At 62.1% G+C, this 193,518-nt stretch carries 184 protein-coding genes, 1 tRNA gene and 6 pseudogenes (1 of these 191 cut by a window edge); 108 read left to right on the top strand and 83 right to left on the bottom strand.

Annotated features, from left to right (window positions below; all coding sequences use genetic code 11):
- Positions 1-110: 110 nt before the first annotated feature.
- From NKJ89_RS01770 to NKJ89_RS01755, 4 genes are all read right to left on the bottom strand, one after another.
- On the bottom strand, positions 111-1,052 hold the full coding sequence (locus NKJ89_RS01770) for an ABC transporter substrate-binding protein (protein ID WP_352599320.1): 942 nt from the start codon (positions 1,050-1,052) through the stop codon (positions 111-113).
- Positions 1,053-1,193: 141 nt separating this feature from the next.
- Entirely contained in the window at positions 1,194-1,808 is a 615-nt protein-coding gene (locus NKJ89_RS01765) for a cupin domain-containing protein (RefSeq protein WP_352599318.1), read from the bottom strand.
- Between the two features lie 162 nt (positions 1,809-1,970).
- The gene (locus NKJ89_RS01760; protein ID WP_023760469.1) at positions 1,971-2,903 is read right to left on the bottom strand and encodes a dimethylarginine dimethylaminohydrolase family protein; all 933 of its coding nucleotides are present in this window, start codon (positions 2,901-2,903) and stop codon (positions 1,971-1,973) included.
- Positions 2,890-4,521, bottom strand: coding sequence for a zinc-binding metallopeptidase family protein (locus tag NKJ89_RS01755; protein ID WP_352599316.1), 1,632 nt, complete (start codon positions 4,519-4,521; stop codon positions 2,890-2,892). The genes NKJ89_RS01760 and NKJ89_RS01755 overlap by 14 nt, the downstream gene beginning before the upstream one ends.
- Before the next feature lie 84 nt (positions 4,522-4,605).
- On the opposite strand from NKJ89_RS01755, the gene NKJ89_RS01750 reads away from it, so the two are divergent.
- From NKJ89_RS01750 to NKJ89_RS01730, 5 genes are all read left to right on the top strand, one after another.
- Complete coding sequence (locus NKJ89_RS01750; RefSeq protein WP_352599314.1) at positions 4,606-5,592, top strand: LysR substrate-binding domain-containing protein; 987 nt, start codon at positions 4,606-4,608, stop codon at positions 5,590-5,592.
- Positions 5,593-5,682: 90 nt separating this feature from the next.
- Entirely contained in the window at positions 5,683-6,777 is a 1,095-nt protein-coding gene (locus NKJ89_RS01745; protein ID WP_023760466.1) for an ABC transporter ATP-binding protein, read from the top strand.
- Positions 6,778-6,845: 68 nt separating this feature from the next.
- Entirely contained in the window at positions 6,846-7,961 is a 1,116-nt protein-coding gene (locus NKJ89_RS01740) for an ABC transporter substrate-binding protein (protein ID WP_352599312.1), read from the top strand.
- Between the two features lie 25 nt (positions 7,962-7,986).
- A complete protein-coding gene (locus NKJ89_RS01735) occupies positions 7,987-8,820 on the top strand; it encodes an ABC transporter permease (protein ID WP_352599310.1) in 834 nt (277 codons plus the stop codon).
- Positions 8,820-9,626: an ABC transporter permease gene (locus tag NKJ89_RS01730; RefSeq protein WP_352599308.1), complete on the top strand. Its 807-nt coding sequence runs from the start codon at positions 8,820-8,822 to the stop codon at positions 9,624-9,626. The genes NKJ89_RS01735 and NKJ89_RS01730 overlap by 1 nt, the downstream gene beginning before the upstream one ends.
- 85 nt (positions 9,627-9,711) lie before the next feature.
- Here NKJ89_RS01730 and NKJ89_RS01725 read toward each other — a convergent pair whose 3' ends face one another.
- A complete protein-coding gene (locus tag NKJ89_RS01725) occupies positions 9,712-10,779 on the bottom strand; it encodes a glycosyltransferase family 2 protein (RefSeq protein ID WP_352599306.1) in 1,068 nt (355 codons plus the stop codon).
- A 613-nt stretch (positions 10,780-11,392) separates the two neighbouring features.
- On the opposite strand from NKJ89_RS01725, the gene NKJ89_RS01720 reads away from it, so the two are divergent.
- From NKJ89_RS01720 to NKJ89_RS01655, 14 genes are all read left to right on the top strand, one after another.
- Positions 11,393-11,800 carry a DUF3168 domain-containing protein gene (locus NKJ89_RS01720; protein WP_352599304.1) on the top strand — a complete coding sequence of 136 codons (408 nt, stop codon included), beginning with the start codon at positions 11,393-11,395 and terminating at the stop codon, positions 11,798-11,800.
- 174 nt (positions 11,801-11,974) lie between these two features.
- Positions 11,975-12,274 carry a hypothetical protein gene (locus NKJ89_RS01715; RefSeq protein WP_023760460.1) on the top strand — a complete coding sequence of 100 codons (300 nt, stop codon included), beginning with the start codon at positions 11,975-11,977 and terminating at the stop codon, positions 12,272-12,274.
- Between the two features lie 72 nt (positions 12,275-12,346).
- Complete coding sequence (locus tag NKJ89_RS01710) at positions 12,347-13,012, top strand: response regulator transcription factor (protein WP_352599302.1); 666 nt, start codon at positions 12,347-12,349, stop codon at positions 13,010-13,012.
- On the top strand, positions 12,996-14,429 hold the full coding sequence (locus NKJ89_RS01705) for an ATP-binding protein (protein WP_352599300.1): 1,434 nt from the start codon (positions 12,996-12,998) through the stop codon (positions 14,427-14,429). The genes NKJ89_RS01710 and NKJ89_RS01705 overlap by 17 nt, the downstream gene beginning before the upstream one ends.
- Before the next feature lie 188 nt (positions 14,430-14,617).
- Positions 14,618-15,055, top strand: a complete 438-nt coding sequence (locus NKJ89_RS01700; RefSeq protein WP_352599297.1) for an RT0821/Lpp0805 family surface protein — start codon at positions 14,618-14,620, stop codon at positions 15,053-15,055.
- 180 nt (positions 15,056-15,235) lie between these two features.
- Complete coding sequence (gene ccmI / locus NKJ89_RS01695) at positions 15,236-16,375, top strand: c-type cytochrome biogenesis protein CcmI (protein ID WP_352599355.1); 1,140 nt, start codon at positions 15,236-15,238, stop codon at positions 16,373-16,375.
- An 8-nt stretch (positions 16,376-16,383) separates the two neighbouring features.
- Positions 16,384-16,827, top strand: a complete 444-nt coding sequence (ccmE, locus tag NKJ89_RS01690) for a cytochrome c maturation protein CcmE (RefSeq protein ID WP_352599295.1) — start codon at positions 16,384-16,386, stop codon at positions 16,825-16,827.
- A gap of 32 nt (positions 16,828-16,859) precedes the next feature.
- Positions 16,860-18,851: a heme lyase CcmF/NrfE family subunit gene (locus tag NKJ89_RS01685; protein WP_352599293.1), complete on the top strand. Its 1,992-nt coding sequence runs from the start codon at positions 16,860-16,862 to the stop codon at positions 18,849-18,851.
- Positions 18,848-19,315, top strand: a complete 468-nt coding sequence (locus NKJ89_RS01680) for a cytochrome c-type biogenesis protein (RefSeq protein ID WP_352599291.1) — start codon at positions 18,848-18,850, stop codon at positions 19,313-19,315. Before NKJ89_RS01685 ends, NKJ89_RS01680 begins: the two co-directional genes overlap by 4 nt.
- 131 nt (positions 19,316-19,446) lie before the next feature.
- Positions 19,447-20,997 (top strand): Do family serine endopeptidase, encoded by a 1,551-nt coding sequence (locus NKJ89_RS01675; RefSeq protein ID WP_352599289.1) that lies wholly within the window; start codon positions 19,447-19,449, stop codon positions 20,995-20,997.
- A 315-nt stretch (positions 20,998-21,312) separates the two neighbouring features.
- Complete coding sequence (locus tag NKJ89_RS01670; RefSeq protein WP_352599287.1) at positions 21,313-21,987, top strand: response regulator transcription factor; 675 nt, start codon at positions 21,313-21,315, stop codon at positions 21,985-21,987.
- A gap of 7 nt (positions 21,988-21,994) precedes the next feature.
- The gene (locus tag NKJ89_RS01665) at positions 21,995-23,470 is read left to right on the top strand and encodes a sensor histidine kinase (RefSeq protein WP_352599285.1); all 1,476 of its coding nucleotides are present in this window, start codon (positions 21,995-21,997) and stop codon (positions 23,468-23,470) included.
- Positions 23,470-26,442, top strand: coding sequence for a bifunctional [glutamine synthetase] adenylyltransferase/[glutamine synthetase]-adenylyl-L-tyrosine phosphorylase (locus NKJ89_RS01660; protein WP_352599283.1), 2,973 nt, complete (start codon positions 23,470-23,472; stop codon positions 26,440-26,442). Before NKJ89_RS01665 ends, NKJ89_RS01660 begins: the two co-directional genes overlap by 1 nt.
- A gap of 58 nt (positions 26,443-26,500) precedes the next feature.
- Positions 26,501-26,980, top strand: coding sequence for an EF-hand domain-containing protein (locus NKJ89_RS01655; protein WP_352599281.1), 480 nt, complete (start codon positions 26,501-26,503; stop codon positions 26,978-26,980).
- A gap of 45 nt (positions 26,981-27,025) precedes the next feature.
- Here the strand turns inward: NKJ89_RS01655 and NKJ89_RS01650 are convergent, their stop codons facing one another.
- Positions 27,026-29,347 (bottom strand): PAS domain-containing sensor histidine kinase, encoded by a 2,322-nt coding sequence (locus tag NKJ89_RS01650; protein ID WP_352599279.1) that lies wholly within the window; start codon positions 29,345-29,347, stop codon positions 27,026-27,028.
- Between the two features lie 175 nt (positions 29,348-29,522).
- Positions 29,523-32,168 (bottom strand): aminopeptidase N, encoded by a 2,646-nt coding sequence (pepN, locus tag NKJ89_RS01645; RefSeq protein WP_352599277.1) that lies wholly within the window; start codon positions 32,166-32,168, stop codon positions 29,523-29,525.
- 154 nt (positions 32,169-32,322) lie between these two features.
- On the opposite strand from pepN, the gene NKJ89_RS01640 reads away from it, so the two are divergent.
- Both NKJ89_RS01640 and NKJ89_RS01635 read left to right on the top strand, forming a co-directional pair.
- The gene (locus tag NKJ89_RS01640; protein ID WP_352599275.1) at positions 32,323-34,629 is read left to right on the top strand and encodes a xanthine dehydrogenase family protein molybdopterin-binding subunit; all 2,307 of its coding nucleotides are present in this window, start codon (positions 32,323-32,325) and stop codon (positions 34,627-34,629) included.
- Between the two features lie 65 nt (positions 34,630-34,694).
- Entirely contained in the window at positions 34,695-35,597 is a 903-nt protein-coding gene (locus NKJ89_RS01635; protein ID WP_352599353.1) for a DMT family transporter, read from the top strand.
- On the opposite strand, the gene NKJ89_RS01630 is transcribed toward NKJ89_RS01635, so the two are convergent.
- The 3 genes from NKJ89_RS01630 to NKJ89_RS01620 all read right to left on the bottom strand — a co-directional run bounded on the left by NKJ89_RS01630 (position 35,598) and on the right by NKJ89_RS01620 (position 38,072).
- Entirely contained in the window at positions 35,598-36,410 is an 813-nt protein-coding gene (locus NKJ89_RS01630; RefSeq protein WP_352599273.1) for a helix-turn-helix domain-containing protein, read from the bottom strand.
- Positions 36,411-36,501: 91 nt separating this feature from the next.
- The gene (locus tag NKJ89_RS01625; protein WP_352599271.1) at positions 36,502-37,377 is read right to left on the bottom strand and encodes a uracil-DNA glycosylase; all 876 of its coding nucleotides are present in this window, start codon (positions 37,375-37,377) and stop codon (positions 36,502-36,504) included.
- A gap of 50 nt (positions 37,378-37,427) precedes the next feature.
- Positions 37,428-38,072, bottom strand: coding sequence for a hypothetical protein (locus NKJ89_RS01620; RefSeq protein ID WP_352599270.1), 645 nt, complete (start codon positions 38,070-38,072; stop codon positions 37,428-37,430).
- A 219-nt stretch (positions 38,073-38,291) separates the two neighbouring features.
- Between NKJ89_RS01620 and NKJ89_RS01615 the strand changes: the two genes are divergently transcribed.
- Positions 38,292-39,971: an electron transfer flavoprotein-ubiquinone oxidoreductase gene (locus NKJ89_RS01615; RefSeq protein WP_352599268.1), complete on the top strand. Its 1,680-nt coding sequence runs from the start codon at positions 38,292-38,294 to the stop codon at positions 39,969-39,971.
- A 140-nt stretch (positions 39,972-40,111) separates the two neighbouring features.
- Positions 40,112-40,711, top strand: coding sequence for a DUF922 domain-containing Zn-dependent protease (locus NKJ89_RS01610; RefSeq protein ID WP_352599266.1), 600 nt, complete (start codon positions 40,112-40,114; stop codon positions 40,709-40,711).
- A 4-nt stretch (positions 40,712-40,715) separates the two neighbouring features.
- On the opposite strand, the gene NKJ89_RS01605 is transcribed toward NKJ89_RS01610, so the two are convergent.
- The 5 genes from NKJ89_RS01605 to NKJ89_RS01585 all read right to left on the bottom strand — a co-directional run bounded on the left by NKJ89_RS01605 (position 40,716) and on the right by NKJ89_RS01585 (position 44,451).
- On the bottom strand, positions 40,716-41,750 hold the full coding sequence (locus NKJ89_RS01605) for an endonuclease/exonuclease/phosphatase family protein (RefSeq protein ID WP_352599264.1): 1,035 nt from the start codon (positions 41,748-41,750) through the stop codon (positions 40,716-40,718).
- 102 nt (positions 41,751-41,852) lie between these two features.
- Positions 41,853-43,316: an AMP nucleosidase gene (locus NKJ89_RS01600; protein WP_352599262.1), complete on the bottom strand. Its 1,464-nt coding sequence runs from the start codon at positions 43,314-43,316 to the stop codon at positions 41,853-41,855.
- A 175-nt stretch (positions 43,317-43,491) separates the two neighbouring features.
- The gene (locus tag NKJ89_RS01595) at positions 43,492-43,686 is read right to left on the bottom strand and encodes a hypothetical protein (protein ID WP_352599260.1); all 195 of its coding nucleotides are present in this window, start codon (positions 43,684-43,686) and stop codon (positions 43,492-43,494) included.
- A 39-nt stretch (positions 43,687-43,725) separates the two neighbouring features.
- The gene (locus tag NKJ89_RS01590) at positions 43,726-43,884 is read right to left on the bottom strand and encodes a hypothetical protein (protein ID WP_168992200.1); all 159 of its coding nucleotides are present in this window, start codon (positions 43,882-43,884) and stop codon (positions 43,726-43,728) included.
- Positions 43,885-44,109: 225 nt separating this feature from the next.
- Positions 44,110-44,451, bottom strand: coding sequence for a DUF2147 domain-containing protein (locus NKJ89_RS01585; protein WP_352599258.1), 342 nt, complete (start codon positions 44,449-44,451; stop codon positions 44,110-44,112).
- A gap of 452 nt (positions 44,452-44,903) precedes the next feature.
- On the opposite strand from NKJ89_RS01585, the gene NKJ89_RS01580 reads away from it, so the two are divergent.
- Positions 44,904-45,170, top strand: coding sequence for an SEL1-like repeat protein (locus NKJ89_RS01580; protein ID WP_023760434.1), 267 nt, complete (start codon positions 44,904-44,906; stop codon positions 45,168-45,170).
- A gap of 541 nt (positions 45,171-45,711) precedes the next feature.
- Positions 45,712-46,833, top strand: coding sequence for an ABC transporter substrate-binding protein (locus tag NKJ89_RS01575; RefSeq protein ID WP_352599257.1), 1,122 nt, complete (start codon positions 45,712-45,714; stop codon positions 46,831-46,833).
- A 104-nt stretch (positions 46,834-46,937) separates the two neighbouring features.
- Here NKJ89_RS01575 and NKJ89_RS01570 read toward each other — a convergent pair whose 3' ends face one another.
- From NKJ89_RS01570 to NKJ89_RS01545, 6 genes are all read right to left on the bottom strand, one after another.
- Positions 46,938-48,920, bottom strand: a complete 1,983-nt coding sequence (locus tag NKJ89_RS01570; protein WP_352599255.1) for an acetyl/propionyl/methylcrotonyl-CoA carboxylase subunit alpha — start codon at positions 48,918-48,920, stop codon at positions 46,938-46,940.
- Positions 48,921-49,266: 346 nt separating this feature from the next.
- The gene (locus NKJ89_RS01565) at positions 49,267-49,797 is read right to left on the bottom strand and encodes an O-acetyl-ADP-ribose deacetylase (protein WP_352599253.1); all 531 of its coding nucleotides are present in this window, start codon (positions 49,795-49,797) and stop codon (positions 49,267-49,269) included.
- Between the two features lies 1 nt (position 49,798).
- Complete coding sequence (locus tag NKJ89_RS01560) at positions 49,799-51,406, bottom strand: carboxyl transferase domain-containing protein (protein ID WP_352599251.1); 1,608 nt, start codon at positions 51,404-51,406, stop codon at positions 49,799-49,801.
- Position 51,407: 1 nt separating this feature from the next.
- Positions 51,408-52,571, bottom strand: coding sequence for an isovaleryl-CoA dehydrogenase (locus NKJ89_RS01555; protein WP_352599249.1), 1,164 nt, complete (start codon positions 52,569-52,571; stop codon positions 51,408-51,410).
- Positions 52,572-52,637: 66 nt separating this feature from the next.
- Positions 52,638-53,288: a TetR/AcrR family transcriptional regulator gene (locus tag NKJ89_RS01550; protein ID WP_352599247.1), complete on the bottom strand. Its 651-nt coding sequence runs from the start codon at positions 53,286-53,288 to the stop codon at positions 52,638-52,640.
- Positions 53,289-53,361: 73 nt separating this feature from the next.
- On the bottom strand, positions 53,362-53,646 hold the full coding sequence (locus tag NKJ89_RS01545) for an acylphosphatase (RefSeq protein WP_352599351.1): 285 nt from the start codon (positions 53,644-53,646) through the stop codon (positions 53,362-53,364).
- 159 nt (positions 53,647-53,805) lie between these two features.
- On the opposite strand from NKJ89_RS01545, the gene NKJ89_RS01540 reads away from it, so the two are divergent.
- Positions 53,806-54,795: a bifunctional helix-turn-helix transcriptional regulator/GNAT family N-acetyltransferase gene (locus tag NKJ89_RS01540; RefSeq protein WP_352599244.1), complete on the top strand. Its 990-nt coding sequence runs from the start codon at positions 53,806-53,808 to the stop codon at positions 54,793-54,795.
- Between the two features lie 37 nt (positions 54,796-54,832).
- Here NKJ89_RS01540 and NKJ89_RS01535 read toward each other — a convergent pair whose 3' ends face one another.
- Positions 54,833-55,945 (bottom strand): pyridoxal phosphate-dependent aminotransferase, encoded by a 1,113-nt coding sequence (locus NKJ89_RS01535; protein WP_352599242.1) that lies wholly within the window; start codon positions 55,943-55,945, stop codon positions 54,833-54,835.
- A 143-nt stretch (positions 55,946-56,088) separates the two neighbouring features.
- Positions 56,089-57,270 carry a porin gene (locus NKJ89_RS01530; RefSeq protein ID WP_352599240.1) on the bottom strand — a complete coding sequence of 394 codons (1,182 nt, stop codon included), beginning with the start codon at positions 57,268-57,270 and terminating at the stop codon, positions 56,089-56,091.
- A 309-nt stretch (positions 57,271-57,579) separates the two neighbouring features.
- On the opposite strand from NKJ89_RS01530, the gene NKJ89_RS01525 reads away from it, so the two are divergent.
- The 4 genes from NKJ89_RS01525 to NKJ89_RS01510 all read left to right on the top strand — a co-directional run bounded on the left by NKJ89_RS01525 (position 57,580) and on the right by NKJ89_RS01510 (position 60,636).
- Positions 57,580-57,780 carry a hypothetical protein gene (locus NKJ89_RS01525; RefSeq protein WP_352599238.1) on the top strand — a complete coding sequence of 67 codons (201 nt, stop codon included), beginning with the start codon at positions 57,580-57,582 and terminating at the stop codon, positions 57,778-57,780.
- A tRNA-Ser gene (locus tag NKJ89_RS01520) sits at positions 57,742-57,832 on the top strand. Before NKJ89_RS01525 ends, NKJ89_RS01520 begins: the two co-directional genes overlap by 39 nt.
- 338 nt (positions 57,833-58,170) lie before the next feature.
- Complete coding sequence (locus NKJ89_RS01515) at positions 58,171-59,307, top strand: porin (protein WP_352599237.1); 1,137 nt, start codon at positions 58,171-58,173, stop codon at positions 59,305-59,307.
- A gap of 240 nt (positions 59,308-59,547) precedes the next feature.
- Positions 59,548-60,636, top strand: a complete 1,089-nt coding sequence (locus tag NKJ89_RS01510; protein WP_352599235.1) for a tyrosine-type recombinase/integrase — start codon at positions 59,548-59,550, stop codon at positions 60,634-60,636.
- Between the two features lie 61 nt (positions 60,637-60,697).
- On the opposite strand, the gene NKJ89_RS01505 is transcribed toward NKJ89_RS01510, so the two are convergent.
- Both NKJ89_RS01505 and NKJ89_RS01500 read right to left on the bottom strand, forming a co-directional pair.
- On the bottom strand, positions 60,698-61,597 hold the full coding sequence (locus NKJ89_RS01505) for an alpha/beta fold hydrolase (protein ID WP_352599233.1): 900 nt from the start codon (positions 61,595-61,597) through the stop codon (positions 60,698-60,700).
- Positions 61,598-61,933: 336 nt separating this feature from the next.
- Complete coding sequence (locus NKJ89_RS01500) at positions 61,934-63,985, bottom strand: lytic transglycosylase domain-containing protein (protein WP_352599231.1); 2,052 nt, start codon at positions 63,983-63,985, stop codon at positions 61,934-61,936.
- 292 nt (positions 63,986-64,277) lie between these two features.
- On the opposite strand from NKJ89_RS01500, the gene dapA reads away from it, so the two are divergent.
- From dapA to NKJ89_RS01485, 3 genes are read left to right on the top strand one after another with little or no spacing between them, the layout of a single operon-like run.
- Positions 64,278-65,159 (top strand): 4-hydroxy-tetrahydrodipicolinate synthase, encoded by an 882-nt coding sequence (gene dapA, locus NKJ89_RS01495; protein ID WP_031261019.1) that lies wholly within the window; start codon positions 64,278-64,280, stop codon positions 65,157-65,159.
- A gap of 25 nt (positions 65,160-65,184) precedes the next feature.
- On the top strand, positions 65,185-65,664 hold the full coding sequence (gene smpB, locus NKJ89_RS01490) for an SsrA-binding protein SmpB (RefSeq protein ID WP_256745670.1): 480 nt from the start codon (positions 65,185-65,187) through the stop codon (positions 65,662-65,664).
- Positions 65,665-65,697: 33 nt separating this feature from the next.
- Positions 65,698-66,408 carry a glycoside hydrolase family 25 protein gene (locus NKJ89_RS01485; RefSeq protein WP_352599229.1) on the top strand — a complete coding sequence of 237 codons (711 nt, stop codon included), beginning with the start codon at positions 65,698-65,700 and terminating at the stop codon, positions 66,406-66,408.
- A 40-nt stretch (positions 66,409-66,448) separates the two neighbouring features.
- Here the strand turns inward: NKJ89_RS01485 and NKJ89_RS01480 are convergent, their stop codons facing one another.
- Both NKJ89_RS01480 and NKJ89_RS01475 read right to left on the bottom strand, forming a co-directional pair.
- Complete coding sequence (locus NKJ89_RS01480; RefSeq protein WP_352599227.1) at positions 66,449-67,105, bottom strand: uracil-DNA glycosylase; 657 nt, start codon at positions 67,103-67,105, stop codon at positions 66,449-66,451.
- An 11-nt stretch (positions 67,106-67,116) separates the two neighbouring features.
- Entirely contained in the window at positions 67,117-67,698 is a 582-nt protein-coding gene (locus NKJ89_RS01475) for a LabA-like NYN domain-containing protein (protein WP_023762095.1), read from the bottom strand.
- Positions 67,699-68,026: 328 nt separating this feature from the next.
- On the opposite strand from NKJ89_RS01475, the gene rpoZ reads away from it, so the two are divergent.
- The 14 genes from rpoZ to NKJ89_RS01405 all read left to right on the top strand — a co-directional run bounded on the left by rpoZ (position 68,027) and on the right by NKJ89_RS01405 (position 82,356).
- Entirely contained in the window at positions 68,027-68,428 is a 402-nt protein-coding gene (rpoZ, locus tag NKJ89_RS01470) for a DNA-directed RNA polymerase subunit omega (protein WP_023762094.1), read from the top strand.
- Positions 68,429-68,556: 128 nt separating this feature from the next.
- Positions 68,557-70,785, top strand: coding sequence for a RelA/SpoT family protein (locus tag NKJ89_RS01465; RefSeq protein ID WP_023762093.1), 2,229 nt, complete (start codon positions 68,557-68,559; stop codon positions 70,783-70,785).
- Between the two features lie 75 nt (positions 70,786-70,860).
- The gene (gene pyrE / locus NKJ89_RS01460; RefSeq protein WP_352599225.1) at positions 70,861-71,439 is read left to right on the top strand and encodes an orotate phosphoribosyltransferase; all 579 of its coding nucleotides are present in this window, start codon (positions 70,861-70,863) and stop codon (positions 71,437-71,439) included.
- 65 nt (positions 71,440-71,504) lie between these two features.
- Entirely contained in the window at positions 71,505-71,885 is a 381-nt protein-coding gene (locus tag NKJ89_RS01455; RefSeq protein WP_352599349.1) for a VOC family protein, read from the top strand.
- Positions 71,886-72,133: 248 nt separating this feature from the next.
- Positions 72,134-72,733 (top strand): DUF2062 domain-containing protein, encoded by a 600-nt coding sequence (locus NKJ89_RS01450; protein ID WP_352599223.1) that lies wholly within the window; start codon positions 72,134-72,136, stop codon positions 72,731-72,733.
- Complete coding sequence (acpS, locus tag NKJ89_RS01445; protein WP_023762088.1) at positions 72,730-73,143, top strand: holo-ACP synthase; 414 nt, start codon at positions 72,730-72,732, stop codon at positions 73,141-73,143. Before NKJ89_RS01450 ends, acpS begins: the two co-directional genes overlap by 4 nt.
- Positions 73,144-73,221: 78 nt before the next feature.
- Positions 73,222-73,971: a signal peptidase I gene (gene lepB, locus NKJ89_RS01440; protein WP_352599221.1), complete on the top strand. Its 750-nt coding sequence runs from the start codon at positions 73,222-73,224 to the stop codon at positions 73,969-73,971.
- On the top strand, positions 73,971-74,726 hold the full coding sequence (gene rnc, locus NKJ89_RS01435; RefSeq protein WP_352599219.1) for a ribonuclease III: 756 nt from the start codon (positions 73,971-73,973) through the stop codon (positions 74,724-74,726). The genes lepB and rnc overlap by 1 nt, the downstream gene beginning before the upstream one ends.
- A complete protein-coding gene (gene era, locus NKJ89_RS01430) occupies positions 74,723-75,649 on the top strand; it encodes a GTPase Era (RefSeq protein WP_352599217.1) in 927 nt (308 codons plus the stop codon). Before rnc ends, era begins: the two co-directional genes overlap by 4 nt.
- Before the next feature lie 81 nt (positions 75,650-75,730).
- Positions 75,731-76,624, top strand: a complete 894-nt coding sequence (locus NKJ89_RS01425; RefSeq protein WP_352599215.1) for an aminoglycoside phosphotransferase family protein — start codon at positions 75,731-75,733, stop codon at positions 76,622-76,624.
- 387 nt (positions 76,625-77,011) lie between these two features.
- On the top strand, positions 77,012-78,106 hold the full coding sequence (locus tag NKJ89_RS01420; protein ID WP_352599213.1) for a porin: 1,095 nt from the start codon (positions 77,012-77,014) through the stop codon (positions 78,104-78,106).
- Positions 78,107-78,243: 137 nt separating this feature from the next.
- Positions 78,244-79,020, top strand: a complete 777-nt coding sequence (gene recO / locus NKJ89_RS01415) for a DNA repair protein RecO (protein ID WP_352599210.1) — start codon at positions 78,244-78,246, stop codon at positions 79,018-79,020.
- A complete protein-coding gene (locus NKJ89_RS01410; RefSeq protein WP_352599208.1) occupies positions 79,017-79,535 on the top strand; it encodes a PaaI family thioesterase in 519 nt (172 codons plus the stop codon). Before recO ends, NKJ89_RS01410 begins: the two co-directional genes overlap by 4 nt.
- 79 nt (positions 79,536-79,614) lie before the next feature.
- Complete coding sequence (locus NKJ89_RS01405; RefSeq protein WP_352599206.1) at positions 79,615-82,356, top strand: DUF2339 domain-containing protein; 2,742 nt, start codon at positions 79,615-79,617, stop codon at positions 82,354-82,356.
- Between the two features lie 3 nt (positions 82,357-82,359).
- Here the strand turns inward: NKJ89_RS01405 and NKJ89_RS01400 are convergent, their stop codons facing one another.
- Both NKJ89_RS01400 and NKJ89_RS01395 read right to left on the bottom strand, forming a co-directional pair.
- Positions 82,360-82,788: a type II toxin-antitoxin system VapC family toxin gene (locus NKJ89_RS01400; RefSeq protein WP_023762079.1), complete on the bottom strand. Its 429-nt coding sequence runs from the start codon at positions 82,786-82,788 to the stop codon at positions 82,360-82,362.
- Positions 82,778-83,032, bottom strand: coding sequence for a type II toxin-antitoxin system VapB family antitoxin (locus NKJ89_RS01395; protein WP_023762078.1), 255 nt, complete (start codon positions 83,030-83,032; stop codon positions 82,778-82,780). Before NKJ89_RS01395 ends, NKJ89_RS01400 begins: the two co-directional genes overlap by 11 nt.
- Positions 83,033-83,321: 289 nt before the next feature.
- Between NKJ89_RS01395 and NKJ89_RS01390 the strand changes: the two genes are divergently transcribed.
- From NKJ89_RS01390 to NKJ89_RS01375, 4 genes are all read left to right on the top strand, one after another.
- Positions 83,322-83,840 (top strand): sigma-70 family RNA polymerase sigma factor, encoded by a 519-nt coding sequence (locus tag NKJ89_RS01390; protein ID WP_352599204.1) that lies wholly within the window; start codon positions 83,322-83,324, stop codon positions 83,838-83,840.
- A complete protein-coding gene (locus NKJ89_RS01385) occupies positions 83,837-84,628 on the top strand; it encodes an anti-sigma factor family protein (RefSeq protein WP_352599202.1) in 792 nt (263 codons plus the stop codon). The genes NKJ89_RS01390 and NKJ89_RS01385 overlap by 4 nt, the downstream gene beginning before the upstream one ends.
- 204 nt (positions 84,629-84,832) lie before the next feature.
- Positions 84,833-85,930 (top strand): peptidase C39 family protein, encoded by a 1,098-nt coding sequence (locus NKJ89_RS01380; RefSeq protein ID WP_023762075.1) that lies wholly within the window; start codon positions 84,833-84,835, stop codon positions 85,928-85,930.
- Positions 85,931-85,935: 5 nt separating this feature from the next.
- On the top strand, positions 85,936-87,399 hold the full coding sequence (locus tag NKJ89_RS01375; RefSeq protein WP_352599200.1) for a RimK family ATP-grasp domain-containing protein: 1,464 nt from the start codon (positions 85,936-85,938) through the stop codon (positions 87,397-87,399).
- Positions 87,400-87,665: 266 nt separating this feature from the next.
- On the opposite strand, the gene NKJ89_RS01370 is transcribed toward NKJ89_RS01375, so the two are convergent.
- The 3 genes from NKJ89_RS01370 to ygfZ form a co-directional block, all read right to left on the bottom strand.
- Positions 87,666-89,804 (bottom strand): putative bifunctional diguanylate cyclase/phosphodiesterase, encoded by a 2,139-nt coding sequence (locus NKJ89_RS01370; protein WP_352599198.1) that lies wholly within the window; start codon positions 89,802-89,804, stop codon positions 87,666-87,668.
- 61 nt (positions 89,805-89,865) lie between these two features.
- Positions 89,866-90,501 carry an HD domain-containing protein gene (locus tag NKJ89_RS01365; RefSeq protein WP_352599196.1) on the bottom strand — a complete coding sequence of 212 codons (636 nt, stop codon included), beginning with the start codon at positions 90,499-90,501 and terminating at the stop codon, positions 89,866-89,868.
- The gene (ygfZ, locus tag NKJ89_RS01360; protein WP_023762071.1) at positions 90,501-91,361 is read right to left on the bottom strand and encodes a CAF17-like 4Fe-4S cluster assembly/insertion protein YgfZ; all 861 of its coding nucleotides are present in this window, start codon (positions 91,359-91,361) and stop codon (positions 90,501-90,503) included. The genes NKJ89_RS01365 and ygfZ overlap by 1 nt, the downstream gene beginning before the upstream one ends.
- A gap of 75 nt (positions 91,362-91,436) precedes the next feature.
- On the opposite strand from ygfZ, the gene NKJ89_RS01355 reads away from it, so the two are divergent.
- Positions 91,437-92,768 carry a dihydroorotase gene (locus NKJ89_RS01355; RefSeq protein WP_352599194.1) on the top strand — a complete coding sequence of 444 codons (1,332 nt, stop codon included), beginning with the start codon at positions 91,437-91,439 and terminating at the stop codon, positions 92,766-92,768.
- 50 nt (positions 92,769-92,818) lie between these two features.
- Positions 92,819-93,046 carry a hypothetical protein gene (locus NKJ89_RS01350; RefSeq protein WP_352599192.1) on the top strand — a complete coding sequence of 76 codons (228 nt, stop codon included), beginning with the start codon at positions 92,819-92,821 and terminating at the stop codon, positions 93,044-93,046.
- Positions 93,047-93,104: 58 nt separating this feature from the next.
- Here the strand turns inward: NKJ89_RS01350 and NKJ89_RS01345 are convergent, their stop codons facing one another.
- The 4 genes and pseudogenes from NKJ89_RS01345 to NKJ89_RS01330 all read right to left on the bottom strand — a co-directional run.
- Positions 93,105-93,893, bottom strand: a complete 789-nt coding sequence (locus NKJ89_RS01345; protein WP_352599190.1) for a hypothetical protein — start codon at positions 93,891-93,893, stop codon at positions 93,105-93,107.
- Between the two features lie 70 nt (positions 93,894-93,963).
- Positions 93,964-94,221: a hypothetical protein gene (locus NKJ89_RS01340; RefSeq protein ID WP_008874920.1), complete on the bottom strand. Its 258-nt coding sequence runs from the start codon at positions 94,219-94,221 to the stop codon at positions 93,964-93,966.
- Positions 94,222-94,679: 458 nt separating this feature from the next.
- Entirely contained in the window at positions 94,680-95,057 is a 378-nt protein-coding gene (locus NKJ89_RS01335) for a TIGR02301 family protein (RefSeq protein WP_031261008.1), read from the bottom strand.
- Between the two features lie 113 nt (positions 95,058-95,170).
- Positions 95,171-95,584, bottom strand: a pseudogene (locus NKJ89_RS01330) (NUDIX hydrolase); the annotation flags it as partial.
- A 125-nt stretch (positions 95,585-95,709) separates the two neighbouring features.
- Here NKJ89_RS01330 and NKJ89_RS01325 point away from each other — a divergent pair.
- A complete protein-coding gene (locus NKJ89_RS01325; RefSeq protein ID WP_352599188.1) occupies positions 95,710-96,471 on the top strand; it encodes an SOS response-associated peptidase in 762 nt (253 codons plus the stop codon).
- Between the two features lie 70 nt (positions 96,472-96,541).
- Here NKJ89_RS01325 and NKJ89_RS01320 read toward each other — a convergent pair whose 3' ends face one another.
- Positions 96,542-96,697, bottom strand: a complete 156-nt coding sequence (locus tag NKJ89_RS01320) for a hypothetical protein (RefSeq protein WP_023762063.1) — start codon at positions 96,695-96,697, stop codon at positions 96,542-96,544.
- Between the two features lie 387 nt (positions 96,698-97,084).
- Between NKJ89_RS01320 and cysS the strand changes: the two genes are divergently transcribed.
- The 9 genes and pseudogenes from cysS (at position 97,085) to NKJ89_RS01275 (ending at position 105,054) form a co-directional block, all read left to right on the top strand.
- Entirely contained in the window at positions 97,085-98,518 is a 1,434-nt protein-coding gene (gene cysS / locus NKJ89_RS01315) for a cysteine--tRNA ligase (RefSeq protein WP_352599186.1), read from the top strand.
- A gap of 298 nt (positions 98,519-98,816) precedes the next feature.
- Positions 98,817-99,224 (top strand): endonuclease domain-containing protein, encoded by a 408-nt coding sequence (locus tag NKJ89_RS01310; RefSeq protein WP_352599184.1) that lies wholly within the window; start codon positions 98,817-98,819, stop codon positions 99,222-99,224.
- The gene (locus NKJ89_RS01305; RefSeq protein WP_352599182.1) at positions 99,221-99,607 is read left to right on the top strand and encodes a VOC family protein; all 387 of its coding nucleotides are present in this window, start codon (positions 99,221-99,223) and stop codon (positions 99,605-99,607) included. The genes NKJ89_RS01310 and NKJ89_RS01305 overlap by 4 nt, the downstream gene beginning before the upstream one ends.
- A 6-nt stretch (positions 99,608-99,613) precedes the next feature.
- On the top strand, positions 99,614-100,105 hold the full coding sequence (locus NKJ89_RS01300; protein WP_023762059.1) for a GFA family protein: 492 nt from the start codon (positions 99,614-99,616) through the stop codon (positions 100,103-100,105).
- A pseudogene (locus tag NKJ89_RS01295) lies at positions 100,102-100,577 on the top strand (GFA family protein). The gene NKJ89_RS01300 and the pseudogene NKJ89_RS01295 overlap by 4 nt, the downstream one beginning before the upstream one ends.
- Positions 100,574-101,533, top strand: a complete 960-nt coding sequence (gene pip, locus NKJ89_RS01290) for a prolyl aminopeptidase (protein ID WP_352599180.1) — start codon at positions 100,574-100,576, stop codon at positions 101,531-101,533. Before NKJ89_RS01295 ends, pip begins: the two are co-directional and overlap by 4 nt.
- Positions 101,534-101,730: 197 nt before the next feature.
- Positions 101,731-103,347, top strand: a complete 1,617-nt coding sequence (cimA, locus tag NKJ89_RS01285; protein ID WP_352599179.1) for a citramalate synthase — start codon at positions 101,731-101,733, stop codon at positions 103,345-103,347.
- 83 nt (positions 103,348-103,430) lie between these two features.
- Positions 103,431-104,357, top strand: coding sequence for an EamA family transporter RarD (gene rarD / locus NKJ89_RS01280; protein ID WP_352599177.1), 927 nt, complete (start codon positions 103,431-103,433; stop codon positions 104,355-104,357).
- A gap of 10 nt (positions 104,358-104,367) precedes the next feature.
- Positions 104,368-105,054, top strand: coding sequence for a glutathione S-transferase family protein (locus tag NKJ89_RS01275; protein WP_352599175.1), 687 nt, complete (start codon positions 104,368-104,370; stop codon positions 105,052-105,054).
- A gap of 11 nt (positions 105,055-105,065) precedes the next feature.
- Here NKJ89_RS01275 and NKJ89_RS01270 read toward each other — a convergent pair whose 3' ends face one another.
- Complete coding sequence (locus NKJ89_RS01270) at positions 105,066-106,064, bottom strand: transporter (RefSeq protein ID WP_023762053.1); 999 nt, start codon at positions 106,062-106,064, stop codon at positions 105,066-105,068.
- 176 nt (positions 106,065-106,240) lie between these two features.
- Positions 106,241-106,531, bottom strand: a complete 291-nt coding sequence (locus NKJ89_RS01265) for a muconolactone Delta-isomerase family protein (RefSeq protein WP_352599173.1) — start codon at positions 106,529-106,531, stop codon at positions 106,241-106,243.
- A 110-nt stretch (positions 106,532-106,641) separates the two neighbouring features.
- Between NKJ89_RS01265 and NKJ89_RS01260 the strand changes: the two genes are divergently transcribed.
- Positions 106,642-107,532, top strand: a complete 891-nt coding sequence (locus tag NKJ89_RS01260) for a LysR substrate-binding domain-containing protein (protein WP_352599171.1) — start codon at positions 106,642-106,644, stop codon at positions 107,530-107,532.
- 296 nt (positions 107,533-107,828) lie between these two features.
- On the opposite strand, the gene NKJ89_RS01255 is transcribed toward NKJ89_RS01260, so the two are convergent.
- A complete protein-coding gene (locus NKJ89_RS01255) occupies positions 107,829-108,440 on the bottom strand; it encodes an LOG family protein (RefSeq protein WP_352599169.1) in 612 nt (203 codons plus the stop codon).
- A gap of 143 nt (positions 108,441-108,583) precedes the next feature.
- Between NKJ89_RS01255 and NKJ89_RS01250 the strand changes: the two genes are divergently transcribed.
- On the top strand, positions 108,584-110,062 hold the full coding sequence (locus tag NKJ89_RS01250; protein WP_352599167.1) for a LysM peptidoglycan-binding domain-containing protein: 1,479 nt from the start codon (positions 108,584-108,586) through the stop codon (positions 110,060-110,062).
- A gap of 29 nt (positions 110,063-110,091) precedes the next feature.
- Here the strand turns inward: NKJ89_RS01250 and NKJ89_RS01245 are convergent.
- Positions 110,092-110,319, bottom strand: a pseudogene (locus NKJ89_RS01245) (NAD(P)H-dependent oxidoreductase); the annotation flags it as partial.
- On the opposite strand from NKJ89_RS01245, the pseudogene NKJ89_RS01240 reads away from it, so the two are divergent.
- From NKJ89_RS01240 to NKJ89_RS01225, 4 genes and pseudogenes are all read left to right on the top strand, one after another.
- A pseudogene (locus NKJ89_RS01240) lies at positions 110,320-110,451 on the top strand (LysR family transcriptional regulator); the annotation flags it as partial.
- A gap of 67 nt (positions 110,452-110,518) precedes the next feature.
- Positions 110,519-110,860 (top strand): ArsR/SmtB family transcription factor, encoded by a 342-nt coding sequence (locus NKJ89_RS01235; protein WP_023761633.1) that lies wholly within the window; start codon positions 110,519-110,521, stop codon positions 110,858-110,860.
- Between the two features lie 77 nt (positions 110,861-110,937).
- A complete protein-coding gene (locus NKJ89_RS01230; protein WP_352599165.1) occupies positions 110,938-112,818 on the top strand; it encodes an ABCB family ABC transporter ATP-binding protein/permease in 1,881 nt (626 codons plus the stop codon).
- A 129-nt stretch (positions 112,819-112,947) separates the two neighbouring features.
- The gene (locus NKJ89_RS01225; RefSeq protein WP_352599163.1) at positions 112,948-113,295 is read left to right on the top strand and encodes an antibiotic biosynthesis monooxygenase; all 348 of its coding nucleotides are present in this window, start codon (positions 112,948-112,950) and stop codon (positions 113,293-113,295) included.
- Between the two features lie 9 nt (positions 113,296-113,304).
- On the opposite strand, the pseudogene NKJ89_RS01220 reads toward NKJ89_RS01225, so the two are convergent.
- Positions 113,305-114,167 (bottom strand): annotated as a pseudogene (locus tag NKJ89_RS01220) (SMP-30/gluconolactonase/LRE family protein).
- Positions 114,168-114,441: 274 nt separating this feature from the next.
- Between NKJ89_RS01220 and NKJ89_RS01215 the strand changes: the two are divergent.
- The 3 genes from NKJ89_RS01215 (at position 114,442) to NKJ89_RS01205 (ending at position 117,689) form a co-directional block, all read left to right on the top strand.
- On the top strand, positions 114,442-115,746 hold the full coding sequence (locus NKJ89_RS01215; protein ID WP_352599161.1) for a DMP19 family protein: 1,305 nt from the start codon (positions 114,442-114,444) through the stop codon (positions 115,744-115,746).
- A gap of 423 nt (positions 115,747-116,169) precedes the next feature.
- Entirely contained in the window at positions 116,170-116,868 is a 699-nt protein-coding gene (locus NKJ89_RS01210) for a phosphatidylserine decarboxylase (RefSeq protein ID WP_352599159.1), read from the top strand.
- A gap of 2 nt (positions 116,869-116,870) precedes the next feature.
- The gene (locus tag NKJ89_RS01205) at positions 116,871-117,689 is read left to right on the top strand and encodes a CDP-alcohol phosphatidyltransferase family protein (protein WP_502904069.1); all 819 of its coding nucleotides are present in this window, start codon (positions 116,871-116,873) and stop codon (positions 117,687-117,689) included.
- Between the two features lie 147 nt (positions 117,690-117,836).
- Here NKJ89_RS01205 and NKJ89_RS01200 read toward each other — a convergent pair whose 3' ends face one another.
- Both NKJ89_RS01200 and NKJ89_RS01195 read right to left on the bottom strand, forming a co-directional pair.
- On the bottom strand, positions 117,837-120,059 hold the full coding sequence (locus NKJ89_RS01200; RefSeq protein WP_352599158.1) for an AMP-binding protein: 2,223 nt from the start codon (positions 120,057-120,059) through the stop codon (positions 117,837-117,839).
- 135 nt (positions 120,060-120,194) lie between these two features.
- Complete coding sequence (locus tag NKJ89_RS01195) at positions 120,195-120,602, bottom strand: tautomerase family protein (RefSeq protein ID WP_023761624.1); 408 nt, start codon at positions 120,600-120,602, stop codon at positions 120,195-120,197.
- A 114-nt stretch (positions 120,603-120,716) separates the two neighbouring features.
- Here NKJ89_RS01195 and NKJ89_RS01190 point away from each other — a divergent pair, with 114 nt between their 5' ends.
- Positions 120,717-121,574: a LysR substrate-binding domain-containing protein gene (locus tag NKJ89_RS01190; protein WP_023761623.1), complete on the top strand. Its 858-nt coding sequence runs from the start codon at positions 120,717-120,719 to the stop codon at positions 121,572-121,574.
- A gap of 138 nt (positions 121,575-121,712) precedes the next feature.
- On the opposite strand, the pseudogene NKJ89_RS01185 reads toward NKJ89_RS01190, so the two are convergent.
- Positions 121,713-121,911, bottom strand: a pseudogene (locus NKJ89_RS01185) (DMT family transporter); the annotation flags it as partial.
- A gap of 99 nt (positions 121,912-122,010) precedes the next feature.
- Positions 122,011-123,528 carry a S10 family peptidase gene (locus NKJ89_RS01180; protein WP_352599156.1) on the bottom strand — a complete coding sequence of 506 codons (1,518 nt, stop codon included), beginning with the start codon at positions 123,526-123,528 and terminating at the stop codon, positions 122,011-122,013.
- A gap of 245 nt (positions 123,529-123,773) precedes the next feature.
- On the opposite strand from NKJ89_RS01180, the gene NKJ89_RS01175 reads away from it, so the two are divergent.
- Positions 123,774-123,902, top strand: coding sequence for a hypothetical protein (locus NKJ89_RS01175; RefSeq protein ID WP_023761621.1), 129 nt, complete (start codon positions 123,774-123,776; stop codon positions 123,900-123,902).
- A 48-nt stretch (positions 123,903-123,950) separates the two neighbouring features.
- On the top strand, positions 123,951-124,457 hold the full coding sequence (locus tag NKJ89_RS01170; protein WP_023761620.1) for an OsmC family protein: 507 nt from the start codon (positions 123,951-123,953) through the stop codon (positions 124,455-124,457).
- Positions 124,458-124,460: 3 nt separating this feature from the next.
- Here the strand turns inward: NKJ89_RS01170 and NKJ89_RS01165 are convergent, their stop codons facing one another.
- From NKJ89_RS01165 to rpsF, 12 genes are all read right to left on the bottom strand, one after another.
- Positions 124,461-124,679, bottom strand: a complete 219-nt coding sequence (locus NKJ89_RS01165; RefSeq protein ID WP_023761619.1) for a hypothetical protein — start codon at positions 124,677-124,679, stop codon at positions 124,461-124,463.
- 157 nt (positions 124,680-124,836) lie between these two features.
- Entirely contained in the window at positions 124,837-125,583 is a 747-nt protein-coding gene (locus NKJ89_RS01160) for an SDR family NAD(P)-dependent oxidoreductase (protein WP_352599154.1), read from the bottom strand.
- Between the two features lie 350 nt (positions 125,584-125,933).
- Positions 125,934-127,403 carry an amidophosphoribosyltransferase gene (gene purF / locus NKJ89_RS01155; protein WP_352599152.1) on the bottom strand — a complete coding sequence of 490 codons (1,470 nt, stop codon included), beginning with the start codon at positions 127,401-127,403 and terminating at the stop codon, positions 125,934-125,936.
- A 105-nt stretch (positions 127,404-127,508) separates the two neighbouring features.
- Complete coding sequence (locus tag NKJ89_RS01150; RefSeq protein ID WP_352599150.1) at positions 127,509-128,180, bottom strand: CvpA family protein; 672 nt, start codon at positions 128,178-128,180, stop codon at positions 127,509-127,511.
- Between the two features lie 84 nt (positions 128,181-128,264).
- Entirely contained in the window at positions 128,265-129,668 is a 1,404-nt protein-coding gene (gene radA, locus NKJ89_RS01145) for a DNA repair protein RadA (RefSeq protein WP_352599148.1), read from the bottom strand.
- Between the two features lie 198 nt (positions 129,669-129,866).
- On the bottom strand, positions 129,867-131,357 hold the full coding sequence (locus NKJ89_RS01140) for a replicative DNA helicase (protein WP_023761614.1): 1,491 nt from the start codon (positions 131,355-131,357) through the stop codon (positions 129,867-129,869).
- Positions 131,358-131,576: 219 nt separating this feature from the next.
- Positions 131,577-132,554: a small ribosomal subunit Rsm22 family protein gene (locus NKJ89_RS01135; RefSeq protein WP_352599146.1), complete on the bottom strand. Its 978-nt coding sequence runs from the start codon at positions 132,552-132,554 to the stop codon at positions 131,577-131,579.
- A 1-nt stretch (position 132,555) separates the two neighbouring features.
- Positions 132,556-132,879 carry a YnfA family protein gene (locus NKJ89_RS01130; protein ID WP_352599144.1) on the bottom strand — a complete coding sequence of 108 codons (324 nt, stop codon included), beginning with the start codon at positions 132,877-132,879 and terminating at the stop codon, positions 132,556-132,558.
- Positions 132,880-132,947: 68 nt separating this feature from the next.
- Complete coding sequence (locus NKJ89_RS01125; RefSeq protein ID WP_352599143.1) at positions 132,948-134,252, bottom strand: cyclopropane fatty acid synthase; 1,305 nt, start codon at positions 134,250-134,252, stop codon at positions 132,948-132,950.
- 297 nt (positions 134,253-134,549) lie between these two features.
- The gene (gene rplI, locus NKJ89_RS01120) at positions 134,550-135,134 is read right to left on the bottom strand and encodes a 50S ribosomal protein L9 (protein WP_031260841.1); all 585 of its coding nucleotides are present in this window, start codon (positions 135,132-135,134) and stop codon (positions 134,550-134,552) included.
- A 291-nt stretch (positions 135,135-135,425) separates the two neighbouring features.
- Positions 135,426-135,674: a 30S ribosomal protein S18 gene (gene rpsR / locus NKJ89_RS01115; protein ID WP_006203718.1), complete on the bottom strand. Its 249-nt coding sequence runs from the start codon at positions 135,672-135,674 to the stop codon at positions 135,426-135,428.
- On the bottom strand, positions 135,674-136,174 hold the full coding sequence (gene rpsF / locus NKJ89_RS01110) for a 30S ribosomal protein S6 (RefSeq protein WP_023761609.1): 501 nt from the start codon (positions 136,172-136,174) through the stop codon (positions 135,674-135,676). Before rpsF ends, rpsR begins: the two co-directional genes overlap by 1 nt.
- A gap of 443 nt (positions 136,175-136,617) precedes the next feature.
- Between rpsF and NKJ89_RS01105 the strand changes: the two genes are divergently transcribed.
- Positions 136,618-138,264 carry a pilus assembly protein TadG-related protein gene (locus NKJ89_RS01105; protein ID WP_352599141.1) on the top strand — a complete coding sequence of 549 codons (1,647 nt, stop codon included), beginning with the start codon at positions 136,618-136,620 and terminating at the stop codon, positions 138,262-138,264.
- Between the two features lie 36 nt (positions 138,265-138,300).
- On the opposite strand, the gene NKJ89_RS01100 is transcribed toward NKJ89_RS01105, so the two are convergent.
- Positions 138,301-140,229: an LTA synthase family protein gene (locus NKJ89_RS01100; protein WP_352599139.1), complete on the bottom strand. Its 1,929-nt coding sequence runs from the start codon at positions 140,227-140,229 to the stop codon at positions 138,301-138,303.
- A 276-nt stretch (positions 140,230-140,505) separates the two neighbouring features.
- Between NKJ89_RS01100 and fabD the strand changes: the two genes are divergently transcribed.
- Together fabD and fabG are read left to right on the top strand one after the other, a co-directional pair.
- On the top strand, positions 140,506-141,459 hold the full coding sequence (gene fabD / locus NKJ89_RS01095) for an ACP S-malonyltransferase (protein ID WP_352599137.1): 954 nt from the start codon (positions 140,506-140,508) through the stop codon (positions 141,457-141,459).
- Between the two features lie 56 nt (positions 141,460-141,515).
- A complete protein-coding gene (gene fabG, locus NKJ89_RS01090) occupies positions 141,516-142,253 on the top strand; it encodes a 3-oxoacyl-[acyl-carrier-protein] reductase (protein ID WP_352599135.1) in 738 nt (245 codons plus the stop codon).
- A gap of 57 nt (positions 142,254-142,310) precedes the next feature.
- On the opposite strand, the gene NKJ89_RS01085 is transcribed toward fabG, so the two are convergent.
- Both NKJ89_RS01085 and NKJ89_RS01080 read right to left on the bottom strand, forming a co-directional pair.
- Positions 142,311-144,191, bottom strand: coding sequence for a putative bifunctional diguanylate cyclase/phosphodiesterase (locus tag NKJ89_RS01085; RefSeq protein ID WP_352599345.1), 1,881 nt, complete (start codon positions 144,189-144,191; stop codon positions 142,311-142,313).
- A 109-nt stretch (positions 144,192-144,300) separates the two neighbouring features.
- A complete protein-coding gene (locus NKJ89_RS01080; RefSeq protein ID WP_352599132.1) occupies positions 144,301-144,831 on the bottom strand; it encodes a putative pterin-binding protein in 531 nt (176 codons plus the stop codon).
- Between the two features lie 401 nt (positions 144,832-145,232).
- Here NKJ89_RS01080 and NKJ89_RS01075 point away from each other — a divergent pair, with 401 nt between their 5' ends.
- Positions 145,233-145,469 carry an acyl carrier protein gene (locus NKJ89_RS01075; protein ID WP_006203723.1) on the top strand — a complete coding sequence of 79 codons (237 nt, stop codon included), beginning with the start codon at positions 145,233-145,235 and terminating at the stop codon, positions 145,467-145,469.
- 34 nt (positions 145,470-145,503) lie between these two features.
- A complete protein-coding gene (fabF, locus tag NKJ89_RS01070; protein WP_352599130.1) occupies positions 145,504-146,766 on the top strand; it encodes a beta-ketoacyl-ACP synthase II in 1,263 nt (420 codons plus the stop codon).
- Here fabF and NKJ89_RS01065 read toward each other — a convergent pair.
- Positions 146,754-147,026 (bottom strand): hypothetical protein, encoded by a 273-nt coding sequence (locus NKJ89_RS01065; RefSeq protein WP_352599359.1) that lies wholly within the window; start codon positions 147,024-147,026, stop codon positions 146,754-146,756. The genes fabF and NKJ89_RS01065 overlap by 13 nt on opposite strands.
- Between NKJ89_RS01065 and mltG the strand changes: the two genes are divergently transcribed.
- The 3 genes from mltG (at position 147,025) to gmk (ending at position 149,836) form a co-directional block, all read left to right on the top strand.
- A complete protein-coding gene (mltG, locus tag NKJ89_RS01060) occupies positions 147,025-148,128 on the top strand; it encodes an endolytic transglycosylase MltG (RefSeq protein WP_502904068.1) in 1,104 nt (367 codons plus the stop codon). The two genes, NKJ89_RS01065 and mltG, sit on opposite strands and share 2 nt — an antisense overlap.
- A 157-nt stretch (positions 148,129-148,285) precedes the next feature.
- Positions 148,286-149,176 carry a YicC/YloC family endoribonuclease gene (locus NKJ89_RS01055; RefSeq protein WP_352599128.1) on the top strand — a complete coding sequence of 297 codons (891 nt, stop codon included), beginning with the start codon at positions 148,286-148,288 and terminating at the stop codon, positions 149,174-149,176.
- A 3-nt stretch (positions 149,177-149,179) separates the two neighbouring features.
- The gene (gene gmk, locus NKJ89_RS01050; protein ID WP_013532512.1) at positions 149,180-149,836 is read left to right on the top strand and encodes a guanylate kinase; all 657 of its coding nucleotides are present in this window, start codon (positions 149,180-149,182) and stop codon (positions 149,834-149,836) included.
- Positions 149,837-149,842: 6 nt separating this feature from the next.
- On the opposite strand, the gene NKJ89_RS01045 is transcribed toward gmk, so the two are convergent.
- The 8 genes from NKJ89_RS01045 to NKJ89_RS01010 form a co-directional block, all read right to left on the bottom strand.
- Positions 149,843-150,136 carry a DUF1330 domain-containing protein gene (locus NKJ89_RS01045; protein ID WP_023761594.1) on the bottom strand — a complete coding sequence of 98 codons (294 nt, stop codon included), beginning with the start codon at positions 150,134-150,136 and terminating at the stop codon, positions 149,843-149,845.
- A 67-nt stretch (positions 150,137-150,203) separates the two neighbouring features.
- Entirely contained in the window at positions 150,204-151,043 is an 840-nt protein-coding gene (gene rsmA / locus NKJ89_RS01040) for a 16S rRNA (adenine(1518)-N(6)/adenine(1519)-N(6))-dimethyltransferase RsmA (protein ID WP_352599126.1), read from the bottom strand.
- Positions 151,044-151,053: 10 nt separating this feature from the next.
- Positions 151,054-152,070 (bottom strand): 4-hydroxythreonine-4-phosphate dehydrogenase PdxA, encoded by a 1,017-nt coding sequence (gene pdxA, locus NKJ89_RS01035; RefSeq protein ID WP_352599124.1) that lies wholly within the window; start codon positions 152,068-152,070, stop codon positions 151,054-151,056.
- Positions 152,071-152,083: 13 nt separating this feature from the next.
- On the bottom strand, positions 152,084-153,010 hold the full coding sequence (locus NKJ89_RS01030; protein ID WP_352599122.1) for a peptidylprolyl isomerase: 927 nt from the start codon (positions 153,008-153,010) through the stop codon (positions 152,084-152,086).
- A 100-nt stretch (positions 153,011-153,110) separates the two neighbouring features.
- On the bottom strand, positions 153,111-155,531 hold the full coding sequence (locus tag NKJ89_RS01025) for an LPS-assembly protein LptD (protein WP_352599120.1): 2,421 nt from the start codon (positions 155,529-155,531) through the stop codon (positions 153,111-153,113).
- Positions 155,531-156,616, bottom strand: coding sequence for an LPS export ABC transporter permease LptG (gene lptG, locus NKJ89_RS01020; RefSeq protein ID WP_352599342.1), 1,086 nt, complete (start codon positions 156,614-156,616; stop codon positions 155,531-155,533). The genes NKJ89_RS01025 and lptG overlap by 1 nt, the downstream gene beginning before the upstream one ends.
- Positions 156,613-157,815 (bottom strand): LPS export ABC transporter permease LptF, encoded by a 1,203-nt coding sequence (gene lptF, locus NKJ89_RS01015; protein ID WP_352599118.1) that lies wholly within the window; start codon positions 157,813-157,815, stop codon positions 156,613-156,615. The genes lptG and lptF overlap by 4 nt, the downstream gene beginning before the upstream one ends.
- Before the next feature lie 113 nt (positions 157,816-157,928).
- A complete protein-coding gene (locus NKJ89_RS01010) occupies positions 157,929-158,117 on the bottom strand; it encodes a hypothetical protein (RefSeq protein WP_156938602.1) in 189 nt (62 codons plus the stop codon).
- Positions 158,118-158,167: 50 nt separating this feature from the next.
- On the opposite strand from NKJ89_RS01010, the gene NKJ89_RS01005 reads away from it, so the two are divergent.
- Together NKJ89_RS01005 and NKJ89_RS01000 are read left to right on the top strand one after the other, a co-directional pair.
- Positions 158,168-159,679 (top strand): leucyl aminopeptidase, encoded by a 1,512-nt coding sequence (locus NKJ89_RS01005; protein WP_352599116.1) that lies wholly within the window; start codon positions 158,168-158,170, stop codon positions 159,677-159,679.
- Between the two features lie 28 nt (positions 159,680-159,707).
- Positions 159,708-160,157: a DNA polymerase III subunit chi gene (locus tag NKJ89_RS01000; RefSeq protein ID WP_352599114.1), complete on the top strand. Its 450-nt coding sequence runs from the start codon at positions 159,708-159,710 to the stop codon at positions 160,155-160,157.
- A gap of 126 nt (positions 160,158-160,283) precedes the next feature.
- On the opposite strand, the gene NKJ89_RS00995 is transcribed toward NKJ89_RS01000, so the two are convergent.
- The gene (locus NKJ89_RS00995) at positions 160,284-160,802 is read right to left on the bottom strand and encodes a DUF995 domain-containing protein (RefSeq protein WP_031260835.1); all 519 of its coding nucleotides are present in this window, start codon (positions 160,800-160,802) and stop codon (positions 160,284-160,286) included.
- Positions 160,803-160,890: 88 nt separating this feature from the next.
- Positions 160,891-161,814 (bottom strand): glycoside hydrolase family 26 protein, encoded by a 924-nt coding sequence (locus tag NKJ89_RS00990; RefSeq protein ID WP_023761583.1) that lies wholly within the window; start codon positions 161,812-161,814, stop codon positions 160,891-160,893.
- Between the two features lie 616 nt (positions 161,815-162,430).
- Between NKJ89_RS00990 and NKJ89_RS00985 the strand changes: the two genes are divergently transcribed.
- On the top strand, positions 162,431-164,314 hold the full coding sequence (locus tag NKJ89_RS00985) for a glycosyltransferase family 2 protein (protein WP_352599112.1): 1,884 nt from the start codon (positions 162,431-162,433) through the stop codon (positions 164,312-164,314).
- A 284-nt stretch (positions 164,315-164,598) separates the two neighbouring features.
- Entirely contained in the window at positions 164,599-165,006 is a 408-nt protein-coding gene (locus NKJ89_RS00980; RefSeq protein ID WP_352599110.1) for a hypothetical protein, read from the top strand.
- Between the two features lie 139 nt (positions 165,007-165,145).
- Here the strand turns inward: NKJ89_RS00980 and NKJ89_RS00975 are convergent, their stop codons facing one another.
- The 4 genes from NKJ89_RS00975 to NKJ89_RS00960 form a co-directional block, all read right to left on the bottom strand.
- Entirely contained in the window at positions 165,146-165,328 is a 183-nt protein-coding gene (locus tag NKJ89_RS00975; protein ID WP_023761580.1) for a hypothetical protein, read from the bottom strand.
- A gap of 26 nt (positions 165,329-165,354) precedes the next feature.
- Positions 165,355-166,356 carry a glycosyltransferase family 2 protein gene (locus NKJ89_RS00970; RefSeq protein ID WP_352599340.1) on the bottom strand — a complete coding sequence of 334 codons (1,002 nt, stop codon included), beginning with the start codon at positions 166,354-166,356 and terminating at the stop codon, positions 165,355-165,357.
- Between the two features lie 44 nt (positions 166,357-166,400).
- Positions 166,401-167,327, bottom strand: a complete 927-nt coding sequence (locus NKJ89_RS00965; RefSeq protein WP_352599108.1) for a lysylphosphatidylglycerol synthase transmembrane domain-containing protein — start codon at positions 167,325-167,327, stop codon at positions 166,401-166,403.
- 184 nt (positions 167,328-167,511) lie between these two features.
- Positions 167,512-169,140, bottom strand: a complete 1,629-nt coding sequence (locus NKJ89_RS00960; protein ID WP_352599106.1) for an ArnT family glycosyltransferase — start codon at positions 169,138-169,140, stop codon at positions 167,512-167,514.
- 324 nt (positions 169,141-169,464) lie between these two features.
- On the opposite strand from NKJ89_RS00960, the gene NKJ89_RS00955 reads away from it, so the two are divergent.
- Positions 169,465-169,962, top strand: coding sequence for a DUF995 domain-containing protein (locus tag NKJ89_RS00955; RefSeq protein WP_352599338.1), 498 nt, complete (start codon positions 169,465-169,467; stop codon positions 169,960-169,962).
- A gap of 848 nt (positions 169,963-170,810) precedes the next feature.
- On the opposite strand, the gene galE is transcribed toward NKJ89_RS00955, so the two are convergent.
- Together galE and NKJ89_RS00945 are read right to left on the bottom strand one after the other, a co-directional pair.
- On the bottom strand, positions 170,811-171,878 hold the full coding sequence (galE, locus tag NKJ89_RS00950) for a UDP-glucose 4-epimerase GalE (protein WP_352599104.1): 1,068 nt from the start codon (positions 171,876-171,878) through the stop codon (positions 170,811-170,813).
- Positions 171,875-172,912, bottom strand: coding sequence for a UDP-glucuronic acid decarboxylase family protein (locus NKJ89_RS00945; protein ID WP_023761574.1), 1,038 nt, complete (start codon positions 172,910-172,912; stop codon positions 171,875-171,877). Before NKJ89_RS00945 ends, galE begins: the two co-directional genes overlap by 4 nt.
- A 773-nt stretch (positions 172,913-173,685) precedes the next feature.
- Between NKJ89_RS00945 and NKJ89_RS00940 the strand changes: the two genes are divergently transcribed.
- The 3 genes from NKJ89_RS00940 (at position 173,686) to NKJ89_RS00930 (ending at position 175,888) form a co-directional block, all read left to right on the top strand.
- Positions 173,686-174,288, top strand: coding sequence for a hypothetical protein (locus tag NKJ89_RS00940; RefSeq protein WP_352599102.1), 603 nt, complete (start codon positions 173,686-173,688; stop codon positions 174,286-174,288).
- Between the two features lie 62 nt (positions 174,289-174,350).
- Positions 174,351-175,205, top strand: coding sequence for a 23S rRNA (adenine(2030)-N(6))-methyltransferase RlmJ (locus NKJ89_RS00935; RefSeq protein ID WP_352599101.1), 855 nt, complete (start codon positions 174,351-174,353; stop codon positions 175,203-175,205).
- A gap of 230 nt (positions 175,206-175,435) precedes the next feature.
- Positions 175,436-175,888: a hypothetical protein gene (locus NKJ89_RS00930; protein ID WP_352599099.1), complete on the top strand. Its 453-nt coding sequence runs from the start codon at positions 175,436-175,438 to the stop codon at positions 175,886-175,888.
- A gap of 225 nt (positions 175,889-176,113) precedes the next feature.
- On the opposite strand, the gene NKJ89_RS00925 is transcribed toward NKJ89_RS00930, so the two are convergent.
- Positions 176,114-176,425: a transcriptional regulator gene (locus NKJ89_RS00925; protein ID WP_352599097.1), complete on the bottom strand. Its 312-nt coding sequence runs from the start codon at positions 176,423-176,425 to the stop codon at positions 176,114-176,116.
- 249 nt (positions 176,426-176,674) lie between these two features.
- On the opposite strand from NKJ89_RS00925, the gene NKJ89_RS00920 reads away from it, so the two are divergent.
- The 3 genes from NKJ89_RS00920 (at position 176,675) to NKJ89_RS00910 (ending at position 178,352) form a co-directional block, all read left to right on the top strand.
- On the top strand, positions 176,675-176,869 hold the full coding sequence (locus NKJ89_RS00920; RefSeq protein ID WP_352599095.1) for a hypothetical protein: 195 nt from the start codon (positions 176,675-176,677) through the stop codon (positions 176,867-176,869).
- Positions 176,870-176,985: 116 nt separating this feature from the next.
- The gene (locus NKJ89_RS00915) at positions 176,986-177,450 is read left to right on the top strand and encodes a hypothetical protein (protein WP_352599093.1); all 465 of its coding nucleotides are present in this window, start codon (positions 176,986-176,988) and stop codon (positions 177,448-177,450) included.
- 305 nt (positions 177,451-177,755) lie between these two features.
- The gene (locus NKJ89_RS00910; RefSeq protein ID WP_023761567.1) at positions 177,756-178,352 is read left to right on the top strand and encodes a glutathione S-transferase family protein; all 597 of its coding nucleotides are present in this window, start codon (positions 177,756-177,758) and stop codon (positions 178,350-178,352) included.
- Positions 178,353-178,501: 149 nt separating this feature from the next.
- Here NKJ89_RS00910 and NKJ89_RS00905 read toward each other — a convergent pair whose 3' ends face one another.
- Positions 178,502-179,161 (bottom strand): outer membrane protein, encoded by a 660-nt coding sequence (locus tag NKJ89_RS00905; RefSeq protein ID WP_023761565.1) that lies wholly within the window; start codon positions 179,159-179,161, stop codon positions 178,502-178,504.
- A gap of 411 nt (positions 179,162-179,572) precedes the next feature.
- Between NKJ89_RS00905 and NKJ89_RS00900 the strand changes: the two genes are divergently transcribed.
- The 7 genes from NKJ89_RS00900 to NKJ89_RS00870 all read left to right on the top strand — a co-directional run bounded on the left by NKJ89_RS00900 (position 179,573) and on the right by NKJ89_RS00870 (position 185,092).
- Positions 179,573-180,337: an SDR family oxidoreductase gene (locus tag NKJ89_RS00900; RefSeq protein WP_352599091.1), complete on the top strand. Its 765-nt coding sequence runs from the start codon at positions 179,573-179,575 to the stop codon at positions 180,335-180,337.
- Positions 180,334-182,397 (top strand): excinuclease ABC subunit UvrC, encoded by a 2,064-nt coding sequence (uvrC, locus tag NKJ89_RS00895; protein ID WP_352599089.1) that lies wholly within the window; start codon positions 180,334-180,336, stop codon positions 182,395-182,397. The genes NKJ89_RS00900 and uvrC overlap by 4 nt, the downstream gene beginning before the upstream one ends.
- Before the next feature lie 101 nt (positions 182,398-182,498).
- Positions 182,499-183,095: a CDP-diacylglycerol--glycerol-3-phosphate 3-phosphatidyltransferase gene (gene pgsA, locus NKJ89_RS00890; RefSeq protein WP_352599087.1), complete on the top strand. Its 597-nt coding sequence runs from the start codon at positions 182,499-182,501 to the stop codon at positions 183,093-183,095.
- Between the two features lies 1 nt (position 183,096).
- Entirely contained in the window at positions 183,097-183,354 is a 258-nt protein-coding gene (gene moaD, locus NKJ89_RS00885; protein WP_352599085.1) for a molybdopterin converting factor subunit 1, read from the top strand.
- Between the two features lies 1 nt (position 183,355).
- Positions 183,356-183,832: a molybdenum cofactor biosynthesis protein MoaE gene (locus NKJ89_RS00880; RefSeq protein WP_352599083.1), complete on the top strand. Its 477-nt coding sequence runs from the start codon at positions 183,356-183,358 to the stop codon at positions 183,830-183,832.
- A 63-nt stretch (positions 183,833-183,895) separates the two neighbouring features.
- Complete coding sequence (locus NKJ89_RS00875; protein WP_352599081.1) at positions 183,896-184,660, top strand: YbaY family lipoprotein; 765 nt, start codon at positions 183,896-183,898, stop codon at positions 184,658-184,660.
- A 162-nt stretch (positions 184,661-184,822) separates the two neighbouring features.
- Positions 184,823-185,092, top strand: a complete 270-nt coding sequence (locus NKJ89_RS00870; RefSeq protein ID WP_352599079.1) for a hypothetical protein — start codon at positions 184,823-184,825, stop codon at positions 185,090-185,092.
- A 280-nt stretch (positions 185,093-185,372) separates the two neighbouring features.
- Here NKJ89_RS00870 and ndk read toward each other — a convergent pair whose 3' ends face one another.
- The gene (gene ndk, locus NKJ89_RS00865; RefSeq protein ID WP_023761556.1) at positions 185,373-185,795 is read right to left on the bottom strand and encodes a nucleoside-diphosphate kinase; all 423 of its coding nucleotides are present in this window, start codon (positions 185,793-185,795) and stop codon (positions 185,373-185,375) included.
- Positions 185,796-186,089: 294 nt separating this feature from the next.
- Here ndk and NKJ89_RS00860 point away from each other — a divergent pair, with 294 nt between their 5' ends.
- Positions 186,090-186,344, top strand: a complete 255-nt coding sequence (locus NKJ89_RS00860; RefSeq protein ID WP_352599077.1) for a DUF2934 domain-containing protein — start codon at positions 186,090-186,092, stop codon at positions 186,342-186,344.
- 73 nt (positions 186,345-186,417) lie between these two features.
- Here the strand turns inward: NKJ89_RS00860 and NKJ89_RS00855 are convergent, their stop codons facing one another.
- Positions 186,418-187,110 (bottom strand): glutathione S-transferase family protein, encoded by a 693-nt coding sequence (locus NKJ89_RS00855; RefSeq protein ID WP_352599075.1) that lies wholly within the window; start codon positions 187,108-187,110, stop codon positions 186,418-186,420.
- Positions 187,111-187,171: 61 nt separating this feature from the next.
- Here NKJ89_RS00855 and NKJ89_RS00850 point away from each other — a divergent pair, with 61 nt between their 5' ends.
- A complete protein-coding gene (locus NKJ89_RS00850) occupies positions 187,172-187,684 on the top strand; it encodes a DinB family protein (protein ID WP_023761552.1) in 513 nt (170 codons plus the stop codon).
- Between the two features lie 159 nt (positions 187,685-187,843).
- Here NKJ89_RS00850 and NKJ89_RS00845 read toward each other — a convergent pair whose 3' ends face one another.
- The gene (locus tag NKJ89_RS00845) at positions 187,844-188,803 is read right to left on the bottom strand and encodes a LysR substrate-binding domain-containing protein (RefSeq protein WP_023761551.1); all 960 of its coding nucleotides are present in this window, start codon (positions 188,801-188,803) and stop codon (positions 187,844-187,846) included.
- 110 nt (positions 188,804-188,913) lie between these two features.
- Here NKJ89_RS00845 and NKJ89_RS00840 point away from each other — a divergent pair, with 110 nt between their 5' ends.
- The 5 genes from NKJ89_RS00840 to NKJ89_RS00820 all read left to right on the top strand — a co-directional run.
- Positions 188,914-189,747: a hypothetical protein gene (locus NKJ89_RS00840; RefSeq protein ID WP_023761550.1), complete on the top strand. Its 834-nt coding sequence runs from the start codon at positions 188,914-188,916 to the stop codon at positions 189,745-189,747.
- A 45-nt stretch (positions 189,748-189,792) separates the two neighbouring features.
- Complete coding sequence (locus NKJ89_RS00835) at positions 189,793-190,713, top strand: DMT family transporter (RefSeq protein ID WP_352599336.1); 921 nt, start codon at positions 189,793-189,795, stop codon at positions 190,711-190,713.
- Positions 190,706-190,909: a hypothetical protein gene (locus NKJ89_RS00830; protein ID WP_352599073.1), complete on the top strand. Its 204-nt coding sequence runs from the start codon at positions 190,706-190,708 to the stop codon at positions 190,907-190,909. Before NKJ89_RS00835 ends, NKJ89_RS00830 begins: the two co-directional genes overlap by 8 nt.
- A 152-nt stretch (positions 190,910-191,061) precedes the next feature.
- Positions 191,062-191,520 (top strand): Ros/MucR family transcriptional regulator, encoded by a 459-nt coding sequence (locus NKJ89_RS00825; RefSeq protein ID WP_023761547.1) that lies wholly within the window; start codon positions 191,062-191,064, stop codon positions 191,518-191,520.
- A gap of 135 nt (positions 191,521-191,655) precedes the next feature.
- Positions 191,656-193,518, top strand: the 5' portion of a protein-coding gene (locus tag NKJ89_RS00820; RefSeq protein WP_352599071.1) for an ABC-F family ATP-binding cassette domain-containing protein. The gene runs 15 nt beyond the window's last position; 1,863 of the gene's 1,878 nt are visible here — the first part of the coding sequence; its start codon is at positions 191,656-191,658; its stop codon lies off the right edge, out of view.

Below are 193,518 nucleotides of genomic sequence, written 5' to 3'. Positions count from 1 at the left end.
CTCCGTGGGCGCGGCGGTTCAGCTACCTCCCCCCCCCCCCCCCCCCCCCCGCCCCCCCCCCCCCCCCCCCCCGCCCCCGCCCCCCCCCCCCCGCCCCCCGGGGGAGGATACTACTTGAACATGTCCTTGAACTGGCCGACATTTTCCTTGGTCACGATGGTGATCGGAACATTGATGATCGGATCGATCTTCTCACCCTTCTTGAGCTTGCCGAAGGCTTCAACCGCTGCCTTGCCTTCACCAGCCGGATCCTGCTGGACGACGGCGACTACCCAGCCCTCTTCGAGACCTTGCACCGCCGACTTGGTCAGGTCCCAGCCGAACACCTTGACATCGCCGGTGCGGCCCTGGCTGGTGACGGCGGAAACCGCGCCGAGCAGAGCCGGCTCGCCGGTTGCGTAAAGCGTCGTCATGTCAGGATTGGCGGTCATAAGGTTCTCGGCGGCGGATAGGGCTACGTCCTGCACGTTCTGGCCGTCGACCGTGTCGAGGAAGGTTACCTTCTGGCCGCTGTCGGTGACGGCCTTCTTGAAGCCGTCGAGCCGCTGGTTCTGGATGAACGAATTGAGCGCGCCGACAACGCCGATCTTGGCGGTTCCGTTCAGCTTGGTCTTGACGTATTCGGCGTAGAACTTGCCTATATCCTCGCCGGCCTTGGTGTTGTCGACGCCGACAAAGGCGACGTTGTCGCCATTCGGGATCTGCGCGTCGATGGCAATGACCGGAATTCCGGCAGCCTTGGCCGCGGTGATGGCCGGCTTCACACCGTTGACATCGATGGCGACGAGAATGATGCCGTCGACCTTCTGGGTGATGTAATTCTCGATCGCGTCGTTCTGCGCGCTTGGTACATTGTTGGCGTTGAAGATGACGAGGTCGACGCCGGCGGCCTTGGCAGCAGCCGTTGCACCGTCATTGATCTGGTTGAAGAACAGGGCCTGCTGGTTGATGGTCACCAGCGCATAGGTCTCGGCCATGGCGGAAGCAGAGCCGAGGGCGAGGGTCATGGCGATGGCTGCGGCGCAGCTTGAAAGGATCTTGGTAAGACGCATTCCGGTTCCCCTTGGTTTTACGAAAAGGCCCTTGATCGGGCTCACCTGGCGACTGAGCGCAAGGGCATAATTCAAGATGCTTGATTTCTTGTCAAGTGACTTGAATTAGCGTCAACGAAAGGAATCAGGAGATGCGCCGGATCAGAATGTCGCTGGCGTGTTCACCCAGAAAATGCTGGCGCGTTCATCTCCGACGTTGCGGTACCAGTGCGGCAGTTCGGAGTCGAAGACGAAGGAATCGCCGGCGGACAGGCGAAACGTTTTTTCGCCGACCATCAATTCGATCGCACCTTCCAGGAGATAGCCGACTTCCTCGCCGGCATGCTGGATCGGTCCAGCGCTCTCACCGCCCGCTTCGATATGATGGATGTTGCACTGCAGGAGATGGCCGGGCGAATACGGAATGACACGCTCGAGCGAAATACCTTCGCCGCGCCGAAGCGGATCGAGCGCGATCAACGGCCGCGATCCAGCCCGAAAGACGATGCCTTCCTCGCCATCGGATTCCTCGAACATCCAGCCAATATTCGTGCCGAGCACCTCGACGAGCCGGTGAAGCATGGGAAGCGAGGGCGAGACCTTGCCGTTCTCGACCTTGGAAAGCAGGCTTTCCGAGCAGTTCGCGGCGGCAGCGAGCGCCTTCAAGGTCAGCCCTCGCGTCTGCCGGGACAGCTTCAACCGCGTGCCGAGCCGCAAGAGGCTGGTGGCGGTCGAGCGCTCGTCGCGCTTGCTGTTGTGGGTATCGATCTTGTTCATCGGGGGGCGCGAACATCTCCTCTGGTCGGGCCGACTCGTAAAACTGATCCTGTGCGATGTCCATCCTATGAAAAATGGAGGAATGCGCTGGATCGCAATCAGCGACCCGTCCATGGCAAGCGCCGCGCCCGCCGTTCAATGCTCGCGAATGGGCTCCGCCGCTCAGGCCGGTTCGCGCTTCAGCGCCTGTGCCATGCAGTGGATGCCGCCGCCGGTCTTGGAAATCTCGCTCATGTCGACGGCCGCGACCTCGAAGCCGCGTGCCTTGAGCTGGCCGATCAGCGTCTGGCTGGAGGTCGGCGCGATCACCCGGTCCTTGCCCAGCGACATGAAGTTGCAGCCGAGCGCCATCGTATCCTGGAACGGCACGTCGATGATCTCGTGTCCCTTGCCCTTCAGCCAGTCGACGATGCCGGGTTCAGTGCAGGCGAGGCAAACGGCGGTCAATTTTTCGGCGATCGGCACCACCATCAGGTCGATATGGACATAGTACTCGTCGATGAAGGCGATGCGGGTTTCCCAGCCTTCCTTGTCGAACCAGGCCTGCACCTGGCGAGCGCCTTCCTCTTGCGTGCGGGCGCCGCCGCAGCCGATCAGCACGACGCCATCCTCGATGACGTTGAAGTCGCCGCCCTCGAACGTACCTGCCGTGACCATGTCGTAGATCGGGATGCCGAGTTTTTCGTAGGTTCGGATGGCCGCGTAGTTCTCGCCGCGCCGCCACCAATTGGCCATCGCGGTGATGACGGCGCCATAAGGCGTCATCACACTGGAATCACGGGAATAGACCTGCATCGGCAGCTCGGGTGTCGGTTCGTGCCAGTGGATGTTGACGCCGAAATGTTCATAGGCCGCGACGAGGTCCTTGTGCTGCGCCTGCGCGATCTGGACGTTGCAGGGCGCCTCGCGCAGATGCTTGCGCGACAGCGAGCTGGTCGACAGATGACGCAGGAAATTGGGCGACCCGAGCAGGACATCGGTCAGGACGTCGGTCTCGTTGGCAAAACCCCAGGCGGTCAGCGGCTTGGTGCCGCCGGCCGGGTTGCGACGCTGCAGCGAAAACGGCTCGGCGACAATTCGATCATGAACGGTCATGGGGTGCTCCTCGTGAAGTGGCCTGGGGTGTCTGATTGTTCGGGATCCACCAGTCTCGCCCGCGCGGGGTGGTGACATATTCCGGCCAGCGAAATCCAATCGGCGGCTCGTAGTCGCAGAGAGGCGCGATCCAGTTCGAACCGCCGATGCCGCCGCCGGTGCGGGTGACGAACTCGTCCATCGCCGCACCGCGGGCGGTTTTGTCCTCCAGCAGGCGAAGGGCTGCCAGTGCGATGGTCTTCGATGCGCAGACGACCATCGGGTCGATGGTGGCAGGAATGCCGCCCAGCGCATTCATGACCCATGATGGATAGGGATAGCCGGTCTCCGAACGCAGCGCCGGGCGGGCGACATAGAAGCGCGCAGTCGGCGCATGCCAGCTCATATCGGTGTAATCGTCGGAGGTCGAATTCACCTGCGAGGGCGGCAGATCGCGGCGCAGGATCGCCTCCGCCGCCCGCGGCTCGATCAGGCGTTCGAGTTCTTCGATGAACGGCTCGTCACTCGCCATGCGCCCGGCATTGACCTGTATCTCGCGTGCGACTGCCTTGGCGTCCTGGTCCCAGCGCGGCGGCCGGACGCTCGACAGCGCTTCATACGCGATCTCGGCCATGGTGTGATTGGCCAGCCCCGGCCGCGACTTCGACACCCAGTGCCGCTCATGGCGGCAGCCGCTCATACTGGCAGCGGCCTCGGCATTGCGGTCGAGCACGGCGGTGATCTGCTCGGCCATCGCCAGTGTCGGCACGCGGATCATGTACTGGATCTCGGCCAGCCCTGCCGGAAGGTTGTCGGCGGTCGCCTGGCCGGCGGTCAGGATCGCCTCGCTGATCGACCAGCCGCCCTGGTGCGGCAGCATGGAATCGCGCAGCGCCTTGGACGTCATGTACATCATCATGAGCGCATCGTTGGCACCGGGCGCGCGCACCGCCGAATGCGCCTGCGGAATGGGCGCTGCGCCGCCCGCTGCCCGCGCCCAGCGCTCCGGTTGGTCGCAGACAAAGCGATAGATCATCGCGTAAGCCGCGCCGCAATGTGTGTCCCAGCGCGCGGTGTTGCAGAGCGGCAGCATGTAGAACGGATGAAAGGAGATCATGCCGGCAAGGCCGTCATAATACCCCTTCGCGGCATGGATCGGCTTTGATCCGCGCACCTTCTCGGCCGGCTCGCCGGTGAAGCGCAGCGTGCCCGGTATGCCGTGGCGCTGCATCGCCGCCTTGGTCGCCAATAGCCCGCCGAGGCTCGAAATGCCCAACCCGGAATGCGGATCGGTGTGGCCACCCGCATGTTCGCCGAGGCCCGGGCGAGGGCGACGGACGGTCGCCGCATCCTGGCAATTGCCCGGCACGGCGTCGTATTCGGCATACATGCCGATGGTCGGCCCGGCGCCGTTTGTCCAATGCGCGCAGAAGGCTGTGGGCATGCCGCCGGAACCTTCCTCGACGGAAAAGCCTTCGCGCTTCAGTCTCTCCACATACCAGGCAGAGGATTGATACTCGCGCCATGCAGTCTCGCCGAAGTCGAAAATGGTGCGCGTCCACGCCGACAACAGTGGCCGGATGTCGTCAAGACAGGTAAGCGCCGTTGCTTGCGCCGCAGTAGTGACCGCTTTCTCCATGGCCGGAGAAGAAAGCAGTGAAGCGGTTCATCAAAAAGTGATATGTTTTTCCGGCTCATGCAAATTCGGTTCACCTGAGGTCTCTTGCGCATACCATCGACACAAGCGCTGCGTGCGCTCGACAGCTTCGCTCGTCACGGCAGCGTCTGGCGCGCCGCCGACGAGTTACACCTGACCCGCAGCGCCGTGAGCCACCAGCTTCGGCTGCTGGAGCGCGACCTCGGCTTCGACCTGCTCGAACGCATCGGCAAGGGCGTAGCGCTGACGCCGCGCGGTCAGCGCTACGCCAGCGACGTGCGCAAGGCGTTGACCGTTCTGGGCGACGCGGTGACACGCCATGCCGGCACCGGCGTCGGCGGCTCGTTCAGCGTCAGTTGCACGCCTGGCTTCGCCTCGTTGTTCCTGTGCACCCATATCGGCGAGTTCCGGCAGATGTATCCCGACGTCGCGCTGCGCATCCTGACGCCGCGACGACTGGATGATGTCAGCAATGCCGACGCGGATGCCTTCATCGCCTTCGGGGTCGGCAACTGGCCGAACCGAGCGGTCGAGCTTCTGTGCGAGATTTCGTTCACGCCGCTCTGCAGCCCGACCCTGCTCAACAAGGTCGGCGGATTCTCGAAGCCAGCCGACGTTTTGCGCGCCAACCTCCTGCATCTCGGCGATACCGAGGATTGGGCACGCTGGCTGGCGCTGTCGAAGGTCGAGAACCCCGACACGGAGGGCGGCATCTTTTTTTCCGACATGAATCTCGTCTTCTCGGCCGCGATCGCCGGCCAGGGCATGGCCATGGGCGACGAACTGACCAGCGGCAAGGCGCTGGCCGAAGGCAGGCTGGTGCGTCCATTCGATATCGCGATCAAATCGCCGCGCTCGTACTTCCTGGTCTCCGAACACGCCAAGGCCGCGCATCCGGTGCTCGACGCCTTTGCCGGATGGTTGCGGTCGAAGCTCGCGGAAAGCAATGCCAAGGGCAGGGCTGACCACGGGCGCCACGCCAAGGGCATGGCTGACCACGGGCGTCACGCCAAAGGTATATCCGATCACGGGCGCCATCGATTGGATAGATGAATCAAATTTGCCGATCAGGCGAAAACTATTCGGTTGCGGTGAGGCCGCGCGCTGCCCTACGATTTCCCCTGAAGCGAGGAAACAGGCAGGATGCAGCAACCCGGCCGGGCCGCAGAGATCAAGGCAATTGGGATCGGCAAAAGCTTCGGCTCATTCCGTGCACTGGACAATCTGTCGCTCGATATAGGCCGCGGCGAATTCCTGACCCTGCTCGGACCGTCCGGCTCGGGCAAGACCACATTCCTGATGATCCTTGCCGGCTTCGTGCAGCCGAGCGAGGGCCGTCTGTTCAGCGATGGCGTCGACATCACCGACCGGCCGGCCGAGCAGCGCGCTGCCGGCATGGTGTTCCAGGGCTACGCGCTGTTTCCGCACATGAGCGTCGAGGCCAACATCGCCTTTCCCCTCAAGGTACGCAAGAAATCCGCGGCCGACATCAAGCGTCGGGTCGGCGAGATGATCGAACGCGTAGGCCTCAAGGGCCACGAGAAAAAGCTGCCGGCGCAGCTTTCCGGCGGCCAGCAGCAGCGCGTGGCGCTGGCGCGCGCGCTGGTGTTCGAGCCGGGCGTGCTGTTGCTCGATGAACCGTTCTCGGCACTGGACAAGGGCCTGCGCGGCCAGATGCAGGCCGAGATGAAGCGGCTCCACCAGGAGACCGGCACCACCTTCGTCTTCGTCACCCACGACCAGAGCGAGGCGCTGGCGCTGTCGTCGCGCGTCGCCATCTTCAACCATGGCAAACTGCTGCAGGTCGGAGCGCCCGACGAGGTCTACGACCGGCCGGACAACCGCTTCGTCGCCGAGTTCCTCGGCGAGATCAACATGCTGCCGCTGAAGGGCGTCCACCCGGCAGGCGATGGCTCGACCGGCCTCTGCGAAGACCGTGCGGTCTCCATGCGTTGCAAGGCCGAGGCAGTGCGCGGCGATGCGATCCTGGCGATCCGGCCCGAATACATGTCGATATCAGGGGAGGCGGCAGCCGGTGAGAACGGCATCGCCGCGACAGCGACCAACTCCACCTATCTCGGCGCGGCAACGCGGCTTGACCTGACGACGCGGCAAGGCGCCAAGATCACGGTCTCGGTGCCGAACGAGGTAGCGGCTGCCGCGCTCAGCAAGGGCAACTCCGTCTGGCTCACCTGGCCGGCTGAAAAGGGTTTCCTCCTTCCGCATGGAGGACAATGACGAACGGTGTGGCGAGACAAGTGCCCACCACTTTGCGGTACTATCAACGACAAAAAAGGGGAACTGACATGACACACGATACCAAGAAACAAGCCGTCGAGAGCCTGTCCGCCAGGGCAGGTCGCGGCGAAATCTCGCGCCGCCAATTCACGCAGCTGGCAGCATTCGTGCTGGCCGGCACGCCGATGATGCTGCGCTCGACCGGTGCCTTTGCCGCGGCGAAGGAACTGGTGCTGGTCAACTGGGGCGGTGACGCCATCACGGCTTACGACGCCGCCTACGGCCAGCCCTTCACCAAGGAAACCGGCATCACCGTCAAGATGGATGGCTCGGGCCCGACCGAAGGCGCCATTGCCGCGCAGTTCAAGAGCGGCGCGCCGACCTGGGACCTCGTCGACGTCGACCCGTTCTCGGCCATCACCCTCGGTGCCCAGGGCGCCCTCGAGCCGATCGATTATACGATCGTCGACAAGAAGAAGATGCGCGAAGGCTTTGGCTGGGAATACGCCGCCTCGACCTATTTCTTCTCCTATGTCATCGCCTACGACTCCGAGAAGTACGGCAAGGACGCGCCGACCGGCATGGCCGATTTCTTCGACGTGAAGAAATTCCCCGGCAAGCGCTCGCTCTACAAATGGGGCGTGTCGAGCTGGGAAGCCGCCCTGCTGGCCGACGGCATCGCGCCGGCGTCGCTCTATCCGCTCGATCTCAAGCGCGCCCATGACAAGATCGCCGCCTTCAAGGAAAACGTCGTTGCCTATTGGGGCGGCGGTGCCGAAAGCCAGAGCGTGCTGCTCAATGGCGAGGCCTCGATGGCGATCGTCTGGTCGACGCGCGCGTCATTGATCGAGCAGGATTCGGGCGGCAAGATCAAGTTCATCTGGGACCAGGGCCTGATCTCGCCCGGTGCGCTCGCCGTGCTCAAGGGCAATCCCGGCGGCAAGGAAGCGGCCATGAAGTTCATCGCCAGCACCCAGGACCCGCAAAAGGAGCTGGTCATGTTCGACAAGCTCGGCCAGGGCCCTGCAAATCCGGCTGCCGACGCGCTGATTCCCGCCGACAAGAAGCGCATCAACCCGGTCGATCCCGAGAACATGAAGAAGCAGATCGCACTCGACATGGACTGGTACGCCAAGAATTACGGGGCAGCGCTCGACGAATACACCAAGATCATCTCGGCCTGACCAAGGCCGGGATAATCGGGTCCAAATGAGGTCCTATCTCTCCGACAGGATGGGCGCGGCGCTGTTGATGGCGCCGCTGCTCCTGTTTCTTGTCCTCGCCTATGCCTGGCCGTTCTTCGGCGTCGTCAAATGGAGCTTTACGCTGCCGGCGCCGGGGCTCGGGCAGTATGAGGCGCTGCTCACCGACGATCTGGTGCAGTCGGTGTTCATCCGCACGCTGCGCATAGCGGCGGTCGTCACTGTGGTTTCGGTCGCCGCTGCCTACGCCATCACCGTCGTCTGGGTGCGAGGAACCCCGGCACAGCGCCTGATCGCCGAGTTCTGCATTCTCGTCCCCTTCTGGATTTCCGTCCTGACCCGTGCCTTCGGCTGGGTGGCGCTATTGTCCAATCGCGGCCTGATCAACAGCTGGCTGCAGGCGATCGGCTTCATTTCCGAACCGCTGGCGCTGGTGCGCAACGAATTCGGCGTCATCGTCGGCATGACGCATTTCCTCATTCCTTTCGCCGTCTTCCCGCTGGCATCGGCCATGCGCAGCCTCGACGACCGCGTGCTGCTGGCCGCGCGCGGCCTCGGCTCCAGCCGCATGCGCACCTTCTGGACGGTGTTCGTACCGATGACGCGCTCGGGCATCATCGGCGCGGCGATGATCGTCTTCGTCTTTTCGCTCGGCTTCTTTGTCACGCCGGCGATCCTTGGTGGCGGCCGCAGCGTCATGGTCGCCGAGCTGATCTATCTCAGGATCTTCCAGAGCCCGGACTGGGGTCTGGGGGCGGCCATCAGCGTGGTCCTGGTGTTGTTCGTCGGCGCGCTGATGGCGCTACTGTTCCGCTATGTCAGACCGAAGCAATTGATCTGATGCCGACCTATCGCCCCGGTCCCGTCTCGCTAATCATCGCCGCCTTCGTGGCGCTGTTCCTGCTGCTGCCGCTGCTCGCCGTCATCCCGGTGTCGCTGACGCCGAGCCGCATGCTGGCGATGCCGTCAGGCGAACTGTCGTTGCGCCACTACCGGTCGTTGGTCGAGGATCCGCGCTGGTTCCAATCGATCCTGCTCAGCATCCGCATCGGTATCGTCAGCAGCGCCTTTTCCACCGTGCTGGCACTATGCTTCAGCCTCGGGGTCTGGATGTTCCAGCCGCGCTTCACGGCGGCACTCGTCGGCTTTGTGCTGCTGCCCATGGTGGTGCCGCCTGTGGTCTCGGCGATCACGCTCTACTTCCTGCTCACCTCGATCTCAGGTTTCAGCTCGTTCTTTGGTTATGACACATGGCTTGGTGTCGCCATGGCGCATTCGGTGATGACCGTGCCCTTTGCCACCGTGCTGATGCTGGTCTCGCTTAGTCAGCTCGACCGCCGCATCGATCTTGCCGCGCGCGGCCTTGGCGCCTCGGTCTGGGAGCGCGCCACCCGGATCATCATGCCCAACATCAAATTCGGCATCATCACCGCGGCGCTTTTGTCCTTCGTGCTGTCCTGGGAAGAAATCGGCGTCACACTGTTCATCACCTCGGTCAACGCCATCACGCTGCCCAGGCTGATGTGGATGGGCCTGCGCGACAACATCGACCCGGCGATCGCCGCACTCTCGGTGATATTGATCATCATCACGGTGCTGGTGCTGGCGGTGCGCAGCTTCGTGGTCAGGCAGCGCGGGGCGCAGTAGGCAAAGCACAGCGCAGGCTCATTTGGGACCTTCGGGGACAGCGCACCCTCCAGTCTTGCCGGACATCTCGCCCAAGCGCTCAGGGCTACCCCATCGCGCGGCGTATTGTTCTGGACAGGCGAGCAAGGAATGTCGGTCGGGACGATGCGTCGAGCTTCCACGACAGCACCGCCATGGCCATTTGTCGCGGCAGCATGCCGACAGACAAGAACCAGGCGGCAAGCACGGCGCGGCGGCGCAGGGACGCCGTCATTTCGAGGCTGGCGACAGCGCCCGCCGCCGCGAGCGCCAGGCGGGAATCGTCGGCGACCGGGTGCCGGTGCCTATCCGTGCAGAGCGATGCCAGCCGTTCTTCCAGGTGGACCGGATCATGGCGAACAATTTCTGCCGGCACGACGGTCAGGCCGGCCTGCGATGCCTGGTCCGACAGCGCCTCCATGCGGTGGAAATCGTGCTCTACCCGCCAGCGTGCCCGCTCGGCGAGCTTTTCACCGAAGACCGAATGGTTGGCGCCGTGGATTCGGTAAGCGCCGACACATTCATCTATGGACTGGACTTGGCCATAGAGCGGCGCCAGCGTCGCGAGATAGCCGTCGGCGCCCTGGCGGAAATCCGGTTCCGGAATCGGCATGATCGATTCCAGGGTCGTCCGGTCAAAGGCCAGCCCGCTGGTTACGGTCGTCTGGTAGCGCCCCTTGCGCAGAAGTTTCGGCATGACATCGCCGCTGTCGAAGGGCAGCTCCGGCGGCGGAAAGACGTCCTTGATGCGTTGCCGGTCATCGACAATGTGCAATCTGGATTGCACCTGGGCGGTTGCCTCGTCCCAGGCGTCGACAATCCTGGAGACGGCTTCCGGATAAAGATAATCGTCGGCGTCGAGGAAGAGGACGATTCTGCCTGAGCTCGCAGCAAAGCCGGTGTTGAAGGCGGCCGCGTGCCCGCCATTCTTTCGTCGCGGACAAGCAAGGATCCTGTCGCCGTAGGATTTCATGATGGTCGTGGAATTGTCCTGCGATGCATCGTCGACGACGATCACTTCGACATCGTCGTGGTCCTGCTCCAGGGCGCTGTCGATGCTGCGTTCAAGGAAACGCGCGTAATTGTAATTCGGAATAATGATGGAAACCGGGATTTTGTGGGGGGTAGACTGCATCGCATTCGACCTCGCATCTTGCTTTGGTTTCGGCAAAGCCCGCTCGTGGGCTGCCTCGTCTTCAAGCTCGCTCCGCGAGTTTCCCGAGGAAAAGCACTCGCCTTTTCATCGGGAGACGGATCACGTCACTCGTTCGCGACTTCATGCAAAGCCGCCATCGCCTTCGGGGATCGCGGTGACCGCGGTGCTGACCGAGTCAAGGGTGCCGCCGGCCAGCAAAAGCTCCGACGCTCCGGGTATCGACCAAGCTCGACGGAAATGGTGTCACGTTCGGTCACGGTGGGACCGCAACGGACGCCTTGAAGGCACGTTCGATACTGGCCTTCAAATGCGGCTGGAACAAGCCGCTATCCGAAAACTGATGTCCAGAGGCGCGGGCAGATGGTGTCAGGCAAAACGAAACTCACCGAGACGCGGCCAATCCTGCCTAGATCGCAACGCCGCGCAGCGCCCCTGACGACGTTGTTGGCAAAGTCGTATCAGCATTCGTCAATCCGATGACGAATCGCCATCGCCTCCGCGCGTCGAATGGCTATATCTGACACAGTATGCAGAACCCAGACAGGCTTCCGAAAGGCAATGGTCGGCAGCGCAAAGGCTAGAGGAGAGGACGATGACCGCGCCCGGCGATTTGCAGCAGGCACTGTTTCTGAGGCTTAAAAGCGATGCCTCACTGTCGACCTTGCTGGGCGGCGCCGGATTGCTCGAACGAGCAACCGACAATGCCGCTTTTCCCTACGTGACTTGTGGCCAGACCTCGGCGTTTGACTGGGATACGAGCGCGGAGAACAATAACGATCAGCTGGTCACGCTGCATGTCTGGTCGAAAGCCAAGGGGGAAGCCGAAACGCTTGCCATCATGGACGCCATCAAGGCGCGGCTCGCCAATGCGGTGCTGGAGATTGGCCCCCACGGCCAGACACGACTCTCGCTCGAATTCACCGAGGTCCGCCATGACGAGGACCTGCTCGTGCATCACGGGCTGCTGCGTTTTCGCGCGATAACGCAGGAAAACACCTGACACGCTTTCAATATGGTCGAAACGGAGTCTAGACTGGACCCTCGCGGGAAATCACGGTTTGAGGCGGTGAAATCCCAGGTTGACTGTCTCGCGTTGCAGGGGTGTAGCGAGGATGTTTTCGGCGACGTTCACCGTTCATTTCACGTTCAGCACCGATGCGTTACAAACTCGACCATGAAAACGCTTCGCTCCCACCTCCGAACCGCGACACTGGCGCTCTGCGCTGCCGGGCTGTTTGCATCGCAGGCTGTGGCGATACCGGCCGTCGCGCCCGAACAGGCCAGCCCGATTGTACTGGCGGCGTCCGATTGCTACGCGATCGGTCAACAAGTGGCCGAACAGAATGGCGGAACGCTGGCCAAGGCCTCGCAATCGACGCGCGGCGGCCAGCCTGTCTGTGTCATCGTCGTGCTCGTTCCGGGCAAGGATGGACAACGTCCGCGCCGTTCCGAAATCGTCGTTCCACTGAACTGACCCTTCCGTTTCCCAGGCCGCCGGAATCGGCCTATATCTGACCCGAGCTCTTCAACAGGTATCGAACTCCGCATGCGCGTACTCGTCGTCGAAGATGACAAGGATCTCAATCGGCAGATATCGGATGCACTGGTCGATGCTGGCTACGTCGTCGACCGCGCCTTCGACGGCGAGGAAGGCCATTTCCTTGGTGACACCGAGCCCTACGACGCCGTCGTGCTCGACATCGGCCTACCGCAGATGGATGGCATTAGCGTCGTCGAGCGCTGGCGGCGCGGCGGCCGCAAGATGCCGGTGCTGATGCTGACGGCGCGCGACCGCTGGAGCGACAAGGTCTCCGGTATCGATGCCGGCGCCGACGACTATGTCACCAAGCCGTTCCACATCGAGGAGGTGCTGGCGAGGGTTCGGGCCCTGATCCGGCGCGCTGCCGGCCATGCCTCGTCCGAACTGACCTGCGGGCCGTTGCGCCTCGACACCAAGGCGTCCAAGGCCGACGTCGACGGCGTGCCGCTGAAACTGACGTCGCACGAATTCCGCCTGCTTGCCTATCTGATGCACCATATGGGCGAGGTGGTTTCGCGCACGGAGCTGGTCGAGCATCTCTATGACCAGGACTTCGACCGCGATTCCAACACTATCGAGGTGTTTGTCGGGCGTCTTCGCAAGAAGATGGGCATCGACATGATTGAAACCGTGCGCGGCATGGGCTACCGCATGCGTGAGCCGGAGGCGTAACTCGGAACCGCTCAAACCAACCGCAAGGACGCCGCTTTCGCTGCGTTTGTGGCCGCGTTCGCTGACGTTCCGCGTCATCGCCTTTTCCACGGTCTGGGCGATCGTGACGCTCGTCGTCATATTCACCCTGATCACCACCCTCTATCGCCAGGCCAGCGAGCGCGGCTTCGACAGCCTGCTTTCGGCGCATCTGTTCAATTTGATCGGCTCCATCGGTATTTCCGACAACGGTGCGCTCACCGGTGCGCCCGACCTCGGCGATCTCCGCTTCTCGGAGCCGAATTCGGGCTGGTACTGGTCGGTAGAGCCCGCCTCGGAAGGCGTGCATGGCGATCTTCACTCGTCTTCGATGACGCGCAAAATCCCATCGCCTGATGTCGCCGAGGTGCCGTTCAACGCCAGCTTCCAGCGCAGCTATCCGACCGAAGGCATCGATGGCGAGCAACTCGAAGTGTTCGAGAGCGAATTCGTTCTCGATTCCAAGAACCGCGCCGCGCGCTTCCGCGTCATGGGCAACCAGAGCGAACTCGAGCAGGAAATCGCCAGCTTCCAACGCCGCCTGCTGACCTATCTCAGCCTGTTCGGCGTCGGCATGATCGCCATCAACGCGATTGCCATCCTGCTCGGCCTGCAGCCCCTGCGCCGGGTGAGGAATGCGCTTGCCATGGTGCGCGAGGGCACCGCGCAGAGGCTCGACGGCCAGTTCCCGGCCGAGATCGAGCCGCTTGCCAACGAAACCAATGCGTTGATCGAAAACAACAGGCGCATCGTCGAGCGGTCGCGAACCCAGGTCGGCAATCTCGCCCATTCTCTGAAGACGCCGCTCGCGGTGCTGCTCAATGAGGGCCGGGCGCTTGGCGGAGCCAAGGGACAGCTGATCGCCGAACAAGCCGCTTCCATGCAGAAGCAGGTCGAGCACTATCTACAGCGCGCCCGCGTCGCGGCGCAGCGCGACAGCGTCGTCTTCCGCACGCCCGTGACGCCGCTGGTGCAGCGCATGGTGCGGGTTCTGCAGAAGCTCAATCCGCAGACAAATCTGTCGCTGTCGTTGCCTGCGACCGAAATCGTCTTCGCAGGCGAGCGCGAGGACCTTGAGGAGTTGATCGGCAATTTGCTCGAAAACGCGATGAAATGGGCAAAAAGCGCGGTGTTGGTCTCGGTCGTGCCTTTGACTGGCAAGGATGATCCGGCCGGCCTGTTTGAGATCGATATCGAGGATGACGGCCCTGGCATTCCCGATGACAAGGCGCGCGAGGCGCTGAAGCGCGGACGGCGTCTGGACGAGACAAAGCCCGGAACAGGTCTAGGGCTGGCCATTGTCGCCGACCTCGTCAACGAGTATGGAGGCGTCCTGGCGCTCGAACGGTCCGGCATGGGCGGATTGAAGGCGGTGGTGCGATTGCGGAGCCTTCAGTGATGTTCAGGCACGGCCATTCGACATTGATGAACGGGGCATGTTATGTCGGCATGTCGATTGGTCCCGGATTGGCCGGCAGCGGCCAAATTTCCGACAAATCTCAATACTATGGCAGCGCCAACTTCTCCGATGACGCGGCCCCCGGCCTATCCATAGCAGGCTCCAACTCAAGAACACCGGTTGTTGGCATGAAGATTCGCGTCGCGCTTATTTCCGCATTGCTGGGCGTTTCCGGCTGCACCACGCTGAGCGGCAAGGGGCCGACCGTAGCAGTGACACCGGCCTCGACGCCTCCTTCCAGCGGCAAGGTCACCGCGACGATCATTTCGGCGATGGGCGGCGGCCTCATCGGTGGGTCGATCGGCGCCGGCCTCAGCGAGACCGAGAAGCGCAGGGCGCTCGAGGCTGAATACAAGGCGCTCGAATACACGACCAGCGGCCAGAAGGTAACGTGGAAAGGCGCCCAGGCTTCGCGCTATGGCGAGGTGGTTCCGGCACAACCCTATCGCGTCGGCTCGCAGGATTGCCGCCAGTATACGCAGACGGTTTTCACCGGCGGCGCCGGGGTGACGGCGCGTGGAACCGCTTGCCGTAACACCAACGGCAGTTGGACGCCGCTGACCTGACGGTGCATGTCGCTCAACCGCGCAGCGGTTTTAGAACGACGACATGCACAGAAGCTGAGATAGAGTCAGGCTGGTATCCGGTCGGTTGACGTCGATCAAGGACATGCGGCGCGCCTGCCGTCAAAGCGTCGCAGGAAGCCTGTGTTGGCACGGCAGAACTCTGCCATTATTGGAAGAACCATGCTGTTCTGGGTCATAGCCGCAATTCTCACGCTGGGTGCAAGCCTGGCGGTGCTGCTGCCGCTGACCGCCAGCTCGAAGGGCGCGTCGTCGAGCAGCGATCACGATCTCGAAGTCTATCGCGACCAGTTATCCGAGCTTGACCGCGACGCTGCGCGTGGCTTGATCCAGCCGGGGGAAGCTGCCGAAGCGCGCGCCGAGATCGCTCGCCGCATCCTTCGCCTCGACAATGCGGCAGCGGCGGCCAAGGCGTCCGTTGGCCGAATTTCGGTAACGGCAAGGCTGGTCGCCACCGCGGCCGTTCTGGCGGTGCCGCTGGTCAGTTGGGGCCTTTACAGTCAGCTCGGCTCACCCGATTTGCCGTCGCAACCACTCAGCGAGCGGTTGGCCAAGAACCCGGCCGACAGTTCGGTCGACGAATTGGTGGCGCGGGCCGAAGCCCATCTTGCTGCCAATCCTTCCGATGGCAGGGGCTGGGATGTGCTCGCGCCAGTCTATCTGCGCATGCAACGCTTTTCCGACGCGGCGGCGGCCTATCGTAACGCTATCCGCCTCGATGGCGACAGCGCCGTTCGCCAGGCCGGTCTTGGCGAGGCGATCGCCGGTGCGGCAGGCGGCATCGTCTCGGCCGATGCACAGAAGGCCTTCGAGGCGGCCTTGAAGCTCGACCCGGCCAATGCGAAGGCGAGCTTCTATCTGGCGATGGCGCTGGCGCAGGAGGGCCGCACCAAGGAGGCGGCCACAGCCTGGCGGGCAATGTTGGGCAAGCTGCCGCCGGAGTCGCCATGGCGCAGTGCGGTCGAGCAGGCGCTGGCCAGGTCCGGCAGTCCCGCAGTCGCTTCCGGCGGCGCCACCAACGGTCCCGATGCCGGCGATATCGACGCTGCATCGTCGATGTCTCCCGCTGATAGGGAAGCGATGATCAGCACTATGGTCGCCCGCCTCGACGACAAGCTGCGGCAAAATCCGCGCGATCCGGAAGGTTGGATGCGCCTCGTTCGTTCCTATGTCGTGCTGGGCAAGGCCGATCTGGCACGTCAGGCGCTCGGTCGCGCCATTGCCGTCTTTGGAGCCGACAGTGACGAAGCGAAAAAATTCACCGCCTTTGCCGCCTCGCTTGGCCTGACGGCAACGGAGTAGAGTAAGACATGACGCGCAAGCAGAAACGATTGTCGGTGATCGCGGGCGGACTGGCTTTCCTTGGCGCCGCCACCGGGCTGACCTTCTATGCGCTTGGCCAGAAGGCGTCCTATTTCTATATGCCGGCTGATCTGACCACCGCCAGTGTCCAGCCTGGCCAGCGCATCAGGCTGGGCGGGCTGGTTGAAAAAGGCACGATCCAGCGCGGGCAGGGGGCGACCGTCGGGTTTTCGGTCACCGATACGCACAAATCGGTCAAGGTCGCCTATACGGGCATCCTGCCCGATCTTTTCCGCGAAGAGCAGGGCGTGATCACCGAGGGCACATTCGGCCCGGACGGCGTCTTCGTTGCCGACAGCGTGCTCGCCAAGCATGATGAGCGCTATATGCCCAAGGACGTGGCCGACGGCCTGAAGGCCAAGGGCATCTGGCAGGAGAGCAAGAGTGAATAGCTCTGGCAGGAGAGCAAGAGTGAATTACAGCCATGGTTGAAACCGGACATTTCGCCTTGGTCCTGGCGTTTGCGCTGTCGCTTGTGCAGACGCTCGTGCCGCTGTTTGGCGCACGTCTGAACAACCAGCGCCTGATGGCGGTCGGTGGGCCAGTCGCGGTGACCGGCTTTGCCCTGACGGCGCTGTCCTTCGTGGCGTTGGCGAGCGCTTACGCAAGCTCTGATTTCTCGGTGGCGAGTGTGTGGGAAAACTCGCATTCGCTGCAACCGCTGATCTACAAGATCACCGGAACCTGGGGCAATCACGAAGGCTCGATGCTGCTCTGGGTGCTGATCCTGACCTTCTTCGGCGCCCTTGTCGCCGCCTTCGGGTCAAATCTGCCGGCGACGCTGCGCGCCAACGTGCTTGCCGTGCAGGGAGCCATCGGCGCCGCCTTCTTCCTGTTCATCCTGGCGACGTCCAATCCGTTCATCCGGCTCAATCCGGCGCCGATCGAGGGCCGCGATCTCAACCCGATCCTCCAGGATCTCGGCCTCGCCATCCACCCGCCCTTCCTCTATCTCGGCTATGTCGGCTTCTCGATCTGCTTTTCCTTTTCGGTCGCCGCTCTCATCGAAGGACGCATCGACGCGTCCTGGGCACGCTGGGTGCGGCCGTGGACGTTGGTCGCCTGGATGTTCCTGACCGGCGGAATCGCCATGGGATCCTACTGGGCCTACTACGAACTCGGTTGGGGCGGTTTCTGGTTCTGGGATCCGGTCGAGAACGCCTCCTTCATGCCGTGGCTGTCCGGCACAGCGCTGCTCCATTCGGCGATCGTCATGGAAAAGCGCTCGGCGCTGAAGATCTGGACGCTGCTGCTCGCCATCCTCACCTTTTCGCTGTCGCTGCTCGGCACGTTCCTGGTGCGTTCGGGCGTCTTGACTTCGGTCCACGCCTTCGCCACCGATCCGACACGCGGCGTCTTCATCCTGTGCATCCTGACATTGTTCATCGGCGGCTCGCTGGCGCTGTTTGCGTTGCGCGCCTCGCGTCTGACGGCCGGCGGCCTGTTTCATCCGATTTCGCGCGAGGGTGCGCTCGTCCTCAACAATCTGTTCCTGACCACGGCGACCGCGACTGTGCTCGTCGGCACGCTCTATCCGCTTGCCGTGGAGGCCTTTTCAGCCGACAAGATTTCGGTCGGCGCGCCGTTCTTCAACCTCACCTTCGGACCCCTGATGGTGCCACTGCTGCTGGTGGTTCCGTTCGGGCCGCTGCTGGCCTGGAAGCGCGGCGATGTTTTCGCCGTCGCGCAGCGGCTGATGGTGGCGTTCGCCGCGGCCCTCCTGGCAACGCTGGTCACCGCTTTGTTCATCGACGGCGCCTCGGTGTTTGCGGCCCTGGGCGTCGGCCTCGCCGTCTGGCTGATCCTCGGGGCGCTCACTGACCTTGCCGTCAAATCCGGCTTTGGCAATGTTGCCCCGGGCATCATGGTCAGGCGCCTGCTCGGCCTGCCGCGCTCGGTCTTCGGTACCGCCTTCGCTCATCTTGGCCTTGGCCTGACCACGCTCGGCATCGTCGGCACGCTTTGCTTCGGCACCGAGAAGATCCTGTCGATGCATGCCGGCGAGACCGTCGAACTCTCCGGCCATACGGTGCGTTTCGTCGGGCTTTATCCGGCCCAGGGGCCGAACTACAGCGAGGATCGCGGCCGCTTCGAGCTGATCGGCGTCAGCGGCAGTCCCGTTGGCGAAATCAGCTCCGCCAAGCGGTTTTATCCGGTGCGGCAGATGACGACGACTGAATCCGGCATCAGGACGATCGGTCTCTCCCAGCTCTACCTCTCGCTCGGCGACGAGGGCAATGACGGTTCCGTCGTGGTGCGTCTGTGGTGGAAGCCGCTGGTGACCTTGATCTGGGGCGGCGGCCTGGTGATGATGGCGGGCGCGGCGATGTCGCTGATGGACCGGCGCCTTCGCGTCGGCGCGCCGTCGCGGCGACGCAAGCAAGCGATCGCGGTAACATCCGCGGACCTGCCATGAGCACACGGCTTTCGCTGACCTCGATCGTCCTGCTGTTGGCGCTGTTCTTCGCCGGCACCGCACTGGCGGTGAAGCCTGACGAGATGCTGCCCGATCCGGCGCTCGAGGCACGAGCGCGGGCGCTGTCGGAGGGCCTGCGCTGCATGGTCTGCCAGAACCAGTCGATCGACGAATCCGACGCCGACCTTGCCCGTGACCTGCGCATCCTTGTGCGCCAGCGCCTCGTCGCCGGCGATACCGACCAGCAGGTGATGGATTACGTCGTCTCCCGCTATGGCGAGTTCGTGCTGCTGAAGCCGCGTTTCGATCTGCGCAATGCGTTGCTGTGGGGCACGCCAGTCCTGCTGTTGCTGGTGGGAGGCGTTTTCATCGTGCTGACCGCGCGGTCGCGCCGCACGCTGGCGACAAAATCCCTGTCCGCCGAAGAGCAGGCATCGTTGGACGCCATATTGCGCCGCGACTGACGCCGCGGTCGCTGCCGAACATTACCAAAGTTTCATGTGTCGGAAATGGCGCTGTAATGTGCGCCTCTCTAATTCTCTCTTCCCGAGGATGCCGATCACGCAGCGTCCATTTGAAAGAGGATACGAGAACCATGAATATTGCCCCCAATTCATATTCCGTCACCCGCAAGCGTCTCATGGCTGCCGTCGCGTCCATCGCGGTGGCCGGTGCGATCGGCGTCGGCGCGCTGACCAGTGGAACCAGCCCTGTTCTGGCCGACGCCGTGCGCATCGAGGCGCCGCAGGTGCCAGGCTTCGCCGATGTCGTCGAGCGCGTTTCTCCCGCCGTTGTCAGCGTCAAGGTAAAGGCCAAGATCAGCCCGGCGGCCGATGATGGCTCCGACCAGTCCGACGATCCGGACGGCATGAACAACATGCCCGATAACCCGCAGCTGCGCCGCTTCTTCAAGGAATTCCGCGGCTTTGGCGACCAGAACGGTCAGGACGGTAACAGGCGTTTCAGCCACCGTGACCACAATAACGACCAGCCGCGGCCGGTTGCGCAGGGATCCGGCTTTTTCATCTCCGATGACGGCTATCTCGTCACCAACAACCATGTCGTTTCGGAAGGCTCGGCCTTTACCGTGGTGATGAATGACGGCAAGGAACTCGACGCCAAGCTGATCGGCACCGACCCGCGCACCGATCTCGCCGTGCTCAAGGTCGATGGTGTCGGCAAGTTTACCTATGTCGACTTCGCGGATGATTCCAAGGTCCGCGTTGGCGACTGGGTGGTGGCGGTCGGCAATCCGTTCGGCCTCGGCGGCACTGTCACCGCCGGCATAGTCTCGGCCCGCGGCCGCGACATTGGCGCCGGCCCTTATGACGACTTCATCCAGATCGATGCGTCGGTCAACCGTGGCAATTCGGGTGGCCCGACCTTCAACCTCAACGGCCAGGTCGTCGGCATCAACACCGCGATCTTCTCGCCGTCTGGCGGCAGCGTCGGCATCGCCTTCGACATTCCCGCTTCGACCGCCAAACAGGTCGTTCAGGACCTGATGAAGAGTGGTTCGGTGCAGCGCGGCTGGCTCGGCGTCGAAATCCAGCCGGTCACGTCCGACATCGCCGAATCGCTCGGTCTGAAGTCCAACAACGGCGCGCTGGTTTCCAGCGCCCAGGACAACGGCCCCGGCAAGAAGGCCGGTATCACCGCCGGTGACGTGATCACCCAGGTCGACGGCAAGGACGTTGCTTCGCCGAAGGAACTGGCACGCCTGATCGGCGCCTTTTCGCCCGGCAAATCTGTCGACGTCACGGTGTGGCGCGACGGCAAGAGCCAAACGGTCAAGGTCGATCTCGGCACTCTACCGACCAGTGACAAGCAGGCATCAGCCGCCCAGCCGCAGCCGCCCGCTCCGGCCAAGCCCGACACTCTGGCCGATCTCGGCCTGACCGTCACCAAGTCCGAAAACGGCAAGGGGCTTGTGGTGACCGACGTCGACCCCGACAGCGATGCCGCCGATCGTGGTATCCAGCCAGGCGACGTCATCACATCAGTCAATTCGACCGAGGTGAACGGCACAGACGACGTCACCAAGGCGATGACCGACGCAGTCAAATCCGGCCGCAAGGCGGTGCTGATGCAGATAACCCGCGACGACACCAATCGTTTCGTCGCACTGCCCGTCGCCAAGGGCTGATGCTGTTCGACTTTTCCCGTGCGGCCGTTTCAAACACCCCCGAGCCGCCGCACGGGAAAGCGTGGAGGAGCGCGTTAGTCAGTCATCGTGCTCTCCCCCGGCGGCAGCGGGCTCCCATCGCCCGCTGCCGCACTATCGTCTGAAAGCCTGGTATTTCGTCTGAAAGCGTTCCGGCGGTCTTGGCGCAACCACAACGGGGACAAGGACTTTATCGCGTACGGCTTCGGATGATCTTGATCTCGATGCGCTTTGGCAAAGGCCACGATGCAGATGTCTGCCACTCAACGTTCCGGCGAAATCGCGTATAACAGTCCTATGAAGATTCTCGTCATAGAAGACGATCGCGAGGCCGCGGATTACTTGCAGAAAGCCTTTACCGAGGCCGGTCACACCGCGCATGTCGCCGGTGACGGCGAAACCGGCTTCGCGCTCGCCGATGCCGGCGACTACGACGTGATGGTCATCGACCGGATGATGCCGCGCCGTGACGGCCTGTCGGTCATTGCCGGTCTGAGATCCAGGGGCAACACGACCCCGGTGCTGATCCTGTCGGCGCTCGGCGAAGTCGATGACCGGGTCACCGGCCTGCGCGCCGGCGGCGACGACTACCTGACCAAGCCCTATGCCTTTTCCGAGCTTCTGGCCCGCGTCGAGGTGCTGAACCGCCGCGCCAGCGCCAAGGAAGCCGAAACCGTCTACCGCGTCGGCGATCTCGAACTCGACAGGCTGTCGCATTCGGTCCGTCGCGCGGGGCGCGAGATCACGCTGCAGCCACGTGAATTCCGCCTGCTGGAGTATCTGATGCGCCATGCCGGCCAGGTGGTGACGCGCACCATGCTGCTCGAAAATGTCTGGGACTATCATTTCGATCCACAGACCAATGTCATTGACGTCCATGTCTCGCGGCTGCGCGGCAAGATCGAGAAGGGCTTCGACAAGCCCATCCTGCATACGGTTCGCGGCGCCGGCTACATGCTGAAGAGCAGTTAGCGGCGGCATGGCTCTTTCCGTGCCAGCCATCATGAAGACGACGGCAGCGCGGCTTTCGGCGCTCTATCTCCTGCTCTTCGCGCTCTGCGCGGTGGCGCTCGTCTTCTACATGACCTCCCTATCGGCGCGCATGCTGACGGCGCAGACCCAGGACACCATCAATGACGAGGTGCTCGGTCTGGCTCGCGCCTATCAACGCGGCGGCCTGCCGGTGCTGGTCCGTGTGGTCGAGGCGCGCTCGCGCCAGCCCGGCGCAAACCTCTATCTGATCGCCGACGCCAACGGCCAGATTCTGACCGGCAATGTGCAGAGCCTTGAACCAGGCGTTCTCGAAACCGAAGGTTGGACCAGCAGCCCGTTCTCCTATCAGCGCTTTGGCGAAGGAGAGCTCGAGCGTCTGCGCAATCTGCCCGCCGAGCAGGGTACCAACCAAACCGAGCAGAACGACCCGCAGGCCCAGGGCGAAACGGGCCACAATGCCATTGCGCTGGTGCTGCGGCTGCCAAATCAGATGATCATGCTGGTCGGCCGTGACCTCGGTGAGCCGGAGCGTTTTCGCGCCGTGATCCGTCGCGCCCTGATGCTGGCGCTCGGCATGATGGGGCTTGGCGGGCTGCTGATCTGGTTCTTCGTCGGCCGCGCGGCGCTGAAGCGCATCGACAGTGTGTCGGAGGCCAGCCGCCGCATCATGGGTGGCGACCTGACCGGCCGGCTGCCGGTGACCGGGACCGGCGACGAGTTCGACCGGCTTTCCGAAAATCTCAATGTGATGCTGGCCAGGATCGCCACGCTCAACGAAGGCTTGAAGCAGGTTTCCGACAACATCGCGCATGATCTGAAGACGCCGCTGACGCGCCTGCGCAACCGGGCAGAAGCGGCGCTTTCGGGCAAGCACAAGACCGCCGACTACCGTCAGGCACTGGAAGGCACCATCGCCGAGTCCGACCAACTGATAAAAACCTTCAATGCCATCCTGATGATCTCCCGGCTTGAGGCTGGCTACTCCTCGGAGAACATCGACCGCGTCGACCTTTCCGAGGCCGTTCGCGATGTCGTCGAACTCTACGAGCCGGTGGCGGAGGAGGCGGGCGTCTCGCTTAAGACCGACGTGCGGGAGACGGTTTTCGTCAATGGCAACCGCGAACTGATCGGCCAGGCGTTGTCGAACATCGTCGACAACGCCATCAAATATTCGACCGACGCCGCCGCTCAGCCGGCTGTGCGCGTAGCCCTCGAGCGAACCGGCACGGATGTTCGGCTCTCGGTCATCGACAATGGCCACGGCATCCCCGACGACGCCGACCGTGCCCGCGCGACGGAACGCTTCGTGCGGTTGGAAAAAAGCCGATCGCAGCCGGGTTCCGGCCTTGGCCTCAGCCTCGCCAAGGCCGTCATGACGTTCCACAATGGCCGGCTTGATCTCTCGCCCGGCAATCCTGGACTGTCTGTGGTCATGAGTTTCCCGGCACGGGAGGATCACTGATGAGCACGGCTGCGAGGGCGACGGACTGGCTGCTGAAGCCGGCGATCAGTCTTGCCCCGTTAGACGAGGACCGGGCGCGGCAAGAACTGGCCGAGATCGGCTCCGCCGCAGGCGAAGAAGGGCTGACAAGGCTGGCCAAGTTCCTGGCCCGTAAAGGGGAGGGCCAGGATCTCTTGGCAGCCATCTTCGATCTGTCGCCCTTCCTGCGCGATACGGCACGTCGCCGGCCACGGATTCTAGATGGGCTGTTCGAGCAGACGGTCGAGGTCCGGCTGAAAGCGATCGGCGCCACTATCGACCAGGCGCCATTGGCCGAGGAGGTATCGGAAGCCGGGCTCATGATGGAACTTCGCCAGTGCAAGGCCGAGGCGCATTTCCTGATCGCGCTGGCTGATCTTGCCGGCGAGGCCGAAACGGCGCTGACAGTTCGGCGGTTGAGCGACCTTGCCGATGCTTGCACCCGTGCGGCCGTCGACTTCCTGCTGCGCGACGCGCATGGCCAGGGCAAGCTCAAACTGCCGGATCTCGACAGGCCATCGAAGAAATCGGGCTGGATCCTGCTCGGCATGGGCAAGCTTGGCGCGCACGAGCTGAATTTCTCCTCCGACATCGATCTCGTGGTTTTCTTCGATCCGGAAGCGCCAGCCGTGATCGATCCTCTCGACGCCACAGAACTGTTTTCCCGCCTGACACGCCGCCTGGTGCGCATCCTGCAGGATCGCACCGAGCACGGTTATGTTTTCCGCACCGATCTGAGGCTGCGCCCCGATCCGGGTTCAACCCCGCTGGCGATCCCAGTCGAGGCCGCACTACGCTACTATGAAGCGCGCGGCCAGAATTGGGAGCGCGCCGCCATGGTCAAGGCGCGTCCGGTGGCCGGTGACCTGGCCGCGGGCGCCTTCTTCCTCAAAGAGCTCCAGCCCTACATCTGGCGCAAATACATGGACTACGCGGCGATTGCCGACGTCCATTCGATCAAGCGACAGATCCACGCCCACAAGGGTCATGGCGAGATCGCCGTCAAGGGCCACAACGTAAAGCTCGGGCGCGGCGGTATCCGCGAAATCGAGTTCTTCGTCCAGACCCAGCAGCTCATCGCCGGCGGACGCTTTCCGGAACTGCGTGGCCGCGAGACCGTGCCGATGCTCGGCCAGCTCGCGGCGCGTGGCTGGATCACCACCGATGCGCGTGACGCGCTGGCGCGCCAGTACTGGTTCCTGCGCCGTGTCGAACATGCCGTGCAGATGGTTGCCGACGAGCAGACGCACACGCTGCCGGATGACGATGAGGCGCTGGAGCGAATCGCCCGCATGCTGGGTTTTGCCGATTCTGCTGCCTTTTCCCAAGCGTTCCGCGCTTCGCTGCAGCAGGTCGAACGCCATTACGCGGCACTCTTCGAAACCGCGCCGGAACTCTCAACCGGCATCGGCAATTTGGTCTTCACCGGCGATGTCGACGATCCCGATACGTTGCGGACCTTGCACGGTCTCGGCTTTCAGCGACCAAGCGACATCTGCCGCGTCATTCGCGGCTGGCATTTCGGCCGCTATCGCGTCACCCAGTCGGCGGAGGCACGCGAGCGGCTGACGGAACTGACGCCGGCGCTGTTGCGGTCCTTTGGCCAGACGCGCAGGGCTGATGAGGCCCTGTTGCGCTTCGATGAGTTTCTCGCTGGCCTGCCGGCCGGCATCCAGCTGTTTTCCCTGCTGCAGTCCAATCCGGCCCTGCTCAAGCTTTTGGCGACAATCATGGGTGCGGCACCCCGGCTGGCAGCGATCATCACGCGCCGGCCGCATGTTTTCGACGGTTTGCTGGATCCGGCCTTGCTGACGGAGCTGCCGGACCGCGCCTATCTGTCGGCGCGGCTTTCCGCCTTCGTCGAGGGCGACCGGCCGTATGAGGACGTGCTCGACCGGCTGCGCATATTTGCCTCCGAGCAGAAATTCCTGATCGGTGTGCGGCTGCTGGCCGGCTCGATCGACCCGGTGCGCGCCGGCCACGCCTTTTCCGACCTGGCAGATCTTACCATCGAGGCGGCGCTGCAGGCGGTGACAACCGAATTCGCAGCGCGCCACGGCACGATTGCCGGGGGCGTGGTTTCCCTGCTCGGCCTGGGCAAACTCGGCAGCCGAGAGTTGACCGCCGGCTCGGATGTCGACCTGATCCTGCTCTACGACCACGCACCGGATGCCGAGGAATCCGATGGCGATAAGCCGCTGGCGCCTTCGCATTACTACACCCGCATGACGCAGCGGCTGATCGCGGCGGTGTCCGCGCCGACGGCGGAGGGCGTTCTCTACGACCTCGACCTGCGCTTGCGGCCATCGGGCAACAAGGGTCCGGTGGCCACCCATATCGATGCCTTCAAGAAGTACCAGCGCCAGGAGGCTTGGACGTGGGAGCACATGGCGCTTTCGCGGGCGCGTGCCATTGCCGGCGACGCCAGCCTGTGCAGCGAGGTCGAGGCGGAAGTGGCGGCGGTGCTCGGCCAACCGCGCGATGCGGCAAAAGTGATGGCCGAGGCCTCGGACATGCGCGCCATGATCGAAAAGGAAAAGCCGCCACGTGATCTCTGGGACATCAAACTGATCCCCGGCGGCCTCATCGATCTCGAATTCATCGCTCAGGTGGCTGTGATCACCGGGCAGGTCGAGGCCGGGCTGCGTGCCCCGGCCGTGCCAATTGCACGTGCCACCGGTACGGCCGAGATCCTGTCGCATCTGGCGCCGGGTTTCGCCGATGCCGGGGTCAGGCAGGAGCTTGGCGATGCCTATGCGCTCTATCTGGCGCTGACCCAGATGACGCGGCTGTGCCTCACCGGAGCCTTCGAGCGCGACGATGTTCCGCCCGGGCTTTCGGATCTGCTTCTGGCGGTGACTGACCTGCCGGATTTCGGTGTGCTGGAAGCACATCTCAAAGAGACGTCGCAAAAGGTCAGGAAAGATTTCGACCTTTTGCTTCGTACGGGATGATCGCGACGAGCGGCTGTCTCGGACCGCATCGGGGGTGACGATGCAACAGGAGAAGACCATGAGAAAGACAACCAGACTTGCCCTTGCCTTCCTAGCCTTGGCCGGTGCTGTCGGCTCCGCGGCCTACGCCGAAAACAATGTCAGCGCAAAAATGCGCGAGGGCACGATGATGCGACTCAACAAGGCGATGAAGGATTCGAACGGCACCATCACCTTCGACCAGTTCTCCGACGCCATGAACGCTCGGCTGAAGAAACTCGTCGCCGACAATGGCGGCAAGCTGACCGTCGCCCAGCTCGCCGAGGCGCTGGAGAAGGCGCGCTTCGAGCAGATGGCCAAACGCATCATCGCCCGCTACGACACCAAGGGCGACGGCACGCTGACGTCAGACGACATCGCCGGTCGGGAGAAGAAAATCTTTGCGATGCTCGACAGGAACAATGACGGCAAGATCGAAAAGGGCGAATTGCCGAAGGGCGGCCGCTTCGGCCGCCACCGCCAATGGAGTGACGACGGCGACGACAGCGATATGCAGTGAGGCTGTCTGGAGCAGGCTCCGCCGCTGTCCGTCGGAGCCTGCTGCTCAGGCCGCGGCCCTGATCGCCGGCGCGGCTTTCTTCACCGGAATGCGCACCGATACGATCGTGCCGACACCTTCGGTCGAACGGATCTTCAGCGCGCCGCCCTGGAGTTCAGCCAGCGAGCGCGAGATGGCGAGGCCAAGGCCGGACCCGGCGTGACTCTTGGAGAACTGGTTCTGCACCTGTTCGAAGGGCCGTCCGAGTTTGCCGAGCGCATCCTTGGGGATGCCGCAGCCATTGTCCTCGATCGTCAGCACCAGCGCGCCGGATGTGTTGCGGGCCCTGACCGATATGTGGCCGCCCTGGCCGGTGAATTTCACCGCATTGGACAAAAGGTTGATGACGATCTGCTTGATCGCACGGCGGTCGGCGATCAGCGTCAGCGCGTCGGCGATGCGGGTTTCCACGGTTATGGCCTTTTGCGCCGCCTGCAACGATACGACGCGAACGGTTTCGCTGATCAGCGGGCCGAGGTCGATCTCTTCGCGGTCCAGCGAGAACTGGCCAGCCTCGATCTTGGACATGTCGAGAATGTCGTTGATGACGCCCAGCAGATATTTGCCGCTGCTGTTGATGTCGGTCGCGTATTCCTCGTAGCGCTCCGATCCGAGCGGGCCGAACAGCCCCTGTTCCATCAGTTCCGAGAAGCCGATGATCGCGTTCAGCGGCGTGCGCAACTCATGCGACATGTTGGCCAGGAACTCGGACTTGGCCCGGTTCGCCGCCTCGGCGCGTTCGGTTTCCTTCATATATTTGCGGTTGAGGTCGACCAGTTCGCGCGACCGCTCCTCTTCCGCCCGCCGCGCGAGGCTGAGATCATGGATCGTCGCCATCAGCCGGCGCTCGCTGTCGACCAGCTTCTCCTGGTGCAGCTTGATCTGGGTGATATCTGAACCGACGGCGACGATGCCGCCATCCCTGGTCTTCAGTTCGTTGACCTGCAGCCAGCGGCCATCGGCCAGCTGCCGCTCGAAAGTGGCCCCGCCTTGCAATCCGCTGGTGTTGGCAAGCCGCCGCTCGGAAGCAAAGGCCTGCATGCGTTCTTCAAGAGCCGCTCGTGCGACGCCCGGCATCACGTCGCGGTCCGAGAGCCCGTTGTCCTGCTGGTATTTGGAATTGCACATGATCAGGCGCTGCGCCGAATCCCACAGCACGAAGGATTCGTTGATGTTCTCGATCGCTGTTCTGAGGCGAAGGTCGGCGGCTTCGGAACGCAGCGCCAGATGACGCTGTTCGGTGACGTCGACGGCGATCCCGATCAGCTGGATCTCCGGCGCTTCCGGATCGATGACTTGTGCCCGTGCGCGCATCCAGACCCACTGGCCGTCGGCATGCCGCATCCGGAACACCTGGTCGATGTGATCGATCTCTCGTGCGACAATTCTATTGGCAAGCTCGAACAGGTCGCCGTCCTCGGGGTGGATGATCTGATCGACTTCTCCGAAGGACAGCATCGTGTCGCAGGGCCTGTAGCCGAGCATGTCATACATCGATCGCGACCAGTACATCTTGCCGCGCACCATATCCCAGTCCCACAGGCCGCAGCGGCCGCGAACCAGTGCCATGTCGATGCGCTGATGCGCTTCGAGGTAGATGCGGTCAGCCGCCTGTGCGCGTGCCGCCTGGCCGAAATAGGCATAGAGGATGACGATCAGCACGCCGGCCGTCAGCACGAACAGGGTGACGTTCAGCGAAACAGTCTTGCGCCAGGCTTCGAAAACCGCGTCCTGCGGCACCAGGGCCGCCGCAGCACCCTTCTGGCCATTTGCCAGGCTGACCGCCGCATACCAGTCCCGTCCGTCAATGTTGACTTCCATGACGCCGGCGCGATCGCCGAACATGAACAAGGGTTGACCGCCCTCGACGAGGCCGTCGAGCGAATGGCCTTGCCATGGTATCGAGCGCGGCGTCACCGCGATGATCTTGAAAGCACTGTCGGTGATGACGAGCACATGGCTGCGGTCCATCGCGCCCTGACGGCTTGTGGTCTCCAGCAGATCCTGGATGGCGCCAGGCACCGTGTCCGAAGTGGTGGCGAGCGAACTGGCCAGTTGGCCCGCCGCCAGCGCCAGGATCGCCTTGGCATTGCGCTCGACATCGTCGCGCTCGTTCAGCAGCGACAGCACGCGCAGCGCCGCGATGACGATCAGGAAGGTGATGATGAGGACGGGTATCGATCGGCGCAGCAGCGGTTCGGCGGCCAGAAGTCGTCGGTACGCCGGTTCGGCGATGAGCCGCGTATTCCCGGCAAGACCGTCGCTGCGCGTCTCGCGATGCGCAAAAGCCGTCCCTTCGGGCGCGCCCCACGCGTCCGCCTTCGCCATAAATGGCACTCCCCGAATTTGCCTATGCTGCTTTGATCCGGCAAACGCCGCACATCCGAATCGTCAGTAAAGAATCAAAGGTGATTCGCCTTGTCCAGTGGCCCGGCGAAAAAAGATTAAAAATCGACTAAAATAATGCCGAAACGGCCGATCCTCCCTCGGGCGCAAGCCAAGTCTAAGCCAGCGTGCGCTCGACGATATCCCTCAGATCCGCCGACAGGTTTTCGGCGTTGGCGATCGAAAGCAGCGCTTCCCTGGCCTTGGCCTGCCGCAGAGGTTCGAGCGAACGCCACGATCTGAGCGCCGTCGCCAGTCTTGCCGCCACTTGCGGGTTGCGCTTTTCGACCTCGAGTACCGTTTGCGAAAAGAACCGGTAGCCTTCGCCGTCGGCCCGGTGGAAGCCGGTCTGGTTGGCGCTGGAGAAGGTGCCGATCAACGAGCGTACGCGGTTCGGGTTGCCCATCGAGAAGGCCGGGTGGTTGGTCAGGGCCATCACTGTGTCGACCGTTTGCGGTCCCGGGACGCTGGCCTGGATCTGGAACCATTTGTCCATGACCAGCGGGTCGGAGCCATAGATCGTCTCGAAAGCCGCGAGCGCCTCGATCGCCTCGGGCGAACCGTGGTGACGATGCGCGAGCACGGCGAGTGCGGCCGCGCGGTCGGTCATGTTAGTCGCAGACTGGAAATGCCCGGCGGCGAGGGCCGCTCCGCCCGGCTGCAGCGACAGATAATCCAGCAGGGTGTTGCGCAAGGCGCGTCGCCCGGCGCTCGCCGCGTCAGGGCTGAACGCTGCCTTGTCGGCAAGGCTGAGGTACAGGCTCGAAAAAGCGCCGCGGTTTGCGGTGCCGATCGCCAGCGCCAGCGCCTCGCGGGCCGCATAGATGGCGTCGGGGTCGATATTTCTGCCGATGTCGCGGGCAATGTCGGCTTCGCCCGGCAGTGCCAGCGCCAGCGCCCGATAGGCCGGTTCGAGCGTTTCGTCGCCGGCGATGCTGCCGGCGAGTTCGGTCAGCCGCGCCGCGAAGTCGGGCTGCTTGCCGCCGAGGATCTCGCGGAAGGCTGATATCAGCGCATCTGTCAGCAATGTGTTGAAGGCCTGCCAGCGCGAGAAGGCGTCATTGTCGTGACGGGCGAGGAAGAACTGGTCATCGGCTTTCTGCTCGACCGACAGCGTCACCGGCGCCGAAAAGCCTCGGTTGAGCGACACGGCCGGGCGTTCGGCGACGCCTGAGAACCGCACCATGTGGCGACGCTTGCGGACATGGATGACGCCGTCCTCGATGCTGGCGCCCTCGACGCCGCTATACTCCACGGCCTTGCCGCCGGCGCCGATCAGGCCGAAGGCGAGCGGGATGTGCATCAGCCGCTTGCGGCTTTCGGAAGGCGTCGGCGGCACCGACTGCTCGATTTCGAGCGTGAATTCTTGCGCGGCCGGATTGTGCGTCGAACTGATCGTCAGGTTGGGCGTTCCTGCCTGATGATACCAGAGCGCGAACTGCGACAGGTCGCGGCCGGATGCATCTTCGAACACTTTGATGAAATCCTCGATCGTCGCCGCGTCGCCGTCGTGCCGCTCGAAATAGAGGTCCATGCCGGCGCGAAAGACCTCGGCCCCGAGAATCGTACGGATCATTCGCACAACTTCGGAGCCTTTCTCGTAGACCGTCGCCGTGTAGAAATTGTTGATCTCGCGGTAGCGGCGCGGCCGCACCGGATGCGCCAGCGGGCCCTGATCCTCGGGAAACTGGTGGGCGCGCAAGGTGCGCACCTCGGCGATGCGCTTGACCGCCCGCGAGCGCTGGTCGGCGGAGAATTCGTGGTCGCGGAAGACCGTCAGCCCTTCCTTCAGGCAAAGCTGGAACCAGTCGCGGCAAGTGATTCTGTTGCCTGTCCAATTGTGGAAATACTCATGCGCGATGATCGCCTCGATATTGGCGAAATCAGCGTCCGTCGCGGTCTCGCGATCGGCTAGCACATATTTGTCGTTGAAGACGTTTAGGCCCTTGTTCTCCATCGCGCCCATGTTGAAGTCGGACACGGCGACGATGTTGAAGACGTCGAGATCGTATTCCCGGCCGAACGCCTCCTCGTCCCATTTCATCGACCGCTTCAGGGCGTCCATCGCGTAGCCGGCCAGCTTCTCCTTGCCGGGCTCGACATAGATGCCGAGCTCGACCGTGCGGCCGGACAGGGTGACGAAACTGTCGGCCAGCTGGCCGAGATTGCCGGCCACCAGCGCGAACAGGTAGGACGGCTTGGGGAAAGGATCGTGCCATCTGGCATAGTGCCAGCCGCCGCCGAGATCGCCTCTGTCGAGCGGGTTGCCGTTGGACAGAAGCAGTGGCGCCTCGTCACGCAGCGCTTCGATCCGCACGGTGTAGACGGACAGGATGTCGGGGCGATCGAGGAAATAGGTGATGCGGCGAAAGCCTTCGGCCTCGCACTGCGTGCAGTAGACATTGCTCGAGCGGTAGAGGCCCATCAGGGCTTCATTGCCCGCCGGCGCCAGCTCGGTCTCAATCAACAACTGGAAGCGACGCGCGGCGGGCGGCTTGAGGATGGTCAGCTGGTCCGGGCTCGCCAGAAGGTCCGACGGTTTTACTTTCTTGCCGTCGATCTCGATGCGCTTGAGCGTCAGGCCGTCACCGTCGAGCACCAATGGTGCCGACATGGAGACGCCGTCACGTCGCTCGACAGTAAGCAAGGCGGTGACGCGCGTTGCGTCTGGCGAAAGGCGGAAGGTGAGGTTGGTTTGCGGAATGAGGTAGTCGTTGGGGCGATAGTCTTCGAGCTTGAAGACCTGGCCGGTGTCCGTGCGCATTCCGTGGCTTTCCTGTCGATTGCGTTGGCGGCGGATTGTGTCCGCTGGCCAAGAAATTTGAAGTCCGCGCTCTTTACACGAAACGGCCCCTCGACAAAACTAAGGCAATGCCTATTTCAGGCGTTCTTCTCCCGTCATCATCACGAGGCAACTCATGACCGTCGTCACACCGAAATTCGGCATGGGCGCATCCGTGCTGCGGCGCGAGGATGCCGCCTTCATCCAGGGGCAGGGCCGCTATACCGACGATATCCAGCCGGCTGGGGTCCTGCATGGCTATGTCCTGCGCTCACCGGTCGCCAAGGCCAGCTTCACCATCGGTTCAACCGAGGCCGCGAAGACGGCGCCTGGTGTGCATCTGGTGCTGACCGGCAAGGATCTTGCTCATCTGGGAGATCTCAGGTCCGGCGTCATGCAGGAACAGCCGGACGGCACCAGGGCGCCGACGCGCGACATCCCGATCCTGTGCCGCGACCGGGTCCACTATGTCGGTGATGCCGTTGCCTTTGTTGTCGCCGAGAGTCGCGCCTTGGCGCAGGACGCCGCGGAGCTGATCGATGTCGACTATGACAGCGAAGACGCGGCTTCCGGGACGGCAGCGGCGCTTGCCGAAGGCGCGCCGCTGGTCTGGCCGGAACTCGGTTCCAACCGCGCCTTCAGCTACCACATGGGTGACAAGAAAAAGACCGACGCGGCTTTCGCCAAGGCCGCCCATGTCACGCGCATCGAATTCGTCAACAACCGGCTGGTCTGCAACTACATGGAGCCGCGCTCGGCAATCGGCGAGTGGAACGTGGAGGAGAACCGCTTCGTGCTGACCACGGGGTCGCAGGGCGTGCACTCCATGCAGTACATTCTGGCCGGCCTGTTCAAGATCAAGAAGAATCAGCTGCGCGTCATCACGCCGGATGTCGGCGGCGGCTTCGGGCCGAAGACCTTCGTCTACCGCGAATATCCGCTGGTGCTGGAGGCGGCAAAGCGGCTTGGCCGCCCGGTCAAATGGGCCGGCGACCGCACCGAACACTTCCTGACCGATGCGCAAGGGCGCGACAATGTCGTGACGGCCGAGATGGCGCTGGACAAGGATGGCCGATTCCTCGGCATGAAGGTGGACCTGCTCGCCAACATCGGCGCCTATATCTCGCAATACGGCCCGTTCATTCCCTATATCGGCGTCACCATGTCGACCGGCGTCTATGATATCCAGGCGCTCGACGTCTCGGTCACCGGCCTCTACACCAACACCTGCCCGGTCGACGCCTATCGCGGTGCCGGCAGACCGGAGGCAGCGTTCCTGCTGGAAAAGCTGGTCGATGCCTGCGCCCATGATCTCGACCTGCCCGTCGAGGAGATCCGCCGCCGCAATTTCATTCGGCCGGAACAGTTTCCCTACCGCACCCAAACCGGCCGCCTCTACGACACCGGTGAATTCGAAGGCCATATGGAGCGTGCCATCGAACGGTCTGAATGGAAAACGTTCCCGGCGCGGCTGGCGCAGTCGAAAGCCGGCGGCAAGATCCGCGGCCTCGGCATGGCGACCTATATCGAGGCTTGCGCTTTCCCCGGATCGGAACCGGCCTTTGTCGAACTCAACGGCGACGGCACGGTGACGCTGAAAATCGGCACCCAGACCAACGGGCAGGGGCACGCCACTGCCTATGCGCAGTTCCTGTCGGAAAAGCTCAACCTCGACATCGACAAGATCCATGTCCGCCAGGGTGACACCGACGAGCTGAAGGCTGGCGGCGGCACCGGCGGCTCGCGCTCCGTTCCGCTCGGCGGCGTGTCGGCATCGCGGGCCGGCGAAGATCTGGCCAACAAGATCAAGCGCATCGCTGCCGATGAGCTGGAAGCCTCGGCCGGCGACATCGAGCTGTCTGATGGCACTGCCCGCATCGTCGGCACCGATCGCTCGCTCGATTTTTCCACCATCGCCAAGGCCGCCAAGACGCCTGATGACCTCAAAGGCTTTGGCGAATTCGTGCAGGACGAATGCACCTACCCGAACGGTACCCATATCTGCGAGGTCGAGATCGACCCGGATACCGGCGCCACCGAGATCGTCCGCTACACCATTGTCGACGATTTCGGCGTCACCGTGAATCCGATCCTGCTCGCCGGCCAGGTGCATGGCGGTGTCGTGCAAGGCATCGGCCAGGCACTGATCGAAGACACGATCTACAGCGAGGACGGACAGCTTTTGACGGCGAGTTTCATGGACTACGCCATGCCGCGCGCCGACAATTTCCCGTTCTTCCATTTCGAGACCCGCAACGTGCCTTCGACCACAAATGCGCTCGGCATCAAGGGGGCAGGCGAGGCCGGCACCATCGGCTCGACTCCCGCCGCACTCAACGCGGTCACCGATGCGCTCTGGCGCGCGTATGGCGTCAGGCACATCGACATGCCGGCAACGCCGGCGCGCATCTGGGCAACCATCCGCGAAGCTGTGGGAGCGTGAAAGCCGCCCACGGCAGCCCCACAGTCAGCGACCATGCTGGCGGGCACAACACGCTCACCGGCATCATGCTCAAGATCGTGTCGGTGGCCGTCTTCGTCGGTATGCAGACCTGCATCAAGGCCGCAGGCACCGTTCCAGCCGGCCAGATCGTCTTCTTCCGTTCTTTCTTCGCGATCTTCCCGATCATCGCGTTTCTGGCTTTCAAGGGAAAACTCGGCACTGCCTTCACCACCAAGCGTCCGCTCAACCACATCGCCCGCGGCCTTGTCGGCGTCGGCGCCATGGGGCTCGGCTTCTTCGCGCTGACCCGGCTGCCGCTGCCGGAGGCGATCACGCTGAACTACGCGCAGCCGCTGCTGGTGGTGGTGTTCAGCTCGATCTTCCTCGGTGAAGCCATCCGCGTCTATCGCTGGAGCGCGGTTGCGGTCGGTCTGGTCGGTGTGCTGATCATCTCCTGGCCGGAATTGACGCTGCTCAGCTCCGACCAGGCGCTCGACGACCAGGAGGTGCTTGGCGTCATTGCCGCCCTTGTCGCCGCGGCGATCTCGGCGGTCGCCATGCTGTTGGTGCGCAATCTCGTGCAAAGCGAATGCACCGCGACCATCGTGTTGTGGTTTTCGGTGACGGCGAGCGTCATGTCGCTCTTGTCGCTGCCGTTCGGTTGGCGGATGCTGACGCCGCTCCAGGCGGCTCTTCTGGTTGCGGCCGGCTTCTGCGGCGGCCTCGGCCAGATCCTGATGACGGCAGCCTACCGCCATGCCGAGGCCTCGGTGGTGGCGCCGTTCGAATATAGCTCGATGATCCTTGGCCTGGTCGTAGGCTATCTCGTCTTCGGCGACGTTGCCACAGTTCACATGCTTGTCGGCGGCCTAATCGTTGTTGCCGCCGGGATATTCATCATCTGGCGCGAGCGCCAGCTTGGCCTGGAGCGCACTCGCACCCGCAAGGCGTCTTTGCCAGAAGGCTGATTACGACCGTTCTGCCCGCTCCTTCGCCAAGCGTACCAGAACCGTCCTCGTCTGCTCATCGGCCGGGAAAAACGATTCGATCGCCAGTTCCGACAGTGTCACGTCGAGTGGTGTGCCGAACACCGTGATGGTGCTGATGAACGACAGCACCTGATCGCCATGCGCCAGCCTGAGCGGGTGCACGATGGCATTCGGCTCGACCGGCGCCGGCCGGCTGCATTTCAAACCGGACGGGTAGCTGCGCAACTCGCGCTCCAGATCGACCAGCACCGGGTCGCCGCTGGCGTCAATCTGGTGTTTGAGACGCTCGAGCAGATGCGTCCGCCATTCCTGGAGATTGACGATGCGCGGTCCGATGCCGCCGGGATGCAGGCTGAGGCGAAGCACGTTGACCGGCGGCTTGAGCAGCGACGGCTCGCTGACATCGGCTAGGAACGGAGCGATAGCGGCGTTGGCCGAAACCAGGTTCCAGTAGCGGTCGACAGCGAGTGCCGGGAATGGCTCATGCCCCTTCAGCACGATCTCGACCGCCGCCATCGCCGGCGCCAACGTCTTGTCGGTCAGCGAGCGCTCGCCGAAGCTCGGCGCAAAGCCGGCGGCGAGCAGCAACTGGTTGCGCTGCCGGAGCGGGATCGAAAGCTGTTCGGCCAGATGCAGCACCATATCGCGCGAGGGCGCGGCGCGGCCGCTTTCGACGAAGCTCAAATGCCGCTGTGAGATCTCGGCCTCTATGGCGAGTTCGAGCTGTGACATTCGTCGGCGCGTCCGCCATTCGCGAATGAGGCTGCCGGCGGAATTTTGGGCTGATGTCATGGAGGCATGGTTAGAGCGGCGGACAGCGCATTTCAATTACCTGCGAGGTTATGGTCCTGTCCTTCTCCCACAAGGGAGGGCCGCCAAGCGTCTAGCCAATCGCCCGCAGTTTCGCCTTCACCTCAAGCAAATCCCGCCACGCCAGCTTCTTGTGCGACGGCGTTCGCAGCAGATACGCGGGATGCAGCGTTGGCATGGCGGGAATGGCGACGCCGGATGCCGTCGTGTGGACGCGCCAGTTGCCGCGCAGGCGCAGGATGCCTTCGCTGGTGTTGAGCAAGGTCTTGGCCGACGGACCGCCGAGGTTGATCAGCACTTTCGGATTGACCAGTTCGATCTGCCGCTCGATGAATGGCCGGCAGATCTCGGTTTCGTGCGGCGTCGGCGTGCGATTGCCCGGCGGCCGCCACGGAATAACGTTGGCGATGTAGACCGAGGTCCGGTCGAGCCCAATCGCCGCCAGCATGCGGTCGAGCAGCCGACCCGAGCGGCCGACGAAGGGCAGTCCCTCGATGTCCTCGTCGCGCCCCGGCGCCTCGCCGACCAGCATCACGGCGGCTTCCGGATTGCCGTCGGCGAATACAAGGTTCTTGGCCGTGGCTTTGAGATTGCAGCCGTCGAACGCCGCCATGTGCTGGCGAAGCTCGTCCAGGGTCGTTGCCGTCGTTGCCAACTGGCGGGCCAGCGCCGCCTGCGCTTCGTCGGGAACCGTCGCCGACGGTGCGCGTGCAACGGGTGGTGCATTTGCTCTGTCGATGGCTTCGGGGCGAGACACGGTCGTTGAACGCTGCTGCGCGGCGGTATTGCCCGAGGGCGTCGCCGTCGGCGCACGCTCCATCGGCTTTGGCACGATCTCGGCGAACCGGTTCACCGGCTGGTCTTCAAGCGGCTCGTCGACGCCCACGCTGGCATAAAAGGCCAGTAGGTCGGCAATGTCTGGTCTGTTATGTGGGGAAGCGGCAGTCATGCCGGCACATTCGCCCCCATGACGGCAATTTGCAAGGCTGGCTGCTTGTTCTACCCGGTCGGTATGCGTGGATCCTGCACCAGATAGAAGGTCCAGCGCGGCGTATAGTCGGTCATCAGGAATTCGAATCTGGCCGTCTTCAGCGGGTCGACCTTGCCATTCCGGAACAGCAGTCGGTCATAGGGTTCGAAATCGCGGTCGAAATCGGCGAAATTGCTCGACCAGATGTTATCGGGCGTCTTGTTGCGCTGGTCGAACGAAAGTCCGTCGCCGAACACGCTCGGCTGATTCAGCACCTCCTGCAGCTCGAACTGGAATTCGATCCAGGCCTGGCCGCTGTTGTTGAGCACGTCGATGCGCATATACATGATGCCATTGGCGAATGCGCCGGCCGGGCCGAAAGCCTGGATCGGCTTTGTCGTGCGGATGGTCAGGGTCACCGGCGTTGACGAATTCAGCTCTTCGGTGATGACTAGCGGATCGTCTCTCGTTCCAACGCCTGAAGCGCCGGTGATGTGGAAGCCGCCAAGCTCGTCGGAGAAGGAGTAGGCACCTGCCGCCCATACTTTCACTTCGTCCGCTGCGGCATGGCCCGGGGCCAGCACCAGAGGGGCCAAAAGGAGCGCCCCGCAGACACGGCCGGGCGTGAAAAGAAAGCGCATCGATGAAAAGCCGGCTGGCTCAGGAAAGCGCATGGTTTGAAGTATGGCCGATAAGCAAGGCGTCGAACAATTAAAAACGTGGGCGCGCTGCGCCTCGGCGGGGCAAAACAGCCGCCCAGCACCGCAATGCGCGACTTTTTGGCCAAAACGGCATTGTCACGTTTGCGCCGGTTTCCTGTCGCCGATTGATGCGCTATGCAGCGCAGGAGCCAGCAAGATGCCCGAATGGGATAAGCCAGTGCGGAGGGGTTGATGAGCGACATCGAACGCGAAAGCATGGAATTCGACGTGGTCATCGTCGGCGCCGGCCCGGCCGGCCTTGCCGCCGCCATCCGCCTCAAGCAGGTCAATCCCGAACTCTCGGTCGTCGTCCTGGAAAAGGGCGGCGAGGTCGGCGCCCATATCCTCTCCGGCGCCGTCGTCGATCCGATCGGCATCGACCGGCTCTTGCCGGGCTGGCGCGACGAGGATGGGCATCCCTTCAAGACGCCGGTCACAGAGGACCATTTCCTCGTCCTGGGCCCGGCAGGCTCGTTCCGTCTGCCCAACATCCTGATGCCGCCGCTGATGAACAATCATGGCAACTTCATCGTCTCGCTTGGCAATGTCTGCCGATGGCTGGCTGGTAAGGCCGAGGCGCTCGGCGTCGAGATCTATCCCGGCTTCGCCGCGGCGGGCCTGCTCTACAATGACGCCGGCGCCGTTACCGGCGTGGTGACCGGCGACATGGGCGTCGAGAAGGATGGCACGCATGGTCCGGGTTTCGCGCCGGGCATGGCGCTGATGGGCAAATATGTGCTGATCGGCGAAGGCGCGCGCGGCTCGCTCGCCAAGCAGCTGATCGCCAAATACAAGCTTTCCGATGGCCGCGAGCCCGGCAAATACGGCATCGGCCTCAAGGAACTCTGGCAGGTCAAGCCAGAGAACCACAGGCCGGGCCTGGTCCAGCATTCGTTCGGCTGGCCGCTCGACATGAAGACAGGTGGCGGCTCTTTTCTCTACCATCTGGAGGACAACCAGGTGGCGGTCGGCTTCGTCCTCCATCTCAACTACAAGAACCCCTGGCTGTCGCCGTTCGAGGAATTCCAGCGCTTCAAGACCCATCCGGCAATCAGGGGCACCTTCGAGGGCGCCAAGCGCGTGGGTTACGGCGCGCGCGCCATCACCGAGGGTGGCTGGCAGTCAGTGCCGAAACTTTCCTTCCCCGGTGGCGCGCTGATGGGCTGCGCGGCAGGCTTCGTCAATGTGCCGCGCATCAAGGGCTCCCACAACGCGGTCCTTTCAGGAATGCTGGCGGCCGAGCATGTCGCCGAGGCGATCGGCGCCGGCCGTGCCAATGACGAGCTTTCCTCCTACGAGGCTGCATGGCGGGACACCGACATCGGCAAGGACCTGAAGAAGGTGCGCAACGTCAAGCCGCTCTGGTCGCGCTTCGGCACCATCATTGGCGTCAGCCTTGGCGGCCTCGACATGTGGCTGAACACGCTGTTCGGCTTCTCGCCCTTCGGCACGCTGAAGCATGGCAAGGCCGACTATGCCACGCTCGAGCCGGCCGCCAAGCACGAGAAGATCGCCTATCCGAAGCCGGATGGCGTGCTGACCTTCGACCGCCTGTCCTCGGTGTTCCTGTCAAACACCAATCACGAGGAAAACGAGCCGGTCCATCTGCTTGTCGGCGACATGGACCTGCAGAAGCGCTCCGAGCATGATGTCTTTGCCGGACCCTCGACACGCTATTGTCCAGCCAGCGTCTACGAATGGGTCGACAAGGACGGCAATGCCGCCGCCGATCCCGCGGCAAAAGACGTGCGCTTCGTCATCAACGCGCAGAACTGCGTCCACTGCAAAACATGCGACATCAAGGACCCGAACCAGAACATCAACTGGGTGCCGCCCCAAGGCGGCGAAGGTCCGGTCTACCAAGGTATGTAAGCTACGCGCTGGCTGGACCGTCTCGCCGGCCGCACGCAAAATGCCGGTCATGGCCGGGGTTGCCGGGCATGTGAAATATTAGAACTGTTGAAACTGCCGCGCGCTTGTGGTTCCATCCCCTGACGACAGGGAGATGGCCAATGCGCTTGGCGGTTTTAGTATGCCTTGTGGTGATCGGCGCTGTGTGCGGTTCGGCTTCGATGGCCTCGGCTGGCACCAGGGTGCTGATCAAGACGCGGACCTATGACATCACCGGGAACACTGGCCTGGCGCTGATGAAGGCGATGGACCGCAAGGGGCCGAAGCACGGCTTCATGACGCATGCCATCGCCCAGACGGGCTACACCGTGGATTGGAACCTTGACGCCGGCCAGGACAATGGCTTGTGCCGCCTGCGGCGGGCCGACGGCACGCTCAATCTGTTTTACACGTTTCCGCATCTCGCCTCGGCCACCGCGCCGGCGCTCCAGAAGCACTGGTCGCGGTTCTTCGCCGGCGTCCGCGCTCACGAAGAAACCCATGGTCGCATCGCCAGGGAAATGATGCGGGCCATCGAAACATCCATCTCCGGCCTCAGGATTGCCGACGACCCGTCCTGCTCCAAGACACGTCGCGAGGCGCAGCGGCGCATCAAGGCTACCTATGCCGCGTATGAGGTAAAGCAGATCGCCTTCGACGCCCGCGAGCATCGCGACGGTGGCCATGTCGAGCATCTGATCACCGCTTTGATCAAGCCTTGATCTCTTAACCTGGCGTCCTGCCGGTCTGGACTATCGCTGCGGTCGCGGTTTCATGATCATCGACCGGCTTCTGTTGTGCCCCCCTGAGCGAGAACTCCACCATTACCGGCAGGTGATCCGAGCCAGTGTCCTCCAGCCGTGTTGCGGAATGGATGGTCAGCCCGCCCTTGCTGAAAACCTGGTCGATCGGCAGGCCGGCGAAGCGCCGCACGAAGTCCGGCAGCCTGATTTGGATCCAGGTCGGTCCGGCGGACGGCATGACGGTCAGGCCGCCGAGCGAGGCGACGCGCCGGACGGCAGCACTCCACGGCACGGCGTTGCAGTCGCCCGCCATGATGGCCGTCTCGCCGAGCGCGGAGAGCGATTCCGCAAGTTCGCCGATCTGCCAATACTGCTCGCGTGGCCACGGCCAACTGAGATGGATAGCGGCGACATCGACGTCAATGCCGCCGAAGTCGACGGTCGCTGTCGCCATGGCGCCGCGCCGTTCGCAACGCGCCTCGGTGCCGGCGGCAAAGGGCCGCCGCGAGATCAGCGCGACGCCGAATATGCCGTTGGGATAAGGGCAGAGGATCCGGTATGGATATGCACTGCTGATATAGCCAAGCTCGGTCGTCCACATCGCCGACACCTCGTCGAGGGTGATCACGTCGGGATTGGTCCGGCCGATCAGCGACAGAACCTTCTTCGGCGTCGGATTGTTGTAGCGCAGGTTCATCTGCAGCAATTTGTAGACCGCACGATCTTCGACCTTGGCTTCATAGGCAGCCTGAACCGGCCATAGACTGGGCAATGTGTTCAAGGTCGTGGCGACGGCCGCCACGGCAAAAAGCAGTGCCACGGCCGCTTGCAGGCGAAATGTCGTGGCCAGCAGCGGCAGTGCGCAAAGCGCCATCAATACGGCAAGGTGGACGCGGAAATGCGAGAAGGAATCGAAGGCCGGATGCAAGGTACCCAAGAACCCGGCGACCAGCGCAACCAAGAACATCATCAGCGCGATAAATGCCAGTGATGCCGCCATGTGTCGACTGCGTCTCATCGGGTCAGGTCCGCGCGGATTGTCGGAAAATACCGGCTTGGTTATCGGCAGAAATGCGGCCCAATCAAGATGACGAGATGCTCGGGCAGCGCACAGATCGTCCTATTGGAACGCGGTCTCCGAAAAACTTCTCAGTTTGCGCGAATGCAGCCGATCCATCGGCATTTCCGCAAGCTTCTCCATCGCCCTGATGCCGATGGTCAGATGCTGCGCCACCTGGCGCTTGTAGAATTCGGTCGCCATGCCGGGCAGCTTCAACTCGCCATGCAGTGGCTTGTCCGAAACGCACAGCAGCGTTCCGTAGGGAACGCGGAAGCGGAAGCCGTTGGCGGCGATGGTCGCAGATTCCATGTCGAGCGCGATCGCCCGCGACTGCGACAGGCGCTGCACCGGGCCGCGCTGGTCGCGCAGTTCCCAGTTGCGGTTGTCGATGGTGGCGACGGTGCCTGTGCGCATGATGCGCTTCAAGTCGTAGCCGGACAGGCCGGTGACTTCGGCGACGGCTTCCTGCAGCGCCACCTGGATCTCGGCCAGCGGTGGGATCGGGACCCAGACCGGAAGATCGTCGTCGAGGACGTGGTCCTCGCGCACGTAGGCGTGCGCCAACACATAGTCGCCCAAAGCCTGGGTATTGCGCAGCCCGGCGCAGTGTCCGAGCATCACCCAGGCATGCGGCCTCAGCACGGCGATGTGGTCGGTAATCGTTTTGGCGTTGGAAGGCCCGACGCCGATATTGACCATGGTGATGCCTCCATGGTTCGGCTTCTTCAGGTGATAGGCCGGCATCTGCGGCAGGCGAGGCGGCGCGACCCCGAGACCGGGCGCGCTTTGTCCGGCCAAGGTGATGACATTGCCCGGCTCGACGAATTCGGTATATCCGCCGCCGCCATCGGCCATCAGGTCGCGAGCGCGGGCAACGAATTCGTCGATGTAGAATTGGTAGTTGGTGAACAGCACGAAATTCTGGAAATGCTGTGGCGTGGTCGCCGTATAGTGCGACAGGCGATGCAGCGAATAGTCGATGCGCTGCGCCGTGAAGGGCGCCAACGGCCTCGGTTCGCCTAAGGCCACTTCGAAAGTCCCGTTGGCGATCTGGTCGTCGGTACCGTCGAGATCCGGCACGTCGAACAGGTCGCGGATCGGCCGCTTGATGCGTTCGGCCGCCGCGCCGTCGACATGGGTGCCTTCGAGAAAGGCGAAATGCAGCGGGATCGGCGTGGTCGATTCCGACACCGAGACCGCAACGCCATGATTGCGCATGATCAGACGTAACTGCTCGACAAGGTAGCTTTCGAACAGGGCGGGCTGGGTAATGGTGGTCGAAAAATGCCCAGGCGTCGGCATATGGCCATACGCCTGACGCGAGTCGATCTGGGTGAACGAGGTGGTGGTGACGCCGATCTCCGGGTAGAAGGCCCGGTAGCGCTTGCCATTGTCGCCGCCCGCCGCCGCCAGTTCAGCAAAGGAGTCGCGCAGGAACTTGGTGTTGCGGTCGTAAAGCAGCCGAAGTGCCGCGACGGCCTTTTCGGCGCGATCAAAGCTTTGCCGGCCAAAAGGCTCCGGCATGACGACAGATTCGATGGCCTGAGGGTAGATTCGCTTTTCCATGACTCAATATAGAGATTTGGATCGGCACTTGGGAGGGGTGTCGCGACCGAAGGCGGCTTAAGGGTCGTTTTTCTTTCCGCTGCATGTCGCCCCAAAGAGCGCAGCGATTTTGGGCGACATGCACGAAACGTGCTTATCCGCGCTGCAGGCTGACCAGGAGCACAAAGCCGATCCCGGACTTCTTCAAAGCCGGCGCTTCGATCGTCGAGCCGGCATCGGCGCGCATCATCGGCACTGCCAGAACCGGAGCGGCCAGAACCGCCAGGATAAGCGCCGCCCGCGGCAGGAGCCGAAGGATCTTTAGTGCGGTGGCGGCGATGCGGTTCATGGTGTTTCAGCTTTTCTTTTTGAGGTCTGGCTCTTTTGTTTAGTTGCGAAGGTGGGTGGGGCAGGCGAGGCGGCAGGTTCTGGAACTGGCTTCGTCCCAGGCGCGGGCCGGACGACCCGCTTCAGCGACGAGGATGGCGAAGAACATTCCAAACAGGCTCATCAGCAGGCAGACGATGGTGAAGCGGCGAGCAAGCATTGGTCGGGTCTCCTTCAACACGCCGGAGAATGCCCTGATGCAACTGAACCGGCTCTGATGCCGTCGTTCATCTGCGGTTCAAACTGATGGGCGGGATTTAGCGTCGACGGCGCCTGTTTCGGCAGGATGCCGAGGTTAGGGCGTTGCGCCGCGACAAACGAAAACGGAGCCCGTCAGAGCCCCGTCTTCATGTCACAAGGATATATATGTCTGTATATAGGTCGATCAGAGCTTGTGCCAAGTCTGGCTTTTGCAGATCAGTCCGCCGAGCACGCAGCCGCTCATCTTGAGCGAGCTGCCGGAAAGGGTCGCCTTGCCCGAATAGGTTCTGTCGTTTGCCGGATCGGTGATGTTGCCGGCATATTTGTTGTCGCCAGCCGCCTTGAGCGAGCCGATGGTTTTTCCGGCATACTTGCCGGACTTGAGCGTGATGGAAAACGAGCCGCCGCCAACGATGGCCGCGGTGTCGCCGGCCTGCGTCTTCCAATCACCCTCGATCGGATCGGCCGATGCCGCACCCGCCACGATCAATGTGGCCGCAAGAGCCAGGCTCACTTTTCGAAACATGTCTTCCTCCCTTTGGATGTCCGACCGGATGCTCCGCCCCTCGCCGGTCTGCCGCTTACGCTAACGTAAGCTAATCCAGCTCCTGGCAAAACAAAAGCGGTGCCGCTGCGGAAGACTTTCGGATTCTTGAAGGCGTCCGAATGCGTCCCATCGGCGAGAAAATGAAATGACCGGCGCAGCGCCTTTGTCTCCCGTGGTTAGCAAAGTCTTGACTTGGCAGCGGAGGATTTTTGTCAAATTTGACGCAAGCTCGCTGAATTGCTGGCTTTGTATCCTTAACGAATTTCCGCGTTTACCTCTTGTTTTAGCTTTGTTTTCCTCAAATTAAGCACGCCATTTAACGACGGATTCAAGCCTGCACGGCATTCTCGAAAGCATCGGAAGAGCAGCCGCAAGCACGAAAGAAGGCAGCTCTCAGGAGCCTGACAGGGGCCGGAAAACAGGGGATTGAAATGGCACGTTTTGAAATGCTTGAAGCAGGTTTCGGCGCCATGGGGGCAACTGCCCAGGCCGACATTCTTTTCGAACTGGGCATGATGTATGCGACCGGCCGCGATTGCGAGACCGATGTCGTTGCCGCCCACAAATGGTTCAACATTGCCGCGATCAAGGGCTCGGTCCGTGCCGCGGAACTGCGCTCCGAACTGTCGGCGGCAATGTCGAAGGTCGAGATCGCCAAGGCGCTTCGCGAAGCCCGCGAATGGATGACCATCCACTGAGATCTGCCTACAGACCTATCGAAGACAGGGAAGCTCCGGGATCAAGACCGCACAGACGGCCAGACCCGGCACAACAGAAGGCCGCGCAAGACGGTCGATGACCTCCAGGAAAAGTGTGAAGCGGGTTTCCGTCCGGAATCGCGTCAAAACAAAGAGTTAAAGCGGTTCGCCGTTTCCGTGAGACGGTGAAATGCCCAAAGTGGAATCCGGTTCTCTCCGACAAACGGAAACTGTTTGCCCAGGGATCATGCTCTGAAGAAAGAGAACGCGGCAGGCCGCAAGGTCCAGTCGCGCACGACACGTGGAGGGCGAGCGGGTTTTTAGGCGCGGGGACGCTCGGGAACAGCTCGACAGGCAAGAAAGCCGCGACCGGCCGGAACAAGGCCGGCGCGGCTTTTGCCCTGTTTGCCGCGACGCGTTGCAGGCCCAATCGAGTACCGCCAATGCGCCTAGACAGGCCCAAGGAACGGTGAAATTGTCCCGCCTCTCGGGAAGAAGCGCGGCCGGCACGGCCGCGCGTGAGTGGAGGAGTTCTACTGCAATGAAAAAATTGGGTATTTTGAACGCGGCCATTTTCGGCCTGATGATGAGCACGCCGGTCGCATTCGCCGACGACATCACTTTTGCGGTGGTCGGCCCGATGACCGGACAACTCGCCACCATCGGCGATCAGTTCAAGCAGGGCGCGCAGGCCGCTGCTGACGCGATCAACGCAACGGGTGGTGTCGAGGGCCGCCAGATCAAGCTGAGTATCGAAGACGACCAGTGCGATCCCAAGCAGGCAGTGTCGGTCGCCAACCGCATCGTCGCCGACGGCGTCAAATTCATCGACGGCCATGCTTGCTCGGGTTCCAGCATTCCGGCCTCGGCGGTCTATGCCGAAGCCGGTGCTCTGATGATGACCCCAGCTTCTTCCAATCCGGTGCTGACCGACGCGGCGGCCAAGGCCGGCTGGCCGACGATCATGCGGCTTTATACGCGTGACGATGCGCAGGGCGCCTTCATCGGCCCATGGATCGCCAAGAAGTTTGCTGGGAAGAATGTCGTCGTCCTGCATGACAAGAGTGCCTACGGACAGGGCGTGGCCGACGCCGTCAAGGCAACGATGAATGCCGGCGGCCTCAAGGAAGTCTATTATGATGGCATCAACGCTGGCGAGAAGGACTATTCGGCTCTCGTCACCAAGCTCAAGGACTTGAAAGCAGACGTCGTCTATTTCGGCGGCTATCATCCTGAGGCTGGTCTGATCCTGCGTCAGTCGGCGGAACAGAACCTGAAGTTCCAGTTGATCATGCCGGACTCCATCGCTTCGCCGGAATTCTGGCAGGTTGCCGGCCCGGCAGGCGAGGGCACCATGTTCGTGTTCCCGTCGGATCCGCAGGCAAAGCCGGAAGCCAAGGCCGCCGTCGAGAAGATTAAGGCGGGCGGCTTCGTGCCGGAGGGCTTCACGCTGTTCTCCTATGCCGTGATCCAGGCCTTCGCCGAGGGCGTCAAGCGCGCCGGCAGCGACGATCCGGCGAAGGTTGCCGAAGCGTTGAAGAATGGCACGCCCGTCAGCACCGTCGTCGGCAACGTCACCTTCGACGAAAAGGGCGACCTCAAGAATGCCAGCTACGACATCAACCAGTGGCATAATGGAAAGTACGCACCGATCGCCCAGTAACCGATCGCCCAGTAATCGTCGTCCTGGCGACTGGATAGGATAGCGAAATGGTCGGGGCTCCTCCCGGCCATTTTCTCGTTTGCCCCGTCGACGGCTTTCGGCTGTCAGCTCGCTACCGCGGTCGGGGCGTTGTGCTCCTCCACGAACCGCACCAGCACCGTCCCATCGGTGACCTGCGCGCCCTCTGTCGCGATCTCGGCGATCACGCCATCATGTGGCGCGGCGATGGTGTGCTCCATCTTCATCGCCTCGAGGATCAGCAGTGGTTGGCCCTTGATCACTGCATCGCCTTTTGTCACGCGGACCAGCTTGACCAGCCCCGGCATCGGCGCGCGCAAGCTGCCTACGCCTGCGGCTGCCTCGTCGGCGCGAGCCAGCGGGTCCGGCACGGCGAAGGTGTAGCCAACGGCGCCTTCGAACACGGTGATGTGGCCTGGCCAGCGGGCGATGCGCGGTGCAGCGCGAAAATCATGCGAATTTGTGCTGTCATGGGGGGCATTCAGCGCCACCTGGAACCGTCCATCCGGCCGCACCGAAACCTTTGCTACGATATCGTCATCGCCGAATTTCAGCCGTATGCGCCGCGCCACATTGTGGAAATGCGCGTAGCCGGCAAGCGACGACCACGGATCGTCGGATGGCGGCGGCGCTCCGGCGCCTGAAGCTGCGACAGCGGCGGCGGCAATGGTTTCTCCGCCCGGTGGCGGGACGATCGTCAATGTCTCCTGGTGCCTGCCGATCAGGCCAGTGTCGACGTCGCCTGTGCAAAAATCCGGATCGGCGGCCAGAGCGGCGAGAAAGGCGGTATTGACGGTGGAGCCGGCGATCTCGGTTCGAGACAGCGCCGCACCAAGCGCTTCAAGTGCCGCCTGCCGGTCCTTCGTATGGACGACAAGCTTGGCGATCATTGGATCGTAATAGGGCGAGATCGCATCGCCTGCCCGTACGCCGGTCTCGATTCGCACCGTGGCGCCTTCGGGGGTTGCATCCGGGAATTTCAGATGGTGCAACGTGCCAGTCGCCGGCAGGAACCCCTTTGACGCATCCTCGGCATAGATTCGCGCTTCGAAGGCATGACCGGTCAGCGCGATCTCGCTTTGTGTCTTCGGCAGCTTTTCGCCCGATGCGACCCGCAACTGCCACTCGACCAGATCGGTGCTGGTAACCATTTCGGTGACGGGGTGCTCGACCTGCAGGCGGGTGTTCATTTCCATGAACCAGAAGCGGTCGGCTTTCAGCCCCTGCGAGGCATCGACGATGAACTCGATGGTGCCGGCGCCGGAATAATTGATCGCCTTGGCGGCTTTCACCGCCGCGTCCGTCATCGCCTTGCGAAAAGCCGGTGTCATGCCGGGGGCGGGCGCCTCCTCGATCACCTTCTGATGGCGGCGCTGCGCCGAGCAGTCGCGCTCGTAAAGATGCACGACATTGCCAAGACTATCGCCGAACACCTGCACTTCGATGTGGCGCGGCTTGTCGACATATTTTTCGACCAGCACGCGGTCGTCGCCGAAGGCGGCTTTCGCCTCGCGCCGTGCGCTGGACAACGCTTCGGAAAACTCATCGGGATGCTCGACCCTCCGCATACCCTTGCCGCCGCCGCCGGCGCGCGCCTTGATCAGCACGGGATAGCCGATCTCGCGCGCCTTGGAGGCAAGCAGCACGATCTCCTGCGCCTCGCCATGGTAGCCCGGCACGACCGGCACCCCGGCCTTTTCCATTAGCCGCTTGGCGGCATCCTTCAGCCCCATGGCACGGATCGAGCCCGCCGACGGGCCGATGAAGATGAGCCCCGCCGCTACCACCTGGTCGACGAAATCGGGGTTTTCGGATAGGAAGCCGTAGCCGGGATGAATGGCTTCAGCGCCCGTCGCCAGGGCAGCCGCGATGATCTTGTCGCCGCGCAGATAGCTTTCGCCGACAGGCGAGGCGCCGATATGCACGGCCTCGTCGGCCATCTCGACATGCAGGGATTTCGCGTCGGCGTCCGAATGGACGGCAACAGTGCGCACGCCCATCCTCCGTGCCGTACGGATGACACGGCAAGCGATCTCGCCCCGATTGGCGATCAGGATCTTGGTGAACATCGAGCCTCCTGGGACACAGTTTGCTTGAAGCGACGCAGGCGCTCCGTCGCGCCCCCCTCTGTCCTGCCGAGATGTCCGGCAGGACAGAGGGGGGCGCTGTCCCGCCAGCCTATCCGTTCAGACGTTCGCCCAATACCGTAGAGCACTCCCTTGCCAAGGGAGTGCTCTACCTGGCGGTCGGTTGTACCTTTTTGGACGCGGCGATCTCGCAGCCGCCGCCGGTCGTAACCTTGTAATGGCTGCCGGTGGCCAGACAGGATTTCATCGCCAGCTCTTCGGCCGCCTGCTGCGACGCATTCAGGTGCGTGCCGCAGACGATGCTGATGAATCGGTTGCGCCATACAGTTCAACCTTCTCGAAGGGCAGCAACGGCATGCCGGTATAGTTCAGCCGTTTGCTCGTCGAAGCAGCAGAAAATGACGATTTCCGGCCTGCTTGTCTCGTTTAGAAACGCGTTGATATTGCTGACGGCGATCCGCGTCGCCTCGTCTTTCGGGTAGCGGTAGACACCGGTCGAGATCGCCGGGAAGGCCACTGTGCGGCAGTCATTGGCGGCGGCGAGTTCGAGCGACCTGATGTAGCAGGAAGCCAGCAACTCGGCTTCGCCCTTGCCCCCGCCCTGCCAGACGGGGCCGACTGTATGGATGATGTGTCGAGCCGGCAGTTTGTAACCCTTGGTGATCTTCGCGTCGCCGACCTTGCATCCGTTCAGCATCCGGCATTCGAACTCAAGCTCGCGGCCTGCGGCGCGGTGGATGGCGCCATCGACCCCGCCACCGCCGAGAAGCGACGTGTTGGCGGCATTGACGATGGCGTCGACATCCAGTTTCGTGATGTCGCCGATGTGGATGCGGATCCTGTCCAGCGCCTTGCTCATCTCACATCCTGAACACGCCGAAGCGCGTTTCCTCGATCTCGGCGTTGAGCGCGGCTGACAGGCTGAGTGCCAGCACGTCGCGCGTCTTCGCCGGGTCGATGATGCCGTCGTCCCAGAGGCGAGCGGACGAGTAGAGCGGGTGGCCCTCATGCTCGTATTTCATCAGGATCGGCTTCTTGAATTTCGCCTCTTCCTCGGCGGTCCATTCCCCGCCCTTGCGCTCGATGCCCTCGCGCTTGACCATGGCGAGCACGGTTGCCGCCTGTTCGCCGCCCATCACAGAGATGCGCGCATTCGGCCACATCCACAGGAAGCGCGGTGAAAAGGCGCGGCCGCACATGCCGTAATTGCCTGCGCCGAACGAACCGCCGATGATGACAGACACCTTCGGCACCCTGGCGGTGGCGACAGCCATCACCAGCTTGGCGCCGTCCTTGGCGATGCCGCCGGCCTCGTATTTCCTGCCGACCATGAAGCCGGTGATGTTCTGCAGGAAGACAAGCGGGATCTTGCGCTGGCAGCACAGTTCGATGAAATGCGCGCCCTTCAGCGCGCTTTCCGAAAACAGCACGCCATTGTTGGCGATGATGCCGACCGGCATGCCATGCAGGTGGGCAAAGCCGGTGATCAGCGTGGTGCCGTAATTCTGCTTGAACTCATCGAACTCGGAACCGTCGACGATGCGCGCGATCACCTCGCGCACATCATAGGGCTGGCGCAGGTCGGTCGGCACGATGCCATAGAGTTCATCCGCCGGATGAAGCGGCGGAATCGACTTCTGTAAGTTCAGGCTTACAGTCTTGTTCCGATTCAGGTTTTTGACGATGCGCCGGCAGATGGCGAGTGCATGGTCGTCGTCCAACGCATAGTGGTCGGCAACGCCGGACAGCCGCGTGTGCACATCGGCGCCGCCGAGATCCTCGGCGCTGACGTCCTCGCCGGTGGCCGCCTTCACCAGCGGCGGGCCGCCGAGGAAGATGGTCGCCTGGTTGCGCACCATGATCGTCTCGTCCGACATCGCCGGCACATAGGCGCCGCCTGCCGTGCAGGAACCCATGACGCAGGCGATCTGCGGGATACCCGCCGCCGACATGTTGGCCTGGTTATAGAAGATGCGGCCGAAATGTTCGCGGTCGGGAAACACCTCGTCCTGATTGGGCAGATTGGCGCCGCCGCTGTCGACCAGATAGATGCAAGGCAAATTGTTCTGCAGCGCGATCTCCTGGGCGCGCAAATGCTTCTTCACCGTCAGCGGATAATAGGTGCCGCCCTTCACCGTGGCGTCGTTGACGACAACCATCACCTCGGTGCCCTCGACGCGGCCGACGCCCGTGATCATGCCAGCCGAAGAAATCTCCTCGCCATACATCGACCATGCCGCGAACTGGCCGATCTCGAGGAACGGCGAGCCGGTGTCGAGCAATTGCGCGAGGCGCTCGCGCGGCAACAGCTTGCCGCGCGAAACGTGGCGCTCACGCGCTTCCTCCGAGCCGCCGCGCTCGACGATGGCAGCTTTTTCCGCGATGTCGGCGACCAAGGCGCGCATGCGCTCGGCATTGGCGCGGAAGGTCTCGGAGGCCGGAGAGATCTGGGTTTGAAGTGCTGCCATACTATACCCCCTCCGCCATGATTTCCCGCCCGACCAGCCAGCGGCGGATTTCGCTGGTGCCGGCGCCGATCTCGTAGAGCTTGGCGTCGCGCAACAGGCGGCCGGTTGGATAGTCGTTGATATAGCCGTTGCCACCGAGCAGCTGGATGGCGTCCAGTGCCATCAGCGTCGCCTTCTCGGCGGCAAACAGCACGCAGCCGGCGGCGTCCTTGCGCGTCGTCTGGCCGCGATCGCAAGCGGCGGCGACGGCATAGACGTAGGCACGTGCGGCGTTCATCGTCGTATACATGTCGGCAAGTTTACCCTGCACCAGCTGGAACTCGCCGATCGCCTGGCCGAACTGCTTGCGCTCATGCACATAGGGGATGGCCACGTCGAGGCACGCCGCCATCAAGCCGATCGGGCCGCCGGCAAGCACGGTGCGTTCATAGTCGAGGCCAGACATCAGCACCTCGACACCGCGTCCTTCCTCGTGCAGCACGTTGTCGAACGGCACTTCGACATCTGAAAAAACCAGCTCGCCGGTGTTGGAACCCCGCATGCCGAGCTTATCGAGCTTTTGCGCCACGGAAAATCCGGCCATCGTGTTCTCGACGATGAAAGCGGTGATGCCGTGTGATTTCAGCTCCGGATCGGTCTTGGCGTAGACGACCAGCGTCTGGGCGTCCGGCCCGTTGGTGATCCACATCTTGGTGCCGTTGAGCACGTAGCGATCATTGCGCTTTTCGGCGCGCAGCTTGAGCGACACGACATCCGAACCAGCGCCGGATTCAGACATCGCCAGCGCGCCGACGCGTTCGCCCGAACACAGCGGCGGCAAGAACTTTTCCTTCTGCGCCGGTGTCGCCCAGCGGTTGATCTGGTTGACGCAGAGATTGGAATGGGCGCCGTAGGAGAGGCCGACCGATGCCGAGGCGCGCGAGATTTCCTCGACGGCGATCACATGCGCGAGATAGCCCATGCCGCTGCCGCCGAAATCGGGGTCGGCCGTGATGCCGAGCAGGCCAAGCGCGCCGAGTTCGCCCCACAGATGCGCCGGGAATTCATTCGAACGATCGATATCGGCGGCGATCGGTGCGATCCTGTCCTGGGCGAAGCGCCGAACCATATCGCGCAGCGCCTCGATCTCCTCGTCATGCCCGAAGCTGAGCGTGTTCGTGTACATGTTTTTCCTCCCTGCCGCATGACCCCGAAAATCGACTTCGATTTTGGGAAGGGATCATGCGCGAAATTAAAGTGCTACAGCGTCCTTCGCGCGTCCAAAGGGACGCGCGGCGCTGTAGGCGTCGATCGTCGCGCCGACGAGCCGCATGGTCATCGACAGATATGTCGCCGTCACTTCAGCGATCGACAGCCGTTCGCCCGGCCGAAACCAGACGATGACGCCGGTCATCATCTGGATCAGCGCCATGGCCGTCAGCCCGGTGTCGTCGATGCTGAAGGCGCCCGCCTCGGCGCCGTCGCGCAGAATTGTGCGTAGCTCCTTTTCATAGGCTGTCCGCATGCGCAGGATCTGCGTCAGCCGTTCGGGCGACAGGCTGCGCAATTCCATGTTCGACACATGCGTGGCGTGCCGACGCTCGATATGAAAGGCGATGTGGTTTTCGACAAAGGCTGACAGCCGCTGCGCGGGATCCGCACCGATAGAGCGGGCTGCTTCCCACGCGCCTGTAAGACCTTCCATGTGTTCGCGCATCAGCGTGAACAGAAGCTCTTCCTTGGTTGGAAAATAGCGGTAGAGCGCGGCAGCCTGGACGCCGACTTCGGCGGCAAGCTGGCGCATCGACATCGCCTCGTAGCCGAAACGCGCAATCAGATTGACGGCCGCCTCGCGGATGGCTGCTTCGGTCTTTTCACCATCGGATCCAGTCGTGCGTGCCATTGTCGGCCTCGTTTACGAGGCAATAATAAAACGAACGTTCAATTAATTCAAGGCCGCTGAATCAAATCCGCCATCATGCAACAATCCTGAACTCGACAAATGTGTTCCCGGGTGCCAACTCCTCGACGTCGACCCTGGAAACCAAAGCTCCGGACGGCCCTTTCCACAGTCGTTCGATCATTGTCGAGACCGCCTCGTCGAGACCAGCAATCCGGGTCGTTACGGAACCGTCAGCTTCGTTGCGAATCCAGCCAGCAAGACCGAGGCTTATGGCCTCGTCCCGGGCCCAGATTCTGAATCCGACGCCTTGAACATTGCCGTAGACGCGCGCCCGCACTTCCCTGCCAGGACCAACCATGACGATCTCCAAGCCTATCTCCTTGGAATCTGGCGCACTGCGCCGGGAAGGCAACCTGAGCATAGCGCATGACAGTTGTGCTCCCTTGCCTTCGAAATTTAATTGACTCAGTCCACTAATTTTTGAAAAATGCGGCTGTCCGTTGGGAGTTGGACGCAAATGTTGGACGAACGAAAGGCTCTGGTGGCCGATATCAGGCGCTTCAATCGCTTCTACACGCGCACCGTCGGTCTTCTCGACGAGACGCTGACACAAAGCGCATTCACGTTGACGGAGGCGCGCGTACTTTTCGAACTCGGCCACCTTAATCGTCCGGCGGTTTCTGAAGCCGCTGGGGAGCGGGGCTTTCTTGCCAAGGCTTTCCATCTGGAGATGGGCCCAACGGCTTCCGATATTGCCAGGCAACTGCGGGTCGATGCAGCGTATCTGACACGAATTCTGCGCAAATTCGCCAGTGGGGGACTGACCGAGACGCGGACCGATCCGGCCGACAAACGCCGGCGGATTCTGTCGCTCACGGCAAGAGGCGAGGCGGCCCTTTCGGAGCTCCAGGCTGCGGCGGATCGCGATACGGCACGGCTCATCGAGAATTTGCCTGACCGCAGGTTGCAGGAACTGGGTGGCGCCTTGCGCAAGGCCAGGGAATTGCTGGGCGATGCCTGTGAGAGCAGCGAGGTGACGCTGCGGCCGCACCGCATCGGCGACGTCGGCTGGGTCGTGCAGCGGCAGGCCCGGCTCTATGCCGAGGAATATGGCTGGAACATCGAATTCGAGGCCATGCTTGCCGAGATTGGCGCCGATTTCATCCGCAATTTCGTGCCCGGCCGCGATTTCTGCTGGATCGCCGAGCGTGGCGAGGAGCCAGTTGGTGCGGTGTTCCTTGTTCATCAGGACGACGAGGTGGCAAAGCTGCGGCTGCTGCATGTCGAGGCGCCTGCGCGCGGCCTGGGTATCGGCAAACGCCTGGTCGCGGAATGCGTGAACCAGGCCCGCGCCTGCGGCTATAGCAAGCTGGTGCTGTGGACCAACGACGTCCTCGTGGCGGCGCGTGCGATTTACGAGCGCGCCGGCTTCAGGCTGGTCTCGCAGCAGCCTCACCACAGTTTCGGCAAGGATCTGACCGGCCAGACCTGGGAACTGGATTTGTAAGCGCGCCCTGTGATTGCGCTTTGCCTACTGGCGAATCCTAGTTCCCTCGCGCTGCGGTGAGTGCGCCCGGCAGTTCCTCGGCAAAGATGTCCAACTCGTGATCGAGGCCGACGCTGACCCGGATGCAGCGGTCGAGCCGTGGCACCATCGGCTTGCGGATGAAAACGTCGCGCGACAGCAGGCCTTGCAGCACTTTCAGCGCAAAGGCGCCATCGCCGCCGCAGTCGATGGTGACGAAATTGGTTGCCGATTCCAGTGGCTTCAACCCGTTCTGCTCGGCGATGCCGGCTATGCGTCGGCGGCCGGCAGCCACCCGCGCCACCACGCTCCTCAGATAGTCCTGATCGGCAAGCGCCTCGACGCCGGCGATCTGCGCCATGCGGCTGACGCCGTAATGGTTGCGGATCTTCTCGAAGTCACGGATCACCTGGGCCTCGGCCACCGCATAGCCGCAGCGTATGCCGGCGAGCCCATAAGCCTTCGAGAAGGTGCGCATGCGGATGACGTTCGGCCGGGAGATATCGATCGGCGGCAACGCCGAGGCCGGCCCGAGTTCGCCATAGGCCTCATCGAGCACCAGCATGGTGGTTTCCGGCAGCGCCTCGATGAAGCGGATAATCTCGCCCGCCTCCCACCAGCTGCCCATCGGATTGTCCGGGTTGGACAGGTAGACCAGCGGCGCCTTATCCCTGCGCACCGCCGCAAGCAGGCCCTCCAGGCTTTCCCTGTCGCTCTCGTAGGCGACCGTGACCAGCCGCCCGCCGACACCGGCAATATGGAAGTTGAAGGTCGGATAGGCGCCGAGCGAGGTGACCACGGCATCGCCCGGCGCCACATACATGCGTGCCACCAGGCTGAGCAGGCCGTCTATGCCTTCGCCGACAACGACGTTTTCGGCCTTCACGTCGTGATGCGCGGCAACCGCTACCTTCAGGTCGTGATTGTCAGGGTCGCAATACATCCACATGTCGCCGGCGATCTTGGCCATGCGGGCGATGACGCGCGGCGAAGGCCCAAAACTGCTCTCATTGGCACCGATGCGGGCGCGAAAAGCGCGGCCGCGCTCGCGCTCTTGCGCTTCGGGTCCGACAAAGGGCACCGTCGAGGGAAGTGCGTCGACGAGAGGCGTGAGGGGAGGGCGCTGGCGCATGGCGAAGGCTCACTTGAAAAGGAAAAGACCTTCTTGCTAGCCTGCCCGCATGGTCGGTGCAAGTTGCCGACCGAGCTATGCTTCAACGCAAAAAAACCCGGCGGTTGCCCGCCGGGTTTTCAATTTCGCCGAAGCGAAATTTATTAGAACGAGCGCTGGAAGCGGAGGAGACCGCCGACGCTGCTCTTCTTGGTGGCGCCAGTCCAGTTGGAGAAGTCGGCGTCGTCGAACTTGCCTGCATTGAGGTAGTCGACTTCGGCCGTGACGGTGAAGCCAGGAACAACATCATAGGCGATGTTCGCTGCGACGCCGAGGTTCTTCCATTCGTCATACGAGATCTGAGCGTTGAACGAGGTCTTCTCGTTGAACTTGTAGGTGCCACCGCCCCACACTGCCCAGTTGCCGCCCCACTGCTTGAAGAAGCCGCGACCGCCAGCCGGAACGGCCCAGGTCGGATCCGAGAGATTGTCATCGGAACCATAACCGCCCATGACCCACAGCTGTATGGCGTCGCTGGCATTCACGTCCAAGCGCACCTTGCCGGCGACTTCTTCGTAGTTGCTGTCATAAGCCACGACACCGGTGATGGCGCCCCAGCCCTGCGTGTACTTCACGCCGCCGACGACATGCGGAACGTAGCTGTCGATCGTGCCAACCTCGCCTTCGCCTTCTTCGAGAGAGACCACGGCCGAGAAGCCGTTGCCTGCATCGAAGTAGTACTGGACGACGTTGGTGTCGAAATCGCCGTAGGGAACGAGCGTATCCTGGATGACGTTGCCGGCGTAGCCGATGAACGTATCGAAAGCCGACTCGTCCTTACCGACGCGCAGGCCACCAAGCTGGATCCAGGCGAAGTTCAACGAAACGCCCTTCATGCCGGCACTGTTGACAGAGCCGCCATTATCCACGCCCTCACCCAGAGGGGTGCTGCCCAGATCGGATTGGTGATTGCCGAAGTTCCAGCGGGTCTCGGTGTAGGTCTTCAAGGTGCCGAGCTCGGTTTCCTGACCGGTCCAGGTCTTCAGCGTGAAGCGGGCGTTCTTGTACCAGGTGTCGTTGCTTTTACCACCATCCTCGTGATCGGCGCTTGTCGCTCCGTCGAACGAGCCTACGTCGCCACCGCCGATGTCGTAACGGACATAGCCGCCGATGCGCAGGCAGGTCTCGGTGCCGGGGATGTAGAAGTAGCCAGCGCCGTAGACGTCGCAAATCTTGACGTATTCAGCGGGTTCCGGCTCGGCGACGACGACGGCGTCGGCGGCGCGCGCACCGGAAACTGCGATCAGGGCCGCAGCGGAGCCGAGGAGAAGGCTCTTAATGTTCATTTTCTGACCTCCAGTCAAAAGTTAAAAAACGGGTCTGGGTATTCTTTGCTGAAGGACAGCGTTCCCTGCCCCATCCCCACTACCGAAAAAGATGCGCACCGCGCCGCTTCCTCGAAACCGACATTACCCATGAGGCGGCGGCGTTCAACCACGATCGTACCGGCGAAAGGGCTGTTCGGCTGCTATCCCCTGGCGTTGTTGCACAAATGACACGATTTGGCCTCACTCAGAAAGCTCTCGTTAACCATCAGGGCCGTCGCAACCCTTGTTTGCCGCCGAATCCGGCGATCGGCTGACGGAATCATGGCCATGTCCCGAGTCGCTAGCCAGAAAACTGCCGCAGAACCGCCGCATCCTTGGAAAGCCGCGCAACGGCGCGTTGCTATTTTTTCAGATAATGGCTTCTTTTTCCGAGATATTGGCTGGGGCTTGTTGATTGTGCCCGCGCTTTTCTTTATCCAGCGGCGCAACGGAGAGGTGGCCGAGTGGTCGAAGGCGCTCCCCTGCTAAGGGAGTAGAGGTCAAAAGCTTCTCGTGGGTTCGAATCCCATCCTCTCCGCCACCCTACGCCCTGCGGGCTTCGGGTGGCAGGCCACCCGGAACCGCAAATCGGGCGTGAACGACCTTCGGCGTCGGTTCGAATCACATCAATCGGGCTATGTGACTTCGACAAAAGCCTGTCTGCCGGTAACCTTGAAGACCTACATCGCGGTTAAAACCGAGGCCAACGCACGGCAGCTCGAGCGGTATTTCAAGACTGGTTCAGGCAGGGCCTTTGCGGGGAAGCGTTTTTGGCCGCCTTGAAGCCTTCGAGGCTATCTATTTGAAATAGCAAAGGAAACGGTGCAGCGAGCTGCTTTTCGTCGACCTCTTTGTTCGATTCTGACTGGAGGTCAGAAAATGAACATTAAGAGCCTTCTCCTCGGCTCCGCTGCGGCCCTGATCGCAGTTTCCGGTGCGCGCGCCGCCGACGCCGTCGTCGTCGCCGAGCCGGAGCCCGCTGAATACGTCAAGATTTGCGACGTCTACGGCGCTGGCTACTTCTACATCCCCGGCACCGAAACCTGCCTGCGCATCGGCGGCTTTATCCGCTATGACATCAGCGCCGGCGAGCAAGGCAGCTTCGATGGTGCTCGTGCCACCGACGTTGAGGACGGCACCGAAAACGACACCTGGCACAAGAATGCCCGCTTCACGCTGAAGACCTGGACCGGCCAGGAAACCGAGCTCGGCACCTTGAAGACCTTCACCGAGACCCGCTGGAACTTCGGCAATGGCGACGGTCCTGTTGCCAGCAATGCCACTCCTTCTCTGAACTTCGCCTGGATCCAGCTCGGTGGTCTCCGCGTCGGTAAGGACGAATCGGCGTTCAATACGTTCATCGGCTATGCCGGCAACGTCATCCAGGATACGCTCGTTCCCTACGGCGATTTCGACTCCAACGTCGTCCAGTACTACTTCGATGCAGGCAACGGCTTCTCGGCCGTGGTCTCCCTTGAAGAAGGCTCGGGCGCTGGCACGCCTGGTGCCTACGGCAGGGGCTCGATCGACAGCTACGTTCCGCATGTCGTCGGCGGCGTGAAGTACACGCAGGGCTGGGGCGCCATCACCGGTGTCGTGGCTTATGACAGCAACTACGAAGAAGTCGCCGGCAAGGTGCGCTTGGACGTGAATGCCAGCGACGCCATACAGCTGTGGGTCATGGGCGGCTATGGTTCCGATGACAATCTCTCGGATCCGACCTGGGCCATTCCGGCTGGCGGTCGCGGCTTCTTCAAGCAGTGGGGCGGCAACTGGGCGATCTGGGGCGGTGGCACCTACAAGTTCAACGAGAAGACCTCGTTCAACACCCAGATTTCGTATGACGAGGACCAGAACCTCGGCGTGGCGGCGAACATCGCCTACGACGTCGTTCCAGGTCTCACGGTTACGGCCGAAGTCGACTACGTCAATGAAGGCGACTCCAACTGGACTGGCATTCCGGCCGGTGAGGATAGCGCCATTGGCGGCATCCTCCGCTTCCAGCGCTCGTTCTAAGGGCTGGTTCCTTACAGGTGAAATCCAGCCCGGGCGCTTCAACGCCCGGGCTGTTTTTGTTTCGTGACTGGACTTGGTCAGGAAGAAGGAAAAGGGGGAATCGGTAGCTGAAAAGGTCTGAAGGTGATTTCGTGGGATCCCCCTCGGGTGGATGAAATCGACCGTCCGACTTAAAACTCTTGAAAGGACGTCTCCGAGCGGCTAGGTCTGGACCTAATCCACTGGGGGGCGTGGCTCACAATGACAAATGAAGCTATTCAAGAGGGTATTCCCTCTGATCATTTTGCGGTATTCTCTTCTCAAAATTCGAAGTTTAAATACACGTACAACAAGATAAGAGAAGTAAAATCGCATAGGATTGGAGATCTTTTTTCAGCATATCGGGATATATTGTGGGATGATGGGCGGCATAAGTACAATGTCAGCTCGTTCATCGGCGAAATAGATGAAATTCTCCTTGGGGAGCGTTTCAGCGCCTTTGACCAGAGTACCCTGGACAACCTTATCGGCACCTTGCGCCAGCGCGGCAACAGCAACGCAACCATCAATCGAAAGATGGCTGCTCTCAGCAAACTGCTGCGCAAGGCTCATAAAATGGGAGATATCCACAGCCTGCCCGAGTTCCGCCGCCAGAAGGAGCGGGCGGGGCGGATTCGTTTCCTCGAGAGAGACGAAGAGGCCAGGCTGTTCGCCGCCATCAAGAGCCGCAGCGAGGACGCTTATAGGCTTTCAGTCTTCCTGGTCGATAGCGGATGCCGTCTCGGTGAGGCGCTCGGGCTGATCTGGAATGACATTCAGGAGCATCGCGTCAGTTTCTGGATCACCAAATCCGGTCGCAGCCGCACCATTCCGATGACCGAGCGGGTCAAGGAGGTCATCAAGCTGCCACCCGCCGAAGGCCGCCGGCCCAAGGGACCGTTCACCAAGCTCAGCCAGGCACAGTTCCGTGCCATCTGGAACGATGCAAAGGCCGAAGTCGGCCTCGGCGCCGACGACCAGGTGGTGCCGCACATATTGCGCCACACCTGCGCCTCGCGTCTTGTCCAGGGCGGCATCGACATCAGGCGCGTGCAAATGTGGCTAGGCCACCAGACGCTGTCGATGACCATGCGCTACGCGCATCTGGCCACCAACGATCTCGACGGCTGTGTCATCGTGCTGGAAACGCCTCGATCGGCCCAGCCGGCCGGCAACTGCGCGCAAGGCTCCGTGTTTTCATCGCCTGTGACGGTGCCTTCGTCGCCGACCGCAGCGCGGAAACCAAGGGGCGAAGCCGCTGCGGCAAAGGAATTGCCGAAAGCGCCCAGGAAAAGTGCAAAAGCCAAATAGCGACTGGAAGAGCAAGTCTATACTATAGTAGCTTTGGCGGGACGCTGTTTCTTCTTGAATTTTATTCAGGGCTATTCTGCTGTTCGGCCCGGTCGAGAAAAGCTGCAATGTCGTCAGGCAGGCGGCTGGTCTCGAGGAATGGTGCATGGCCCTGACCTGCGACGGTTATCGCTTCCATCTTGGAATGGCGCTCTCTCATCCGTTGTAGAGTGTCTGTGGACAGCAACTTCGAATTGGCGCCGCGTATGGTGAGCAGAGGGATCGCGGCCAACGCCTCGAATTGCGGCCATAGATCAGGCAGCGGCTGCGTCAGATCCAGACCGGCAACCGTGTCGACCAGCTTCGGGTCGAAATCCGGCACCAGGCCACCATCCGTTTCGCGGTAGAGAGCCCATACCATCCGATCCCAATCCGCGCCGGCAAGGGCAGGGAAGTCCTTGCCATGCACGCCGCGCTGGGCGGCAGTCGCCTGTGCGCGGGTTTTCGGTGTCCGGTCGCGCTCGAGATAAGACTGGATGTGGGCAAGCCCGGCCGCTTCGATCACCGGTCCGATGTCGTTGAAAACAATGGCTTTCAGCGTAACCGGCCGCATCATCCCAAGCACATGGATGATCAACCCGCCGCGCGACGTGCCGATGAAGGCCCCCTCGTTGACGCCGAGCGCTGCCAGCCCGGCAAGGACGTCGCCAGCCTCGACGCCGACATTGTAGTTTTTGACGTCCGGGTCGTAGGCGGATTTCCCGCGCCCGCGATAGTCGAAAGCGATGACTTTGCGCGGTTGCTTCGCGCTGCCTGAAAGGTAGAGCGCGAGCTCATGGAAGTCGCGCGCATTGCGGGTGAGGCCGGGTAGGCAAACGACCGGCCAACCGGTGGCATTTGCCTCGCCATAAATCCGGGCGTGAAGCTTGAGCCCATCCGTTGAGGCATAGAAAAAATCGGAAAAGCCTTCGCGGTTTGGCATGCGGATTCCCCCGTCGTGTAGATCGTCTGCGACTGCTACAGGCGGCGGCACGGACGGTCAAATTGAAGGAAGTAGCGCGGGAAATTGTGAAATTTGGCGGGACAGCACCCCCCTCTGGCCTGCCGGCCATCTCCCCCGCAAGGAGGGAGATTGGCAGCGTCGGCGCTCAGCCCATCCTGTTGTGTTGGAGATTGGCAAAGGCCGGCGTGACATTCGATCTCCCCACTTGCGGGGGAGATGCCCGGCAGGGCAGAGGGGGGTGTGAAGGGACTCGATTCAAAGATGTCGAGCGCTGGGCAAATACCGCAACAAGATGGCGGCCACATCTATCATGCCTCAATTCCGCCCGTTCACCAGGTCTCCAACAATGTCGTATTTGCCCGAAATACGCATCTTGTAGACCTCGTAATTCTCCATCACGCGCTGCACGTAACTTCTTGTTTCTGTGTAGGGAATCCGCTCGATCCAGTCGACGACCGCATCGATATCCTTGCCGCGCGGGTCGCCGTATCGGGCCACCCACTGGCTGGCCCGGTTTGGGCCGGCATTGTAGCCGGCGAAAGTCAGTACGTAGGAGCCGTTGAAGCGTTCGAGCTGCTCGCCGAGGAACGCGGCGCCCAGCGTCGCATTGTAACCGGCGTCGGTGGTCAGCCGCATCTGCGAAAACTGCAATCTGGCCTTCTTCGCCAATTGCTTGGCGGTTCCCGGCATCAGCTGCAGCAGCCCGCGCGCGCCTGCGCTCGACACGGCGCCGATATTGAACTCGCTTTCCTGGCGCGCAATCGCATAGGCCAGCGCCTTGCCCGAGCCGGAAATATCGGCCGAATCGGGAATGACGCCGAGCGGATGCGACAGCGCGCCGACATCGATGCCACGCGCGCCGGCAATCTTGCCGATTTTCAGCGCCATGAAATGGTTGCCCTGCTTTTCCGCAAGGACAGCCAGCAGCGCCAGTTCGCCCGGACTGGTCAACTGCCCGGCAAGGTCGCGATAGAGCGTCTCGGCGTAGCGGTCGTAGCCTGCTTCTTGCAGCCGCTTGATGGCGCTGACCGCCTCGCGGCCGGCAAAAGTCTGCCGGTCGGCGGCACTTGGCGAGGGATAGACGATGTTCAGCGCCTGCCGGCCGACACGTTCGGCGGCAAGCTGGCCGTAAAATGTCGTTCCATAGGCAGCGGCGCGTGCAAAATAGTCCTTGGCGTTGCCTGGGCCACCGACTTCCGCCGCACGGCCGAGCCAGTAATAGGCACGCGACAGCGTCATTGGCCCCTGCGCTAGGTCGGCGATGAGCTCGAAATGCGTTGCCGCGAGCTTGGGGTCGTTCAGGCCACGCAGCGCGTACCAGCCGGCATGGAATTCGGCGTCCGCCGCATTGGTGGCACTTTCGGCGGCGTGGCTTGCGACGGTCCGGTAGGCCGTCTTCATGTCGCCCTGGTCGACCAGTTCGCGCGACAACACGCGGCGCTCGACCCACCAGGCATCAGGATCGACCAGTGCATCGCGATCGGTCGGTGCCTGCGTAACAATGGCTGCGGCGCCGGCAAAATCCTGTTGCTTGCGCCGATATTCGGCTTGCGCGAACAAATAGCCGGCCGAACGTTGTGCCGCCGGCACCGCCTTCAGCAGTTTGGCAGCGCTCTTGTCCCCTTTACCGACCGCTGCCCAGGCGTCCGCAAGCTGGCGCGCGCCGGCGAGATCGGCGATACGCAGTGCGGAATTTGCGCGGTCGGCATAGAACATGCGCTCCATGCGAAAACGGTGATCGGCAGCCGGGATCAAGCTGCCGAACTCCTTGATCAGCGCCGTCTCATCCTTGGCCTCCAGGATCGCGGTGCGCCAGAACGGCGACAGCACCGAACGCGCCGCCTTGACGTTGCCCGATGCCACATAGGCGCGGACAAGCGCCATCACGCCTTCGAATGTCTGCGGCTGGCTGCCGTCGAATGCCGCAATGATGATGTCTGGGGCAGGGTTCTCGCGATAAAGTGCGCGCTCGCTGTTCTTGCGCAGCGCGACGGTGCCCGGCCAGTTGGGCAGCATCTTCGCCGCGGCGGCTATGTCGCCGCTCGGAACCTTGTCGCCGCCATAAAGCGCGATCGCCCAGGCAAGGATGTGCTGGTCGAGCGAATGGGCGGGAAGGGCATCGCGCACCGCACGGGCGCTGGTACTGTCGCCAGCCGCTAGCGCATCCAGCCCGCTCTTCAAAAGGGCGACGCCGGGCGAGGTATCTTCTTGCGCTTTGTCCCGCAGACCGGGCATCGGAATGGCCGAGCTTGGCAACGGAATGGCCGAAGTGAGCTGTACATCGACGCTACCGCCGATCGCCATGCCCGGCATCAGCGAGAGCGTGGCGCCAAGCAGCGCGAAGAGGTGAGGCCTACTGGCCAGCATGATCTTTACGTCTTTCCCTGTCCTGGCATTCTACCAGCAGGCCGAGAAGGCTCGAAGCCTAAACTTAGGTCGTGAAGAGCTCGTAAACAAAGAGTTAGCGAGGCCGTTCGAATTGCGCTGCTGGCACCATCGCAATGCTTGCCGCGCAACAATGTCGAGACTATGGTGCGCCGCTTCGCTTTCGGCTAGAAGGCGCGCACGACAAAACACCGATGCATGTCGCCCAAGAACTGGATACCGGTTTTGGGACGATGGCCTGCATAAACAATGAAGTCCCAAGGAGTTGGACGATATGCTGAGAGGCTCGCTTACTGCGCTCGTGACACCGTTCGAAAAGAGCGGGCGTTTCGACGAGAAAGCCTTTCGCGCGTTCGTCGAATGGCAACTCGCGGAGGGCACGGCGGGACTGGTTCCCGTGGGCACGACCGGCGAGTCGCCGACGCTGTCGCATGACGAGCATCGCCAGGTCGTCAAGGTGTGCATCGAGGTGGCCAAGGGACGCGTTCCGGTCGTCGCCGGCGCCGGCTCCAACAACACCGAGGAAGCCGTTGGCCTGGTACAATATGCCGAAAAGGCCGGCGCCGATGCCGCCCTGGTCGTCACGCCCTATTACAACAAGCCGACACAACGCGGCCTGTACGAGCACTTCGCGGCTGTCGCCAGGGCGACCAAGCTGCCGATCATCATCTACAACATCCCGCCGCGCTCGGTGATCGACATGATGCCGGAGACGATGGGCCGGCTCGCGCACGACTTCAAGAACATCGTCGGCGTCAAGGATGCAACCGGCAAGGTCGAACGGGTCTCCGAGCAGCGCGCGACATGTGGCAAGGATTTCATCCAGCTTTCGGGCGAGGACGCTTCGGCGCTTGGTTTCAATGCGCATGGCGGCGTCGGCTGCATCTCGGTGACCTCGAACGTCGCGCCGCGGCTGTGTGCCGAATTCCAGGAGGCGACCCTGTCCGGCGACAGCGCGAAGGCACTGGAACTACAGGACCGTTTGCTGCCGCTGCACAAGGCGATCTTCGTCGAGCCTGGCGTTTCCGGCGCCAAATATGCGCTGTCGCAGCTGGGCAAGGTCGAGAATGTGCTGCGCTCGCCGCTGGTCACGATCGAACAGTCGACCGCCGAGAAGATCGATGCGGCCATGAAGCACGCCGGCTTGATTAATTAGCGATGAGGCGCCACCTCTCCACATCATGAATCAAGTCAGAAAAGCCGATCCCAACAACAAGACTGTTTCGGAAAACCGCAAGGCGCGGTTTTCCTACGAGGTGCTCGACACGGTCGAGGCCGGTCTGGTGCTGACCGGCACCGAGGTCAAGTCGCTGCGCCAGGGCCAGGCCAACATCCAGGACAGCTATGCCTCGGTCGAAGGCGGCGAGATCTGGCTGATCAACTCGTATTTGCCGGAATATCTGCAGGCCAACCGGTTCAACCACGAGCCGCGCCGGCGCCGCAAGCTGCTGCTCAACAAGCGCGAGATGGCGAAACTGGCGCAAAGCGTCGACCGCGAAGGCATGACACTGGTGCCGCTGAAAATCTATTTCAACGATCAGGGCCGCGCAAAGCTGCTGCTCGCGGTCGGTCGCGGCAAGAAGTTGCACGACAAGCGCGAATCCGAGAAGCAGCGCGACTGGTCGCGCGAGAAGGGTCGGCTCTTGAAAGAGCGTGGGTAGGTAAAACAGCGCGGGTAGGCTGGGGCCATTCGTTTGAAGAACCGGATTGTCCTCTTGGGTTTGGCCAGTCTGGTCCTGGTATGTTTCGTCGCAGCGGGCGGCTATCTCTATTTCAGATCATTCTCACCGGACCGCGATAGATATCCGGTCAGGGGCATCGACGTCTCCCATCATCAGGGCCGGATCGACTGGCGTCGCGTTGCCGCCGACGATGTCGCCTTTGCCGTCATCAAGGCGACGGAAGGCGGTGATCACATCGACGATGCCTTCGCGAGGAATCTGGAAGAGGCCCGCGCCGCCGGTCTGGCTGTCGGCGCCTATCATTTCTTCACCTTCTGCCGGCCAGGTGCCGACCAGGCGAAGAATTTCATCTCGGTGGTACCACGCGATCGGCCCTTGCTGCCGCCGGTCGTCGACATCGAGTTCGGCGGCAACTGTCCGCAGCGGCCAACGCCGGAGCAACTTAGCGCCGAACTGGCGGCGTTCCTCTCGCCTGTCGAGGCGGCGTTCGGCAAGCCGGCAATCATCTATCTGACCGACGAGGCCGCGCGGACCTATGCCGGGCGCATCACTGCGCGCCCGCTTTGGCTTCGCTCATTGCTTCAGGAGCCGGACCGTGACGACTGGGTCTTCTGGCAATACCACAACAAGGGTCGCGTCGACGGCGTCGAAGGCGATGTCGACCTGAATGTGCTGCAGGGTGGGCCAGCGGTGTTGAACGTGCTGTCTGCGCCGCTGCGCTGACAGTCTGCCGACGCGAGACTCTATTCCCGCAGAACATCCGCTACGTCCGCAGGAATGTCGCTATCTGGCTGAAAACACCAACGAACATCGCCTCGGTCAGCACGCCGGTATTGGTGTTGTAGCGTGAGCAGTGATAGCTCGAAAACAGCGTGATGTTCCCGGCCGGCAGTTGTCCGCCATGCTTGAACGGATAGGCGGCGACACGCCTACCCAGTGCCCGCACGGTCGACTGGTGCGCGATCGATCCCAGCGACAGTATGGCGCGCAGGTTGGGGAACCGGGCAATTGTCGGCACCAGGAACGTCCGGCATGTGGCGATTTCGGCGCCCGCCGGCTTGTTCTCCGGCGGGACGCAGCGCACCGCATTGGTGATCGCCGTGCCGACCAGTTCCAGTCCGTCATCCGGCCGAGCCTTGAACTCGCCGCGTGCAAAGCCGTGCAAAATCAGGGTCGAGTAGAGCAGGTCGCCGGCAAAGTCGCCGGTGAAAGGGCGTCCGGTACGGTTGGCACCGCGCAAGCCAGGCGCCAGTCCGACGATAAGCAACCGAACCGTGGCATCGCCTTCCGGCGGCAGGAAAGTCGGCACCGGCGCATTGAACCAGGACGGTTCGCGCTGCCGCCACTCGGCGATGAAATCATGCAGCCGTGGGCAGAGCGGGCAATCGCGATCGGGTTCGGATGCGGAACGGGCGGTCAAAGCGACCGGCCTCAATAGTCGTCCTCGTCGACTTCGGCCGGCTCTGGCCGGCGCACCGGCCGCTCGGACGGATCGCGGCCAACCTCGTTCTTCAGTGTCGTCAGGTCGATGAAATGGTCGGCCTGGCGACGCAGATCGTCGGAAATCATCGGCGGCTGAGAGGCCATGGTCGAGACGATCGACACCTTGCGGCCACGCCGCTGCAGCGCCTCGACCAGTGTGCGGAAATCGCCGTCGCCGGAAAAGATGACGTAGTGGTCGACGACATCGGCGAGTTCCAGCGCATCGACCGTGAGCTCTATGTCCATATTGCCCTTGATCTTGCGGCGGCCCGTCGAGTCGGTGAATTCCTTGGCCGGCTTGGTAACCACCTTGAAGCCGTTATAGTCGAGCCAGTCGATCAGCGGACGGATCGAGGAGTATTCCTGATCCTCGACCAGCGCCGTGTAGTAATAGGCGCGCAGCAGATAACCACGCTTCTGGAAGCTCGCCAGAAGCTTGCGATAGTCGATGTCGAAGCCTAGCGCGCGCGACGTCGCATAGAGATTGGCGCCGTCGATGAATAGGGCGATTTTTTCACGAGGGTCGAACATGGAAAATTATTCCTTCTCGAAATAAATGGCCGTCTTAACGAAATGCGATAGCGACGTTCGGTCAGGCTCATAATAAACCGGCTGACCTCTATGCCATCCGAGATAGCGCCAGTTTCGCGGCAATCCAAGGGCGTGTTGCAGCACAGCAAGCAATTGTGATCGGCACACCGAACGCATACGTACAGGCTGATTTTGCGGAATCGGGTGTTTGACCCAGAGAATGAGCGCCCTGCAGTCCCGCCATTGCCATGATGCTTGTATTTTGGCGGCGTTCGGGTTATGGACCGCGCCTGTTTTCCATCAAATCCATCGCATGAAAGGGGCATCCATGGCCCGCGTAACCGTTGAAGATTGCATCGACAAGGTCGACAACCGCTTCGAGCTGGTGCTGTTGGCCGGCCACCGCGCCCGGCAGATCAGCCAGGGCGCACCGATCACCGTGCCGCGTGACAACGACAAGAACCCGGTCGTGGCGCTGCGCGAGATCGCCGACGAGACCCTGTCGCCCGACGACCTCAAGGAAGATCTGATCCATTCGCTGCAGAAGCATGTCGAGGTCGACGAGCCCGAAGCTGATGGCGAAGCGATTGCCGATCAGACCGGCGCCGCTGTCGCGGCCACCGACGCCGACGACACCGAGGAGAACATCACCTTCGATCGCATGACCGAGGAAGATCTCCTGGCCGGCATCGAGGGCCTGGTACCGCCGGAAAAGAGTGACGACTACTAAGCGAGCGCTCTGGACCTGCCTGGAATACGTTTCCGGCACTTCCGTCCAGTCAGTTTCGTGGCTATCTATGAGGTGCGCCGTACGCTAGTGCGGCGCATCAATCATTTCACCGCTGCGAGATCCCGCCCATGATGCGTCAGTATGAGCTTGTCGAGCGCGTCCAGCGCTACAAGCCTGACGTCAACGAGGCGTTGCTCAACAAGGCCTATGTCTACGCCATGCAGAAGCATGGCCACCAGAAACGCGCTTCCGGCGATCCCTATTTCTCGCATCCGCTCGAAGTCGCCGCCATCCTCACCGAAATGCATATGGACGAGGCGACGATCGCGGTCGCCCTGCTGCACGACACGATTGAGGACACCACGGCGACACGGGCCGAGATCGATGAGCTGTTCGGGCCCGAAATGGGCAAGCTGGTCGAGGGACTGACCAAGCTGAAGAAGCTCGACCTCGTGTCGAAGAAGGCCGAGCAGGCGGAAAACCTGCGCAAGCTTCTGCTGGCGATTTCGGAAGATGTCCGCGTGCTTCTGGTCAAGCTCGCCGACCGCCTGCACAACATGCGAACCCTCGACCATATGCCGGAGGCCAAGCGCCTGCGCATCGCCGAGGAGACGATGGACATCTATGCGCCGCTGGCCGGCCGCATGGGCATGCAAGGCATGCGCGAAGAGCTCGAGGAGATCGCCTTCCGCTTCATCAATCCGGAGGCCCATCGCGCCGTCACTGCCCGGCTCGCCGAAATCTTCGAGCGCAACAAGGGTGTGCTGTCCGAGATCGAAAAGGCGCTGTCAGGGCTGTTCGAGAAGCATGCGATCAATGCCAGCGTGAAAAGCCGTCAGAAGAAGCCGTGGTCCGTGTTCCGCAAGATGGAGGCCAAGGCGCTGTCCTTCGAGCAGCTGTCAGACATTTTCGGCTTCCGCGTCGTCGTCGACACCATCGAGGACTGCTACCGGGCGCTTGGCGCCATTCACACGACATGGTCGATGGTGCCGGGCCGCTTCAAGGATTACATTTCGACGCCGAAGCAGAATGACTACCGATCGATCCACACCACGATCGTCGGGCCGTCGCGTCAGCGCGTCGAGCTGCAGATCCGCACCCGAGAGATGAACAAGATTGCCGAATACGGCGTCGCCGCCCATTCGATCTACAAGGATACCGGCGGCAAGACGAACGGTGCCGCCCATGCGATCTCGAAAGAGACCAACGCCTACGCCTGGCTGCGGCGCACCATCGAGCAGCTTGCCGAGGGTGACAATCCCGAGGATTTCCTCGAAAACACCAAGCTGGAGCTGTTCCAGGACCAGGTATTTTGCTTCACCCCGAAAGGCATGCTGATTGCGCTGCCGCGCGGCGCGACACCGATCGACTTTGCCTATGCGGTGCATACCGATGTGGGTGACACGTGCGTCGGCGCCAAGGTCAACGGGCGCATCATGCCGCTGATGACGGAATTGAAGAACGGCGACGAGGTCGAGATCATCCGCTCCAAGGCACAGGTGCCGCCGGCGGCGTGGGAATCGGTCGTCGTCACCGGCAAGGCGCGCTCGGCCATCCGCCGCGCCACCAAGAACGCCATCCGCAAGCAATATTCAGGTCTCGGCATCCGCATCCTGGAACGCGCCTTCGAGCGCGCCGGCAAGACTTTCACCAAGGAGAGCCTGAAGCAGGTGCTGCACCGGTTGGCGCGCAAGGACATCGAGGATGTGCTGGCCTCGGTTGGGCGTGGCGAGCTTGCCTCCGCCGACGTCATGAAGGCAGTATTCCCCGACTACAAGGACGAGCGCATCACCACGGCTGCACCCAAGCCCCGCGAGGAGGGCTGGTCGAAGATCCGCAATGCCGCCGGCATGCTATTCCAGATTCCGGGCCGCGCCGCGCGCAAGGACAAGGACCAGCCACGTGATGGCGCCGTGCCGATCCGCGGCGTGCGCGGCGACCTGCCAGTGCGTTTCGCGCCGGAAGGCGCGGTCCCTGGCGACCGCATCGTCGGTATCGTCCAGCCGGGCACCGGCATCACCATCTATCCGATCCAGTCGCCGGCGCTGCAGGCTTTCGACGATCAGCCAGAACGCTGGATCGACGTGCGCTGGGACATTGACGAGCGCACCAAGGAGCGCTTTCCGGCGCGCGTCTCGGTCACCGCCATCAATGCGCCGGGGTCGCTCGCCGATATCGCCCAGGTGGTGGCGTCGAACGACGCCAACATCCACACGCTGTCGATGGTGCGCACCGCGCCCGACTTCACCGAAATGCTGATCGATCTCGAGGTCTGGGATCTGAAGCATCTCAACCGGCTGCTGTCGCAGCTCAAGGACAATACGAGCGTCAGCGACGCACGGCGTGTGAATGGGTGAAATAGTGAATAGTGAATAGTGAATAGTGAAAGAAGGTGCTCACTACCATTCACCATTCACCGCATGGAGCAAACAATGAACACTGATGAAGTGCTGGACATTTTCCGCGAGGCCGGTGCTGTTCTGGAAGGGCATTTCATTTTGACCTCGGGCTTGCGCAGTCCGGTCTTCCTGCAGAAGGCGCGCGTGTTCATGCATGCCGACAAGACCGAACGGCTGTGCACGGCGTTGGCCGAGAAGATCCGCGCGGGCGTGCCCGGCAAGATCGACTACGTCGTCGGCCCGGCAATCGGCGGGCTGATCCCGGCGTACGAGACTTCGCGCCATCTCGGCGTGCCGGCGATCTGGGTCGAGCGGGAAGGGGGCGAGTTCCGCCTGCGCCGCTTCGAGATTACCAAGGGCGCGCGCGTCGTCATCGTCGAAGACATCGTCACCACCGGCCTGTCGATCCGCGAGACCATCGCGTGCCTGCGCGAGCTTGGCGCCGAAGTGGTTGCCGCGGCATGTATCATCGACCGTTCGGCCGGCAAGACGGATGTCGGCGTGCCGCTGATCGCACTCGCCGAATATGAGGTTCCGGCCTATCCGGCCGACCGGCTGCCGCCGGAGCTGGCCGCCATCCCGGCGATCAAGCCCGGCAGCCGCAACATCTGACCATCCATGTCGCCCAAAAGTGTGCAGCGGTTTGGGGCAACGAGATGCATGAAAACAAATTGGATATGATAGCCGGCATCGATCATTTCGTGTTGACGGTCGCTTCGCTGGAAACGACCTGTGACTTTTATCAGCGCGTGCTGGGCTTTGAACGCATAGATACGCCGGGCCGGCCGACAGCACTGGCTTTCGGCACCCAGAAGATCAATGTGCATGAGGTCAGCCGCACCTTCGAGCCCAAAGCCAAGTCGCCGACGCCGGGCTCGGGCGACTTCTGTTTGATCACAGACCGGCCGTTGGGCGAAGTCAGCACCCGTCTTGCTGCCAATGATGTGGTGGTGGAACTAGGTCCGGTCGAACGTGTCGGGGTCCGAGGACCGATGATGTCGGTCTATTTCCGCGACCCGGACGGCAATCTGATCGAGGTCAGCGAATACCTCCCGTAGCCGCAGGCCAGGCTACGCCTTTCGGCGATCCGACTGTCCGTTCCTTAAATTCGCCGCTATTGTCCAATGTTCGAAGCAAGGACTGCCACCGCGAAGGCGGCAACGAGCGCGCACGGTGTTTGGTTGTTCTCCCGCCGGCGCGTGGCTATATCAAGGTTGCGATTGCCATAGGGTGATCGTCAAGCGCAAGATGTGGCTGTCACGTCCGGCTGAAAGTGCCGGCGCGGAAGCTGTGGAACGGGAACAGAGTGCTTTTTCGACGCCGCAAGCCTGATGGCCTTTTCGAACGGGTGCGCACCTACCTTTGGCCGCGCCGCTCGTTTTCGCGCTCGCTTCAGTATTTTTCAAAACGCATCCTGCGGCTGAAGGCCACACCGCACGCGGTGGCGGCCGGCGTCGCTGCCGGCGTCTTCGCTTCGTTCTTTCCCGTCGGCTTCCATTTCATCATCGCCGCCGTCCTTTGCTGGGTGATTGCCGGCAATCTCGTCGCGGCGGCACTCGGCGCGGTGTTCTTCGGCAATCCGCTGACATTTCCTCTGCTGTGGGGCGCCTCCTGGGAAACAGGCAAGCTCATCCTGCATGATCGCCTGCCGCAGCACGGGCCGCCGGCACATCTGGGCGAGATGCTGCATAGCCTGTCCTTTGCGCAATTGTGGAAACCTATCCTTGAGCCGATGCTGATCGGCGCGATTCCTCTCGGGTTGGTGTTCGGACTGCTGTTCTATGGCGTCACGCGCTGGGGCATGAACGCTTTCCGCGAGCAGCGGCGCAAGCGCCTGGCCGAGCGTGCACGCCGACATCAGCAATCGTCTCATCCTGGCGCCAGCATCGGTTCCGCCGCACGATGATCATCGGCATCGGCAGCGACCTGATCGATATCAGACGCATCGAGAAGTCGCTGGAACGTCACGGTCGGCGTTTCATCCAGAGAATCTACACCGAGGTCGAAGAGGCCCGCTCCGAGAACCGCCGGGCGCGTGCGGCGTCCTACGCCAAGCGCTTCGCCGCCAAGGAGGCCTGTGCCAAGGCGCTGGGCACCGGTCTGGCGCAGGGCGTGTTCTGGCGCGACATGGGTGTCGTCAACATGCCCAGCGGCGCGCCGACCATGGCGCTGACGGGAGGCGCACAGGCGCGACTGGCCAAGATCCTACCAAACGGCCATCGGGCGGCAATCCATCTCACAATCACGGACGATTTCCCGCTCGCCCAAGCCTTTGTGATCATCGAGGCGTTGCCCGTCGAAGAAGCGCCACATTGATTGCATCTGACGACCGGCATTGACGTTGCCCAGCGCGCGCCGAGACTCTATACCATCCAACGCACAATCGAGGACGACATGAGCGTGGCTGAAAAAACTGTGAAGAAATCCGGCGGCCTTGGCGAGACCGTCAGCGTCATCGTGCAGGCGCTTTTGCTCGCCCTGGTCATCCGCACGCTCTTGTTCCAACCCTTTTCGATCCCATCGGGATCGATGCGGCCGACGCTTCTGGAAGGTGATTATCTGTTCGTCACCAAATGGTCCTACGGCTATTCGCGCTATTCGCTGCCTTTCGGCCCCGACATCTTTTCGGGTCGCATCTGGGGCTCCGAGCCCAAGCGCGGCGATGTGGTGGTGTTCAAGTTCCCGCCGGATCCGTCCGTCGACTACATCAAGCGCGTTATCGGCCTGCCCGGCGACAAGATCCAGGTCAAGGACGGCCAACTTTTCATCAACGGCGAAGGCGTGCCGCGTGTGAAAACCGGCCAGATCGACAATCCCGACATTACCGAGGAATCGCGCCCTATCGACGTCTATCGCGAGACCTTGCCCAATGGTGTCAGCTACGACACGCTCGACTTGAATTCGAACTCGATCGGCGACAATACGCGCGAATTCGACGTGCCGCCCGGCCATTATTTCATGATGGGTGATAACAGGGACAATTCCGCCGACAGCCGTTTCACTGTCGGCTACGTTCCCGCGGAAAATCTGGTTGGCCGCGCCAATCTTGTTTTCTTCTCTATCGCCGGCAAGGCGAGCCCGCTCGAAATCTGGAAATGGCCGTCGCTGATGCGTGCTTCGCGCCTGTTCCACTTCGTCAATTGATGGCTTTGAAGCGCCCGACAGGCGAAACACTGGCCGGTTTGGTGAAGGCCAAGACCGGCCACGTCTTCAAAGATATCCGCTTGCTAGAGACCGCCTTGACGCATTCCAGTGCGGTCAAGGCGGCAAGCAACAATCAGCGTCTAGAATTCCTTGGCGATCGCGTGCTTGGGCTTGTCGTCGCCGATATGCTTTTCGAAAAGTTCCCTGACGCCCCGGAGGGTGAAATCGCGCCGCGCTTCAACGCGCTGGTCGATGCGAAGACATGCTCCGAGATCGGGATCGAAATGCAGCTCGAGGATCTGGTCCGGGCCGACGCTGCCTTGAAGATGCGGTTGCGTGGCTCCGGCGGAAACTATCTGGCGGATGCGGTCGAAGCTCTGATCGCGGCGGTTTACGTCGACGGCGGCATCGAGGCCGCGCGGCGGTTTGTCCTGCGTTACTGGGAACCGCGCTCGCGGTCGGTGGTGACAAAGCCGCTCAATCCGAAATCCGATTTGCAGGAATGGATTGCCAAGACCAGCGATGCACGCCCCGAATATGTGATCGAAAGGCGCGAAGGCCCGGACCATCAACCTGTCTTCACGGTGTCCTTGCAGGTCCGCGGCTTTGCGCCGATAAGCGGCACCGGCGGCTCACGCAGGGCCGCCGAAGAAGCAGCGGCTTCGGCGTTTCTTTTGCGCGAAGGCGTCTGGGCCACCGCATCGGCTCAAAAAACGGAGGGCGCGGGGCGCTCTAGAGAAGGGAGCGCGGCATGACCGCTACCGAAGGGCCGGCAACGGAAGCTGCCCCCACGCATTCCGGCTTCGTCGCCCTGATCGGCGCGCCCAATGCGGGCAAGTCGACGCTGGTCAACCAGCTGGTCGGCGCCAAGGTGTCGATCGTCACGCACAAGGTGCAGACGACCCGTGCCATCGTGCGCGGCATTGCCACGCATGACAATGCGCAGATCGTTTTCGTCGACACGCCCGGCATTTTCAAGCCGAGGCGGCGGCTCGACACGGCGATGGTGACCACCGCCTGGGGTGGCGCCAAGGACGCCGATATCGTGCTGCTTTTGATCGACGCCGAGCGCGGTATCCGGGGCGACGCGGACGCCATCCTCGAACGGTTGAAAGATGTGCGCCAGCCTATGGTGCTGATCCTCAACAAGGTCGACCGCGTCAAGCACGAGGCGCTGCTGGCCTTGTCGGCGGCGGCCAACGAAAGGGTGCCGTTCAAGCGCACCTTCATGGTTTCGGCGCTCACCGGCTCCGGTTGCAAGGACGTGCTCGATTATCTGGCTGAGGCTCTGCCGGCCGGCCCATGGTACTATCCGGAAGACCAGATCTCGGATCTGCCGATGCGCCAGCTCGCCGCCGAGATCACCCGCGAAAAGCTTTATCTCAGGCTGCATCAGGAACTGCCCTATTCCTCGCATATCGAAACCGAGAAATGGGAAGAGAAGCCGGACGGCTCGGTGCGTATCGACCAGACGATCTATGTCGAGCGCGACAGCCAGAAGAAGATCGTGCTCGGCCACAAAGGCGAGACCATCCGCGCCATTGGCCAAGCGGCGCGTATGGAGATAGCCGGCATCCTCGAACAGAAGGTGCACCTGTTCCTGTTCGTCAAGGTGCGCGAGAACTGGGGCGACGACCCCGAACGCTACCGCGAGATGGGGCTCGAGTTTCCGCGCTAATGCGGGATCCGGACCCGAAGGTCCACGCATGGAAAAGCGGGACCCGGAAAAGACTATGCTCAATAAATCCGCTTCCGGTCCATGGTCAGCAGGCTGAACATCGACACAGCGCTGGTCAGCCGACTGGTCGCCACTCAATTTCCCCGCTGGAAGGATCTTGCGGTCAGGCCGGTCGAGTTTGGCGGCTGGGACAACAGGACCTTCCATCTTGGCGACGAGATGACCGTGCGGTTGCCGAGCGCCGCGGCCTATTCCCTGCAAGTGGAAAAGGAGCACCGCTGGCTGCCAAGGCTGGCGCCATTGCTGCCGCTGCCGATCCCCGTGCCGTTGGCGATGGGAGTTCCGGCTGAAAATTATCCCTGGCCTTGGTCCATCTACCGCTGGATCGAAGGCGAGACGGCAAAGCGGGAGCGTATCGCCAGCCTGCCGCAATTCGCGACGGATTTGGCCGCGTTCCTGGTTGCCTTGCAGCGTATCGATCCCACAGGCGGCCCGGCGCCGGGACAGCACAACTTCTTTCGGGGCGGACCGCTGACCGTCTATGACAACGAAGCGCGGCAAGCGATTGCTGCCCTCGACGGCAAGATCGATACCGCCGCCGCCAGCGCGGTCTGGGAAGCAGCGCTTGCCGCAACATGGCACGGCGCGCCGGTCTGGTTCCACGGTGACGTCAGTTGGGGAAACTTGCTGGTCAGGCAAGGCCGGTTGAGCGCGGTGATCGACTTCGGAACCTCGGGCGTCGGCGATCCCGCCTGCGATCTGGCGATTGCATGGACGCTGTTTGAAGGCAAAAGCCGGGAAGCGTTCCGAGCCGGCGTTACGGCCGATCAGGCGATGTGGGCGCGCGGTCGTGGCTGGACGCTTTGGAAGGCGCTGATCACCGTGGCCGGGCAGATAGACGTCAATCCGGTCGAGGTTGAGAAATCCCGATATGTGATCGACGAAGTGCTTGCCGACCACGCGCAGCGGGCCTGACGCGCCAGGGCGATGCGGCCAAAAATCCCGATCGGTGTCTGAAAGATTCCGTTATTTCGATAGGACGGGCCGATATTGTTCGGCGTTCTCTGGTTGAAATATATGTTTAGCCGCGAAACTATCGGAATAGATATTGAATATATGACGTTGTGCCGATTGTGCCATCGACATGTGCATTGTGTTATTTGTGCAACACGGAATTAAACTGTTAAATGAATCGCCGTTATTTCCGAAATCGTCATTGAAGGCAGAAGATCGATGGGTATGTTCGCGCTCGAAAAGGGCGAGCGCTGCGAGCTTTTTTCATTGTGGTGGTGAGGCGGGAAAACATTGCCGCCAGCCACAAATCCGAAAGCCATTTAAAACTTTGACTGGAGAGGTCAGAAAATGAACATCAAGAGCCTCCTTCTCGGCTCAGCCGCGGCACTGATCGCGGTGTCCGGCGCTCGCGCCGCGGACGCTGTCGTCGTCGCCGAACCGGAACCGGCCGAATACGTCAAGATCTGCGACGTCTACGGCGCTGGCTACTTCTATATTCCGGGCACTGAGACCTGCCTGCGCATCGGCGGCTACATCCGCTATGACGCCAGCGTCGGCGACGGCAATCGCGTGCTGGATGGCACCAAGGCCATCGATTCCCAGGATGGCGGCATCAACGACACCTGGAGCAAGAACGCGCGCTTCACGCTGAAGACCTGGACAGGCCAGGAGACCGAACTCGGCACGTTGAAGACCTACACCGAGACGCGATTCAACTTCGGTAGCGTAACCACAGCCAAGGGCGCCGATGGCTTCGCGATCGACAGCGAGGCCGGCAACAAGGCTGCCGATCTGCATTTCGCCTGGATCCAGCTTGGCGGGTTGCGCGTCGGCAAGGACGAAACGGCTTATGACTCCTTCATCGGCTATGCCGGCAACGTCGTCCAGGACACGATCATTCCCTACGGCCTCAAGGACACCAACCTGATCAGCTACTACTTCGACGCTGGCAACGGCTTCTCGGCAGTGGCCTCGCTCGAAGAAGGTTCGGGCGCTGACACCATCGACAGCTACGTTCCGCATGTCGTGGGCGGTGTGAAGTACAAGGGCGACTGGGGTGCGATCACCGCGGTCGGCGCTTACAACAGCAACTGGGAAGAATGGGCCGGCAAGGCTCGCCTCGACATCAAGGCGACCTCGGACCTGACCCTGTTCGCCATGGTGGGCTACGGCACGGACGACAACAAGGCGACGAACTTCTACAAGCCATGGACCGGCAACTTCGCCGTCTGGGGCGGCGGCACCTATACCGTCAACAAGAAGGTCCAGCTCAACGCCCAGGTCTCCTACACCGACTTCCAGGACTTCGCGGTTGCCGCGAATGTCGCCTACACCATCGTCCCCGGCTACACGATCACGGCCGAAGTCGATTACTTCAAGAATTTCGACGACAAGTTCAAGGATGGCGTCGGCGGCATCGTCCGCTTCCAGCGCTCGTTCTAACGCATCGACTGACCTTGCCAGACCGCCCGCAGCACATCGCTGCGGGCGACTTTTTGTATGCTGATGTGGGCTGCCGGCCTGCCGGGCACCAAACCCAACCCTTGATTTCGCCATCCAACCGGTGAAATGCTTAGGGCATGGAATGGCGCGACGAGGGAATCATTCTCGGCACCCGCAAGCATGGCGAAACCAGCGCCATTCTCGAGGTGATGACCCGTACGCATGGCCGTCATCTCGGCCTCGTCCGGGGCGGCCGTTCGCGCAAGCAGCAGCCTGTCCTCCAACCGGGCAATCGTGTCGACCTGTTGTGGCGGGCGCGCCTTGACGAGCATCTCGGCACGTTCCAGGCCGAGGCGATAGAGATGAACGCGGCCCGCCTGATGGACAGTGCCGTCGCCGTCTACGGGCTGCAGACCATGGCCGCGCATCTGCGGCTGTTGCCCGAGCGCGACGCGCATGAAGGTCTCTACGAAACGCTTGCCGTGATGATCGCCCATCTCGACGATGCCGATGCCGCCGGCGAACTGGTGGCGCGCTTCGAGCTTCTGGTTCTGGACGAACTCGGCTTTGGCCTCGATCTCAGTCAATGCGCCGCTACCGGCACGCGGCAGGACCTGGCCTATGTCTCGCCAAAATCGGGTCGCGCTGTATCGCGTGAAGCAGGCGCACCATGGCGCGACAAGATGCTGGCTCTGCCGGCCTTCTTGCAGCGCGGCTCCGGCCTGCGCGCGGATCCGACTGATGTCGAAGACGCCTTCCAGCTGACCGGTTTCTTCTTAACCCGCCACGTCTATGAGCCGCGCGGCATCGAGCCGCCCGACGCTCGCGCCGGCTTCCTCGCCGCATTGCGCAAACACCATGCGCGCGGCAAGACCATAGCCGGCGAGGATGCGGCCAGAGAAATCATCACATGAGCGAGGTCGAGCTTTATCCGGGCCGGGTCTCGCCGCTCGGCCTCGGCACCATTCCGCATGCCGACATCCTGAAATACACCGGCTTGGAATTGCTGCAGCGCATCGTCGACGGCAAGTACCCTGCGCCGCCAATCTCCTTCCAGCTCAGCTTCGCGCTGACCGAAGTGTCGGAAGGCCGTGCCGTGTTTCGCGGCGTACCCAATGAGCGCCATCTCAACCCGCTGGGCGGCGTACATGGCGGCTGGGCGGCGACTCTGCTCGATTCGGCCCTGGCCTGCGCGGTGCAGACGCTGCTCGAAAAGGGCGAGGCCTACACGACGGCGGAGTTCAAGGTGAACTTGACGCGACCCATCACGCCGAAAACCGGCGAGGTGGTCTGCGAGGGCAAAGTCATTCACAAGGGCCGCACATTGGCCGTATCGGAAGCGACGTTGAAGGATGCCGGCGGCAAGCTGCTGGCTTTCGGCACCGAAACATGCTCGATCTTTCCGGCCGCCAATCTGACGGCAGTTTGAGTTTTGCGGCCGTTTGGCCGCCGCATTTGAGTGTCACTGAGACTGTCAGCGAAAACCGGCTTGGTTTGGGGGAACCGCCATGTTTGAGAGCCTGATCGGCCTTGTCGCCATCATCGCCTTGTTCGTCATCGTTTCGCGCCAGCAAAGCCGCATCGGCCTGATCGAGCGCGAGCTTGGCGCGCTGCGCAGCCTCGTGCTTTCAGGCGTCGTGCCGTCCAAGGCCAGGCCGTCCGAACAGGCCTCACCCGACAGCGCGCGTGCCGATGTGGCTCCGGCCGCGGCCGACATTTCCTCGCCAGCGATAAGCGAGCCTGTGGTCGCACAAGCGCCGCCCGCCACGGAAGCGGAAGCCCCGATTGATGAGGCCGGGCCATGGGCGCCAAGCAAGACGGCACCGAAGGCAGCGGAACCTTCCGCGCCGACCGCTCCGGCGAGAGCCGCCCGCCAGTCGGATGTCGAAACGGCACTCGGCACCCGCTGGGCGGTCTGGGTCGGCGGCATCGCGCTGGCGCTGGGCGGCCTGTTCCTGATCCGCTACACCATAGAGGCCGGTATTTTCGGCCCCGGCGTAAGGCTGACCATGGCCGCGGTGCTCGGCCTGGTGCTGGTCGCCGGCGGCGAGTTCATCCGTCGCACAGGCTTTAGAGTGCCGGTGCAAGGCGTTGCCGGCGCCTACATTCCAGCGATTCTGACCGCCGCCGGTGCCTTTATCCTGTTCGGCACCGTCTATGCCGCGCACGGCATTTATGGCTTCATCGGCCCGGCATTCGCCTTCACGCTGCTCGGCGCCATCGGCGTTGCGACGATCGCCGCCGCCCTTGTCCATGGTCAGGCGCTGGCCGGCATTGGCCTCGTCGGCGCCATGGTGACGCCGGTGCTGGTCGCCTCGCAGGCACCCAATCCCTGGGCGCTGTTCGGCTATCTCGCGATCGTGCTTGCCGCCACCGGAATCATCGCCCGCATGCGCGACTGGAAGGCGCTGATGGCGGCGGCCTTTTTCGGCACCGGTGCCTGGACCATCCTCTACATGACCGATGCGCCGGAGGCGAACCTCTCCGCCATCCTGTTCATCGACGCCGTCACGCTGGCCGTGCTCGCCCTTGTCTGGCTCGCCCGCCGTGGCGATGAAGCCGTGCAAGCCAGCGTTTTCGACTGGCCGTCCATCGTGCCTGGCCTGTTCGTCGCATTTTCGGCGCTGGGCCTGTCGGTCGACCCGGTCTTCGCCGCCGCCGGCTATGCCTTGCCGGGCGCGGTGGTGATCGCCGCAATGGTGGCCGTGGCGCTCTATCGCCCGCTGGCGCTGCCGCTGCTTTATGCCGCCGGACTGGTCACCGTGCTGATCTACCTCGGCATTATCCCCCCAACATCGATCGTTTCCGACCTTTCGGGCGGGGCGCTGGGCGTCGATGGACTGCCAGTGGCCATGTCCAATGCGCTGACAATGCGCATAGGCATCGCACTTGGCCTGGTCTTCATCGGCACCGGCTTCTGGGCCGCGCGCAGGTTCGCGGGCGGAAAGAAGATCCGCGCCGCCTCATGGGCGGCATGGGGCGTCATCGTGCCGCTGGTCATCTTGCTGGCGCTCTGGTTCACCTTCGGCAATCTCGACCGCGACTTTGTCTATGGCGCCGTCGCGGCACTGCTGGTCGTCGTTTTCGCCGCCGGCGGCGAGTGGATCGCGCGGGCCGAAGTGCCGCCGCTCACAGGCCGTGTCGCGGTGTCGTTTGCCTTGGGCGGCGCGGCCGTCGCCGGTCTCCTGATGCTGCATATGGCTTTCGATTCCGGCTGGACCACCATCCTGCTCGGTGCGGCGGCCATCGTGCCGGCGCTGGCGACGCGCTGGCGCTCCTATCCGGTGCTCGGCTGGATTTCGGTCGGCGCGGTGATCGCAGTGCTTGGCCGCGTCGCCTTCGATCCGACCATTGTCGGTGCGGAGTTCCTCTCCAAGACACCGGTGTTCAACTGGCTGCTGCCGGGCTACGGCGTGCCGGCGTTGGCCTTCGGCTTCGCCGCCTGGCAACTCGCCCGCATGACCAATGGCCGGCCGCGCCTGGCGATGGAAGCAGCAGCGGCGCTGTTTGCGTTGCTCACGCTCGCCATGCTGGTGCGCCATGCCATGCATGGCGGCGTCATCGACACGGGTGCTATGACGCTGGCTGAACAGGCGATCTACACGCTGATCGCCATCGGCGCTGGCGCCATCCTGGTCGCCATCGATATGCGTTCGCCAAGCTCGGTGCTGCGCTATGGTTCGATGGCCGCCGGTGTGATCTCGGTCGCCTTCATCGTTGTCCGGCATTTCGCGGTGCTGAACCCTTTATTCACAGACGAATCAACAGGCCGGATCCCGGTGTTCAACCTGTTGTTCCTCGCCTATCTCTTGCCGGCGGTCGCCGCCGGCGGGCTAGCGCTCTATGCCAGGAACAAGCGGCCGAAATGGTATGCGCAGATGCTGGCCGTGGTGGCGGCCGTGCTTGCCCTGGCCTATGCCACACTGTCGGTCAGGCGGCTGTTCAAGGGCGAGTTCATCGGCTTGTGGAGCGGGCTCGGCCAGTTGGAGACCTACACCTATTCGGCGCTCTGGCTGATCATCGGCGTCGCACTGCTCACCGCCGGCGTATGGCTGAAGTCGCAGGTGCTGCGCATTGCCTCCGCCGCGCTGATCGCGATCGCAGTGCTGAAGGTCTTCATCTTCGACATGTCGGAGCTGGAAGGCGTGCTCAGGGCACTGTCCTTCATCGGCCTCGGCGCCGTGCTGATCGGCATCGGTCTGTTCTATCAGCGGCTGCTGACGAGGGCGGCCAAATCTGAAGTCGGGTAGGGCTCAAGCCAGGTCGGTCTGCGAAAAATCGTTGCCCTTGTAGAGCAGCGGTATCCGGTGAGCCTTGGCACACGCGTAACTGAAGCAATCTCCGAAATTCAGCTTGGCGGGATGGCCCACATATCGGCCATAGTCGCGAGCGGCTTTGATGGCGAGTTCGCGGATGCGTGCATCTATTGGTATCTCTACAGCTCTAAGCTCGGCCAGGAAGCCTACAACGATCGTTTGGCACCGATCGATTAAGACTGCTGGTGTCAGGGCTTGGTCGCCGTTTTCCGCCAGGGATGTACTGCGGGCTATCCCAATGATCGCTTCGAATGCGGAGCTCGGAGAAAAATAGAGCTTGTCGGCACGTTCAGCTTTTTCTAGCAGACTGTCCGCATCTGCCTCCTGCAGGAGGATCGCGATGATAGCCGAAGCATCAAGGAACATCAGGTTCTCCCCATCCTTCGTCCATGAATTTTTTCATGTCGAAGTTCGGGTCACGAGGACCAAGTGCGCTTGCAGCGTCCTGAAACTTCTTGATGCGCTCGCTCAATGGAAGGACGGCGTTCGTCCGTTCAAGCTCGCGCTTGAGGGCAATCCGGACCGCTTCCGTCTTTGTCGGCGCCTTGATCGCAGACTGCAACTGGCGAGCCAGCGCGTCGACCTCGTCATCACGGATGTAAAGCGACATACTCGGCTTCCTCGTCAGACGTATATCTTAAGTTGAATATACAGAATATACGATTTTGAATATACATTCTCCCGGGCGGATTTTCAATTCTGCCGGATGCGTTTTCGTCTATCGTGCGGAAAGACGAGATACCCTCTCAGTTTTCTGCCGGGAATAATTTAGCCGGTCATGTCGTTATCTCATTGCTTGGGTGACCGGGGCGGCGGACCGCTTCGCGCTGGCCGCTTGCGCCGCGCTCGGAAGGCGCGTTCAATCGCTATCAACAATGGTGACCTCAGAAACAGCGGTCATGGACGAAAAGAAGGCAGCAATCCTTGGCGAAATACCGCGCCTGCGCCGCTACGCACGCTCGCTTTTGCGCGACTGTGACGCTGCCGACGACCTCGTCCAGGATTGCCTCGAGCGGGCGCTTGTGCGGCTCGACAATTGGCAGACAGGAGAAAGCCCCCGGCGGTGGCTGTTTACGATCATGCATCATTTGTTCATCGACCAGATGCGCAAGGTGAACCGTCGCGGCGAGGTGGCGATGCTGCCATTAGCGGCCGCTGAGGCAGTCGCCCAGCCGTCCGAGCAGATGGAGAGCATCGCCTCGCGCGAGATCATCGACGCGTTGCAGGCGATCAGCCCCGACCGCCGCGCAGCCCTGGTCATGGTTGCCATCGAAGGCTTCTCCTATGCCGAAGCCGCCAGCATTCTTGCCGTGCCCGCCGGCACGCTGATGTCGCGCATCGCGCGCGGGCGTGAGGAATTGCGCGGATTGCTGGACGACACGGCGCGTCGCCGCGCGATAAGGATCGTCGAGAAATGATCCGCCGTGACTTCTCCGAACGTGACATCCACATGGCGCTCGATGGCGAGTTGCCCAGCGACGAGCGCGCCGCCTACGAAGCCTGGCTCGACGCCAATCCCGAGATGAAGGCCAAGAGCGCCCGCTTCACCGCCGATCGGACGGCGTTGCAGGCCGCCTTCGCCGGAGTGCTGGACGAACCCGTGCCTGCGCGGTTGCGCAAAGTCGTGCTCGGCGAGGCACCGGTCAAGGTCGCGATGCCACGCTCGCGCTGGTGGCTTGCCGCGGCCGCTGCTGTGCTTGTGGTCGCCGGCGGGCTTGGCGGCTACCTTGCCGGCATCGATGGCATCGGGCTGGAGAACCCGGCGGAGGATCGGCTGGCCGAGCAGGCAATCGCGGCCCATGTCGTCTTCGCCGCTGAAAAGCGGCATGCGGTCGAAGTGCCGGCCAGCGACAAGGATCATCTGGAGACCTGGCTGTCCAATCGGGTAGGGCTGAAGCTGGTGGCGCCGGACCTGACCGCGAACGGTTTCCAGTTGGTCGGCGGCCGGTTGCTGCCAGCCGGAGAGAGCAAGGCCGCGATGCTGCTCTACGAGGACGACAAGGGCCAGCGCATATCTCTCTTCGTGACGGCACAATCAGCGGAGAACGCCAAGGGAACTTATGCATCGGCGCAGGATGGTCCCCGGGCCGTCTACTGGCTGGACAAGGGCTATGGCTGCGCCGTCGTCGGCTCGCTGCCGCGCGAGCAATTGGCCATCGTGGCAAAGAGCGCGTATGGTCAGCTTCTGGCCGGCCTGGCCAGTTGAAAGGCGCCGCTTTTGATGGCAACACCGATCTATATTGGTGATCTGGTTCAACGCGTTTTTACATCGCCGACTGCTGTCGAATCTGTCACAATTCGGCCCTATTCGAGGTGCGATAGCGCTTTCTGGCCGTCAGTATTTCGACTGATGTCTTGAACGTTTCAAGTAGGGCATTTCCCACCACCAATCGAGGTTCTCTGAAGCCGCATGCCTGCCGAGATCCGCACGGCCCGCGCGTCTGACGTCGATGATCTCGCCGCCATAGAGAAAGCTGTTTTCTCGACCGACCGTATTTCCCGCCGCTCCTTCCGCCTGTTCATCGAACGTGAAACCGCCGAGACCCTGGTCGCCGAAGTCGATGGCCGCGTGGCCGGCTACGCGATCGTGTTGTTTCGCAAGGGAAGCGGTGTGGCGCGCCTCTATTCGATCGCCACCGGTCCGTTTTTCGGTGGGCTAGGTGTCGGCCGCATGCTGCTCGGATCCGCCGAAGAGGCCGCCTTCGAACACGATCGCATGATGCTGCGTCTCGAGGTGCGCGAGGACAACAGCCGCGCGATCTGCATCTACGAACAAGCCGGCTATCGCAAGATCGGCCGCGAACCAGGCTACTATGAGGATGGCGAGACGGCACTGCGCTACGAAAAGACCTTGCGCGGCGACGTTCCGATCGCCACCAAGGTACCGTTCTACCAGCAGACTTGCGAATTCACTTGCGGCCCGTGCTGCCTGATGATGGCCATGGCCAATTTCGATCGCGGCTTCGTGCCGGATCCGGTCATGGAAATCCGCCTGTGGCGCGAGGCGACGACCGTCTTCATGATGTCGGGGCCGGGCGGGTGTGAGCCTTTCGGCCTTGCTGTCTCGGGGTACGAAAGCGGGCTTGCGGCGGAGGTCTACGTCTCCTTCTACGGCGCGCTGTTCCTGCAATCGGTGCGCAGCGAGGACAAGCGCCGGGTGATGGAACTGGCCCAGGTCGACTTTCGCCGGCGCGCGGAACTTTACGGCATCCCGGTGAATTACCGTCCGTTCACCATCGACGATATCAGGGCCGCGATCGCTGGGGGAAAACTGGTGCTGGTGCTGATCAGCGGCTTCCTGATGTTCGGAAAGAAGGTGCCGCATTGGGTGCTGGCGATCGGCGATGACGGCGACCATATCCTGATCCACGATCCTTGGGTCGAGGACGAAAGGCAGGAGACGATCCTTGATGCCGCCAATATTCCCGTGCCTTACGGCATCTTCATGAACATGGCGCAGTTTGGCCGCGACGGACTGCGTGCCGCCATCACTCTGGGAAAGCGCTGATAACAATGACCTGGGTTATTCTTACAGGCAGGCAGAGCGATCTCGACCAGGTGGCGACACCACACAAGATCATCACCAATCGCGACTATCTCGCGCATCCGTCGTTGTTTCGCGGCCAGCGCCCGAAAGTCATCAACCTCTCGAACAACTACGCCTACCAGAGCCGAGGCTACTATGCCTCGCTGCTGGCAAGCTCGCGCGGGCATAAGGTGATCCCGACGGTCGAGACGATGATCGATCTGTCGGAGCGCAAGCTTTATGAGCACGCGCTGCCGGAACTGGAGCTGGCGCTCAACAAATGCCGCAAGGACCTCGGCGGCGCCTTCCCGCAAAAAGTCTGCATCTTCTTCGGCATCGGGCCGTCGAAAATCTGGGACCGTTTCGCCAAGCTGTTGTTCGACTGGTTCCGCGCACCGGCGCTTGAAGTCCACATCAAGGACAGCGCCGAATGGGCCTCGATCCGCAAGATCGGCTTCCATCCGCTGGCGCGCATGACCGAGGACGAGGAAAAAAGCTTCATCCAGTGCCTGGAGACCTACACCAACCGCGAGTGGCGCGACACCAAGGGCCGCACGCCGGCGCGCTACACCTTCGCCACGCTGGTCGATCCACATGAGGAATTGCCGCCGTCGGAGATATCGTCGCTGCGCTACTGGGCCAAGATCGCCGAAAAAATGGGCGTCGAAATCGAGCCTATCACCAAGCGGGACCTCGCCAAGCTCGCCAACTACGACGCGCTGTTCATCCGCGAGACGACTTCGATCTCCAACCACACCTATCGTTTCGCCCGCCGCGCCCAGCAGGAAGGCATGCCGGTCATCGACGATCCGTTGTCGATGATCCGCTGCACCAACAAGGTCTATCTCAACGAGCTGATGGCCTACAACAAGGTGCCGGTGCCGCCTACGGTGATGATCGCCGGTACCTCGGACCTCGAACTGGCGGCGCAGACGCTGGGCTTTCCGCTGGTGCTGAAGATCCCGGATTCGTCATTCTCGCGCGGCGTCAAGAAGTGCGCCAACTTCGATGAACTGAAGACGCTCGCCACCGAATGGCTGGAGGATTCCGATCTTCTGATCGCGCAGAAGTTCATTCCGACCGAATATGACTGGCGCGTCGGCGTGCTCGGCGGCCAGCCGCTGTTTGCCGTGCATTATCTGATGGCCAAGAAGCACTGGCAGATCGTCAATCACAAGGCCAACGGCAAGCCCGACCAGGGCGGCATCAAGACCTTCACGCTGAAGGAAACACCGGCGCATGTCGTGGAGACGGCGGTAAAGGCGGCGCGCTGCATCGGTGACGGGCTCTATGGCGTCGACCTCAAGGAAACCAAGGACGGCGTCTTCGTCATCGAGGTGAACGACAACCCCAACCTAGACCATGGCTGGGAGGACTCCGGCGAAAAGGACGAAGTCTGGGTGCGGCTGACGCAGTGGTTCCTGGAGCGGCTGGATCGACCTGGGCGGTAGTCAACCGGGCTTCGAGGTTTTTTGCCGGCTGCGGTCGCAAGGAGATTTGCCGCACCTTTCGTGATGGAGACCGGGCGAACTCCGTGTGCATCACATCGCGGCTGACATAAATCGCATAGGCTTGCATGCCGAGCATCACGCGGTGTGCCTTCTCATCAACTGCCGCAGTTTCAAACGCTGATTGGAGGGCATTTGAAGGTGGTTGAGCCGAGCTATGTCAGCTTCCACGGCAAATACATCGAGATGCTACGTTGATGACGGTCGGCTCACCCGGTTTGGCTATGCACCGAACGGGATTCTAACAGGCGCTGAATATCGGCCGCCTTTGACGGCACGCCGATCAGATAGCCCTGCGCCTCGTTACAGCCATTACCTCTCAGCATGTCGAGCTGCGCCTCGGTCTCGACACCCTCGGCGGTGACGGTGATGCCAAGCTCGGCACCCAGCCCGATGACGGTGCGAACGATCGCCGCAGTGTCGCGATTGCCCAGATCGTGGATGAACGAACGGTCGATCTTGATCTTGTCGACGGGAAAACGCCTGAGATAACCGAGCGAGGAATAGCCGGTGCCGAAATCGTCGAGCGCGATGCGAATGCCGAGCCCGCGCAACTGCCGCAATGTTCTCAGCACGACTTCACTCTCGTCCATCAGCACGGTTTCGGTGATTTCCAGTTCCAGCCGGTCGGCGGGCACGCCGGAAAAGGCGAGAGCCGAGATGACGCTACGGGCAAAGTCGCCGCTTTTGAGCTGCACGGCCGAGACATTGACCGCGATGCGCAGGCCGGCTGGCCAGCCTGCCGCAGCGCTGCAAGCCTTTCTCAGCGCCCACTCGCCAAGCGGCACGATCAGTCCGATTTCTTCGGCGACCGGAATGAACTTGTCGGGCGCCACCGTGCCCCGCTCTGGCGAATGCCAGCGCATCAAGGCTTCGGCACCGACGATCTCACCGGAGGCGATGTTCATGATGGGCTGGAAATCGAGATCGAACTCCTGTCGAGGCAGCGCTGCCTCGAGGTCGGTCTCGAGTGCGCGTCGTACCCGCACCATGGCGTCCATTCCGGGCTCGAAAAAACGGTACAGATTGCGCCCTTCGCTCTTCGCCCGGTAGAGCGCCGTATCGGCGTTTTTCAGCAGCGTATCGGCGTCGCTGCCATCGTCGGGAAACACAGCGATGCCCATGCTGATGCCGACATGCATATCGCGGCTCTTGTCGCGGAAGGGTTTTGCGATCGTTTCGACGATCCGCTTCGCCAGTTTCTCAGCATCGGCGATACCCTTGAAATTGAACTGGATAATGACGAATTCGTCGCCGCCGAAACGGGCGACGACATCCGTTTCACTGCGCAGGCAACGCTGCAGCCTGTCGGCCACGGTCTTCAGCAGCCAGTCGCCGGCCGGGTGCCCCCAGCTGTCGTTGATGGCCTTGAAGCGATCCAGATCGAGCGAGAAGATTGCTAGCGGCGTAGCCGCCGGGTCTTCCAACGCAAGATCGAGGCGTTCGCGAAACATCTGGCGGTTGGGCAACCCGGTCAGCGTGTCGTGATGCGCAAGATGTGTCATGCGCTCTTCGGTGCGGCGGCGTTCGGTGACGTCGTCGAAGGTCGCCACCCAGCCGCCGCTCATCGGCTGGCGTGTGACCAGAATCGTCCTGCCGTCGGTAAGATGCCGATACGCCGAATGCATTTTCCCTGCCACCAGGCAGGCTTCGGTTTTGGCGACTTCGCTATCGACGTCGATCTTCGTATAGATGCCAAGTTCCAGCAATCGTTCGAGTGCGTCGCGGTGCGTCGTCCCGAGCGGGAAGTCCGCCGCGGTGACGTTGTAGAGTTCCAGAAAGCGCCCGTTGCGCACGATCATCTTGCCATCGGCGTCATACATCAGCAGGCCCTGCGACATGTTGGCGAGCGCGGCGTCGAAGCGGCGGTGCTGCTCCTTGAGCTCTTGTTCGGCGCGCCGGTGTTCGGTGATGTCCTCGTAGATCGAGACCCAGCCGCCCAGAGCCAGCGGGCGATGCGAGATGTTGATGATGCGACCATCCGACAACGTCTCCTCATAGGTCGAGGGTTTCGCCTGGTCGATATAGGGCTTGCGGATGGCGTAGAGCTGTTCGGCGCTTTCCGAGGCGATGCCTATGTCGACGCTATGGCGCAGAATGTCGAGGAACGGGATGCCGGGCCGTATCACCTTGGGGTCGAGACAGAAGATGTTGATATAATTGCCGTTGCAGATGATCATCCGCTCGTCGGCGTCGAACATGCAAAGGCCATGCGACATGTTTTCGACCGCGGCCGAAAAACGTTCGTTCCGTTCGCGCAGTTCGTCTTCCATATGGCGCGAGCGATCCATGCCTTCGGGCTCCCGATCCGGGACGGCCGAACCACCCTTGGCATCGGCGACGGGCATGAGGCGCCTGCGGATCGTCATCGAACGAGCTACTGTGGTCTCCGCCGGTTAATTTAGCGTTTTAGCCGACCGCGGACGCCGAAGCCTGATGCCGCGACCTCTCGATCGCGGAAAACCGCTTCAGGAACGCATTCTGCGCCCAGGTCACCGATCGCGGCGTGAGGTCGAAGCGGTCGGCATTGAAGCCGCGCGGACGGCCGAAGAATTCGGTCGCCTCGGCGGTCGAAAACCCGGCAAGCAGCGTTGCCTCGAAATAGGCGGCGATCTGGTCGGCGCGCTTGATCTCCTTGCGCAGCGCGGCGGCTGGTTCCGGCGGCAGCGAGAAGCGCAGATGGATGGCGCGCTGCAACCGCAACTCACAGTCCTTGTAGCTTCCGCCCATCACCGATTTGAACGGTGAGATCATGTCGCCGATGACATATTCGGGGGCGTCGTGCAGTAGCGCGGCCAGCCGCGCATCAGGCGAAGCCTCAGGCACCAGATCGCAGAACAGCGCCTCGACCAGCAGCGAGTGCTGGGCAACCGAAAAGGCATGTTCGCCGCTGGTCTGGCCGTTCCAGCGGGCAACGCGAGCGAGCCCATGCGCAATGTCCGAAATCTCGATATCGAGCGGCGAGGGGTCGAGCAGGTCGAGTCGGCGGCCCGACAGCATGCGCTGCCAGGCGCGTGCCGGCGCGCCGACACGGTCGGCCGCCATCAGGCCTCCTCCGCGCTGACGGCTTCCTGCGGGAAGGCGAATTTTGCCCAGGCCGGGATGGCAAGTGAAACGGTGGCGTCCCCGGCCATGATCGGCTGACCGGCGTCGATCGCCGCCTTGATCCGGTCGATGCGGGCAATGGCCAGACCGGTCGTGCCGACAGTCGAGCCGAGCGTGCCAACCGACCGTCCCGCGACGGTTAGCTCGGTGCCTGATGCGGGTAGGGACCTGTCGGCCGATGCAATCAGTACGCGCCGCCGGGCGGTGCCGCGATGCTGCATGCGCGAGACGACCTCCTGGCCGACATAGCAGCCCTTTCTGAAACCGACACCGCCGGTTTCGTCCAACAGCACGTCATGGGGGAAAGCGTCTCCAAGTTGGTAGTCGCTGCCGCTTTCGGCAACACCGCCGGCGATACGGAAGGCGTGCCATGCGGCGAGGTCGCTTCGATCATCGGTTTTGCTATAGGAGCGCGTGACGGCGCCGCTCGGAAAGCGCGTGTCGGTCACCGCCGTTGAATCGGATTGTGAGGGCGTTGATTCAGGTCCCCATGCGACGGTGACAAGCGCCTGATCGGATTTGGCAATCTCGACTTTGGCGCGCAGTTTGTAGAGCGTCAGCCGGCGCATGAAATCGTCCGAGATATCGGCACGGCATTCGAGCCGGAATGCATTCTCGCCGGCGCGCGAGATCAGGAAATCGAAAAGGATCTTGCCTTGCGGCGTCAGCAGCGCGCCGGGCTTCGCTTCGCCAGGAGCCAATATGTCGAGATCGGTGGTCAGGATGTTCTGCAAAAAATGCTCGGCGTCGGGACCCGAGACGGAAATGAGGGCGCGGTCTTTGAGCTGGGCAAAGGGCATGGGCGGAAAAGCAGCCTGATCTTGCAAAATGGTCGGCCTTTACGTAAGCCGCTGGCACTCCCCCCGCAAGAGAGCATGGCCATGATCTACGACCTCATCCTGACAGGCGGCACAGTGGTCAACCATGATGGCGAAGGGGTCCGCGATATCGGCGTGAAGGACGGGCGCATCGCCACCATCGGCGATCTCCGCCAGGCTTCGGCCGGCGAGACGATCGACTGCCGCGGCCTGCATATCCTGCCGGGAGTCATCGACAGCCAGGTGCATTTTCGTGAACCTGGACTGGAGCACAAGGAAGATCTGGAAACCGGTTCGCGCGCGGCGGTGCTTGGCGGCGTTACCGCCGTGTTCGAGATGCCCAACACCAATCCCTTGACCACCAGCGAGGCAGCCCTTGCCGACAAGGTTCGGCGCGGCAGCGGTCGCATGCACTGCGATTTCGCATTCTGGGTCGGCGGCACCCGCGAGAATGCGAAAGATGTCGGCGAGCTCGAGCGGCTGCCGGGCGCGGCCGGGATCAAGGTCTTCATGGGCTCGTCCACCGGCGATCTGCTGGTCGAAGACGACGAGGGCGTGGCATCGATCCTCCGAAACACGCGCCGTCGCGCCGCCTTTCATTCCGAGGACGAGTTCCGGCTGCGCGAGCGTCTGAACGAACGCATCGATGGCGATCCGTCATCGCACCCGGTCTGGCGAGATGAGATCGCCGCCTTGCGCTGCACTGAACGGCTTGTACGCATCGCGCGCAATGTTCGCGCCCGCATCCATGTCCTGCATATCTCGACGGCCGAGGAGATCCTGTTCCTCGAACAGCACAAGGATGTCGCGACCTGTGAGGCGACGCCGCATCATTTGACGCTGAGCGCGGACGATTATGCGCGGCTCGGCACGCTGATCCAGATGAACCCGCCGGTGCGTGCCGCGCGTCATCGCGACGGCGTCTGGCAGGGCATTGCGCAAGGCATCGTCGACGTGCTCGGCTCCGACCACGCGCCGCACACGCTGGCCGAGAAGGCAAAGCCCTATCCGGCCTCGCCCTCGGGGATGACCGGCGTTCAGACGCTGGTGCCGATCATGCTCGATCACGTCAATGCCGGCCGATTGACGCTGCAACGCTTTGTCGACCTGTCCAGCCACGGCCCGCAGCGTATCTTCGGCATGGCTAGAAAAGGCCGCATCGCCGCCGGCTACGACGCCGACTTCACCATCGTCGATATGAAGCGGCGAGAGACTATCACCAACGCGCAGGCCGGCTCGAAAGCTGGCTGGACGCCTTATGACGGGAGAGAAGTGACCGGTTGGCCGCTCGGCACCGTCATTCGCGGCCGCCGCGTCATGTGGGAAGGCGAGATCGCTACGCCAAGCCAGGGCAAAGCGGTGGAGTTTTCCGAGGCATTGGTTGGGTAGCTGGTTCAAGCGTCGGATTTTAACGGACGATCCATTAAGTTAAGAGGGCTATGAACGCAGATATCGCGCCCATGATTGTCCCTGTCGAGTTTCCAGAGCTCCGTGCACTTGCTTGGAATCGCGACCCTGCGCGCTCGATTCCAGCCGGGGAGGCATTTGCGCTATTCGAGCGAAATTGGCGTTTTGTCGATCAAAAGCGGCTTTCGACGCGTGAAAAGCTGCTTATCCAGACTGTGGCAGATAAGTTTGGTCACGGCATCCTTTTGACCACTGTCTGAAGTTCCTTTCGGCCGGATGCCGGAATCGACGAGGGACCGCGTCGATAGCTGGCGGAACTCAATCCCCGGCGACGAAGAAGGTCCATTGTCCGGTGGGCGTAATGCCGACACGGTAGAAAATGTAAGCGCCGAACTGCTTCATGTCGTCGAAATCACCAGCGGTGACGATCTTGAACAGTTCGACCCGCTGCTTGGCATCAAGCTTGTCCAACGGCATGGCAAAGAAATACGGCCACACATAGAGCTCTTCGGGCTTGCCGGCATCAAGGTGGACATAACCGGCATTGAGCACCTCCTCGAGGATGGCAAGGATCTCCTGGCCATCCGGATCACCCGAGAGGCCTTTAAGGACGGCGATGGCGTCGCCGTCTATGTCGGTCAGCGATATCTGCGTCATGCTGTCGCCCGTACCGATCAAGGGCCGCAGTTTTTCGATGTCGCCGCCCTTGCAGGCCTCGACGATCAGATCATGCATGCGCCGGACCGGTTCCGGCAGCTTGCCGAGATCGTAGACAACCTCCGGCAGGGGCGTGTCCGGATCGACGCGCGGCCTGGTCACGCCGCCATCTGCCGGGCTGTCGGGCTCGGATTCGCCCGGAGCAGCCGGCTGGCCGGCCGGAGGCGGCGTTCCGACCGGGTTGGGCATCGGCACGGTGCTTCCCGGGGGCGACATGTCGTCGTCCGCCGGCTGCGTGACTGTTGGAGGTAGCTCTTCGCGCTTGATCTCGCTCAGCGCATAAGCGGGGCTGCTTGCGAGACATACAACCATGGGAATCGCGGCACAGCAAGCGGCGAAGCAGATGTAAAGGACCAAGCCACGCGGCTCGCCTGACATCGAAAAACTCACTGCCCGTTTCTCCCTGCTTCCGGGCATGACGCCCGAGCGGCGTTCCGTCGTCAAAGAGCCGGACGTCGGTTCAGTGCCGCAGCCGTTCAGGTTCGAAGGCGCCAGCAATCACCTTTTCACGCATACGGTCGAGCAGGGCAAGGGCCGAGGTCTCGCCATTGGCACGCAACATCTCACCGAAGGCGGTTTCGAGCGCTGCTTCGGCAATGATCTCGGGCTCTATGCCGGCGGAGAGACCTTCCGCCCAGGCCTCGCTGTGGCTTTCCACGGCGGTCAGGCGTTTTTCTTCCCGGACCAGCGCGTCGATGTCGTTGACACCATGTTCCATAAGCGAATGTCCACCTTTCAAGCAGCGATCCATCGATGTGGATCAGGCCTGATCTGTTCATTTCACACGCGAGGCAATTAAGTATTTGTAAATACGACATTTTTTTGATCGTATGTTACAAAGACCGGTTGCCTTGCGCGAGGCTGCGTTCGACCCGAGTCAAACTTAGCCGATTAGCGCGGCACGCGGGGCGAAAACCTTCAGTTTGAGTTAATTCCGCATTCTCGCGATAAGGTTTTGTTAATACTGTTGCAGAAGCGCCACATGAGGATTGCACCAAGATATCGCCTGGCACAAGCCGGACATGTCGGCTGTCACCGGCAATGGCCCGGATAATTGTTGATGAGGAGTTGAAACGCCCAAAGCACGTCGCGTTTCGTTGGAGTCAGGCGACGCGCTTTAGGCTTTCTAATTTATGCCGTCTTTATCCAAAACCGCTGCGCACTTTGGGCGACATCCTAGTTGCCGTAACGCGAGGCAATATCGCGTGACAGCGTCTCGCCTTCCTTCATATAGCGGCTGATGGCTTCGGTCGCCGAGGGTGTGCACTGCGTATAGGTGCCGCCGAAGGAGCGATAGCCGCGATTGAAGCTGGCGATGAAACGGGCGCGCCGCTCGGCATCCGGATTTTCCGAATCGAGCAGCTTCTCCATCTCGACACGCCACTGGTCGCCCTTCTCGCCGCATAAATTGCGCAGGAAATGCAGCGACCCCAAAACCTCCGCCAATCGCATCAGCCCCGGCTCGAACGGCGACTCGGCGCTAAGTGCGGGCCGTATCGAAACGGCTGCGCTGACGGACAGGCATATGGCGAGGAGCATGGATGAACGGTTCATGAATCTTCTCTGCCGAACGGCATAAGCCGTTCTGGCTTTGCCAGACAGCATAAGTCTTTGTGACGAAACAATTTGTCGCCTGCAAGGCGATTTTCAGGACTGGGCATGCCGTGTCCGCCGGGATTCAACAAGTCTTCGGCAACCGCGAACACCGAGCCGGCAAGCGGCAGTGTTGCCATCTCGCTGAGCGTATAGAACGCAGCCGTCTCGGCGTCGTCGCTGGCCACCGCCTCACCGCCGGCATAGGCTGCGCCGAAGACCGTGAGGAGATAATCGACGGGGTGGCTGTCGTCCCTGCCGTCGATATGGATTTCCCGAAGCGGGTGGTAATCGGTGGCCCGCAAGCCGGTCTCTTCCAGCAGTTCGCGGGCGGCAGCCTGCTCCAGCGTTTCGCCGGGTTCGACCTTGCCCCCTGGAAAGGCATAGAGTCCTCGCGAGGGTTGCCGGGCTCGCTTGACCAGCAGCACGGTATCCGCGCGCACGATGGCGACCGACACTGCAGGCAATATCTTACGCGCTTCGTTCATGGATCCCGATTAGGCGTGGAGGTAGGTCTGCTGTGGACCGCCCAGCATGGGCGAGCTTTATCGGTTGCGCAACGCTGGTTCCATCGCCACTTTTGAACCAGACCATTCGAGGGCGCCAACAGACAATGTGCGGACGTTTTGCCTTGACCGCGACGCCATATCAGACCGCCGCCGTGCTGGGCTTGGCCGAACTGGAGGAGTTCCCGGCGCGCTACAACATCGCGCCGACACAGCCGGTCCTGATGGTGATAGCCGGCCCTCCGCGGGCGCCGGGCTCGAATCTGCCGGACCGCCAGCCGATGCTGGTGCGCTGGGGGCTGATCCCGACTTGGGTGAAGGACACAAGCGAGTTTCCACTGCTGTTCAACGCGCGTTCTGAGGGCGCTGCCGAAAAGGCATCGTTCAAAGCCGCGATGCGCCATCGCCGTGCTTTGGTGCCGGCCTCCGGCTTCTACGAATGGCGGCAAACCGGTGGCAGGAAGCGGCAACCCTACTGGATCAGACCCAGGCATGGCGGGTTGGTCGCCTTTGCCGGACTGATGGAGACCTATGCCGAGCCGGGCGGTTCGGAAATGGACACCGGCGCCATCCTGACAGTCAACGCCAATGCCGATATCGCGCATATCCATGATCGCATGCCGGTGGTGATCGATCCCAGGGATTTCGCCCGCTGGCTGGATTGCCGCACGCTCGAGCCGCGCGATGTGGCCGACCTGTTGCGGCCGACACAGCTCGATTTCTTCGAGGCAATTCCCATCTCCGACCTCGTCAACAAGGTCGCCAACACTGGACCGGAGATTCAGGAGCGGGGCGAACTCGGGCCGGAGCCCGAGAAGATCAAGCGACCGAAGCCCGGCGCGAACGACAGTCAGATGACGCTGTTTTAGCCTAAGGCCGTTGTTGAGAGGCGCATATCGGCGCCATCATGCCCGGCTATGCGGCCGGTCGCAAACCGCTTCAGGCGGCGCGGGGCGACACGATCTTCTGTGCCGGCTTGTTCTTCTTCGCGGTGTGCAGAAGAGCGGCGACGATCGCGGCAGGACCGACTGCGCGATAGTGGTTGGCCAGCGCCGGTTGCTTGGCGCGGTTGGATTCTTGTTTGCTGCGAGGCATATCTCTCTTCCCAGATAACATTTTCGTGTCCGCGTTTGATGGCCGATTCCGACCAAATCGTGACGCCTGCTGATCTAGTCGACGAATGTTTCATGACTGTGCCGACATGTTTAATAAAATGTTTCTGTGCATCATTACCTGTGATCCAGCGACGTTTTTGCCGAAACTAGCGACTTGACGGCAACACTGGCCAAGGCGATAAAGCCGGCCATGAAAACGTCTTTCGCCATTTGTGGCATTTGCATTATTGGCTAGCCTCGCGCTGGTCCGGACGTTTTCGCCTCATCTTTCCCAGATTGGACAAACGCCCCGGCCAGCAGGCTGGAATTCGGTCTTGCGCCTCGGCGCTAGGCGGGGTCCTGAACACAACAGACCGGGAAGGCACGAATGTCTGACGCATCGAAGGGCCTGCGCCTCTACAACACGCTGACGCGGACGAAGGAGGATTTCATCCCGATCGATGCGCGCAATGTGCGCATGTATGTCTGCGGCCCAACCGTCTATGACTTTGCCCATATCGGCAATGCCAGGCCGGTGATCGTCTTCGACGTGCTGTTCCGCTTGCTGCGTCATGTCTATGGGCAGGCGCATGTCACCTATGTTCGCAACATCACCGACGTCGACGACAAGATCAACGCGCGCGCCTTGCGGGATTTTGGCGGCGAGATCGCCTCAGGCAAGCTTTCGCTCAATGAAGCGATCCGGAGGGTCACCGAAAAGACCGCCGATCAGTTTCACCGCGACGTGGCGGTTCTTGGCTGCTTGGAGCCGACGGTCGAGCCGCGCGCCACCGAATTCGTCGAGCCCCGAGCTGACGGTAAGGTGGACATGATCACCTTGATCCAAAGCCTGATCGAACGCGGCCATGCCTATGTTGCCGCGGGCGAAGTCCTGTTCGACACGGCGTCGATGCCTGACTACGGTCAATTGTCAAAGCGCAATCTCGACGAGCAGCAGGCCGGCGCCCGCGTCGCCGTCGACGCGCACAAGAAAAATCCCGGCGATTTTGTCCTCTGGAAGCTGTCGTCGCCGGAGGAGCCGGGCTGGAATTCGCCATGGGGCCGAGGCCGGCCGGGTTGGCACATCGAATGCTCGGCAATGTCGGCCGCCTATCTTGGCGAAGTCTTCGATATTCATGGCGGCGGCCTCGACCTGATCTTCCCGCACCATGAAAACGAGATCGCCCAGTCGCGCTGCGCCCACGGCACCGATGTGATGGCCAACATCTGGATGCACAATGGCTTCCTGCAGGTCGAAGGCCAGAAGATGTCGAAGAGCCTTGGCAATTTTTATTCGATCAACGAATTGCTGGAGACCGAGACCTTCGGTGGCCGCAAATGGCCGGGCGAGGTGCTGCGGCTGGCGATGCTGATGACGCATTATCGCGAGCCGATCGACTTTTCCGTGCGCAAGCTGGAAGAGGCCGAGAACACGCTGCGCAAATGGAAGCGGGCGGCGGACCTAGCGTCGGCGGCGGGGCAGTTGCCGGTGGAGGTCATCGATGCCTTGTCCGACGATCTCGCCACCTATGCTGCCTTCCAGGGTTTGACCCAATTGGCCGGCGAGGCAGCCGACGGCAACGATGCCGCAGCGTCGCTGAAGGCGACGCTTCTGTTCCTCGGCTTCGATGTCGCGTCGGCGAAGGTCGATGAAGACTACATCGCCAAGGCCATCGCCAAGCGCCTGGCATTCATCGCCGCGAAGAACTGGGCCGAGGCCGACCGCATCCGCGATGAACTGCTTGCACAAGGTATACAGTTGAAGGACGGCAAGGACCCGGTCACTGGCGAACGCATCACCACTTGGGAGGTGAAGCGGTGAGGTTGGCGCGAAACTCTTTTGCAAGGTTGGCGGAGACGCTGGCGACAGCCAATCTCCCCCCTTGCGGGGGAGATGTCCGGCAGGACAGAGGGGGGTGTGAAGGAACGCCAGCGTTACCGTTTGTACTCCCTCGTTTCAACCATTTCCCGAGAAGGCAGCGGCCTTCAGCGGATAGGCCGGCGGGACAGCACCCCCCTCTGCCCTGCCGGGCATCTCCCCCGCAAGGGGGGAGATTGGCAGCTCCACCGAGTAGACCTGTTCTGCAACGTTTAGCAGCCTTCTCGTACGAAGGTGCCTGATGGGTCACGACCTCGTCCCATCACGCCAGCGCAAGAACGCAAAATCCATGCGTCGTGTGATGACCGACGCCGAGCTGAAGCTCTGGAACGAGCTTCGCGCGCATCGGCTAATGGGCTTAAGCTTCCGCCGGCAGGTGCCAATCGGCCCTTATATCGTCGATTTTGCCTGCTCGGACAAAAAGCTGATCATTGAGGTTGATGGTAGCCAGCACGCAGACGCTGAGCACGTAGAGCGCGATTCAGAGCGCAGCGCATATTTGAAGAGTAGCGGCTGGACCATCCTGCGCTTCTGGAACGACGACGTCATTCGCGATATCGACAATGTCTGCCAGCACATCGTGATCGAGGCCGGCCTTGCCGGCGCCGAAATGCCGGCGGGCGAACGAGCAAGGGAGGCAATTTCATGATCGACCATCTCGGCATCACTGTTGCCGATTTCGACGCTTCGAAGGCTTTCTATGACAAGGCGATGGCGCCGCTTGGGGCCTCGCTGCTTTACATGGTGCCGCTCGAATACACCGGCGGCGCCAAGGTCGGTGGCTACGGCCGTGACCGCCCGGTGTTCTGGCTGAGTACCGGCAAGGACAAGCCGAGAGACCGCCAGCACGTCGCTTTCACCGCGCGCAGCCGCGCCGAGGTCGAAGCCTTCCATGCCGCGGCGCTTGCCGCTGGCGGCAAGGACAATGGCGGGCCGGGCCTGAGACCACACTATCACCTGGACTACTACGCCGCCTTTGTCCTCGATCCCGACGGCAACAATGTCGAGGCCGTCTGCCATGCCACGGAGTGAGCGGCGATGAGCCTCGACAATCGGCCGATCTATACCGGCGGCTGCCAGTGCGGCGCGGTGCGCTTTCGCGTCGAAGGCGCGTTGGGAGACGCTTCGATCTGCCATTGCCGCATGTGCCAGAAGGCGTTTGGCTCGTTCTACGCGCCGCTTGTTTCAGTGCGCGGGGCGAAGCTCGACTGGACGCGCGGTGAGCCGAAATATTTTCGCTCATCCAACCATGTCGATCGTGGTTTTTGTGCCAATTGCGGCACGCCGCTGACCTTCACCGCGCCGGATGGTGTCGGGCTGGCGATCGGTGCGTTCGACAATCCGGCGGAGATCGTGCCGTTGATCCAGTGGGGCACGGAGGCAAAGCTGCCCTATGTCGATACGATCCCGGAACTGCCGGGCGAGGAGACAATGGCCGATATGTCGGCGGCCCCCTATCTGGCCGATCTCGTCTCCTATCAGCACCCAGACCACGACACCGAACAATGGCCGCCAAAGGAGAAGTCATGACCGATCAGGTAAGAACCGGCGGTTGCCAGTGCGGCGCCGTGCGTTTCCGCATTCATGGAGCGCTCGGCCGTCCCTCGATCTGCCATTGCCGCATGTGCCAGAAGCAGTTCGGCTCGTTCTTCGGTGCGCTGGTGACGGTGCCCAGGGATGGCGTCGAATGGACCCATGAAGAGCCGAGTTACTTCCAGTCGTCGGTCAACATCGATCGTGGCTTCTGCGCCCGCTGCGGGACCCGCTTACCTATCGGCAGCCTGGTGGACTGGAGATCGCCATCGGCGCCTTCGACGATCGTTCGGACCTGGCACCGCAGATCCAGGTCAATTACGCAGCGCGGCTGCCCTGGGTGGAGACGATCTTCGACCAGCCCGTTCACCAGGACCCCGACTACTACGCGAGGCAGGAGCAGATCATCTCCTTCCAGCACCCCGACCATGAAACAGCGGACTGGCCGATCAAAGGTTTGCAACTATGAGCTGTCAATTGCGTACCCTCTACCCCGAAATCGAGGCGTTCGATTCCGGCATGCTCGATGTCGGTGACGGCCATCGGGTCTACTGGGAGCGTTCCGGCACCAAGGGCGCCAAGCCGGCGGTATTTCTGCATGGTGGGCCCGGCGGCACCATCTCGCCAAAACACCGGCGGCTGTTTGACCCGAGCCTTTACGACGTCATCCTGTTCGACCAGCGCGGCTGCGGAAAATCGACGCCGAACGCCTCGCTCGAAGCCAATACGACATGGCATCTGGTCGCCGATATCGAACGGCTGCGCGAGATGGCCGGCTTCGACCAATGGCTGGTGTTCGGCGGCTCCTGGGGCTCGACGCTGGCGTTGGCGTATGCCGAAACGCACCCTGAACGGGTCAGCGAACTGGTGGTGCGCGGCATCTACACGCTGACGCGCGCCGAACTCGAATGGTACTATCAGTTCGGCGTCTCTGAAATGTTCCCGGACAAATGGGAGCGGTTCCTGTCGCCGATCCCCGAGGCCGAGCGTGGCGACATGATGGCCGCCTATCGCAAGCGGCTGGTCGGCAGTGACCACAAGGCCCAGATCGAGGCAGCGCGCGCGTGGAGCCTGTGGGAAGGCGAAACCATCACGCTGTTGCCGGAGCCGGAGACCAGCGGACCGTTTGGGCAGGACGACTATGCCGTCGCCTTCGCCCGTATAGAGAACCACTATTTCGTCCATGCCGGCTGGCTCGAGGAAGGGCAGCTGCTGCGCGACGCGCACAAGCTTGCGGATATTCCCGGCACCATCGTCCACGGCCGCTACGACATGCCGTGCCCGGCGCGTTATGCCTGGGCGCTGCACAAGGCCTGGCCGAAGGCGGATTTCCACCTGATCGAGGGTGCCGGCCACGCGTATTCGGAGCCGGGTATCCTCGACCGGCTGATCCGGGCCACGGATGGTTTTGCGGGGAAGATATAGTCGATGTACGGCGATCCTTCACACCCCCCTCTGGCCTGCCGGCCATCTCCCCCGCAAGGGGGGAGATTGGATGTCGCCTTCGCTTTCGCCAATCGCCGACGTTGCAGGACCAGCGCTGTCGTCAAAGCTGCCGATCTCCCCGCTTGCGGGGGAGATGGCCGGCAGGCCAGAGGGGGGTGCCCAAGCACCTTGCTGTCATGAAAAAGGAAAGACTGTTCCTCTTCGACACCACACTGCGCGATGGCCAGCAGACGCCGGGCATCGACTTTTCCGTCGAGGACAAGATCGCCATCGCCAAGCTGCTTGACGCCTTCGGCCTCGACTATGTCGAGGGTGGCTATCCCGGCGCCAACCCGACCGACACGGCCTTCTTCCAGGAGAAGCGGACGACACGTGCCAAATTCGTCGCCTTCGGCATGACCAAGCGGGCAGGGGTATCAGCGTCCAACGATCCCGGCCTTGCCTCACTGGTGCAATCTAAGTCGGACGCCATCTGCTTCGTCGCCAAGAGCTGGGACTACCACGTCCGTGTCGCGCTCGGCTGCACCAATGAAGAAAACCTCGACGCCATCAAGGCCTCTGTCGAAGCGGCGATCGCCGCCGGCAAGGAGGCGCTGGTCGACTGCGAGCATTTCTTCGACGGCTTCAAGGCCAATCCCGGCTATGCGCTGGCGTGTGCCAGGACCGCCTATGATGCAGGCGCGCGCTGGGTGGTGCTGTGCGACACCAATGGCGGCACGCAGCCGTCGGAAGTCCGCGCCATCGTCGAGAAGGTTATTTCGTCCGGTATGTCAGGCGATCATCTCGGCATCCATGCCCATGACGACACCGGTCAGGCAGTGGCCAATTCGCTGGCCGCGGTCGAGGCCGGCGTGCGCCAGATCCAGGGCACGCTCAACGGCATCGGCGAGCGCTGCGGCAACGCCAACCTGATCTCGATCGTGCCGACGCTGGCGCTGAAGCCGGCCTTCGCCGATCGTTTCGAGACCGGCATTTCGGCTGAGGCGCTGACTGGCATTTCGCGTCTGTCGCGGGCTTTCGACGAGCTCTTGAATCGCGCTCCGGAAGCGCAGGCGCCCTATGTCGGCGCCTCCGCCTTCGCCACCAAGGCCGGCATCCATGCCTCGGCGCTGGCCAAGGAGCCGGCGACCTATGAGCATGTGCCGCCGGAAACGGTCGGCAACCGCAGACGCGTCATGGTTTCGGACCAGGGCGGCAAGGCCAATTTCCTAGCCGAACTGAAGCGGCGCGGCATCGACGTGCCGAAGGACGATCACCGGCTCGATGGGCTGATATCAGTGGTCAAGGAGCGCGAGGCCGAGGGTTACGCCTATGAGGGTGCCGACGCCAGCTTCGAGCTCCTGGCGCGCAAGATGCTGCACGGCCTGCCGGAGTTCTTCAACGTCACCTCGTTCCGCTGCATGGTCGAGCGCCGCTTTGACGCCAACGGTCAGTTGAAGACGGTGTCCGAAGCGATCGTCAAAGTGCTGGTCGACGGCGAGGAGAGGATGTCGGTGGCCGAGGGGCATGGCCCGGTCAACGCACTCGACATCGCACTGCGTAAGGATCTCGGCAAATTCCAGGGCGAGATCGCCGATATGGAGCTTGCCGACTTCAAGGTGCGTATCCTCAATGGCGGCACCGAGGCGATCACCCGCGTCCTGATCGAATCGCATGACGGCACCGGCGCGCGCTGGTGGACGGTCGGTGTTTCCGAAAACATCATCGACGCCTCGTTCCAAGCGCTGATGGATTCCATTGTCTACAAACTGATGAAGAACCGCGAGATGGCTGGCCTGGTGGCGGCCGAATAGGGTTGAACCATCAGCGAAAGTCCATTGATCCATCAGAACTTTGCGATGGTCTTGGCAAAGTGGCTGGGCCATAGCGTTGGCCCATGGCCACTGAAGCAATTACCCTGGACGCTGATTCCAAGACCCGTCGCGGCTTCCTGCTTGCGCTGGGCGCTTATTTGCTATGGGGAATGCTGCCCTTCTACATGAAGGCCGTGGCGCATCTGCCGCTCGCCGAAGTCATTGCCCACCGCATCGTCTGGTCGGTGCCGATCGCCGCCGCCGTTCTGGTCTGGGCCGGCCGCACGGCGGATTTCAAGGCAGCACTTCGCTCACCCCACACCATCGCCATGGCCGCGCTGACGGCGGCGCTGATCTCGGTCAACTGGGGCGTCTACGTCTGGGCGATCGCGGTCGACCGCACGGTCGAAACCGCGCTCGGCTATTACATCAATCCGCTGGTCAGCGTCGTCGTCGGCGCGCTGTTGCTTGGCGAGCGGCTTGACCGTCTACAGATCGCAGCCGTGGTACTGGCGGCGGTCGCCGTCGCGGTACTGACCATCGAGGGCGGCAAGCTGCCCTGGGTGTCGCTGGCTTTGGCGTTTTCCTTCGCCGCCTACGGCTTCTTTCGCAAGACGCTGCCGATCGGCCCCAGCCAGGGGTTTCTGCTCGAAGTGCTTTTGCTGTCGGTGCCGGCGCTTGGCTACATCATCTATCTGATCGCGACCGGACAGGACCACATCGTATCCAGCAGCGGTGCCGATACGGCATTGCTGATGGGCTGCGGTCCGGTCACATCGGTGCCGCTGCTGTTGTTCGCCTTCGGCGCCAAGCTGCTGCGCCTCTCCACCATCGGCATCATGCAGTACATCGCGCCGACCATGGTGTTCCTGATCGCCGTGCTGATCTTCGATGAGCCTTTCGGCACCACCCAGGCCATCGCCTTCGCTCTGATCTGGACGGCACTGGCGATGTATTCCTGGTCGATGTTGACGACCGCGCGCAGGGCTGCGCCGAAGCTCGCACAGTAAGGGATTTCGGATGTACCTGCTGCATATCGCCAACAAGAACTATTCCTCGTGGTCGCTGCGGCCATGGGTGCTGATGCGAGCGCTGGATATCCCGTTCGAGGAGCGGCTGACGCCATTCCCGACCGGATCGAGTTGGGAGCTTTACCGGTCGTTTTCACCCAGCGGCCGTGTGCCGTGCCTGATCGACAATGATTGGGCGGTCTGGGATTCGCTCGCCATCGCCGAATATCTGGCGGAGCGCCACCATGGCGTTTGGCCCGTCGAAGCCAAGGCACGCGCCTGGGCACGCTCGGCCGCCGCCGAGATGCATTCGAGCTTCACCGCACTGCGTGGCACATGCCCGATGAGTTGCGGCGTGCGGGTCAAGCCGTTTCGGATGTCCGACGCGCTGAGGCAGGATCTTTTGCGCCTCGGCGATCTCTGGAACGATGGTCTTGCCCGTTTCGGCGGGCCGTTTCTGGCCGGCGCTCATTTTACCGCCGTCGACGCGTTCTTTGCGCCCGTGGCATTTCGGGCTCAGTCGTACGGGCTCGTTTTCGAAGGGGCGGCCGCCGCCTACCCGGCGCAATTGCTTGCCTTGCCGGCGATGCGCGAATGGTATGCGGCTGGCCTTGCCGAGACCTGGCGCGAGCCCGACCATGAAGCGGAAGTCGCCGCCGCTGGCACCGTCCTCGAGGATTTTCGCGCCTCGGCGTGAAAGCTGCCGCGTTACATCCCCCGGCCAAGCCGCCTGACGAACAGATAGGTGGCCGCAGCGATAACGAGCGATACTGCTGACACCACCCAAAAACCCATCGGCGTGTTGACCAGCGGCAGCCCGCCGACATTCATGCCGAACAGGCCCGATATAATGGTCATCGGCAACAGCACCGCCGTCATGACAGAGAGAACATAGAGGAGTTGGTTCGACTGCATGGTCAGCTTGGCCATCAGCTCGTCCTGCAACAGCCTTGTGCGCGCCTGCAACTGCTCGCCATCGTGATAGAGCGTATGCGCCCGTTGCGAGAGCCTGACCGCCATGTCGTTGATCGGGTCAGGCAGCTCGTTGCGATGCGAATGATCGAGATGCCGGAACAGATTGGTGATCGTCGCCATCTGCCGATGGATCACCACCAATTGTCGGCGCGCCTCGACCAGCGCTTGTCGTTCATTGTGCCATGCATCGCGCACGACACGGTCCTCGATGCCGTCGAGCGTGTCGCCCAGCTTGCGGAGCTCGGCCGACATGCCGTCGAGCGACTGGCCCGTGACTGCCTCTATCAGTTCCGCCGGCGAGCGGAATTTCCGCGATCCATTTTCCACCGCCTTGCGGACGGCGTCGACCGATTCCAGCGGCTGCTTGCGAGCGCCGATCAGCATCGTGTCGTTGAAGGCGAAGCGGAAATGGACGAGTCCGCGCGCCTCCGAAAAGTCGTGCCTGAGATCCGGCAGATCGCCATAGAGCCAGCCATCCTCGAAGTCGATGTGGCAGCCATGGCTCGGAGCAAGGAAGGCGTCGCGCACCGGCCCCGGCAAAGCCCTTTCGGCGCCGATCTCCTGGCGTGCGTGCAGGTCAGTGATCTGGTAGCTGCGCCATGTCCAGTGCGCGGCCGCGGCGTCCCTGGTTCGCACGCCCTCTGCGGTGAAGTGATAGATGAAGAACAACCCGTGCTCATCAGGCAGGTAAGGCGACAGGTCGGTGCCTTCCGGGGCGAGAGCGATATCCATGGGCGAGGCGCCAGATTGAGGTTTCGAACATGGCGCCGCGTGGCGGTCGCCTGATCCCAATTTCTAGCACGTGCGAAGCCGGTTTCGTGTGACGGTTTCTTGACAGCCGATCACAGCCTGTCGATCGCCGCGTCAATCCGGTGGTGACGCCTTCGCCGCCACCGGATTGCGTCCTCTCAACGCTTCGGGCCGAACCCAGGGTAAGGATTGAGCGGCACGATTGCGGAGATATCCATCATGCCGGCCTTGATCAGGGGCAAGGTGGCGAGATGGCCGCGCACGTCTGCGTCGCTGCCGGCCTCGAACATCATGCCACTGCCTGGTATATCGCCGCGGTTCCATACCTGGCGGACCGCGCCTTCGGCGTAAAGCGTGCGGCGCTGTTCGGCCTCGCCGGGCAGCAGCTGCGCGAAATCGGCATCGGTAAACTTTTCGGTGTTGCGAGTGAGAAGGGCAAAGAACTGCATGTCGGTCTCCTTTGGTTGGGATGGCCGAGTATCACTTCCACTGGTCAGACTGTCCAAGACTGATTAGGCTAGAGTTAAGACCCATGAGGACTTAGAACCTCGGAGAAAAAATGTTCGACCTGCGCCAGATCAGGTATTTCGTCACCGTCGCCGAAGCCGGCAATGTGGGTCGCGCCGCCGAGATGCTGCATATCTCGCAGTCGCCGCTCAGCCGGCAGATCATGCAGCTCGAGGAGCAGCTTGGCGTCTCCCTGTTTGAGAGGTCGAAGCAGCGGGTCCATCTCAACGCCGAGGGTCGCGCCTTCCTCGCGGAGGCCCGTTCGCTGCTGTCCAATGCGCGACGACTGGAGGAGTTCGGCCGCAACCTGGCCAGCGGCGCCGTCGGCCGTCTTGCCATCGGCTACGTCGAAGGCGCCGTGCATGCCGGGCTTGTCGCAGGCATGCTGCGCCAGTTCCGCCGCGACCGGCCAGACTTTCACCTTCAGTTGCGAAGCCTGCGTTCGGCGGCGCAGCTGGAGGGGCTGCGGCAGCGGGTGCTCGATCTGGGCTTTGTCTATTCGCCGCCAGCCGACGATGACCCGGATGTCGCCGCCATGGCGCTGCGGCATGAGCCGCTGGTGCTGGCGATCCCCGAAGATGATCCGCTTGTCCAAATATCGGAGATCGGGCCGCATCACCTCGACGGCCGCACCTGGATCACGGTCGTGCGCCAGCCCGACGACACCAACCGCGGGCAATTTCTTGCCGCCTGCGCCAAAGCCGGTTTTCTGCCCGACATCGCCTATGAGACGGCGGACCCGCTGACCTCGCTTGGTCTGGTCAGCGCCGGCCTTGGCCTGGCGACGGTGCAGGCCAGCCTGCGTGCCGCCGCTCCGCCGCGGATCGTGTTTCGCGACCTGCCATGGTTCGAGCGCACGGTTTCCATCTATCTTGCCTGGCGTCGTCATGACCGCCGCGCGGTGATCGCTGATCTGCGGCAGGCAGCTGCAGGCAGAGGCTAGTAGGCAGTAGGCTAGTAGGCAGTCCAGTAGGCTAGTAGGCTAGGGCTCCGCACCGGCTTTTGTGCCGGCAATAGGAATTTTTTCTTGATTCCGTGCCCTCAGCTATGGTATATATTCGTCTATGGTGCTGATTTGCGCCAGTGAGCCGCCGCACAGGCGGGTTTTTCGTTTGATGCGCCGTCGGCCAATGCGCAGGCGAAGGCTCCGAAGGAACCCGTAACCCGAGTTCGTTGCCCTGGGCAGTAGGCAGTAGGGTTGCCGTCCCCCGGCATTCACACTGCCTATTCTCTACTGCCTCACATCTTGTCTATCACCGACTGCACGCCCTCGGTCGGGGCGTCGACGGAGGACCCAGCCACCATGATGGCGGCGACGATTGCTTCGGGGTCGTCGACCACCAGCGGCCTGACTCGCTGCGCGGTGTGGATGAAGCCCTCGGCGGCCATGTGATCGAGCAACGCCAGCATCGGGTCCCAGAATCCTCCTACATTGCCGAAGACGATCGGCTTGCGGTGATGGCCAAGCTGCGCCCAGGTCATGACCTCGACAATCTCCTCGACCGTGCCGATGCCGCCCGGCAGCGCCACAAAGGCGTCGGATTTCTCGAACATCTTGTGTTTACGCTCATGCATGTTGTCGGTGATCACGAGTTCGTCGAGCCGATCAAGCGCGGTTTCCGTCGCTTCCTTGTTGATCAGGAAGCGCGGAATGATGCCCGTCACCTTGCCGCCGGCGCGCAGGGCGCCTTCGGCGACGGCGCCCATGATGCCTTTGGTGCCGCCGCCATAGATTAGCCGCAGGCCCGCTTTGGCGATCGAGCGCCCGAGCAGGTGCCCGGCCTTGATATAAATTTCATCGCGGCCCGGAGACGAGCCGCAATAGACGCAAACGGATCGAATCGTGTTCATGCTGATGATTGGTGATTGGGTCTGAAAGCGCGGTCAAGCCCCAAGGGTCAACAAGCTCGGGCTTTTTCTTGTCGGTCCCTCTTTCTTGTCGACATGGGCAAAACAGGCTAGACCGGCGTTAGGTGGCTAAGGGGTAGCGAAATATGGTGATTAATCCATTGAAGGCGTTCCTGTTCGTAGCGGGTGGGACCGTTGCGGCCGCGGGGACCGCCTATGTATCGGGTGCGCTCGACCCGTATCTTAATCCGACACCGCCGCCGCAAGTGGCGGCCTTGACGCCGCCCGCGGCGCCGAAACCGGCTGATCCCGGCACGGAAGCGCGGCTGCCGCCAGCGGCTGTGCCGGCCGCGCCTGCCGCGGTGCCCCAGACAACGGCGCCGGCCGCACCGGCAACGGGTGCAGCGGTTCCGGCAGCGCCGGCTGCGGCCGGTCCGATCGCACCGTCCTTCGATGTCGTGCGCGTCGAGAGCAATGGCTCCATTGTGATTGCCGGCAACGCAGCACCCAACGCGAAGGTCGAGATCCTCAACGGCACGCCCGTGCTCGGTTCGACGGTCGCCGGTCCCGACGGCGCCTTTGTCATCGTGCTCGACGATCCGTTGAAGCCTGGCGACTATACGATTGCCCTGCGCGCGACCACCGGCGATGTCGTGACGCCGTCGGTGCAGACCGCAGTCGTCTCGGTTCCAAAGAATGCGGCCGGCCAGGTGCTGGCGATGGTCGAGGAGCCGGGCAAGCCGGCCGAACTGCTCACCGTTCCCGCGCCCGAGGCAAAGCCGGCCGCCCCGGCTGCCGGCGACCAGGCCGCCGCGCCGGCGGCTCCCGCGGCGGAAGCGCCCGCAACTGCTTCGGCACCAGCCGCGCCGGCGGCTCCGGCGCCGGCCGTGGCTGAAGCGTTACCTGCTCCGGCAGCCCCATCGGCGGCTGCGCCAGACGTGTCCGAACCCAAGATCGTCGTCGAGGCGGTGGAGATCGACGGCAACAAGATATTTGTTGCCGGCCTCTCAGATCCGGGCCGCAAGGTGCGCGCCTATGCCAATGATATCCTGCTCGGTGACGCTCAGACGTCGCCGAACGGCCATTTCCTCGTCGAGGCGACGCGCGACATTCCGGTCGGCAGCTACACCATCCATGTCGACGGTCTCGATGCCGACGGCGTGAAAGTGGTGGCACGCGCCGCCGTGCCGTTCGAGCGCGAGCCGGGTGAATCGATCGCCGCCGTGGCGCCCGCGGAGCTCAAGCCTGCCGAACCTGCTGCCGCCGAAGCGCCTGCCGCTCCGGTCGATGTCGCGGCTGCTCCCGCAGCACCGGCCGGTGAGGCTCCGGCCGTTGTGGTGGCAGCCACGCCGCCAAGCGATGTGCCCGAGACCGTAGCGCCCAAGCTCGAACATGCGGACGGCGCCGTCATCATCCACCGCCACGACACGCTTTGGCGGATTTCACGGCGTGTCTACGGCCATGGCATGCGCTACTCGACCATCTACCTCGCCAACCAGGATCAGATCAGCGATCCTGATCGCATCTGGCCGGGACAGGTGTTCAAGGTCCCGGAAAAGTCCAAGGAAGGCGAAGCCGCCGACCTCAAGGCGATGGGCAAGCAGGTGACGACAAAGACCAACTAGAGACAAGGCTTTCCAGAGGTCGAAGTCAGCTAGCTCGTTGAGCCGCTTAGGTGAAGTTTGAACCCGGTCATGTTCTGATCGCCCAGGTCGGGGCGTAGCTTCATGCTCGGAATCAAATAGTCGCCGCCATTCTGCCGGCGATAGGGAATGGGCTGCGCGGTAGCGAGCGTTCTCATTCGCTCGCGCAGGCGCTCGGCAGCGGGCTCGAAGTCGGCTTCACCGAAGCGGTCGACGCTATAGGCGACAAATGGCGGGAGCCGTCCGTCCCGTTGAACATGCTGATCGTCCCGGAGCGCGCGGGCGTTGCAAGGGTTCGCCTGCTGGTCGACTTTCTGGCTGAACGGATAGCCGATATCCCGGGGATCGAGAAGTCCATCTCACAGCGTTAGCCGCTATCTGGTCTGACCAGAAGAGTAGCTTGCGATAGCGCCAACCATCGTTTATCGCCGATGGACGATGAGCGACAGCCCCTTCGAAACCCATACACTCCGCTCCGCGTCGGAGGCCCCGGACAGCCGCGCCGTCGCCGCCCGGCTTGCCGCGCTTTCGCACCCGGCGCGTATCGAAATCCTGAAATACCTGTCGGCCAGCAGCTCCTGTTGCTGCCGAGAGGTCGTCGATCGTTTCGATCTGGCGCAGTCCACCGTGTCACAGCATTTGAAGATATTGGTCGAAGCCGGGCTGGTCCGGTTCGAGCCTGATCGCCAACGCTCGCGCTATGCGATCGACCACGCAGCGCTCGCCGATGTCTCGATGTCGCTGACCGCGCTCGTCAATTCCTGCTGCTCCGGCCGCTAGATCCATGATCCCGAAAACTGCAGCCCTGTTTTCGGAAGAGATCATGGTCAAAAAGACATAAGAAGAAGGCACAAAGAATGGCCAAAAAAACCGTCTCCGACTCCTCGACCTTCAAGACGCTGCTCAACCTGTGGCCCTATATGTGGCCGGCGGATCGTGCGGATCTGAGAGCCCGGGTCACGTGGGCGACGCTTCTGTTGGTTGTGGCCAAGCTGACACTGGTCGCCGGTCCCTATTTTTTCAAATGGGCGACCGACGCGCTGGCCGGTGACGCCAAATCGGTGCCGCCGCTGCCGAGCTTTCTGCTGGCGCCCGTCATGCTGGTCGTCGCCTACAATGTCGTGCGCCTGGTGCAGCTTGGCTTCAATCAGTTGCGCGACGCATTGTTTGCCCGCGTTGGCCAGTACGCGGTGCGCCAGCTTGCCTTCCGCACCTTCGTCCACATGCACCAACTGTCGCTGCGCTTTCATCTCGAGCGCCGGACCGGCGGCCTGTCGCGCATCATCGAACGTGGCACCAAGGGCATCGAGACGATCGTGCGCTTCATCATGCTTAATACAGCGCCGACGATTCTCGAGTTCGCCCTGACCACCGGCATCTTCGCCTACACCTATGGCTGGAAATATGTGGCGGTCGTCGCGGTCACCGTCTGGGTCTATGTCTGGTTCACGGTGCGCGCCAGCGACTGGCGCATCTCGATCCGCCGCGACATGAACGACAGCGACACCGATGCCAACACCAAGGCGATCGACTCGCTGCTAAACTACGAAACGGTCAAGTATTTCAACAACGAAGGCATGGAGGCCGAGCGCTTCGACCGCTCCATGGCACGCTACGAGATATCGGCGACGCGCATCTGGACCTCGCTTGGCTGGCTGAATTTTGGCCAGGGCATCATCTTTGGCCTCGGCACAGTCATCGTCATGTGCATGTCGGCGCTGGAGGTGCAGGCCGGCACGCAGACGGTCGGCGATTTCGTCTTCATCAACGCCATGCTGATGCAGTTGTCGGTTCCGCTCAATTTCATCGGCTTCATCTACCGCGAAATCCGCCAGGGGCTGACCGATATCGAGCAGATGTTCGACCTTTTGGATGTGCCGCAGGAGATCGTCGACAGGCCGGATGCGAAACCACTATCTGTCAGCGCCGGCAAGGTCGAGTTCCGCGACGTTCAATTCTCCTACGACCCGAACCGCAAGATCCTGAAGGGCGTCAGCTTCGAGGTGCCCGCCGGCAAGACCGTCGCCATTGTCGGGCCATCGGGCGCCGGCAAGTCGACCATCTCGCGGCTTCTATTCCGCTTCTACGATGTCCAGGACGGCCAGGTGCTGATCGACGGCCAGGATATCAGGGACGTGACGCAGGAGAGCCTGCGCGGAGCAATCGGCATGGTGCCGCAGGATACTGTGCTGTTCAACGACACCATCGCCTACAACATCCGCTACGGCCGCATCGGTGCCAGCGAGGAGGATATGCGCAAGGCTGCCGAACTCGCCCAGATCGGCCCCTTCATCGAGCGGCTGCCAGACGGCTACAAATCGATGGTCGGTGAGCGTGGGCTGAAACTCTCGGGCGGCGAGAAGCAGCGCGTGGCGATCGCCCGCACCATCCTGAAAGCCCCGCCGATCCTGATGCTCGACGAAGCGACTTCGGCCCTCGACAGCCACACCGAGCAGGAAATCCAGGCGGCGCTCGACCTGGTCAGCCGCGGTCGCACCACCATCGTCATCGCCCACCGGCTGTCGACGGTGATTACGGCCGACGAGATCATCGTGCTGCAGGACGGCCAGATCGCCGAGCGCGGAACGCATGCCGAACTGATGCACAAGCATGGCCTCTACGCCTCGATGTGGGATCGCCAGCGCGAGGCAACGGAGGCCGAGGAGCGGCTGCGCATCGCCCGCGAGGGCGACGAACTTGGCGTCATCGTTCGCCGCCGGCTATCCGAGGTGAATTGATGCCGCCTACCAGGTGAGCCGCCTACCAGATGAGAAGGAAGACATTTCCGCTTGACCTCAACTTAAGTTGAGATTGTAGGTCGTTCTTGGTGCCCGGAAGCAACATGATCCAAGAACGGAATGATCGAAATGAGCAAGACAAATCAGAAGGTTAACGGCGGCAGCGTGTTCAGGGTGGACAAATTCGTTGTCCCGGCCGCCGCTCGCGAAGAGATACTGGCCAAGGTCCGGACAACGCATGAATTGCTGCGCCGGCAGCAGGGCTTCGTGCAGGATTTCCTGCTCGAGCAATTCTCGGGGCCGGGCGAATTCAACCTCGTCACCATCGTCGAATGGGAGAGCCAGGCGGCGGTCGACAATGTCGTGCCGATCGTCAAGGCGGCGCACGAGCGCATCGCCTTCAACCCGCAGGAGACGATCGCCCGGCTCGGTGTTCGGGCCGACATCGCCAACTATCGGCGTGTTCCCGGACTGTAATAGGATTTCCTACGGCCAGCCGACGCCAGGTGCCGGTGCGTCCACGCTGAGCACCTGGCCGGTGCGCGCGTCGCTGACCATGTGCTCGAAGCCACGCCATTCGGCGGCGAGAATGAACAGCGTTTTCCTGTCGGTGCCGCCCAGTATGCAGGCAAAGCAGCCGCGATCGACAACGACTGTCTGCAACACCTCACCGCCTTCGCTCACGCGCACGCAATGCTTGTTGGGAACATCCGCATACCAGATCGCCCCCTCGGCATCGAGGCAGATGCCGTCGGGATAGCCGTCACATCAGCCCAGACCCGCCGGTTGGACAGAGTGCCGTCGGCCGCAATGTCGAAGGCAGTCAGCCTATTGGCATGCGATTCGGCGACGATCAGCGTCTTGTTGTCCGGGGTGACCGCCATACCGTTGGCAAAGGCGATGTTTTCCGCCACTTGCCGGACGGCACCGCCCGGCGTGACCAGCACGATCGTGCCGGGACCGAAATGCTCGCCCGGCGCCGGCGCCGGGCCGCCGCCATTGACATAGATGTTGCCACGCCCATCGACGACGATCTCGTTCCACGGGCTATTCGAGAGGCTGCGCAAATCGGCATGGGTGACGAGCCTTCCATCTGCTTCCTGTCGCAATAGCAAGCCGTCGCGACCGGAGATGACAAGCAGACGGCCATCCGGCAGCCAGTCGATGGAGTAGGGCAGGACAGCTGGCACGGTGAGCGTGACCTCGCGGTTGCCGTCGGCATCGACGGCGACGATCTCGCCGGTCCCCCAATTGCAGACCCAGAGCCGTCCGTCGTGCCAGCGCGGCGACTCGCCGAAGGCGAGGCCGGCGGTCAGGAGATGCGCTTGGGTGGCCGGTTGTTTCTGCATTTGCGAGAGCTCCTTGTTGCGCACGTGATCATGGCCGGGCGGTCCAGAAAGACGCTGTCTCACCAAGGACGGATGACGGCGTGCGTCGCCGACAGGCATCACGCAACAATTCAACTCGGCCACCTCTACGCTGAGCTCCTGAAGCAAAATCTCGAAATCAGTTTTCTGAATGCTCTAAAAACGTCGGCGACTAGACATTTGAAAATGAATTTCAAATGCTTTTATTTGCTCTTCAAGGTATTATTCTGCTGCTGCAGATAAGAAGGCCGCTGGCATGTTCGGAATTTTTTCGCGGAAGAAAAAGCTTCAGCAGTCGACAACGGTTTCGGCCGACCGTTCGGAGCAGCCGATGGCCAGCCCGCATGTGTCTTCAGTTATTGTCCCGTTTTCAGCTGTCGAGCGCGCTGCCAAGGAGAATTACGTTGCTGATCTCGTGACCGCGGTCATGGATTTCGTCAACGCGATGCTCAATCAGGGCCTCTACAAAGATCACGAAATTCCGGCATCGGCGAGGCAGTTTTTTCATACCTATCTCTACGCCCTGGAAGTAAGCAATGGCGGCCACAGCCAATTTATCCGCAACTACCATGGTGGCTTCGACAAAATTACCTCCGATGCGAGGTTGGCTCTGGCTGGAATGCGAGCGACAAATCATTTGGCTGCTTTGGAACAAATGGTCGCTTGGGTCAGGGAACACCCAAAAGAAGCGGAGGAACAGACCGGATTCGAAGGTGGTCGCGCTGATTTCCTTGATAAGCTCGACGATCTTTTTTACAAAGAGGAAGATAGCGTCCCGTTGCTTGCCCGCGCAGTGGGTTGGATTGCCTCATGGCCTGAACTGGAGATTGTCGACGATGCCGAATGCCAGGAGGCCATTCTCGACGTGGTGATGGCTAATCCCAGGCGCGAACCTCGATTGCGCCATCGCTCGGTGTTCCATCTGAAAGCATCGATGACGAGCCGACTTCAAGTGGGCATCGGTTTAGCCTGTGCAGGCTTGCCGCAACCCGAGGTCAAGCTCGGGGTCGGCGAAGGAAGGATGTTGGACATAGACGGCGAGAAGCAGATGGCTTTTCCTGTCGTAACCAATGCCTGCAGGGCGCTGTTGTGCGTGGTCACGTCGACGCATGCAGCGGCATACCAGTACCTTGCTGCCGATGGCACGGAACTGGAACTCGACTTCGGACCCAACGACAGCGTCACCGACGACATCGATGAGTTATTTGGTGACAGTGCTCCACGTGTCGGCTTGAAGCTGTCGCATGTCGGCGCCGATTCAATAGCGACCGTCATCAAATTGGCTGAAGCCTATCGGGCGCCAGCAGCCCTCGACCTTCTTTTGCGCAGGGCTGGAGTAGACACTGCAGGAGCAGTTGCCTTGCCGTCGATGTTGGTTCCGAGAGAGGGAGGATCGGTCGTCAGTTGGACAGTTGCTGCTGGCGGTAGACCATTGCTCCTGTTGTCCGCTCCCAACGGCAGCATGCTCTTGAGATTGAGCGCGGAAGACCCGCTAGCGGACGCCGGTAGGCTTGAGATCGAAGAACATTTTGCGCGAGCCGAAGCCGATGGCGCCAACTAATCTGGTCCGGTCGTCTCGATGGCGCCGCGCTACTTTTTCTCCGTCAGGAAGAACGTTCCATCAGCATGGTCGGCGCAAATGGCCTTTTCCGCCACGCTGGCGGCCTTGCTGCAGTCAAAGGATAGCTTGGCTTGCGCTATTGCGCTGCCATTCGATGCCGCCAGCGCGAGCAGAACCTACTTGTGGCGGCCCATCGCTTGGCAATGAGGTGCACCGTGTTGGGGTTTAGGATCATGGGCGGTCGGCTTGTTCCCGCATTTTGAACCGGCGGTGCCCCGAATTCTGCCGACAATGACGCCGACAGGCAAGCGCACCACCGCTTCTGTAGGACGCGGCCAATACAGCCTTGCCGATTGTTGCGTTGCGGCGAGGGGGGCTTTCGGCTATTGAGGCCGCAATTGAAACGGAGCCCGTTTTTACCCGATGAGCCTTGTCGATACGGTCAAGAACGCGTTCGTACCGATCCATCGCGAAGGCTATCCCTTTATCGCGGCCTTTGGCGCGGCGACGCTTTTCCTCGGCTATTTTTCCTCGATCCTGTTTTGGATCGGCCTTATCCTGACGGCCTGGTGCGTCTATTTCTTCCGTGATCCCGAGCGCGTCACGCCGGTCGACGACCACCTCGTGGTCAGCCCCGCAGACGGCATCATTTCTGCGGTCGGGCCGGCCGTGCCGCCTCGCGAACTCGGCCTCGGCAATGTCGAAATGACCCGCATCTCGGTGTTCATGAACGTCTTCTCCTGCCACGTGAACCGCGCCCCGGTGCGTGGCCGTATTGCCAGGATCGAGCATCGGCCTGGAAAATTCCTCAATGCCGAACTCGACAAGGCGAGCACCGAGAACGAGCGCAACGGGCTGGTTATCGAGAGCCCCAACGGCACGGTCGCCGCCGTCCAGATCGCCGGCCTGGTGGCGCGGCGCATCGTCTGCTGGGCCGAGGCCGGCGGCTCTATCGCCATCGGCGAGCGCTTCGGCCTGATCCGCTTCGGTTCGCGTGTCGATGTGTTCCTGCCGCTGGCCGCCACGCCGCGTGTTGCCGTTGGCCAGACGGCGATCGGCGGCGAAACCGTACTTGCCGAATTCGGCGGTGTGGCCGGCACGCCTCTTGTTCGGATTTCCTGACCGTGGGCACGCAATACAAAAAGTTCGAGGCCCATGCCAGCGGCGGTCCGCGCATCCGGGAAATCCCTATGCGCATGGTGCTGCCCAATCTGGTCACCGTGCTGGCCATCTGCGCCGGCCTGTCCGGCATCCGCTTCGGCTTCGAAGGCCGTTTCGAGCCGGCGGTGGTGATGGTGCTGCTTGCGGCCTTCCTCGACGGCATTGACGGCCGCCTGGCGCGGATGCTGAAGGCAACCTCCAAATTTGGCGCCCAGATGGATTCGCTGGCCGACATCGTCAATTTCGGCGTGGCACCTGCTCTGGTGCTCTATGCCTTCCTGCTCGACCGCGCCGGCTCGCCGGGCTGGATCGCTGCACTTCTGTTCGCCATCGCCTGCGGGCTGCGGCTCGCCCGTTTCAACGTGCTCGACGACGACAAGGCCGATCGCCCCCTATGGCAGTCCGAATATTTCGTCGGCGTGCCGGCGCCGGCCGGCGCCGTGCTGGTGATGCTGCCGCTCTATCTTTATTTCCTCCGCACCGGGCTGGAGCCCAGTCGTCCAGCCGCCTTTGTCGCCACCGGCTTCACCATTCTGGTCGCCTTCCTGCTGGTCAGTCGGCTGCCGGTCTATTCCGGCAAGAACCTGAGAATCCCGGGCGACAAGGTGCTGCCGATTATCCTTGGTGTCGTGCTCTACGTGCTCCTGCTGATGACTTATCCCTGGTACACGCTGACGGCGTCGGTCGCCGGCTACCTGATCTTCCTGCCGTTCAGCGTGCGCGCCTATTCGAAACGCGCCAAGCTGGAGGGTGAGAAGATACCGCCTTCGGATATAGGTTAAGTCATTATCTCCCCCTTGAGGGTCAGATGGCCGGCAGGCCAGAGGGGGTCGCGCGCGTGAAGCGCCAACCTCTGACTGTCGCAAGACACCCGGTCGAACCGACCCCCTCTGTCGCCTTCGGCGACATCTCCCCCTCAAGGGGGGAGATTACGCCGCGACGCCGAGTCCCAGCCTGTCGATCGCCAGCTTTCTCGTCGACACATAGTCTGTCTTGCCGGAACCCAGCACCGGGATTTCCTCGACCTTGACGATGTCGTTGGGCACCATCAGCTCGGCCGCACCTGCCTGTTTGCCGAATTTGCGCAACTCGTCGGGATTGGCGTCGTCGGCGGTGGTGACCAGCACGATGCGTTCGCCCCGCCGCTTGTCCGGCACGGCCACCGCCGCGTGCCGTTCTTCCGGCCATAGCGACTGCACCAGCATCTCGACCGCGCCGAGCGACACCATTTCGCCGGCGATCTTGGCAAAGCGCTTGGCGCGGCCGCGTATGGTGATGAAGCCTTCGCGGTCGACCGAAACGATGTCGCCAGTGTCGTGCCAGCCGGTCAACGGCTGGAGCTCACCGGGACGATCCGCGGTCATGTAGCCCATCATCAGGTTTGGTCCGTCGAGCCACAATTGCCCGGCGCCGGAGATGCCTTCGACCGGCTCCAGCTTCATGCGCATGGCCGGCAGCAGCCGGCCGACGGTGCCGTCGCGGCCATGGATTGCGGTGTTGACGGCAACCACGGGGGCGGCCTCGGTCAGTCCGAATCCTTCGATGATCTCCGCCTGGAAGCGTTCGCGATAGATGCGGCGGGTTTCCGGCTTCACTGCCTCGGCGCCAGCGACGACAAAGCGCAGGCTGGAAAAATCCCCATCCTTGGCGGTGCGCGCATAATTGGCGAGGAACGTGTCGGTGCCGAACATGATGGTCGGTTTCGCCTTGCGCGCCACCTCGGGGATGATCTTGTAGTGGAGAGGCGAGGGGTAGAGGAACAACTTCACGCCGGTGACCAGCGGCAGGATGGTGCCGCCCGTCAGCCCGAACGAGTGAAATACCGGCAGCACGTTGAGAAGGATGTCGGCAGGCGAGATGGTGATGCGTGCCTCGGCCTGCATGGCGTTGGCCAGCAGGTTCTTGTGCGAAAGGATCACCGCTTTGGGCGTGCCTTCCGAACCCGAGGTGAACAGGATCACCGCCGGCTTGGCCGCATCCAGCCGTTGCAGCGGCCAGCGCCACAGCAAGGCGGCGGCAAGCTTGTCCAGCGCCGTGACGCCTTCGCGCACATCCTCCAGCCAAAGCAGCCTGGCACCGCCCTTTTCGACAGCCTCGACGATATCGGCAAGGCCGGCCTTCTCGACGAACGCGCGGGAGGAAATCACGGTCCTTATCACCGCCGTGCGCACCGCCGCAGTCACGCTCGCCGGCCCTGCCGTATAGTTGATCATCGCTGCCACCCGGCCGGCGGACAGAAGCCCGGTAAGCGACAGCACGACGCCATTGGCGTTCGGCAGCATCAGCCCAACCGCTTCGCCCGGCGCCGTTACTGCCTCGAAGCGGCGGCCGAGGACCCGGGCGCCGACGAACATCTTGCGGTAGCTCAGCGCGCCGGAGATGACGTCCTCGATGATCGGGTGAGAAGCGCCGACGCGGTCGGCGGCATCGCGCATGGCCAGGAACAGGCCGCGATCGAGGTTAGTGGCGAAAAGCCGTGCCTCGGCGACGCGGTCGAACAGCGCATTGGTGTTCGAGGCCTGGTCGGGGTTGCGCGCCACCAGTTCGGCGATGGTCATCGGCTCCAGCACGCTGATCGACAGTTGCGGAAACCAGTGCCGTGGTGCCTTGTCCGCCGGCGTCAACGACACCGGCAGGCTTCGTGCGCCGCCCACGAAGACCGGCACGATGCTGGCGTTCGCCTGCATGGCGATGCGGGTGACGGCACGAAACAGCCGAAACGTCTTGACGTCAGGCTCGACCGCATCCGGCAGATAGACGGCGAGCCGGCCTTTGCCTTTGAGGACACGCACCAGCCGGCGGCTGACGAAGACGTGTTCCGCATTGAAGGCGATGGTGCGGCCAAGCCCGCGCCACGGTTCGAGCCAAGGGGATCGCGCCGAGACCTCGTCGAGTATGTGCAGTGTGTCGTCCGGTAGTAGCGACAGCATCAGCGCCGGCTCGAAACGCGACTGATGCGAGATGACGTAGATGACGGGAGCCTGCGCGTTGCGGGCGATCCTGATGCGGGCGTCGGCGATCCGGTAGGCGAGCTTGAACGGCACATAGAGCAGCGCCTGGGTGAAGCGCAGGCCGAGGCGGAATTTTTCCATGATGCCGATCAGCAGCCAGGCGAGGGCAAGACCTGCAAGCAGCGCCAGTGTCAGGATCATGCCGCGTCTCTCCCAACATTTTATCATCTCGGCTCTTTTGCGGCCGCTTCGGCAAGAACCTAGACCATGTGGGGGCAACGTCAATGCGGATGAGGGCAAGCTTACCTTCTCGCCCCGCGCGAAAATGGTCTGTATTCACGCCGCCTTCAACCGTCCGCTGATGAAACGGAATTCCTGCGTCTTGCCGCCATAGCCATAGGCCGCCGCCGGCACTTCGTGCACGAAGGCATAACTTTCCTCATGCACGCCGCCCAACAGGCGGCCGAAGGCCGCAAAGATCGCCTTGAGATAGGCCTCCAGCTCGAGCTTGGTGTTGGTGCCGTCAACCACCTTGATATCAAGCCAGAACGTATGGGTGCCGTCCTCGGCCAGCGACTTGCCGCCGGCGAACCAGTGCTGCGGATCGATGTAGGATATGGCAACCGCGGTGATCGTCGGATCCTTGCGCAGCTGCGTGGCGGTGATTTCGGTGACTTCTTTTGCGATGCGAGTGGAAAGAGCCGCGTCAGGCCTGCCTGTGACGCTGATGTTGATGATGGGCATTTCTCTTCTCCTTGGTTCGAGCGGCGTCTGATCGCCGCTGGACGGGACTATGTCACCCCTATTCAGTCAAGAAAATCGAATTGTTCTTAACTGAAAGTTCGATATTATCAAATTATGGAAACGCTTGATCCCGATCTGCTCAGAACCTTCCTAGCGTTCGTCGACAGCGGCTCACTGGCCCAGGCGGCTTCAAATGTCGGCCGTTCGCCCTCGGCGGTTACCGCCCAGATGCAGCGGCTGGAGGAAATCGTCGGCGAGCCGCTACTGGCGCCGCAAGGGCGGGGCCGCGGCCTGACGCCGGCGGGTGAGGACCTCGTCGGCCATGCCAGGCGTATCCTTGCCGCCCATCGGGAGGCATGGCTGGCGATGAAGGGGGCACGCGCTGCCGGGCGCGTCGCCATCGGCACGACACAGGATTTCGCCGATAGCGGCCTGCCGGACCTGCTGCGTGCCTTCGCCGTCAGTCACCCGCGCGTCAGGATCGAACTGCGTGTCGGCCGCTCCGCCGAACTGGCGCAGGCGCTACAGTCCGGCGGACTCGATCTGGCGATCGTCATGCGCCAGGCGGCAGTGCCGGACGAAGTCGGCGTTCTGCGTGAGCCGATGATATGGCTGTGCTCGCAGAAAGGCTTGGCCTCGCGGCAGGAGGAACTGCCGCTGGCGCTGCTCGATCCGTATTGCGGCTTTCGCGAAGCGGCACTTGCCGCGCTCGATGCGGCCGGCCGCCGCTACCGCATTGCTGCCGGAAGTGCCAGTCTGGCCGGCTTGCGCACGGCGGTGAACGCCGGCGTCGCGTTGACGCTGCGAACGGCCCGCTTTGCCCATTCCGGCATTGTCGAGACGCCGCGCGAGCTTGGCCTGCCACAGGTTCCGACGGCTGAATTCGCGATCAGGCTGCGCGCCGGCAACGATGGTCCGGCGGGCGATCTGGCGACACTGCTCAGTCGCAACCTTGCCTCGTCGACCGGCTGAACGGCAAAGAAAAAGCCGACCTTGCGGTCGGCTGAGAGTAGGACGGGCCGAGGGGTTTGGGGGGACTTGGGGATGGCCCGTCGCACCAACAATGCCTGACCCGGATAATGGTTCCACGACTGTGTAACTTTTTTTAAGAATATTTGACGTCATGCGTTGCGAGCGCTCCGTCAGCCAATCCCTCCCAGCATAGGGCAAACACAGCGCACAACACGATAGCGCCGCCCGTCATGCTGGCGACTGGTGCAATCTCGCCCAGGAACAGGAAGGCAAACCGGACCGCGAACCGCACTTCGGCCGAGCCGAGCAATCCGGATTCGGCCGCCGGGATCGGCCTCCGCCACAGGATCGGCTGCGTGCGCCATACGGGCGAAAGTCGGTGCAACGCCAACCGTGCTGAGGCAGCGTTCCATGGCGAGCTGCGCTGTCACAAAGCTTATTGCGTCACCTGATAGAGCTCCGAGGCGGCTTCTTTCAGGGCGCGCCGACCATCGGATCTGAAATACATCATGTGCCCGCCCTCGACGACATCGAGATGGATAGGCTTGGCATTGGCGAGCGACGAGATCTGGTTCACCAGGTAACGCGAGGCGAGGTAAGGCGTGACTAGGTCGGTGTAGCCGTTGACGATCACGACGCCGAGCGAAGGGTTCAGCGAGCGTGCTTTTTGCAGATCGTTCATCACCCCGGCATAGCCTTGCCGTGAGGCGCTGGTCCCGTAATCCCAATTGTGGCTGATTTCGCCATTGAGCAGCCGATAGCTGACATCGGTGCGGAAATTCAACTCGTTGCTGATATAGCCGACGAAAGCCGACGTTAACGCCGGGACGCTCCGGTCGAGCACGGGATCCGGGCCGGCGATGCGGGCGCTCTCGGGCGCGATGTCCGCCGTGCCGATCATGGCGTCGTATGGGCTGAGCACTTTGCCGCTGGCACGGGCGAATTCCCTTGCGAACAGGCCGGTGGGGATGCGGGCGGAGTTCCGCTGCACGAGTTCGAGCGGCAGGCCGGTGATGTCAGCCACGCGTTGGCTCGCCAGCCGCCTGCCTTGCTCCAGTCCGCTGGTGAGCGCCGTAAGGTAATCGCCCAGCGCATATTGTTCGACTTCCGCCAGCTTCTCTCGCAACGCATCGCCGCTGACGCCTTCGGCGCGCAGGCGCACCGCCGCCAGCGAAGGCAGTTCGAGTGCCCAATGCAGCGGCTCGAACTCGTCGGGCTGCACCAGCGTGAATTCCAGCGCCGGGGAGATCAGCACGATGCCGTTCGGACTGATGCCGATATCTTCCTGCAATGTCCTGGCAAGTAGCGCCGCCCGAAACCCGCCATAGCTTTCGCCGGCGAGGAACAGCGGCGATCCGGTGCGGCCGTTCTGCGCGAGATAGAGCCGGATGAAGGCGCCGACCGAGCTGGCATCCTGGTTGACGCCCCAGAAGTCGTGCGTGTCCTGGCCCGGCGCCTCGCGGCTGTATCCTGTCCCAACCGGATCGACGAAGACGAGATCGGTCATGTCGAGCCAGCTGTCCGGATTGTCGATGAGTCTCTGCGGCGAGGGAAGGAATTCGCCTTCGGCTCCCGTTGCGATAATACGCGGACCGAGTGCACCGATATGCAGATAGGCGGACGCTGCTCCGGGGCCGCCATTGAACACGAAGGTGATCGGCCGCTGCGGGTCTCTGGCCGCTCTTGCCGGTGGTTCCAGCGTGTAAGCGACATAGAAGATCTCCGCGGTGACATCGCCCTTACCCGAAAGCAGCGACAGGGTGGCGGCCTTTGCCTGATAATCCAGCTTGCGCCCGGCGAGGGTGATCGAGTGCCTGGTGATCTGCGGCGGCGGCAGCAGGGACAGCACGCCGCCCGAGGGTGCCGGCCGCTCCGCCGTTTCAGCCAGGACGGGCTGCGCCAGGGCGGCAAGCACCGGCAGGATAAGGAAGATCAGTTTCAGCTTGACCGGCATGATGGCTCCGCGAGAACAACTCCCGCATAGGTATGGCCTAGATGATCGAAGTCAAAGGAAATGGCTGTGTGGTTGAACAACTGACGCTGCCGTGTTCCGTGTTCCTTCTCCCTTCGTCCTGCCGGACTCTCTTGGGAAAAGGGGACTGGCAGCTTCGCCGGCCACGGCCTGGCTGCGTTGGTGGTAGGCGAAAGCCGGCGTGACGTGGCTGCCATTCGAGAGCGGCGGGTTTGGCGGCCGCGGCAATGGCCGCGACGCCCGAAGAATTGTCGGCTCGCTTCTCGGCGGCGACGAGCGGGCTGCTTGGCTCCGACCGCGTCTTGGCGGCTGGCTTGTATGCAGTGGCGATGAACAACATTGCCTTCCCGTGGTGATCGGCGCAAATCTCGACTGTACGAGACAGTCGACGAAAGGGAGAAAGCATGGATGCGACCGAACTGAAGGCCATGCAGGCGCCGCTGAAGCAGGCCTATCGCGACGACGCTTCGCAGGCCCTGATCACGCTTCGCGCCAAGGGCTCGATCGACGACCAGTCGGTCGCCTGCAAGGTGGAGACGGGCAGGGCGCTCGCCATCGCCGGGCTGCATCCGGCAACAGGTGGCTCGGGCCTTGAGCTCTGCTCGGGCGACATGTTGCTGGAAGCGCTGGTGGCCTGCGCCGGGGTGACGCTGAAGGCGGTGGCGACGGCGCTTGAGTTCAAGATCGGCGCCGCCACGGTGGAAGCAGAAGGCGACCTCGATTTTCGCGGCACGCTCGGTGTGGCAAAAGATGCCCCGGTCGGCTTTCGCGCCATTCGGCTCAATTTCAACCTCGACACCGATGAGCCGCAGGAGCGGGTAGACTCACTGCTGAAGCTGACCGAGCGCTATTGCGTGGTGTTCCAGACCATCAACCAGAAGCCGGAACTGACGGTTTCAGCTCGGCGCTGACGCTTACTGCGCTGACGGTTCTTCCGCATCGCCCTCGTCGGTGAAGGGCGAGGCGCTCGGCACGCATTGCACCGACCAGCCGGCTGGTGTCGGCTGCTTCTGATACTCAGCGATGGCGGCGGTGCACTGTTCGCGCTTGTCGAAGGTGCTGGGCAGGACGACCATGCCGCCCTGCGGGCCGGCGATTACCAGATACCAGACCAACGCTGCGGTCGTTGCCATTGGGATTTCCTCGTTCTGCCAGTTGGGCGCTTGTTGTGGGAGTCGCTGTGATCCTACCAACTCCACGGAAGTGACGAAAGCATGGCCGCTGCGCAGCCTCCAGCCGCCACATCACAGCCGCGTGACGAGGCGGCGGGTTTGTCCCGCGCGAGTGCGGCTATTCCGGCTGCCGATAGGCGACGAAGCGGTTGTGCTTGGCCTGGAAGATCAGCCCGGTCTCCTTCAAGTCGGGGCTCGCCAGCGGCACGATGAGCTTGGCGATCTCCGAAGGGTGCGGCAGCGTCGCCGGATCCTCGCCGGGCACCGCCTGCGCCCGCATGGCTGTCCGGGTGGCGCCGGGGTCGGCTGCATTGACGCGCAGCGGCAGGCTCTGCGTCTCATGCGCCCAGGAACGCATCATCGTCTCGACCGCCGCCTTGGACGCTGCGTAGGGCGCCCAGAACGCGCGGGCCGAGTGCGCGGCATTGGATGACAGGATGATCGCTCGCCCGGCGTCGGAAAGCCGCAGCAGCGGGTCGACCGAGCGGATCAGCCGCCATGTCGAGGTGACGTTGATGGTCATCACCTTCTCGAAGGTTTTTGCTTCGACATGACCGATCGGCGAGATGACGCCGAGCACGCCGGCATTGGCGACGAGAATGTCGAGTTTGCCCCAGCGTTCGTGGATGGCGCCGCCCAGCCGGTCGATGCCGGCCATGTCGGCGAGGTCGAGCGGCACCAGCGTCGCCTGGGCACCGGCAGCCTTGATCTGATCGTCAAGCTCTTCCAGGCCGCCGACAGTGCGCGCCACCGCGACGACATGGGCGCCTGCGGCAGCCAATTCCTTGGCGATGAAATAGCCGATGCCGCGCGAGGCGCCGGTGACGACCGCAACGCGGCCGGTAAGGTCGAGGGGACGGGTCAACGGGCAACTCCGAGGGCTGGCGTTCTAACTCGGACTTGGCTCTGCCTCGTCAGCCTGCATATTTGGCGAAAGCGGAGGTGGGAGCGCAATCTCCCCCCTTGCGGGGGAGATGTCCGGCAGGACAGAGGGGGGTGTAAAGGATCGCCAATTTTCGAAATGATCCGACCCCGAGAGTGAACCTCGCCAAGCGCGCGGCTGGAATTGATGGACAGGATGGAGGGACAGCACCCCCCTCTGCCCTGCCGGGCATCTCCCCCGCAAGGGGGGAGATCGGCTGCTTCGAGGAGGCCGCAACAACGTGATCGCGGCGAAATTTGCAAACCGGCGAAATTCACAGTTGCAGCAAGGCCCTACGTCCCGCTCGTCGCCAGCAACGACAGCGTGCGCACATTGTCGTGGCCTTCGAAGTCGAGCAGGCGGGTCGGGTACTGGCCGGTGAAGCAGGCGTCGCAGAATTGCGGTTGGTCGTTGTCGCGGCTGGCCTCGCCGACGGCACGGTAAAGTCCGTCGATGGTGAGGAAGCCGAGCGAATCGACGCGGATGAATTCGGCCATTTCTTCAACCGACATGCGCGATGCCAGAAGCTTCGACTTCTCCGGCGTGTCGACGCCGTAGAAGCAGGAGGCGCGTGTCGGTGGCGAGGCGATGCGCATATGCACTTCCTTGGCGCCGGCGTCGCGCACCATCTGCACGATCTTCTGGCTGGTGGTGCCGCGCACGATGCTATCGTCGACCAGCACCACGCGCTTGCCCTCGATCATGCGGCGGTTGGCATTGTGCTTCAGCTTGACGCCCATGTGGCGGATCGAATCGCCCGGCTGGATGAAGGTGCGGCCGACATAGTGATTGCGGATGATGCCGAGCTCGAACGGAATGCCGGCCGCCTGAGAAAAGCCGATCGCCGCCGGCGTGCCGGAATCCGGCACCGGCACGACGATGTCGGCCTCGACCGGACTTTCGACCGCCAACTCGGCGCCGATGCGCTTGCGCACCTCATAGACGTTGCGGCCTTCGACCGACGAATCCGGTCGCGCGAAATAGACATATTCGAAGATGCAGAAGCGGGTCTTCTGCGGCTCGAAGGGGAACAGGCTTTCAATGCCCTTGGACGTGACGACGACCATCTCGCCGGGCTTCAGGTCACGCACGAAACGCGCACCGATAATATCGAGCGCGCAGGTTTCGGAAGCCAGGATCCAGGCGCCGTCGAGATCGCCGAGCACCAGCGGCCGGATGCCGAGCGGATCGCGGCAGCCGATCATCTTCTTGGCTGTCATTGCCACCAGCGAGAAGGCACCCTCGACCTGCCGCACCGCATCGATGAAACGCGAGTTGAGATCGCGCTCCTTGCTGGTGGCGACGAGGTGCAAAAGCGTCTCGGTGTCAGAGGTGGAGGAGAAGATCGCGCCTTGCTTCTGCAGCGCACGCTGCACGGTCATGGCATTGGTCAGATTGCCGTTGTGGGCGACGGCAAAGCCGCCATCGGCGAGCTCGGCGAAGAAAGGCTGGATGTTGCGCATGCCGGCGCCGCCGGTGGTGGCGTAGCGCGTATGGCCGATGGCGCGGTTGCCTTGCAGGCTGTCGATGACGCGCTGCTTGGTGAAGGTGTCGCCGATCAGGCCGACATGGTGTTCGACGTGGAACTGGCTGCCGTCGTAGGAAACGATGCCGGCCGCTTCCTGGCCGCGATGCTGCAAGGCATGCAGGCCCAATGTGACGATAGCCGCAGCATCCTGCCGGCCGAAAATGCCGAACACGCCGCATTCGTCGTGGAAATGGTCGTCGGCCTCGGCGGAAAACACGTCGTCTGCGTCTGCCATCTTAAGCTCCGCTAAAATCGCCATATAATGCCGGTTGGCGTCGAAAGCAACGCGCTCCGTGCAGCCGTTCACACCATGGTCAAGTCCCGGCGCCCATTTCGGGCGTCAGTTTGCCGGTGCAGCCGGCGCCGGATTGGCCGGGGCGTTGTCGGCCGGAGGCGTTCCTGTGTCATTGTCGTCAGGCGCCGGCGTGTTCGCATCGTCGCCGCCCGCTGGAGCATCTGCCGCCGGGGCGTCCGGAGCTGTGGGCGTCTCTGCGGCCGGCTGATTCGGGTTGAGCTTCTTCATGATCGCGTTTTCGGGATCCTCAGGCAGCAGGCTCTCGAGCTTGGCGCCGATCTGCTCGAGCAATGGCCGCGACTTGGCCTCCGTGACCCAGGCCGGTGCCTTGGCGCCGGCCAGCCAGTTGAAGAACAGCAGTGCGACGGCAACGACCAGGATGCCGCGCGCGGCGCCGTAAAGGAAGCCGAGCGTGCGGTCGAGCGCGCCGATCCTGGAATCGATGATCCAGTCGGCAAGCTTCATTGTGATGATCGAGACGACCATCAGCGCGATGATGAAGACGACGCCGGCGGAGGCCGCCATCGCGATCTTTTCATTCTCGATGTAGGGCGCGAGGTAGGGCAGGACCGGCTTGTAGAAGAAGAACGCCGCCGCTGCCGCTGCCGCCCAGGAGACGACGGACAGGACCTCGCGCGAGAAGCCGCGAACCATGGCGAGCATCGCCGAGACCAGAGTGAAGCCGACGAGAATTCCGTCAAGCAGCGTAATCGGCATGTCCTTCGCCCCACTCCATGAACCGCATTATAGCGCGGAGCATTGGGTTTCCCAAAGCCGTTTCCCGCTTCTGGGTCCGATGCCCTAATCTTCCTCGTCCACGCGGCTTCGGCGTGAGCCGGCTATGCGTGCCACCAGGTCGGCAAGCTCGGTCGGCTGGAAGGATCCGGCCCCGATCCCCCAAGCCAGCTCGCCGCTGCCCGAGGGCAGAACCGCGCTTCCAAAACCCAGCTTTTCGGCTTCCTTGAGGCGCTGTTGCGCATGCGCAACCGGCCTCACGGCGCCCGAAAGGCTGATTTCGCCGAAATAGACGCAATCGGCGGGAAGGGCAAGACCGGTGAGCGAGGAAACCAGGGCCGCCGCCACCGCCAGATCGGCCGCGGGCTCCGAAATGCGATAGCCGCCGGCGACGTTGAGATAGACATCGTGGCTGCCGAAGCGCACGCCGCAATGGGCTTCGAGAACCGCCAGGATCATCGACAGCCGCGCGCCGTCCCAGCCGACCACGGCACGGCGCGGCGTGCCGAGCGAGGAGGACGCCACCAGCGCCTGGATCTCGACCAGCACTGGCCTTGTCCCCTCCATGCCGGCGAAAACCGCCGCGCCCGGCGATTTGGCATGGCGTTCACCAAGGAAAAGCTCGGATGGGTTGGCGACCTCGCGCAGGCCCTTGTCCGACATTTCGAACACGCCGATTTCATCGGTCGGTCCAAAACGGTTTTTCACCGTACGCAGGATGCGATAATGATGGCCGCCTTCGCCTTCGAAGTAGAGCACGGCGTCGACCATATGCTCGACGACGCGCGGCCCGGCGATCTGGCCTTCCTTGGTGACGTGGCCGACAAGCACGATCGCCGCCCCCGTGGACTTCGCATAGCGGATCATCGCCTGGGCGGCGGCGCGCACCTGGGTGACGGTGCCTGGCGCCGAATCGGCGAGGTCGGTCCACAGTGTCTGGATCGAATCGAGGATGACGAGGTCGGGCCGCTTGCCGTCGGCTATCGTGGCGAGGATGTCTTCGACATTGGTCTCGGCGGCAAGCTCCACCGGAGAGGAGGCGACACCAAGCCGTTGCGCCCGCAGCCTGATCTGCGCGACCGCCTCTTCGCCCGAGACATAGACGATGCGGTGACCCTTTGACGCCAGCGCGGCGGCTGCCTGCGTGAGCAGCGTCGATTTGCCGATGCCGGGATCGCCCCCGACCAGCAACGCGGAGCCGCGCACGAAACCACCGCCGGTGGCGCGGTCGAGCTCGCCAATGCCCGAGCTGATGCGCGGCGCGTCCTCGATGTCGCCCGACAGCGTGGTCAGCACCACCGCGCGACCTTTACGGGCGTTGCGCGTGTTGGCCGGGCCCGAGCCGATGCCGCCGGATGTGCCTTCCTCGACCAGCGTGTTCCACTCGCCGCAGGCATCGCATTTGCCGGCCCAGCGCTGATGCACCGATCCGCAACTCTGGCAGATGAATTGTACGCGCGACTTGGCCATCAGAGAGATGCCACGCGGTGACGGGCTGGTGGGGCAGCGCCCCCCTCAAGGGGGGAGATTTGCAGCTTCAGCGCTTGCGCGTACTTTTCAGCGCCAAAAATTGGCGAAAGGGTCGATGACATGCGATCTCCCCCCTGGAGGGGGAGATGTCCGGCAGGACAGAGGGGGGCGCCAGGAAACGAGACCTGTCTCAATAGGTCACTCGAACCTTTCCGGCAGGTGATGCTCCTCGGCAAGGTCGGAGAAGCGGGTGAATTCGCCCTGGAAGGCAAGGCTGACGGTGCCGGTCGGTCCGTGGCGCTGCTTGGCGATGATCACTTCGGCCTTGCCCTGGACTTCGATCATCTTCGTTTCCCAGGCGAGGTGCTCGGGCGTGCCTTTCTCCGGCTCCTTGTTCTTGATGTAATATTCCTCGCGGTACACGAACAGCACCACGTCGGCGTCCTGCTCGATGGAGCCCGATTCGCGCAGGTCCGACAGCTGCGGATGTTTGTCGTCGCGGCTTTCGACCTGGCGCGAAAGCTGTGAGAGCGCGATGATCGGCACGCCAAGCTCCTTGCCGAGCGCCTTCAGCCCGGTGGTGATCTCGGTGATTTCCTGGACGCGGTTCTGCGACGCCTTGGCTGATGAACCCTGCATCAGCTGGATATAGTCGATAACCATCAGATCCAGCCCGCGCTGGCGCTTGAGGCGGCGGGCGCGCGCCGCGAGCTGGGCGATCGAAATACCACCCGTCTGGTCGATGTAGAGCGGGCGCTTGTGGTTCTCTTGCGTGTAGGCGACGAGCTTGCCGAAATCGGCTTCGGTCAGGTCGCCACGCCTGATTTTGGAAGACGGGATCTCGGTCTGCTCGGAGATGATGCGGGTGGCCAGCTGCTCCGACGACATTTCGAGCGAGAAGAAGCCGACGACACCGCCATTGGCCGCCTTGACCGAGCCGTCAGCCTGCTGGGCGGGCTCATAGGCGGCGGCGATGTTGTAGGCGATGTTGGTGGCCAGCGACGTCTTGCCCATGCCCGGGCGGCCGGCGATGATGATCAAATCCGACGGCTGCAGGCCGCCCATGCGATGGTCGAGATCGCGCAGGCCGGTGGCGATGCCGGACAGGTGGCCATCGCGCATATAAGCCGCGCTGGCCATGTCGACGGCGTTCTTCAAGGCATCGGAAAAGCTTTCGAAACCGCCATCGTAGCGGCCGTTTTCGGCCAGCTCGAACAGCCGCCGCTCGGCATCCTCGATCTGCTCGGTCGGCGCCATGTCGACCGGCGCGTCATAGGCGATATTGACCATGTCCTCGCCGACGGTGATCAGCGCGCGGCGCGTGGCAAGGTCATAGATGGCCCGGCCATAGTCCGTAGCGTTGACGACGGTGACTGCCTCGACCGCCAGCCGCACGACATATTGCGCCATCGTCATATCGCCGACCTTCTCGTCGGCCGGCAGGAACGTCTTTAGCGTTATCGGCGTCGCGACCTTGCCCATGCGGATGAATTCGGACGCCACCTCATAGATCTTGCGGTGCAGCGGCTCGTAAAAGTGGCTGGCCTTGAGGAAGTCCGAGACCCGGTAGAAGGCGTCGTTGTTGACGAGAATGGCGCCGAGCAGCGCCTGCTCGGCCTCGATGTTGTTTGGCGCTTCCCGATAAAGTGGTGTTTCCGCGACGCCGAATTTTCGCGCTGCCTCTGCCATGATGTCCCCGATTTTAATCCCGACCTTCGATATCAGAACGAGATGAGTCGATGCTGACCTTTCTGCATCACTGCGCGACCAAAGAGCCTCGATGCCCGTTGTTCACAGGAACGACCAATCGTCCACAGGAGAGTATGTCCGTGCGCCGATTCCGTTTGACTCGACAGGACATTGATTCGTATCTGACTCGTCAGAACAAAGCAAGAACTGGCACGACGTTCATATTGCGGTTTTGGCCAGCCTGTCGCCCCAGCCCAGCCGCCGGGCGAGCTTGAAGTCGGCGCCGTCACGCTTGGTGAACAAGCGCTCGGCGGCAGTGCCGTCTTCCTTGCAAAGCTTGAGCAGAACCTTGCCGGAGCCGGATTTCGGCGGCGCAAGAACCCGTGCCCGGCGCGAGGTGGGCGCGTCGCGGGAAGCCGCGACATAGATGAACTTCTCGTCTTCCCACGGCACGTCGGCGTCCTTGGCCAGCCGGTGCAGGCGCGTGCGGGCGACGCGGCGGGAGAAATGGCACCAGTCGGGCTGGGCGAGCGGGCAGGGCGCCTGATGCGGGCAAGGCGCAAGCACATGCGCGCCCGCCTCGATCAATTGTCGGCGCACGGCAAGGATACGTTGCCATCCGGCAGGAGTGCCCGGCTCGACGATCAGCAGCGTGTCGGCGGTGACGTGCCAGAGCCGGTCGATGAGCTTCGGCAGGGATGCCGGAACGATTTCATCAAGCACATAGGCGCACGTCACCAGGTCGGCTGGCTCGAGGCCGGCGAGATCGATGGTGACGTCGCCGGCCAGCCAACTGGTCCGGGCGGCAATCGCGTCGCCGGCCAGCACCTCGCCCACCTTGCGCACCGCCGCGCTCGCTTCCAGCAGCACCGCCTGTGCGAGATCTGGCCACTGGTCGGTCGTGGCCCAAAGCACCGTACCAGGGCCGGCGCCGACGTCGAGCAGGCTCCTGGGTTGAAATTCGGGGTTGGCGTCGCTCAGCGCGTCAAGGCTGGCGCGGATCGCGGCATAGGTCGCCGGCAGCCGCGTCGCCAGATAGGCCTTCACCGCCAGATCCTCGGCCATGTGCAGGCGGCCGTCGCGCAACTCGGCACGGTAGCGGTCCGACAGCGTTTTTGCCGCTTGCTTCAGCGTCGCCAGCGGAACATTTTCGAGCACGCGCTCTACACCTTGGCGAAGCGGCGCCGGCAGTTCCATCTCACGCGCCCCGCGGGGCGAGAAGGATCACCGAGGCGCCGGCAATGCAGAGCGCCGCTCCGGCAAAATCCCAGCGGTCGGGTCGCACGCCTTCCACCAGCCACAACCAGCCAAGCGACGCCGCAATGTAGATGCCGCCATAGGCGGCGTAGGCGCGGCCGGCGGCATTCGTGTCGACCAGCGCCAGCAGGAAGCCGAACAGCGCGAGCGAGGCCAAACCGGGGAGCAGCCAAAGCGGCGACTTTTCCAATCGCCACCAGGCCCAGAACGAAAAGCAGCCGGCGATCTCGGCCAGAGCGGCGGCGGCATAGAGGACGTAGGTCATGAAAAAGGTCTCGAGACGATCACGGGACCTTTTTCAGTGCAGGCGCCGACAATGGCAAGCGGCAATGCTTATTCCGGATCCGCGACCTTGCGGCGGCGAACTGGCTTGGCAGCAGGGCTCTTTTTGACCGGTGCCGTTTCGCGATGCCCCATATCGCGCATCTCAAGCGTCTTTTCGCACTTGGCGATGTAATCGCGTGTCATCGGAAGCGTGTCGTTCTTCTTGGTGATCTGGATCTGAAAGATGACCAGATCCTGCCAGCGGAAGGCGGCCTCCGACGCTGCCAGGTAGAATTCCCACATACGGCAGAAGCGTTCGTCATAAATCGCCTTGGCCTTGTCGCGATTGGCGGCGAAGCGCTGGCCCCAATGCTTCAACGTGTCGGCATAGTGCAGCCGCAGGATTTCGACGTCGGTGACGACCAGGCCCGACTTCTCGATCGCCGGCATGACTTCCGAAAGCGCGGGGATGTAGCCGCCCGGGAAGATGTATTTGCGGATGAAGGCGCTGGTCGCCCACGGCACGCCGGAGCGGCCGATCGTATGCAACAGCATGACGCCATCCGGCTTGAGCAGCGTCGCGCTCTTGTCGAAGAAGGTGCGGTAATGGTTGACGCCGACATGTTCGAACATGCCGACCGAGACGATGCGGTCGAAACGCTCGTTAAGTTCGCGGTAATCCTTGAGCTCGAAATGCACGCGGCTTTCCAGCCCTTGCGCGTGTGCCCGGTCGGTGGCGACGCCATGCTGTTCGGTCGACAATGTCACGCCCTGCACGTCGACGTCGAACGCCTTGGCGAGGTAGAGGCCAAGCCCGCCCCAACCGGAGCCGATGTCGAGCACCGTCTGGCCGGATTTCAGCCTGAGCTTGGCGGCGATATGGCGTTTCTTGGCAGCCTGCGCTTCGTCGAGCGTCATGTCCGGTTGCTCGAAATAGGCGCAGGAATACTGCATGTCATCGTCGAGAAAGAGCCGGTAGAGATCGCCTGACAGATCGTAGTGGCGCTGCACGTTGCGGCGCGAGCGCGAGGCGGTGTTGATCTGCTGCAGGCGGCGGAACGCGTGGCGCAGGCCTTCTATGGCTTTCGACCAGGTGGCGTCGATACCGCCGCTGCCCATATTCTGGAAGGCGATGCGCATCACGCCCAACACGCCACCTTCGAGAATGTCGAGTTCGCCGTCCATGTAGGATTCCGGAACCGCCAGCATCGGATCGAAGGTGATGGCGCGCTCGGCATGCGTGGTCTTGATGTGCATGTGCACCGGTTCGCCGCTGCCGTCGCCGAAAACCACCGTCGCGCCCTTGGGGCCGGTCACCTTAAGGTTGCCGGTGCGCACCAGGCGGTCGAGAACGCGCTTCAACAGAATATTCATGACCAAATGTCCCCTCTCGGCCAGACAGGCTGTCTTGGCGCGTAACCGCGAGAATCGGAATCGATTTTCCGCGGAGCCTTGCGCCGAACCAAAGTTCACAACGTCATTTGCGCGACCAAAGGACGCGCGACGCTATAGTCTGCAACAATATATAGGGGTTCGAAAAGTTCCATTGGCACAAAAAAGCCCGGGCGCGAGGCCCGGGCGTTGGTCCAGTATGGCCGGATGCCGACAAAGTGATCGGAGCAAAGCTCCAATCGTGATCGGAGCACAGCTCCAATCCTCTGCGGCGTATGGTCAGGCGTTGTCTTCGCCACCCTCGAATTCGGTGTTCGGGTCGAAGAAGTTTTCCGGCCGGGCATTGTCGTTGATGTCGTCGCCATAGATGGCTTCGGCGGTGGTCAGTGTCTCGCCCTTGGCCTGGCGTTCGGCTTCGTCGGCCGTGCGGGCGATGTTAAGCGTGATCGTGACTTCGACTTCCGGATGCAACGCGATCGCCACATTGGTGAGACCTATGGTCTTGATCGGCTGATTGAGCAGGATCTGGTTGCGGTTGACCGAGAAACCTTCCGCCGTCAGCAGATCGGCGATGTCGCGGGTCGAAACGGAACCGTAAAGCTGTCCGGTTTCACCAGCGGAGCGAACGGCGATGAAGCTCTTGCCGTCGAGCTTTTCGGCAACCTGGCTGGCTTCCGACTTGCGCTCGAGGTTGCGGGCTTCGAGCTGGGCGCGCTGGCCTTCGAACTTCTTCTTGTTGGCTTCGTTGGCGCGCAGCGCCTTGCCCTGCGGCAGCAGGAAGTTACGAGCAAAGCCGTCCTTTACCTTGACGGTATCGCCCATCTGGCCGAGGCGGGAAACGCGTTCGAGAAGAATGACTTCCATGGTTTTGTTCCTTCGGTTGGGCGCCACTCGATCGCTGAGGTCGACGCCGAATGTCATTGGAACAGGTCAGGAAGCTTGAACGCCTGGGGCGCTGGTGTCGCTGTCCTGCCTGTCGCGGCAGTTAGAGGTTTTTGACCTCAACCCGGGATTGATGTTCAACCCTGCGGCGCCCGTCGCCGTGGGAGAAGAGCGGGCGGCAAGCCGCCCGCATGCTAGATAATAAGCCCGAAAACTGGATCCCGGTTTTCTCGGACAAACGGAAACCGTTTGTCCAGAGATCATGGTCAGGTTTTAGCGAACCACGTAGGGCAGCAGGCCGAGGAAGCGGGCGCGCTTGATCGCCTTGGCGAGTTCGCGCTGCTTCTTCTGGCTGACGGCGGTGATGCGCGACGGCACGATCTTGCCGCGCTCGGAAATGTAGCGCTGCAGGAGACGCACGTCCTTGTAGTCGATCTTGGGCGCGTTGGCGCCGGAGAACGGGCAGGTCTTGCGACGGCGATGGAAAGGGCGCCGGGTCGGGATCTGGTTGATGTCGACCATTATTCTGCACCCCCTTCAAAGCCTTCGCGCGGACGGCGCGGACCACGATCGGCACCGGCGTCGCCAAACGAGCGCGGCGGACGATCGCCACGATCGCCGCGATCACGGTCGCCGAACGAGCGCGGACCACGATCGCCACGGTCGCGATCGCCGAAGCCGCCGCGTTCCGAGCGCTCTTCGCGCTTCTGCATCATGGCCGACGGGCCTTCCTCATGCGCCTCGACCTTGATGGTCAGGAAACGCAGCACGTCTTCGGACAGACCCATCTGGCGCTCCATCTCGTTGAGCGCGGCCGGCGGGCAATTCAGGTCCATCAGCGTGTAGTAAGCCTTCCGGTTCTTGTTGACCCGGTAGGTGAGGGACTTCAGTCCCCAGTTCTCGACCCGGCCGACGGACCCGCCATTCGCGGAGATGACACCCTTGTACTGTTCGACAAGCGCATCGACCTGCTGCTGCGAGAGGTCCTGCCGGGCAAGAAACACATGTTCGTAAAGAGCCATTATGTCTTATGCCTTTCTTCGTTTCTCTCCCGGTTCCCGGCGGCAAAAGCCTCTGCAACTTCTCTGACCCGCAAAATCGGGGAAGAAAGGAGCATGACGAGACGGTCGAGAGCGGAGACACGGGAGGCGGAGGCACTTCTGGCATCACACGGAGGTTTTCGAAAACCTCCGGCCCTCCGTTCAGCCCCCAGCAAGGACCGGCAGATTGCGGGCGTCTATATAGCAATCCGGCTGCAAAGCAAGGGCAGACGACGTTTTACGAGTCGCGCGAGGCCAAAATCAAGCAGCAACCGTGGCCGGAGTTTGTGGTTTCCGCAACTTCGCCTTAACCACAAAGTCACGTGATGGGAGATGAAATCTCGCCGTAAACGGTCGATTCATCATCGAAGGGGCAAAAACCGGACAAGCCGCGACAAAAAGCGGCAGGCATTTCGGGGGTAAGAATGCTTCTCAAAAAGTTCTGGCGCTCGAAGAGCGCCAATTTTTCGCTTGTAATGGGTCTGGGCCTGCCGGTCATCCTGACAGCCGTCGGTTTCGCAACCGATGTCTCCACCCTCATGCGGGCCAAGAGCGATCTTCAGAATGCCCTCGATGGGGCAAACCTTGCCACTTCGCATCTTGGCGATCTCGACGTCACCCGCAATGACGCCTTCAACCGTTATTTCCAGGCCAATATCGTCGGGCACGGCGAACTCGGAAATGCGCAGGCGACGTTGAGCGTCGACAAGGGCATCAATTTCATCAAGACAAAGGCGGTTGCCACGGCGGACGTCAATCTGAACTTTGCCTTCCTGTTCGGCAACAGCAAGCACATCGCGGTCGATGCTGCCGCCGTCGAATCAAACAACCAGCTGGAAGTCGTGCTGGTGCTGGACAACACTGGCTCGATGGCCGGCGCGCGCATGACGGCGCTGAGGACGGCGACCAAATCGTTGCTCGATACGCTCGAATCGACAAAATCGCCGACGCGCCAGGTCCGCGCGTCGCTGGTTCCATTTGTTACAGCCGTCAACGTCGACGGTGACGAATTCGACCCGTCCTGGATCGATATGGACGGCAAGTCGTCCACCAACGGCGCCAACTTTCCGACCATCGACGGGAAGCGTCCCAATCACATGGCGCTCTTCAAACAGCTCAAGGAGACTGGATGGACGGAGCCCGGATGGAACGGTACCGGATGGAAAGGTTGCGTCGAGGCGCGACCGGGCCCCTTCAACATTTCCGACACGCCGCCCGATCCGAACAAGCCCGACACGCTGTTCGTTCCGTATTTTGCGCCGGACGATCCGGAAGACGCCCAGATGCCGTCTAGCTCCTACGGCAATTCGGCTAGATACTACAACAATTCCTATCTCGACGACGTCAGCGACAAGGTCATGCTCGCCAAGAAGAAGACCAACCTTCTCGGCATCGATCTCAGTGATCTCGTCAGCGATGTGTCGACGCCCGGCAAGTCCGACAAGGAAAAGATCGCCAAATATGTTGCCCCCGCCAAGGAACTCATCACCGAGACTGGCTCGCGCATCACCGTTGGTCCCAACCGCTCTTGCCCCACACCGCTCGTCCCTCTCACCAACGATTTTGACAAGCTGCGCAAGGCGGCAAGCGAGATGACCGAGTGGAACGGCTCGGGTACCAATGTTTCCGAAGGCTTGTCATGGGGCATGCGGGTGCTGTCGCCTGGCGCGCCCTATACCGGTGGCGCGCCATGGAAGACGCCTGGCATCAGCAAGATCGTACTATTGCTCACCGATGGCGAGAACGTTGTCTATGGCGCCAGCGAACAGCCGACAAAATCAGACTACACACCCTATGGCTATCTGGCGGGTGGTCGTTTCGGATCGGACAATCAGACGACCGCTGCGCGCAATGTCGACGGCTGGACCAAAAGCGTTTGTACGCAATTGAAGAGCGAGGGCGTGCAGATCTACACAATGGTGCTGCAATCCGACACCGCCGCCAACCGCACGCTTTACAGCGCCTGCGCTTCGAACCCGAGCGACTATTATGCCGTGAACGATCCGACCAAGCTGCCGAATGTGTTCCTGCAGATCGCCAACAAGTTCACGAAGCTGCAATTGACGAACTGAGCGCCCGACCGAACCGGTCCGGAAGGTCAAATCTGTTCAACTCGTATGGGCGACAACCTTGTCGATCGTTTCGGGGAAGAAGTCGGGCGCCGCATTGCGTTTGCCGAACATCATATCGTACTGCAAAAGGCGGAAATCGCGGATCGCCGGGTCGATCTCTTTCTGCCGCGCCCAATCGGGCGTGGCCTCGCCAGCCGGCGTCAGCAACAGGTTGCGGTCGACGACGCGATACCGTTCGCTCATCTGACCCAGGAAGCCGGTGTAGTAGGGATGAGTGATGCCGGCCGTCTTCAGGATATGATAGGGCAGGAAGGCCGGGCTGACGGCACCTATGTCTTCAGCAGGCCCGGTGCGGTTCGACCAGATGACCAGCGGCGTCTTGTGATGTTCGAGGGCGGCCTCGGGCGACGCTTCCTTGCGCGGTGCGACATTGTCCTTGAGGAACCCGGTTTCGACGTAGACCGGCCCCAGCGGCGGCAGATGGTCGCCGAAGAAGGCGATCACGGTCGGGCGGGAGCGCTTCTTCGCCCATTCGACGAGGCGTTCAAGACCACGATCGGCGTCGGCTGAGCCCTCGGCGTAGCTGAGCAGCGATTCGCGCGCCCATTGGCTGATCGGCGCCTGCACCGTATGCGTCGGATTGTAGTAGCGGTTCGGCTCATAGGGGCCGTGGTTTTGCAGGCTGACGGCAAAGAAGAACACCGGCTCGTCGCTGGCGTCCGCCTCGCTGATGATCTCGTCGGTCATCGCTGCGTCCGATGCCAGCGGCCCGCGCTTTTGCATTGGCGGCAGCGTCTCTTCCGATTTGAAGTCGTTGAACCCGAAATCAGCATAGACCGCGCCACGGTTCCAGAACCAGTTCGTGCCGGGGTGGATGGCGCGCGCCCGGTAACCCTGGCTCTTGAGGAAGGTTGCCAGCGAAGGCGTCGGCGTGCGCACGTACTGCTGATAGGGGATGCTTCCGGCAGGCAGGAACGCATTCGAGAAGCCGGTCAACGCCTCGAACTCGATGTTGGCGGTCATGCCGCCGAATTCCGGCGAGAACATAGAGCCCGAGCGCAGTGCCCGTACGTTGGGGATCGGATCTGGCTTGATGCTGACTCCGGGCAGCTTGGTCGGATCCCAGAAGGATTCGCTCATGACGATGATGATGTCGGGCTTCTCGGCCGGTACCGAGGCGCTTACATCAGGCCTGCCGATCGCGGCAATTGCCTTGTCGGAATAGCCCGGTGGCGCCGAGACATGCGCCATCGGCACGTTGAGAGCAAAGGCCAGCGCAAAACCGTTGGAGGCATAGTTCTCCTTCTGGTCCCACATGATCGGTATGATCTGCAGCCGATCCCTGGTCCAGGAGAAGGTGGCGTAATCCATGATCGAAACGAAGAAGGCGAGCAGCGGCACTGCCAGCGTCAGCCGGGCAAGGCGCCCCTTGCGGCTGAGCGCCGGTACCTTGCGGCGCCACAGCCGCCAGCCGTAGACGAGCAGCGACAGGCCGGCGACGATGCCGACGACCATGGCGAGCGCGGTCATCGGCCGGTCGCGCACCAGCAGCGGCAACAGCGCGAAGATCTGGCGGGCATAGAGGAAATCGGTCGGATAGAGCGGATCGCCGAGATAGTGAGACTTCTGGTGACCGACGAAAGCAAGGGAAAGCGTCAGCGGCGCGACAATCATCAGGCTCTGGTGGCTGCGCCCAAGCACCGCATCGAGGCCAACCAGGATCAGCGCAAACACGACAATGGTGGTCCAGCCCGGCTTGAGCGGCTGCAGGAAGAAGGAGACCGTGCCGGCAAAGTCGCCGCGCACGATCAGTTCGATGGCAAACACCAGGATGGCAGCGATGGCCAGGCTGACCAGACCATAGCGCACGACCGGCCATCTCCTGCCCGGCAGGTAGCCGGTGGAGGGGTCGTCTTCCAGGAACTGTGGCGCGGCCTTACCGGCGCGTTTTGAACTCTTTGCCACTTTTGATTTCCCCACCCAGCGACAACACGTCACTCGATTGTCATGGATTTGTCACGCAATGCTAGCGCCTGTAAGCAAAATAAGAAGAGCCAGCAAACGAATCGTGAGCGGTTTTCATCAGGTGTGATCGGCAAAAAGCTTTTCGGAATAGGCACTCGGCGGGTGACACTGCCGTCAGGAAGGATTGAAGTGGCTTGACTTGGCAGCCTGCCTTGCGTCACAGGCAAGCAAAACTCGTCTACCAGGCAAGCAAAACCAACCCTTGGGAGCCCTCGCATGGCCGTTGCATTCACCTTTCCTGGACAAGGCAGCCAGGCTGTCGGCATGGGCAAGGATCTCGCCGACGCCTTTCCGGAGGCGCGCAGGATTTTCCAGGAGGTCGATGACGCGCTCGGCGAAAACCTGACGAAGCTGATCTGGGAAGGACCGGAAGAGACGTTGACGCTGACCGCCAATGCGCAACCGGCGCTGATGGCGGTGTCGCTGGCCGCGATCCGGGCGCTGGAAGCGCGTGGTTTGTCGCTGAAAGGCAAAGTCGCCTATGTCGCCGGCCATTCGCTGGGCGAATATTCGGCGCTCGCGGCGGCGGGCTTCGTTTCGGTTGCCGATGCCGCCCGGCTCTTGCGCATCCGTGGCAACGCCATGCAGGCGGCGGTGCCGGCCGGCGAGGGCGCTATGGCGGCGATCATCGGACTGGAGCAGGCCGATGTCGAAGCTGCCTGCGCCGAGGCCGCCCAGGCGTCCGGGAAGGGCTCTGTCTGCCAGGTGGCGAACGACAATGGCGGTGGCCAGTTGGTCATTTCCGGTGCAAGAGCCGCGGTGGAACTGGCGGCAAAACTGTGCACTGAAAAGGGAGCCAAGCGCGCGCTGATGCTGCAGGTGTCTGCGCCCTTCCACTCCGCGCTGATGACGCCCGCCGCCGAGATCATGCGCGAGGCACTCGCCAGCGTGGCGAAGGCCGCGCCGATGGTGCCCATCGTTTCCAACGTCAGCGTCACCCCGACCAATGACCCCGACGAGATCGCGCGGCGTCTGGTCGAGCAGGTGATCGCCCGCGTGCGCTGGCGCGAGACAGTGGAATGGCTTGGGGCAAACGGAGTCACCACGCTTTATGAGATCGGCGCCGGCAAGGTGCTTTCAGGATTGGCGCGGCGCATCAACCGCGACATCGCCACGGCCCCGGTCGGCTCAGCGGCCGAGGTCGAGGCGGCGCTGGCGGCGCTTGCATAAAGCGTCATTCGATCCCATCCCTATAAAAGAGTGTTCTTCTCAATCAGGAGACAAAAATGTTCGAATTGACCGGCCGCAAGGCGCTCGTAACCGGTGCATCCGGGGGCATCGGCGAGGCCATCGCCAGGGTGCTGCATGCGCAAGGCGCTATCGTCGGCCTGCATGGCACCCGCGTCGAGAAACTGGAAGCGCTGGCTACCGAGCTTGGCGACCGGGTCAAGCTGTTCCCAGCCAATTTGTCGAACCGTGACGAGGTCAAGGCGCTCGGCCAGAAGGCCGAGGCCGATCTCGAAGGTGTCGACATCCTCGTCAACAACGCTGGCATCACCAAGGACGGGCTGTTCGTGCGCATGTCGGATGCCGACTGGGACACCGTGCTCGAGGTCAATCTGACCGCAGTGTTCAGGCTGACCCGCGAGCTCACCCATCCGATGATGCGCCGCCGCCACGGGCGCATCATCAACATCACCTCGGTCGTCGGCGTCACCGGCAATCCCGGCCAGACCAACTACTGCGCCTCCAAGGCCGGCATGATCGGCTTTTCCAAATCACTGGCGCAGGAGATCGCCACTCGCAACATCACCGTCAACTGCGTCGCCCCGGGCTTCATCGAATCGGCGATGACCGGCAAGCTCAACGACAAGCAGAAAGAGGCGATCATGGCGGCGATCCCGACGCGCCGCATGGGCACCAGCGTTGAAGTCGCGTCCGCCGTCGCCTATCTCGCCTCCAACGAAGCCGCCTATGTCACGGGCCAGACCATCCATGTAAACGGCGGCATGGCGATGATCTGACCGGACTGTGGCTTCCCCGCGCATCCGCTTTGTTCGGGATGAGTCTTCGAACAATGACTAGGCGGAGAGGCTCAGCTTGAATTTTCCTGCGCTTCTCGTCCTGCCGCGCCGGGCAATCATATGATTTGTCAGCACGGTTTCTTCGATGGGCTTCGACATGAAGAACCCTTGAGCGCGGTGGCATTGTTCGGCGATCAGAAAATCTAGCTGCGCTTCGTTTTCCACCCCCTCGGCAACGACTGTCAGGCTGAGCGAATTGGCCAGCGCTATGATCCCTCGCACGACATTCTGCTTTTTCGGGGAAGACGCCAAATCGCTCAAGAAGGACCGGTCGATCTTCAACTGATCCAGGTTGAAATCGGCGGGATAGCCGAAACTCGCATAGCCGGAGCCAAAATCGTCGAGTGCCAAACTGACTCCGATGTTTCGAATTTCGGTCAGGATAAGCAAAGCGCTTCGGCTGTTCTGGACAAACACCCCTTCAGTGATTTCCAGCTGCAGACGTGACGCCGGCAGTCCCGTTTGTCGCAACACTTCAACCAGGTGGGTGAAGTAGACGTCGTTCTGAAGACTCTTGCCTGAAACATTTGCCGAGCAGACAAAGTCCTCCGGGCAAATGGGCAGCCACTGCGCTGCCTGCCGGCAAGCCTTGCTCAAGACCAATTTGTCTAGTTCCAAAATCAGGTCGCTTCGTTCGGCTGTTGGAATAAACGATATTGGCGGCCGAATCGCCCCTGAGATCGGGTCGCGCCAGCGGACCAGGGCCTCGGCACCGGTCATGCGGCCGGTTGCCAACTCGAATTGCGGTTGCCAGACCAGGAAAAATTCGTCGCAATTAAGCGCTCGCTTGATTGCGGCCTCTTCGCCAAGTTGCACATCGATTTGGCTGAGGATTGCAGGAGAAAATGTCACCAGATCAGCTCGCCCCTGGGCTTTTGCGGCGTAGAGAGCGCTATCCGCATTGCGCATCAAGGTTGAAATGTCCGCACCATGCTCCGGAAAACTGGCCATGCCGATGCTTGCGCCAACTCGAACTTGATGGCCTTCCAATTCGGCAAACCCATTCAACTGCTCCCGAAGGCGATTGCCGAGAGCTTTTTCGGCCGAATGCGCCACTCCAATCTCGATGACGGCGAACTCGTCTCCACCCAGTCGAACCGCAAATACATCGCCGGGACGTTCGATCAACTGCAGGATTTCGGCGACGGCTTTCAGCAGGAGATCGCCAACGTGATGGCCGAACGTATCGTTCACATTCTTGAAATGATCGAGGTCGACCAGGTAAAGGTGGAGTTGCTTGCCAGCTAGCTTTGCCTGATCCAGCAAATCGTCTCTATTGGCCGACATCCAGGCACGGTTCTTCAGGCCAGTAGTCGCATCACGCCAAGCCAGAAATTCCAGTTTCTTTATGGTCTCACGGCGGCCGATAAGCAACACGGCCGTTCCGATTGCAAGTAGTGACAAGATCGCCAATGCGAAGGCTATCTGATAATTAAATCTATTCAGGCTGATTTCCGAGCCGTAGAGATCGGCGTGTACCTGTTCGCCAAATTTATAATACTCATCATTCATTCGGGCTACGATCTGATCGAGTTCAAGCCCCATTTCCTTCAATCTGTCTGCATCGAGAGGTAGCCCGGCCGCGATCAGCGCATCAATCCGCGTTACCGAGTCGTTGACGCGCGGCACTATCGCCGCATAGGCAGGAATTTCGCGACTCGTTCCACTGCCGTCGACCCGTTCGAAGCGGACATAGACCAGATCGTTTGCCGCCAGTAGCTGATCGAGGCTTACTGCGGACGTGGGCGCGGCTTGAGCGAGCGAAACCATATCCCGCAAGTGCGTCACGTCGCGTATGGCGATGTGGAATTCGCGGATGGCGAAAAACCCGAACCGGGGCAGCGAGGACTCTATCTTGCTGATGCTGAGAAACAACACCGTGATCAAGATGCCCGAACAGGCCACTGCCGCAGCTATAGCTGTCCCGTATGTAACCGGAACTCGCCAGCCCGTCTTTCCAAACCTTGCCATCAAGGTCACGCGGGCGCTAGTTGCCGGACTCGATCGCCTTGATCAGCCAGACCCATCGTGGTTTGCGAATCGGCGTATCGAAGCCGGGATAGTCATTGAGGGGGTATACGAGCCGGGTGGGGCCCTGGGTGCGTCGGGTCAGCAACTTTCCGTCCTGTCGCGTGGCGAGCAGGAGAGGACCGTCGGTCCAGTCCTCTCTCGGAATTATCTGCACATAGTCGTCGACGGCTCGCAGAACAACAGAATCCTTGCCCTCCAATCCAACCAGCTTGAGCACATCGCTGAACAGGACGCCTTCAAACGTAAGCTGGCCGCTTTCGAAAGGGCTTGGGGTGGTGATCTTATAGAGGCCGAGCTTCTCCAGCTGCCTCAACGTGATCGGAGTCGATTCACCGTTCTTCTGGATATTGAATGCAACTGTGTCCGGCGGTTCTGGGAGCTTTATGGATTCCAATGCCCTCGCAGGCAGAATGCCAAGTGCGAAAACCGCCAGTACGACTAGGCAGCGCTTGATTGTCAGGCGATTTTTGTTGAGCAAGGATGACATGCGTCCACTCCTTTTCTTATTGTCGCAAGCCGGCGCCACCGTCGCCGAGGCGCCATTTCTTGGCGGAATCATTGACGCTACCATGGCCGAGTAACTTTTCAGTTAGCAGCCTATCTCCAATGTTGATTTTCGTCTGGGTGGTCGGCATGCCCAGGAAGCCCGTTTTGATATGCGACGGGTGGGATGGAGCAGGGTCGCGTCGGAACCCGCTCAAAGTCATCGGAGAAGGCCCATTTCGGCTTGGACCTCAGCCGATTTTCGTGTAATGCGGCCCGCAACCCGGCGGTTCGGGCAAAAACCGGTCCGTAGCCGTTGCGTTTCCGGCAGGACCATCTTTCAGCTTGATTAGCGGCATTCTGCCCGCTAACGAAGACAGACAAACAAAAGACGAGGATGCCCAAATGAGTGACACCGCAGAGCGCGTCAAGAAGATCGTCATCGAGCACCTTGGGGTCGATGCCGACAAAGTGACGGAGCAGGCGAGCTTCATCGATGATCTGGGCGCCGACAGCCTTGACACGGTCGAACTCGTCATGGCGTTCGAAGAAGAATTCGGCGTCGAGATTCCTGACGACGCAGCCGAGACCATCCTGACCGTCGGCGATGCGGTGAAATACATCGACAAGGCTTCGGCCTGACACTTTCCGCAGTCATCACCGGGGAGGACCTGCGATGAGGCGTGTCGTCGTCACGGGCCTTGGGTTGTTGTCGCCGTTCGGCATGGGCTTCGAGCACGGCTGGAAGGAATTGCTGACCGGCCGCAGCGCTGCCAAGCGCATCACCGAGTTCGAGGTGGAAGATCTTGCCTGCAAGATCGCCCACGTCATTCCGCGTGGCGACGGCAGCAATGCCACCTTCAATCCCGAGGCCGTGCTCGAGCCGAAGGAATTGCGCAAGATCGGCGACTTCATCCTGTACGGGATTGCCGCCGCCGACGAAGCGCTGAAGGATTCCGGCTGGGAGCCGAAGACGCACGCCGAGCAATGCGCCACCGGCGTCCTGATCGGCTCCGGTATTGGCGGCATCGAAGGTATCGCCGAGAACGCGATGATCCTCAAGGAACGCGGCCCCCGCCGCATCAGCCCTTTCTTCATCCCGGGCCAGATCATCAATCTTGTCTCCGGGCAGGTTTCGATCCGTCACGGGCTGAAAGGCCCTAATCATGCCGTCGTCACGGCCTGCTCCACCGGCGCCCACGCCATCGGCGATGCCGCCCGGTTGATCATGTGGGGCGATGCCGACGTGATGCTGGCAGGCGGCGCCGAAGCGCCGGTGACGCGGCTGTCGATCGCCGGCTTCGCCGCGTGCCGGGCACTGTCGACGGAACGCAATGATTCGCCGCAAACGGCGTCGCGCCCCTATGATCGCGACCGTGACGGCTTCGTAATGGGCGAGGGGGCCGGCGTTGTCGTGCTCGAGGAGCTCGAGCATGCCAAGGCGCGCGGCGCCAAGATCTATGCCGAGGTCACGGGCTATGGTCTCACCGGCGACGCGCATCACATCACCGCGCCCGCCGAGGATGGCGATGGTGCCTTCCGTTGCATGACGGCGGCGTTGAACCGGGCCAAGCTGGCCCCTGCCGATGTCGATTACATCAACGCGCACGGCACCTCGACCATGGCCGACACGATTGAGCTCGGCGCCGTCGAGCGGCTTGTCGGCAATGCTGCATCGAAGATTTCGATGTCGTCGACCAAGTCTTCGATCGGCCATCTGCTTGGGGCGGCGGGTGCCGCCGAAGCGATCTTTTCGATCCTTGCCATCAGAGACAATGTCGCCCCGCCGACCATCAACCTCGACAATCCGGAACGCGAAACCGCGATCGACCTGGTGCCGAACAAGCCGCGGGCCCGCCAGATCGACGTGGCGCTGTCCAATTCCTTCGGCTTTGGCGGAACCAACGCGTCGCTGGTCTTCCAGCGCTACAATGGCTGATCGTCCGGCTGGCGGGCGCCGCTTTGGCGTGCCGTCAATTTTGCCATATTCGCCCCTACTCTACCGCTGGGGATTCGTTGGGCGATCAAACGGTAGGGCGAAATGAACACAAATCCGGCAAGCAACGGAGAATTGGGGCAGCGGCCCGCGACATCCAGTCCGATCGTGCCGAAAACGGCCAGCGAGGCGTTGCGGCCGGAGGCCGGCACGCCGCCGCCGAAGCGCTCGCGAGCATCACGCAGCCAACTCGTGGTGTTCATGAACTTCGTCATTTCCTCGGTGATGCTGATGGTTCTGGCGGCCGGCGTCGCGGTCTATTTCGGCAAGCAGGAATTCACCGAACCCGGCCCCTCGGCCAATGGCGACACCTTCCTGGTCAAGCCGAACACCGGTGTCCAGGACATCGCCGACCAACTCGAACGCCGCGGACTGGTCAGCGACGCTCGGATCTTCCGCCTTGGCGTGCGCGCCTTCGGCAATGATTCCGCGCTGAAGGCCGGCGAGTACGAGATCAAGCCCAGGGCTTCCATGCGCGACATCATGGAGCTTTTGAAGAGCGGCAAGTCGGTGATGTATTCGCTAACCGTTCCAGAGGGGCTGACGGTCGAGCAGGCGCTGCAGCGCATCGCCGACGAGACTGCCTTGAGTGGCGATATGCCGGCGACCATTCCTTCGGAGGGCAGCCTCGCCACCGACACGCTGCGATTCACGCGCGGCGCGACACGCCAGCAGATGATCGACAAGCTGCTGGCCGATCAAAAGAAGCTGGTTGATGATGTCTGGCAGCGGCGCGCGCCGGATCTGCCGCTGGCCAACGTCGAAGAGTTTGTGACCCTGGCTTCGATCGTTGAGAAGGAGACTGGCAAAGGTGACGAGCGTTCACGGGTTGCCGCCGTCTTCCTGAACAGGCTTGCCAAGGGCATGCGCCTGCAATCCGATCCAACCATCATCTATGGTCTGTTCGGCGGCAAGGGCAAGCCGGCGGACCGTCCGATCTACCAGTCCGACATCCAGAAGCAGACGCCCTACAACACCTACTTGATCAACGGCTTGCCGCCGACGCCGATCGCCAATCCCGGTCGCGCGGCGCTGGAGGCGGTAGCCAATCCGTCGAAAACGGACGACCTCTATTTCGTCGCCGATGGTAACGGCGGGCACGTCTTTGCCGCGACGCTGGAAGAGCACAATGAGAATGTCGCCCGCTATCGCGCCTTGCAGAAGAAGCAGGCAGATGAGGCTGCCAAGACCATCAACACCAGTGGCGCCGGGGACGGCAATGTCGACAAGCCCGCTGACGCTGGGGCCGCTGGGCCGGCTGACGATGGCGACGACAACGGCGGTGACGCGGGCGCTGCCCAGTAGAATAAAGAAGGGCCTTGCCCACTAGGCGACGCCCTGACATTTGCAAAAGCGCCGCGCGTCCTATTTTGAGGCGTCTGCGGCGCAGTCATTTTCAAGCCGCACTTGCTCCTCGCCGTAAAGCCGGTTTCGGGGTGTGCGCCAGGGACGTGTGGGCGATATGAATTTGCAGAGCATGACCGGATTTGCACGTGCCGTCGCCGAGCATGAAGGCACCTCGATTGCCTGGGAGGTCAAGTCCGTCAACGGCAAGAGCGTCGAGATACGGCTGCGATTGCCGCCAGGCTTCGAGCGGCTGGAACCAGCCGTCAGGCAGACACTTCAGAAGCGTTTTGCACGCGGCAATTTCCAGGCGACGCTGACCATCGGTCGCGCCGCCGGCGCGCTGGCGCAACCGGTCGTCAATGAAGCCTTCCTGAAGGATCTGGCAGGGCTCGCCAAGCGGCTGCAGGAGCAATTCGGCTTTGCTCCCGCGACATCAGACGGATTGCTTTCGCTGCGCGGCGTCCTCGACATTCCCGAAACTGTCGAAACCGAAGAGGCGAGGGCTGCGCTCGATGCCGCAATCATGGCCGCGCTCGAGGTGGCCCTGAAAGGGCTCGAACAGGCGCGACAAAGCGAGGGTGCCGCGCTGGCTTTTCTGTTGTCGGGCCATATCGACATAATCGAGGTGCTGACGCTGCGGGCCGAGGCGGATCCGTCGCGCGAGACGGCGGTGATCCGCGAACGCATTGCCGAGCAGGTCAGGCTGCTGATGGACGCTTCCGCCAATCTGGACGCGACCCGGCTGTACATGGAGGCGGCGTTCCTCGCCACCAAAGCCGATATTCGCGAAGAGATCGACCGGCTGAAGACGCATATCGCATCAGGTCGGGCACTGCTCGAAGGCGGCGGCGCAATCGGCCGCAAGCTCGATTTTCTGGCACAGGAATTTAACCGCGAATCGAATACGCTATGTTCGAAGTCGAATGCCGCTGCCGTTACCGCGATCGGGTTGGAGCTGAAGGCGGTGGTCGACCAGTTTCGTGAACAGATCCAGAATCTGGAGTAGCCGATGGTTGCCAAGGATTTGGGGTCCCGCATTCGCCGCCGGGGCCTGATGCTCGTCCTGTCGTCGCCGTCTGGCGCCGGCAAGTCGACGATCGCGCGCAATCTTCTGGAAAGCGATTCCAGTCTCGAACTGTCGGTCTCCGTCACCACCAGACCGCGCCGCGGCAGCGAGATCGAGGGCGTCCACTATCATTTCCGGACGATGCGCGAGTTCGAGCGGCTGCGCGATTCCGACGCGCTGCTGGAATGGGCCGAGGTTCACGGCAATTGCTACGCGACCCCGCGTGAGCCAGCCGAACTGGCGCTGTCTGAAGGACGCGACATGCTGTTCGACATCGACTGGCAAGGTGCCCAGCAACTCAAGGAGAAGATGCGCGCCGACATTGTCTCGATCTTCATCCTGCCGCCATCGATGAAGGAATTGAAGGCGCGGCTGAAGCGCCGCGCCGAAGACCAGGAGGCGGTGATCGAGACGCGGTTGAAAAACGCCCGCAACGAGATCGAGCACTGGAAGGAATATGATTTCGTCATCGTCAATGACGACCTCGACCGCGCCTTCGCCGAAGTGCGCGGCATCGTCGTCGCCGAGCGGCTAAGGCGCGATCGCCGGCCAGGCCTGTTCGACTTCGTCTCGGGACTGTTGGACGAGAAGACGGGCTGACCGGCTTCAGGGCGCTATGCCATCGACCAGGATCAGGTTGCGGCTGAGCGCTGCATCGCGCACGTCCAGTGCCGACGCGTACTCGGCGGAGGCGTACCAACGCCTGGCCCGTTCCATGTCGGGAAATTCGACGACGATCAGCGGTCCGGGATGCCACATGCCTTCCAGTGTCTCTACCCGTCCGCCACGCACCAGATAGCGCCCGCCATGCTGGGCGATAGAGGTCGCCGCGCGGGATCGGTAGGTCTCGATGGCCTCTTCGTCGCGGATCGTGACATCGGAAATGACATAGGCGGGCATTTTGGTCCTCCGGCGTGTCCGCCAGATTATCTATGCCTCGAGCAAAACGCTTCCAGACCCGCCGGCACTACACCGCATTGGTCAGCCGCACGAATTCCTCGACGCTGAGCGTCTCGGCACGGCGTGTCGGATCGATGCCTGCACGGGTGAGCAGCGCCTCGCCCCCCAAGCTTTTCACGCTCTGCCGCAGCATCTTGCGGCGTTGGCCGAAGGCGGCTTCGGTGACGCGGCCGAGTTTTTTCACCTCGGCGGCCAGCGGAGCCAGGCGCGGCACCAGATGCACCACCGAGGAGGTGACCTTCGGCGGCGGCGTGAATGCCTGTGGCGGCACGTCGAAGGCGATCCTCGCCTCCGTCCGCCAGCCGGCAAGAACCCCGAGCCGGCCATAGCTGTCGCTGCCGGCGGGCGCGACGATGCGCTCGGCGACCTCGCGCTGGAACATCAACGTCATCGAGGTATAGAAGGGCGGCCAATCGCTGACCGTCAACCAGCGCACCAGCAGCTCGGTGCCGATATTGTAGGGCAGGTTGGCCACAATCTTTACCGGGCCACCGCCCCCGGCCGCGCGACTGGCTAGTGCCGCGAAATCGGTCTTCAGCGCATCGCCGGACACAATCTCAAGCCGGTCGGGATAATGGTCGGACACTTCGGCAAGCGCTGCCAGGCAGCGTTCGTCACGCTCGATGGCAATGACGTGGCGCGCTCCGTTGGAGAGCAAGGCGCGGGTCAACCCGCCAGGACCGGGACCGACCTCGATCACGGTTGCATCGGACAAGTCGCCGGCGGTGCGTGCGATCTTGCCCGTGAGGTTCAGGTCGAGCAGGAAATTCTGGCCGAGCGCCTTCCTTGCCTGCAGCCCATGACGCTCGATCACCTCGCGCAGCGGCGGCAGCCCGTCGACGCTCATGCCTTCGATCTCATGCGGCAACCGGTCCCGTGTTCGTGTCGGCCAATTGCCGGGCAAGCTTCAATGCCGCCATCAGGCTGTCGGGCCGCGCCACGCCCTTGCCGGCGATGTCGAAGGCGGTGCCGTGGTCGGGCGAAGTGCGGATGAAGGGCAGGCCGAGCGTGACATTGACCGCCTCGTCGAAGGCCAGCGCCTTGGCCGGGATCAGCGCCTGGTCGTGATACATGCAAAGGGCGACGTCGTAGCCGGCCCGCGCCCGGGCATGGAACAACGTATCGGCGGGCAGGGGACCGAAAGCATCGATGCCCTCGGCACGCAGGATTTCGATTGCCGGACGCACGATCTGCTCGTCCTCGAGGCCCATGGCGCCGCCTTCACCGGCATGCGGATTGAGCCCGGCAACGGCCAGCCGTGGCTTTGCGATGCCGAAGCGGCGAGCGAGGTCGGCGGCGGTGATGCGCGCGGTGGCGACGATCAGTTCGGTGGTCAGGGCCTTCGGTACTTCGGCCAGCGCAATGTGGATGGTAACGGGGACGGTGCGCAGGTCGGGGCCTGCCAGCATCATCACCGGCATCGCCTCGACGCCGCTGTGCCGGGCCGTCAGATGCGCCAGATATTCGGTGTGGCCGGGGAAGCGGAAGCCGGCATCGTAGAGCGGCTTCTTGGCGATGGGGCAGGTGACGACCGCCAAAGCTTCGCCGGCAAGGCAGTCGGCGACGGCACGGTCGATGGCCTCGATGGTTGCTGCGGCATTGGCCGGGTCGGGCCGGCCAGGGCTGTCGATACTGTGGGCAGTCAGCGGCACGATCGGCAGGGCGCCGGCAAAGACTTGCGCCGCTTGTGATGGTGTCGTTTCGACGATCGGCAGCGAAATGCCGAGGAGGCGCGCCCGCGACACGATCAGCGCCGGATCGGCGAGCAGATAGAAGGGAGGCAGGGCGGCGGCCTCGCGCGCCATGAAAGCAGCGATGGCGATCTCCGGCCCGATGCCGGACGGATCGCCGGCGCTCAACGCGAGCGCAATCATTGGGCTGCCCACGTCAGCGCTTGACGATGCGGGCTTTCGCCTTCAGCTCGTCGACATATTTCTTGCTGAGTTCGTCGGCGTTCTTGTCGCCGGAGCCTTCGTTCTCAAACACCATCTGGGCGACCTTGTCGTCTGACACTTCGCGCGACGAGCAGATACCGATGAATTCGACGCCGCGTTCGGTCGCGCGTGTGACGGTGGCGCCACCGACCTTGGTAGCCTTGATCTGCTCGGCCCAGTCCGGCGGCAGCTGCGGTGCCAGCACCCGGCCCAGATCGCGAACGGTAACGTCGATCAGACCCTTGGCGAATTCGCGGGTCGTGTTGCAGCCGCTGAAGCGGGCACGCATTGCGTCGGCCTCGCGCTTGCGCTTAGCCAGCGTTGCGCTGCGTTCGGCCGCCGGCACCACGAAGATGACCTGCTGCAGCATGTACTCGGTAGCGCTCGGCTTGGCGCCGCCTTTTTCGAGCATCTTCCTGACAAGATCCTGTTCGCTAACGGCACCGGTACCATCGCCGGAACGGTAGCGCGCGCTCAAGGCCTGGTTCCAGGCCATTTGGGCGCGAATGAATTCCTTGAAGTGGCTCTTGCCGACGCCTGACTTCTCCATGACGCCGTCGAGCTGGCTGAGCTGCATCTTGTTGCTCGAAGCAAAGCGTTGATATGCCGCCTCGACCTGCGCGTCGCTGATGCGGATACCAAGCCGCTTTGCTTCGGCCATGCGCAGCGTCTGGTCGATCATTTCCTGGCCGGCGTCACCCTTCTTGCGCTGCAGCTTCAGAAAAGCGGCGCGATGGGCGATGTCGCCGGTGGTGACCGGAATGTCGTTGACGACGTATTTGATCTCGCTGGCGAAAGCCGGTGGCGTCATCACGGTAAGCGACAGGGACGTCGCTGCCACCAGCAACGCGAAACCTGCTGAAAAGAGGTATTTCCTCATCGTTGGTATCCCAATTCTATCCCGGCTCCGCCCAATTTCAGCTTTTCCAGGTGCGCGAAATCCGTGCCAGCCCTATGCGGCGAAACGATGTCGCCGACTGTTACTGGATCGTGTCGACGCCGTTGGTCGACGAGCCGAAATCGCCGAGGGTGCGGAACGACAGATTGAAGCCGATGCTCTGCGAGACTTCCCTGGTGTTCAGGTCGCGCGACTGCGAGTAGGTCATCAGATAGGTGAAGCAGGAATCGTTGTAGGCGAAGCCGACACCATCCCTGACCAACAGGTTTTCCTGAAGGTCGTAAGTTCCGGTACCGAAGACGCGCCAGTTCTCGGCAAGATGCGTCGATGCGCCAAGCGTGACCTCGTGACGATCGGTCGTGAAACCGTACAGGGGCTGGGCCTGGATGAAGGCGTATTTGGCGCTCAGTGACACGGGCAGGCCGGAATAGGCGGCTTTCACCTCGGTGCGGCGGTTCTCGAAGGTCTGTTCGTCGAAACGGCCGCTGATCGAGGCAGCGAATCCATTGGGACTGCTGATGCCGAACAGACCGACATAGTCGGACTTGGTCGTGTCGAGGCCGGAATTGGCCCCGACATTGACCAGATCCGGCGCGGCGAAGGAGTTCTCGCCGCCGATCTGGTAGGATTGGCCGAAAATGGCATTGGTGCCCCAGCCATTATTGTAGGAGCCGGAATAGCGGAAGCCGACATTGGCGCGCGAACCGCCTTCGACGCGGTCATAACCGGAGAACTTGTCGCGTTCGAACAAGGTTGTCGCGTCGAAGACCATGCTTTGAGCGTCTTCGTTGGGGACGGCGAGACCGCCGACATACTGCTCGTTCGGGCGCATGAAGACCTGCGCCATCGGCTCGATCACGTGACTGGACCCGCTGGCCAGGGAAAACAACACAGGCCAACGCATCTCGAGGCCTGCGGTTGCCATGAAGCGGGCAAACGACGAGCGCATGTCGTCCTGCTGGCCCAAATTTGTTGCCATGTTGTTGATGGCGTCGAGCGATGCCGACGACGCTTTGAGGTAGTCCACGTCGCCCTGCAGCGCCAGCAACGGCGTCAGCACCAGTCCGTCATCGGTGACGAAGCTCCGCTTCCACTCGGCTTCGGCGGTGAGGCGCCCGGATTCGCCTTCAATACCGGGGACACGCTGCGTGGGGACGAAGAAGGTCTTGTCGAGATCGTCGCGGCTGATGACCCGTGTGTTGGCATTGAGCGACAGCTGGCCGCCGGCCATCGACACGTCGGGAATGTAGGCGTAGTCGAGCGACGGCAGCACCCAGGGCTGCTGGCCGCTTCGCGCCGCGGCATTGCTGCTAAGCGTATCCTCCTGCACATCGAAATGCATGGCGCGCACGTCGAAATAGTTGCGGCCGTTGAGACCCGTCAAGTAGACCGACGACTGGTGGACGGAGGCATTGTACTTGTCGATGTTATAGGTATGCGAGAAGTTCTTGTCGGTCTGCAGCAGCACGTCCCAGCCGAAATTCCAGCGCTGATTGATAGCGAACTGGCCCTGCGTGCCCATCATGCCACGGAATTTGTTGGGATCGCCCGCCGCACCCGTATCGACATTGTGCCCGGCGGTGCTGGGGAAGGCAGCCGTGTCGAGGAAGGCGTTGGGATCCTGCTGATGGATTCCGGCGATCTTCAAGCTGTACTGGCCATTGTTGAAGCGCTGGCGCCACTCAGCCTCACCGAGGAAGCCTTGCTTGGTGTAGCCGGTGCCTGTGACGGTCAGGTCATAGGTCGGCGACAATGCAAAGTAATAGGGAATCTTTACGCCGACGCCGAGATCGTTTTTGTAGACGATGCCGGGTATCAGGAAGCCGCTCTTGCGCTTCACCGTCGGGTCGGCAATCTCGAATGCAGGCAGATAGGCGAGCGGAAAGCCGAAGAACTCGAAATTCGCGTTCTCGAAGCGAACCGTCTTCTTCTCGCCGTTCCAGATGATCTTCCGCGCCTTGACCCGCCAGGTCGGCGCTTTGTCGGGCTTGTCCTCGCACGGTTCGCAGGCGGTGTAGACGCCATTGTGGAACGTGGTCAGGACGCCGCCCATGCGCTCGGCACTTTCGGCGGCGAAATACGCCTTGTCGATGGTTTCGACGCGCAACGCGTTGACGAAGCCGTCGGCGAAGTCATCGGTGATGTCGATATGTTCCGAATTGATCTTGGTGCCGTCGCTGTTGACGACCTCGACATTGCCGCTCGCGACCATCCGCTTGGTGTTGCGGTTGTATTCGACCCGCTGGGCGACAAGGCGATTGCCACCGTAGTCGATCTGCACGCCACCGACGGCGGTCACCGTCTGATTGTCGTTGTTGTAGACCAGCGTATCGGCCGCCAGCAACATCTGCGAGCCGGACGGAACCGTTGTCGCCATGTCGCCAACATCCTGCGCGAAGGCCGGCATCGGGACGGCGCAGGTAAGCAGGCACGCCAAGGCGGTCGCCGCATAGAGGCGCGCCAACCGGGCCTGCCTGTTGCTGGGCAAAAACGCCTCTCTCACTAGCCGTCTTCCTTGTATAACAGGAAAGTCACCCCGAAGAACATAGCCACCACGACGGGCACCCAGGCGGCTACGACAGTCGGCACGAATCCCGCCACGCCGAATGCCTTTACCAGCACCGAAACGACATAAAGCAGAAAGCCAGCGATGATGCCACCCAGAATCATCGTCGCCGACTGCCCCATCCTAGCAAATCGCATTGAAACCGTTGCCGCAATCAGCGTCATGGCGACGAGAAGGAACGGCAACGCCACCAGCGAATCAAACTGCATGGCAAAGGCATTTGCCTTGAGCCCGAAGGAACGGGCAATTTCAATCTTTCCCGGCAGATCGTAGAACGGGATGGTTTCGGGCCGCGCCAGCCGTTCCTGCACGAATTCTGGCTTCAGATTGGTTGGCACGCGATCGTTTGCCGATGCCTGGATCGTGCCGTTCTGCAATGTCTTGACGTCCTGCAATTCCCAATAGCCGTCGCGCAGGAAGGCGCGGGCGGCGTCCTTGCGCTCGACGATGTTGCCTTGCGGGTCGAGAACGAAAAAGACGACATCGGCCATCTCCAGACCCTGGTTCAAGATGGCCCGCGCGCCGATGATAGTGTCCCCCGAACCGGTTTTCTGCCGAATCCAGGGTGCGGCATCGGCCGAAACCTTGTTCGATTTTCCGGAACGCAGCTGGGTTTCGATCTGCTCGGACCAGGAGAATGCATGCGCGGCGAGCGGATTGATGACGCCAACCGACAGGACGCCGAACAGCAAGGCTCCGATGCAGCATGGCAAGAGGAATTGCCAGGCGGAAACGCCTGCGGAACGCGCGATGACCAATTCGTAGCGCCGGTTGAGCGACACCAGCGTCGCCATCGCCGAGAAGAGACCGACGAACGGCACGGTCTGCAGCATGATCATCGGCATTCGGAGGCCTGAGATGGCCACTGCCGTCCCGTAGGTGAAGCCGGGCAGGCCGGTGGTGCGGCCGGACAGCTCGGTGAAATCGATCAGGAACACCAGCGCCAGAAGCCCGATAAAGAACCAGATAGTGATCGTCACATAGCGGAAGAAGAAATAGCGGCCCAGCGTCCAGCCCATCAGCCGACCCCTTGCCCTGAAGTGCCGCGCCCGGACAGCCGCAGTTTGAGAGCGTTCCAGCTGTCACCGATGCGGGTAGCGAAGTTTGTCATCCAGTCCGCCCAGGCCACCGGCAGCTCCATGGTCCGGTTGGAGACGATGAACCAGATCGCCACCGCGGAAGCCACGACCGGTATGCCATAAACCATATAGGCATATTGCGGGATATCGTCGGCCTTGCTGGCGGCAAAAAAGCCCAGCCAGCGCACGAACAGCGATATCCCGATGGCAGTAATCAGCGGATTGACGCGCGCCTCGCGGTGCGAACGCGCATCTCCGGCGACCGCGAGCGCGATGAGCGCGAAGACCATGGAATACATCCATTCCGAAAATCGCTGGTTGACCTCAGCCAAGTATTCATAGGGGTTCTGCTGATAACTTTTGTCGTTGGCGCTTGGGTTGAGCAGGTACTGGGTCGTCTGGTCCTTCGGCAAGAGCGTCACCGTCGAAGCTGACGCCATGAAGGCCGACATGTCGAAGGCATAGGAGGTGAACCGGATGACTGAGAGATCGCCGGTCAGCGTTTTGCGATGGATGACACCGTCATTCATCATCAGCACCTTTTCGCCGCCGCGTTCGACGATGCTGCCGGTCTTGGCGTAGTAGACGAGGTTCACGCCTTCTTCGCGTGAATCGGCGACGAAGATGCCGCCCAGCCGATTGTCGGGAAGTCGCTCGCCGACCTGCAGGAACAGCCCGTCTTCGATCTTGCGGAAGGTGCCTTCCTGGATGATCAGCGACAACAGATCCGCGCGCGACGATGCCACCAGGGCGCGGTTTTTCTGCCGTGCATAGGGGTCGATGCCGTTGTCGACCGCAAAGGAAAAGACGGCTGCCGCGAGCGCCAAAAGCATGATTGGCCGCACGATCGTCCAGCGCGACGCGCCCGCGGCGTTGACGACGGCGAGCTCGGAATCCGAATTCATGACGCTGAGCGTCTGTGCGACCGCCACCACCAGCGCGAAAGGCACCACGACCGGGATGATGGACGGAAGAATGAGGGCGGCGACCTCGAAGAAGGTCAGGGCCGACTGGCCACTGTCGGTGACCAGGTCGATCTTTGCCAGCACTTGCGTCGTCCACACGATGGCCAGCGTCCAGACAAGCGCGGCCATGAAGACCACGAAAGTGCGGCGCATGATGTAGCGTTCAACGACCTTCATGAAGGCTTTTCTCGATCTTTTCGAACGGCATCATGCCACCACACAAGGGTAGCCGTCCGGCAGCGCCTGCACAACTGGCTCCATCAGAGGGTCGATCCGGTTCCCGTCCCAAGTCACCCGCCCCGGCGGGCCGGAGTGTCGGCGGGAATGGATAAGAAAGGGAGAACATCGATGGTTAACAACAGGTTGCGGCGAAAAGCGGTGCCGTGCCGCGAAGAATCACCATCGATTCCGTAGGTCATATGGGATGCGAATTCGGCAAAGTCTTGCCAAATGCCAGAAAACGACCAAATGTCGCGCATCGTCTCGTACCCTTCCCCAAAAGCTGCGCATTCCCTGAAAGCAGGACATTATGAGCCAAAGACCGTCGATCGCCTTCGCCAAATTCTCCGCACCTCAGACCGCGTCGAGCAAAAAAGGCACAGCCTTCGTGCTCTCGGCGGATGAGGGCGGTCTGAGCGATGCAGCGAAGGCTTGCGATCCCGGCAAGACGCTGGAGCGGGCTTTTCCGGTGGCCGAGTTCACAGGCAAGTTCGCCAGCGTGGTGGAAGTTCTGGCGCCGCAGGGGGCCTCGCTCGACAGGCTGGTGGCGATAGGCGCCGGCAAGGTGTCGGGACTGGACGATTATGTGTGGCTGAAGCTTGGCGGCACCATTGCCGCGTCGCTGCGCAAGGCGGCCGAGGTGGCAGTGGTGCTCGACGTCGCCGGCGCGTCGCCAAGTGGCAAGGATGCGGCAAGCCTTGCGGCGGGCATTCTCCTGCGCAGCTATTCCTTCGACAAGTACAAGACCAGGAAGGACAAGGACGACGGCAAGGCCGAGCCAAAAAAGCCGGTCAAGGTGACCATCCACACTGCCGATCCGGCTGCGGCAAAAAAAGCCTTCACCGATGCCGAGGCGGTGATCAACGGCGTCCTGCTGGCGCGCGACCTCGTCAACGAACCGGCAAACGTACTCGGGCCGGTCGAGTTCGCCGCCCGCGCCACGGAACTCGAGGCGCTCGGCGTCAAGGTTGAGATCCTGGCTGAGAAAGAGATGAAGAAGCTCGGCATGGGCGCGCTGCTCGGCGTCGCGCAGGGCTCGCCGCGCGGCGCTCGCATGGCGGTCATGCAGTGGAACGGCGGCAAGCCAAAGGACAATCCGATTGCCTTCATCGGCAAGGGCGTCACCTTCGACACCGGCGGCAATTCGATAAAGCCGGCGTCCGGCATGGAGGACATGAAGGGCGATATGGGCGGTGCCGCCGCTGTTACCGGCCTGATGCATGCGCTGGCCGCGCGCAAGGCGAAGGCCAACGTGGTCTGCGTCATAGGCCTGGTCGAAAACTCCGTCGACGGCCATGCTCAGCGTCCCGGCGACATCGTCACCTCGATGTCGGGCCAGACCATCGAGGTGCTCAACACCGACGCGGAGGGCCGCCTCGTGTTGGCCGATGCGATGTGGTACTGCAACGACCGCTTTCAGCCGAAATTCATGGTCAACCTGGCGACGCTGACGGGCGCCGTCATGGTCGCGCTCGGCCAGCACTATGCCGGGCTGTTTTCCAACAATGACCAACTGTCCGAAAGGCTGACGGCCGCGGGGCACGCTACACAGGAGCGGCTGTGGCGCATGCCGCTCGGCGCCGAATACGACAAGCTGATCGATTCCAAGAACGCCGACATGAAGAACATCGGCGGCCGCTATGGCGGCGCCATCATCGCTGCGCAGTTCCTGCAGCGCTTCGTCAAGGACACGCCCTGGGCGCATCTCGACATTGCCGGCACGGCAATGGGCTCGCCGTCGAACGAGATCAACCAGTCCTGGGGGTCTGGCTTCGGCGTCCGGTTGCTGGATCGGTTGGTGCGCGACAATTATGAGCAGTGATCCGATTCAATCACTATAGAACGAAGCGATGGCCGACGTCCTGTTCTATCACCTGACCGAATCGACGCTGGAGGATGCGCTGCCGGGCCTCCTGGAGCGCAGCGTCGATCGTGGCTGGCGCGCCGTGGTGCAGACCGGCACCGAGGAACGCCGTGATGCGCTCGACCAGCATCTTTGGACCTTCCGCGACGATTCGTTCCTCGCCCACGCGACCGATCGTGAGGCATATCCCGGCGAGCAGCCGATCCTGCTGACCACCGGAGACGGCAATCCCAACCAGGCCAAGGTAAGGTTCCTCGTTGACGGCGCGGTGCCGCCTGACCTTGGTGGCTACGAGCGCGCGGTGTTCTTGTTCGACGGCCACGATGCCACCCAGCTCGAAGCGGCGCGGGGACACTGGAAGGTGATGAAGGACGCCGGCCATGCCGTCACTTACTGGCAACAGACGCCAGACCGTCGTTGGGAGCGCAAGGCTTAATGCATGTCGCCCAAAGTATCCTCGGTTTTGGGAGAGCGACAGGCTTAAAACAGCGGCCTAAAACAGGTCGCCTGAACCGTTCAGCCGATCTGCTTTAGACCAGTGGCTCGTCGCAGAAGACAGTATCTACTGCTTTGCCTTGATCAGGTTCATTTTCTTGGTGACGTAGTCTCCGTATTTCAATTTCATGGATTCGTCCGACCGGTTGCGATGCGAACTCCTGAAAACATACCACTCGCCATCAGGTGATTTACGCTTGTAGATCACCTTGCCTGCCTGGCGATGCTCGAAGCAGGTCATCGAGCCCTTCACACCCCAGGAGCCATGCCATTGCGCACGGTAGCACAACTTGCCGCCGCCGGGGATAAACCACATGCCGTCGCCATAGCCCGGATTGCCTTTGTCGTAGGTCCAGGCGTCGAATTGCCGCTGCTTGACGGCAAAGAACCCGGCGCCCTTCTTGGCCCACAGCCACGAATGGTTCTGGTAGATCCGGTAGACGCCATCGTCAGGAATAACGGTGGCCTTTTGCGCCTGCTCGGCGATTGTCGTCGCCGCGTCGGCTGTCGAAGGGATATGGAAGGCAAGAACCACAACGGAGCAGGCGAATGCCGCTCCGCGACAATTTCCCAGTATTCGTTTCATCAAACTCCCCCACGGACTGATTTATGCCATGCCTCAACCATCTTCCCGAACCGCTGGTTCTGGAAGGAGATGGATCGGCATGATGCGCTTACGGCAGGACGTGCTGCGTCACTCTCCAGTCCGGCAGCCCATAGCCATCCAACCACGGCCACACTTCCTTCTGGTTGAAGTAGACGACCGAAGTCAGCGCCGGGAACTCCGCATAGGATTTACGGGTATCTTCCTGCCACTTCGAGACATAGTCCTGCTTTCCGACATAGCCGAGTTCCGCAACCACGACCGGTTTGTTGAACCTTGCCACGCGGTCATAGCCGGGCTTCAGCATCTCGGCGAACGTACGGTCATGACCGGCCTCGTTAATGTCCTTCTTCTGCAGACCGAATACCGACAGGCCGATGACATCGACATAGTCATCGCCAGGGTAATATTTTTCCAAGCCCTCTTCGCCTTTGGGCGACCACATATACTTGGCGGCGGGGGCAGCCTTGCGGCAAAGATCGACTTCGCGCTTGTAAGCGGAGATCCAATCCTTGGGAGCCCAGTTGGCCCAGGTGAAGCGGCCGTTCGTGTCCTCCATTTCCTGCGCCCAGCGAATGGTCACCGGGCTCTTCATTTGTCCCACCAGGTCGCAGATAGCCTGCATGTTGGCGTCATATTTGCCGCCCAATATGCCGTCGCGCAATTCGGGTGGGGTGATGCGCCAGTCCTTCGACCAGGTCCACGGCTCAATAGTGATAAGCAGCGAACGGCCGCGTTGCAGCGCATACGTATCGGCCAGTGGCAGCGTCGCCAGATCGACGTCCTCCCAAGGCAGGAACAGTTCTTCGATGCTGGCGCTCTTGTCGGCGCTGAAGTCGCCATAGGGATCGTAGGATCCGAATGCCGAAGCGGCGCTGCTCGTCTGAACGGGGTCTGTCCCGGCGACGGAGCCGGCGCCGCCTGCAGTGGGGAATGCGGCGCTCCCGCCCAATGCAAGCGCGATTGCAAGTGCATTTGCTGCAGAACGTTTCATGCCTGACCTCCATAGCTTTAACTTCCCGCGGAAGTTAAAGCTTCGCCCATGCGTATCGATGATTGATCGACACGACTGTCCAAAACCAATCGGTCCAATTGGCTGAATCTGCGGGATTTCGGAGCGACCATTGGCGGGCGTGCGAGCCTTCGCACCGAGCCACCCAAAAACTATCTCTCGCTGCACCAAACCTAGGAGCTACAGAGAGAAGTTCGCCGCGATACTCACAAATTCGCGTCAATATCCCGATATATCATCCCTAGCTAATTTAAGAGCCGGTCAGGGCCAAGAGTCAAGCACAATTAATGGTTGCTTAACCATGGCATTGGCACCATGGATGACGCCGCCCTCTGGCCGGATCCCCTCCGAACGGCCTTGATCCTGTCGGTGGATTTCCAGCGCCGAAGAGTTTGCCGGCTCACCCGCTACAAGCCGCTCGATGGCGCTATTCCTCTCCCAAGGCCTTCCAAGCGTAGGCTCACCAGATCTCAAGAAAAATACTTACCTAATATCTAATTTAGTTGACACTAAGAAAGTGTGGGCCGATTCTGTTGCCCGGGTTTTGCGAGCTTCAGCCACTTGTCGGCGGAAGCCCAAAGTGGCGGCGGGTAATTGTATGGGTGCTTCCGTACAAGCTGGCATCATTGGCCGTGCGAGCAGACGGGCAGCGCATCGCTCTAAGACGGCTCTGGCCGCCACTGCGCGTAAAGGGCCTTTTTTGGTGCCCGTGCTGTCGGTCACTCAGCAATGGACCCTGAGACTGGCGCTGGCTTTCTGGTTCGTCACGCTCGGATTTTTCTGGATCTGGTGGCTAAAGCCCGAGCATGTCGAGCATGCCGGGCCATACGCATTCGCGACACTCGTTCTGGTGTGGCTCACGCTCATGCCTTTGTACTTTCTCCTGAACGTGCATGCGTCGAAAAAGCCGTCCAAGCTTCACACGATCCCGAAGCGCTCGCGGGTCGCCATGGTGGTGACCAAGGCCCCATCCGAACCCTTTGCCGTGGTTGCCCGCACGTTGGAGGCAATGCTTGCGCAGGACTATCCACATGACACTTGGCTGGCGGATGAGGATCCTTCCGAGGAGACGGAGCACTGGTGCAAGGCTCGCGGCGTGCTGATTTCGACGCGGCGCGGCAGGGAAGACTATCACCGCACGACATGGCCGCGCCGCACCCGCTGCAAGGAAGGCAACCTGGCGTTCTTCTACGACCACTATGGCTATGAGTATTACGATTTCGTCGCCCAGATGGACGCCGACCATGTGCCGACGCCGACCTATCTCAGGGAAGTCCTCTATCCCTTCGCCGATCCCGCGGTCGGTTATGTGTCGGCGCCGAGCATCTGCGACAACAATGCCGCCGAAAGTTGGGCGGCGCGCGGCAGGCTGTTTCCGGAAGGGATGTTTCACGGACCTCTGCAGTCCGGCCATACGGGCGGTGGAGCTCCGCTCTGCATTGGCTCGCACTATGCCGTGCGGACCAAGGCGCTGAAGCAGGCTGGCGGTCTGGGTCCGGAACTGGCGGAGGATCACTCCACTTCGATGCTGATCAACGCGGCCGGATGGCGCGGGGTGCACGCGCTCGACGCCATCGCCCATGGCGACGGCCCACAGACCTTCGCCGACCTCGTCACCCAGGAGTTCCAGTGGTCGCGCAGCCTGATGACGATCCTGCTCGAATATTCGCCGAGCTATCTCCCTAAGCTGTCACCGCGGATGAGGTTCCAGTTCCTCTTTTGCCAACTCTGGTATCCGCTGTTCGCCGTCTTTGCGTTGCTGATGTACGTCATGCCGATCTATGCGCTGTCGACCGGACGCAACTTCGCCAATGTCATGTATGTCGACTTCCTCTTCTACTATCTGCCGAACGCCGTCGCCCTGGTTGGCTTGGTTATGATGCTGAAGGCGTTCGGCTTCTCGCGCCCGATGACGGCCAAGACGATCAGCTGGGAAGGCACGCTGTTCCTCTTCTTCGCGCGCTGGCCCTGGGTGCTCGCCGGCACGCTGTCGTCGATCCGCGACTATCTGACCAAATCGTTCGTCGATTTTCGGGTCACCCCAAAGGGCAGCGGCCCAAAGAACCTTCTGCCGGCCCGCGCCCTCGCTCCTTATGTGGCGCTGGCGATCGGCGCGGCGCTGCCCGTGCTGCTCGTGGATCACCCCTTCGACGCCACCGGCTTCTACTGGTTCGCCGCCTTCAACGCCTTCCTCTATGGGCTTCTGGTGGTGGTCATCGTCGCAAGACACGTCATCGAGAACAGGATCCCGTTGCGTGCCAATGCCGCGAAATTCGCCTTGCAGGCGTCGCTTGCCACGCTGGCGCTCGCCGTTCCGGCCGTGGGCTTCTACGATCGCGGTCTGGAAGGCGTCTATGGCCTGCAGCAGGGCGCCGGCGGCCTCCGCATCGTACGCATCGCCTATGTGGTTTCCGGCGCCGGCCAGGGCAACATCGGTGCCCGCAATTTTTACTTCGATCCCGGCTGGGTATCACCGCGCTGACGCCGTGAGGCGTACGCGCGCAAACAGTTCCCTGAACTGCATTTGGCTTGATAGCAGGCCAGCGACCGCAGCAGTGGCGGCGCGCTCAAAAGATCAAATTTTAATAAAATCTTATTGAGCGCCGAAAGACCGCGCTCATCATGTCGTTTGCCTGAATCTTAATAAGCTTCCTCTAATATGTGGCCACGATGTGAGTGGCGATAGGCTGCTCACGTGGCGCGGAGACATAATAAGAGAAATAGATCTCAGCGCTCCAGCGACTTGTATTTGTGGCAGGGGATGCGATGAAGAAATTTATGGTAAGCGGGGCAAGGATCGGCAAGAAATACGCCTGTGCATTTACCGCTGTTGCATTGATCTCGATGGCGTCCGGTTGCCAGAGCATGGATGCGAACAAGACCAGCTCGATCGGCACCAAGCCCGTGATTTATACGCTCGGCAAGAAGCAGCACTCCGTCGAGAACAAGCCGCTGCATCTGATCAATCGCAAACCGCTGACACGGATGACGACCGTGACGCGTACGAGGCAGGAGATCTATGCGGCTCTCGTGCGGCCGCAGCAGGTCGGCGGGCCGGCGCCGGTGAAGGTTTCCTATAGTCCAGGCAATGGCGGCCCGTTCCTGGGTCATTCGCCCTGGATTTGCAGCCCGAGCGGCTTCGGCCAACGCGCCAGCTGCCGTTCGCGTTACTGATTCTAGTTTAGAACATCAGACGCAAAAGCGGCGGCGCGGTTTGAGTGAAGAGCCGGCCGCTCTGGTCTTCGCCGGGGGGCGAGAGTCAAGGGCAAGAGGTTGGCGCAGGCGTTGCGCCTTACCTCTTGCCCTTCGATCATCATTCTGGCGACACGGTTCGGCAAACCAGTCCTTGCTCGATCCGCACCTTCCTGGCGGCAAGCCGGCTGCGCCTTGCCACCTTCAGTGCCGGATTGCACCAGGCGTTCATGTTGCCGACGACTTCGTCGATCCGCAAGCCGCCGGCAGACATGCCCGCCGCTCCGGTCACCACGATCGGCATGGAACCTCTAGGGTGTTCCAATCGGGTCACGATGACCGGCCAGGGCGGTGCCAACCGTCATTGTTGTCGGAAGCCGGCTGCGGCCGCGCGACATAGGCCGATGCTCCGTTCGCCTCGTGATAGACGCGTGCCAGCATCTCGGCCAGCACGCCCGACGTCACCATCTGCACCCCCGCGATAAGCAGGAAGAAGCCGGTGAACAGCATCGGGCGTGTTCCGATGTCCTGCGCGAAAAACAACTTCAGGCAAAGCAGGTACGCAAGGATCAACGATCCCAGCGCGCCAAGCACGATGCCGATGCCGCCGAAGAAATGTCCGGGACGTGTGCGATAGCGCATGAAGAAATACATGAACACCAGATCGAGAACGACCCTGAAGGTGCGCGAAATGCCATATTTGGACTCGCCGTGGATGCGGGCATGATGCGTCACCACCTCCTGTGCGATGCGTCTGGGGGTCGTCACCGTGGCCAGCCAAGCCGGGATGAAGCGGTGCATCTCGCCATAGAGCTTGACGCTGCGGATGACATTGCCGCGATAAACCTTGAGGCTGCAGCCATAGTCCTTGAGACGAACGCCGGTGACACGCGCGATCAGTGCGTTGGCGATACGCGAGGGGAGTCTGCGCATGAAAAAGCCTTCCTGGCGGTCCTTGCGCCAGCCGACCACCAGGTCGAGATCCTCGCTCAGCAGGCGGTAAACCATGCGCGGAATGTCGAAGGGATCATTTTGCAGGTCGCCGTCGATCGTGGCGATGACGTCGCCGCGTGCTGCGTCGATGCCGGCCTGCATCGCGGCGGTCTGCTTGTAGTTGCGCACCAGCTCGACCGCGTGAACATGCGGGCCGTAATGCGCTGCCCGGCGCCTGATCTCGCTCACCGTCGCGTCGGTGCTGCCGTCATCGACCAGCACGACCTCCCACCGCCGGCCGTAGTCTTCCATCGCCTGGTGAATTCGTGCCAGCAGTGGCTCGACGTTCTCGGCCTCGTTGTACATGGGTACGACGATGGACAGCGTATGGTCCGGCATCACTGCGCCGTCAGGCAGTCCCGAAGCAGGGATGGGCAATATGTTCATTGTGATGGCTTCCTTGCAGGTCCGACAGCCGGGTTCCCCGGCAGCGTCGATTTCGAGGGAAACAGCCAGGCGATCGCGCCCGTGACGATAGCCGAGCAGAAGATGAATAGGTGCAGCGCCAGCGCCGCCTGCAGGCCGCTCTTCATCGCGATTCCGGAGGTGAGCAGCGCCGCCGCCGCACCCGCCTCATAGGTACCGAAGCCGGCGACGCCTTGCACTGGCAGTATGGCGGCGCCTTCGGCTCCGACGACGCCGGGAAATGCGGTGGTGAACGATGTCCCCAATACCAGCGCCAGCAGCCATCCCTGCACGGTGAGCTTCAGAGACCAGTTGGCGATTGTCCACCACCAGCCGTAGCGGGAGCGCCCGGTCGCCTCGGTGAAGGTGTCGCGAAGCAGGCCGAGCTTGGCAACGATCCTGCCGCGCCCAGCCCAGTCATGCGGCGCGCGTGCCCAGCGCGGCAGGTACCAGGCGGCGGCGATCAAGGCGGTCACGCCGGCGATCCTTGTCGCCGGATGCAGACGCGGCCAAACCGCCAGGGCCAGCACGCCGACGACGAAGGCGTCCTGCAGCCTGAACCACAGCAGCGAGGCGCTGGCGCGCATGATCGGTACGCCGAAGACCTGGCGCAGCAGCAGCGGGAAGGCCGTCTCGCCGCCACGGAAGGGGACGACGTTGATCATCGCATTGTGGATCAGGATAATGCGCAGGCAGGCGCCGAAACGGCCATTCACCTCGTCGCGGAACTCGTCGCAGACGCGCAGCGCACGCAAGACATAGGTGACGAAAAACGCGATCGTCGCCACAGCGAACGTGCCGGGCGTAATGCGATCGAAGGCGTCGCCGACCATGCGCCAGCGCGAGTCGCTGGCCAGCCAGGCCAGCAGGGCCAGCGTCACGACTATCGAGATTGCTCTTTTCAACCAATTCTCCGCCGGTTTTCTCCGCCGAGTTCCAGCGGCAGCGTCGGTGCGCCCGAATATCCCTGGCGTCATCAGGGATCGCTTCGCCTGGTCCGTCGCCTTGCCTTCCGCAGGCGAATGCGGGGCCGCAGAACCGTCGGACCGCTTCTTGTCGAAGGCTCACAGCCCCGGACCGTCGCAGTTCTCATGGACGGGTGATCCTATAGACCAGCAAATCATCCGAATCCACAAGCTTGGTTCCGGTCTTGTCCAGATAGTCGATGACCCCGTCATGATGCTCGACGAACAACCGATCTTGCTTGTCGGCGGCGTTCTTGGCCGTGCCGAACAGGTCCGCGCCCTGCGCGCGCAACTCCTCGAGCTGCGCGATCGCAGTGGCGTCGTCCGCGACGAATTTCGACCATTCGACATCGCCTCCGCCAGGCGGAAACACCCAGCCGCGCGCCCTGCTGTAATAGACTGCGACGGGATCGCCGGCCTCGGGCGCGATAGCGACGACGAGGTCGCCCGGGCGCGCCAACCGCGCCAATTCCTCGCCGAGCAGTTTGCCGTTCATGGCGATTGGCGCCTTCATCGTCCTGATGAGGGGAAAGGTCGACCACACGAGTGTGACGACCGCGATGCAGATCGAGCGCAGCACGACCGCCGGCGACAGGGCGGTTCCCGATGCAAGCGTCGCCAGCAGAAGCGCGCCGCGGCCGCAGAACATCGCGAACGGCACATGGAAGATGTGGTAATTCCAGGGATTGCTGGTGATCTCGCGCGCCGCCGCCAGATAGACGACCATGGCCGCGGCCAGCCAAACATAGGGAATGGCCGAAAGAGCGCGTTGCTTCGGGTCTTTGGTGGGTCTGGGCGGCATCCAGAAGCCGACCGCCATCAGCACCATGAACGGATAGCCGTAGAACCACCAGACTGAGGTGTTCCACACGGACTTGAAGTAGAAGCTGTTCCTGAAGAATGTCCAGAAGCCGGAATCCCAGATATAGCCGCTACCCGCGACATGAAACGGCGGATAGCTATGGCCGAGATAGATGGCCCAGCTGAAATAGGCGCCGATAATAGCTAGGCTCAAAAGCCCCGACAGCAAGACCCTGGTCGCCGGCTTCCATTTCTTCTCCAGCAACCAGCAAACCATCAGGTAGAAGATGACGGCGCCGGCGGCGAGGCCCGGCGGCTTTGACAGCACGCCGAGCGAGAAGCTGACCGTGGCGAGCGGCAACAGCCGGCCGTTGCCGCCGGCCCAGTATTTCGCGAAAAGCCAGACGCCGAGCGTCACCAGGGCCAGCATCGAGGGATCGGGAAGAAACGAACTGTCGATCATGATCGCCGCCGGCATCAGCGCATAGGCAAGGGCTGCCGCATGGGCGTGCGTCTCGCCCCAGCATAGCGCCGTTAATCTGTGCAGCGAAAACACCGTCACCAGGCCGAAGAAGGCCGCAATCATCCGGCCGAACCAGTCGTGCCAGCCGAAGAGTTGATAGAGCAGGGCGGTGAGATAGCTGACGATCTGGAATTCGCGGCCTTGGTAACTTGGCCCGGGCCCTGTCCAGCTGACCTCCGGGAAGAAGATATTCCAGCTACGCTGCTGGAAATTGTCTGCCATCATTGCTGTGCTCGTCTCGCGCCAGCTGAAGGCATCGACCAGCGGCAAGGTTATGTCGTGGAACCTGAATACGACCGCAATGAACAGGATCCCCAGCAAGATCGCCGTGTTGGGGACCAGATAGCTACGAGCAGCCGTGTCCCAGCCGGTCGACTGCGGCAGGTATTGCCGAACCTCAGCCTGATTCAATTCCGGGTCGTCTGTCATTTGAAACCGCGTCCCCTCTGACGTCCGCGGGTTTGCTCTTGCGTGCGATTGTCAAAGATGCGGAAGTATACGACGCAATCCTTAATTTGACGACGGCGGTCTATGCGTGTCTCGAATAAGTGCTGTCCTTTGGCCTCGCGAACGTTGACATCGCGGTTCTCGCGGCTGTTAAATAGTTTGCATGGCTGTCGCGCCGATAGCGCTGCCCTTGGTCAAGCAGTCATGCGAATGTCAACGGTGCAGATAGCTCCGACCAGATCGCCGCCAGGTGTCGACCGTCGGCGGCACAACGACCGTCGTCGGTTCGCAAGTTGCACGCAACTTCTGTTTTTCCTGGCCGTCTTCGGCCAGGCGGCCCTTTCTGGAACGGCTTACGCAGCCAAGGACAGCGCAGCTGCGCAAGCGAATAGCGCAACTGTTCCAACTCCTTACGAACTGCAGCTTATGTATGCCGGCCGCACATGGGTATGGAAGAACGGAGCGGCCTATTTCGCTCAGGGCGACCGACACCTCAAGGCCTGGACGTCCGGGCAGGACACGGCATCAGTCGCGGAGGGCAGATGGCTGGTGACCAGCGGCGGCAAGATGTGCATGGAACTCGCCTGGCGGTCGAAGAGCTACGCCGGCAAGCAGCATCGCACCTGCTACAGCCACCGAATCCAGGGCGGGAACGTCGAGAAACGCAAGGACCCGGATGGGGAATGGTACAGTTTCAAGCGATCTCCCGAGGGTATTTCCGACGAACACCGGAAGTTCGAAACAGGCGACACAAAGGGCGCGCAGTTCGAAGAGGCCCGGAAGCTGGTCGATTCCAAGAATTAGGCCGTGTTCAGCCGCACTGAGGCACAAGCGGACTCGCGCCAGAGGGCGCCCGGTCTTGGTTTCTGGTGGTACCGTTCGGCATGGCCGGCATGAGCCATGACACAGCCGATGATTTTCGCAATCCGCTCCCGACCCATCGTGATGGGTTGAACAATCTCCAAATCCATCCCTGTTCTGAGAGCAGGCTGCACTTTGCCGGGCGCCTGTCCAGGAAGCGGCGAATCGCTTATGGTCAAGCATCAAGCCGTTCGGCACGTGCGGTCGGCGCCCCTACCGCTGCATGATAGCATTCAATTCTATGTGACAGAACGACAAGATGGTGGGCCTACCACACGGGTTTGATGAAATTTAATAATTAGTGATGTCTAATGTTCACGCGTGATGTGCGAATGGTCACTCATCCGGCGTGAAAGCGGCGAAGGCATGGTATGTCGCAACGCGCCCTTGGATTATACTTGGTAGCAAGGGATAAATGATGGACAGCGACGCAAAGGGTGCATTTCGCCCAAGTAATACTTTCGTATCTATTGCCGCGGCGGTGGGAATGAGTCTTCTGGTTGCAGGTTGTCAGGGTATGGACGCGACTGAGACCGATTCGATCCTTATCCAGCCTGTGGTCCACGCGGCCCGCAGCCAGGCTGTACAGCCGGTCCAAGCTGGATTCTTTGTGCGTTCGCTCAGAGTTGAGCCTCCGATCCTGACGACAAGCACGATTCGGACGACTGAAAGAACCTACGCTTTTGCATCGCCGCAGCGGCTCGAAGTCCGCACACCGGCGCCGGTGAAGGTCTCGTTCACTCCGGGCGGTGGTGGCACGTTCCTGGGCGGTTCGCCTTATATCTGCAGCCCTAGCGGATTTGGCCAACGCGCGAGCTGCCGCCCCCGCTATCTCTGATCTGTCGAGCAGCGGCTGACGCTGCCGCCTCCTTCATCGGTTTTGTGTCCAGCCCAAAAAATGGGGCAGCCGTTCTGATGATCGTGTCGATGTCGGAGAGCTCCGGCACAAAGCCAAGACGTTCGCGTGCGCTTCCGGGGTCGGCGTAAAGCTCCGCCGGATCTCCCGGCCGCCGATTCCTGAAGACGGCCGGAACAGATCTTGACGTCATCCGGCCGACCGCCTGGACAATCTCCTTGATGGATATGCCCCGCCCAGTGCCGAGGTTGACGGCCAGGCTTGGTCCGCCACCCTCGAGATGCATGAGGGCTTTCAGATGGGCACGGGCCAGATCGCTGACGTGGATATAGTCGCGTACGCAGGTGCCGTCCGACGTGTCGTAGTCAGTGCCGAAAACCTCGATCTCGTCGATGAGTCCTGATGCAGCCATTAGCACCCTGGGAACCAGATGCGTTTCCGGCGAGTGCCACTCACCAAGTTCGCCATCGGGATCGGCGCCACAAGCGTTGAAATAGCGCAGGATCGCGAATTTCATTCCGTATGCGGAGGCATAGTCGCCGATGATCTGTTCTCCCATCAGCTTGGTGCGCCCGTATGGGTTGATCGGATTTTGCGCGGACGTCTCGCGAACGGGCAACGCTTCCGGCACGCCGTAGGTCGCGCAACTGCTGGAGAAGATGATGTTCTCGATTGAGTTCGCACGCGCCGCATCGAGCACCGCGACGGTGCCTGTCACATTGGTCGAATAGTATTCGGCCGGCTGGTGAACGGATTCTCCGATATAGGCCAGCGCCGCAAAGTGGATGACCGCCGTCGGCCGATACGTCTTCATCGCCGCCTGCAGCGCGGTCTGGCTGCGGATGTCGCCGACGACAAGCGGACCCCAGGCAACGGATTTCTCGTTGCCGCGGCTTAGATTGTCGAAAACCACCGGCAGATAGCCGGCGGAGGCCAACAGCTTGCAGGTGTGGCTGCCAATGAACCCGGCTCCGCCAGTCACCAGAATTGCCGGCCGGGTCATGAAGCCGTGGCTCCTTTGGCCAGTTGGCCTCCGTAAAGCAGGGTGTCAAAATACTCGACGGTACGCGCGAGCCCCTGGCGCAGCCCGACTTTCGGCTCCCAGCCGAGATTGGCCCTGGCAAAGGAAATGTCCGGCTTGCGCTGCCTGGGATCGTCGATCGGTAGTGGCCGATGCACGATCTTCGATCGGGAGTTGGTGTAATCGATGACCAGTGTCGCCAGTTCCATGATCGTGAATTCGCTGGGGTTGCCGAGGTTGACTGGATGCGCGGGTGCATTCGGCGCATTCATCAGCCGGACAAAGCCCTCGATCAGATCGTCGGCATAGCAGAACGAACGCGTCTGCAGGCCATGGCCATAGACGGTCAGGTCTTTGCCCTGCAGCGCCTGGACGATGAAGTTCGAAACCACGCGCCCGTCATCGGGCTGCATGCGGCGGCCATAGGTGTTGAAAATGCGGGCGACGCGGATATTGAGGCCATACGTTCTCGAATAGTCGAAGAACAAGGTTTCGGCCGAGCGCTTGCCTTCGTCGTAACAGGACCGCGGTCCGTGCGTATTGACGTTGCCGAAGTAACTCTCGGGCTGTGGATGCACAAAAGGGTCGCCATAGATTTCGGAGGTCGAGGCCTGGAATATCTTGGCATTGTTCTGGAGCGCGAGCTCCAGGAGGTTCAGCGAACCGAGCACGCTTGTCTTGAAGGTATGGATCGGGTCGGCCTGGTAGTGCGGCGGAGAGGCAGGGCAAGCGAGATTGTAGATCTCATCGAACCGAAGACCCGAAGGCAGTGCATTGACGATATCGTGCTCGATGCACATGAATCTCGGATTGCGCAGAAGGGCATTGAGATTGTTTTTTTTGCCGGTATGGAAATTGTCCAGGGCGACAACGTCGTATCCGTCCCGCAGAAGGCGTTCGCACAGATGCGAACCTAAAAATCCAGCACCTCCGGCGACCAGGGCGCGGCTTCGGTTTTGGTTGGCGCCCCTTTGGCAGTCGGATTCCAGTTTAAGGACCTTGATAAGCTTACTCATGGTTTCCTCTTACCCACAGCACACGCTATTGCCTGGCCGGACAAAGCATTGCCCGGCCACGTCCATGAGAACGTGGCAAACCCTCCGCATCTGCGGAGTCGCCATCGCTGATGTGCGTTAACTGTTCTTTGGGGTTCGCGAAGCTGGTTCCGCTACACGATCTATGTGTTGCCGCTCAGCGTTCTCTGTGCCCCGAAATCGCGATCACACGTCTGGTGCCATCATCGTCGATTGCTCGCCCAAATTGCACATCCCAACATATCAAAAATATACCTGTGGAAATCATAGTCAACTAAATTAGCAATTCCTTAATCATATCTGTTTGCGAATGGTTCATACGGCCGGGTGCCGGCTTCTCGAGCCCGAGTCATAGGCGCCCAAGGCCGATCCTCATTATGAATCAGTGTATTGGCTCGCTCGTGGAAAAAATGCGGGCGGACGCGGCATCTCGTTTTAAGGCAGAATGAGAGCTGGGCAGCGAGGAATTCCAACAAAGAACAGGTGAAGCAATTTGAGGCGCGCGCCCGGGCCAGTGGTCCCCATCTTGCCGGAAAGCGTACACGCGCATTCATTTCGTCGAGGGAATGCCAGTCATTATCGCAATTGCGTTTGAGCGCATAGGTAGAAGCTTGCCTGCCTTGCCGTGCCGCCGCCGATCTGGTTGCTGCCCCGAGTGATCCCGCTCCAGCGGCCCGAAAGCTGCAACACCTGGCCATCGCCTTTTGGCCGTCGGGGCGCTATTGGCAAGGTCACGATAGCCTGTGGTGATGTGAATGCGCTTTGTGTTTGTCCTGATCCTGCTCGCCGGCACCGGCATCGGTGTCATCTATCCCTGGGCGATGAGCAATTTCTCCGGCCATGAGATCGGCACCTGGCGGGTCTATGAGCAGGGCCGCTTCAAGCCCCTGACGGTGCCGCTCGGCAGTCGCGACGCGCGGGTGCGGGTGCTGGTCGACCTGACCGCAAGAGCCGAGCGCATCGTCTCGCAGCAGCGCACCGTGCTGACGCTGACCGCAGCCAGCGGTGGCCGCACGGTGCTCGCCTCGACCCTGCAGTTCAACCATTCCGACAATCCGCGCCAGGCCAGCCCCCAGCTGCCGGACAAGATCTTTCGCGACCAGGCCGGAGTGATCGAGAACGTCAACCCAGGTCCTTATGTCTTCACCGTCGGACAGGGTGATGCCGACGACATACCGATGCGAGCGGTCGATCTGATCCTGCGCTCGGGTGTCGGCGAGATCGACAGCCGTGCGCGGCCGGTCGGCTTCTCGCTGATGACGGTCGGCTTGATCGGGTTTTTGCTGACTTTGCGTACTCATGGCGGCCGGCCGGAAAATCCGAACTCGCAGCCACCGCCTCGCTGGGGCAGGGGCTGATGCATGTCGCCCACAAGTGTGCAGCGGTTTTGGGACAACGACATGCATAACGGCACCGAACCATGAACTACCGCCACGCCTATCACGCCGGAAATTTCGCCGACGTCGTCAAGCATGTCGTGCTGACGCGGTTGCTCGAGTATCTGAAGCAGAAGGACAAGGCGTTTCGGGTCATCGACACCCATGCCGGCATCGGCCGCTACGACCTGTCCTCGGTCGAAGCGCAGAAGACCGGTGAGTGGCAGGGCGGCATCGGCAGGCTGATCGATGCCCAGCTTGCAGCGCCGGTAGCAGCACTGCTTGCGCCTTATCTGGAGACGGTGCGGTCGCTCAACCCGGAGGGTGGCATCCAGAAATATCCGGGCTCGCCGCTGATCGCGCGTCATCTCCTGCGCAAGCAGGACCGGCTGACGGCGATCGAGCTGCACCCCAAGGATGTGGCGAAGCTGAGGACGCTTTTTGCCGGCGATTTCCAGGCCCGGATAATCGAGCTCGATGGCTGGCTGGCGCTCGGCGCGCATCTGCCGCCGAAGGAAAAGCGCGGCCTGGTTCTCATCGATCCGCCCTTCGAGGAAACGGGTGAGTTCGAGCGCCTCGTCGACGGGCTCATAAGGGCGCACAAGCGGTGGCCCGGCGGCATCTATGCGCTGTGGTATCCGATCAAGGACCGCAAGGCGATAATTGCCTTCAGGAAGGCGCTCAAGCAATCCGGCATCCCGAAGCTGCTCGACATAGAATTCGAGATCAGGCCGGCCTCTTCGGAGCCCAGCCTAGACGGCAGCGGCCTGCTGGTAGTCAACCCGCCTTTCACGCTGGAGGGCGAACTGCGGATGCTGCTGCCGGCCTTGCACCGGCTGCTTGCGGTAGGGAGGCCGGCGCACTGGTCGCTGGAATGGCTGGCAGGCGAGCAGGGTTGACGGCGAAGGGCTTCGGATATCGCCGTTCGGCGCCAGGAGGGCGGAACTCTTTTACGACCCAGGGCCCGCGCTCTCTCGGGCCGGCTATCAACGGGCCGCGGTGATTCCGATCCACGCAAGTCCGGCTCTGGCCAACGCTGTTTCAACCTGGGAAACCATTGTTTGCACAACCGCTTGACCGCTGCCAAGCGAATCCGCACAGTGCGCGCAATCGACCTTGAGAGGCTGTCATGACTCGCTTCGCCAAATCCGCACTCGCCGCCCTGATTTCGCTCTGCACCCCGCTTGCCGCGCCTCTGGGCGTCACCCAGGCCGTGCAGGCGGCCGATCTCACGGTCTATTCCGATGAGGACAGCGGCGTCTGTGGCGAAGCCTGGGTGCTGAACAAGATCACCAGCCGCTTCTCCTACCAGGTACATCACGTGCCGCATCTGCCGGTCGTTCAGATCACTGATTTTCAGCGCATCCACCAGCACCGCTATCTGCCAGCCAACGACACCTGGCCGATCGGCCGCCGCTACTGCGGCGCCACCGTCAGTCTCTCCGATGGCCGTGACCGCACGATCTGGTACTTGATCGAGGAAGGCCAGGGCTTCGCCTCGATCGGCGATAACGTCGAATTCTGCGTCTCGGGCTTCGACCGCTGGATGGTCTACAACGGCCGCTGCCGCGTCCTGCGCTAAGATCGCTTTCCCGTTTCGATCCTTTTTCGCGCCTGCGGCTTGATCGGCTGCGGGCAAGCGCGTCCACGCACCGGCGTCGACCGGATCATCGCCGAGGCGGATGTGGCCAAGATGGCCCTGTATCGTCGCGCCGAAGATCGTGCCGGGTGAACCGCGCGGCAGGTGTGACGATCGGTGCCGGCGCCGCCATGGTCGCCGCGCGTGGAGATACGCGTGATCGCCGCGCTATTTCCTGCGCGGCGCGGCCTGGGCATGATCGAGGATTTTGTGTAGGAAAGCGGCGTGGCCGCGGAACGCGCGCCGTCCGCTCGTCGTCGCCCTGACGCGCGTCTGCGGCCGGCGTCCGACGAACAGCTTTTCGATGTCGACATAGCCGGCCCTGGCCAGCGTATCGAGATGCGCGCCGAGATTGCCGTCGGTGACGTCCAGGATGGCCTTCAATTGGCTGAAGTCCAACGTTTCCCGCCTTTCCAGCATGTTCAAGGTGGCCATGATCCTGAGCCGAGTGCTTTGGTGGATGATTTCGTCGGCACTCATCAGTCAGCTCCAATGCGGCGACGCCGGAGACCACCAACGGTGCGGCCGCCAGGAGGCGCCGTCGCGCCAATCTCGAACAGCGACACCGCCCCTTGCGCCTGTGTGATCAACATTGAAGCACTCGCATAGCTCGCGCAGAATACTCTGTGAGGTAGAGTGATCTGTCAACTGACCTAAGAGCGAACGCTGATATCATGCTTGACAAGGTGACGCGTCGATTGGCCATCATGATCCGTGTAGATCGCCAGCTTGCACGAGATGATCGCGCCGTTGAAGCAGCAGGTCATCGTACCGGGGCCGGAGATCGGCGCGCAAAGCTGGAGGCTGATCTTCACAGCTCCACGGTTGCAGCGTGTGGAGAGTGTCAGCCGTACACTTTGGGCAATGGTCGAAGATCAACAGCGGATTTCTACGATGATCAGCACGATCATGTGCCAACCGTAACCAAAATTTAAGCTGCGAAAATCAGTCTATTGCTTCGCTGGCTAGCAAGCCGCGAGTCAGATATGCATGAGCGCGCCGGGTCATTACGGCCGTCGGCACAACGGAAGGGGCATCGCATGGCTAAGCAGTCATCCAAAGCGCCGGCGTCCAAGGCACCGGCAAAGAAAGCACCCGTAAAAACGGCGACGGCGAAGGTCGCAACTGCAGTCAAGAAAGCAGCACCTGCTGCCAAGCCGAAGGCGGCCGCGCCCAAGGCAAAGGCAGCGCCGGCCAAGAAGCCGGCGGCAAAGGCAGCGGCAAAACCTGCAGTGAAGAAGGCAGCTCCTGCCAAGGCAGCGGCTAAGCCGGCTGCGAAGGCGGCGCCGGCCAAGAAGCCGGCTGCAAAGGCTGCGGCAAAACCCGCTGTGAAGAAGGCAGCACCTGCCAAGAAGCCGGCTGCAAAGGCAGCACCTGCCAAGAAACCGGCAGCCAAGGCTCCGCCGGCAAAGAAGGCGGCGGCAGCGAAATCTTCAGCGCCGGTGAAGAAAGCGGCACCCGCGGCTAAGCCGAAGGCAGCACCCGCGAAGTCCGGCAAGAAGTAATCGCGTCTCCCTCGCCGGGGGCAGTATCGAGACAGTCAAGGGTGGGTGCCCGACAGGCGCCCCGCTCGTTGCTTCGGCACTCGGAAGGCGAGAACAGAGGCAGACGGAGGATAACTTTTCGCAGCTCCCAGGACTTCGCCGTAGGGCGGAGTCCGGTGGAGCTTTCTCTGTGTCAACGATGCGCATCAAAGGTTGCCGTGAGGCTTTTCGGTCTTGCCGCCCGCCGCCGGGTTTTCCGCTTTGGGTCATTGCTCGATCGCGCCTGATCGGTCAACACTGCCCGCCGCAAAACAGGAAACCGATTCATGCCGAAGCTGCTCTACGCGTCGTCTTCCCCCTACAGTTCCAAGGTGCGAATGGCAGCAGCCTATGCCGGCATCGCCGTCGATCTGGTGCCGATCAAGACTGAGGAGAAGCCAGCCGACTTGATGATCGCCAACCCGCTCGGCAAGATTCCGGTTCTGGTGCTCGATGACGGCCGCTCCATCCATGACAGCCGCGCCATCATCCAGCACCTCAACCGTTTGTCGAAGAGCGCGCTTTTTCCGCGCAATCCCGACAAGCGGCTCGAGGCGGAAGTGCTGGAGGCATTGGCGGACGGCATTTGCGACTGTGCGCTGTCGATGGTCTATGAGCGGCGCACGCGGCCTGACGAGATGGTCTACCAGCCCTGGCTCGACCGCCAATGGGGAAAGATCACGGCAGCACTCGATTTGCTCAACGCCAACCCGCCGAAGCTGCCGAAGAAAATCACTGCCGGCCAAATGGCGCTGCGCGCCTGTCTTGGCTATCTGTCTCTGCGCTTCGCCGGAAAATGGGAAAAGGGCCGCGCCCGGCTGACGCGCTGGGCAGCGCGTTTCGACGAGAAATTTCCAGAACTGAAGCCCTGCATTCCCGGGTGATCCGCTCAATCAACCCGGTGATCCGCTTGATCACCCCGGGTGATCGCCCCGATTTCCCCGGTGAAATCGCCTCGGCTCCCGCGGGATCATTCCGGCACAAAAAAAGCCGGGCGCGAGGCCCGGCTTTTTCGTGTCGTGGCTTGAACGACTTAGAACTTCATACCAACGCCGAAGGTGACGCGGTTGTCGGTGGCCTTGACATTGCCAATGCCGCCGCCGAAGTCCTTGCTTCCGAAGTCGGTGTAACGATATTCGACGCGGCCGAACACATTGTCGGTCAGCTTGATGTCTGTACCGAGGCCGGCGGTCCAGCCGAGCATGGTTGCGGTGTCGCTGGTGCCAAGCACGGTGTCTTCCACCTTCAGGCTTCTGCCGGCGAGGCCGCCGGTGCCATAGAGCAGGATTTCCGGGGTCACAGCGTAGCCGAGACGGGCACGCAGCGAGCCTTCGAAGCCAGCCTTGGAGTCGATGCCGTTATCGTCACCCTTCACGCCGTTGTAGCCGAGTTCGGCTTCGGCACCGTAAACGAAGTTCTCCTGCTGCCACTGGTAGCCGCCGAAGACGCTGCCGACGAAACCCTTGGTATCGGTCTCAACGCCGAAATCCTTTTCCTTCGTACGGCCGCTGAAGCCATAGCCGACGTTGAGACCGGCATAGGGGCCGGCCCACGAAGCGACCGGAAGTTCGGCGACCGGCGCGGGTGCCGGCGGCTCTTCCTGGACGACGTCCGCGGCATAGGCAGTTCCGCTGAGGGCGAAGAGCCCGAGCGCCACGGCCAGCGGCCGTGCGAATTTGAAATTGGCTTGCATTGTTCTTTACTCCTTAAGCCACAGGACACAGGCTTGTTTCTCACGACCGCCATCTACCCGTCCGGGGGGTGAAACGGATCTGGCGTTCGCCGGTTCCAAATGTCGTGTCAAAATGCGGCTGAACCGAACCTGAACTTGGGTCATTCCCCGGCACGAATGAGGCAGAAACTTGACGTTGCATCTTCGCAACAGCGAAATGGCAGGAGCCGTCCCGTGCTGCGCTGCACACCGCTTGGTGCAAGGAGTCCAGCGCCCTATATTCCGGTCGGGCGGATCCGAGTTCAAGCGAGTCGAGACGCCGAAAAGGCCGTTTCGCCACAATGCTGCCCAAGGTGCGAACGCCATTTAACGCATGCCGGGCCATATTTCGCCGGCACCGTTTTTCGGGCCGAAATTGAGGATTGACACTATATGAGCAAAGCCACGGCCACGGCGCTGGTGACGGGTGGGGCCAAACGGATTGGTAAGGCAATTATCGAGGATCTCGCCGCCCACGGGTTTGCCGTCGCCATCCATTGTAACCGCTCGCGTACCGAAGCCGATGCGTTGGCTGCCGGAATCAATGCCAGGGGTGGCCGCGCCGTCGTGATCGCCGCCGACCTGACCGATATGGACGCCGTCGGCGACCTCGTCGGCCAGGCGCAAGCAGCGCTCGGGCCGATCTCGCTGCTGGTCAACAATGCGTCGCTGTTCGTCGACGATTCGGTTCTGGATTTCGACTGGCGGGCCTGGGATCGGCACTTTGCAGTGCATGTGAAGGCACCCGCGCTGCTGGCGCAGAACTTCGCCCGGGCGTTGCCTGAGGGGCAGGAGGGGCTGATCGTCAACATCATCGACCAGCGCGTCTGGCGGCCGACGCCGCGCTATTTCTCCTATGCCCTGTCCAAGTCGACGCTGTGGGCGGCAACGCAGATGATGGCACAGGCGCTCGGTCCCCGCATCCGTGTCAACGCCATCGGTCCGGGGCCGACCTTGAAGAACACACGCCAGGACGACGGCGATTTTGCCGCGCAAGTCGACGGCTTGATCCTCAAGCGCGGCCCGGAATTGCCGGAATTCGGCGCCACAATCCGTTATCTCTGGGCCGCGCGCTCGGTCACCGGCCAGATGATTGCGCTCGATGGCGGCCAGCATCTTGCATGGCAGACGCCCGATGTGACAGGCATGATGGAATGAGTCCTTTGGATCACAAGAACAAGCCGCGCGGCGGCGCCGATGATCTGCCCCCCGATATCGACCTCGAGGACGAGGCGGTCGAGGAGATCGTCGAACCTGCGGGTCCCGATGTCGCCTTCACCGCCATCGACTGGACGCCTCATGCAGGCGACGCCGAAGGCATGGTCGGCGCCGAGGTGATCCAGACGCTGGTCAAGCGGCTGCCCAACGCGCCCGGCGTCTACCGCATGATGAACGCCGCCGGCGACGTGCTCTATGTCGGCAAGGCGCGCAGCCTGAAGAAGCGCGTCACCAGCTACGCGCAAGGCCGCTTTCACACCACCCGCATCGGCCGCATGGTGCGCGAGACATCGACGATGGAGTTCGTCGTCACCCGCACCGAGATCGAAGCGCTGCTGCTCGAAGCCAATCTTATCAAGCGCTTGCGGCCGCGATTCAACGTGTTGATGCGCGACGACAAGTCGTTTCCTTATATCCTGTTGACCGGTGACCATATCTCGCCCGGCATCTACAAACATCGCGGCGCACGTTCGCGCAAAGGCGACTATTTCGGCCCCTTCGCCTCCGCCGGCGCCGTCGGTCGCACGATCAACTCTCTGCAGCGCGCCTTTTTGCTGCGCAGCTGCACCAACTCTTTCTATGAGAACCGCACGCGGCCGTGCCTGCTTTATCAGATCAAGCGCTGCGCCGGCCCCTGCACCGGAGAGATCTCGCACCAGGACTATGCGAAGCTTGTCGCCGAAGCGAAGGACTTCCTGTCCGGCCGCAGCCAGAAGGTGAAGACGGAAATCTCGGCCGCCATGCAGCAAGCGTCCGAAGCTCTCGATTTCGAGCGCGCCGCGATCTATCGTGATCGATTGGCCGCCCTGTCGCATGTGCAGAGCCACCAAGGCATCAATCCGGCGACCGTCGACGAGGCCGACGTCTTCGCGATCCATCAGGAAGGCGGCCAGGTCTGCATCCAGGTGTTCTTCTTTCGCACCGGCCAGAATTGGGGCAACCGCGCCTATTTCCCCAAGGCCGATCCGGCGCTGGAAGGATCGGAGGTGCTGGGCTCTTTCCTGGCGCAATTTTATGACGACAAGCCGACGCCGCGGAACATTCTTCTGTCGCATCGTGTCCAGGAGCAGGAATTGCTGGCCGAGGCGCTCTCCACCCGCGCCGGTCGCAAGGTCGCGATCTCTGTGCCGCAGCGCGGCGAGAAGAAGGATCTGACTGACAACGCGCTGCAGAATGCCCGCGAGGCGCTTGGCAGGCGGCTGGCCGAAACCTCCACACAGGGACGCCTGCTTGCCGGTTTCGCCGAAACCTTCGGCCTGGCCAAGCCGCCGGTGCGCATCGAAGTCTACGACAATTCGCACATCATGGGCACCAATGCGGTCGGTGCCATGGTGGTCGCCGGGCCGGAAGGTTTTGTGAAGAACCAATACAGAAAATTCAACATCCGCTCGACCGACATCACTCCTGGCGACGATTTCGGCATGATGCGCGAGGTGATGGAGCGGCGGTTTTCGCGGCTGCTCAAGGAACATGGCGATGTTGCCGTTGCCGGCGATGCGGGCGGGGCGGGCGACGATATCGAGGATGATATCTCCGGCAGCTTCCCAGCCTGGCCAGATGTCATCCTGATCGACGGCGGCCAGGGCCAGATGACGGCGGTGCGCAAGATCCTTTCGGATCTCGGCATCGAAGATCGCGTGGTGGCGATCGGCATCGCCAAGGGCCAGGATCGCGACGCCGGCCGCGAGCGCTTCTTCGTCAGGGGCAGGGACTCATTTTCGCTGCCGGTACGCGATCCCGTCCTTTATTTTGTCCAGCGCTTGCGCGACGAGGTCCACCGTTTCGCCATCGGTTCGCACCGCGCACGCCGCAAGAAGGAGATGGTCAAGAGCCCGCTCGACGAGATCAGCGGCATCGGCCCCGGCCGCAAGCGCGCCCTGCTGCTGGCCTTCGGAACCGCCAAGGCGGTCAGCCGCGCCGCGATCGAGGACCTGCGCAAAGTCGACGGTATTTCCGAGCGGGTGGCGAAACTGGTCTACAATCATTTCCACGAGAGCTGACGGCCAGGGTCCTATTTTTGTCTGGCCAATCGATTGTCGCCTGTTGACCCCCTACATTGGCATCTGATTTGAGTAGGCAGGCAGAAAGAGTTTTCCCAGATATGGCCCAGCGCGCATTCAACCTGCCCAATATGCTTACCTACGCCCGCATTGTCGCGGTGCCGCTGGTGGTGCTGTGCTTTTTTCTTGAAGGACATCTGAAGTCGAGCGAGTTCGCCCGCTGGTCGGCGCTGGCAATCTTCCTGCTCGCCTCGATCACCGATTATCTGGATGGCTACCTGGCGCGCGCCTGGCAGCAGACCTCCAATATCGGCAAGATGCTTGATCCGATCGCGGACAAACTGTTGGTCGCCACCTGCCTGCTGCTGCTGGCCGCCGACACCGATCGCCATGCGGGCATTGCCGGTTGGTCACTGTGGGCAGCGATCATCATCCTGTGCCGCGAAATCCTCGTCTCGGGCCTGCGCGAGTATCTGGCGGCGCTCAAGGTCTCGGTGCCGGTGACGCAGCTGGCAAAATGGAAGACCGCCATCCAGATGGTCGCCATCGCCTTCCTGCTGGCCGGGCCGGCCGGCGACAAGATCTTCCCGCTGACCACCCAGACCGGGCTGGTGCTGCTGTGGATCGCGGCCTTGGTCACGCTCTACACTGGCTACGATTATTTCCGCGCCGGCCTCAAACACATCATGGACGAGTGAGATGACGACCCGGCTCATTTATTTTGCCTGGGTGCGCGAACGCATCGGCGTGCCCGAGGAAGACGTCGACTTGCCTGCTGACATCGAGACGGTCGCAGACCTCCTGCGCTGGCTGAAATCGCGCGGCGAAAGCTACGAGCACGCGCTGCAATATCCCGACGTGATCCGCGTCGCCATCAACCAGGAACATGTCGAGCACCGCGAGAAGATATCAGGCGCGCGCGAGATTGCGCTGTTCCCGCCGATGACCGGGGGCTGAGATGACCGGCGCGGTCGTACCTGTCGTGCGCATTCAGGCGCAGGATTTTGACGTCGCCGCCGAGATCGCCAGACTGACGCAAGGCCGCGCCGATATCGGCGCCGTCGTCACCTTCTCCGGTCTTTGCCGCGACGAGCAGGGCACGCTCTCAGCGCTCGAGCTCGAACACTATCCCGGCATGGCGGAAGCCGAGATCAGCCGCATTGCCGCTGAAGCGGTTCAGCGGTGGCCGCTGCAGGGTCTCACCGCGATCCACCGCCACGGCAAGATCGCGCCCGGCGACAACATCGTGCTGGTGGTGGCCGCCTCGGCGCATCGCCAAGCGGCATTCGAGGCGGCGAATTTTCTCATGGACTATTTGAAATCGCGTGCGCCGTTCTGGAAGAAAGAGCATCGCGCCGATGGTTCCGAGGGTGGCTGGGTCGAGGCCAAGGAAGCCGACGCCAGCGCGGCACAACGCTGGAAACCGTCCGAATAAATCCCGCCGCAGCCATGTATTGACCGCAATCCTTTGGCCAATTGACCGCAAGGGGAGATGGTCATGCTGGACAGGATCGCGGAGTTCTTCGTCTTCGGCTTCGTGCCTCTGGTCGTCGGCATGTTGGCCGTGCCGGAACCGTCTGCTGCCGCTGGAAAGTCCGTGAGAGGCGAAGTGATCTATCGCGAGCGCATCGCCTTGCCGCCGAGTGCCGTACTCTCCGTACAACTTGCCGACGTGTCGCGAGCCGATGCGCCGGCCACTATCATCGGCGAGCAGAAAGTCAGGCCGGCCGGCCAGGTGCCGATCAGCTTCGAGATTAAATTCGACCCTTCCGTCATCCGATCGCAGATGACTTATGCGTTGCAAGCCCGCATTACCGCAGACGACAAGCTCCTGTTCATCTCCGATGTCCGTCATCAGGTCGACCCGCTGACCGACGTGCCGCAGACGATCATGCTGAAGATGGTCACGCCGAGCGCCGAGCCAACGGGTTCCGTCTTTGACCAGCTCTGGCTGGTCGACTATGTCGACGGCATCGGCGCCAGCACCGCGCCGCAGGCGACGTTCAGCGTCAGCGAGGCTGGCAAGGCAGGCGGCAAGGGCCCCTGCAACACCTATTTCGCCACCGCCAAGATCGATGGCCGGACGATCGCGATCAGCCATATCGGCTCGACCTACAAGGCCTGCGCGCCCGAGGTGATGGCTGAGGAAAAGGCGTTGTTCGATGCGTTGGCCAAGGCTGCGTCATACAATGTCGCTGCTGGCAAGCTCATCATTGCCGACAAGGATGGCCGCAAGATCCTGCGCTTCAGCGCCGCAAGCTAGCGCAAATCTCATTGCCAAAACTTTTTCGGAATAATTTGCGCAAGAGAAGCGTTTCTCTCCCAGACATGGCGGGCAAGGCAAAGGGGATATTTCGAATATCCCTTGGTTGAAGCCGCCAGACCTGCTGCGGCTCGTTCTGGCTTAACTCAAAGGAGTCCAGAGATGAAAACGCACACGCTTATCCTCGCTGCCGCAGGCGTATCGCTTCTTGCTCTTACCGGCCTTGCGTCGGCGGACGATCATCTGTTCAACGCCCTTCAGCATGGTCTCAGCGCCGATGGCCAGGCGTTCCACACCAACAAGGCCGGCCACAGCGGCGATCTCGCGCCTGGGCAGGGTAGTCCATTTGCGGGTGCCGATACCCAGACACCGGCCACCGATACGGAGGCAGCGAACGCCCATGCGAACGTGAAAGATCGCCAGCCGAAGTGACGAGAACCCGCCGTGGCGGCGGCGGGCCTCTCAAGCCGTCGTTTGTTCGAATACTGCGCCATAGTGATAGGGCGGCACCTCGACCAGGTTGGCAAGCCTGAGTCCACCCGCCTCGGCGGCCGCCACGCTCTGTTCCGGAGACAGCCTCAATTCGGTCCTCGGTCCGCGGCCATGTCTCATCCAAGTACATGCAGTTCGCACGCAGGGCTGACTGTTCGGCCATGAAAAAAGGCCGGCGAAACGCCAGCCTTTTTACGTGATCACGCTTTGGACTATCGGCTCAGCCGACGATCTCGGTATCCGAGAACCAGTACTTGATCTCTTCCGCCGCGGTCTCTGGCGCATCGGAGCCGTGCACCGAGTTTTCGCCGATCGACAGCGCATGCACCTTGCGGATCGTGCCTTCGGCGGCATTGGCCGGGTTGGTGGCGCCCATCACTTCGCGGTTCCGGGCAATGGCGTTTTCGCCTTCCAGCACCTGCACGACGGTCGGTGCCGACGACATGAATTCAACCAATTCGCCGAAGAACGGGCGGTCCTTGTGCACGGCGTAAAAGCCTTCCGCCTCACGGCGGCTCATCCAGACCCGGCGCGAGGCGATGACGCGCAGGCCAGCCTCTTCCAGCATCTTGGTGATGGCGCCGGTGAGGTTGCGCCGGGTTGCGTCCGGCTTGATCATGGAAAATGTGCGTTCGAGCGCCATGGGTCGTCCTTGTCTGAGAATGGAATTGAGGGTGGCGGGCTCTATACAAGCCGTCCGGCCCATTGCCAAGGGGCGAGACCGACTTGTGCCGTAGGCAGACAAAGTTGTCCGGATTAGGCAGCAGATGAGTTGTCCAGTTTCATCGCGAGCCACTGGAGGTTGGGGGCGAGGCCAAAGCGGGGCGCCGATGGGCAGGCCGGAGGCGAGATCGGATGGCTGCACAGCAACGCTTTGCTTGCTATAGTCACCTGTCGGCGCCGCGTTGAAGTCGGCCCGCATGGAGATAACACGACCATGGCAGACGATCGTCAGGAACGCATTCGCAACCGCGCGCATCAGATCTGGCTGCAAGAGGGACAGCCGGCTGGACACCATGAGCGCCATTGGCGTCAGGCGACGGCCGATGTCGACCAGGAGGATGCCGCGGGGGCGTCGACGGCCAAAAAGCCAACCAGGAAGGCAGCTGGCGCCGCCAAGGCAAAGGCCGCCCCCAAGGAAGCAAAGGCTGCCACCAAGGCCAGCAAGCCAAAGAAGGCGTCGGCCAAGTAAAGCTCTCCTCGCTACCGAGCTTTTCTGCCGGACATCGGCGGCCTTCGTGCTGTCTTGCAGCAGGCGTTCGGCGTCACGCTGCCGCGGCCACCTTTCGTCCCAGCCCGCCATGCAGGTCGAGGCAGCGGGCGAACCATTGCGCCACCACGTCGCCGTCGTCGAGCAGTTGGTAGGGTGAGGCTATGCGCGCCCATTGCAGCGCGCCGAAGACGATATAGTCTGCAAACAGCGGCGATGCACCGCCGATGAAAGGCTGATAGCCGAGCAATGAACGCAAGGGTTCCAGCGAGGCCCTGAAGTTGCCGAGCCCGGCCTCCCGGGCTGCCATCACATCTTCCAGCCGCTTGCCGAGACGCTGCTCCCTGCTCCGGCGGAAATAGGCGGCGTTCTCCGCGTCCTGCATGGCATGCAGGTCGACGATCGCCGCGGTGGTCACATAGGGATGAATGGTCAGTTGCGACCAGCGTTCGATGAAACGCGCCATCGCCTTGCCGCCTTCACCGCCAAACAGCGTCGGCCGGTTCGGATAGGCTTCATCCAGATAAAGAGCGATTGCGAAGGAATCCGAAACGACCGTCTCGCCGTCGCGGATCACCGGAACGGTTTTCGAAACGCCGCCCTCGACAGCGGGCACCTCGAGAAAGCGCGTCGGCGCGGTTGCTGTGTCGAGCCCCTTATGGGCAAGCGCCATCGCCACCTTCCAGCAATGCGGGCTGAACGGACGTGCGGTGTCGCGTCCGACGAGGTCATAGAGCAGAATGGTCATTGGCGGCAGCCCTCTCGCGGGTTAGGTAGGCCTCCTTGTCGACGCGAGCCGAAGGGAAGCCATGAGACAGCATTTCATGATGTTTGCGGCCTATAATCAATGGGCCAACAACCGCATCTATGATGCCGCCGCGGAGCTCGACGAAGAGGAATTCAACCGCAATGTCGGCGCCTTCTTCGGCTCGATGATGGGCACGCTCAACCACTTGCTGACAGCCGACCGCATCTGGATGAAGCGCTTCACCGGTGAGGGCGACGCGCCGACGACGCTGGACGCCATCCTGCATCGGGGCTTGCCCGGTCTGCGGATGGCGCGTGAAGCCGAGGACAGGAGGATCATCGATTGGGTCGGCGGCCTCAATGACAAGGCTTTGACGGGCCGCTTCACCTACATGACAGTCTCGGACATGCGCACGGTCTCGCAAAGGCTGGCGCCGGCGCTGGACCATGTCTTCAATCATCAGACTCACCATCGCGGCCAAGCGCATGCAATTCTGACCATCCTGGGACGGCCAAGCCTGGGGTTGGACCTGATGCTCTTCCAGCGAAGTGAGGAAGGCAGGGCTTTCGCCTGATCCTGGCGATGTTTGGCGGTTGTGAGTCCGAAGCCTGAGGGCCCTCGCTTGCTATCGCTGCATTTTGTGCTGCAGCATCGTCCTTACGTCAGGCCACTAACCAGTGGCTCTCAACGGACTCTTGCTGGTCGGATCTCATCGGCAGACAACGAAATGGTGTCAGACAGCCATCGCGGCCTCGCCGCTGGTTTCGCTGTCGAGCTGGCGCTGCGTCAGAGCCGCTTCCGCCATCACCCATTGCTTGAAAAGCACAACCTTGCGTGTGGCAAGGCGTTGTGGGGGAGAGACAAAATACCAGCCGGCCGTGTTCGGATGATGGACGGCGAACGGAGCCACAAGCCTTTCGGCACGGATATCGCTGGCCATATAGGCACGGTTGGCCACCGCAAAACCCATCCCGGAATTCGCTGCCTCGTAGGACATCATGCACGAGTCGAAATAGATGCTTTTGGCCTTGCTGAGCACGAAGCTGGCGCCGGCGAAACCAAGCCAGGATTGCCAGTTCTGGGTGCAGGTATCGGAATGCAGCAGCGTGAAGTGCCTGAGATCGTCCGGTGTCACCTTCGACAACTGCTTGTCGCCGAGAACTTCATGGAACAGCTTGCGGCTGCACACCGGTGTCAGGTCTTCCCGAAACAGCAGATCCGATTGCAGCCCGTGAAAATGATCGTCGCCATAGCGGATTTCAAGATCGAACTCGGAGGTCGTGAACTCATGCGTCGCATAGGAGGTCGAGACCCGCATCACGATATCGGGATATTGCTGCTGGAACAGCGGCAGGCGCGGAAACAGCCAGCGTGCCGCAAAGGTCGGCAGCACTGATATCTTCAACACATGTTCCTGGGATTGCCCCGTCGCTTCCATGCTGGCAGCGACGATTCGCTCCAGCGCCTCGCGGACGCGCGAGACATAGGTCTCGCCCTCCGGCGTCAGCGACACCGCATTGCCGCCGCGCTGGAAGATCTTGAATCGCAGCTGATCCTCCAGGCTTTTGACGCGCTGGCTGACCGCTGAAGCGGTGATAAACTGTTCTTCGCCGGCGCGCGTGAAATTTCCGTGCCTCGCAGCACTTTCCACGATTTTCAGCGAATTGAGGTTGACCTGACTGAGCAGACGCACGGTTTCGACCTTAAGCTGAGCTTACACTAGCACCAGCATTCCTAATTTTACAGGGGGTGCTAATTTAATCGACTGCTAACTAAGTGATTACCCTCACTTGGAGAAGTACAATGAACGCCCATACCATACCCGAATTGCGCTATGCGATGAGCCGCGAGGCCATCATCGGTCACGAAACCGCCTGGAAAGTGTCGAATTTCGGCGTCGCGCAATATCTGCATGGTTACGATCCGGCACTGCTTGCCGCGATCGAGGAGGCTGCTCTGAAGCTCAAGGCCAGCCATGCCGTGCACAAGCACCTCGATCTGACCTTCATCACCGGGGCAGACCGTTTCATCCCCGAGATCAAGGAACTGCTGCATGACAAGCTGCGCCTGGAGCGGCTGTCGGACATGATGGGCACCAAGCTGGAGCCCTATCCGCTGTCGATCGTCGGCTCGACGGTTACTTTCATGAATCCCAAGGACGGCGCCGTGGAATGGCATTGTGATGGCGTTCCTGTCACCGAACTCATTCCACTGTCGATCAGCAATCCGCTGGTCGGCGGCCATCTCGAAATCTACTGCGACGACTCCGAAACCGGCCGCGCTATCCTCGAATCCGGCCGCGAGATTCCCCGCAACCGTGTCATGCGCATCGATCACAAGATGAACTACGCGACGCTGGGGCAGTTCCTGGGCGTACTGCATCGCACCGCCCCGATCCGGTTCGGCGAGCGCGTCACGCTGGTGCTCAACCAGCGCTCGGTGGCCAAACCCTATGTCGACGATAACCGAATGTTCTATCTCGCCGCCGACAACGACCACGACCGTGAGTGGGTCGGCGAACTGGCCGAAGATGTCTGGACCAACCAGCTGCCGGCCTATCGCCGGTTCGAGGCAGAGCATCCCGTGCCTGCCGCTGTCGACGCGCCGGTTCCGGGTGGAGCCAGGGAATCATGGTGATGAGCCATGATTCTGAAAAATGGGAACCGGTTTTCGGGCAGGACCATGGTCGAACATAGCGCTCGATGCCGATTGTTCAGGCATGGATCGGGCTCGATATCCGCGCTGGTTTTCGCTGCCGGCGCGGTAGCGTTATGGTCGACCAATGCGCTGGTCGGCAAATCCCTGCTGGCCAGCCACCCAGTGTCGCAGGTGCAGTTCCTGCAGTTTGCAGGCGCCGCAATCGTCTTTGCCGCCATCCGGTTGATGAGCCGGAAAAACGCCGCGCCGGTCGCGGCAGGAGCCGTACCCATGGCTCTCGCGGTCGGCTTCATCGGCCTGGTCGGCACCATGGTGCTGCAATACATAGCCTTCTCGTCGATGCCGGTGATCGAGGCCAATCTGCTGGCCTACACCTGGCCGTTGATGGTCGCGGCGGCGGTGATCATTTTGCAAAATCCGCGGCGCCCGGCTCTGCTTGGCGTTGCCGCGGTGGTGGGTTTCATTGGCGTTGCGCTGGTGATTTCGGGAGGGCTCAACCAACCCTGGCTCCAGGGCGATCTCGTCGGCTATCTCACCGCATTCGGATCCGCACTGTGCATGGCATTCTATTCGATCATGGTGGGGCGGGTTGCCACCTCACCGGATCGTCTGTTGCTGCCATCGGCGCTGATCGGCGTCGTCTTGACGTTTCTGTGGTGTGTTCGCGACGGTTTCACCTGGCCCTTCGGTACGGACCTGGCCCTCGGCCTCTATCTGGGCGCCGGCCCGATGGGGTTGGGCTACTATTTCTGGTCGCGCGCCCTGAAGCTCGAAGGTAGCGGCAAGGTCGCGGTCGTCGCTTATCTCACGCCGGTCGCTTCGACCCTGCTGCTGACGCTGTCTGGTGAACGGCTGACGATGACGGCCATTGTCGGAGCCGTCCTGGTCATGGGCAGCTGCGTCATGGTCGGCGTGGAACGATCGGAGGCCGAAAACCATGTTTGACGAAAATGAACGCCTGGCCGTTCAGGAAGCGCTTTGGCTGATCAAGGAATTCGGCGCGGAGGCGCCGCTCTATGCCGCGATGAAGGCCGAAAAGGCGATAGAACAGAAGGATTTCAGGCGTTGCGCACTCTGGAGGCGTATTTTAGAGATATTGGCCGATGGCCCCGCCGTGAAATCTGCTGGTTCGAAGTATTAGATTTTCTAAGTTGCGTGACGTCGATTTCGGATGAAAGCTACTTTTGCCGATTCTTTGCTCCTTGTTGAGATTGGCGGTCCGTTGGGGGACGCGGTTAAAGAGATACATCGACGTAAGTCTTCGCTGGGGTGGAGGATTTTGTCGCAAATAGGATGAAAGAATTGTCAAATATCGATGATAAGACCGTTATCGAGCTAACGGCCGATATTGTCTCGGCCTATGTAGGCAACAATCCACTTCCGGCTTCTGGCTTGCCTGAGTTGATTGCTAGCGTCAGTGCTTCGGTTCGCAAGCTCGCCGGTGCAGTTGTCACGGAAACGCCAAATCTTGTTCCGGCAGTGAATCCGAAGAAGTCGGTGTTTCCCGACTACATCATCTGTCTTGAGGACGGGAAGAAGTTCAAGTCTCTCAAGCGGCATCTGCGGACCGACCACGGCCTGAGCCCGGACGACTACCGCGCCAAATGGGGTCTGCCGCCGGACTATCCGATGGTTGCGCCAAACTACTCGGCGACGCGGTCGGCGCTGGCAAAGTCGACGGGACTTGGCCGCAAGCCGGCAGCAGCGCCGGCCGCAGCGGCCAAGGCGACGAAGCGCAAGGCGACTGTCTGAATCCTGCCTGGCCGGTAGGCGAGTCGTGATCGACTGCTTCGACGACGCCCTTGCGGGCGTCGTTTCCAGGCCGTGTGCGGCCAACTGGCCCGCAAGGCCTTGCGAAGCGTTGGTGTCCGGTGCAAAAGCGCGGCCATGCTGATCATCAACGACCTTTCGCTCCGGATGGCCGGACGCCTGCTTCTTGACCATGCCTCGCTGACCTTGCCGGCCGGCACCAAGGCCGGCCTTGTCGGCCGCAACGGCACCGGCAAGACGACGCTGTTCAAAGCTATCACCGGGGATTTTCCCTCGGAGACAGGCTCGATCGGTCTGCCGAAGAGCACCCGCATCGGCCAGGTGGCGCAGGAAGCTCCCGGTACCGAGGACGCGCTGATCGAGATCGTGCTCAAGGCCGATCTCGAACGCACGGCGCTGCTCGAAGAGGAAAAGACGGCAACCGATCCCCACCGTATCGCCGACATCCACATGCGGCTGGCTGACATCGACGCGCATTCCGCCGAATCGCGCGCCGCCACCATTCTTGCCGGTCTTGGCTTCGATGACGCCGCGCAGCGGCGACCGGCCTCGTCCTTTTCCGGCGGCTGGCGCATGCGCGTGGCACTCGCCGCCGTGCTGTTTGCCGAACCCGACCTTCTGCTGCTCGACGAGCCGACCAACTATCTCGACCTCGAAGGCACGCTGTGGCTGGAAAACTATGTGTCGAAATATCCGCACACAGTCCTCTTGATCTCGCACGATCGCGACCTGCTCAACCGCGCCGTCAACTCGATCGTTCACCTCGACCAGAAGAAGCTGACCTTCTGGCGCGGCGGCTACGACCAGTTCGAGCGCCAGTACACCGAGCAGAAGGAGTTGCAGGAGAAGGGCCGCGTCAAGCAGGAGGCCGCCCGCAAGCACATGGAATCCTTCGTTGAACGCTTCCGCGCCAAGGCCTCCAAGGCGAGGCAGGCACAGTCGCGCATCAAGGCACTGGAGAAGATGAAGCCGATCGCGGCAATCGTGAACGATTCGGTGCGACCATTCTCATTCCCCGAACCGGTGAAGACGGTGGCCTCGCCAATCGTGGCGCTCAACAACGTCAATGTCGGCTACACCGAGGGGCAGCCGATCCTGAAGAAGATGACGTTGCGCATCGACGCCGACGACCGCATCGCACTGCTTGGCGCCAATGGCAACGGCAAGTCGACCTTCGCCAAATTGCTGTCCGGCCGGCTGAAGCAGGAGAGCGGCACCATGACGGTGGCGCCCGGCCTGAAGGTGGCGATCTTTGCCCAGCATCAACTCGACGACCTCCGACCGGATGAGAACGCCTACGAGCATGTCCGCCGGCTGATGCCGGAGGCCCCGGAATCGAAGGTGCGCGGTCGGGTCGCGCAGTTCGGCCTCACCACCGAGAAGATGAACACCGCAGCCAAGGATCTGTCCGGCGGCGAGAAGGCGCGGCTGTTGATGGGGCTGTCGGCCTTCGAAGGCCCCAACCTGTTCATCCTCGACGAACCGACCAACCATCTCGACATCGACAGCCGCGAATCGCTGATCCATGCGCTGAACGAGTTTCCCGGCGCCGTCATTCTGATCTCGCACGACCGGCATCTGCTGGAAGCGACCGCCGACCGGCTGTGGCTGGTCAAGGACGGCGCGGTCAACCCGTATGATGGCGACCTGGAAGACTACAAGACGCTGGTCACCGGCGTATCAGGCGACCGCCGCGGCAAGCGTGAGGCCGACAAGGCGTCAAAAGCCGATCGCCGCCGCGATGCGGCAGCGCGCCGCGCCGCTTTTGAACCGCTGGCGAAGGAGATCCGCGCCACCGAGGCGCTGATGGACCGCATCCGAAAGCGCATCGACGGCATCGAGGACGAGCTGTCCAATCCGGCTGTCTACGAGAAGGATCCGTCGACAGCGACCCGACTGGCCAAGGAGCGCTCGCAACTCGCCCAGACGCTGGCCGGCCATGAGGAGAAATGGCTGACCATGTCGGCCGAATATGAGGAA

The organism is Mesorhizobium sp. M0047 (assembly GCF_040323315.1).
In the GTDB taxonomy this organism is placed as follows: Bacteria; Pseudomonadota; Alphaproteobacteria; order Rhizobiales; family Rhizobiaceae; genus Mesorhizobium.
The sequence above is the reverse complement of the archived record's forward strand: the minus strand, read 5'-3'. Positions and strand labels throughout refer to the sequence as shown.

Coding starts and splice junctions, on each gene's coding strand:
- NKJ89_RS01305 (WP_352599182.1), top strand. CDS start 99,221: ATGATCGACCATCTCGGCATCACTGTTGCCGATTTCGACGCTTCGAAG.
- era (WP_352599217.1), top strand. CDS start 74,723: ATGACCGCTACCGAAGGGCCGGCAACGGAAGCTGCCCCCACGCATTCC.
- NKJ89_RS00825 (WP_023761547.1), top strand. CDS start 191,062: ATGAAAGAATTGTCAAATATCGATGATAAGACCGTTATCGAGCTAACG.
- NKJ89_RS01190 (WP_023761623.1), top strand. CDS start 120,717: ATGGAAACGCTTGATCCCGATCTGCTCAGAACCTTCCTAGCGTTCGTC.
- NKJ89_RS01755 (WP_352599316.1), bottom strand. CDS start 4,521: ATGGAGAAAGCGGTCACTACTGCGGCGCAAGCAACGGCGCTTACCTGT.
- NKJ89_RS01395 (WP_023762078.1), bottom strand. CDS start 83,032: ATGTCGCTTTACATCCGTGATGACGAGGTCGACGCGCTGGCTCGCCAG.
- NKJ89_RS01255 (WP_352599169.1), bottom strand. CDS start 108,440: ATGAACACGATTCGATCCGTTTGCGTCTATTGCGGCTCGTCTCCGGGC.
- NKJ89_RS00910 (WP_023761567.1), top strand. CDS start 177,756: ATGCCGAAGCTGCTCTACGCGTCGTCTTCCCCCTACAGTTCCAAGGTG.
- NKJ89_RS00940 (WP_352599102.1), top strand. CDS start 173,686: ATGCGCTTTGTGTTTGTCCTGATCCTGCTCGCCGGCACCGGCATCGGT.
- NKJ89_RS00935 (WP_352599101.1), top strand. CDS start 174,351: ATGAACTACCGCCACGCCTATCACGCCGGAAATTTCGCCGACGTCGTC.
- NKJ89_RS01670 (WP_352599287.1), top strand. CDS start 21,313: ATGAAGATTCTCGTCATAGAAGACGATCGCGAGGCCGCGGATTACTTG.
- NKJ89_RS00945 (WP_023761574.1), bottom strand. CDS start 172,912: ATGAGTAAGCTTATCAAGGTCCTTAAACTGGAATCCGACTGCCAAAGG.
- NKJ89_RS01605 (WP_352599264.1), bottom strand. CDS start 41,750: ATGAGACGCAGTCGACACATGGCGGCATCACTGGCATTTATCGCGCTG.
- NKJ89_RS01770 (WP_352599320.1), bottom strand. CDS start 1,052: ATGCGTCTTACCAAGATCCTTTCAAGCTGCGCCGCAGCCATCGCCATG.
- NKJ89_RS01385 (WP_352599202.1), top strand. CDS start 83,837: ATGATCCGCCGTGACTTCTCCGAACGTGACATCCACATGGCGCTCGAT.
- fabF (WP_352599130.1), top strand. CDS start 145,504: ATGAGGCGTGTCGTCGTCACGGGCCTTGGGTTGTTGTCGCCGTTCGGC.
- pepN (WP_352599277.1), bottom strand. CDS start 32,168: ATGCGCACGGACACCGGCCAGGTCTTCAAGCTCGAAGACTATCGCCCC.
- rpoZ (WP_023762094.1), top strand. CDS start 68,027: ATGGCCCGCGTAACCGTTGAAGATTGCATCGACAAGGTCGACAACCGC.
- NKJ89_RS00875 (WP_352599081.1), top strand. CDS start 183,896: ATGCTGGACAGGATCGCGGAGTTCTTCGTCTTCGGCTTCGTGCCTCTG.
- mltG (WP_502904068.1), top strand. CDS start 147,025: ATGAACTTCGTCATTTCCTCGGTGATGCTGATGGTTCTGGCGGCCGGC.
- acpS (WP_023762088.1), top strand. CDS start 72,730: ATGATCATCGGCATCGGCAGCGACCTGATCGATATCAGACGCATCGAG.
- NKJ89_RS00850 (WP_023761552.1), top strand. CDS start 187,172: ATGAGACAGCATTTCATGATGTTTGCGGCCTATAATCAATGGGCCAAC.
- NKJ89_RS01075 (WP_006203723.1), top strand. CDS start 145,233: ATGAGTGACACCGCAGAGCGCGTCAAGAAGATCGTCATCGAGCACCTT.
- fabD (WP_352599137.1), top strand. CDS start 140,506: ATGGCCGTTGCATTCACCTTTCCTGGACAAGGCAGCCAGGCTGTCGGC.
- NKJ89_RS01030 (WP_352599122.1), bottom strand. CDS start 153,010: ATGAGGAAATACCTCTTTTCAGCAGGTTTCGCGTTGCTGGTGGCAGCG.
- NKJ89_RS01535 (WP_352599242.1), bottom strand. CDS start 55,945: ATGCGCCAGCGCCCTCCCCTCACGCCTCTCGTCGACGCACTTCCCTCG.
- NKJ89_RS01250 (WP_352599167.1), top strand. CDS start 108,584: ATGGTGATTAATCCATTGAAGGCGTTCCTGTTCGTAGCGGGTGGGACC.
- rpsR (WP_006203718.1), bottom strand. CDS start 135,674: ATGGTCGACATCAACCAGATCCCGACCCGGCGCCCTTTCCATCGCCGT.
- NKJ89_RS01550 (WP_352599247.1), bottom strand. CDS start 53,288: ATGGCACGCACGACTGGATCCGATGGTGAAAAGACCGAAGCAGCCATC.
- NKJ89_RS01010 (WP_156938602.1), bottom strand. CDS start 158,117: ATGCGCGACATTTGGTCGTTTTCTGGCATTTGGCAAGACTTTGCCGAA.
- NKJ89_RS01455 (WP_352599349.1), top strand. CDS start 71,505: ATGATAGCCGGCATCGATCATTTCGTGTTGACGGTCGCTTCGCTGGAA.
- NKJ89_RS01525 (WP_352599238.1), top strand. CDS start 57,580: ATGTCCCGAGTCGCTAGCCAGAAAACTGCCGCAGAACCGCCGCATCCT.
- NKJ89_RS00930 (WP_352599099.1), top strand. CDS start 175,436: ATGACTCGCTTCGCCAAATCCGCACTCGCCGCCCTGATTTCGCTCTGC.
- rarD (WP_352599177.1), top strand. CDS start 103,431: ATGGCCACTGAAGCAATTACCCTGGACGCTGATTCCAAGACCCGTCGC.
- NKJ89_RS01565 (WP_352599253.1), bottom strand. CDS start 49,797: ATGAGCAAGGCGCTGGACAGGATCCGCATCCACATCGGCGACATCACG.
- NKJ89_RS01215 (WP_352599161.1), top strand. CDS start 114,442: ATGTTCGGAATTTTTTCGCGGAAGAAAAAGCTTCAGCAGTCGACAACG.
- NKJ89_RS01730 (WP_352599308.1), top strand. CDS start 8,820: ATGCCGACCTATCGCCCCGGTCCCGTCTCGCTAATCATCGCCGCCTTC.
- ccmE (WP_352599295.1), top strand. CDS start 16,384: ATGACGCGCAAGCAGAAACGATTGTCGGTGATCGCGGGCGGACTGGCT.
- NKJ89_RS01045 (WP_023761594.1), bottom strand. CDS start 150,136: ATGCCCGCCTATGTCATTTCCGATGTCACGATCCGCGACGAAGAGGCC.
- NKJ89_RS00960 (WP_352599106.1), bottom strand. CDS start 169,140: ATGACAGACGACCCGGAATTGAATCAGGCTGAGGTTCGGCAATACCTG.
- NKJ89_RS00855 (WP_352599075.1), bottom strand. CDS start 187,110: ATGACCATTCTGCTCTATGACCTCGTCGGACGCGACACCGCACGTCCG.
- NKJ89_RS01640 (WP_352599275.1), top strand. CDS start 32,323: ATGACCGTCGTCACACCGAAATTCGGCATGGGCGCATCCGTGCTGCGG.
- smpB (WP_256745670.1), top strand. CDS start 65,185: ATGAATCAAGTCAGAAAAGCCGATCCCAACAACAAGACTGTTTCGGAA.
- NKJ89_RS01300 (WP_023762059.1), top strand. CDS start 99,614: ATGAGCCTCGACAATCGGCCGATCTATACCGGCGGCTGCCAGTGCGGC.
- NKJ89_RS01105 (WP_352599141.1), top strand. CDS start 136,618: ATGCTTCTCAAAAAGTTCTGGCGCTCGAAGAGCGCCAATTTTTCGCTT.
- NKJ89_RS01175 (WP_023761621.1), top strand. CDS start 123,774: ATGGCCGCGACGCCCGAAGAATTGTCGGCTCGCTTCTCGGCGGCGACG.
- NKJ89_RS01320 (WP_023762063.1), bottom strand. CDS start 96,697: ATGCCTCGCAGCAAACAAGAATCCAACCGCGCCAAGCAACCGGCGCTG.
- NKJ89_RS01745 (WP_023760466.1), top strand. CDS start 5,683: ATGCAGCAACCCGGCCGGGCCGCAGAGATCAAGGCAATTGGGATCGGC.
- NKJ89_RS01165 (WP_023761619.1), bottom strand. CDS start 124,679: ATGGCAACGACCGCAGCGTTGGTCTGGTATCTGGTAATCGCCGGCCCG.
- NKJ89_RS00985 (WP_352599112.1), top strand. CDS start 162,431: ATGGGTGCTTCCGTACAAGCTGGCATCATTGGCCGTGCGAGCAGACGG.
- NKJ89_RS00970 (WP_352599340.1), bottom strand. CDS start 166,356: ATGCCGGACCATACGCTGTCCATCGTCGTACCCATGTACAACGAGGCC.
- NKJ89_RS01630 (WP_352599273.1), bottom strand. CDS start 36,410: ATGACATCAGCCCAAAATTCCGCCGGCAGCCTCATTCGCGAATGGCGG.
- NKJ89_RS01760 (WP_023760469.1), bottom strand. CDS start 2,903: ATGACCGTTCATGATCGAATTGTCGCCGAGCCGTTTTCGCTGCAGCGT.
- ygfZ (WP_023762071.1), bottom strand. CDS start 91,361: ATGCCCTTTGCCCAGCTCAAAGACCGCGCCCTCATTTCCGTCTCGGGT.
- NKJ89_RS01055 (WP_352599128.1), top strand. CDS start 148,286: ATGAATTTGCAGAGCATGACCGGATTTGCACGTGCCGTCGCCGAGCAT.
- NKJ89_RS01740 (WP_352599312.1), top strand. CDS start 6,846: ATGACACACGATACCAAGAAACAAGCCGTCGAGAGCCTGTCCGCCAGG.
- NKJ89_RS01425 (WP_352599215.1), top strand. CDS start 75,731: ATGGTCAGCAGGCTGAACATCGACACAGCGCTGGTCAGCCGACTGGTC.
- NKJ89_RS01700 (WP_352599297.1), top strand. CDS start 14,618: ATGAAGATTCGCGTCGCGCTTATTTCCGCATTGCTGGGCGTTTCCGGC.
- lptF (WP_352599118.1), bottom strand. CDS start 157,815: ATGAAGGTCGTTGAACGCTACATCATGCGCCGCACTTTCGTGGTCTTC.
- NKJ89_RS00870 (WP_352599079.1), top strand. CDS start 184,823: ATGAAAACGCACACGCTTATCCTCGCTGCCGCAGGCGTATCGCTTCTT.
- cysS (WP_352599186.1), top strand. CDS start 97,085: ATGTCTGACGCATCGAAGGGCCTGCGCCTCTACAACACGCTGACGCGG.
- NKJ89_RS01735 (WP_352599310.1), top strand. CDS start 7,987: ATGAGGTCCTATCTCTCCGACAGGATGGGCGCGGCGCTGTTGATGGCG.
- NKJ89_RS01580 (WP_023760434.1), top strand. CDS start 44,904: ATGGCACGTTTTGAAATGCTTGAAGCAGGTTTCGGCGCCATGGGGGCA.
- NKJ89_RS01675 (WP_352599289.1), top strand. CDS start 19,447: ATGAATATTGCCCCCAATTCATATTCCGTCACCCGCAAGCGTCTCATG.
- NKJ89_RS01325 (WP_352599188.1), top strand. CDS start 95,710: ATGTGCGGACGTTTTGCCTTGACCGCGACGCCATATCAGACCGCCGCC.
- NKJ89_RS01130 (WP_352599144.1), bottom strand. CDS start 132,879: ATGACCTACGTCCTCTATGCCGCCGCCGCTCTGGCCGAGATCGCCGGC.
- fabG (WP_352599135.1), top strand. CDS start 141,516: ATGTTCGAATTGACCGGCCGCAAGGCGCTCGTAACCGGTGCATCCGGG.
- NKJ89_RS01355 (WP_352599194.1), top strand. CDS start 91,437: ATGGCCATGATCTACGACCTCATCCTGACAGGCGGCACAGTGGTCAAC.
- pdxA (WP_352599124.1), bottom strand. CDS start 152,070: ATGATTGCGCTCGCGTTGAGCGCCGGCGATCCGTCCGGCATCGGGCCG.
- NKJ89_RS01500 (WP_352599231.1), bottom strand. CDS start 63,985: ATGCTGGCCAGTAGGCCTCACCTCTTCGCGCTGCTTGGCGCCACGCTC.
- NKJ89_RS01275 (WP_352599175.1), top strand. CDS start 104,368: ATGTACCTGCTGCATATCGCCAACAAGAACTATTCCTCGTGGTCGCTG.
- NKJ89_RS00995 (WP_031260835.1), bottom strand. CDS start 160,802: ATGAAACGAATACTGGGAAATTGTCGCGGAGCGGCATTCGCCTGCTCC.
- NKJ89_RS01725 (WP_352599306.1), bottom strand. CDS start 10,779: ATGCAGTCTACCCCCCACAAAATCCCGGTTTCCATCATTATTCCGAAT.
- lepB (WP_352599221.1), top strand. CDS start 73,222: ATGAGCGTGGCTGAAAAAACTGTGAAGAAATCCGGCGGCCTTGGCGAG.
- rpsF (WP_023761609.1), bottom strand. CDS start 136,174: ATGGCTCTTTACGAACATGTGTTTCTTGCCCGGCAGGACCTCTCGCAG.
- NKJ89_RS01390 (WP_352599204.1), top strand. CDS start 83,322: ATGGACGAAAAGAAGGCAGCAATCCTTGGCGAAATACCGCGCCTGCGC.
- NKJ89_RS01615 (WP_352599268.1), top strand. CDS start 38,292: ATGAGCGACATCGAACGCGAAAGCATGGAATTCGACGTGGTCATCGTC.
- NKJ89_RS01660 (WP_352599283.1), top strand. CDS start 23,470: ATGAGCACGGCTGCGAGGGCGACGGACTGGCTGCTGAAGCCGGCGATC.
- NKJ89_RS01000 (WP_352599114.1), top strand. CDS start 159,708: ATGGCCGACGTCCTGTTCTATCACCTGACCGAATCGACGCTGGAGGAT.
- rsmA (WP_352599126.1), bottom strand. CDS start 151,043: ATGAGCGTCGACGGGCTGCCGCCGCTGCGCGAGGTGATCGAGCGTCAT.
- NKJ89_RS01140 (WP_023761614.1), bottom strand. CDS start 131,357: ATGGCAGAGGCAGCGCGAAAATTCGGCGTCGCGGAAACACCACTTTAT.
- NKJ89_RS01545 (WP_352599351.1), bottom strand. CDS start 53,646: ATGGTTGGTCCTGGCAGGGAAGTGCGGGCGCGCGTCTACGGCAATGTT.
- NKJ89_RS00980 (WP_352599110.1), top strand. CDS start 164,599: ATGAAGAAATTTATGGTAAGCGGGGCAAGGATCGGCAAGAAATACGCC.
- pyrE (WP_352599225.1), top strand. CDS start 70,861: ATGAACACTGATGAAGTGCTGGACATTTTCCGCGAGGCCGGTGCTGTT.
- NKJ89_RS01065 (WP_352599359.1), bottom strand. CDS start 147,026: ATGAACACCACGAGTTGGCTGCGTGATGCTCGCGAGCGCTTCGGCGGC.
- NKJ89_RS01080 (WP_352599132.1), bottom strand. CDS start 144,831: ATGTCATCCTTGCTCAACAAAAATCGCCTGACAATCAAGCGCTGCCTA.
- NKJ89_RS01595 (WP_352599260.1), bottom strand. CDS start 43,686: ATGAACCGCATCGCCGCCACCGCACTAAAGATCCTTCGGCTCCTGCCG.
- NKJ89_RS00900 (WP_352599091.1), top strand. CDS start 179,573: ATGAGCAAAGCCACGGCCACGGCGCTGGTGACGGGTGGGGCCAAACGG.
- cimA (WP_352599179.1), top strand. CDS start 101,731: ATGAAAAAGGAAAGACTGTTCCTCTTCGACACCACACTGCGCGATGGC.
- NKJ89_RS01475 (WP_023762095.1), bottom strand. CDS start 67,698: ATGTTCGACCCTCGTGAAAAAATCGCCCTATTCATCGACGGCGCCAAT.
- NKJ89_RS01560 (WP_352599251.1), bottom strand. CDS start 51,406: ATGGCAGCACTTCAAACCCAGATCTCTCCGGCCTCCGAGACCTTCCGC.
- NKJ89_RS01370 (WP_352599198.1), bottom strand. CDS start 89,804: ATGCCCGTCGCCGATGCCAAGGGTGGTTCGGCCGTCCCGGATCGGGAG.
- NKJ89_RS01400 (WP_023762079.1), bottom strand. CDS start 82,788: ATGTTCCTTGATGCTTCGGCTATCATCGCGATCCTCCTGCAGGAGGCA.
- NKJ89_RS01310 (WP_352599184.1), top strand. CDS start 98,817: ATGGGTCACGACCTCGTCCCATCACGCCAGCGCAAGAACGCAAAATCC.
- NKJ89_RS01005 (WP_352599116.1), top strand. CDS start 158,168: ATGAGCCAAAGACCGTCGATCGCCTTCGCCAAATTCTCCGCACCTCAG.
- ndk (WP_023761556.1), bottom strand. CDS start 185,795: ATGGCGCTCGAACGCACATTTTCCATGATCAAGCCGGACGCAACCCGG.
- NKJ89_RS00925 (WP_352599097.1), bottom strand. CDS start 176,425: ATGAGTGCCGACGAAATCATCCACCAAAGCACTCGGCTCAGGATCATG.
- NKJ89_RS01225 (WP_352599163.1), top strand. CDS start 112,948: ATGAGCAAGACAAATCAGAAGGTTAACGGCGGCAGCGTGTTCAGGGTG.
- NKJ89_RS01265 (WP_352599173.1), bottom strand. CDS start 106,531: ATGCAGTTCTTTGCCCTTCTCACTCGCAACACCGAAAAGTTTACCGAT.
- NKJ89_RS01150 (WP_352599150.1), bottom strand. CDS start 128,180: ATGCCGATTACGCTGCTTGACGGAATTCTCGTCGGCTTCACTCTGGTC.
- galE (WP_352599104.1), bottom strand. CDS start 171,878: ATGACCCGGCCGGCAATTCTGGTGACTGGCGGAGCCGGGTTCATTGGC.
- dapA (WP_031261019.1), top strand. CDS start 64,278: ATGCTGAGAGGCTCGCTTACTGCGCTCGTGACACCGTTCGAAAAGAGC.
- NKJ89_RS01365 (WP_352599196.1), bottom strand. CDS start 90,501: ATGGCGGCCGACCGTGTCGGCGCGCCGGCACGCGCCTGGCAGCGCATG.
- NKJ89_RS00915 (WP_352599093.1), top strand. CDS start 176,986: ATGGCTAAGCAGTCATCCAAAGCGCCGGCGTCCAAGGCACCGGCAAAG.
- NKJ89_RS01375 (WP_352599200.1), top strand. CDS start 85,936: ATGACCTGGGTTATTCTTACAGGCAGGCAGAGCGATCTCGACCAGGTG.
- NKJ89_RS01505 (WP_352599233.1), bottom strand. CDS start 61,597: ATGCCAAACCGCGAAGGCTTTTCCGATTTTTTCTATGCCTCAACGGAT.
- NKJ89_RS01530 (WP_352599240.1), bottom strand. CDS start 57,270: ATGAACATTAAGAGCCTTCTCCTCGGCTCCGCTGCGGCCCTGATCGCA.
- NKJ89_RS01170 (WP_023761620.1), top strand. CDS start 123,951: ATGGATGCGACCGAACTGAAGGCCATGCAGGCGCCGCTGAAGCAGGCC.
- NKJ89_RS01680 (WP_352599291.1), top strand. CDS start 18,848: ATGAGCACACGGCTTTCGCTGACCTCGATCGTCCTGCTGTTGGCGCTG.
- NKJ89_RS01620 (WP_352599270.1), bottom strand. CDS start 38,072: ATGCGCTTTCCTGAGCCAGCCGGCTTTTCATCGATGCGCTTTCTTTTC.
- NKJ89_RS01230 (WP_352599165.1), top strand. CDS start 110,938: ATGGCCAAAAAAACCGTCTCCGACTCCTCGACCTTCAAGACGCTGCTC.
- NKJ89_RS01685 (WP_352599293.1), top strand. CDS start 16,860: ATGGTTGAAACCGGACATTTCGCCTTGGTCCTGGCGTTTGCGCTGTCG.
- NKJ89_RS01715 (WP_023760460.1), top strand. CDS start 11,975: ATGAAAACGCTTCGCTCCCACCTCCGAACCGCGACACTGGCGCTCTGC.
- NKJ89_RS01600 (WP_352599262.1), bottom strand. CDS start 43,316: ATGCCGGAGCCTTTTGGCCGGCAAAGCTTTGATCGCGCCGAAAAGGCC.
- NKJ89_RS00880 (WP_352599083.1), top strand. CDS start 183,356: ATGACCGGCGCGGTCGTACCTGTCGTGCGCATTCAGGCGCAGGATTTT.
- NKJ89_RS00830 (WP_352599073.1), top strand. CDS start 190,706: ATGTTTGACGAAAATGAACGCCTGGCCGTTCAGGAAGCGCTTTGGCTG.
- NKJ89_RS01610 (WP_352599266.1), top strand. CDS start 40,112: ATGCGCTTGGCGGTTTTAGTATGCCTTGTGGTGATCGGCGCTGTGTGC.
- NKJ89_RS00860 (WP_352599077.1), top strand. CDS start 186,090: ATGGCAGACGATCGTCAGGAACGCATTCGCAACCGCGCGCATCAGATC.
- NKJ89_RS01335 (WP_031261008.1), bottom strand. CDS start 95,057: ATGAACCGTTCATCCATGCTCCTCGCCATATGCCTGTCCGTCAGCGCA.
- NKJ89_RS01540 (WP_352599244.1), top strand. CDS start 53,806: ATGTTGGACGAACGAAAGGCTCTGGTGGCCGATATCAGGCGCTTCAAT.
- NKJ89_RS00840 (WP_023761550.1), top strand. CDS start 188,914: ATGAACGCCCATACCATACCCGAATTGCGCTATGCGATGAGCCGCGAG.
- NKJ89_RS01555 (WP_352599249.1), bottom strand. CDS start 52,571: ATGTACACGAACACGCTCAGCTTCGGGCATGACGAGGAGATCGAGGCG.
- NKJ89_RS01710 (WP_352599302.1), top strand. CDS start 12,347: ATGCGCGTACTCGTCGTCGAAGATGACAAGGATCTCAATCGGCAGATA.
- NKJ89_RS01575 (WP_352599257.1), top strand. CDS start 45,712: ATGAAAAAATTGGGTATTTTGAACGCGGCCATTTTCGGCCTGATGATG.
- recO (WP_352599210.1), top strand. CDS start 78,244: ATGGAATGGCGCGACGAGGGAATCATTCTCGGCACCCGCAAGCATGGC.
- NKJ89_RS01655 (WP_352599281.1), top strand. CDS start 26,501: ATGAGAAAGACAACCAGACTTGCCCTTGCCTTCCTAGCCTTGGCCGGT.
- rplI (WP_031260841.1), bottom strand. CDS start 135,134: ATGGAAGTCATTCTTCTCGAACGCGTTTCCCGCCTCGGCCAGATGGGC.
- NKJ89_RS01260 (WP_352599171.1), top strand. CDS start 106,642: ATGTTCGACCTGCGCCAGATCAGGTATTTCGTCACCGTCGCCGAAGCC.
- NKJ89_RS01210 (WP_352599159.1), top strand. CDS start 116,170: ATGAGCCTTGTCGATACGGTCAAGAACGCGTTCGTACCGATCCATCGC.
- NKJ89_RS01590 (WP_168992200.1), bottom strand. CDS start 43,884: ATGCTTGCTCGCCGCTTCACCATCGTCTGCCTGCTGATGAGCCTGTTT.
- NKJ89_RS00990 (WP_023761583.1), bottom strand. CDS start 161,814: ATGAAACGTTCTGCAGCAAATGCACTTGCAATCGCGCTTGCATTGGGC.
- NKJ89_RS01570 (WP_352599255.1), bottom strand. CDS start 48,920: ATGTTCACCAAGATCCTGATCGCCAATCGGGGCGAGATCGCTTGCCGT.
- uvrC (WP_352599089.1), top strand. CDS start 180,334: ATGAGTCCTTTGGATCACAAGAACAAGCCGCGCGGCGGCGCCGATGAT.
- NKJ89_RS00835 (WP_352599336.1), top strand. CDS start 189,793: ATGGTCGAACATAGCGCTCGATGCCGATTGTTCAGGCATGGATCGGGC.
- NKJ89_RS01410 (WP_352599208.1), top strand. CDS start 79,017: ATGAGCGAGGTCGAGCTTTATCCGGGCCGGGTCTCGCCGCTCGGCCTC.
- NKJ89_RS01665 (WP_352599285.1), top strand. CDS start 21,995: ATGGCTCTTTCCGTGCCAGCCATCATGAAGACGACGGCAGCGCGGCTT.
- rnc (WP_352599219.1), top strand. CDS start 73,971: ATGGCTTTGAAGCGCCCGACAGGCGAAACACTGGCCGGTTTGGTGAAG.
- moaD (WP_352599085.1), top strand. CDS start 183,097: ATGACGACCCGGCTCATTTATTTTGCCTGGGTGCGCGAACGCATCGGC.
- pip (WP_352599180.1), top strand. CDS start 100,574: ATGAGCTGTCAATTGCGTACCCTCTACCCCGAAATCGAGGCGTTCGAT.
- radA (WP_352599148.1), bottom strand. CDS start 129,668: ATGGCCAAGTCGCGCGTACAATTCATCTGCCAGAGTTGCGGATCGGTG.
- NKJ89_RS01195 (WP_023761624.1), bottom strand. CDS start 120,602: ATGCCCATCATCAACATCAGCGTCACAGGCAGGCCTGACGCGGCTCTT.
- NKJ89_RS01625 (WP_352599271.1), bottom strand. CDS start 37,377: ATGACTGCCGCTTCCCCACATAACAGACCAGACATTGCCGACCTACTG.
- NKJ89_RS01340 (WP_008874920.1), bottom strand. CDS start 94,221: ATGGAACATGGTGTCAACGACATCGACGCGCTGGTCCGGGAAGAAAAA.
- NKJ89_RS01380 (WP_023762075.1), top strand. CDS start 84,833: ATGCCTGCCGAGATCCGCACGGCCCGCGCGTCTGACGTCGATGATCTC.
- pgsA (WP_352599087.1), top strand. CDS start 182,499: ATGGCCCAGCGCGCATTCAACCTGCCCAATATGCTTACCTACGCCCGC.
- NKJ89_RS01650 (WP_352599279.1), bottom strand. CDS start 29,347: ATGGCGAAGGCGGACGCGTGGGGCGCGCCCGAAGGGACGGCTTTTGCG.
- NKJ89_RS01515 (WP_352599237.1), top strand. CDS start 58,171: ATGAACATTAAGAGCCTTCTCCTCGGCTCCGCTGCGGCCCTGATCGCA.
- NKJ89_RS01765 (WP_352599318.1), bottom strand. CDS start 1,808: ATGAACAAGATCGATACCCACAACAGCAAGCGCGACGAGCGCTCGACC.
- NKJ89_RS01350 (WP_352599192.1), top strand. CDS start 92,819: ATGAACGCAGATATCGCGCCCATGATTGTCCCTGTCGAGTTTCCAGAG.
- NKJ89_RS00905 (WP_023761565.1), bottom strand. CDS start 179,161: ATGCAAGCCAATTTCAAATTCGCACGGCCGCTGGCCGTGGCGCTCGGG.
- NKJ89_RS01405 (WP_352599206.1), top strand. CDS start 79,615: ATGTTTGAGAGCCTGATCGGCCTTGTCGCCATCATCGCCTTGTTCGTC.
- NKJ89_RS00975 (WP_023761580.1), bottom strand. CDS start 165,328: ATGCCGATCGTGGTGACCGGAGCGGCGGGCATGTCTGCCGGCGGCTTG.
- NKJ89_RS01635 (WP_352599353.1), top strand. CDS start 34,695: ATGCTCAAGATCGTGTCGGTGGCCGTCTTCGTCGGTATGCAGACCTGC.
- ccmI (WP_352599355.1), top strand. CDS start 15,236: ATGCTGTTCTGGGTCATAGCCGCAATTCTCACGCTGGGTGCAAGCCTG.
- gmk (WP_013532512.1), top strand. CDS start 149,180: ATGGTTGCCAAGGATTTGGGGTCCCGCATTCGCCGCCGGGGCCTGATG.
- NKJ89_RS01125 (WP_352599143.1), bottom strand. CDS start 134,252: ATGAATATTCTGTTGAAGCGCGTTCTCGACCGCCTGGTGCGCACCGGC.
- NKJ89_RS01585 (WP_352599258.1), bottom strand. CDS start 44,451: ATGTTTCGAAAAGTGAGCCTGGCTCTTGCGGCCACATTGATCGTGGCG.
- NKJ89_RS01465 (WP_023762093.1), top strand. CDS start 68,557: ATGATGCGTCAGTATGAGCTTGTCGAGCGCGTCCAGCGCTACAAGCCT.
- NKJ89_RS01720 (WP_352599304.1), top strand. CDS start 11,393: ATGACCGCGCCCGGCGATTTGCAGCAGGCACTGTTTCTGAGGCTTAAA.
- NKJ89_RS01235 (WP_023761633.1), top strand. CDS start 110,519: ATGAGCGACAGCCCCTTCGAAACCCATACACTCCGCTCCGCGTCGGAG.
- purF (WP_352599152.1), bottom strand. CDS start 127,403: ATGGCAGACGCAGACGACGTGTTTTCCGCCGAGGCCGACGACCATTTC.
- NKJ89_RS01180 (WP_352599156.1), bottom strand. CDS start 123,528: ATGCCGGTCAAGCTGAAACTGATCTTCCTTATCCTGCCGGTGCTTGCC.
- NKJ89_RS01135 (WP_352599146.1), bottom strand. CDS start 132,554: ATGGAACTGCCGGCGCCGCTTCGCCAAGGTGTAGAGCGCGTGCTCGAA.
- NKJ89_RS01200 (WP_352599158.1), bottom strand. CDS start 120,059: ATGATCCTGACACTGGCGCTGCTTGCAGGTCTTGCCCTCGCCTGGCTG.
- NKJ89_RS01510 (WP_352599235.1), top strand. CDS start 59,548: ATGACAAATGAAGCTATTCAAGAGGGTATTCCCTCTGATCATTTTGCG.
- NKJ89_RS01420 (WP_352599213.1), top strand. CDS start 77,012: ATGAACATCAAGAGCCTCCTTCTCGGCTCAGCCGCGGCACTGATCGCG.
- NKJ89_RS01270 (WP_023762053.1), bottom strand. CDS start 106,064: ATGGATATCGCTCTCGCCCCGGAAGGCACCGACCTGTCGCCTTACCTG.